This is a genomic window from Nonomuraea sp. NPDC046570 (assembly GCF_040645915.1).
In the GTDB taxonomy this organism is placed as follows: Bacteria; Actinomycetota; Actinomycetes; order Streptosporangiales; family Streptosporangiaceae; genus Nonomuraea.
In genome coordinates this window covers 1-226,358 of record NZ_JBEYZF010000008.1, presented here as the reverse complement: position 1 = coordinate 226,358, position 226,358 = coordinate 1, and the positions used below count along the sequence as shown (strand labels likewise).

The 226,358-nt window shown below is 70.8% G+C and carries 208 protein-coding genes, 4 tRNA genes and 2 pseudogenes (1 of these 214 running past the window's edge); 99 read left to right on the top strand and 115 right to left on the bottom strand.

What is annotated here, in order from left to right:
• The 5 genes from ABZ911_RS16230 to ABZ911_RS16210 all read left to right on the top strand — a co-directional run.
• On the top strand, positions 1–503 hold the 3' portion of the coding sequence (locus ABZ911_RS16230) for a LacI family DNA-binding transcriptional regulator (protein ID WP_358055801.1). Its footprint begins 547 nt before the window's first position; only the last 503 of its 1,050 coding nucleotides appear in the window; the start codon falls outside the window, past its left edge; its stop codon occupies positions 501–503.
• A 93-nt stretch (positions 504–596) separates the two neighbouring features.
• Positions 597–845 (top strand): hypothetical protein, encoded by a 249-nt coding sequence (locus ABZ911_RS16225; RefSeq protein ID WP_358055799.1) that lies wholly within the window; start codon positions 597–599, stop codon positions 843–845.
• A 28-nt stretch (positions 846–873) separates the two neighbouring features.
• Positions 874–1,683 (top strand): N-acetylmuramoyl-L-alanine amidase, encoded by an 810-nt coding sequence (locus tag ABZ911_RS16220; protein ID WP_358055797.1) that lies wholly within the window; start codon positions 874–876, stop codon positions 1,681–1,683.
• 13 nt (positions 1,684–1,696) lie between these two features.
• The gene (locus ABZ911_RS16215; protein WP_358055795.1) at positions 1,697–3,307 is read left to right on the top strand and encodes a beta-N-acetylhexosaminidase; all 1,611 of its coding nucleotides are present in this window, start codon (positions 1,697–1,699) and stop codon (positions 3,305–3,307) included.
• Complete coding sequence (locus ABZ911_RS16210; RefSeq protein ID WP_358055794.1) at positions 3,307–4,938, top strand: DUF885 family protein; 1,632 nt, start codon at positions 3,307–3,309, stop codon at positions 4,936–4,938. The genes ABZ911_RS16215 and ABZ911_RS16210 overlap by 1 nt, the downstream gene beginning before the upstream one ends.
• On the opposite strand, the gene ABZ911_RS16205 is transcribed toward ABZ911_RS16210, so the two are convergent.
• The 3 genes from ABZ911_RS16205 to ABZ911_RS16195 all read right to left on the bottom strand — a co-directional run bounded on the left by ABZ911_RS16205 (position 4,935) and on the right by ABZ911_RS16195 (position 7,481).
• Positions 4,935–5,993, bottom strand: a complete 1,059-nt coding sequence (locus ABZ911_RS16205; RefSeq protein ID WP_358055792.1) for a quinone-dependent dihydroorotate dehydrogenase — start codon at positions 5,991–5,993, stop codon at positions 4,935–4,937. The two genes, ABZ911_RS16210 and ABZ911_RS16205, sit on opposite strands and share 4 nt — an antisense overlap.
• Positions 5,994–5,999: 6 nt before the next feature.
• Positions 6,000–6,713, bottom strand: coding sequence for a GAF and ANTAR domain-containing protein (locus ABZ911_RS16200; protein WP_358055790.1), 714 nt, complete (start codon positions 6,711–6,713; stop codon positions 6,000–6,002).
• Positions 6,714–6,815: 102 nt separating this feature from the next.
• A complete protein-coding gene (locus ABZ911_RS16195) occupies positions 6,816–7,481 on the bottom strand; it encodes a response regulator transcription factor (RefSeq protein WP_358055788.1) in 666 nt (221 codons plus the stop codon).
• 17 nt (positions 7,482–7,498) lie between these two features.
• Between ABZ911_RS16195 and ABZ911_RS16190 the strand changes: the two genes are divergently transcribed.
• Complete coding sequence (locus ABZ911_RS16190; RefSeq protein WP_358055786.1) at positions 7,499–7,885, top strand: tautomerase family protein; 387 nt, start codon at positions 7,499–7,501, stop codon at positions 7,883–7,885.
• Between the two features lies 1 nt (position 7,886).
• Here the strand turns inward: ABZ911_RS16190 and ABZ911_RS16185 are convergent, their stop codons facing one another.
• The 7 genes from ABZ911_RS16185 to ABZ911_RS16155 all read right to left on the bottom strand — a co-directional run bounded on the left by ABZ911_RS16185 (position 7,887) and on the right by ABZ911_RS16155 (position 12,120).
• Positions 7,887–8,756: a hypothetical protein gene (locus ABZ911_RS16185; RefSeq protein ID WP_358055784.1), complete on the bottom strand. Its 870-nt coding sequence runs from the start codon at positions 8,754–8,756 to the stop codon at positions 7,887–7,889.
• 106 nt (positions 8,757–8,862) lie between these two features.
• Positions 8,863–8,936: transfer RNA gene (locus ABZ911_RS16180), tRNA-Phe, on the bottom strand.
• Positions 8,937–8,955: 19 nt separating this feature from the next.
• Positions 8,956–9,030 (bottom strand) — tRNA-Asp (locus ABZ911_RS16175).
• An 86-nt stretch (positions 9,031–9,116) separates the two neighbouring features.
• Positions 9,117–9,189, bottom strand: a tRNA-Glu gene (locus ABZ911_RS16170).
• The gene (locus ABZ911_RS16165; RefSeq protein WP_358055782.1) at positions 9,167–10,759 is read right to left on the bottom strand and encodes a metallophosphoesterase; all 1,593 of its coding nucleotides are present in this window, start codon (positions 10,757–10,759) and stop codon (positions 9,167–9,169) included. Before ABZ911_RS16165 ends, ABZ911_RS16170 begins: the two co-directional genes overlap by 23 nt.
• A 43-nt stretch (positions 10,760–10,802) precedes the next feature.
• Positions 10,803–11,144: a metallopeptidase family protein gene (locus ABZ911_RS16160; protein ID WP_358055780.1), complete on the bottom strand. Its 342-nt coding sequence runs from the start codon at positions 11,142–11,144 to the stop codon at positions 10,803–10,805.
• A 19-nt stretch (positions 11,145–11,163) separates the two neighbouring features.
• Complete coding sequence (locus tag ABZ911_RS16155; protein WP_358055778.1) at positions 11,164–12,120, bottom strand: LysR family transcriptional regulator; 957 nt, start codon at positions 12,118–12,120, stop codon at positions 11,164–11,166.
• Positions 12,121–12,280: 160 nt separating this feature from the next.
• Between ABZ911_RS16155 and ABZ911_RS16150 the strand changes: the two genes are divergently transcribed.
• Together ABZ911_RS16150 and ABZ911_RS16145 are read left to right on the top strand one after the other, a co-directional pair.
• Positions 12,281–14,761 (top strand): collagenase, encoded by a 2,481-nt coding sequence (locus ABZ911_RS16150; protein WP_358055776.1) that lies wholly within the window; start codon positions 12,281–12,283, stop codon positions 14,759–14,761.
• A gap of 233 nt (positions 14,762–14,994) precedes the next feature.
• A complete protein-coding gene (locus tag ABZ911_RS16145) occupies positions 14,995–16,230 on the top strand; it encodes an MFS transporter (RefSeq protein WP_358055774.1) in 1,236 nt (411 codons plus the stop codon).
• Here the strand turns inward: ABZ911_RS16145 and ABZ911_RS16140 are convergent, their stop codons facing one another.
• Positions 16,231–16,575 carry a PspC domain-containing protein gene (locus ABZ911_RS16140; RefSeq protein ID WP_358055772.1) on the bottom strand — a complete coding sequence of 115 codons (345 nt, stop codon included), beginning with the start codon at positions 16,573–16,575 and terminating at the stop codon, positions 16,231–16,233. It abuts the gene before it with no gap.
• A 92-nt stretch (positions 16,576–16,667) separates the two neighbouring features.
• Between ABZ911_RS16140 and ABZ911_RS16135 the strand changes: the two genes are divergently transcribed.
• Together ABZ911_RS16135 and ABZ911_RS16130 are read left to right on the top strand one after the other, a co-directional pair.
• On the top strand, positions 16,668–17,822 hold the full coding sequence (locus tag ABZ911_RS16135) for an acyl-CoA dehydrogenase family protein (RefSeq protein WP_358055770.1): 1,155 nt from the start codon (positions 16,668–16,670) through the stop codon (positions 17,820–17,822).
• A 71-nt stretch (positions 17,823–17,893) separates the two neighbouring features.
• A tRNA-Lys gene (locus ABZ911_RS16130) sits at positions 17,894–17,969 on the top strand.
• Positions 17,970–18,563: 594 nt separating this feature from the next.
• Here the strand turns inward: ABZ911_RS16130 and ABZ911_RS16125 are convergent.
• Positions 18,564–18,863, bottom strand: coding sequence for a transposase family protein (locus tag ABZ911_RS16125; protein ID WP_358055768.1), 300 nt, complete (start codon positions 18,861–18,863; stop codon positions 18,564–18,566).
• A gap of 136 nt (positions 18,864–18,999) precedes the next feature.
• Here ABZ911_RS16125 and ABZ911_RS16120 point away from each other — a divergent pair, with 136 nt between their 5' ends.
• A complete protein-coding gene (locus tag ABZ911_RS16120; protein WP_358055766.1) occupies positions 19,000–21,771 on the top strand; it encodes a BTAD domain-containing putative transcriptional regulator in 2,772 nt (923 codons plus the stop codon).
• Positions 21,772–21,787: 16 nt separating this feature from the next.
• On the opposite strand, the gene ABZ911_RS16115 is transcribed toward ABZ911_RS16120, so the two are convergent.
• The 4 genes from ABZ911_RS16115 to ABZ911_RS16100 form a co-directional block, all read right to left on the bottom strand.
• Positions 21,788–24,619 (bottom strand): BTAD domain-containing putative transcriptional regulator, encoded by a 2,832-nt coding sequence (locus ABZ911_RS16115; protein ID WP_358055764.1) that lies wholly within the window; start codon positions 24,617–24,619, stop codon positions 21,788–21,790.
• A 17-nt stretch (positions 24,620–24,636) separates the two neighbouring features.
• Positions 24,637–26,454 (bottom strand): potassium transporter TrkA, encoded by a 1,818-nt coding sequence (locus ABZ911_RS16110; protein WP_358055762.1) that lies wholly within the window; start codon positions 26,452–26,454, stop codon positions 24,637–24,639.
• Between the two features lie 2 nt (positions 26,455–26,456).
• Positions 26,457–27,413 (bottom strand): hypothetical protein, encoded by a 957-nt coding sequence (locus tag ABZ911_RS16105; protein WP_358055760.1) that lies wholly within the window; start codon positions 27,411–27,413, stop codon positions 26,457–26,459.
• 259 nt (positions 27,414–27,672) lie between these two features.
• Positions 27,673–27,969, bottom strand: coding sequence for a hypothetical protein (locus ABZ911_RS16100; protein WP_358055758.1), 297 nt, complete (start codon positions 27,967–27,969; stop codon positions 27,673–27,675).
• Positions 27,970–27,971: 2 nt separating this feature from the next.
• Between ABZ911_RS16100 and ABZ911_RS16095 the strand changes: the two genes are divergently transcribed.
• Both ABZ911_RS16095 and ABZ911_RS16090 read left to right on the top strand, forming a co-directional pair.
• Complete coding sequence (locus tag ABZ911_RS16095; protein WP_358055756.1) at positions 27,972–28,232, top strand: tyrosine-type recombinase/integrase; 261 nt, start codon at positions 27,972–27,974, stop codon at positions 28,230–28,232.
• A gap of 124 nt (positions 28,233–28,356) precedes the next feature.
• Positions 28,357–28,632, top strand: a complete 276-nt coding sequence (locus ABZ911_RS16090) for a hypothetical protein (RefSeq protein ID WP_358055754.1) — start codon at positions 28,357–28,359, stop codon at positions 28,630–28,632.
• A gap of 17 nt (positions 28,633–28,649) precedes the next feature.
• On the opposite strand, the gene ABZ911_RS16085 is transcribed toward ABZ911_RS16090, so the two are convergent.
• From ABZ911_RS16085 to ABZ911_RS16075, 3 genes are all read right to left on the bottom strand, one after another.
• A complete protein-coding gene (locus tag ABZ911_RS16085; RefSeq protein ID WP_358055752.1) occupies positions 28,650–30,101 on the bottom strand; it encodes an FAD-binding oxidoreductase in 1,452 nt (483 codons plus the stop codon).
• 11 nt (positions 30,102–30,112) lie between these two features.
• Entirely contained in the window at positions 30,113–30,490 is a 378-nt protein-coding gene (locus ABZ911_RS16080; RefSeq protein WP_358055750.1) for a hypothetical protein, read from the bottom strand.
• A 92-nt stretch (positions 30,491–30,582) separates the two neighbouring features.
• Entirely contained in the window at positions 30,583–32,499 is a 1,917-nt protein-coding gene (locus ABZ911_RS16075) for an NB-ARC domain-containing protein (RefSeq protein WP_358055748.1), read from the bottom strand.
• A 129-nt stretch (positions 32,500–32,628) separates the two neighbouring features.
• Here ABZ911_RS16075 and ABZ911_RS16070 point away from each other — a divergent pair, with 129 nt between their 5' ends.
• Entirely contained in the window at positions 32,629–34,410 is a 1,782-nt protein-coding gene (locus ABZ911_RS16070) for a BTAD domain-containing putative transcriptional regulator (protein ID WP_358055746.1), read from the top strand.
• 214 nt (positions 34,411–34,624) lie between these two features.
• The gene (locus ABZ911_RS16065) at positions 34,625–35,437 is read left to right on the top strand and encodes a DUF4344 domain-containing metallopeptidase (RefSeq protein ID WP_358055744.1); all 813 of its coding nucleotides are present in this window, start codon (positions 34,625–34,627) and stop codon (positions 35,435–35,437) included.
• On the opposite strand, the gene ABZ911_RS16060 is transcribed toward ABZ911_RS16065, so the two are convergent.
• Positions 35,427–37,238, bottom strand: coding sequence for a BTAD domain-containing putative transcriptional regulator (locus ABZ911_RS16060; protein WP_358055908.1), 1,812 nt, complete (start codon positions 37,236–37,238; stop codon positions 35,427–35,429). The genes ABZ911_RS16065 and ABZ911_RS16060 overlap by 11 nt on opposite strands.
• Positions 37,239–37,465: 227 nt before the next feature.
• Between ABZ911_RS16060 and ABZ911_RS16055 the strand changes: the two genes are divergently transcribed.
• From ABZ911_RS16055 to ABZ911_RS16045, 3 genes are all read left to right on the top strand, one after another.
• Positions 37,466–37,612 carry a hypothetical protein gene (locus ABZ911_RS16055; protein ID WP_358055742.1) on the top strand — a complete coding sequence of 49 codons (147 nt, stop codon included), beginning with the start codon at positions 37,466–37,468 and terminating at the stop codon, positions 37,610–37,612.
• A 130-nt stretch (positions 37,613–37,742) separates the two neighbouring features.
• The gene (locus ABZ911_RS16050) at positions 37,743–37,913 is read left to right on the top strand and encodes a hypothetical protein (protein ID WP_358055740.1); all 171 of its coding nucleotides are present in this window, start codon (positions 37,743–37,745) and stop codon (positions 37,911–37,913) included.
• Positions 37,910–40,051: a peptidase domain-containing ABC transporter gene (locus tag ABZ911_RS16045; protein WP_358055738.1), complete on the top strand. Its 2,142-nt coding sequence runs from the start codon at positions 37,910–37,912 to the stop codon at positions 40,049–40,051. Before ABZ911_RS16050 ends, ABZ911_RS16045 begins: the two co-directional genes overlap by 4 nt.
• Positions 40,052–40,195: 144 nt before the next feature.
• Here ABZ911_RS16045 and ABZ911_RS16040 read toward each other — a convergent pair whose 3' ends face one another.
• Positions 40,196–40,582, bottom strand: a complete 387-nt coding sequence (locus ABZ911_RS16040; RefSeq protein WP_358055736.1) for a DUF5997 family protein — start codon at positions 40,580–40,582, stop codon at positions 40,196–40,198.
• 55 nt (positions 40,583–40,637) lie between these two features.
• On the opposite strand from ABZ911_RS16040, the gene ABZ911_RS16035 reads away from it, so the two are divergent.
• Positions 40,638–41,366: a LysR family substrate-binding domain-containing protein gene (locus ABZ911_RS16035; protein WP_358055734.1), complete on the top strand. Its 729-nt coding sequence runs from the start codon at positions 40,638–40,640 to the stop codon at positions 41,364–41,366.
• Between the two features lie 91 nt (positions 41,367–41,457).
• Here the strand turns inward: ABZ911_RS16035 and ABZ911_RS16030 are convergent, their stop codons facing one another.
• Positions 41,458–42,165 carry a DUF4386 domain-containing protein gene (locus ABZ911_RS16030; protein ID WP_358055732.1) on the bottom strand — a complete coding sequence of 236 codons (708 nt, stop codon included), beginning with the start codon at positions 42,163–42,165 and terminating at the stop codon, positions 41,458–41,460.
• Positions 42,166–42,253: 88 nt separating this feature from the next.
• Positions 42,254–42,958 (bottom strand): NAD(P)H-binding protein, encoded by a 705-nt coding sequence (locus ABZ911_RS16025; protein WP_358055906.1) that lies wholly within the window; start codon positions 42,956–42,958, stop codon positions 42,254–42,256.
• Positions 42,959–43,070: 112 nt separating this feature from the next.
• Between ABZ911_RS16025 and ABZ911_RS16020 the strand changes: the two genes are divergently transcribed.
• Positions 43,071–43,751, top strand: coding sequence for a TetR/AcrR family transcriptional regulator (locus tag ABZ911_RS16020; protein ID WP_358055730.1), 681 nt, complete (start codon positions 43,071–43,073; stop codon positions 43,749–43,751).
• 151 nt (positions 43,752–43,902) lie between these two features.
• On the opposite strand, the gene ABZ911_RS16015 is transcribed toward ABZ911_RS16020, so the two are convergent.
• Together ABZ911_RS16015 and ABZ911_RS16010 are read right to left on the bottom strand one after the other, a co-directional pair.
• Positions 43,903–44,268 carry a DUF4097 family beta strand repeat-containing protein gene (locus ABZ911_RS16015; RefSeq protein ID WP_358055728.1) on the bottom strand — a complete coding sequence of 122 codons (366 nt, stop codon included), beginning with the start codon at positions 44,266–44,268 and terminating at the stop codon, positions 43,903–43,905.
• A 50-nt stretch (positions 44,269–44,318) separates the two neighbouring features.
• On the bottom strand, positions 44,319–45,530 hold the full coding sequence (locus ABZ911_RS16010) for a transposase (protein ID WP_358055726.1): 1,212 nt from the start codon (positions 45,528–45,530) through the stop codon (positions 44,319–44,321).
• Positions 45,531–45,589: 59 nt separating this feature from the next.
• On the opposite strand from ABZ911_RS16010, the pseudogene tnpA reads away from it, so the two are divergent.
• Both tnpA and ABZ911_RS16000 read left to right on the top strand, forming a co-directional pair.
• Positions 45,590–45,930, top strand: a pseudogene (gene tnpA / locus ABZ911_RS16005) (IS200/IS605 family transposase); the annotation flags it as partial.
• Positions 45,931–46,271: 341 nt separating this feature from the next.
• A complete protein-coding gene (locus ABZ911_RS16000; RefSeq protein ID WP_358055724.1) occupies positions 46,272–46,868 on the top strand; it encodes a hypothetical protein in 597 nt (198 codons plus the stop codon).
• Positions 46,869–46,926: 58 nt separating this feature from the next.
• Here the strand turns inward: ABZ911_RS16000 and ABZ911_RS15995 are convergent, their stop codons facing one another.
• Entirely contained in the window at positions 46,927–47,145 is a 219-nt protein-coding gene (locus ABZ911_RS15995; protein WP_358055722.1) for a DNA-binding protein, read from the bottom strand.
• Positions 47,146–47,314: 169 nt separating this feature from the next.
• On the opposite strand from ABZ911_RS15995, the gene ABZ911_RS15990 reads away from it, so the two are divergent.
• Positions 47,315–48,157: an amidohydrolase family protein gene (locus ABZ911_RS15990; protein WP_358055720.1), complete on the top strand. Its 843-nt coding sequence runs from the start codon at positions 47,315–47,317 to the stop codon at positions 48,155–48,157.
• A 164-nt stretch (positions 48,158–48,321) separates the two neighbouring features.
• Positions 48,322–49,419, top strand: coding sequence for a serine/threonine-protein kinase (locus ABZ911_RS15985; RefSeq protein WP_358055718.1), 1,098 nt, complete (start codon positions 48,322–48,324; stop codon positions 49,417–49,419).
• A 6-nt stretch (positions 49,420–49,425) separates the two neighbouring features.
• Here the strand turns inward: ABZ911_RS15985 and ABZ911_RS15980 are convergent, their stop codons facing one another.
• The gene (locus ABZ911_RS15980; RefSeq protein ID WP_358055716.1) at positions 49,426–49,902 is read right to left on the bottom strand and encodes a MarR family transcriptional regulator; all 477 of its coding nucleotides are present in this window, start codon (positions 49,900–49,902) and stop codon (positions 49,426–49,428) included.
• Positions 49,903–50,038: 136 nt separating this feature from the next.
• Between ABZ911_RS15980 and ABZ911_RS15975 the strand changes: the two genes are divergently transcribed.
• The 10 genes from ABZ911_RS15975 (at position 50,039) to ABZ911_RS15930 (ending at position 61,770) form a co-directional block, all read left to right on the top strand.
• Positions 50,039–51,607: a DHA2 family efflux MFS transporter permease subunit gene (locus ABZ911_RS15975; RefSeq protein ID WP_358055714.1), complete on the top strand. Its 1,569-nt coding sequence runs from the start codon at positions 50,039–50,041 to the stop codon at positions 51,605–51,607.
• A gap of 23 nt (positions 51,608–51,630) precedes the next feature.
• Positions 51,631–52,788 carry a cytochrome P450 gene (locus ABZ911_RS15970; protein ID WP_358055712.1) on the top strand — a complete coding sequence of 386 codons (1,158 nt, stop codon included), beginning with the start codon at positions 51,631–51,633 and terminating at the stop codon, positions 52,786–52,788.
• Between the two features lie 138 nt (positions 52,789–52,926).
• Complete coding sequence (locus tag ABZ911_RS15965; protein WP_358055710.1) at positions 52,927–53,658, top strand: ABC transporter ATP-binding protein; 732 nt, start codon at positions 52,927–52,929, stop codon at positions 53,656–53,658.
• Positions 53,655–54,377, top strand: coding sequence for an ABC transporter permease (locus ABZ911_RS15960; protein ID WP_358055709.1), 723 nt, complete (start codon positions 53,655–53,657; stop codon positions 54,375–54,377). Before ABZ911_RS15965 ends, ABZ911_RS15960 begins: the two co-directional genes overlap by 4 nt.
• Positions 54,374–55,594: a sensor histidine kinase gene (locus ABZ911_RS15955; protein WP_358055708.1), complete on the top strand. Its 1,221-nt coding sequence runs from the start codon at positions 54,374–54,376 to the stop codon at positions 55,592–55,594. The genes ABZ911_RS15960 and ABZ911_RS15955 overlap by 4 nt, the downstream gene beginning before the upstream one ends.
• Positions 55,595–55,609: 15 nt before the next feature.
• On the top strand, positions 55,610–56,233 hold the full coding sequence (locus ABZ911_RS15950) for a response regulator transcription factor (protein WP_358055706.1): 624 nt from the start codon (positions 55,610–55,612) through the stop codon (positions 56,231–56,233).
• A 52-nt stretch (positions 56,234–56,285) separates the two neighbouring features.
• The gene (locus tag ABZ911_RS15945) at positions 56,286–57,461 is read left to right on the top strand and encodes a mandelate racemase/muconate lactonizing enzyme family protein (RefSeq protein WP_358055704.1); all 1,176 of its coding nucleotides are present in this window, start codon (positions 56,286–56,288) and stop codon (positions 57,459–57,461) included.
• A gap of 305 nt (positions 57,462–57,766) precedes the next feature.
• Positions 57,767–59,032: a proprotein convertase P-domain-containing protein gene (locus ABZ911_RS15940; protein WP_358055702.1), complete on the top strand. Its 1,266-nt coding sequence runs from the start codon at positions 57,767–57,769 to the stop codon at positions 59,030–59,032.
• A 52-nt stretch (positions 59,033–59,084) separates the two neighbouring features.
• Complete coding sequence (locus ABZ911_RS15935; RefSeq protein ID WP_358055700.1) at positions 59,085–59,972, top strand: helix-turn-helix transcriptional regulator; 888 nt, start codon at positions 59,085–59,087, stop codon at positions 59,970–59,972.
• 232 nt (positions 59,973–60,204) lie between these two features.
• Positions 60,205–61,770, top strand: coding sequence for a N,N-dimethylformamidase beta subunit family domain-containing protein (locus ABZ911_RS15930; protein ID WP_358055698.1), 1,566 nt, complete (start codon positions 60,205–60,207; stop codon positions 61,768–61,770).
• Between the two features lie 12 nt (positions 61,771–61,782).
• Here the strand turns inward: ABZ911_RS15930 and ABZ911_RS15925 are convergent, their stop codons facing one another.
• Together ABZ911_RS15925 and ABZ911_RS15920 are read right to left on the bottom strand one after the other, a co-directional pair.
• On the bottom strand, positions 61,783–62,205 hold the full coding sequence (locus tag ABZ911_RS15925) for a DNA-binding protein (RefSeq protein WP_358055696.1): 423 nt from the start codon (positions 62,203–62,205) through the stop codon (positions 61,783–61,785).
• A gap of 58 nt (positions 62,206–62,263) precedes the next feature.
• Complete coding sequence (locus ABZ911_RS15920) at positions 62,264–62,794, bottom strand: DinB family protein (protein WP_358055694.1); 531 nt, start codon at positions 62,792–62,794, stop codon at positions 62,264–62,266.
• 239 nt (positions 62,795–63,033) lie between these two features.
• Here ABZ911_RS15920 and ABZ911_RS15915 point away from each other — a divergent pair, with 239 nt between their 5' ends.
• From ABZ911_RS15915 to ABZ911_RS15890, 6 genes are all read left to right on the top strand, one after another.
• Positions 63,034–63,183: a hypothetical protein gene (locus tag ABZ911_RS15915; RefSeq protein ID WP_358055692.1), complete on the top strand. Its 150-nt coding sequence runs from the start codon at positions 63,034–63,036 to the stop codon at positions 63,181–63,183.
• Positions 63,184–63,264: 81 nt separating this feature from the next.
• Positions 63,265–63,816, top strand: a complete 552-nt coding sequence (locus tag ABZ911_RS15910; protein WP_358055690.1) for a hypothetical protein — start codon at positions 63,265–63,267, stop codon at positions 63,814–63,816.
• A gap of 32 nt (positions 63,817–63,848) precedes the next feature.
• Positions 63,849–64,358 (top strand): S26 family signal peptidase, encoded by a 510-nt coding sequence (locus ABZ911_RS15905; protein ID WP_358055688.1) that lies wholly within the window; start codon positions 63,849–63,851, stop codon positions 64,356–64,358.
• Entirely contained in the window at positions 64,342–66,174 is a 1,833-nt protein-coding gene (locus ABZ911_RS15900) for an ABC transporter ATP-binding protein (RefSeq protein WP_358055686.1), read from the top strand. The genes ABZ911_RS15905 and ABZ911_RS15900 overlap by 17 nt, the downstream gene beginning before the upstream one ends.
• Positions 66,171–66,707, top strand: a complete 537-nt coding sequence (locus tag ABZ911_RS15895; protein ID WP_358055684.1) for a MauE/DoxX family redox-associated membrane protein — start codon at positions 66,171–66,173, stop codon at positions 66,705–66,707. The genes ABZ911_RS15900 and ABZ911_RS15895 overlap by 4 nt, the downstream gene beginning before the upstream one ends.
• Positions 66,708–66,937: 230 nt before the next feature.
• Positions 66,938–69,028: a SpoIIE family protein phosphatase gene (locus tag ABZ911_RS15890; RefSeq protein ID WP_358055682.1), complete on the top strand. Its 2,091-nt coding sequence runs from the start codon at positions 66,938–66,940 to the stop codon at positions 69,026–69,028.
• 26 nt (positions 69,029–69,054) lie between these two features.
• Here the strand turns inward: ABZ911_RS15890 and ABZ911_RS15885 are convergent, their stop codons facing one another.
• Genes ABZ911_RS15885 through ABZ911_RS15865 form a run of 5 tightly spaced genes read right to left on the bottom strand, consistent with a single transcriptional unit; the run spans position 69,055 to position 77,756 of the window.
• The gene (locus ABZ911_RS15885; protein WP_358055680.1) at positions 69,055–70,071 is read right to left on the bottom strand and encodes a methyltransferase; all 1,017 of its coding nucleotides are present in this window, start codon (positions 70,069–70,071) and stop codon (positions 69,055–69,057) included.
• Positions 70,072–70,084: 13 nt separating this feature from the next.
• Positions 70,085–71,422, bottom strand: a complete 1,338-nt coding sequence (locus ABZ911_RS15880; RefSeq protein WP_358055678.1) for an MFS transporter — start codon at positions 71,420–71,422, stop codon at positions 70,085–70,087.
• A complete protein-coding gene (locus ABZ911_RS15875) occupies positions 71,422–72,087 on the bottom strand; it encodes a DUF6875 domain-containing protein (protein WP_358055676.1) in 666 nt (221 codons plus the stop codon). Before ABZ911_RS15875 ends, ABZ911_RS15880 begins: the two co-directional genes overlap by 1 nt.
• A 2-nt stretch (positions 72,088–72,089) precedes the next feature.
• Entirely contained in the window at positions 72,090–73,409 is a 1,320-nt protein-coding gene (locus tag ABZ911_RS15870) for an NAD(P)/FAD-dependent oxidoreductase (protein WP_358055674.1), read from the bottom strand.
• 39 nt (positions 73,410–73,448) lie between these two features.
• The gene (locus ABZ911_RS15865; RefSeq protein WP_358055672.1) at positions 73,449–77,756 is read right to left on the bottom strand and encodes an amino acid adenylation domain-containing protein; all 4,308 of its coding nucleotides are present in this window, start codon (positions 77,754–77,756) and stop codon (positions 73,449–73,451) included.
• Between the two features lie 162 nt (positions 77,757–77,918).
• Between ABZ911_RS15865 and ABZ911_RS15860 the strand changes: the two genes are divergently transcribed.
• From ABZ911_RS15860 to ABZ911_RS15845, 4 genes are all read left to right on the top strand, one after another.
• Positions 77,919–79,463 (top strand): glycoside hydrolase family 3 N-terminal domain-containing protein, encoded by a 1,545-nt coding sequence (locus ABZ911_RS15860; RefSeq protein ID WP_358055670.1) that lies wholly within the window; start codon positions 77,919–77,921, stop codon positions 79,461–79,463.
• A 120-nt stretch (positions 79,464–79,583) separates the two neighbouring features.
• Positions 79,584–81,173 (top strand): condensation domain-containing protein, encoded by a 1,590-nt coding sequence (locus tag ABZ911_RS15855; RefSeq protein WP_358055668.1) that lies wholly within the window; start codon positions 79,584–79,586, stop codon positions 81,171–81,173.
• A gap of 166 nt (positions 81,174–81,339) precedes the next feature.
• A complete protein-coding gene (locus ABZ911_RS15850; RefSeq protein ID WP_358055666.1) occupies positions 81,340–81,666 on the top strand; it encodes a hypothetical protein in 327 nt (108 codons plus the stop codon).
• A gap of 186 nt (positions 81,667–81,852) precedes the next feature.
• On the top strand, positions 81,853–83,319 hold the full coding sequence (locus ABZ911_RS15845) for an SDR family oxidoreductase (protein ID WP_358055664.1): 1,467 nt from the start codon (positions 81,853–81,855) through the stop codon (positions 83,317–83,319).
• A gap of 5 nt (positions 83,320–83,324) precedes the next feature.
• Here the strand turns inward: ABZ911_RS15845 and ABZ911_RS15840 are convergent, their stop codons facing one another.
• The gene (locus ABZ911_RS15840) at positions 83,325–84,119 is read right to left on the bottom strand and encodes an ABC transporter permease (RefSeq protein WP_358055662.1); all 795 of its coding nucleotides are present in this window, start codon (positions 84,117–84,119) and stop codon (positions 83,325–83,327) included.
• Positions 84,116–84,994 carry an ATP-binding cassette domain-containing protein gene (locus ABZ911_RS15835; RefSeq protein ID WP_358055660.1) on the bottom strand — a complete coding sequence of 293 codons (879 nt, stop codon included), beginning with the start codon at positions 84,992–84,994 and terminating at the stop codon, positions 84,116–84,118. Before ABZ911_RS15835 ends, ABZ911_RS15840 begins: the two co-directional genes overlap by 4 nt.
• A gap of 99 nt (positions 84,995–85,093) precedes the next feature.
• On the opposite strand from ABZ911_RS15835, the gene ABZ911_RS15830 reads away from it, so the two are divergent.
• The 9 genes from ABZ911_RS15830 (at position 85,094) to ABZ911_RS15790 (ending at position 94,651) form a co-directional block, all read left to right on the top strand.
• Complete coding sequence (locus ABZ911_RS15830; protein WP_358055658.1) at positions 85,094–85,483, top strand: GntR family transcriptional regulator; 390 nt, start codon at positions 85,094–85,096, stop codon at positions 85,481–85,483.
• Positions 85,480–86,613: a hypothetical protein gene (locus tag ABZ911_RS15825; RefSeq protein WP_358055656.1), complete on the top strand. Its 1,134-nt coding sequence runs from the start codon at positions 85,480–85,482 to the stop codon at positions 86,611–86,613. Before ABZ911_RS15830 ends, ABZ911_RS15825 begins: the two co-directional genes overlap by 4 nt.
• Before the next feature lie 212 nt (positions 86,614–86,825).
• The gene (locus ABZ911_RS15820; RefSeq protein ID WP_358055654.1) at positions 86,826–87,356 is read left to right on the top strand and encodes an EF-hand domain-containing protein; all 531 of its coding nucleotides are present in this window, start codon (positions 86,826–86,828) and stop codon (positions 87,354–87,356) included.
• Between the two features lie 333 nt (positions 87,357–87,689).
• The gene (locus ABZ911_RS15815; protein WP_358055904.1) at positions 87,690–88,322 is read left to right on the top strand and encodes an aminotransferase class I/II-fold pyridoxal phosphate-dependent enzyme; all 633 of its coding nucleotides are present in this window, start codon (positions 87,690–87,692) and stop codon (positions 88,320–88,322) included.
• 2 nt (positions 88,323–88,324) lie between these two features.
• Positions 88,325–89,410 (top strand): cupin domain-containing protein, encoded by a 1,086-nt coding sequence (locus ABZ911_RS15810; protein ID WP_358055652.1) that lies wholly within the window; start codon positions 88,325–88,327, stop codon positions 89,408–89,410.
• Positions 89,411–89,421: 11 nt separating this feature from the next.
• Positions 89,422–91,134, top strand: coding sequence for a pyridoxal-dependent decarboxylase (locus ABZ911_RS15805; RefSeq protein ID WP_358055649.1), 1,713 nt, complete (start codon positions 89,422–89,424; stop codon positions 91,132–91,134).
• 82 nt (positions 91,135–91,216) lie between these two features.
• Positions 91,217–92,761, top strand: a complete 1,545-nt coding sequence (locus ABZ911_RS15800) for a helix-turn-helix domain-containing protein (RefSeq protein WP_358055647.1) — start codon at positions 91,217–91,219, stop codon at positions 92,759–92,761.
• A gap of 116 nt (positions 92,762–92,877) precedes the next feature.
• A complete protein-coding gene (locus ABZ911_RS15795; protein WP_358055644.1) occupies positions 92,878–94,128 on the top strand; it encodes an FAD-dependent oxidoreductase in 1,251 nt (416 codons plus the stop codon).
• A gap of 265 nt (positions 94,129–94,393) precedes the next feature.
• Positions 94,394–94,651, top strand: a complete 258-nt coding sequence (locus tag ABZ911_RS15790; RefSeq protein WP_358055642.1) for a hypothetical protein — start codon at positions 94,394–94,396, stop codon at positions 94,649–94,651.
• Between the two features lie 83 nt (positions 94,652–94,734).
• On the opposite strand, the gene ABZ911_RS15785 is transcribed toward ABZ911_RS15790, so the two are convergent.
• The 4 genes from ABZ911_RS15785 to ABZ911_RS15770 all read right to left on the bottom strand — a co-directional run bounded on the left by ABZ911_RS15785 (position 94,735) and on the right by ABZ911_RS15770 (position 98,481).
• Positions 94,735–95,310 carry a hypothetical protein gene (locus ABZ911_RS15785; RefSeq protein WP_358055640.1) on the bottom strand — a complete coding sequence of 192 codons (576 nt, stop codon included), beginning with the start codon at positions 95,308–95,310 and terminating at the stop codon, positions 94,735–94,737.
• Positions 95,311–95,338: 28 nt separating this feature from the next.
• A complete protein-coding gene (locus tag ABZ911_RS15780) occupies positions 95,339–96,475 on the bottom strand; it encodes an NAD(P)/FAD-dependent oxidoreductase (RefSeq protein WP_358055638.1) in 1,137 nt (378 codons plus the stop codon).
• 56 nt (positions 96,476–96,531) lie between these two features.
• Positions 96,532–96,678: a hypothetical protein gene (locus ABZ911_RS15775; RefSeq protein WP_358055635.1), complete on the bottom strand. Its 147-nt coding sequence runs from the start codon at positions 96,676–96,678 to the stop codon at positions 96,532–96,534.
• A gap of 87 nt (positions 96,679–96,765) precedes the next feature.
• A complete protein-coding gene (locus ABZ911_RS15770) occupies positions 96,766–98,481 on the bottom strand; it encodes a TOMM precursor leader peptide-binding protein (protein ID WP_358055632.1) in 1,716 nt (571 codons plus the stop codon).
• A 322-nt stretch (positions 98,482–98,803) separates the two neighbouring features.
• Here ABZ911_RS15770 and ABZ911_RS15765 point away from each other — a divergent pair, with 322 nt between their 5' ends.
• Entirely contained in the window at positions 98,804–102,229 is a 3,426-nt protein-coding gene (locus ABZ911_RS15765) for a M28 family peptidase (RefSeq protein ID WP_358055630.1), read from the top strand.
• A gap of 37 nt (positions 102,230–102,266) precedes the next feature.
• Here ABZ911_RS15765 and ABZ911_RS15760 read toward each other — a convergent pair whose 3' ends face one another.
• Positions 102,267–105,074: an AAA family ATPase gene (locus ABZ911_RS15760; RefSeq protein ID WP_358055629.1), complete on the bottom strand. Its 2,808-nt coding sequence runs from the start codon at positions 105,072–105,074 to the stop codon at positions 102,267–102,269.
• A gap of 123 nt (positions 105,075–105,197) precedes the next feature.
• Here ABZ911_RS15760 and ABZ911_RS15755 point away from each other — a divergent pair, with 123 nt between their 5' ends.
• The gene (locus tag ABZ911_RS15755; RefSeq protein WP_358055627.1) at positions 105,198–106,187 is read left to right on the top strand and encodes a LysR family transcriptional regulator; all 990 of its coding nucleotides are present in this window, start codon (positions 105,198–105,200) and stop codon (positions 106,185–106,187) included.
• Here the strand turns inward: ABZ911_RS15755 and ABZ911_RS15750 are convergent, their stop codons facing one another.
• Positions 106,188–107,144: a LysR family transcriptional regulator gene (locus tag ABZ911_RS15750; RefSeq protein WP_358055625.1), complete on the bottom strand. Its 957-nt coding sequence runs from the start codon at positions 107,142–107,144 to the stop codon at positions 106,188–106,190.
• Between the two features lie 165 nt (positions 107,145–107,309).
• On the opposite strand from ABZ911_RS15750, the gene ABZ911_RS15745 reads away from it, so the two are divergent.
• Positions 107,310–109,754, top strand: a complete 2,445-nt coding sequence (locus ABZ911_RS15745) for a PKD domain-containing protein (RefSeq protein WP_358055623.1) — start codon at positions 107,310–107,312, stop codon at positions 109,752–109,754.
• 139 nt (positions 109,755–109,893) lie between these two features.
• A complete protein-coding gene (locus ABZ911_RS15740) occupies positions 109,894–110,451 on the top strand; it encodes a hypothetical protein (RefSeq protein WP_358055621.1) in 558 nt (185 codons plus the stop codon).
• Positions 110,452–110,495: 44 nt separating this feature from the next.
• Here ABZ911_RS15740 and ABZ911_RS15735 read toward each other — a convergent pair whose 3' ends face one another.
• The gene (locus tag ABZ911_RS15735; protein WP_358055619.1) at positions 110,496–111,191 is read right to left on the bottom strand and encodes a TetR/AcrR family transcriptional regulator; all 696 of its coding nucleotides are present in this window, start codon (positions 111,189–111,191) and stop codon (positions 110,496–110,498) included.
• 73 nt (positions 111,192–111,264) lie between these two features.
• Here ABZ911_RS15735 and ABZ911_RS15730 point away from each other — a divergent pair, with 73 nt between their 5' ends.
• On the top strand, positions 111,265–111,783 hold the full coding sequence (locus ABZ911_RS15730; RefSeq protein WP_358055617.1) for a hypothetical protein: 519 nt from the start codon (positions 111,265–111,267) through the stop codon (positions 111,781–111,783).
• On the opposite strand, the gene ABZ911_RS15725 is transcribed toward ABZ911_RS15730, so the two are convergent.
• Together ABZ911_RS15725 and ABZ911_RS15720 are read right to left on the bottom strand one after the other, a co-directional pair.
• Positions 111,778–112,290, bottom strand: coding sequence for a hypothetical protein (locus tag ABZ911_RS15725; RefSeq protein ID WP_358055614.1), 513 nt, complete (start codon positions 112,288–112,290; stop codon positions 111,778–111,780). The two genes, ABZ911_RS15730 and ABZ911_RS15725, sit on opposite strands and share 6 nt — an antisense overlap.
• A gap of 71 nt (positions 112,291–112,361) precedes the next feature.
• Positions 112,362–112,769, bottom strand: coding sequence for a hypothetical protein (locus ABZ911_RS15720; RefSeq protein WP_358055611.1), 408 nt, complete (start codon positions 112,767–112,769; stop codon positions 112,362–112,364).
• Positions 112,770–113,020: 251 nt separating this feature from the next.
• Here ABZ911_RS15720 and ABZ911_RS15715 point away from each other — a divergent pair, with 251 nt between their 5' ends.
• Positions 113,021–114,433 carry a flavin monoamine oxidase family protein gene (locus tag ABZ911_RS15715; RefSeq protein WP_358055609.1) on the top strand — a complete coding sequence of 471 codons (1,413 nt, stop codon included), beginning with the start codon at positions 113,021–113,023 and terminating at the stop codon, positions 114,431–114,433.
• A 30-nt stretch (positions 114,434–114,463) separates the two neighbouring features.
• Here ABZ911_RS15715 and ABZ911_RS15710 read toward each other — a convergent pair whose 3' ends face one another.
• Genes ABZ911_RS15710 through ABZ911_RS15695 form a run of 4 tightly spaced genes read right to left on the bottom strand, consistent with a single transcriptional unit; the run spans position 114,464 to position 119,768 of the window.
• Positions 114,464–114,706 carry a hypothetical protein gene (locus ABZ911_RS15710; protein WP_358055607.1) on the bottom strand — a complete coding sequence of 81 codons (243 nt, stop codon included), beginning with the start codon at positions 114,704–114,706 and terminating at the stop codon, positions 114,464–114,466.
• Positions 114,707–114,718: 12 nt separating this feature from the next.
• On the bottom strand, positions 114,719–116,914 hold the full coding sequence (locus tag ABZ911_RS15705; RefSeq protein WP_358055605.1) for a hypothetical protein: 2,196 nt from the start codon (positions 116,912–116,914) through the stop codon (positions 114,719–114,721).
• Positions 116,911–118,482 carry a peroxidase family protein gene (locus tag ABZ911_RS15700; protein ID WP_358055603.1) on the bottom strand — a complete coding sequence of 524 codons (1,572 nt, stop codon included), beginning with the start codon at positions 118,480–118,482 and terminating at the stop codon, positions 116,911–116,913. Before ABZ911_RS15700 ends, ABZ911_RS15705 begins: the two co-directional genes overlap by 4 nt.
• Positions 118,479–119,768 carry a cytochrome P450 gene (locus ABZ911_RS15695; protein WP_358055601.1) on the bottom strand — a complete coding sequence of 430 codons (1,290 nt, stop codon included), beginning with the start codon at positions 119,766–119,768 and terminating at the stop codon, positions 118,479–118,481. Before ABZ911_RS15695 ends, ABZ911_RS15700 begins: the two co-directional genes overlap by 4 nt.
• A gap of 199 nt (positions 119,769–119,967) precedes the next feature.
• Here ABZ911_RS15695 and ABZ911_RS15690 point away from each other — a divergent pair, with 199 nt between their 5' ends.
• The gene (locus ABZ911_RS15690) at positions 119,968–120,924 is read left to right on the top strand and encodes an acyl-CoA desaturase (protein WP_358055599.1); all 957 of its coding nucleotides are present in this window, start codon (positions 119,968–119,970) and stop codon (positions 120,922–120,924) included.
• A 26-nt stretch (positions 120,925–120,950) separates the two neighbouring features.
• Here ABZ911_RS15690 and ABZ911_RS15685 read toward each other — a convergent pair whose 3' ends face one another.
• The 4 genes from ABZ911_RS15685 to ABZ911_RS15670 all read right to left on the bottom strand — a co-directional run bounded on the left by ABZ911_RS15685 (position 120,951) and on the right by ABZ911_RS15670 (position 123,044).
• Positions 120,951–121,544, bottom strand: coding sequence for an NAD(P)H-binding protein (locus ABZ911_RS15685; RefSeq protein WP_358055597.1), 594 nt, complete (start codon positions 121,542–121,544; stop codon positions 120,951–120,953).
• 28 nt (positions 121,545–121,572) lie between these two features.
• On the bottom strand, positions 121,573–121,956 hold the full coding sequence (locus ABZ911_RS15680; protein WP_358055595.1) for a DUF488 family protein: 384 nt from the start codon (positions 121,954–121,956) through the stop codon (positions 121,573–121,575).
• A 64-nt stretch (positions 121,957–122,020) separates the two neighbouring features.
• Complete coding sequence (locus ABZ911_RS15675) at positions 122,021–122,482, bottom strand: arginase family protein (RefSeq protein WP_358055593.1); 462 nt, start codon at positions 122,480–122,482, stop codon at positions 122,021–122,023.
• 52 nt (positions 122,483–122,534) lie between these two features.
• Positions 122,535–123,044, bottom strand: a complete 510-nt coding sequence (locus ABZ911_RS15670) for a hypothetical protein (protein ID WP_358055591.1) — start codon at positions 123,042–123,044, stop codon at positions 122,535–122,537.
• Between the two features lie 56 nt (positions 123,045–123,100).
• Here ABZ911_RS15670 and ABZ911_RS15665 point away from each other — a divergent pair, with 56 nt between their 5' ends.
• Positions 123,101–123,319: a hypothetical protein gene (locus ABZ911_RS15665; RefSeq protein WP_358055589.1), complete on the top strand. Its 219-nt coding sequence runs from the start codon at positions 123,101–123,103 to the stop codon at positions 123,317–123,319.
• A gap of 323 nt (positions 123,320–123,642) precedes the next feature.
• Here ABZ911_RS15665 and ABZ911_RS15660 read toward each other — a convergent pair whose 3' ends face one another.
• Both ABZ911_RS15660 and ABZ911_RS15655 read right to left on the bottom strand, forming a co-directional pair.
• A complete protein-coding gene (locus ABZ911_RS15660; protein WP_358055587.1) occupies positions 123,643–124,599 on the bottom strand; it encodes a hypothetical protein in 957 nt (318 codons plus the stop codon).
• Entirely contained in the window at positions 124,596–125,003 is a 408-nt protein-coding gene (locus tag ABZ911_RS15655) for a hypothetical protein (RefSeq protein ID WP_358055585.1), read from the bottom strand. The genes ABZ911_RS15660 and ABZ911_RS15655 overlap by 4 nt, the downstream gene beginning before the upstream one ends.
• Positions 125,004–125,169: 166 nt before the next feature.
• On the opposite strand from ABZ911_RS15655, the gene ABZ911_RS15650 reads away from it, so the two are divergent.
• Entirely contained in the window at positions 125,170–125,532 is a 363-nt protein-coding gene (locus ABZ911_RS15650; RefSeq protein WP_358055583.1) for a cupin domain-containing protein, read from the top strand.
• A gap of 72 nt (positions 125,533–125,604) precedes the next feature.
• Positions 125,605–126,420: an SAM-dependent methyltransferase gene (locus tag ABZ911_RS15645; RefSeq protein ID WP_358055581.1), complete on the top strand. Its 816-nt coding sequence runs from the start codon at positions 125,605–125,607 to the stop codon at positions 126,418–126,420.
• 59 nt (positions 126,421–126,479) lie between these two features.
• Here ABZ911_RS15645 and ABZ911_RS15640 read toward each other — a convergent pair whose 3' ends face one another.
• On the bottom strand, positions 126,480–127,136 hold the full coding sequence (locus tag ABZ911_RS15640) for a response regulator transcription factor (protein WP_358055579.1): 657 nt from the start codon (positions 127,134–127,136) through the stop codon (positions 126,480–126,482).
• Positions 127,133–128,254: a sensor histidine kinase gene (locus ABZ911_RS15635; protein WP_358055577.1), complete on the bottom strand. Its 1,122-nt coding sequence runs from the start codon at positions 128,252–128,254 to the stop codon at positions 127,133–127,135. Before ABZ911_RS15635 ends, ABZ911_RS15640 begins: the two co-directional genes overlap by 4 nt.
• 191 nt (positions 128,255–128,445) lie before the next feature.
• Here ABZ911_RS15635 and ABZ911_RS15630 point away from each other — a divergent pair, with 191 nt between their 5' ends.
• Entirely contained in the window at positions 128,446–128,931 is a 486-nt protein-coding gene (locus ABZ911_RS15630) for a DUF1772 domain-containing protein (RefSeq protein WP_358055575.1), read from the top strand.
• A 128-nt stretch (positions 128,932–129,059) separates the two neighbouring features.
• Here ABZ911_RS15630 and ABZ911_RS15625 read toward each other — a convergent pair whose 3' ends face one another.
• The 3 genes from ABZ911_RS15625 to ABZ911_RS15615 form a co-directional block, all read right to left on the bottom strand.
• The gene (locus ABZ911_RS15625; protein ID WP_358055573.1) at positions 129,060–129,341 is read right to left on the bottom strand and encodes a hypothetical protein; all 282 of its coding nucleotides are present in this window, start codon (positions 129,339–129,341) and stop codon (positions 129,060–129,062) included.
• Between the two features lie 101 nt (positions 129,342–129,442).
• Complete coding sequence (locus tag ABZ911_RS15620; RefSeq protein ID WP_358055571.1) at positions 129,443–129,889, bottom strand: transcriptional regulator; 447 nt, start codon at positions 129,887–129,889, stop codon at positions 129,443–129,445.
• Positions 129,886–130,662, bottom strand: a complete 777-nt coding sequence (locus ABZ911_RS15615; RefSeq protein ID WP_358055568.1) for an alpha/beta hydrolase — start codon at positions 130,660–130,662, stop codon at positions 129,886–129,888. Before ABZ911_RS15615 ends, ABZ911_RS15620 begins: the two co-directional genes overlap by 4 nt.
• A gap of 77 nt (positions 130,663–130,739) precedes the next feature.
• Between ABZ911_RS15615 and hdhA the strand changes: the two genes are divergently transcribed.
• The 3 genes from hdhA (at position 130,740) to ABZ911_RS15600 (ending at position 134,329) form a co-directional block, all read left to right on the top strand.
• Positions 130,740–131,507, top strand: coding sequence for a 7-alpha-hydroxysteroid dehydrogenase (gene hdhA, locus ABZ911_RS15610; protein ID WP_358055566.1), 768 nt, complete (start codon positions 130,740–130,742; stop codon positions 131,505–131,507).
• A gap of 104 nt (positions 131,508–131,611) precedes the next feature.
• Positions 131,612–132,415, top strand: coding sequence for an SDR family oxidoreductase (locus ABZ911_RS15605; RefSeq protein WP_358055563.1), 804 nt, complete (start codon positions 131,612–131,614; stop codon positions 132,413–132,415).
• Between the two features lie 162 nt (positions 132,416–132,577).
• Positions 132,578–134,329 (top strand): serine/threonine-protein kinase, encoded by a 1,752-nt coding sequence (locus ABZ911_RS15600; RefSeq protein WP_358055561.1) that lies wholly within the window; start codon positions 132,578–132,580, stop codon positions 134,327–134,329.
• 5 nt (positions 134,330–134,334) lie between these two features.
• Here ABZ911_RS15600 and ABZ911_RS15595 read toward each other — a convergent pair whose 3' ends face one another.
• Positions 134,335–134,682 (bottom strand): hypothetical protein, encoded by a 348-nt coding sequence (locus ABZ911_RS15595; RefSeq protein ID WP_358055558.1) that lies wholly within the window; start codon positions 134,680–134,682, stop codon positions 134,335–134,337.
• 105 nt (positions 134,683–134,787) lie between these two features.
• Here ABZ911_RS15595 and ABZ911_RS15590 point away from each other — a divergent pair, with 105 nt between their 5' ends.
• Entirely contained in the window at positions 134,788–135,513 is a 726-nt protein-coding gene (locus ABZ911_RS15590) for an FHA domain-containing protein (protein WP_358055555.1), read from the top strand.
• A 4-nt stretch (positions 135,514–135,517) separates the two neighbouring features.
• Here the strand turns inward: ABZ911_RS15590 and ABZ911_RS15585 are convergent, their stop codons facing one another.
• From ABZ911_RS15585 to ABZ911_RS15540, 10 genes are all read right to left on the bottom strand, one after another.
• On the bottom strand, positions 135,518–136,669 hold the full coding sequence (locus ABZ911_RS15585) for an aromatic ring-hydroxylating dioxygenase subunit alpha (protein ID WP_358055553.1): 1,152 nt from the start codon (positions 136,667–136,669) through the stop codon (positions 135,518–135,520).
• Between the two features lie 131 nt (positions 136,670–136,800).
• Positions 136,801–138,144, bottom strand: coding sequence for an NADP-specific glutamate dehydrogenase (gdhA, locus tag ABZ911_RS15580; protein WP_358055550.1), 1,344 nt, complete (start codon positions 138,142–138,144; stop codon positions 136,801–136,803).
• Positions 138,145–138,245: 101 nt separating this feature from the next.
• The gene (locus ABZ911_RS15575) at positions 138,246–138,935 is read right to left on the bottom strand and encodes an aspartate/glutamate racemase family protein (protein ID WP_358055548.1); all 690 of its coding nucleotides are present in this window, start codon (positions 138,933–138,935) and stop codon (positions 138,246–138,248) included.
• 18 nt (positions 138,936–138,953) lie between these two features.
• On the bottom strand, positions 138,954–140,183 hold the full coding sequence (locus tag ABZ911_RS15570; protein ID WP_358055546.1) for an FAD-dependent oxidoreductase: 1,230 nt from the start codon (positions 140,181–140,183) through the stop codon (positions 138,954–138,956).
• Positions 140,184–140,196: 13 nt separating this feature from the next.
• Positions 140,197–141,072: a family 3 encapsulin nanocompartment shell protein gene (locus tag ABZ911_RS15565; RefSeq protein WP_358055544.1), complete on the bottom strand. Its 876-nt coding sequence runs from the start codon at positions 141,070–141,072 to the stop codon at positions 140,197–140,199.
• A 14-nt stretch (positions 141,073–141,086) separates the two neighbouring features.
• Entirely contained in the window at positions 141,087–141,902 is an 816-nt protein-coding gene (locus ABZ911_RS15560; RefSeq protein WP_358055542.1) for a methyltransferase domain-containing protein, read from the bottom strand.
• A gap of 10 nt (positions 141,903–141,912) precedes the next feature.
• Complete coding sequence (locus tag ABZ911_RS15555; RefSeq protein ID WP_358055540.1) at positions 141,913–142,740, bottom strand: SDR family oxidoreductase; 828 nt, start codon at positions 142,738–142,740, stop codon at positions 141,913–141,915.
• 10 nt (positions 142,741–142,750) lie between these two features.
• A complete protein-coding gene (locus ABZ911_RS15550; protein WP_358055538.1) occupies positions 142,751–143,704 on the bottom strand; it encodes a sulfotransferase in 954 nt (317 codons plus the stop codon).
• Between the two features lie 15 nt (positions 143,705–143,719).
• A complete protein-coding gene (locus ABZ911_RS15545; RefSeq protein WP_358055536.1) occupies positions 143,720–144,877 on the bottom strand; it encodes an MFS transporter in 1,158 nt (385 codons plus the stop codon).
• Positions 144,874–146,139, bottom strand: a complete 1,266-nt coding sequence (locus ABZ911_RS15540) for an aminotransferase class I/II-fold pyridoxal phosphate-dependent enzyme (protein WP_358055533.1) — start codon at positions 146,137–146,139, stop codon at positions 144,874–144,876. The genes ABZ911_RS15545 and ABZ911_RS15540 overlap by 4 nt, the downstream gene beginning before the upstream one ends.
• A 425-nt stretch (positions 146,140–146,564) precedes the next feature.
• Here ABZ911_RS15540 and ABZ911_RS15535 point away from each other — a divergent pair, with 425 nt between their 5' ends.
• The 4 genes from ABZ911_RS15535 (at position 146,565) to ABZ911_RS15520 (ending at position 152,359) form a co-directional block, all read left to right on the top strand.
• A complete protein-coding gene (locus ABZ911_RS15535) occupies positions 146,565–147,224 on the top strand; it encodes a sensor domain-containing protein (protein ID WP_358055531.1) in 660 nt (219 codons plus the stop codon).
• A 195-nt stretch (positions 147,225–147,419) separates the two neighbouring features.
• Positions 147,420–148,448, top strand: a complete 1,029-nt coding sequence (locus tag ABZ911_RS15530; protein WP_358055529.1) for a DUF559 domain-containing protein — start codon at positions 147,420–147,422, stop codon at positions 148,446–148,448.
• 3 nt (positions 148,449–148,451) lie between these two features.
• On the top strand, positions 148,452–149,117 hold the full coding sequence (locus ABZ911_RS15525; protein ID WP_358055527.1) for a hypothetical protein: 666 nt from the start codon (positions 148,452–148,454) through the stop codon (positions 149,115–149,117).
• Positions 149,099–152,359, top strand: coding sequence for a DUF87 domain-containing protein (locus ABZ911_RS15520; RefSeq protein ID WP_358055525.1), 3,261 nt, complete (start codon positions 149,099–149,101; stop codon positions 152,357–152,359). Before ABZ911_RS15525 ends, ABZ911_RS15520 begins: the two co-directional genes overlap by 19 nt.
• Here ABZ911_RS15520 and ABZ911_RS15515 read toward each other — a convergent pair.
• The 3 genes from ABZ911_RS15515 to ABZ911_RS15505 form a co-directional block, all read right to left on the bottom strand.
• Entirely contained in the window at positions 152,346–152,741 is a 396-nt protein-coding gene (locus tag ABZ911_RS15515) for a VOC family protein (protein ID WP_358055523.1), read from the bottom strand. The two genes, ABZ911_RS15520 and ABZ911_RS15515, sit on opposite strands and share 14 nt — an antisense overlap.
• 134 nt (positions 152,742–152,875) lie before the next feature.
• Positions 152,876–153,889 (bottom strand): tyrosinase family protein, encoded by a 1,014-nt coding sequence (locus ABZ911_RS15510; protein ID WP_358055521.1) that lies wholly within the window; start codon positions 153,887–153,889, stop codon positions 152,876–152,878.
• A 1-nt stretch (position 153,890) separates the two neighbouring features.
• Positions 153,891–154,232, bottom strand: a complete 342-nt coding sequence (locus ABZ911_RS15505) for a hypothetical protein (RefSeq protein WP_358055518.1) — start codon at positions 154,230–154,232, stop codon at positions 153,891–153,893.
• A 417-nt stretch (positions 154,233–154,649) separates the two neighbouring features.
• Here ABZ911_RS15505 and ABZ911_RS15500 point away from each other — a divergent pair, with 417 nt between their 5' ends.
• A complete protein-coding gene (locus tag ABZ911_RS15500) occupies positions 154,650–156,308 on the top strand; it encodes a SulP family inorganic anion transporter (protein ID WP_358055902.1) in 1,659 nt (552 codons plus the stop codon).
• A 15-nt stretch (positions 156,309–156,323) separates the two neighbouring features.
• Here ABZ911_RS15500 and ABZ911_RS15495 read toward each other — a convergent pair whose 3' ends face one another.
• Positions 156,324–156,854, bottom strand: a complete 531-nt coding sequence (locus tag ABZ911_RS15495; protein ID WP_358055516.1) for an N-acetyltransferase — start codon at positions 156,852–156,854, stop codon at positions 156,324–156,326.
• 93 nt (positions 156,855–156,947) lie between these two features.
• Here ABZ911_RS15495 and ABZ911_RS15490 point away from each other — a divergent pair, with 93 nt between their 5' ends.
• Positions 156,948–158,021 (top strand): epoxide hydrolase family protein, encoded by a 1,074-nt coding sequence (locus ABZ911_RS15490; RefSeq protein ID WP_358055514.1) that lies wholly within the window; start codon positions 156,948–156,950, stop codon positions 158,019–158,021.
• Between the two features lie 53 nt (positions 158,022–158,074).
• Here ABZ911_RS15490 and ABZ911_RS15485 read toward each other — a convergent pair whose 3' ends face one another.
• From ABZ911_RS15485 to ABZ911_RS15470, 4 genes are read right to left on the bottom strand one after another with little or no spacing between them, the layout of a single operon-like run.
• The gene (locus ABZ911_RS15485) at positions 158,075–159,289 is read right to left on the bottom strand and encodes an ABC transporter permease (protein WP_358055512.1); all 1,215 of its coding nucleotides are present in this window, start codon (positions 159,287–159,289) and stop codon (positions 158,075–158,077) included.
• Positions 159,289–159,966, bottom strand: coding sequence for an ABC transporter ATP-binding protein (locus ABZ911_RS15480; protein WP_358055509.1), 678 nt, complete (start codon positions 159,964–159,966; stop codon positions 159,289–159,291). The genes ABZ911_RS15485 and ABZ911_RS15480 overlap by 1 nt, the downstream gene beginning before the upstream one ends.
• Complete coding sequence (locus ABZ911_RS15475; protein WP_358055507.1) at positions 159,963–161,102, bottom strand: peptidoglycan-binding protein; 1,140 nt, start codon at positions 161,100–161,102, stop codon at positions 159,963–159,965. Before ABZ911_RS15475 ends, ABZ911_RS15480 begins: the two co-directional genes overlap by 4 nt.
• Complete coding sequence (locus ABZ911_RS15470; protein WP_358055505.1) at positions 161,102–161,608, bottom strand: hypothetical protein; 507 nt, start codon at positions 161,606–161,608, stop codon at positions 161,102–161,104. The genes ABZ911_RS15475 and ABZ911_RS15470 overlap by 1 nt, the downstream gene beginning before the upstream one ends.
• Before the next feature lie 138 nt (positions 161,609–161,746).
• Here ABZ911_RS15470 and ABZ911_RS15465 point away from each other — a divergent pair, with 138 nt between their 5' ends.
• On the top strand, positions 161,747–162,403 hold the full coding sequence (locus ABZ911_RS15465) for a response regulator transcription factor (RefSeq protein ID WP_358055503.1): 657 nt from the start codon (positions 161,747–161,749) through the stop codon (positions 162,401–162,403).
• Between the two features lie 339 nt (positions 162,404–162,742).
• The gene (locus tag ABZ911_RS15460) at positions 162,743–163,582 is read left to right on the top strand and encodes a HAMP domain-containing sensor histidine kinase (protein WP_358055501.1); all 840 of its coding nucleotides are present in this window, start codon (positions 162,743–162,745) and stop codon (positions 163,580–163,582) included.
• Positions 163,583–163,586: 4 nt separating this feature from the next.
• On the opposite strand, the gene ABZ911_RS15455 is transcribed toward ABZ911_RS15460, so the two are convergent.
• Entirely contained in the window at positions 163,587–164,399 is an 813-nt protein-coding gene (locus ABZ911_RS15455; protein WP_358055499.1) for a tryptophan 2,3-dioxygenase family protein, read from the bottom strand.
• A gap of 141 nt (positions 164,400–164,540) precedes the next feature.
• Here ABZ911_RS15455 and ABZ911_RS15450 point away from each other — a divergent pair, with 141 nt between their 5' ends.
• Positions 164,541–164,981 carry an Lrp/AsnC family transcriptional regulator gene (locus ABZ911_RS15450; protein ID WP_358055496.1) on the top strand — a complete coding sequence of 147 codons (441 nt, stop codon included), beginning with the start codon at positions 164,541–164,543 and terminating at the stop codon, positions 164,979–164,981.
• A 1-nt stretch (position 164,982) separates the two neighbouring features.
• On the opposite strand, the gene ABZ911_RS15445 is transcribed toward ABZ911_RS15450, so the two are convergent.
• Positions 164,983–166,476 carry a multicopper oxidase domain-containing protein gene (locus ABZ911_RS15445; RefSeq protein ID WP_358055494.1) on the bottom strand — a complete coding sequence of 498 codons (1,494 nt, stop codon included), beginning with the start codon at positions 166,474–166,476 and terminating at the stop codon, positions 164,983–164,985.
• Positions 166,473–166,847: a hypothetical protein gene (locus tag ABZ911_RS15440; protein WP_358055492.1), complete on the bottom strand. Its 375-nt coding sequence runs from the start codon at positions 166,845–166,847 to the stop codon at positions 166,473–166,475. Before ABZ911_RS15440 ends, ABZ911_RS15445 begins: the two co-directional genes overlap by 4 nt.
• A gap of 175 nt (positions 166,848–167,022) precedes the next feature.
• Here ABZ911_RS15440 and ABZ911_RS15435 point away from each other — a divergent pair, with 175 nt between their 5' ends.
• The gene (locus tag ABZ911_RS15435) at positions 167,023–168,150 is read left to right on the top strand and encodes a histidine kinase (protein WP_358055490.1); all 1,128 of its coding nucleotides are present in this window, start codon (positions 167,023–167,025) and stop codon (positions 168,148–168,150) included.
• Positions 168,147–168,830, top strand: a complete 684-nt coding sequence (locus ABZ911_RS15430) for a response regulator transcription factor (RefSeq protein WP_358055488.1) — start codon at positions 168,147–168,149, stop codon at positions 168,828–168,830. The genes ABZ911_RS15435 and ABZ911_RS15430 overlap by 4 nt, the downstream gene beginning before the upstream one ends.
• Here the strand turns inward: ABZ911_RS15430 and ABZ911_RS15425 are convergent.
• Positions 168,802–169,368 (bottom strand): hypothetical protein, encoded by a 567-nt coding sequence (locus ABZ911_RS15425; protein ID WP_358055485.1) that lies wholly within the window; start codon positions 169,366–169,368, stop codon positions 168,802–168,804. The two genes, ABZ911_RS15430 and ABZ911_RS15425, sit on opposite strands and share 29 nt — an antisense overlap.
• A 250-nt stretch (positions 169,369–169,618) precedes the next feature.
• Here ABZ911_RS15425 and ABZ911_RS15420 point away from each other — a divergent pair, with 250 nt between their 5' ends.
• The 9 genes from ABZ911_RS15420 (at position 169,619) to ABZ911_RS15380 (ending at position 182,126) form a co-directional block, all read left to right on the top strand.
• Positions 169,619–172,336: a BTAD domain-containing putative transcriptional regulator gene (locus ABZ911_RS15420; RefSeq protein ID WP_358055483.1), complete on the top strand. Its 2,718-nt coding sequence runs from the start codon at positions 169,619–169,621 to the stop codon at positions 172,334–172,336.
• Positions 172,333–173,514 carry a BTAD domain-containing putative transcriptional regulator gene (locus tag ABZ911_RS15415; protein WP_358055481.1) on the top strand — a complete coding sequence of 394 codons (1,182 nt, stop codon included), beginning with the start codon at positions 172,333–172,335 and terminating at the stop codon, positions 173,512–173,514. The genes ABZ911_RS15420 and ABZ911_RS15415 overlap by 4 nt, the downstream gene beginning before the upstream one ends.
• Positions 173,515–173,628: 114 nt before the next feature.
• Complete coding sequence (locus ABZ911_RS15410; protein ID WP_358055479.1) at positions 173,629–174,087, top strand: hypothetical protein; 459 nt, start codon at positions 173,629–173,631, stop codon at positions 174,085–174,087.
• Positions 174,088–174,174: 87 nt separating this feature from the next.
• A complete protein-coding gene (locus tag ABZ911_RS15405; RefSeq protein ID WP_358055476.1) occupies positions 174,175–175,578 on the top strand; it encodes a basic amino acid/polyamine antiporter in 1,404 nt (467 codons plus the stop codon).
• Positions 175,579–175,594: 16 nt separating this feature from the next.
• Complete coding sequence (locus ABZ911_RS15400; RefSeq protein WP_358055474.1) at positions 175,595–176,851, top strand: arginine deiminase; 1,257 nt, start codon at positions 175,595–175,597, stop codon at positions 176,849–176,851.
• A gap of 89 nt (positions 176,852–176,940) precedes the next feature.
• On the top strand, positions 176,941–179,052 hold the full coding sequence (locus ABZ911_RS15395; RefSeq protein ID WP_358055472.1) for a SpoIIE family protein phosphatase: 2,112 nt from the start codon (positions 176,941–176,943) through the stop codon (positions 179,050–179,052).
• 96 nt (positions 179,053–179,148) lie between these two features.
• The gene (gene crcB / locus ABZ911_RS15390) at positions 179,149–179,520 is read left to right on the top strand and encodes a fluoride efflux transporter CrcB (RefSeq protein WP_358055470.1); all 372 of its coding nucleotides are present in this window, start codon (positions 179,149–179,151) and stop codon (positions 179,518–179,520) included.
• 228 nt (positions 179,521–179,748) lie between these two features.
• Positions 179,749–181,167, top strand: coding sequence for a GEVED domain-containing protein (locus tag ABZ911_RS15385; RefSeq protein ID WP_358055468.1), 1,419 nt, complete (start codon positions 179,749–179,751; stop codon positions 181,165–181,167).
• Between the two features lie 305 nt (positions 181,168–181,472).
• The gene (locus tag ABZ911_RS15380; RefSeq protein ID WP_358055466.1) at positions 181,473–182,126 is read left to right on the top strand and encodes a C40 family peptidase; all 654 of its coding nucleotides are present in this window, start codon (positions 181,473–181,475) and stop codon (positions 182,124–182,126) included.
• A 293-nt stretch (positions 182,127–182,419) separates the two neighbouring features.
• Here ABZ911_RS15380 and ABZ911_RS15375 read toward each other — a convergent pair whose 3' ends face one another.
• The 4 genes from ABZ911_RS15375 to ABZ911_RS15360 form a co-directional block, all read right to left on the bottom strand.
• Complete coding sequence (locus tag ABZ911_RS15375) at positions 182,420–182,737, bottom strand: hypothetical protein (protein WP_358055464.1); 318 nt, start codon at positions 182,735–182,737, stop codon at positions 182,420–182,422.
• A gap of 647 nt (positions 182,738–183,384) precedes the next feature.
• Entirely contained in the window at positions 183,385–183,702 is a 318-nt protein-coding gene (locus ABZ911_RS15370; protein WP_358055462.1) for a hypothetical protein, read from the bottom strand.
• Positions 183,703–183,968: 266 nt separating this feature from the next.
• Positions 183,969–185,222 carry an NAD(P)-binding domain-containing protein gene (locus ABZ911_RS15365; protein ID WP_358055460.1) on the bottom strand — a complete coding sequence of 418 codons (1,254 nt, stop codon included), beginning with the start codon at positions 185,220–185,222 and terminating at the stop codon, positions 183,969–183,971.
• A 52-nt stretch (positions 185,223–185,274) separates the two neighbouring features.
• On the bottom strand, positions 185,275–186,528 hold the full coding sequence (locus ABZ911_RS15360) for an ATP-grasp domain-containing protein (RefSeq protein WP_358055458.1): 1,254 nt from the start codon (positions 186,526–186,528) through the stop codon (positions 185,275–185,277).
• A 232-nt stretch (positions 186,529–186,760) separates the two neighbouring features.
• Between ABZ911_RS15360 and ABZ911_RS15355 the strand changes: the two are divergent.
• Positions 186,761–187,363, top strand: a pseudogene (locus tag ABZ911_RS15355) (glycosyl hydrolase); the annotation flags it as partial.
• Between the two features lie 209 nt (positions 187,364–187,572).
• Here the strand turns inward: ABZ911_RS15355 and ABZ911_RS15350 are convergent.
• The 8 genes from ABZ911_RS15350 to ABZ911_RS15315 are packed head-to-tail and all read right to left on the bottom strand — an operon-like array spanning position 187,573 to position 196,859.
• A complete protein-coding gene (locus ABZ911_RS15350; RefSeq protein WP_358055456.1) occupies positions 187,573–189,081 on the bottom strand; it encodes a glycosyltransferase in 1,509 nt (502 codons plus the stop codon).
• Positions 189,072–190,217 carry a GNAT family N-acetyltransferase gene (locus tag ABZ911_RS15345; RefSeq protein ID WP_358055454.1) on the bottom strand — a complete coding sequence of 382 codons (1,146 nt, stop codon included), beginning with the start codon at positions 190,215–190,217 and terminating at the stop codon, positions 189,072–189,074. The genes ABZ911_RS15350 and ABZ911_RS15345 overlap by 10 nt, the downstream gene beginning before the upstream one ends.
• Positions 190,214–190,807, bottom strand: coding sequence for a Wzz/FepE/Etk N-terminal domain-containing protein (locus tag ABZ911_RS15340; RefSeq protein WP_358055452.1), 594 nt, complete (start codon positions 190,805–190,807; stop codon positions 190,214–190,216). The genes ABZ911_RS15345 and ABZ911_RS15340 overlap by 4 nt, the downstream gene beginning before the upstream one ends.
• Positions 190,804–191,928, bottom strand: coding sequence for a glycosyltransferase (locus ABZ911_RS15335; RefSeq protein WP_358055450.1), 1,125 nt, complete (start codon positions 191,926–191,928; stop codon positions 190,804–190,806). Before ABZ911_RS15335 ends, ABZ911_RS15340 begins: the two co-directional genes overlap by 4 nt.
• Entirely contained in the window at positions 191,925–192,632 is a 708-nt protein-coding gene (locus ABZ911_RS15330) for a polysaccharide deacetylase family protein (RefSeq protein WP_358055448.1), read from the bottom strand. The genes ABZ911_RS15335 and ABZ911_RS15330 overlap by 4 nt, the downstream gene beginning before the upstream one ends.
• Positions 192,629–194,149, bottom strand: coding sequence for a lipid II flippase MurJ (locus ABZ911_RS15325; RefSeq protein WP_358055446.1), 1,521 nt, complete (start codon positions 194,147–194,149; stop codon positions 192,629–192,631). The genes ABZ911_RS15330 and ABZ911_RS15325 overlap by 4 nt, the downstream gene beginning before the upstream one ends.
• Positions 194,146–195,423 (bottom strand): O-antigen ligase family protein, encoded by a 1,278-nt coding sequence (locus tag ABZ911_RS15320; protein ID WP_358055444.1) that lies wholly within the window; start codon positions 195,421–195,423, stop codon positions 194,146–194,148. The genes ABZ911_RS15325 and ABZ911_RS15320 overlap by 4 nt, the downstream gene beginning before the upstream one ends.
• Positions 195,393–196,859: a sugar transferase gene (locus ABZ911_RS15315; protein WP_358055442.1), complete on the bottom strand. Its 1,467-nt coding sequence runs from the start codon at positions 196,857–196,859 to the stop codon at positions 195,393–195,395. The genes ABZ911_RS15320 and ABZ911_RS15315 overlap by 31 nt, the downstream gene beginning before the upstream one ends.
• A 407-nt stretch (positions 196,860–197,266) precedes the next feature.
• Here ABZ911_RS15315 and ABZ911_RS15310 point away from each other — a divergent pair, with 407 nt between their 5' ends.
• Positions 197,267–197,881, top strand: coding sequence for a pentapeptide repeat-containing protein (locus ABZ911_RS15310; RefSeq protein ID WP_358055440.1), 615 nt, complete (start codon positions 197,267–197,269; stop codon positions 197,879–197,881).
• A gap of 2 nt (positions 197,882–197,883) precedes the next feature.
• Here the strand turns inward: ABZ911_RS15310 and ABZ911_RS15305 are convergent, their stop codons facing one another.
• From ABZ911_RS15305 to ABZ911_RS15295, 3 genes are all read right to left on the bottom strand, one after another.
• Positions 197,884–199,779, bottom strand: coding sequence for an SUMF1/EgtB/PvdO family nonheme iron enzyme (locus tag ABZ911_RS15305; protein ID WP_358055438.1), 1,896 nt, complete (start codon positions 199,777–199,779; stop codon positions 197,884–197,886).
• Between the two features lie 108 nt (positions 199,780–199,887).
• Positions 199,888–200,328, bottom strand: coding sequence for a MarR family transcriptional regulator (locus ABZ911_RS15300; protein WP_358055436.1), 441 nt, complete (start codon positions 200,326–200,328; stop codon positions 199,888–199,890).
• A complete protein-coding gene (locus ABZ911_RS15295; protein ID WP_358055434.1) occupies positions 200,321–200,947 on the bottom strand; it encodes a type 1 glutamine amidotransferase family protein in 627 nt (208 codons plus the stop codon). Before ABZ911_RS15295 ends, ABZ911_RS15300 begins: the two co-directional genes overlap by 8 nt.
• An 83-nt stretch (positions 200,948–201,030) precedes the next feature.
• Here ABZ911_RS15295 and ABZ911_RS15290 point away from each other — a divergent pair, with 83 nt between their 5' ends.
• The gene (locus ABZ911_RS15290; RefSeq protein ID WP_358055432.1) at positions 201,031–202,407 is read left to right on the top strand and encodes an NERD domain-containing protein kinase family protein; all 1,377 of its coding nucleotides are present in this window, start codon (positions 201,031–201,033) and stop codon (positions 202,405–202,407) included.
• Here the strand turns inward: ABZ911_RS15290 and ABZ911_RS15285 are convergent.
• On the bottom strand, positions 202,404–205,160 hold the full coding sequence (locus tag ABZ911_RS15285; protein ID WP_358055429.1) for a tetratricopeptide repeat protein: 2,757 nt from the start codon (positions 205,158–205,160) through the stop codon (positions 202,404–202,406). The genes ABZ911_RS15290 and ABZ911_RS15285 overlap by 4 nt on opposite strands.
• Positions 205,161–205,339: 179 nt before the next feature.
• Between ABZ911_RS15285 and ABZ911_RS15280 the strand changes: the two genes are divergently transcribed.
• Together ABZ911_RS15280 and ABZ911_RS15275 are read left to right on the top strand one after the other, a co-directional pair.
• Entirely contained in the window at positions 205,340–206,275 is a 936-nt protein-coding gene (locus ABZ911_RS15280) for a M23 family metallopeptidase (protein ID WP_358055427.1), read from the top strand.
• Between the two features lie 57 nt (positions 206,276–206,332).
• A complete protein-coding gene (locus ABZ911_RS15275; RefSeq protein WP_358055425.1) occupies positions 206,333–207,772 on the top strand; it encodes an N-acetylmuramoyl-L-alanine amidase in 1,440 nt (479 codons plus the stop codon).
• Between the two features lie 3 nt (positions 207,773–207,775).
• On the opposite strand, the gene ABZ911_RS15270 is transcribed toward ABZ911_RS15275, so the two are convergent.
• Positions 207,776–207,925 (bottom strand): hypothetical protein, encoded by a 150-nt coding sequence (locus ABZ911_RS15270; RefSeq protein WP_358055422.1) that lies wholly within the window; start codon positions 207,923–207,925, stop codon positions 207,776–207,778.
• A 119-nt stretch (positions 207,926–208,044) separates the two neighbouring features.
• Positions 208,045–208,269: a hypothetical protein gene (locus ABZ911_RS15265; protein WP_358055420.1), complete on the bottom strand. Its 225-nt coding sequence runs from the start codon at positions 208,267–208,269 to the stop codon at positions 208,045–208,047.
• Positions 208,270–208,683: 414 nt separating this feature from the next.
• On the opposite strand from ABZ911_RS15265, the gene ABZ911_RS15260 reads away from it, so the two are divergent.
• Positions 208,684–209,259: a flavoprotein gene (locus ABZ911_RS15260; protein WP_358055418.1), complete on the top strand. Its 576-nt coding sequence runs from the start codon at positions 208,684–208,686 to the stop codon at positions 209,257–209,259.
• 124 nt (positions 209,260–209,383) lie between these two features.
• Positions 209,384–210,187, top strand: a complete 804-nt coding sequence (locus tag ABZ911_RS15255) for a hypothetical protein (RefSeq protein ID WP_358055416.1) — start codon at positions 209,384–209,386, stop codon at positions 210,185–210,187.
• Positions 210,188–210,235: 48 nt separating this feature from the next.
• On the opposite strand, the gene ABZ911_RS15250 is transcribed toward ABZ911_RS15255, so the two are convergent.
• Entirely contained in the window at positions 210,236–211,012 is a 777-nt protein-coding gene (locus tag ABZ911_RS15250) for an FKBP-type peptidyl-prolyl cis-trans isomerase (RefSeq protein WP_358055414.1), read from the bottom strand.
• A gap of 176 nt (positions 211,013–211,188) precedes the next feature.
• Between ABZ911_RS15250 and ABZ911_RS15245 the strand changes: the two genes are divergently transcribed.
• Both ABZ911_RS15245 and ABZ911_RS15240 read left to right on the top strand, forming a co-directional pair.
• Positions 211,189–212,235 carry a DUF2293 domain-containing protein gene (locus tag ABZ911_RS15245; RefSeq protein ID WP_358055412.1) on the top strand — a complete coding sequence of 349 codons (1,047 nt, stop codon included), beginning with the start codon at positions 211,189–211,191 and terminating at the stop codon, positions 212,233–212,235.
• A gap of 35 nt (positions 212,236–212,270) precedes the next feature.
• Complete coding sequence (locus ABZ911_RS15240) at positions 212,271–212,636, top strand: MmcQ/YjbR family DNA-binding protein (RefSeq protein WP_358055409.1); 366 nt, start codon at positions 212,271–212,273, stop codon at positions 212,634–212,636.
• Here ABZ911_RS15240 and ABZ911_RS15235 read toward each other — a convergent pair.
• The 11 genes from ABZ911_RS15235 to ABZ911_RS15185 all read right to left on the bottom strand — a co-directional run bounded on the left by ABZ911_RS15235 (position 212,622) and on the right by ABZ911_RS15185 (position 223,421).
• Positions 212,622–213,218, bottom strand: a complete 597-nt coding sequence (locus tag ABZ911_RS15235) for a LysE family translocator (protein WP_358055407.1) — start codon at positions 213,216–213,218, stop codon at positions 212,622–212,624. The genes ABZ911_RS15240 and ABZ911_RS15235 overlap by 15 nt on opposite strands.
• 164 nt (positions 213,219–213,382) lie before the next feature.
• Positions 213,383–215,152, bottom strand: coding sequence for a hypothetical protein (locus ABZ911_RS15230; RefSeq protein WP_358055405.1), 1,770 nt, complete (start codon positions 215,150–215,152; stop codon positions 213,383–213,385).
• Positions 215,153–215,263: 111 nt separating this feature from the next.
• Positions 215,264–216,472 (bottom strand): kynureninase, encoded by a 1,209-nt coding sequence (gene kynU / locus ABZ911_RS15225; RefSeq protein WP_358055403.1) that lies wholly within the window; start codon positions 216,470–216,472, stop codon positions 215,264–215,266.
• 152 nt (positions 216,473–216,624) lie between these two features.
• Positions 216,625–217,605: an amidohydrolase family protein gene (locus tag ABZ911_RS15220; RefSeq protein WP_358055401.1), complete on the bottom strand. Its 981-nt coding sequence runs from the start codon at positions 217,603–217,605 to the stop codon at positions 216,625–216,627.
• Positions 217,606–217,608: 3 nt separating this feature from the next.
• Positions 217,609–218,124, bottom strand: a complete 516-nt coding sequence (locus tag ABZ911_RS15215) for a 3-hydroxyanthranilate 3,4-dioxygenase (protein ID WP_358055399.1) — start codon at positions 218,122–218,124, stop codon at positions 217,609–217,611.
• Positions 218,121–218,540: a RidA family protein gene (locus ABZ911_RS15210; RefSeq protein ID WP_358055397.1), complete on the bottom strand. Its 420-nt coding sequence runs from the start codon at positions 218,538–218,540 to the stop codon at positions 218,121–218,123. Before ABZ911_RS15210 ends, ABZ911_RS15215 begins: the two co-directional genes overlap by 4 nt.
• Positions 218,537–219,283, bottom strand: coding sequence for a fumarylacetoacetate hydrolase family protein (locus ABZ911_RS15205; protein WP_358055395.1), 747 nt, complete (start codon positions 219,281–219,283; stop codon positions 218,537–218,539). The genes ABZ911_RS15210 and ABZ911_RS15205 overlap by 4 nt, the downstream gene beginning before the upstream one ends.
• The gene (dmpG, locus tag ABZ911_RS15200) at positions 219,280–220,296 is read right to left on the bottom strand and encodes a 4-hydroxy-2-oxovalerate aldolase (protein ID WP_358055393.1); all 1,017 of its coding nucleotides are present in this window, start codon (positions 220,294–220,296) and stop codon (positions 219,280–219,282) included. Before dmpG ends, ABZ911_RS15205 begins: the two co-directional genes overlap by 4 nt.
• On the bottom strand, positions 220,293–221,258 hold the full coding sequence (locus ABZ911_RS15195) for an acetaldehyde dehydrogenase (acetylating) (RefSeq protein ID WP_358055391.1): 966 nt from the start codon (positions 221,256–221,258) through the stop codon (positions 220,293–220,295). The genes dmpG and ABZ911_RS15195 overlap by 4 nt, the downstream gene beginning before the upstream one ends.
• On the bottom strand, positions 221,213–222,010 hold the full coding sequence (locus ABZ911_RS15190; RefSeq protein WP_358055389.1) for a fumarylacetoacetate hydrolase family protein: 798 nt from the start codon (positions 222,008–222,010) through the stop codon (positions 221,213–221,215). Before ABZ911_RS15190 ends, ABZ911_RS15195 begins: the two co-directional genes overlap by 46 nt.
• Entirely contained in the window at positions 222,003–223,421 is a 1,419-nt protein-coding gene (locus ABZ911_RS15185) for a 2-hydroxymuconic semialdehyde dehydrogenase (RefSeq protein ID WP_358055387.1), read from the bottom strand. The genes ABZ911_RS15190 and ABZ911_RS15185 overlap by 8 nt, the downstream gene beginning before the upstream one ends.
• A 61-nt stretch (positions 223,422–223,482) precedes the next feature.
• On the opposite strand from ABZ911_RS15185, the gene ABZ911_RS15180 reads away from it, so the two are divergent.
• Positions 223,483–224,241, top strand: coding sequence for an IclR family transcriptional regulator (locus ABZ911_RS15180; RefSeq protein ID WP_358055385.1), 759 nt, complete (start codon positions 223,483–223,485; stop codon positions 224,239–224,241).
• On the opposite strand, the gene ABZ911_RS15175 is transcribed toward ABZ911_RS15180, so the two are convergent.
• Together ABZ911_RS15175 and ABZ911_RS15170 are read right to left on the bottom strand one after the other, a co-directional pair.
• Positions 224,233–224,970 (bottom strand): ion channel, encoded by a 738-nt coding sequence (locus tag ABZ911_RS15175; protein ID WP_358055383.1) that lies wholly within the window; start codon positions 224,968–224,970, stop codon positions 224,233–224,235. The genes ABZ911_RS15180 and ABZ911_RS15175 overlap by 9 nt on opposite strands.
• A 118-nt stretch (positions 224,971–225,088) precedes the next feature.
• Positions 225,089–225,259 carry a hypothetical protein gene (locus tag ABZ911_RS15170; RefSeq protein ID WP_358055381.1) on the bottom strand — a complete coding sequence of 57 codons (171 nt, stop codon included), beginning with the start codon at positions 225,257–225,259 and terminating at the stop codon, positions 225,089–225,091.
• A 65-nt stretch (positions 225,260–225,324) separates the two neighbouring features.
• Here ABZ911_RS15170 and ABZ911_RS15165 point away from each other — a divergent pair.
• Positions 225,325–226,358: transposase (locus ABZ911_RS15165; protein WP_358055378.1), on the top strand; the 1,034-nt coding region annotated here is incomplete at its 3' end.

The following is a 226,358-nucleotide window of genomic DNA, read 5'->3' as shown; positions in this document are numbered from 1 at the left end:
CCCGCCTGGCCATCGACCACCTGGTCGGCCTCGGGCACAAGCGGATCGCGCACATCGAGGGCGCCAGGTCCTCGGCCGGACGCTTCCGCTGCGAGGGGTACCTGGTGGCCATGCGCAGGCACGCGCTGGCGCCGTACATCATGGTCGAGCACGGCGACTGCACCGAGGAGGGCGGGCGGCTGACCGCACGCGCCCTGCTCACCCGCGAGCCCCGGCCAACGGCGATCTTCGCGGCCAACGACATGGTCGCCCTCGGCGTGCTGTCGGCGGCCAGCGAACTCGGCCTGCGGGTGCCCGAGGACCTGTCCGTGGTGGGCTACGACAACACGCACCTGTCGGCCGTCCACCACATCTCGCTCACCTCCGTCGACCAGCCGCGCCGCACCATGGGCCGGTCGGCGGCGGCCCTGCTCAGCGACCGGATCGGCGATCCGGGAAAGGTTGCCCGCCTCCGCCAGGTCACCCCGGAACTGGTCGTACGGCGAAGCACCGGCCCTGTCTAAATCCTGTCCAAGCCTGGGTCAACCGGCGTGGCGATCCCACGCCGGAGTTGTCTACTCATCAGGGTCATGACGTCTGATCCAGGGGGAACAGTCATGCGTGATCCTGAACTGGTGTCCTGCGCCCAGCGCGCCGCCGCCGAGCTCGAACGGGCCTGGGCGCACTGGCGGGCCGGGCGCGGCAAGGACTGCGAGGTCGGGCCCGAGTCGGTCGCCAGCTATGTGGCCCACTCCCTCGACCATCCCTGGGGGCGTCCCCGCGTCGTGCTCGGTCTCGACGCGGAGGACGCGCGGGAGCTCGCCGCCCTGCTGCAGCGGCAGGAAGTCGGCGAACACGTCTGGTGATTTTGCGTGCTCGCGTAAGTTGGAAGCCATGCGTGCACTACCTGTCACCGTTCTCGCCCTCTGCGGCCTGGCCGCCACCGCGTGTGGCGGCACGGCCGGCGGACAGGCGTCCGCGAACCGGCCCGCCGCTCCCGCCCCCGCGCCCGTCGCGGGGGCCCAGGCCGCCGTGGTGTCGTCGCAGCCGCTCAAGGGCAAGGTCGTGGTCATCGACCCCGGCCACAACGGCGGCAACGCCAAGAACCCGAAGGCCATCAACCGCAAGGTCAACGTGCTGACCCAGTGGAAGGCCTGCGACACGACCGGCACCTCGACCAACGACGGCTACAGCGAGGCGGCCTTCACCTGGGACGTCTCCCAGCGGCTGACCAAGATCCTGAAGCAGCGCGGCGCCACAGTCGTGCTCACCCGCTCCGACAACAACAGCGTGGGACCGTGCATCACCGAGCGGGCCGCGATCGGCAACAAGGCCAAGGCCGACGCCGCGATCTCGGTGCACGCCGACGGGTCGGCGCCCGCCAACCACGGCTTCCACGTGATCATGCCCAAGAAGATCAACGGGCCGGTCGACCCCGTGGTGCCCGAGTCCCGCGAGCTGGGGGTGGACGTGCGCGACTCCCTGGCCAAGGTCACCGGCCTGCCGTACTCCACCTACATCGGCGTCAAGGCGCTCGACTTCCGCAACGATCTCGGCGGGCTCAACCTGTCGACGGTGCCGAAGGTCTTCATCGAGTGCGGCAACATGCGCCACGCCGGCGACGCGGCCAGGTTCAAGACCCCGGCCTTCCGTCAGAAGATCGCGCTCGGACTGGCTGACGGGCTTCAGATCTACCTCAAATGACATCATCTGAAGCATGACTTCGTTGCTTCCACGCCCGAACGTCCTCAGCCACCTGTCCGGCTCCTACGAGCTGGCCGCGGGTTCCACGATCTCCGGCCCGCACGACCTCGTCGACGCCGTCCGCCTGGCGCTGCCGGTGCTCGACCTGCGCCCAGGCGACACGGGCGCGATCGACGTACGGCAGGACACCGCGCTGGCCGCCGACGCCTACCGGCTGACGTGCGGGTCGCGGGGCATCGAGATCACCGCGGGCGGCCGGGCGGGCGCCTTCCACGCCGCGCAGACCCTGCACCAGCTCCTGCCCGACGCCTCCTACCGCGCCGCGGTCGCCTCGCCGGTCTGGACCGTGCCGGGGGTGCGGATCGAGGACTCCCCGCGCTTCTCCTGGCGGGGCCTGCACCTCGACGTGGCCAGGCACTTCCTGCCCAAGCGGGAGGTGCTGCGGCTGGTCGACCTGATGGCCGTGCACAAGCTGAACCGGCTGCACCTGCACCTGGTGGACGACCAGGGCTGGCGGGTGGAGAGCAGGGCCTACCCCCGCCTGCACGAGGTCGCCTCGCACCGGCCGCGCACCGCGACCAACTACTTCCGCGAGGAGAGCACCTACGACGACATCCCGCACGGCGGCTACTACACCCTCGACGACCTGGCCGAGATCGCGGCCTACGCGCGGGCGCGTGAGGTGGTGATCGTGCCGGAGATCGACGTTCCGGGGCACGCCTCGGCCATCCTGGCCGCCTACCCCGAGCTGGGCGCGACCGGTGCCGAGTTCGAGGTGCTCGACCGGTGGGGGATCTCCCCCGCCATCCTGTCGCCGCTGCCGGGCACGGTGGACTTCCTCACCACGGTCTTCGACGAGCTGCTGGGGGCGATGGGGGCCACGCCGTACCTGCACATCGGCGGTGACGAGTGCGTGCTCGACGACTGGGCCGCCTCCGCGGAGATCAGCGCCTACCAGGACTCGCTGGGGCTGGGCAGCGTGGGCGAGCTGCACGCGTGGTTCCTGCGGCGGCTCTCGGACGTGCTGGCCGAGCGGGGGGTGCGCGCGGTCGTCTGGGACGAGGCGTTCGTCAGCGGCGGGTTGCGGTCCGACACGCTGGTGATGCCGTGGCGCGGGATGGGTGTCGGCCGCCGGGCCGCCGCAGCCGGGCACGACGTGGTCGCCACGCCGGTCTTCCCGACCTACTTCGACTACGCCGAGGCCGCCTCCGCCGACGAGCCGATGGCCCTCGGCGACACCATCACGCTGGCCGATGTGGCGGCCTTCGAGCCTGCCCCCGCCGCCTGGGGCGAGCAGGAGACCGCCAAGGTGGTCGGCGTCCAGGGGCAGCTCTGGAGCGAGCGCCTCACCGACGCGCGGCTGGTCGACTACCGCGCCTGGCCGCGCGCCTGCGCGCTCGCCGAGATCTCCTGGTCCGGCACCGCCGACGACACCTTCACCGACCGGCTGAGCGAGCACCTGGGCCGCCTGGACGCGCTCGGCGTGGAGTACCGCCCGCTCGACGGCCCGCACCCCTGGCAGCGGCGCAGGCCGCACCGGCCGAGCGCGGTGCGGGTGGGCGACATGATGGAGCACCTGGACGAGATGACGCACAGCGCCGACTCCACCCGCCCGAGTCTGTGATGCGGGCGCTCGGCGACCTGGCCGCCGACTTCTGGGCGTGGCGGGTGGCCGCCGCCCCGGACTCCGGCGACGACATCACCCGGGTGGAACGCCCCGACGGGTGGACGGCCGACTGGTCGGCCGCCGCGGTCGCCGAGCGCCGCCGCGTCCTGGGCGAGCTGGAGGAGCGGCACGCCGCGCTCGACCTGTCGGCCGAGCCCGTGCCCGTCCAGGTCGACGGCCGCCTGATCGGCTCGGCGCTGGCCAGGGCCCGCTGGGAGCTCGACCTGTCGCGCGGCTGGCAGCGCAACCCCTGCTTCTACCTGGAGCAGAGCCTGATCGCCGGGTACAACCTGCTGCTCCGGCCGCCGCCGTTCGAGACCGGACGCGCGGCGGCGATAGTGGCGCACCTCAGGCGGGTGCCCGTGGTACTGGAGCAGGCCAGGGAGAACCTCACCGGCCACGCCGCCGCGCCCTTCGCCCGCTCGGCCATCACCCTGCTGGAAACGGCCGGAGACCGGCTCCGGCAGGCGATGGCGGCACTGGCGCCGCTGCTGCCGCGGCCGTACGCGGGCGAGCTGGCCTCGGCCGCCGACGCCGCTGCCGAGGCGCTGGCGGCCTACCGCCGCTGGCTGGAGAGCGGCCTGGCGGGGTTCGGCGATGACACGGCCGTGGGGGCGCGGGCCCTGGCCTTCTTCCTGCACCGCGTCGCGCTGGTCCCCTACCCGGCCGACCGGTTGCGGGCCATGGGACGGCAGGAGTGGGACCGGGCGGTGGCGACCGAGGCGATGCTGCGCCTGCGTCATCGCGACGTCGCCGCGCCGCCGCTGCCCGCGGACGCGGCGCGGGTGATCGCCCAGGAGGACGCGGACGAGCGGGGAGTCCGCCGCTTCTACACCGAGCGCGGCCTGCTCGGCCAGCCTTCGAGCCTGCGCCGCTACCGCTTCGCCGCCATGCCGCCCTACCTGGCGCCGCTCACCTGGCTCGGGGTACCCCACTACGCCGGGTCGGCCTCGCGGCCCGGCGACGACGCCCTGCGGTACGTCGAGGAGCCGCATCCCGGCCTGCCCTACTTCCAGCTCGCCGAGGCGCTCGACCCGCGCACCGGCATCGCCCACGAGGGCGTGCACGCCCAGCAACTCGCGCTGTCATGGCAGCACCCTGATCCCGTACGGCGCGGCTACTACGACTCGCACGCCAACGAGGGGATCGCCTTCTACAACGAGGAGCTGATGCTGCTGTCCGGGCTGTTCGACGACGCCCCGTACAGCGCCCTGTTCGTGGTCAACGCGATGCGGCTGCGGGCGCTGCGGGTCGAGGTGGACCTGGCGCTGGCGGTGGGCGAGACGACGCTGGAGGAGGCGGCCGAACGGCTGGCCACGGCGGTGCCCATGGACGCCGGGACGGCCTGGGAGGAGGCCGTCTTCTTCGCCGGCAGTCCCGGGCAGGGGCTCAGCTACCAGATCGGCAAGCTGCAGATCCTCGACCTGCTGGCCACCTGCCGGCGGCGCGACGGGGACGACTTCGACCTGCGGGCCTTCCACGACCGGCTGTGGCTGGAGGGGAACGTGCCGATCGTGCTGCAGCGCTGGGAGCTGCTGGGCCTGCGCGACCAGCTCGACGAGGCCGACCGCCTGGCGGCCGAGAGCTAGCGGGGGGCCGTGCGGCCGATCAGGTCGCGCACGGAGGTGAGGCCGTGGCGCTTGAGGCGCCGCGCGAGCTGTCGGTGGATCGTGGCGGCCCAGAGCGGACCGCCGTAGATCATGCCGGTGTAGCCCTGGACCAGGGTGGCGCCGGCCAGCAGGCGCTCCCAGACGTCGTCCACGTCCTCGACGCCGCCCACCGACACGAGGGTGAGCCGGTCGCCGACGCGGGCGCGCAGGCGGCGCAGCACCTCCAGCGAACGCCCCTTCAGCGGACGCCCGGACAGCCCGCCGGTCTCGCCGCCGTGCCTGATCGTGGTGTTCGTCGCGATGATGCCGTCGAGCCCGAGCTCCAGCGCGAGGTCGGCCACCGCGTCGACGTCCTCGTCGGCGAGGTCCGGCGCGATCTTCACCAGCAGCGGAGTACGCCGCGGCGTCGAGTCGGCCACCTCCTTCACCGAGGTCAGCAACGGCCGCAGCAGCTCGACCGCCTGCAGGTTGCGCAGCCCCGGCGTGTTCGGCGAGCTCACGTTGACCACCAGGTAGTCCGCCAGCGGCGCCAGCTCCTTGGCGCTGGCCACGTAGTCGGCGGCGGCCTCCGCCTCCGGCACCACCTTGGTCTTCCCGATGTTCACCCCGACCACCACCGGCACACCCCTGGTACGGCGCAGCCTGCGCGCCGCCGCCTCGGCCCCGGCGTTGTTGAAGCCCATCCGGTTGATGACCGCCCGCTTGCCCACCACCCTGAACAGGCGCGGCCGGGGGTTGCCCGGCTGGGCGTGCGCGGTGATCGTGCCCACCTCGACGTGCCCGAACCCGAACGCCGACAGCGCCTCTGCGCACGCGGCGTCCTTGTCGAACCCGGCGGCCAGCCCCAGCGGCCCGGGGAAGTGCACACCGAAGGCGCTGACCCGCAGCGCCTCGTCACGCGGCGCGAGCGCCCGGTGCAGCAGGCGCTTGAGCAACGGCAGCGCGGACAGCACGGCGAGCGCCCGCACCGTCAGATGGTGCACGGCCTCGGCGTCGAGGCGGCGCAGAACCAGGGTGAACAGAAGTCGATACATCACCGATCAGGGTATCGGGGGATCGGGCGCTTTCTCGCCCAGCACCTCCGCGGCGAGGTCGGCGACCCGGCGGCGGCTGTCCCTGGCCCGTTTCCTGAGCCCGGTGAACGCCTGCGCCGCAGTCAGGTCGTGCTTGCCCATGAGGTAGCCGATGGCCCGCTCGATGACGACGCGGTAGTCCAGGGCGTACTGCAGCTGGTCGGCCAGTACGCTCTTCTCCTGCGCGGCGATCGCCGCGGTGAGCAGCTGCTCGATCACGTCGGCGTAGGCGTGCAGCGCCTGGATGTCGGACTCGTCCCAGTCGTAGGGCACCGACTGGTAGACGTTCAGCGTCCCGACGGGGCCGCCGCCGAACCTGACCGGTACTCCGGCCACCGCCCGCACGTCGGGGTGGAGCAGCGTGGCCAGGGCGGTCCACCGCTGGTCGCCCTGGACGTCGACGGTCGTCACGGCGGAGTCGGTGGTGTAGGCGGAGACGCAGGGGCCTTCGCCCAGCCGTTCCTGCGCCGCTTCGAGGCTGCGCCCTTCGGCGTTGGTGGCCACCAGGTAGCGCAGGGTGCCGTTCTCCTCGGCGAACATCAGGCCGGCCCCGGCGTAGCCGAACAGCGTGTCCACGACCTGGACGGTGCGTTCGAGCTGGTGGACTATCCCGGTCTCCGGGGACGACGTCTGTAGTCGCCTCAGGCTGGCGACCAGCGCGTCCGGGTCGATATGCGTCATATATATCCTGCGTCCTTGGCTCAGTTACCAGACTTAACGAATGCCCAGAAACGGGCATCGCAGTCTCCGCGGACACAGGGCGGAATGATCTGCAGGCAAAGGCTAGTGGTATCCCTCCCCGGGCACCAGTCCGGCCTCGTAGGCGATGATCGCGGCCTGCACCCGGTTGCGGACATCGAGGCGGCCGAAGATCGTACTGACGTACGCCTTCACCGTCCCCTCCACGATGAACAGCCGTTTCGCGATCTCCGCGTTGCTCAGCCCCGCGCCCAGCAACGTCAGCACCTCGCGCTCGCGGTCGGTCAGGCCCGCGATCCGGTCGCGGGCCACCGCTCCCCTGCCCAGCCTGCCGCCCGCGAGCTGGGTGATGACCCGCTGGGCCACCTTCGGCGACAGGTAGGCGGCGCCGTCCGCCACGGCCCTGATCCCGGCCAGCAGCTCGCGCGGGTCGCCCGACTTGAGCAGGAAGCCGCTGGCGCCCACGTCGAGCGCCTTGGCGATGTAGTCGTCCTCGCCGAACGTGGTGAGCATGATGACCGCCGTGTCCGGCGCGACCCTGCGCATCTCGGCCGCGGCGGCCAGCCCGTCGAGCTTCGGCATCCGGATGTCGACCAGGGCGACGTCGGGCCGGTGCCCGATGGCGAGATCGACCGCCGCACGGCCGTCTCCGGCCTCGGCCACCACCTCCAGCTCCGGGTCGGCGCCGAGGATCGCGCGCACCCCCGCGCGGATCATGGCTTCGTCGTCAGCGAGGAGGATTCGGATCACGGCTCTATATTGCCTGCATGGCACAGGTGAAGGTGTACGGGCGTCGCGACGTGTGGGCGGGACGCCAGCGCGAGATCTCCGATCTGCTGCACGAGTGCGTGCGCAAGGCGTGGAAGCTGCCCGAGGGCAAGCGCTTCCACCGCTTCCTGCTGCTCGACGCCGACGACCTCGTCTGCCCGCAGCGCGGGCCCGGGTACCTGATCATCGAGGTGGTCTGCTTCACCGGGCGCAGCGACGACGCCAAGCGCGACCTGATCCGCGCGGTGTACGGCCTGCTGCCCGAGGCGCTCGGGCTCGGCGCCGGGGACATCGAGATCACGATCATCGAGATGCCCCAGGTGAACTGGGGGATCAGGGGCGTCCCCGCGGACGAGCTGACCCTGTCGTACAAGGTCGAGGTCTGAGCTAGTCGCCCAGCCCGAACTCCGCGCGGACCTCTTTGTAGATCTTCTCGGACCTGGGCAGATAGGCGGCGTAGAAGTTCTTGCCGCACTCCAGGTCCTCCAGGGCCACCTTGATCTCCCGGTCCAGGTGGCGTCGCGCGTCCTCGGCCGAGAGGCGGCCCGGGCTGTACCACATCTCGCTGTCGGGATCGTAGGGCGGGATCTCGTCGTCCTGCTCGCGCGCGAGGTCGTGCAACTGCCTTCTGAACAGCGTGTAGCCCCACTCGCTCATGGCCCTCGGACTGTTGGCGGTCACCTGGTGTCCCTTGGCAGCCAGGCAGTCGCCCATGGCGGCGGCCAGCTTGGCCAGCTCCGGGTCGCCGTTGAGTTCTCGCTCGATGCGCCGTGCTCCGGCTTTGGAAGCCTGGCTGGACCAATCCTCGTTCGATTTCACAACCTTGCCGGTGACTTGCTTGATCGCCTGGGCCTCGCAGCTTTCCAGCGCCTTGTCATAGGTCTTCGCCTGGGAATTCGACAGCTCCGCCCTGAGGGCGTAATTGGGGTTGTCGGGCGTCTCGTCCGCCGCGGCCCGCATTTTCTCACGGTGGACCAGGAGGTAGAACACCCCGTAGCCGCGCTTCGTACGGTCCGCTTTCATGGCTGCGTAGTCACCGAGCCAGATTTTCTCGTCGATGCCCATATCAGTCCCGACCATCACGAAGGAAACGTATTTGAACCCTTTCCCCTTCATGCAGTCTGCTTTGGCGGCCTCGATGAGCTGCTTGTTGTCCCGTCCAGGGCTGGGCAAGGCCGGCTCCCGCGCCCCCGTCCCGGTCCCGCACCCGGACAGCACGACAAGGGCGGCCAGAGCCGCCAAGGATCTTCTGAGCATGCCGGAGATCATACTACGCGGGTCGAAGTATGATGATGAGGTCGACCGAAAAACAAAAAAGCCCCGCACAGAATATGTGCGAGGCGTTTTCACAGCTTAAATAGGGTGGTCAGGGGCGGGGTCGAACCGCCGACCTACCGCTTTTCAGGCGGTCGCTCGTACCAACTGAGCTACCTGACCTCGGCGACTTGCGCCGTAGCGGTCCTGACGGGACTTGAACCCGCGACCTCCACCTTGACAGGGTGGCGAGCACTCCAAACTGCTCTACAGGACCTTGCGCTTCGGCCTTTCGGCTTTTGCGACTTGCTTAGCTTACCAGTTCTTCGGAGGTCTTCGACCTACCGTTTCCCTGACTTGCTGTGCCCCCAACGGGATTCGAACCCGTGCCGCCGCCTTGAAAGGGCGGTGTCCTAGGCCGCTAGACGATGGGGGCTCAGGATTTTCATCCTGTTCCTGACGTCTTCCGTCGGAGACCTCTGAAGCATAGGGGACGATTGCCCCTCGTGCCAAAGCGGCGGACCGGCGTTAGGCGTCGACGTGCCTGAAGTCGTCCCCGTTGGAGACGGGGCGACCGTTGGCTCTGGAGAAATCATACGGCCAGGGGCCGGTTCGACGTGACGCTGGATGTGGATGGACTGCTCGCCCAGCCCGCCGAGGGTGATGTCGTCCCAGGCCTGCAGGCGGCGGGTCTGCTTGTCGAAGTAGAGCACGGAGGCCTGTACGGGCGTCGGCTCGTCGTGTTCGAGGGCGCGCAGGCCCGCGCCGCCGGTGGAGCCCTGGACGAGGATCCGGGTGCCGGTGGGCAGGAGATGGGTGGAGCGTTCGTGCGAGTGGCCGGCCAGGACCATCGAGGTGGTGCCGGAGAAGCCCCTGGCGACGGTGGGGTCGTGGACGGCGACGAGGTCGGCGCGGGCCAGCCGCAGCGAGTGGGCGCGGCCGTACGCCTTGAGGCTTTCGGGGTCGGATTCGGCGATCACGGACTTGTCGGGGGTGAAGCGGGGGTCGCCCAGGCCGTAGATGCTCAGGCCGGCCACCGTCGCGGTCCGGTCGTCGAGGACGACGGCGTTCTTCTGCCTGGCCACGGCCTTCTGCGTGGTCATGGAGTCGTGGTTGCCGCGCACGAACACGTACGGCACGCCGAGCCGCCCGATCTCCTCCACGAACTTGTTCTCCGCCTTGGTCCCGTGGTCGGAGATGTCCCCCGTGTCCACCACCACGTCGATCTTGAACTGCTCCTTCAGAGAGCGGATGACGTTCCAGGCGATCGGGTTGATGTGGATGTCGGAGACGTGCAGCACCCGGATGGACGACGGGTCGGCGTCGTAGACGGGCAGGTCCGAGACCGTGTCGTACAGCTTGGAGACGTTCGTGACCAGCTTGGTGAGCTGGGAGCGGTAGGACTCGAATCTGGTGACGATCGACTCGGCGCTGCCGACCAGGGAGGGCGCGACGGCGATCACGCCCGAGTAGCGGGGCTCCACCAAGGAGCCAGGCTTGAACGTGACGGCCGCGACGACTCCGGTGCCCGCCAGGGCCACGGCGGCGGCCAGCAGGCCGTACAGGGCCGTCTTGGGCCTGCGGAAGACCACGAACGAGACGATCAGTGCGCCCGCGGACGCGCACAGCAGCGAGCGGATGACGAGGGCCTGGACGCCGTCGCGCAGATCCCGTTCGATGATGCCGGGCAGGCGGTCGGACAGGCGCGGGTCCTCGATGAGGCTCTTCGCCTCTTCCTGGTCGATGTTCTCCAGCGTGATGCGCAGCAGCAGGGGCGCATCGTGGCTGCGGAACCTGAGCGTGCCGAAGGGGTGCGCGTCGACGACGGTCTCCCCGGTCCACGCGGGGCGCAGGGACATGCCGGTCTCGACGGGGCCGACGTCGGCCCGGACGGTGCCGCTCAGGATGATGCCCAGCCATGCGCCCACGGCGGCCACCAGCAGCACCCCCGCGGCCTTGGCCGGACGGGATCGGACGACTGCTCTGATGCGTTCGGCGAGCTTCATACGCTCTCCTGCTTACCCGAAGCGTGACACTGAATGCGTCCGGCTAGCCCCAGCCGAGTTCGTGCAGGCGTTCTTCGGGGATCCCGAAGTGGTGGCCGATCTCGTGGACCACGGTGATCGCCACCTCGTCGACGACGTCCTCGCGGGTCTCGCAGAGGCGCAGGGTCGGCCCCATGTAGATCATGATCCGGTCAGGCAGCACGCCGGAGTACCAGCCGCCGCGCTCGGTGAGGGCGACCCCCTCGTAGATGCCGAGCAGGTCAGGCTCGGAGGCGGGCGGTTCGTCCTCCACGAACACGGCCACGTTGTCCATGTGGGCGGCCAGCTCGGGCGGGATCAGATCGAGGGCCTCGCTGACCAGGCCCTCGAACTCCGTACGCGTCATCTCCACACCCCCATTCTGCTCACTCGAACGGGTGCGTCTCCGGGTGCGCGTCCCACCAGCGCCGGAAGGCCGGGTTGTCGTCCACGTGGTCGCGGAAGGCGGCGGCGAGTCCCCGGTAGACCGCCTGGGCGTTCTCGACGCTCACGTGGTCGCGCCGCCAGGCCACGACCAGGCGGGCGGCCTGCGGTTCGCCCCGCAGCGGGCGGGCGACCGTACCCTCGGGCGGGCTCCAGGTGGGGTCGACCAGGCGGACCCCGTGCCCGGCCGCGACCAGGGAGCGCCCGGCCCCGCTCGGCGCCTCGTAGCGGATGTCGGGCTCGTATCCGGCGGCCCGGCAGGCGGCCCGGAGCGCGGCCAGGGAGCCGTCGTCGGCGCCCGGCGGGCTGATCCACGACTCGTCCCGCAGATCGGCCAGGTCGATCTCCGCGCGCTCGGCCAGCCGGTGGCCCGCCGACAGCGCGACGAAGATCGGGTAGCGCGGGATCAGCGTGCGGCTGACGACCGGCGCGATCAGGGTCACGTCGAACCCCTCGATCATGCCCACCAGCGCCACATCGAGGTGGCCCTGGGCGAGGGCGTCGGCGAGCAGGACCGCGGACGGCTCGATGCGCAGGGAGATCTGGTGGCCGGGCAGCGCCTCCCCCACCCGCTCGACGACGCTGCCGACGCAGGCCAGGTGCACGCAGCCGAGGCGGACGACGTGGGCGGTGCCGGAGGGCCCGTGCAGGTCGCCGAAGAGCGCGTCGATCTCGCTGAGCACGATCCTCGCCCGCGCGATGACCTGGCGCCCGAGGGGCGTCGGGCGTACGCCCGCGTGGCTGCGCACGAACAGCGCGCCTCCGGCGATCTCCTCGACGCGGTGCAGCTGGTTCGTGAGGGCGGGCTGGGACAGGCCCAGCCTCGCGGCCGCCCGGGTGACGCTGCCTGTCTCCGCTATCGCGCAGATCATACGGAGATGCCGGAGATCGAGCTCCATAAGCAAGGATTATGTGACATGTGATGGAGTTTGGCCCGCCTATACCTGCCAAGCTTCCGATTTCTCGCTCATAGCCAAGGCTTATGTGCCGGTCTATGACGGCAACGCCCTTTTGGTCATCAGACTACGGAGCGCAGTCACCCCCCGACCGGAGGTTGCCGTGAGATTACGCGTCCTCACCGCCTTAGCCGTCGCCACCCTCGTCCTCCAGCCGCTGTCGGCCGCTCCGGCCAGTGCCGAGCCGCCGCCCGAGAAGGTCCTGTCCGCCGAGGAGCCGCCGCACGTCGGCAAGTCGCGGCTGGCCGTACAGGATCGTCCACCCCTGTCCGCGTCCGACGACGCGCTGCGGCGCGACTACGACGAGCCCGCGCGGTCGCCCGACCGGCCCCGGCCGTCGGCGGCGAAGGCGAAAGCCGCCGCCTGCAGTGCCGCCGACTTCACCAGCAGGTCGGGTAGCGCGCTCGTCCAGCAGATCAGGTCGTCGACCACGGACTGCGTGAACACGCTGTTCAGCCTGACCGGCGGCGACGCCTACTACGCCTTCCGCGAGTCACAGATGGCCAGCGTCGCCTACGCGCTGCGCGACGACGGGGTGAACTACCCCGGCGACAACAGCGCCTCCACCGCCCAGCTCGTGCTCTACCTGCGGGCCGGCTACTACGTCCAGTGGTACAACCCGTCGACCGTAGGGACCTACGGGGCGACGCTGCGCACGGCCATCCAGTCCGGCCTCGACTCCTTCTTCGGCAACTCGCGCGCCTGGACGGTCAGCGACGCCAACGGCGAGGTGCTCGCCGAGGCGGTCACGCTGATCGACAGCGCCGAGCAGAACGACCGCTACCTGTACGTCGTCAAGCGCCTGCTCACCGGCTACGACAGCTCCTACGACGCGCACTGGTGGATGCTGAACGCGGTCAACAACGTCTACACCGTGCTCTTCCGCGGCCACCAGGTCCCCGCGTTCGTCACCGCCGTCCAGGCCGACCGGAGCGTGCTGACCACGCTCGACGCCTTCGCCTCCCAGCACGTGTCCCTGCTCGGCGGCGAGCGGGGCTACCTCACCTCGAACGCGGGCCGCGAGCTCGGGCGCTTCCTGCAGCACTCCGCGCTCCAGAGCACCGTCAGGCCGCTGGCCAGGAACCTGCTGAACCGCAGCGCCCTCGGCTCGGCGACCGCGCCGCTCTGGGTGGGCGTGGCCGAGATGACCGACTACTACGACAAGGCCAACTGCTCCTACTACGACACCTGCGACCTGCAGAACCGCCTGGCCGCCAGCGCGCTGCCGATCACCCACACGTGCAGCGCGAGCATCAAAATCCGCGCCCAGCAGATGACCTCCGCCCAGCTCGCCGACACCTGCGCGAGCCTCGCCGGGCAGGACGCCTTCTTCCACAACCTGGCCCGCGACGGCGGCCCGGTGACCGGCGACCGCAACACCACGCTGGAGGTGTGCGTCTTCGACTCCAGCACCGACTACCAGACCTACGCCGGGGCGATGTTCGGCATCGACACCAACAACGGCGGCATGTACCTGGAAGGCAACCCGGCCGCCACGGGCAACCAGCCGCGCTTCATCGCCTACGAGGCCGAATGGGTACGGCCGGCGTTCCAGATCTGGAACCTCAACCACGAGTACACCCACTACCTCGACGGCCGCTTCAACATGCACGGCGACTTCAACGCCAACGTCTCCACCCCCACCATCTGGTGGATCGAGGGCTTCGCCGAGTACGTCTCCTACTCCTACCGCCAGGTCGCCTACGACGCCGCCGTCACCGAGGCGGCCAAGCGCACCTACGCGCTCAGCACACTGTGGAACACCACCTACTCCCACGACACCACCCGCGTCTACCGCTGGGGATACCTGGCCGTCCGGTACATGTTCGAGCGGCACCCGAGCGAGCTCGCCACCGTGCTCGGCTACTACCGGACCGGCGCCTGGAGCTCCGCGCGCAGCTACCTGACCAGCTCGATCGGCAGCCGCTACGACAGCGACTGGTGGACCTGGCTGGCGGCGTGCGCCTCCGGGAGCTGCTCGGGCGGAGGCCAGAACCAGGCCCCGCAGGCCGGCTACACCCACACCGCCGGCGGGCTCACCGTCGCCTTCACCGACACCTCCACCGACCCCGACGGCACGATCGCCGCACGCCGCTGGGAGTTCGGCGACGGCGCCACCGCCACCTCGGCCAACCCGTCGCACACCTACGCCGCCGCCGGGACGTACTCGGTGAAACTCACTGTCACCGACAACTCCGGCGCCACCGGGACGACCACCCGGCAGATCACCGTCTCCCCCGGCGGGTCCTCGACCCCCGAGTGCACCGGAGCCGACACCAGGCAGCTCGACCGGAACTGCCAGCGGAGCAACCTGTCCGCGACCCAGGGCAACTACGCCTACCTGTACCTCTACCTGCCCGCCGGCACCGGCAGGCTGACCCTCACCGCCAGTGGGGGGACCGGCAACGCCGACCTGTACTACAGCGCCGGCTCCTGGGCCACCACCTCGTCGTACACCCAGCGGTCCACCGGCCAGGGCAACGCCGAGACGCTGGTCGTCGACAACCCGCCCGCCGGATACGTCTACGTCAGCCTGCACGCGGCCGCCGCCTTCGACGGCGCCAGTGTGAAGGCCGAATACTGACCGGCCCATGAACACCGCTTGCCGGGACCAGACCCCCTCCGGTCCCGGCAAGCGGTATCCGCCGGAAAGTCATAGACGCCGATTACAGTTTGCAGCCGCTTGGCTGCTTCGGGTTGCGCATGAGCCCGCCGACGGGCACCTTAGGTCACATACCGAACACTCTCAGTCAGGTTCAGCGGAGTCCTATGGGGGCAAGGCTTCAGGGGAGGCACAGGCGTGCCGCCGAACGACAAGTGACCTATGGCGAGGTCATCGCCAACAAGGAGTTCCGCGCGCTCTGGTGCGGGCAAGGGTTCTCCCTGATCGGCGACCAGCTCGCGCAGGTCGCCCTCGCCGTGCTCGTCTACAGCCGCACCCAGTCGGCGCTCGCCACCGCCGCCGTCTACGCCCTGACCTACCTGCCGACCATCGTCGGCGGGCCGCTGCTCGCGGGCTTGGCCGACCGGTTCGCCAGACGCCGGGTGATGATCGTCTGCGATCTGCTGCGCGCGCTGCTGGTCGCCCTGATGGCCGTGCCCGGCATGCCGTTCACCGTGCTGTGCGTGCTGGTCTTCTTCGTCGTCCTGCTCAGCGCGCCGTTCTCGGCGGCCCGCGCGGCCCTGCTGCCGGAGATCCTCGAAGGCGACCGCTACGTCGCCGGCACGGCGCTGCAGAACATGACGAACCAGGCCATCCAGATGCTCGGGTTCGCCGCTGGCGGCGCGATGATCGCGACCATGGGCCCCTACCGCGCGCTGGCGCTCGACGCGGCCACGTTCCTGGCCTCCGCCCTGATCCTGGTCTCCGGGGTACGGCAACACGACGCGTCCACCCACTCCGACGGGTCCAAGCCGTCCATGTGGGCGATGACCAAGGCCGGAGCCGTTCTCGTCTTCGGCGACCGGAAGCTGCGGACGCTGGTGATGTTCTCCTGGCTGTGCTGCTTCTATGTGCTGCCCGAGGGGCTCGCCGCGCCGTACGCCGCCGAGCTCGCCGACGGCACCATCCCCGTCGAGGTCATCACCGGCCTGCTGATGGCCGCCATGCCGACCGGCACCGTCCTCGGCGCGTTCGTGTTCGGCAGGTTCGTCTCCGCCTCGGGGCGGCTGCGGATGATGGGCTGGATGGCCATGCTGAGCTGCGCGCCGCTCATCGTGTGCGTACTGCGGCCACCGCTGGCCGTGGTGCTGACCCTGTGGGTCCTGTCCGGCATCGGCGGCGCCTACCAGCTCGCGGCCAACGCCGCGTTCGTGCAGTGCATCCCCGCCGAACGCCGCGGGCAGGCCTTCGGCCTCGTCTACTCCGGGCTGATGGCGGCCCAGGGCATCGGCATCCTGGTCGGCGGATTCGCCGCCGAGAAACTCGGTCCCGAACCGGTGGTCGCGCTGTCCGGCATCACCGGGGTGACGGCGGCAGCCGTACTGGCCATGGTCTGGACCGAGTCTCGGGGGGAGATCGTCGCCAAGGTGCGCGCCCAGGCCACCGCCTGATCACGCCTGCGGCTTGGTGTGCTCGTCCTGCCGCTCGGGCGCCTTCCAGGCGGACGGCGGCTGCGAGTAGTCGGGAGCCGGCGTGGCGTCCTGCCACGTCGACTTCTGCTGCTGCTTGCTGATCAGGTCCTGGACGATCGAGGAGTTCTTCCCCTCGTCCGGCATGAGCAGCCAGCCGATCGCGTATATGCCGATGCCCGCGCCGCCGAACAGGGTGGCGACGGCCAGCCCGATCCTGACGATGTTGGCGTCCACCCCGAGGTACTCACCGACACCCGAGCACACCCCGGCGACGATCCGGCCGTTCCTGGTCCGGCGCAACTGCTTGAAGTTCGATTCGCTCATGCCTCAAGACTGCCCCGGGGAGCCGCGTTCGCACATCGGGATTCCCCCTGGTAGAACCCTGGTAGCCCCTTATGCGAGGAGAGGACCCGGTCATGGACGACCTACTGCGTCTCGAAGATCGGCTGAACGGCGACCAGCGGCTCATCCGCGACACCGTGCGCTCCTTCGTCACCGACCGCGTCCTGCCGGACATCGGCGACTGGTTCGAGAACGCCACCTTCCCCGCCCGCGACCTCGCCCCCGAACTGGGCGCCATGGGCCTGCTCGGCATGCACCTCACCGGGTACGGCTGCGCCGGCACCGACGCCACCTCCTACGGCGTCGCCTGCCGCGAACTCGAAGCCGGCGACTCCGGCCTGCGCTCCTTCGTCTCCGTCCAGGGCTCCCTCGCCATGTACCCCATCTGGAAGTACGGCTCCGCCGAGCAGAAGGACGAATGGCTGCCCCGGATGGCCGCCGGACAGGCCATCGGCTGCTTCGGCCTGACCGAGCCCGACCACGGCTCCGACCCCGCCGGAATGCGCACCCACGCCAAAAAGGACGGCGGCGACTGGGTGCTGAACGGCGCCAAGATGTGGATCACCAACGGGTCGATCGCGGACGTGGCCGTGGTGTGGGCGCAGACCGACGAAGGCATCCGCGGCTTCGTGGTGCCCACCTCCACGCCCGGCTTCACCGCCCCTGAGATCCACAAGAAGCTGTCCCTCAGGGCTTCCGTCACCTCCTCCCTGTACTTCGACGACGTACGGCTGCCCGGCTCGGCCGTACTGCCCGGGGTGACCGGCCTGCGCGGCCCGCTGTCCTGCCTGTCCGAGGCGCGCTACGGCATCCTGTGGGGCGTCGTCGGCGCCGCCCGCGCCTGCCTGGAATCCGCCGTCGACTACGCCAAGACCCGCGTACAGTTCGACCGCCCCATCGGCGGCTTCCAACTCACCCAGGAAAAACTCGCCTGGATGTACGTCGCCCAGGCCCAGTCCCAGCTCACCGCCCTGCACCTGGGCACCCTCAAGGACGCCTCCGCGCTGACACCCCGGCAGATCAGCTTCGGTAAACTCGCCAACGTACGCGCCGCCTTGGACATCGCCCGCCAAGCCCGTAGCATCCTTGGCGGCAACGGAATCACCCTGGAGTACCCGGTCATCAGACACATGAACAACCTGGAATCTGTGCTGACGTACGAAGGCACCCAGGAGATCCATACGCTGGTACTGGGAGAGGCACTGACGGGGATCGCCGCGTATCGGTAGGGTGCTGTGCGTCACCGCGACGGGACGCCGTCACGCAGGTGGCTGTACTCTCTGTACCCTGCATGATGCAAGGGGCGTTAGCTCAATTGGCAGAGCTGCGGACTTTTAATCCGTAGGTTCCGGGTTCGAGCCCCGGGCGCCCTACCACTCCATACCCTATCTGACCTGCGATTTCTCGGTTCTCGCGGCCTTCTGGTAAGGCAGAGATGGGCCGTTGGTTGCTCGCTGGTTGCTCTTCGGCACGGTTCCGGCACATGGCCGGACGTTCCGGGCTCCACTTCACCCCTATTTGTCAGGCCAGACCCGCAAGAAGGCCAGGAAAGCACCCAGCCGGAAGACCTGGCAGGAACCCCGATCTAGGTTGCACCTGCAAACGCGTCAAGACCTGATCACACCTGCCGTCCACATGCGGTCACTCCACGGCGATGTCGTTCCGAGTCCCCTCGTGGAGCGGTTTCAGGCATATGCTGTGGCCTTTGCCTTCGGTTGAAGGAACCTCGGCGGAGCCCGTCGGCAAAGCTCGACCCCGAACGAGGTCGAGGAAACATCACGGTGGACCGTTTGGGCGGGCATCCCGGACCGGGTTGTGTCGCTCGTCAGCCCAAGCGTTGATCAAGCCGTCTGCCGAGCAGGCCTCCTTGGAGTTGTTTCAACTTGAATCCGCAGGTGGGGGCCTTGTGTGAGTTGAGTTGGGACTGCTCGGGCTGGTCGGGGCCGGAGATCATGGCCGGTGATCGTCTGTCATCGGGTGATCTCATGGGCGGTCAGGACCAGCAGGGCGCGTAGCAGGGTGGTGGCCCGGGCGGGGTCCAGGCGGAGTCTGGTGAGGATCCGCCAGTTCTTCAGGTCGGCGAAGGCGTGCTCGACCGGGGCGCGTTCGGCGGCGATCAGTTGGTTGACCTGCTTTTGCGCGGTGGTCAGGGGGCGGCCGCGGGTGGCCTTGCGGCCGGTGATCACGACCGGGTCGCCGGGGGTGTCGTCCAGGCCGACGAAGCCGCGGTCGGCGAGCGCGCCCAGGCCCGCCTCGCGGAGTTTGCGCACTAGTGGCCTTCGGAGAGGATCGGACCGGATTTTGGCGGCAGGAAAGCGATCTTGATCACGATTCGATCGCGCGCGTTCGCCTATAGTTCTTGACTCGGGGGTGTATATGGCGGTACGGGTGGTTGTGCTGGGGCCGGTGCGGGGCTGGCGTGACGGTGCGGAGATGCGGCTCGGGCAGCCGAAGCAGCGGGAGCTGCTGGCGGTGCTGGTGCTGGCCGGTGAGCGTACGGTGTCGATCGAGGGAATCATCGACTCCCTGTGGGACGACGAGCCCCCGGCTTCGGCGGTCTCGATCGTGCGTACCTACGTGTCGCGGCTGCGCAAGGCGATAGGCCATGAGCACCTGGTGTCGCGGGGACGCGGGTACGCGCTCGCCGGCGTCGGCACGGATCTGGCCGACTTCGAGAGGCTGACCCGCCAGGGCGCCTACCGCGAGGCGTTGGAGTTATGGACGGGTGAGCCTGCCGGCCTGCGCGGACCTCACCTGCGCCGCTTGGAAGAGGCCAGGCTCCTGGCCATCGAATCGGCCTGTGCCCAGGAGCTGGACAGCGGGCAGGCGCCCGGTCAGGTCCTGGCAGAGCTGGCCGAGCTGTCGGCGCGGTATCCGCTGAGCGAGCGGTTGCGGGCCTTGCTGATGCGAGCCCTGGCCGCCGGCGGACGCCGCCCTGAGGCGCTGGCGGTCTTCGCCGACCTACGGCAGACGCTCGCCGACGAGCTGGGCATCGATCCCAGCCCCGAGGTGGCCGAGCTGTTTCAGCACCTGCTGAGCGTCGACGGTGCTCCCGCGCCCGCCCTGATGCAGGTCCCGGCTCAGTTGCCGCCCGACCCGGCCGACTTCACCGGCCGCGCCGAGTTGGTCGCCGGCCTGGTGGCGGCGTTGGCGGCCCGAGCTGGTCAGGCGCCCATGGTCACGGTCATGACCGGCATCGGCGGCGTCGGCAAGACCACGCTGGCCGTGCGGGCGGCGCATGCCGTACGGGAACACTTCCCGAACGGACAGCTCTTCGCCGACCTGCAGGGCGCCGGAGCCGCGCCGGCCGATCCGGCGGTTGTGCTGGCCGCCTTCCTGCGAGCGCTGGGCGTCGCCGACGAGCGCCTGCCCGAAACCCTGGAGGAGCGTGCGGCGCTGTTCCGCTCCACGGTGGCCGATCGGCGCGTGCTGGTGGTTCTCGACAACGCGCGCGATCGCGCACAGGTGTTGCCGCTGCTGCCGGGCTCGTCCTCCTGCCGGGTGCTGGTGACCAGCAGGGCACGCCCCTACCTCCTGCCGGGCGCCGGCCTCGTCGAGGTGGACGTGCCGCCCGCCGCCGAGGCCCTGGCGCTGCTGGAGCGGATCGTCGGCACCCCGCGGGTGGCCGCGGAGACGGCGGACGCCGAGCATCTGGTCGAGCTGTGCGGACGCCTGCCACTAGCGGTGCGGGTGGCCGGCGCCCGGCTCGCCACCCGCCGCGGCTGGCCGATCCGTGTGATGGTCGACAAGCTGGCCGACGAGAGCAAGCGGCTGGCCGTCCTGCGGACCGCTGACGTGGCGGTGAGTGCTGCCTTCGAGCTGTCGTATCGCCAGCTCGATCCTTCCCAGGCCCGAGCCTTCAGGCTGCTCGCTCTGTCGCAGGGGCCGGACCTCCCGCTGGCGGCCGCTGCCGCGATGGTGGACCTGAGCGAGGTCGAGACCGAGGATCTGGTGGAGTCGCTGGTGGATCTCAGCCTGCTGGAATCCCCCGCCCCCGGCCGGTACCGCTACCACGACCTGCTGCGCGCCTACGCACGCTCGCTGGCCGAGCCCGACCGGCCGGCGCTCGCCCGGCTGCTGGAGCACTACCTCGCCACGGCACGCAACGCCTTCACCACCCTCAATCCAGGCGATCCCTCGGCCGTCTCAGTGACGGCTGAGGGAGGGCTCACCTTCGACACGATCGAGGCGGCCACCGCGTGGGTCGCCCGTGAGCGGGAATGCCTCATCCGGGTACAAGCGGTGGATCTCTCGAGCGAGCTGCAGATCCTCGACCTGATCCTGCTGTTCGCCTATGAATCCAACAGCCTGGTCCCCAGGTTCCAAGACCTTGCCGCCCGCGCCGCCGCGGCGGGCGAGGTCTTCGTCGAGGGGCGCGCCCGCGCCTCCCTCGCCCATGTCCTGCGAGACGCCGGCCGCCTGGACGATGCGATCGCCGAGTGCGCCGCGGCCCTGGAGATCACCCTGCGCGCGGGCGACATGAACCACCATTGGGTGGCCATGTCGACCATGGGCGTGCTCCAGGCCGATCGTCACGACCGCCAGGACGTGGCGCTCGACGGTTATCGGCAGGCCGCGGCAGGCTTTCACGAGCTCGGCGAGCGCTATCAGGAGGCGGCCATGCTCTATGGCGTCGGCCAGCGGCTGGCCTCCCTGGAACGCTACGACGAGGCGATCGAGACCCTCCATGACGCCGAGACCGTCATGCGGGCCCACCTGGGCGACGACGTCCGCGACCCGTACGCCGTGGTCGCGATGGCCAAGGTGTTCACTCGCGCCGGACGCCACCATGAGGCGCTCCCCCTGTTGCAGGAGGCGCTGGCGTTGTTCCGGCAGCGGCGCAATCCCACGTGGGAGCAGTCCACACTGATCTACCTGGTCCGTGTGCTGCTCGCGCTGGATCGCGCCGCCGAGGCTCTGCCCCACGCCGAGGCGGCCGTCGTGCTGGCCGAGGAACGCCGCTGCGGCGGCTGGGCCGACGGCGCGGCCTGGAGCGAACTGGGCGAGGTGCTGCACGCCCTGCGCCAGCACAGCCGGGCGCGCTCGTGCTGGGAACGGGCACTGGAGCTGTACGAACCCTTCCCCGCCAAGGCCGCAGAAGTCAGAGCGCTGCTGGAAAGGCCCGTCCCGAGGTGGCCCAGCACCTCGCCTACGCCATCATCGGCTGCGCCTGCGTAGAACGGCCGACGACAGATCAGGCTTTAACCGCATCGAGCAGCAGGCGCACGTCGGCGGCCTCCGGCAGCGAGAGCCGATCGAAGATCTCCAGAGCCTCGCGCAGACAGGCCCGCGACCGTCCCGGCTGGCCCAACTCGCTCAGCGCCCGACCGAGCGCGGTCAACGCCATACCTTGCCCCCACTCGTCACCCGCCTCTGCGAGGATTGCGAGCGCGTCCTCGGCGTAGTCGAGCGCGCGCTGGGACGCGCTCGCGGCCAGGTGCGTCTCGGCTATCCGGAAAAGCACCGCACCCTCCCACGTCCGCTGCTTGAGCCTGCGGTATTCCGCCAGTGCGATCTCGAGCTTGACCAGAGCCTCACCCGGGTAGCCGGCTTCACGCAGCACGATTCCCAGCTGGTAGGCCGCGCTTGGGTCCGGCCGGCCGTCGCCGAGACCGAGGGAGATCTGCTCGGCCTCCTGCGCCGCGGCGATCGCCTCGCTCACCCGGCCGAGGTCAATCAACGCCCGTGCCAGATTCCCCAGTCCGAGCGCCAGGTCGGCCTTGTCGTCCAGTGAGCGCCACACTTCGACGGCTTGGAAGTACCAGTCGACTGCCTCGGTCATCTGCCGCCTGCTCATCGCGCTCAAAGCGAGGAGGTTCAGCGACTCGGCATAGGTGTCCAGGTCGCCCTGTTGCAGACTGAGATCCCGGCTTGCCAGGCCGTCCTCGGTGGCGGCGTCCAGACGGCTCCTGCTCACCCGGGTTAGCCCGCGCAAGCAGCGGGCCTGCGCTTCCAAGGCCCTTTCCGCAGACTCGACGGCTGCTGACACGACCAGGTCGCCGAGCTGTTCGTACCGTGCGGGGTCTGACTCGTACCCGAGTGCGTCCGCCGCCATGTCCAGCAGCTGTACGACCTGATGCACGGGAGTGCCCGTGGTCCGGGCGGCCTGCTCGATGCACCCGAGCAAGCTCTGCTCCTCCTGGTCCGCCCACTCGACCGCAGCTGTCGCGTCGGCGAAGTACAGCCCAGCCAGGCGGGTTCGCACCTTGGCGGGCCGACGGTCGCCGGGATACAACAGCCGAAACGCCGAGGCGATGGACGCCAGGTAGAAGTCGAGCAACCGGCCGAGCGCCGACCGCCGTACCCCATGATCCTCGGACCGGGAACGGGCGTAGATCTTGAGCAGGTCATGGAAGCGGTAGCGCCCGGGTGACGGCGACTCGAGCATGCTCACGTCGACCAGATCCTCGCATACTGCCTCAGCTTCATTTTCAGGAAGGTCGAGCAGCGCGGCGGCCGCATGCAACGAGACGCCGGCAGCATCTGGTACGGCGAGCAGCCGAAAGGCCCGCGAGTGCGCGGCGTCGAGCTGCTCATAGCCCAGCGAGAAGGTGGCCTCGATGGCCAGGTCGCCTGCCCGCAGCTCGGCCAGTCGGCGGCGTTCGTCTGACAGCCGGTCACGCATGGTGGCGACGCTCCAGTTTGGCCTGGCCGCCAGCCTGGCGGCTGCGATCCTGATCGCCAGGGGGAGGAAGCCGCAGGCCGCGACGAGGTCCAAGGCGGCGCCGCGCTCGAGGGCCACGCGATGCTCGCCCACGATCCTGGTGAGCAGCTCCAGCGCTTCGACGGGGCCGAGCACCTCAAGGTCCACTTGGCGGGCGCCGGTGAGCCCGGTCAGCCTGGCTCGACTGGTGACGAGCACGCCGCAGCGTGGCGAGCCTGGCAAAAGCGGTCGTACCTGGCCGACGTCGGACGCGTTGTCGAGAACCACGAGTATGCGACGATCGGCGAGAATGGAACGGTAGAGCGCGGCTCGTTCCGCCAGCTCCTCCGGTAGGTCATCCAGCCCAAGCGCCCGTAGGAACGAGCCGAGGACCGTGGTGGGCTCTACCGGCTTGGCGCCGGCACCACGCAGGTCAACGAAGAGTTGTCCGTCTGGGTAATCGCCGGTCAGCTGGTGTGCGACGTGAACGGCCAGGGTCGTCTTGCCGACTCCGCCTACGCCGGCGACGGCCGAGACCACCAGGGCCGAGGTCTCGCCGGCGCGCAGCGCGGCCGCGATGCCCTCGACTTCCTTCTCCCTGCCGGTGAAGTCGGCAACATCGGCGGGCAGTTGTCTGGGCGTGTGCTTCGGCACCGCCGTGTGCGCCGCAGGCCGTACCGTCCGGCCGAGTGCTGGGTCGGCGCTGATGATCTGCTGGTAGAGCTCGGTCAGCTCCCGAGATGGATCCACCCCGAGCTCGTCGGCGAGCAGTTCGCGCGTGTCGATGTAGACGCCGATGGCCTCCGCTTGGCGGCCCGACCGGTAGAGCGCCAGCATCAGCAGCGCCCGTAGTCGCTCCCTGGTCGGGTGGCTCGCGCACAGCGCGGTGAGCTCGGAGATGACCTCCGCGTGGCGGCCATTCCCAAGGTCCTGGTCGAGGCGGCGTTCGAGTACGGTCAGCTGCCGCTCGGCCAGCCTGACACGCTGGGCCTGCGCGTAGAAGCCCTCAAGCCCGGCGAGCGGCTCGCCCTGCCAGAGTGCGAGTGCCTCGGCGTATCGCATCTCACTGTGGAGTCGCTCCACCTCCGAGACGTCACGCAGGCCGCCGTGCAGTGCGTAGCCGTCTCCGATGGACAACACGACACCATCGCCGAGCACCCGGCGTAGTCTTGAGATGTAGGTGCGCAGAGTGCTGAGTGCGGTGCGCGGCTGTTCTTTGCCCCAGACGGCGTCCACGAGTTGGGGATTGCCGACCGCACGGCCTCCGGCCAGCAGGAGCACGGCCAGGACCAGGCGCTGTTGCGGCGAGCCCAGATCCAGCTCCTGACCGCCGCGCCAGGCACACACTGGGCCGAGCAGGGAAAATCTCAGGTCCTCCGCCATGCCGTCCTCTCCTTTGGTCAGTCCTCGGAGAGGACGATCACTCTGTCGCCCGGCTGGAACGCCAGCGGGGCTGATTTGTCGGGGTTGAGGGTGACTCCGTGCTGAGGCGCCTGGCTGACGGAGGTGGTCAGGCGGTAGCCGATCGCGGTTTGGCCGCGGCGCCTGGCCGCCTCGATCACGGTGGCGAACGTGGCGGTGGCGCCGGGGACGATGTAGTCGCTCGCCGGCTTGAGGTAGATCTCCGAGCCCTCGTGGGAGAAGAGCTGGTCGAATACCTGGCCCAGGTGCCGGTTTTCCGCCAGCTGGGTGAGCAGCAGGCTGACCAGCTTGCCGCCGACCACGAAGTCGTCGGCCTCGGCGATCTCGGCGAGCTTCCGGTTGCGCTCGTCGTTCATCTCGCTGACGATCGCCACGCCGGTCCGCATGTCTCTCAGGTGCAGCAGGGTCACCAGGGTCCTGGCATCGGCCTTCTGAGCATCGTAGGCACCATCGGAGAGCACGATCGCATGGTCGTAGCCGCCGATGCCGAGCGACTCCAGCGCGGTGCGGCTGGTGACGTCGACTTCCTTGGCGGAGATGAGCACGCCTGGTGGAAGTGGCAGGTCAGCGACGACGGGCCCGGCGAGATGGATCTCGGAACCGGTCAGCAGGTAGGGCGCCAGGTCGCGCAGAATCCTGGACCGTCGGTGATTCGAGCCCATGATCAAGGTCTTGGTCGGCTCCCGCTGCGGGGCACTGGGGCGAGCGATCGCCTCCTGTCGCACCACGGCTGGTGCCGTTGCCAGCCGGATGGCGGAGTCGTCGGGGGCGATGAGGATGAGCTGATCGCTCTGCCGGATCACGCTCTCGCTTGGCGGGTTGAGCACCACGGAACCGTCGTCGCGGCGCACGCCGATCGGCGCTGCGCTGTCGTAGGCGAACAGCGCCTCGCCGTACATCCGGCCGACGAGGGCGGGCTCGGCCTGTATGTAGATCTCCTCGCCGTCGAAGTCCAGCAGGTCGCTGTAGACAGCGGACAGTCCAGGTTGACGGCATGACTGCGCGACCAGGCGGGCGCCGACGTCCTGCGAGTCGACGATCTCGACGTGCGACCCGCCCGCCAGACGGGCAGCGGGTAGATTGTCGCTTTCGGTCACGGCGGCCACGATCGGCGGCCGCCTGCCGGTCCAGGGGCGGTTGCCCAGCGCGAGCAGGGTCTTGATCAGCTCAGCGTCATCGGTAGGCAGTACCAGGATCGAGTGAGCCGTGTCCGGGCTCACCAGATCCAAGGCCGTCGGCTCCGCGGGATCGCCGCTGCGCGCCACAATGCGGGTACGCCCTACATCACCGAGCCGGTCGCGCAGTTCTTCCTCCATCTCGACCTTGTCCCGGTCTGCCAGGATGGCCACGACCGGGCGCTTCTCGCTCTCCTTGGCCTTGGCCAGCTCGGAGACGATCGCGAAGACTTCCTCCGACCAGCCGAGCACGACGCTGTGCCCGCTCTCGACCACGCGGGACCGGCCTTTGCGCAGGTTCTCCAGCTTCGAGTCCAGGCCTGCGGTGAGTACGCCGACCAGGGAGCTGACGATGAAGATCCCGCCGATGGTGACGAAGAGCATCATGAAGACGAAGAACGGGCTACCCTCGTCGCTGCCCATGGTGCCCGGATCGAGGGTGCGGAGCAGGCTCATCCAGGCGACATTCCACCAGGACCCATTCTCGCCTGCGATGGGGGCGGCGATCGCGGTGACAAAGCCGACGAGCACCGCTGATGCCACCGCCAGCCAACCGATCAGGGCGGGCGTTCCCTTTGACATCGTGTTGTCGAACCAGTAGCGCAGCCGCTCGCGGGACACGGCTACTGCTCCCCGGTCCCGGAATCCTGCGCCTCCAGCGCGTAGCCGCAGGCTTTGACCTCGCCGGTCTCGGGATCAGAGAAGTCCGGATCGAACTCGATCTTGCCTAGTGTGGTGCCCTCGATGGAGCGACGGAAGGTTTCCTGCTTGCCGCAGTCGTAGAGCACGTAGGCGCCCTCCTTCTCGCCCAGGAGCAGGAACCTCTCGTCCGGGTTGTCCTTGTTCAGCGGCTTGCCGTCGCCGTCGCCTACGGTGGCCCACTGATTCTGGAAGCCGACAGTCTGCAGCAGGGCGTTGCCATTGCCGTTGGTGGCTATGTCGGCGGCGCCGTGGACCATCTGGGCGACCAGTATCAGTCCCAGCCCGATGCCGAACAACGCACCGATGAGCACCTTCATGCCTGCCCGGCCTGTGTTGCGCCTCCGCATCAGGCGAAATGGCACCAATAGTCCGAAGACCGCGACAAGTGCGACGGCGACCAGGAGAGTGCCGCCGGACAGTTCCCACAGCGTGCCGAAGTAGACCCAGTAGGCGACGACCGAGATGAGAGCGCCTGCCGTGGCCGCGATCCACGGTTGCTCGCGGAGCCTGTGCATCAGCTGGCCGGCCGATCCGCGGGTGGCCAGGTTGAGTAGCCAGCCCAGCGCGACGAGCAGCCCCACTCCAGGCAAGGCCACCAGGAAGAGCTCGATCAGCGTGCCGATGAGCCGACCGAAGATCGTCGCTTGGTCCAGACCGGCCTGCTCGGGGGTGATGCCGAAAACCCCGTAGACCTGGGCCAACCCCAGATACAGCATGGCGTACATGCCCACGGCGACCGGCACGGCGACCGACCCGATCTTCTCGAAGACCTCAAGCACGCTGCTCTTGGCTGTTTCCCGCTCCGGTTCGGGGGCTGCCGGAGGTTCTGAGAGCGGAGGAACCAGGGCCTGTTCTGGTGGAAAAGGCTGATAAGTCATGACAGCAGAGAATGGGTCGTGTGCGTCTACGCCTGGTTGACGGGAGATGAACGTCGCCGTCTACCGGGCGTCCACGCGGGTGGAATATGAGATCGGACCTCTCGGGAAGACCTGATGCGAGCGGCCTCCACTTCGCCGTACTCGGACCTGTTCGGGCTTGGCGCGATTCCCACCACACGAGGCGGCCGCTGGCGGGGCAGAGAGCCGAGCTCAAGACGGTGCTGATCGCTGAAGGGTTCACGCCGAGGACCGCGCAGGATCACGCGTACGTGATGGCGCACCTGAGCCGCTGGCTGGAATCGGAAGGGCTGGCAGCCGCCGGACTGACCACGCGGCAGGTCGAGCGGTTCGCCCAGGTGCGACGGGCGGAGGCCGGCGGCGGTGGAAGACCATCCGGTCGCTGCGGCGGCTGGTCGGCTTCCTGCGCGAGCAGGGAGTGGTCCCGCCGGAAGAGCACCAGGAGCTCGACGCGGTCGAGCGGGAACTCGAAGGTTTCCGGCTCTACATGCTGCGCGAGCGGCGGCTGGCTGAGCGGACGGCTCGTCATCGGCTTCATCGGTGCGGAGTCGCGGCGGTATGCGCGGCCAAGCGGTCGTATCGGTCACCCGGACCGCCCCGGCGCGCGCCGGGATCGCCACGGTTGGCGGGCACCGGCTACGGCACCGCGCTGCCTCCCGGGTGCTGGCGGGTGGCGGGAACCTGGCCGAGGCCGGGCAACTGCTGCGTCACCATGGCGAGGAGACCACCGCGATCTACGCCAAAGTCGACCAGGCCGCGCTCGCGACAGTGGTGCGGCCCTGGCCCGTGGTTGAGCGATGAGCACCCTGCGCGAGGCCGCCGAGCAGTACCTGCAGATGCGGCGCAACCTGGGCTACAAGATGCACCCCGATGGCGACTGCTCCGCCAGTTCATCGCGTTTCTGGAGGAACGGAACGCGGCGGCGTTGGCCTGGGCCACTCTGCCTGCCGAGGCCGACCCGTCCTCGTGGGCGGCCCGGCTGACGGTGGTGCGGGTCTTCGCCCGCCACCTGGCGGTCCTGGACGAACGCACCGAGATCCCGCCGGAGGATCTCCTGCCCCGCCGCGCAGGCCGGACGACGCCGCCGCCGTTCCTGTATTCATCCGAGCAGATCGCTGCTCTGGTGGGCGCGGCGGGCACGCTGGCCTGCCCGCCGCGGGCCGCCGGTCCCGGTGTACTGCCGGGCCACCCCTGGAGGTAAGGATGTCGTGACGGCCGTCACGCCGACCTGATGTTGTGGTTGACGCGGAACAGGTTGCATGGGTCGTGGACCCGCTTGAGCCGCGTCAGACGCGCGTAGTCGGCCGGCGTGTAGGCCGCGCGGACCTGCTCGGGGGCGAGGTCGGCGCTGCTCATGAAGTTGGCCGACAGGCCTCCCGTGAGGTGCGGCTCGAGGCCGTCCATCAGCTGCTGTTGCTGCTTCTGCACCGCTCCGGCCTGTTCTGCGGGCGCCGGGTTCGCCATGAAGAGCAGGGCCTCGGCGTCCCTGTGTCCTATGGCGTTGGGCACCGCAGCCGGACGGGCGAGGGCGCCGCCCAGCTGCCGGAGCTCGATCACCCCGAAGGGCAGCTTGACGCCGGGGCCCGCCAGGTCCAGCAGCCGCTCCACGGCGGCGGCGTCCAGAGCGCGGAGCAGCCCGGTGCGCTCGAAGACGGGCAGGGGCGCCACGGACGGATCATTGGAGATCGTCCCGATCTTCTCGTACGGCAGCGCGCCCATGGTGTCGAGCTCCGGCCCGGCGGCCAGCATCGGCGCGAGCAGCCGCCTGCCCTCTTGGTCCCGCCCGAGGTATGCGGCGGTCAGGCGCACCGCCACCCGCTCCTGAAGGGGCGGGGGCACGGAGGGCGCCTTGGGCAGGCGCATGAACGCCAGCGTGGTCGTCATCTCCTCGGGTAGCCCGGCCGCCCAGGCGGGGTAGGCGCGCACAGCCCGCTGGGCCGCCTCTCCGAGAAAGAACAGCGCGCCGCCGTACAGGGTCGCCGCCTCGACCAGGTCAATCTCCATGCCGGCGACCACCCCGAAGTTGCTCTTGCCGCCTCGAACCGCCCAGAACAGGTCCGCGTGCCTGTCCGGCGACAGGCGAAGCGGGCGACCGTCCGGTGTGACCAGGTCGATGGCCCGCACATGGTCGGCGGCGTAGCCGTACTTGCGGCCGAGCGGGCCGAGCCCTCCGCCCAGCGTGTAGCCCACTGCGCCCACGTCGAGCGAGGAGCCGTTGATCGTCGCCAGGCCGTGCGCCGCGGCGGCCTCGACGAGCGTCCGCATCCTGGTGCCGGCCGCGACCTTGGCGACGCGTTTGACCGGGTCTATCGTCACCGAGGTCAGCCGCCGGGTGTTGATCAGGATCCCGCCGTCGGCGGCGGCGCTGATGCCGTGGCCGGTGGCCTGCACGGCGACGGGCAGCCCGAGAAGGCCGGCCAAGCGGACGGCGGTGCGGATGTCGCCGGCGTCGGCGGGCACCACGACCGCCTTGGGGGCGTGCTGGACGACGGGGTTGTATCCAGCGTGTCCCGCCGCGAAGCCGGGGTCGCGAGGGAACAGTACGGTGCCCTTCACCGCTGACCTGAGCCTGGTCGCGAGGCGGTCGCCGGGATCGTGGGCGGCGTGGGCCGCCGACGCGCTCCCCACGACCGCGGCTCCCGCGCCCTTGATGATGGATCGTCTGCTCAACATCGTTTCCCTCAGGCGGTGCAGGCGGAGTTCAGCTTCGACACGGTCGCAGTGGCCTTGTCGGTGTACTGGTCCGCCTCTTCTGGCGCGCTGATCCCCGCCAGTTCCTCGTAAAGGGAGACAACCGCGCCCTGGGCCTCCTTGACCTTCTCGTCGACGTCCAGTGCCTTGATCTTCTGTGCGCTGTCGCTGTAGAGCTGCTTCATCGCCTCGAGGTCCCCGGCCCTGCTCTGGAGCTCGGTCACCGCGGTCGCCATGACGGCTTGCATCTCCTTGCACCCCTTGGTGTCGGCCACGGCGGCGGTCTCGCCTCCCGAGCCGCAGGCCGCCGTACCCAGGGTCAGGAAAGTGAGAGCGGAGACGCTCAGGGCGAGTTTGTGCCAGGACATGTCTTTTCCTTCGTGCTGTCGCTATGGGTCACGACAGCTTTCACCGAGGCCATAGACAGCCGATCACCAACCGGTGAACGCTCGTCCTGCCGTCAGTCGATCCCGAGATGGCGGCGAACGGCGCGCCCCTCGGCCATGTCGTAGGGGCCGAGGATCACGTCGGCCTCCTTCCAGCAGCGCAGGGCCCGTTCCGGGTCCCCGAGGTCGGTCCACGCCTGTCCGAGGCGGCTCAGAATCCTGCCGGTGAGCAAGGGGTCGTTCATCGACTGGTAGAGCGGCAGCGCCTCCTCCCCGACCTTCACCGCCTCTTCTGGGCGACCCAGGGCGCGGTAGGCGTCCATGAGGCGATGGGACGCCCACGCCGCCCTGAGCGGCAGCCCGCCTTCGCGGTAGGCCTGAGCGCTCTTGAGCAGGCTGTCGATGGCCTCCTCCATGTTGCCCGAACGGAACGCCGCCGCCGCGGCGCCCAGGTGGTTGACCCCGATCCCCTGGGTGTCGCCGATCTCGTGCGCCAGGCGGAGCCCCCGCGTCACGTGGGCCCTGGCCTCGCCGACGAAGCCGGCGTCGCCCAGCGCCATGGCCAGCAGGCCGTGGGCGCTGGCCGCCAGCCGAGGGCTGTGCTGCGCCTCCGCGACGGCCAGCGCCGCCGACAGCAGGCTGATCGCCTCGTCGACGCCGCGCACCCGGAGCGCGCCCAGCCCCAGCGCGTGCAGGACGGCGCCGAGGATGAGCCGGTCGTCGATCTCAGCGAAACCCGTCACCTCTGCCAGCAGCGGCACCTCTTCCGAGAGGACACGGGTTCCCGAACGCCCCGCCTGCTCGACCGCCGCGCTGACGTTGGCCTGCTCCGCGCGTACCCAGGCGCGGGCCGCAGGCGCGTCGGCGAAGGTCAGCTCAGGGCCCTGATGCCCGGCCTGATGGACGAACCCGGGAAGCGAGACCCGGCAGACTCCTCTGATTCCCGCGAGGTAGTGGTCAAGCAGCCGGTCGAGTGCAGCCGTCCGTTCGTTCGCCGGGTCCACCTGCTCGGCGAGCCCTCTGGCGTACAGGCGGACCAGATCGTGGTAGCGGTAGCGGGCGGGACCTCGCGACTCCAGCAGGCTCAGATCGACGAGCGACTCGCAGAGGTCCTCGGCTTCTGCCTGGCCCACATCCAGGACGGCCGCCGCGGCGGCGACGGACAGGTCAGGTCCGTCCATCAGCGCCAGCAGCCGGAACGCCCTGGCGTGATCGGCGTCGAGCGGCTCGTAACCGAGTGCGAAGCACGACTCCACCGCATCGCGGCCGATCTTGAGCTCGGCGAGCCTGCGCCGCTCGTCGACGAGCCGCCTCGCCAGCACCTCCACGCTCATGCCCGGCCGCGCGGCCAGTCGCGCCGCCACGATCCGTACGGCCAGCGGCAGCAGGCCGCAGGACTCGACCAGCTTGACCGCTTCCACGGGCTGGGCGGCGACCCGCTCCGCCCCCGCGACGCGAGCCAGCAACTCCAGCGCCTCTCCCCGGCGGAACAGGCCGAGCCCCTCCTGGTGAGCGCCTGGCAGGTCGCCCAGCCACGACCTGCTGGTCACCAGCACCGCGCAGGTGGCGGCTCCGGGCATCAGGGGCGCGACCTGACCGGTGTCCGTGGCGTCGTCGAGCAGGATCAGCACCCGCCGTCCCGACAGCGCCGACCGCAGCCGCGCGGTCCGCTCGTGGACCCCCGAGGGGATCTCCCGGGCGCTGAGGCCGAGCGCCCGCAGGAAGTCGGCGAGCACGTCTTCGGGCCGCAGGGGTGCGGCTCCTGCGCCGCGCAGGCTCGCATAGAGCTGCCCGTCCGGGAATGCGGCTCGTACGGCATGCGCCACGTGGAGCGCCAGCGTGGTCTTGCCGATCCCGCCCGCCCCCGAGACGGCCACCACGGTCAACGCGTTGCCTGGGCTGGTGGTGAGCCGCTCCGCCATCTGGGCGATCAGCTCCTTTCTGCCGGTGAAGTCAGGGATGTCAGCCGGTAGCTGTGCTGGCCGCAACACCGTGAAACCCACCCCAAACCTGATTTACAACGAGTCGCTGAACAGAGCAAATAGCTATCATTCGTACGAATCTTCCGAAGGCGCGGTATGGAACGATCTCATAGGTTGTACTTCTCGGTATTAGGTCCAGTGCGGGCCTGGCAAGGCGACAAGGAGCTCAACCTCGGCTCGCCACAGCAGCGTGCGGTGCTCGGCGCCCTCCTTCTCCACGAGGGCAGGGCGATCACCTGCGACGCGCTCATCGCCGCGATCTGGGGACAGGACCCGCCATTGCGTGCCCTCAGCACCCTGCGGACCTACGCCTACCGGCTGCGGAAGGTGCTGGAAGCCGACAGGTCGAGGCCCGGCATGGTCGTCTCCGTGGGCACCGGCTACGCCATGTCCGTCCCCAAGGGCGCGCTGGACGTGTCGGTCTTCGAAGAGAGGTACGCCGAGGCCGAGGAAGCCCGCGCGGAAGGCGACCTCGCTCGCGCCCGCACGCTGCTGGCAGCGGCCCTCGGGCTGTGGCAGGGCGACGCCATGGACGGCACGGCCGGGCCGTACGCCGAAGCTCAGCGCGACAGGCTCAGCGACCGCCGCCTGAGCGCCCTGCAGGTCAAGCTCGAACTGGACATCGAGCTCGGGCGGGCCACGGAGGCCGTGGCAGACCTGGCCGAGCTGTCTGCCGCGCACCCCCTGCGGGAGTCGCTGAGCGGTCTGCTGATGCTGGCTCTGTACCGTTGCGGACGGCAGGCGGAAGCGCTGGAGGTCTTCGACCGCACCAGGCGACTGCTGGCCGAGGAACTCGGCATCGACCCGGGAGGCGAGCTCAGGGAGCTGCATCAACGCATCCTCACGTCGGACCCCGAGCTGCTGCCCGCCCGGCTCGACCTCAGATCCGACCCGGGGCCGTCGCCGGTCCGCCACGAAGAAGAGGCACTCCCGCGGGTGGCCCAGCTGCCCGCCGACCTGTCCGACTTCACCGGCAGGGACGAGGAAGTCGCCCTGCTCACCGAGGTGCTGAAGTCCGGCTCCGGGCAGGCGACCACCGTGGTGAGCCTCTCCGGCAAGGGCGGCGTGGGCAAGACGGCCCTGGCGATCCACGTCGCTCACCTGCTCAGCGACGCGTTCCCCGACGGCCAGCTCTACATCGACCTGTGCGGAACCGGAGGCCGGCCCGTCGAACCCACCGCGGCGCTGCGCGAGTTCCTGTGTGCGCTCGGCCATCCTGATCTGGACATCCCCGATGAGCCGACACAGCGGGCGGCGGGATTCCGCAGCCTCATGGTGAACCGCAGAATGCTCGTCATCCTGGACAACGCCGTGGACGACACGCAGGTCAGGCCCCTCCTTCCGGGGACGGGAGGCTGCGCCGTCCTGGTGACGAGCAGGGCTAAGCCCGCGGGGCTGCCGACCACGCGTAGAGTCGACCTCGACGTGCTCAAATCCCACGACGCCGTGCAGCTGTTCACCAGGATCGTGGGGGAAGAGCGGGTCGTCACCGAGCCGGAGGCGGCGGAGGACGCGGTCGTCCTGTGCGGGTTCCTGCCGCTCGCGGTGCGCATCGCGGCCTCGCGGCTGGTCTCCAGGCCACTGTGGACGATCTCCTCCCTGGTCGGGAGGCTGGCCGACGAGCGAAAACGCCTGTCCGAGCTGCGGCTCGGCACCATGACCGTCGAGGCGACCTTCCAACTCGGCTACGAGCGGCTCGGCGCGGCGCAGGCGCGCGCCTTCAGACTGCTCACGAACCTCAAGACCACCTCGTTCTCGCTGCCTGTCGCGGCGGCCGTCCTCGGCCTTGAGGTGCTCGACGCGGAGGAGATCGTCGAGAGCCTCGTCGACCTGGGCATGCTCGACTCGCCCAGCCCGGGCCGCTATCGCTTCCACGAGCTGCTGTGGCTCTACGGGCGAAACCTCGCCGAACAATCATAGAAAACTCATCGTCTACGATTGGCCGATTCAGGACGGAACGACCCCATTGGTGTGGTCATGACCTGAGATGATGGGCCATCCTCGTTGACACCCGATTGACGGCACATTGACGGAGCCGCCGGTATTCCACGCGGATCCCGGAGACCGTCCGTCCATCGATCATCAAGATCGTGGCTGCAGGATCCAAAGGTCAACTTCGACCTGGAGACTCCTGATGAAGTGGAATCAGCTCACGATGGGCGCCAGCGTGCTGCTCCTCGCCACCATGCTGTCCGCCTGTGGCAGCACAGACAAACCGGCGGCGGCCAAAGAGGACGCCCCCAAGGCGACCGAATCCGCGGGAAAGTTCATCGCCAAGTACGGCAAGACGGACACCGACATCGCCGCCGAGGGACTGGAGCTGCTGAAGCCGGGCAAGGTACTCGAAGGCTTCGCCGACAGTCTCAACGGGATGCTCATCCTGCCGCACGACGTCACACTGGCCGGTGAGCAGTGCGGCGAGGTGAACGCCTACTACAGCCCGGACGAGAAGAAGATCACAATGTGCTACGAGCTCGTGGCCGACGGCTTCACCCGGTACCGCGACAAGGCCGAGTCCGAGGAGGAGAACGACGAGCACGGCCAGGCCAACCTCGTCGACACGCTATACCACGAGCTCGGCCACGCCGTGATCGATATCTACGGCCTCCCCGCCCTCGGCAAGGAGGACGACGCGGCCGACCAGTTGTCCGCGCTCATAATGTCCCAGAACGACGACGATTCCTCGAGCGTCCAGACGATCAACTACTACTTCGCGTCGGCCGGCGACCAGGACCGGGCCGCGCTCCCGTTCTATGACGAGCACTCGATGGACGAGCAGCGGGCGTTCAACTACATGTGCTGGATCTACGGCTCCGACCCCAAGGCCTACGCCGACTGGGTCGGGCAGGACGGGTTGCCGGAGCAGCGGGCCGCGAGGTGCCCAGCCGAGTACGAGAAGCTCGCCAACTCCTGGGTGAAGCTACTGGAGCCGCACGTCAAGGGCTGAGGGCGAACTGCGGAACACCGGCCTGCACCCCTTCGAGTACGGCCTGCCGTACGACAGGCTGGTTGAACCGCAGCGGCGACTCGTCACACAGGATTCCCATGCCGACCAGCGCCGACAGGGCGGCGGCCGCCTGGCTGTCCGGCAGACCGGCCAGGTCGGCCACAGCATGGAACTCAGCCGCGTGGTCGAGCGTCGCGACCGCCCTGGCCAGTGCGGCGGCCCCGGGACCCGCGTGGCGCAACTGGCCGGCCACCCACCGCTCGATGGAGGTGGACCGCTTCCCCGCACCCTGCGCCTTCATGTGCTCGGTGAGCAGAAACGTGTTGCCGCCTGTCTCACGCAGGCACGAGGCGATGAACGCGGGCTCCGGTTCCGCGCCGAACAGCTCGGCGGCGAGGGCCGCCACCGCCTCGCCGGGCAGACCACCCAGGCGCACGAGGCCGAAGAGCGAGCAAAGCGACTCGAGCAGCTGATCGTCGCCGGCCGGGACGCCGGTCGCCCTGGTCGCGGCGACCAGGAGGGGTACCCGCTCGATGCGCCTGGCCAGGTAGGCCAGCCAGCGCAACGAGGCGGGGTCGCACCACTGCAGGTCATCGATGGCGATCAGCAGCGGTACACGCTCCGCGAGCCGCACGGCAAGCCGGTAGAGCGCGTGCAGCGTGTCAGGACCACCCGACGACGGCCGGTTGTGCCAGACGATGTCGGCCGCGGGCTCGACCGTCCCGCTGAGCAGTTGCTGCCGCTCCTGCGCCGGCAGGCAGTACAGGATTGGCTCGAAGATCTGCCGGGCCACGCCGTAGTCGTACTCGCGCTCAAGCGGGTGCGCCTGCGCCCACGCCGCCTGGAATCCGCGCGTGTCAGCCAGTGCCTCCACTCCCCTCAGCAGCTGGGTCTTGCCGGCACCCGGCACGCCGTCGAAGAGCAGGCTGCCGCCGGTGCCGGACTCGGCGGCGGCCATGGCCGCTCCAGCGGCCGCGAGCTGATCGTCCCGGCCGAGGCAGCGCAGGCGGATAACCGGCTTCCTGGTCGCCACCGGTGCCGGCGGCAGGTCGAGCTCGGAGGTCTGCGAGAGGATATCCGCCTCGAGTTTACGCAGCTCAGGCCCGGGATCGACACCCAGCTCCTCGGCCAGATAGCGACGTGCCTCACCCAGTGCGGCAAGGGCATCGCCCTGCCTGGACGAGCGATAGAGGCCCAGAGCGAGCAGCCGCCAGCCCTCCTCGCGGGTGGGTTGGGCGCGCGCGTGCGCTTCCAGCTCGGGTACGGCCTCGGCGTGCCGGCCCAGGGCGAGCAGGGTGTCGAGTCTGCGTTCCGCCGCCCCGAGCTGAAGTTCCTGCAGCCTGGTCACCTCTCCCCGCGCCCACAGGGTGTGCGCGAACTCGGCGTAGGCCGGACCGCGCCACAGGCCGAATGCCTCGTCGACCAGACCGAGCGCGGTACGTGGATCGGCGGCCACTCTCGCCTGGTGCAGCAACCGCTCGAACATGGCCGAGTCGAGTGCCGCCTCGTCCACACGCAGGACGTAGCCGCGCGGCTCGGTGATCAGCACGGACGGCCGGCCAGGTTCCTGGGCGGGCGGCTCGACCACGCGGCGTAGCCGGCAGATGAACGTACGCAGTGATGACAGCGCCTGCGGTGGCGGGCAACCCTCCCAAAGATCGTCTATCAGCTGGTCGACGGGAATGACCCTCCCGGGCGACAGCAGTAGCCGGGCGAGAACCGCCCTGTTGCGTGGCGTGCCCACATCCAGGCGATCATCCCCCCGCCATACCTCGACAGTTCCGAGCACGCCGAAACGCATCGGCCGCATCGTTGACCCCCCAACGGTTCCGATCTGAACGGAGGCCATGGTGAGGGACGCCGGTAGACATTTCATAGACGAAGAATCAACGATCCGTCGATCGCCCAGCCCCTCATGAGGAGTGACGGTGCGCCGGAGCTGATCTTGTCAATGGGCTGGTCACCGACTGTCAATGCCGTCCTGCGAGGCTCCTGCCCGTCCGTTGAGAACAAGCTCAAGGAGAACTGATGAGCAGAGAGATCGAGTTGACCGACGCCGAACTCGCGTCCGTCGCTGGTGGCGTGTGGCCGGAACTGGACTTCAGCCTGCCGGACTACATCGAGATCGGCCATGGCAGGGGATGCCTCTGCCCGGGTCGGCCGAATCTGTTCTAAGCGGTACGAGGAGACCCGGGTGAGGGACTCGGGTCAGCGTTGAGAGGCTCCGGCCCTGTTTGACGGCAAGGGCTGGAAAGAGTGCCGCCGGGACAACCCGGCGGCACTCGTCATGCGAGGAGTCAGTGGCATGCGACACGTGTACCGCAAGGAAGCGCTACGACATCGCCGGCGAGCGCAAGCCCAGGGGCCTTCATCCAGCGAGATTCCCCGAAAGTGGATCGGCGCCCTGTGGGTGGTGGTCGCCGGGCTGATCCTTGCCTTGGTCGTCATGAGCCTGCGGGTGGCGGGGCAGCTGTGAGAAAGGTTCGGCTGGTCCAGCAGAGCACGGCGGTGGACTGCGCGGCCGCCTGCCTGGCCATGGTCCTCAACTACCACGGCCACGGGGTGTCGCTGCGCGACGTGCGGGACAGGATGGGGGTCGGCAGGGACGGGCTCTCGGCGCGTGATGTCATGCGCGCCGCCCGAGGTTATGGGCTCAAGACGAAGGGTTTCTCGCTGGAACCGCAGGCGATAGCCGACAAGCCGCTCCCAGCCATCGCGCACTGGCGGTTCGAGCACTTCGTGGTGGTGGAAGCGTGGACCCCGCGCAAGGTGACCATCATGGACCCGGCGGCAGGAAGGATGACGCTCAGCAGGAGGGAGTTCGCCAGGGACTTCACCGGTGTGCTGCTGACTTTCGAACCAGGACCTGGTTTCACCAGGAAGGCCCAGGCTCGCGGGTGGTGGCGTTCGCCCGTGGTGCGGGAGACCATACGCGGCAAGAAGGGGCTGTTCGCGCAGATCGTTGCCGCGTCAGCGCTGCTGCAGGTGATAGGGCTGCTGCTGCCTGCGGCCTCCGGCGTGATCATCGATCGGGTGTTGCCGAGAGACGATGGGGGGTTGCTGGCGTTTCTCGGAGTCATGCTCGCGGTCGGAGTGCTCACCCATCTGGCTGTGGGGCAGTTGAGGACGTTGCTGCTCGCGATGTTGCGCACCCGCATCGACGGGGAGATGACCGAGGGGATCGTCGCCCATCTGCTGGCGCTGCCGTACCGGTTCTTCGCCCTGCGGGGAGCGGGGGACCTGGTGACCCGGACCTCCAGTATTGCTCAGGTCCGCGCCCTGCTCAGCGGGCAGATCGTCGCGGCGATGCTGGACGGGCCCCTGGCCGTCGGCTATCTCGTCATCGTGCTGGCGATGGAGCCGAGCTTCGGTCTCGGCCTGATCGCGATCGCCGGCCTGGAGATCCTCGCGCTGGCGCTCACCCGGCGCCGGGTCAGCGAGCTCATCACTCGCGAGCAGATCGCCCAGGCCGACGCGCAGACCAAGCTGATCGAATCCATCAAGGGCATGGAGAACCTCAAGGCGGCCGGCGCCGAGTCGCGCGCGTTGAGCCGGTGGCGGGAGGCGTTTGCTCGTCAGCTCGCCGCCGCACAGCTCGGCGGGCTGACAGCAGGTACGGTCACCTCGGCCACGGCGACAGTGCGGTTCGCGGCCCCGGCCGCGTTCTTCTGGATGGGGGCCTGGCAGGTCCTGTCCGGGAGCCTGAGCCTGGGACAGGTCCTGGCGCTGAACGCAATCGCCCTGGCGGCGCTCACCCCGCTGGGGTCGCTGATGGGCAGCCTGCACCAACTCCAGGCCGTGGGTGCGCACGTAGAGCGGCTTGACGACATCGTCACCACCCCGCGCGAGACATTTCCGGCCGAGGCGGAACGACCGGAGGCCGTGGGGTTCATCCGGCTGCGCGACGTCAGCTTCCGTTACGATCAGCGTTCCCCGTGGATCCTGCGCAATATCTACCTGAGCATCAGCCCGGGAGAGAAGATCGCCTTGGTCGGCAGCTCCGGATCGGGCAAGAGCACGCTGGCCCGGCTCCTGCTGGGCCTCTACCAGCCGGATGAAGGCGACATCTTCTACAACGGGCAGCTCGCCTCACAGCTCGACCTCCGTCACCTGCGCAGCCGTTTCGGCATCGTCAATCAGGAGCCCGTCCTGTTCAGCGGGTCGATCAGGGAGAACATCTGCCTCAACGACCCGAACGCCTCCTACGAACGCATGGTCCGAGCGGCCCGGCTGGCCCACATCCACGACACCATCGAGGCCATGCCGATGAAGTACGAGACCATGCTCACCGACGGCGGGCTGATCTCCGGTGGACAGCGGCAGCGCATCGCCCTGGCGCGGGCCCTGCTCACCGAACCGGACGTGCTGCTGCTGGACGAGGCGACCAGCCATCTGGACACCAGGACCGAGGCCATCATCGAGCACCACCTCAGCCATCTGCCGATGACCCGCATCGTGATCGCGCACCGGCTGAGCACGGTCCGGGACGCCGCGCGGATCTTCGTGATCGACGAGGGCAGCGTCGCGGAGGTCGGCGACCACGACTATCTCATGAGCCAGCGAGGTCGATACGCGGCACTGGTCGGCCATGACGTCCCCGCCGGTCAGGCGTAAGTGCTTCGAGTGGCGGCTTGCCGCGCATCAGGTATTCGACGCAGAGCCAGCCGGCCGAACCGTGATGTTGACGTTCTTCATCAGCGGCTGATCGCTCTGAGTGCTGCCACGCTGTGGGTGCTCGGTGAACCGATCGGGTAGGTGTCAGGATTCAGCCGTCGTGCGGTCTTTGAGGCGGAGTGTCTCCTTGTGAGACTCGGCCTGGATGGACCGCTCGCGCTGCAGCCACGCGGGATTCTCCGCCTTCAGTGCGTTGATCTCCGCGGTGGTGAGTGGGTCGGTGATCCCGCCTCTGATCAGGCCGGAAGTGGAGACCCCGAGCTTCACGGCGACGACCTGCTTGGGGTGCGGGCCATTGCGGCGCAGCTCGGCCAGCCACGTGGGTGGTGTCGCCTGCAGCTCGTTCAGCTCACTCCTGGAGACGACGCCCTCCTGGAACTCGGCGGGCGTGGCCGAGAGGAGGACACCCAGCTTCTTGGCCGCCGTCGCGGGCTTCATCGTCTGGGTGGTCTTGGGTTTGAGCGAGGTCATGAAGTCAAGGGTAGTCAGTCGGAAACGGTTTCCCGGACATCGGTACCCTCAAGGAGTGACTGATGGGAAGAGCGGCAAGCCGTTCCGGCTGGCTTACGCGCCTGGCGTGACGCCCGCGAAATGGGCCAATGTCTGGGCCGACAGATTGCCCGACGTGCCGCTTGCGCTGATTGCGGTTCCCGCCGCCGAGGTGGTGCGACTTCTGCGCGATGGCGGTGCCGACGCCGGATTCGTCAGGCTGCCGGTCGATCGGGACGGGCTCAGCGTGATTCCTCTCTACACGGAGACCACGGTGGTCGTGGTGCCCAAGAAGCACGCGGTGGCCGCAGTCGACGAGGTAACCATGCCGGACCTGGCCGACGACGAGCTGTTCCATCCGCTGGACGACGCCATCGAGTGGGTGACCCGGCCCGGCCTGGCCGCGTTCGAGCGCCCGGCCACAACTGCGGACGCGGTCGAGCTGGTGGCCGCCGGCACGGGGCTTCTCCTGGTTCCGCAGTCGCTGGCGCGCCTTCATCACCGCAGAGATCTCACTTATCGGCCGGTATCGGACGCGCCGCAGTCACAAGTGGCGCTGGCCTGGCCCACGGATGCGACGACTGATCTGGTGGAAGATTTCATCGGCATCGTCCGCGGCAGGACTGCGAACAGCTCGCGAGGCCGTACCCCCGCCTCACCTGCGGAGAAACCGGCACAGCGGCAGGTACGGAAACCCGCACAGGGTGGCTCCGGCCGCCGGGCCGTGCCAGCCAGCCGCAAAGGGAAGGGCCACCGGCCCCGGTGACCCGACGCCTCTGGGCCTCCGGTTCGGACCCCGGCAACAACTGGTGCCAACAGTGGCGTGGCGGCTGACCGTGAAACGGTCAGCCGCGCACTCAACTAGGGGTGGAGACCCGCGTGTCGGGTGCGGGTACCCGTACGGCCTTGACCAGCAGCCATGCGATGAACGAAAGTTCCGCGACCGCTGCGAGGGTCAGGGCGAACGGTGAGATGTTCGCGCCGAGGTCGGGGGCAAGGAAGCGCGCGAACACGTCCACGAGGTGGCCGAAGCATCCGATCATCAGCAGGACGCCCAGCACCTTGGGGAAGTAGCCCGACTTGACGACCAGGTAACCCAGCGGCAGCAGCCACAGGCCGAAGTACGTCTGGGCGATGAGGTACCCGTCGCGTTGCAGACCGGCGAACAGCAGGGTCAGCTGGTCGGAACCTGCCGGGCCGAAGGCGCCGGTGCCGACCTGGCCGGTGGCGATCGTCAGCGCCGCATGTTGGTTGAGCAGGCTCAGGCTCTGGATCGCGACGCTGACCGCGACGAAGGTGACCATCGCGGCGGCAGCCATCTGGTTGACGTGCTTGAGCAGCAGATACAGGGCCATGCCCGTCAACAGGAAGGCCGTCGCCCCCACCAACTCGCTGACCATGCCGATGCGAAACAGAGTCGCCGAGGTGTCGATGTTGTCGGCCGTGGCCGCTGCGTTCCCTGATTCGACGATGCTCGTGTTCACCAGCCCGGCGAAGATGGTGAACACGGCGACGATCAGATACAGGAGGCCCGCGATCCTCGCGAGCGTCTTCGGTGCGGTCACGGTTGGGTCCTTCCGCGGTGTACGGGTCCGGCCGGCCGAATCCGGCTGTGGCGGGTACGCGCGTCGGATTCGGGAACCTGCACGGCCTTCACGCCGGATTGCCGGTGTGCGCGAGGGCTGACGGGGTCAGTCGGCCGATGATGGCCGGGGCCTCTTGGACGAGGGCGTCGTTCTCCACCGCCTCGACCATGAAACGGGCGTAGTCCACGCGACGGGTCATGTTGCTCGCGAGGACAGGGTCGCCCACGTGCCTGCTCCACACCGGCAGGCCCTGACTGTCGCCCTCCTCCAGGTCGCTGCCGCGCACGACCGTCCAGCGGGTGTCACTGGTGAAGATCCTCCGGCAGGCGTCCACCTGGTCGTCCACGTCCACGACACGGGCAAGCTTCGCCAGCCGCCCGAACACGGCCGCGTACAGCTTGAACTTCCGGGTGTACACGTCCTTCCCGTCGCGGGTGATGTGCCAGCCGCAGGAGAACACCAAGCGGGCACCCGGACGTGCGTGGTCGAGCACGGCCTGGGCCGTACCGGAGGCGTAGTGGTTTCTCCCCCACGGCACCAGGACCGTGAGGACGGCGTCGCATCCGTTCACCGCCCGGGCGATGACCGCACGGTCGTTGGTCGCTCCGGGGATCACCGTGATCCGTCCCTCGAAGTCGGCGAGCTTGGTCACGCTCTGCTCTCGGCAGACGCCCACGACCTCGTACCCCCGGTCTAACGCGTGCTGCACCATGTAGCGCCCGAGCTTCCCGGACGCGCCGACGACGCACATCCTCTTGCCCGTGCCTGGCATCGGTTCCACGACCTTCTCCTCTGCTTGCCGCCACCTACCCATACGCCGTAAGGTACAACCTTGCAGTGTAAGGTTGTCAAGCCCGTTCGAGCAGACCAAGCAGGAGGACCTCGTGGCCACGGACACAGCCGACACGCCTGCACCCCGCCGTAACTCGCTCACCAAGGAGATCGTGCTCCGCACGGCGGTCGCCCTGGCGGACGAGGGCGGCAACGGGGCGCCGAGCATGCGCAGGCTCGCCGAGCGGCTCGGCATCGAGGCCATGTCGCTGTATCACCACTTCCGCAACAAGGACCTGATCCTTGACGGCATGGTCGACCTCGTCTTCGGCGAGATCGAGCTCCCGCCGGATGACATCGACTGGCGGGCCGCGATGCGACTGCGGGCAGCCTCGATGCGCGGCGCACTGGTCCGGCACCCGTGGGCGATCCGCCTGATGGACTCACGGACAAACCCCGGCCGCGCGACTCTGCGCCACCACAACGCGGTCATCGGCTGCCTGCGCTCGGGCGGCTTCTCGATCTCCGGCGCCGCACACGCGCTCTCGATGCTGGACAGCTACATCTACGGGTTCACGCTGCAGGAGCTCAGCCTGCCCTTCACGTCGCCCGCCGACCTCGAGGACGTGGCGGGCTCGATCATGAAGCAGATGCCCCGCGACGAGTTCCCCCACCTCGCCGAGATGATCGCCGACCGCGCCCTGAAGGGTGGTTACGCATATACCGAGGAGTTCGACGTCGGACTCGACCTGATCCTCGACGGGCTGCAGCGACAGCGCGAAAGCTGGCTGTAACGAGTCGGGGCATTGCGCCTGCCGAAAATGCCATCCGCGCAGGTCATCCGACTCGCACGGCTACCACCAGCGACGCCTGGCCGACCTGGCTCATTGAACTGGGCAGACTTCCCAATCTCCATGATCAGGAAGCCTGCGGGGAACGCCTCCGTCAGGGTGTCATAACCTCCATGTCCCCAGAGTCGCTGGACAGTTCGATCGAACGCTGGGCCGAGGAGTCGCCGGCGGCGGTGATGTCCTTGTTCCCGGAGTCCGTCTTGGCCACGATGTTGTACGGCCCCTGCGGTACGTGGATCACTGTCTTGCCCGATTCCGTGGCGGTCCTGACCTTGTCCGGCTGCCCGGCGAAGGCCAGGGTCATATCGCTCGAGTCGGTCTCTGTGACGACCTGCTTGCCCGTCAGTCCGCTGGCCTCGATCGCCCCGGAGTCGCTGGTGGCTACCAACTCGCCCGACAGGTCCGTCAGCGTCAGATTCCCTGAGTCGGAGTTCACCTTGACGCGGAGGCCCTTGGGCACTTCGACCTTTTGACTTCCTCCCCGCCCTGAAGTGCGGGGATCTTCCCCTGCTACGCCGCTGAGAAGGCGGGCAGCTTGGAGCGGGTTCCTGCTTCGTCGGGTCGCGCCAGAGCGGGGTCTGGTCTTACCGTCCCTCCACAGGCGTTTAGCCTCTCCGCTCGTCCAGCGGCGAGAATGTTGATCGCAGCGTTGACGTCCCGGTCGTGGGATGCGCCGCAGGCACACTCCCAGGCCCGGACGTTCAACGGCATCTTGTCGGCGAGCGCTCCGCACGCCGAACACAGCTTGCTCGACGGGAACCAGCGGTCGATCCTGGCGAAGGTGCGCCCGTACCGTTTCGCCTTGTACTCCAGCATGCTGACGAACTGGGACCAGCCCGCGTCGTGCACACTCTTGGCCAGCCTGGTACGGCCGAGCCCGGACACCGACAGGTTCTCCACGTACACCGCTTGGTTGTCACGGATGATCTGCGTGGAGAGCTTGTGTGCCCAGTCCCGGCGCGCGTCGGTCACTCGGGCGTGAGCCCTGGCGACCACCCCTCTGGCCTTCCGCCTGTTCGCCGAACCCTTCTCCTTGCGAGACAGCGACTTCTGCGCCTTGCGCAGCCTGCGTTCGGCACGCCGCAGCAGGCGCGGGTTGTCCACCTTGCGCCCGTCCGACAGGACCGCGAAATGCGCCAAGCCGAGATCTATCCCGATCTCGGCCGTCGCCTCCGGCGACGGCTCGTCTGTCACCTCGACCACGAACGACGCGAAATACCGTCCCGCGGCATCCTTGATCACCGTCACCGACGACGGCTCGGACGGCAACGACCGCGACCAGACGACCGACACGTCCCCGATCTTCGGCAGCCGCAGCATCCCGCCCGGAGTAATCGCGAACCGGGCGTTCTTGGTGAAGCGGATCGCCTGCCGGTGGTCCTTGCGGGAGCGGAACCGAGGCGCGGCGACCTTCGGCCCCTTGCGCATGCCGGTGACCGAGGCGAAGAAGTTGCGGTAGGCCGAGTTCAGGTCCGCCAGCGCCTGCTGGAGCACGACCGCCGACACCTCGCCCAGCCAGGAGCGCTCCAGCATCGTCTTCGCCTGCGTGATCACCCGCTTGGACAGATCCCCATCCGAGATGTACGGCATGCCCTGCTCGCGGGCGTCCTGCCGCATGCGCAGCCCGTCGTTGAACACCGTCCGCGCACAACCGAACGCCCGCGCCAGCGCTTGACGCTGACCCGGGGTCGGGTAGAGGCGAAAGTTGTACCGCAGCCGCACACCACGATTATGGAGACATCAGAACCGGTAGACACTGCGTTCTCGTCCTGCACGCGCACATGGTTTTCGTGACCAAGCTCCGGCATCGCGTGTTCACCGGGCACCACCTGGAGCGCATGCAGGAGATCATGCGCGAGGTGTGCGCCGACTTCGAGACCGAGCCGGCCGAGTTCAACGGCGAGGCCAACCACGCCCACCTGCTGGTGAACTTCCCGCCGAGGTGGCCCTGTCCAAGCTGGTCAACTCGCTGAAGAGCGTCTCTTCCCGCAGGATGCGCCAAGAGTTCGGCGAACTGGCCGCGCACTACCACCGGGCGAACAAGTTGTGGTCGGGCCCCTACTTCGCCGGGAGCGTCGCCAGCGCACCGATCAGCGTCCTGCGCCAGTACATCGAGCAGCAGAACCACCCCGTTCAGAACACGCCCGGGCCTCCCTCCCACGCGGGCCTTCATTCCCGGCCTGAAGGCCGGAGTACTGGCCCGCAATCCGGTAGCGGGTGGTTCGCACCGGCGTTCCTGTGCGCTGGGAGAGCTGCCCGATGGTCAGCAGTTCGGGACCGTCGTCGTTCATGGCCTTGAGTGTGGACCTTCCAGCGGCTGGAGACTCAAGTCGCGGGACCGGCGCCTTGGCGGCGATCTCCGGCACCGCGCCCTCGCAGCGACTGTCCGCCGCCCGACGATCTGAGGCCCAGAATGTGAGCGCCGGCCGAATCGGTCGGCGCTCTCTGACGGAAGGGTCGCCGGTGAACGAAGCGGAGGAGTACTACCGGGACGTCGTCGGCTACTTCGACGAGACGATGTGCGTCACCTGGTGCGAGGGGCTCGATCTCGACGAGGTCGCGGTGGTCTTCGGCAGCGGGCGGGACACCGGGCGCCGGTTCGATGTGATCGAGGCCGAGAACGAGGGTTTCGAGGCGCGCGAGGTCGCCGGGGTGGCCTGCAGTGCGATAGCCGGAGCGCTGGGTTCCTGGGTGGTGGTCGTGGAGCCCACCTACGGTGACACGGGCTCGGATCACGAAATCCTGCGGGACCTGTCGGCCAGGGGCCGGGCCTTCAACGTCTACTCCGGCGTCAACAGCCACAGCCTGGACTACTACGTAGCCTCGCGCCCGGTCACCATTCTGCAGTTCAGGGAGCTGTCGGACGATCCGCTCATCAGGCAGGGGGATGAGCCGTACCTGTTCGGCGAGCTGGCCGACAGCTTCCCCGGTGGCCGCCCGAGCGACTTCCGCGCGTTCGCCCTCATGCTCGCCGAACATGTCACACGGGTACGGCTGACGCACGACTGGCTGTTCGACAAGCATCGCTGGCTGCTGTGGGAAGACCTCGACGACTACTGAGCAGAGCGGTGGTGGATGGCACTGGGGTCGAACCCTGTGTGGTTCGGCGGGAGCCCGATCAGGAACCGTCGGCGAATGACAGGTTTCTGGCCGAGAGTTCCTCGCGCAGGATCTCGATGCCCTTCTTCCCCATTCCGTGGATCTTGAGAAGTTCGGCCGGAGTGGTCCTGGTCAGCTGCTCGTACCGTGTGTATCCGTTCAGGGCCAGCACTCGCCTGGCCATCTTGCCTATCCGGGGCGGGAACTCGGTCTCCTGCTCGGGCTCGTGGGCGGTCATGGTGATCCTCCTCGTCTCTTGACTTGTGCATGGCGTTCCTCGGCGCGGGTCGGAGCGGTGTCGTACACGATGGTCATGAGCGCGAGTGTCATGTGTCTCGGACAGTTTGCAGGGTCACCGTAGCCGCCGCGCTCGGTGAGCGGGTTTCGCCGTTGCCGGTGGGGCCTCGGTGCGGAACGCTGAGATGGTGATCATCGATGCTTGGGCGCAGCCCACACTCGGGAACCGTACGGACAGGCTCGCGATGCCGGAGATCGTCCGGCTGTTCGAGAAATCGGGAAGCGCAGAACTGGTCAACAGGGACGTCGGCCCCGACGAGCTTGTCGGTCTGATGGACAAGGCGGGCGTGGATGTGTTGCTTCTGTCGGCCTGGCACCGTCCGGGCGGGTGGGTGATCAGTAATGACGACGTCGCCGCCTTCACCCGCGCGCATCCTGACCGCTTCGCGGGCGTGGCCTCCGTCGATCTGGCCAGGCCGGTTCAGGCGGTCCGCGAGCTGCGCCGCGCGGTGGAGGAACTGGGGTTCGTGGGTCTGCGGGTGGTGCCGTGGCTGTGGGAGCTGCCGCCTGACGACCGTCGGTACTACCCGCTGTACACCACCTGTGTGGAGTTGGATGTCCCGTTCTGTACCCAGGTCGGGCATACGGGGCCGTTGAAGCCCTCCGAGACCGGGCGGCCGGTGCCGTACCTCGACAGGGTCGCCCTGGACCTGCCCGAGTTGGTGATCGTCGGCGGGCATATCGGATACCCGTGGACCGACGAGATGATCGGCGTGGCCTGGAAGCACGACAACGTCTACATCGACACCTCCGCCTATCTGCCCCGGTATTACCCGCCGCAGTTGGTGCACTTCATGAACACCTACGGCCGCGGGAAGGTCATGTTCGGTACGAACTGGCCCCAGCTTCCGCACGACCGCGCGCTGTCCCAGGTCGAACAGCTCGACTTGTCCGACGCCGCCCGCGCCGACTTCCTGGGCGAGGCGGCCCGGCGCATATTCAAGATCGGGTGATCAGGGGCTTCCGCCGAGATGTCCCGCATGCCCGGCCCCGCCTGCTCGACGCTTACGCTCCGGCTCCCGGCCGAGAGCGTGTTCGGCCCTCGGAGCTCCGAGATCAGGCACAGATGATTTTTGGAACCCTTAGTCGCTAATGTCTAGCAGGCATGTGATCACGGATGGAGTGGCGTGTGTTCCAGGCGTTGCAACCGGAGGATCCGCAGCAGGTAGGGCCCTACCGGATTGAGGCGCGGCTGGGGTCGGGGGGAATGGGCCGGGTCTATTTAGGCCGCTCGAAGACCGGCCGTGGGGTGGCGGTGAAGGTGGTTCACTCCGATCTCGCCGACGATCAGGACTTTCGCCACCGTTTCGCCCGCGAGGTCGCCTTGGCCCGCACGGTGAGCGGGTTCTTCACCGCGGGCGTGGTCGACGCCGACCCGCAGGGCACGCCACCCTGGCTCGCCACCGCCTACGTGCCCGGCCTGTCGCTGGATCAGGCCGTCAAACAGCACGGCCCATGGCAGGAGAGAGCCGTTCTCGCCCTGGGAGCGGGACTGGCCGAAGCACTGGAGTCCATCCACGCGGCCGGGGTGGTGCACCGGGACCTGAAACCCTCCAACGTGCTGCTGGCCTCCGACGGCCCCCGGGTCATCGACTTCGGCATCTCGGTGGCCGTCGAGGGCAGCAGACTGACCGGCACCGGCATGGCCGTGGGCACGCCCGGCTTCATGTCCCCCGAACAACTGGACGGCACCCCTGTAGGACCGCCCAGCGACGTGTTCTGCCTCGGATCGCTGCTCACCTACACCGCCACCGGGCAAGGACCGTTCGGCACCGGCTCCTGGCAAGGCCTGTGGTACCGCACCGTCCACCACGAGCCGGACCTGCGGGCACTCCCGCCCAAGCTGCGCGCCGTCGTGGCCCAATGCCTGGCCAAACAACCCGAACAGCGCCCGACCGCCACCGCCCTGCTCGACGAACTCGCCGACAGCGCCACCGACCGCACCACGGTCCTCGACCTGTTCACCGAATCAGCCTGGCTACCCGACCCCGTCGGGCAAGCCGTACACTCCCTCGCCACCAGACCCCTCCCCGCGAACCGGCCACCACTCGCGCAGGCCACCGTGGTGGCGGGGGCCACCCGTACTCAGGAGGTCGGGGCGATCTCCGCCGAAGTGCCGGCACGCAGGCAGCGTGACATCGTGTTCGCGATCCTGTGGCCTGTCCTGATCATGGTCGCGATCCTCGTCATGGTGTGGGTCTCCAACAGCTCCTGACGAGGGTCAGGGGTCGCGTAGCGCGTCGTCCACGGTGGTGACCAGGCGGTCGAGGACGGCCTGGAGCTGTTCGAGCAGCTCGGGCGGGTGCTGGGCCAGGATGGCGTCCTGGCGTTCGTTGACGGGGCCGAAGAACTCGGCGGCGAGTTCCTTGACGTGCGGGCCGCTGCGCAGGGTGACGATCCGCCGGTCGGTGTGCTCACGGGTACGGACGACGTACCCGGCCTGTTCGAGGCGGTTCAGCAGGGCGGTCATGGCTCCCGAGGACAGGGAGATGCGCTTGCTGAGCAGGGCCGGAGAGAGTGGGACGCCCTTCTCCTCGGCGGCGGTGATCTCCAGGAGGGCGAAGGCGTCGGTGGAGTGCACGCCGAGCCTGACGGCGAAGCGGCGGCCCAGCTCGGTGAAGCTCGCGCCGTAGGCCATGAGCCCTTCCACCAGCCGTTCACGCTGCGCCGCGACGCCGCCGAGCATCGGTTCCTCCATCTGGGTCCGCCGCCTTCCCTCCCGTGCCATCCGCGCTTTGACAACTTACCGCCCCAAATATAACTTCACCGTGGAATTACTTCACCATGGAGGTATATAGGTGTCTGCCGCTTCTCCTGCCCGCCGATGGCTTGGCTTGATCACCATCTCTCTCGGTGTCGCGCTGATCGTGGTGGATACCACGATCGTCAATGTGATCGTCCCCGCGTTCATCGAGGACCTGGGCATCACCTCCGTTCAGGCGCAGTGGACCCAGGAGTCCTACGCCATCGTCGTCGCGGCGCTGCTCCTGCTGGTCGGCCGTCTGGCGGACCTTCTCGGCGCCCGCCGAGTCTTCCTGGCGGGCGTCGTCGTCTTCGGCGCCACCAGCGTGCTGGCCAGCCTGGCGTCCACCGGCGGCCTGCTCATCCTGGCGAGATTCCTGCAGGGAGCAGGCGCCGCGATGATCCTGCCGACCTCGCTCTCGCTGCTGAACGCGACCTTTACCGGGAAGGAGCGCGGTCAGGCGTTCGCCGTCTGGGGCTCGACCATCGGCGCCGCCTCGGCGCTCGGCCCGCTGCTGGGCGGCTGGCTCGCCGAACACGCCTCCTGGCGCTGGGCGTTCGGCATCAATCTCCCCCTCGCCCTGCTGATCTGCCTCGGCACGCTGGCATTCCTGGCGCCCTCGCCCCGAACCGGCGGCAGCGTCGACGCCGTCGGAGCGGTCCTGTCGGTCCTCGGGCTCGGCCTGCTCGCCTTCGGACTCGTCGAGGGGCGTACCCTCGGCTGGCTCGCCACCGTCGAGCCGCTGACCGTCCTCGGCTTCTCCTGGGACAGCGGCCCCTCCCCCGTCCTGGTGGCGCTCTGCCTGGCCGCTCTGGCGCTGACCGGGTTCGTTCGGCGGCAGGCGGCCCTCGCGCGGAGCGGCGATCCCAGCCGGGCTCTGATGGACGTCCGCCTGTTCTCGGTCGTGTCCTTCCGTAACGGCAACATCGCCAGTTCGATCATCGGGCTGGGCGAGTTCGGCATCGTCGCGGTGCTCCCGCTGTGGCTGCAGTTCACCCTCGGCTACAGCGCGCTCCAGGCCGGCCTCGCGCTGGTCCCCCTGGCCGCGGGCAGTTTTCTCGCCAGCGGCGCCAGTTTCGGGATGACCGGCAAGCTCACCCCCGTCGGGCTGGTCCGCCTCGGCCTGATCCTGGAGATCGCCGGCCTGGCCGGGCTGGCCCTGACCGCCACCACCGACAGTTCCTGGTGGGCGATCGCACTGGCCCTCCTCCTGTACGGCGTCGGCGTCGGGTTCGCCACCGCCCAGGTCACCAATGTCGTCCTCGCCGACATCCCCTCCGGCAGTGCCGGGCAGGGCTCCGGCATCCAGAGCGCCGCCCGCGAGCTGGGCTTCGCCCTGGGCATCGCCGTACTCACCACGGTCTTCTTCAGCACTCTCGGCGCCAGGCTCGGCCAGATCCTCACCGCCACCGGTATGCCGGCCGCGCAGGCCGAGCGCTTCGCCGGCACCGTCACCGACAGCGCCGGGGCGGCGATCGCCTCCCTCGCCTCCGATCCGCAGACCGCCGCCGTCGCCGGCGCGGCCCGGGTGGCGATGACCGAGGGAATCACCCTCACCGGCTACCTCGCCGCGGGCCTCCTCCTGCTCGGGCTCATCGCCACCGCCTTCATCCCGGCCACCGCCGCCGCCCCTTCCTCGACGGAACCGGCCCGATCCTGACCGCCTTCTCCCCAGGAGCACCGATGTCCAACGCGCCGCACGCCGGCATCGACCCGTTCGCCGTCACCGTCCGCGGCCTCGGCGAACCCCACCCCGCGCACGCCGCCCTGCGCGCACTGGGCCCGATCGTCCGCGCCGACGCCCCCGCCGGCGGCCCGGCCTGGATCGTCACCGACCACGCGCTGGCCCGGGAGGTCCTCGCTCACCCGCGCATCGTGAAGGACCCCGCGTACGCGCCGGTGGACTGGGATCCCCGGATCGCGGGTCTCGAACCGACCGCCGCCGCGCAGCCGTCGCTCACCACTCTCGACGGCCCGGCGCACGAGCGACTGCGCCGCGCGCACGCCCCGCTCTTCACCGCCCGGCGGATGCGGGGCTTCGCCGAGCGGATCACGGCGATCGCCCGCGAGTCGCTCGCCGAGGTCGCCGCCGGGGGCGGAACGACCGACCTGATGGCGGACTTCACCACGCGCTACCCCCTCAGCGTGGTCTGCGACGTGCTCGGTGTGCCGCTCGACCTGGTGGACCGGGCCATCGCGGCCTGCCGGGGGATGTACAGCGGCGATCCCGAGGAGGTGGGGGCGGCCATGGGCGCGTTCGCGGAGTTGGCCGCCGCCGCGCTTCACGACGGCCGGGACGGCCTCGCCGTCGAGCTGCGCGATCGGGTCCCAGACGAGATCACCGAGGCGGACCTGCACTACCTGCTCTTCACGCTGATCTACGCCGGACAGCTCACCACCGACCCGTCGCTGGGTTTCCTGCTCGCGCGGGTCCTCGACACCGACCGCCCCGCAGGGGAGGGGGTCGCGATCGACGAGTTCGTCCGGGAGACGCTGCGCCTGCACTCCCCGGCGCCCTTCACCCTCTGGCGGTTCACCTCCGACGACCTCGATCTCGCCGGGGTACGGCTCCCGGCCCGCTCCCCGGTGCTCGTCGACATCCAGGGCATCAACACCGATCCCGGCCGCTCGATCGGGCCCGACCTCACCTTCGGCGCGGGGCCGCACTACTGCACCGGCGCCCAGCTCGCCCAACTCGAGCTGAGCGCGCTGGTGGAGGTGCTCAGGACCGACTACCCCGGCGCGCGCCTGGCGGTGCCGTTCGCCGAACTCCAGCAGATCGATCTGGGCGGCATCCAAGGAAGCCGGCTGACCGCCCTCCCGGTCACGCTGCTGGGCTGACCCCGGACGTGACCGGGCTACATCCGTTCGCGGACGAACCTCCGCGATGCTCCCTGACCGGGCCGGTCCGCGTAGTGGGCACGCCCATCAACCGTTCGGTGGATTTCGGCGGCGGCGCCCGACGGTGATCCTCGGAGCATGACAGTGATCGAGATCGACGGCCTGCGCAAGAGCTACCGGGCTACCAAGGCGGTGGACGGCGTGTCGCTGAAGGTGGAGGAAGGCGAGATCTTCGGGATCGCCGGCCCGAACGGGGCGGGGAAGACCACGGTCGTGGAGTGCGCGTCGGGGTTGCGGCGGCGAGACGGCGGCGTCCTGCGGGTGCTGGGGCTGGACCCGCAGAGCGACCGGCGCGGGCTGCTGCAGCGCATCGGCGTCCAACTGCAGGAGGCGGCCCTGCCCGACGCGATCAAGGTCGGTGAGGCGTTACGGATGTACGCCTCCTTCTACGACAAGCCCGCCGACTGGCGGAAACTCATGGACGAGTGGGGGCTGGCGGACAAGCGGCGCGCCGGCTTCGCGACACTGTCCGGCGGCTGGAAGCAGCGGCTGTTCATCGCGCTGGCCCTGGTCGGCAACCCGGAGGTGGTCTTCCTCGACGAGCTGACCACGGGCCTGGACCCCGCCGCCCGCCGTACCACCTGGGGGCTGATTCGTGACATGCGGGCGCGTGGGGTCACCGTCGTGCTGGTCACCCACTTCATGGACGAGGCCGAGGCGCTGTGCGACCGTATCGCGATCATCGACCGGGGTCGCGTCATCGCCGAGGGCAGCCCGCGCGAGCTGATCGCCCAGGGGCGGTCCGCGTCACTGGAGGAGGCGTCACTGGAGGAGGCGTACTTCGCGCTGACCGGAAGGGAACTGGCATGAAGGGCCTCACGCAGGTCATCGCGGTCGAGCTCAAGCTGATCGTGCGGGATCCGATGTCGGCGTTCTTCGCCCTGGCCTTCCCGGCGATCCTGATGTGGGTCAAGATGCGCAACGGCAATCCGCTGCCGGGCGGGCTGCCGGTCATCGACGCCACGGTGCCGATGCTGAGCGTCTTCGTCATCGGCCTGGCCGCGCTGGTCATCCTCCCGGCCACCCTGGCCCAGTACCGGGAACGCCGGGTGCTGAAGCGGCTGCGCGTCACGCCCGCCTCGCCCGTCATGCTGTTCGGCGCCCAGTGGGCCGCCCACATGCTGCTGGCCGCGCTCGGAACGGTACTGCTGATCGTCATCGGCCTGGTCGCCTATGGGCTGACGGCGCCCGCGAACGTGGCGCACGTTCTCCTGGCGTGGACGCTCAGCGCGCTCAGCCTCAGCTCCATCGGCCTCCTCGTCGGCGCGCTCGTCCCCAGTGGACGCACGGCGACCGTGATCGGGCTGAGCCTCTTCTTTCCGATGGTCTTCCTCTCCGGCGCCATGATCCCCCGCGAGGTCACGTCCGGCTCGATGCGTGCCATCGGTGACCTGACGCCTATGGCCCCCGCGGTCCAGGCGGTCCGCGACGGCTGGGTGGGAAGCGCGATGTCGCCGGTTACCCTGGGCGTCATGGTCGCGATATTCGTCGTCGCCGGGGGCCTCGCCGTCAGAGCGTTCCGGTGGTGACGAGCGCCGACGCCTCGCGCTGGGATCGCGCCTGGCCCTTACTGCCATACCTGTTCATCCTGCTTCCGATGGTCTTCTCCCTGCTGCGGGAGTGGAGGCCCGAGGCGCTGGCCCTGGCCTTGTTCGCCGGAGCCTGGCACTGGTTCCTGGTCGCGTCGCACCCCGGCTGGATCGAGCGGCCGGTGGTGGTGATCGTCTACTTCGTCGTGCTGCTCGCCGCCGTGGGGGCGCTGATCAGGATCGACTCGGTGTTCTTCGTGACGGGCATCGGGGCGTTCGTCCAAGCCTTCGGTCTGCTGCCCGGGTGGTGGGCGTACGGCGGGGTGGCCGCGACGGCCGGGGTGATGGTCGCGGCTCGCCCCGAGAGCGGGCGGAGCCCGAGCGAGATGCTCTTCTCCTTCCTCGTGGCGGTGCTGGTCGCCTCCACCATCGGCCTGGTCGTCCAGGCCATCTCCGATCAGAACGATCAGCGCAAGGCGATGATCACGCAGTTGAAGGAGACCGGCGCGAAACTGGCCGCGCTCGCGGAGGAGAACGCGGATCTGCAGGCCCGGTTGCTGACCCGCGCTCGTGAGGCCGGGGTGCTCGGGGAGCGGCAACGAATGGCCAGGGAGATCCACGACACCGTCGCGCAGGGGCTGACCGCCATCCTCACCCAGCTCGAAGCCGCCGACAGTGTGATCGACGACGTGGCTGCCACCCGCTCCCGCCTGGACACGGTACGCATCCTGGCCAGGGAGAGCCTGACCGAAGCCCGCCGGTCGGTGCAGGCGCTGCGTCCCGCGCCGCTGGACGAGGCGCAGTTCGCCGCCGCGCTGCACGACATCGCGGCGAAGTGGTCGCGGTCAGCCGGTGTACCCGCCGCCGTGTCGGTCACCGGCGAGCCCCGGCCGCTGCACGCCGAGGTGGAGATCACCTTGTTGCGGGTGGCGCAGGAGGCGCTGGCCAATGTCGGCAAGCACGCCTCGGCCACCCGGGTCGGCCTCACCCTGTCGTACATGGAGGACGTGGTGGCGCTGGATGTGCGTGACGACGGGGCCGGCTTCACTCCTCGGGAGGCGGGCTGCTCGGACGGGTTCGGCCTCATCGCGATGCGTCAGCGCGTCACCCGGCTGGCCGGTGACTTCGCGATCGAGACGGCCCCCGGGCAGGGGACGGGGATCTCCGCCACGGTTCCGGCGATCCCCGCCGGCTCCGATTCCGGAAACGCGGGGTGAGACATGCCGATTCGTATGATCATCGTGGATGACCATCCGGTCGTCCGCGACGGGCTGCTCGGGATCTTCAGTGCCGACGACGCCTTCGAGGTGGTCGGCGAGGCGGCCGACGGGCCGGAGGCGCTCGCCGTGGCCATGCGTACCGACCCCGAGGTCGTGCTCATGGACCTGCGCATGCCGAAGATGAGCGGCGCGGAGGTCATCCGCCGGCTGCGCGAGCAGGCGCCGGGCATCCGGGTGCTGGTCCTGACCACCTTCGACGACGACGCCGACGTCCTGCCCGCGATCGAGCAGGGCGCCATCGGCTATCTGCTGAAGGACACCCCGCGCGCCGACCTGCGCCGCGCGGTACAGGCGGCGGCTCGCGGCGAGACGGTGCTGTCCCCCTCCGTGGCGGGCGTGCTGACACAGAAGGCCCGCGCTCCGGAGCAGCGGACATTGAGCAGGCGAGAGCTTGAGGTGCTCGGGCTCATCGCCCGTGGCGCGACCAATCGTGAGGTCGCGGCGAAGCTGTTCATCACCGAGGCGACGGTGAAGACGCATCTGCTGCACCTGTTCGCCAAGCTTGAGGTGAACGACCGGGCGGCTGCGGTGGCGGCGGCGTACGAGACCGGTCTGCTCAAGCCCGGCGGCACCTGATTCGATTGGAAAACGCTTTCCCGAGTGGGTACCGGCATGTTAGCGTCCTCGCGTGTCCGCACGCATCGCGGCCGTCAGGGCGGTCCTCCTGAGCGCGCCGTACGCCGATCCCGACAACCTGGAGGTCACCGTCGCGCTGCCGTCGGGGTGGCGGACGACGGGACTGGTCGAGGTGACGCTCGACGACGGGACCACGGGGCTAGGCGAGGGGTACCTCGCGGTGTTCGCCCCGCACGTGTTCACCGCCACCGTCGACCTCGTCGCCCCCTACCTGGTCGGGCGTGAGGCCGACGCCGCCGAGCGCCACCGGGACCTCGTGCTGGTCACGGGGTACTGGAGCCTGCAGGGGGCCGCGCGGCACGTGCTGTCGGCGATCGAGACCGCGCTGGTCGACGCGATCGGGAAGCGGGCGGGGGCGCCCGCCTACGAGGTGCTCGGCGGGCGGCGGAGCGACTCACTGCGGTTGTACGCCAGCGGCGGCGACTCGGTGTCCGGCGAGGCCATGAGCGCCGAGTTGGACGCGGTCGCGGCGCTGGGCATCGACACGTTCAAGATCAGGGCTCGTGGCCATGAGGCGGACAAGGCCGCCTGGACCATGGAACGGGCGGCCGGGCTCGGCATCGGCGTGGCGATCGACATGGCGCAGAACCTCGCCGACCCCGGCCAGTCGGTCGAGGACGTCCTGGAGTTCCTGAAGGCCGTGCGGAGCCGTACCTCGCGGCCGATCGCGTTTCTTGAGGAGGCGCTCGGACCGGCCCGCGCGGGCGGATATCCGCGGTTGCGGGCGGCGGCGGGGTGCCCGGTGGCGGGTGGGGAGATCGTCACGACCGCCCGCGAGCTGGTCGAGCGCGCCGAGGCCGGGTGGTACGACCTGGTGCAGCCCGACGCCACGGTGATCGGCGGGATGCGCGAGACGCTCGCGGTGTTCGCCGCGCACGGGGCCGGCACGGTGGTGCACTGCTGGGGCAGCGCCGTGTGTCAGGCGGCCAACTACCACGCCGCCTTCGCCGGTGGCGGGGAGCGCGCGGAATGGCCCATGCCCGCCTACCCGCTCCGCGCCGACCTGCTGGTCGAGCCGTTCCGGATCGAGGCGGGCAGGCTGCTGCCACCCGAGACCCCGGGACTGGGTGTACGGCTGGACGCCGACCTCGAACGGCGCTACCCCTTCCGCGAGGACGCCGTCTACCGCTGCCTCGCGCCGATCCCCGGGAACTCCTGGCTCGCTTAGCCGGTCCCGCCGGTCGGCGGTCCGCGTGTCGAACTCCTGCATGCCGCGACGCTAACCCCGCTTCACTGACATCCAATGTCAGTGGTCGCGCGAGACCGTCTCCGGCAATCGTGCATACGCTGAAATTTCATGCCCCGGCGGGCAGGAACCGAGCGTGAGCTGCAGATCCGCACTCTCTATTCAGCGTTAAATGTGGATTTATCACAGTATTGGCTGACCTGCCGATTGGTGCCCTTGTTGCCCCGGTGTCGCCTGGGAGACCGTACCCGACGAGAACAGTCTCCGGGTGAACAAGGAGCACATAGATGAGGCAACGCTTACTCTCCATCCTGGGCATCGTCGTCCTGGTCGCGGCGTCGACGGCCGCGACCTCCAGCGCCGATCCCGCCCTCGACGAGGCGGTCGTCCAGGTGATGACCGACCGCAGCCGGGCCGAGGGCTCCTCGCTGGTGGCGGCGAACGCCGGCAACGAGGTCAACCCGCAGCGCACCAGTCCCGGTGGCGACTGGGTGTTCGGATCTTCAGTGATCAAGGCGCCGAACGTGGAGGGCGCCTACCCCGAGGGCCACCTGTTCCTGGCGCAGAAGACCGCCGGAGGCTGGCGGGTCGGCCTGGACGGCACCCCCGAGTTCGCCGCCCTGGCCAGGCGGGCGCCCGAGTCGGTGCTGAGCCGGGGCGAGAAGAAGACCTTCGCCGCGCAGACCAAGGCGACGCAGACGGCGACGCCGACGGGACTGTCGCTGCCGTACCCCGTGGGCGCGTCCTGGCGGATCATCGGTGGCATCCACGGCTGGTCGGGGCAGCCTCGGCCGTGGAGCTCGATAGACCTGGACAGCCGCGCCGCCGACCGCAGCGTGCTGGCCGCGCAGTCCGGGCGGGCCTACTGGATCTGCTCGAACGGCGGGCACATCCGCATCATCCACGACAACGGCTGGACCACCGAGTACTACCACCTGCTCAACGAGATCCGTCCCAACGGCACCGCCGTCCAGATGGGCGACTACCTCGGCCTGACCAGCACCCGGATCCCCTGCGGCGGCTCGGCGGGCAGCAACCACGTGCACTTCGGGCTCAAGAGCGGCTCCTCCTACGTGGCCCTGGCGGACAAGACCATCGGCGGCTGGACCTACTTCGAGGGCGCCAGCGCGTACAGCGGCGGCGCCCGGCGCGGGAACACCACCCGGTACACCGGCGACTGGCTGGAGAACTACGGCCCCGAGACCGGCGGCCGGACCTTCGAGAACACCACCAACTACGACGTACCGGACCTCGGCCAGGCGGAATCGTCGATCACCGTCAGCGGCGTGCCCGGCAACGCGCCCGCCTCCCTCAAGGTGTACGCCGACGTCCACCACGGCTGGCGCGGTGACGCGCAGATCGACCTGATCGGCCCGACCGGCACCGTCTACCGGCTCCGCGACCCGGCGCCCAACGACAACGGCACGATCATCCACGAGAACTACACCACGAACGCCTCCCAGTCCCCCGCCAACGGCACCTGGCGGCTGCGGGTGACGGACGTGGACAGCAATCACTCCGGCTACATCGACGCCTGGAGCCTGACTTTCTGACACAGGCGCTGTAAATTCGGGATGATCACTCCTGGAAAAGGAGGGTTACCCGTTGGAGCAGCCCTTCGACCACCTACTCCGTGAGGCCATCACCGCCCGCGGTCTCAGCCTGGAACGCCTGCACGCCCGCCTGTCCCAGCGCGGCATCCAGGTCAGCCTGGCCTCTCTCAGCAACTGGCAGCGTGGCAAGTGCCGCCCGGAGCGATCACACTCGCTCCGGGCGCTTCACGCGCTGGAGGAGATCCTCGCCCTGCCCGGCGACACCCTGGTGGCCAGCCTGGGTCCGCCCCGGCCGCGCGGCAGATGGGTGGGGCACATACCGGGGGCGGTGCCGTTCAGGGACCTCTGCCCGGTCTCGGGAAGCCTGCAGCGGCTCCTGTCCGAGATCAAGAACACGACCGACGGGCAGCTCGCCCTGCTGAGCTACCACGACCACTTCACCGTCGGGCTTGAACGGGACGAGCGGGCCGTACGCACCCGTGCGGTGTTCCAGGCCAGGTCGGACGGTGTGGACCGGCATGTGGCCATCCACTACAACGAGCGGTCGCGGCTGCCCGACGACGTGTCCACCGCGTTCTGCAGGACCGGCAGGGTCAGGACCGACGAGGCGGCCGGGCTCACCGCCGTGGAGCTGCTCTTCGACAGGCCGCTGGCCGAGGGCGAGACCTACGTCGTGGAGTACGAGTTCGGCTACCGCCGTCCCGGCCCGGAGAGCACCTTCTACAACAGGTGGTTCAGGTTTCCGGTCCACTCCTATCTGCTGACGCTGCAGTTCGCGCCGGGGCGATCGCCGGTGCGGTGCTTCCGCGTCTTCCAGCCGACGACCGCCACCCCGTCCGTGGACGTGGGCGAAATCCGGCTCAGCGGGTGGAACTCTGCGCACATCGCCGGGACGGACATCAGTCCGGGCGTCCACGGAATCCGCTGGGAGTGGGCCTGACCGGTACCGCCGGGGTCACGGACGCTTGATCGACACAGGGTGACTCTGCGGCACGGCGACATACGTCACCATGAGGATAGAGTCAGTTACAATCAGTTATCGCGGGAGATGCGAGACCCTGCCCGATACGCGGGGCAGGGGCCCTCCCGCGACTTCTTCTCTGAGACTGCTGTACGCGCATGCCCACGTGGCCTCGGCTTCGGCATGCCAGGTGATCATCATGGGGTGGCGGGTGGAAGCTTCACGACGTACGGTCATCGGCGCCGGAGCGGCGATCGGCGCGGCCGGGATTCTGGGCGGGATCACCAGTGCGGTCAGCGCCCGGCCCAGGCCGCGCGGCATCCTCGCGGAGAACCTCCGGGACGGCAGCGACGACTGGCGGCCGGAAGGCAACGGCGTACGCGCCTCGCGGGACGACTGGCCCAACTACATCCAGGCGTACGCCTCGGCCACCAGTGTGGCGGCCGGAGAGAGCCTGGCCTTCCACGTCTCGGTGGGGGACGGCGCGGAGTACGTCATCTCGATCTACCGGCTCGGCTACTACGGGGGTGCGGGCGCCCGGCTGATGACCAGGTCATCGAAGGTGCGCGGCGCGGCGCAGAGGGCGCCGAAGCTCCTCACCGGCACGGGGACGGTGCACTGCGGCTGGGAGCCGTCCTGGCGCATGGAGGTGCCCGACTTCTGGGTGTCCGGCCTCTACGTGGCCTGCTTCACCACCCCCGACGGACGCCGGGCGTGCACGCCGTTCGTGGTGCGGGACGACGCGCGGGTCAGCGACTTCCTGGTCGTCCTCCCCTTCACCACCTACCAGGCGTACAACATGTTCCCCGGGGACGGCGTCATCGGCCGCAACCTCTACAAGGGGTACGTGCAGCCCGGCGATCCTTCGCTGACCGCCGTCTCGCCCGACGGCAAGATCTATCCGGGCGTGCCCGTCTCGGGCCGTTCCTTCCTCATGCACTATCCGGCTCGCGCCCGCGCCGTCACCTTCGGCCGCCCGTACGCGGGAGGGGGCCTGCCCTCGCTGTTCGATTTCGACCTGAACTTCATCAAGTGGGCCGAAGAGCGGGGGCTCGACGTCTCCTACGCTTCGAGCCTGGACCTGCACGACGGTACGGTGCGACCCTCTCGCCACCGGGCCGTGCTGTTCAGCGGCCATGACGAGTACTGGTCGGCGGCGATGCGGGACCGTGCCGAACGCGCCGTCCAGAACGGCACCCACCTGGCCTTCTTCGCCGCCAACAACATCTACTTCCAGGTCAGGATTCAGCGGGACGCGCAGGGCTTCCCCCTGATGACGTGCTACAAGAGCGACCCTGACCCGGTCACGAGCGGCATCGGCCGCACCACGCGATGGCGTGACCTCTCGCCTGAGGGCAGCAACGCGGAGCAAGGTCTGCTGGGCACGCAGTACATCGGCATGTGCACGAAGGCGTACCCGCTCGTCGTGCGTCACCCTCGGCACTGGCTCTGGGCGGGGACCGGCGTCGACAAGGGAGACCGGCTCGACGGTCTGGTCACCGGCGAGGCCGACGGGATCGTGCGCGGCATGGCGCGCCCGGACGAGGAGCAGATCCTGCTTTCCGAGTCACCGTTCCGCGGGCACCACGGCGGCGAGAAGCGCTACACGTACTTCCACCGGACCAGCCTCTACCAGGCGAAGAGCGGCGCCTGGGTCTTCAACGCAGGGACCTTCGGCTGGGTGACCGCCCTCTCCGACGTGTCCTCGAAACCGGACAAGCGCATCCAGCGCGCCACCACGAACCTGCTCCGGAGATTCGACGACAGACGCCACTGAAGGCACCCCGTTCTACTCCGCGTCGGCGGCGGTACGGCCGAGCAGCCGTTCGTACCGCTGCCTGGCGGCCTGCGGGGTGCCCAGGCCGAGACCGAAGGCGATCTCCTGCCAGGTCATCCCGCGCCCCCGCGCCATCTGGAGCAGCCCGGCCTCCAGCCCGTCCATCTCCCCCCGAGCCAGTGGCACGAGGCTCAGAGCGGCGGTGACGTCGGCGTGGTCCACCTCCGGCTCCCCCTCGTCGAGCTGCGCCGACCCGCTGAGCAGGTACGACACGAGCCTGATGGCTTCGTGCGGTCCGATGACGGAGGGGTGGACCTGTCGTCGGCGTTGCCCGTCGGTGGCCGCGTGCCGCTCGGCGATGCGGAACAGGGACGCGTGTACGCGGTGCGCTCGCGCCTGGTCGGGGTCGGGAGCCGTGAAGGGGTCGGATTCCATGCGCCCAGGATGGCGCCACAGACGAACTGTTGTCAACTATCCGTTGTGAACAACTTGTTTACTGTTCGCGTGCTTTGTGCAGGAGGCGTAGCAGGCCGAGCTCGGCGACGTTCTTGGTCAGCTCGATGTTGAGCCAACCCGCTGTGTTCGCCAGGGTTTGCTCCTGCCCCCACGGCAGTCCGGCGGTCCTTTCGGTGGAGTCGAGGTCGGCGTCGGTGAGCTGGAGCAGCCCGGCCCGCCAGCCGTCGTTCAGCTCGCCCAGCCAGTCGATCGTGGCGGCGGCGGTGCCCGGCCAGGTGATCTCCTCACGCGGAGGCGCTCCGGTCCCGAAGCAGTGCCCGAGGGTGGTCGTCCACCAGAAGCCGATGTGCCACGTCACCCACCCGATCGAGAGGGTCGGCACGGGGTCCGGTTCCGGCACTTCCCAGTCGGCCACCCAGCGGCCCTGGCCGTCGGGCCGGACGGTCCAGCAGCCGGGCTCCGGTTCCCAGAGGCAGATCGCATCGTCGAGGTCCTTCACGTGGTAGTCGAACAGCGACCAGGCGATATCGAGCTGGCGGATCAGCAGATCAACGCGGGCGACAGTCATCCGTGGAGTCTGGCAGCGGCTCAGATCGCCGTGCCACCGGTTTTCGCGGCCGGTCAGATGGCCGGGAAATTGCCCGCTGATCCGCTGCCGTATTACCCGGCAAGTGGGCGAAACTTTCTTCTTGACATCGTTGTCGAGGCTGATGAGTATCAGTGAGGAAGAAACGGTCGGGCGGGGCAGGGGTTATCGGTGAGAGAATCGCCGGCCCGTGCGTTTCCGCCCGCGGTGAAGGGAGATCCATGGGGATCATCGGTCGGCTGAGTGACGCCCTGCTCTCGGCGGTCCTGCCGAAGCGCAAGGCTCAGGCGTTCAACTGCATTCAGTGCGCCGGCGCCCACTGGGCGCCCATCAGGGACGACGGAGGCATCGGGCGTTGCGGGACCTGCTGAGCCGCTGAACGGGCTCGGGGTCTTTCGCATCGGTGCGGAAGCGTGAGACCCCGGCCTTTCGCCATTGTTAGGAGATCCCCCGTGACGGTGTTGGCTGTCGCAGTTGTATTCATCGGCCTGTTCTGCCTGCTCAATCTCCTGCTGACAATCGGAGTCATCAGAAGATTGCGCGAATCCCAGGAGGCGCGCCCGGCCGCCGAGTCGATTCCGGTGAAGATTGCCGAGATCGGTTCCTCTCCCGCTTCCTTCGACGCGCTGCTGACCGACGGAAACGCCTTCTCCGCCGACCGGCTGAAGACCTGGACCATTGTCGCCTTCTTCTCCGACAGTTGCCGGGCCTGCAAGGAAGGGCTGCCCACGTTCGTGAAGCGGGCCAGGGAGCTCCATCGGGACGACCAGACGATCGTCAGCGTCGTCGTGGGAGAGGGCGGCGCCACCGAGGAACTGGTGAGCGCGCTGGAACCGGTCGGCGGCGTCGCGGCCGAGCCGTACGACGGGCCCCTGGCGAAAGCCTTCGGCGTCAGGCAGTTCCCCGCGCTCTGCATGCTGGACGCGTCGGGCGTCGTCGTGGCGACGGGCTGGGATCTCGACTCGCTCCTGACGCCCCGGCCCGAGGACCTGCTCGCGCGGTAGAACGCCGGTGGCCGACCTCATGAAAGTGATCCATGGACTCCTGGTCATTACCGCTGGCGGCCTGCGCGGTCGCCATCGGCCTGCTCGCCGCCCTGGCGGTCCTGCTGCGGCGAAACCTCCACGTGGTGACCGTGGTCGGCACCAGCATGGAGCCCTCTCTCTCCCACGGGGACAGGGTCCTGGTACGGCGGTGCGGAGTCACCCGGATCGCCCGCGGTGACGTCGTGGTGCTGAACGCCGACCGCCCCCTGGGCTGGCCGGACGGGCGCCCGATCGTGCTGGGCCCGCGGAAGAGCCTCATCACGATGATCAAACGGGTCGCCGCGCTCCCCGGCGAGACACTTCCCGACGACCTGCGGGAGACCCCGGCGCTGCGTACCGGCACCGTCGTTCCCCCCGACGCCGTCGTCGTGCTCGGCGACAACGCCGAGCACCCGCGGAACCAGGACTCCCGCAGGCACGGTCCCTTCCCGGCCCGCTGGGTGACGGGCAAAGTGATCCGCAGGCTGGGCGCGAAGGGAAGCGGTGCGGTTGCCTCCTGACAGCGGGACCGGCCGCGGAGCCGCGCTCGGCGGTGTCGTACCCGCCCTGCGGCTGGCCTGGCGGGCCGCTCCGGGAACGGTGACGCTGCTCGTCCTGACCACCGTCGTGTCGTCCGTGGTCCCCGTGGGCATCGCCTGGCTGACCAAGCTGGTGCTCGACCGCGTCGCCGCGGCCGACGGCGAGGTGTTCGCGCTCGCCGGCGGGCTGGCCCTGCTGGGGCTCACCCTGGCGACGCTGCCCGAGGTCCTGCACTACCTGCAAGGCGAGCTCAACCGGGCCACCGGCCTGCTCGCGCAGGACCGGCTCTTCACCGCGGTCAACCGGCTGCCCGGGCTGGCGCGGTTCGAGGATCCGGTGTTCCTGGACCGTCTCCGCCTGGCCAACCAGAGCGGCGGGATGACGCCCAGCCAGGTCGTCCAGGGCGCTCTCGCGCTGGGGGGAGGGCTGCTCACGGCCGGTGGGCTGCTCGGCTCGCTGACGGCGATCAGCCCGGTCATCGCGGGAGTGGTCCTGCTCGGCACGGTCCCGGCGCTGGTGGCGCAGACCATGCTGTCGCGGCGGCGGGCCGCGATGCTGTGGAAGCTCGGCCCGGTCCAGCGCCGCGAGCTCTTCTACAGTCAGCTCCTCTCCGATCTGAAGGCGGTCAAGGAGGTCCGGCTGTTCGGCCTCGCCGGTTTCCTGCAGGGGCGCATGCTCACCGAGTTGCGGCGGGCCGACGCGGAACGGCGGACGATGGACCGCCGCGAGCTGAGGGTGCAGGCCGCCCTCGGCGCGTTGTCGGCCGCGATCGCGGGCGCGGGACTGATCTGGGTGATCGTGGCGGCCGGCTCCGGGGGTGTGAGCGTCGGCGACGTGTCGATGTTCGTCGCGGCGGTGGCGGGGGTCCAGGGCAGCCTGGCCGCGATGGTGGGTCACATCGCCTCCGCGCACCAGCAGCTCCTGCTCTTCCAGCACTTCCGGGACGTGGAGGCGGTCGAACCTGACCTCGTCGTACCGGCGCGGTCGATCTCCCCGGAGCCGCTGCGGAAGGGGATCGAGTTCCGCGACGTCTGGTTCCGGTACGGCCCCGAGCATCCCTGGGTGCTGCGGGGGGTGAGCTTCACCGTTCCGTTCGGCCGGACCGTCGGTCTCGTCGGCCGGAACGGCTCGGGCAAGAGCACCCTGGTGAAGCTGCTGTGCCGTTTCTACGACCCCGAGCGCGGCGGCATCACCTGGGACGGCGTCGACCTCCGCGAGATCGACCCGGCCGAGCTGCGGGATCGGATGAGCGCGGTCTTCCAGGACTTCATGGTCTACGACCTGTCCGCCGCCGAGAACATCGGCCTGGGGAACCTCGCGTCGCTCGACGATCGCGGCGCGGTCGAGGAGGCGGCCCGCCGCGCGGGCGTGCACGAGGAGCTGGCGGAGCTGCCCTACGGGTACGACACCCTGCTCACGCGGGTCTTCTTCCAGTCGGAGGACGCCGAGGATCCGTCCGCCGGGGTCGCGCTCTCCGGTGGCCGGTCGCAGCGGGTGGCGGTGGCGCGCGGGGTGTTCCGGGGAGGCCGGGACCTGCTGATCCTCGACGAGCCCAGTTCCGGCCTGGACGCCGAGGCCGAGCACGAGGTCCACGCGCGGCTGCGGGAGCACCGCCGGGGCGCGACGAGCCTGCTGATCTCACACCGGCTGGGCGCCGTACGGGAGGCCGACACGCTGGTCGTGCTGGACGGAGGCCGCATCGTGGAGCAGGGATCGCATGAGGAGCTGGCCGGGACGGGCGGGGTCTATGCCCGGTTGTTCAGCCTCCAGGCCTCCGGTTACCGCGACTCCGAATGACGGGTGACGCCTTGATGGGATACGCGACGGTCGCCTGCGGGGCGTTGCTGGTGACGGTCTTCACCGCCTCAGGAGTCGGCAAGGTCCGCGACCCGGCGGAGTTCGCCGCCTCGATCGGGGCGCTCGGCCTCTTTCCGGGAAGGCCCTCCGTCCTGGTCGCGCGGGTGTTGACGGGGGCGGAACTGCTCGTGGTGCTCGCGCTCGGGTCGTCGCCCGTCCTGGGGGGAGGGTTCGCGCTGGCGGGCTTCGCCGGGGGCGCGGTGCTGAGCGCCTGCTTCTGCGCGGGCCTCGCGCTCGTGTTGAAGCGGGGGGTCCGGGCACGGTGCAACTGTTTCGGGCGGGCGGGCGCGGAGTACTCGGCCCGGCACGTGATCCGCAACGCGCTGCTCGTCGTGGTCGCGCTCGCCGGCGGCGCGGCGTCGACGGCGCCGGGCGCGGTGTCGTTCCCCGGGGCGGTCGTCGCCGCGTCGGCCGGGCTGGTCCTCGGCCTTCTGGTGATCGCCATGGACGACCTGGTGGCGTTGTTCCGTTAGCTCATGGCCCGGCCCTTCTTCCTCCCAGCTCAGGGCAAAGAAAATCCACGCTCGTGTCACGCGGGAACCAGCATCCGGCTATGGGGGCCCTGGCTCACACCTTGGGCGCATATGGTGCGAATATGCACGATTTCCGGCATGCGGCTGTGAGCCGGCCGCAGGGTGAGACGGGGTAGGGCGTGCGGGGCGCGGCCCGTTTCGCCGCCGGATCCGGACAGTACGCGTCTGGGTTGGATGAGCTGCTGTACCAGGCCGTCCGCGATGCCGGCGCGCACATCGGCGCGGTCTACCTCCTGGCGGACGCCGGCCGGGTCCTGCTGATGGACACCGCGATCGGGCTCCCGGGCCAGATCGCCAAGCCGTGGGCCAGGGTCAGGTTGAAGAGTCCCGTTCCGGTGGCCGCCGCGGTGCGCGAGCGCCGCCTGGTGTGGGTCCCCGATCACGAGGAACTGGCTCGCCACTTTCCCGGGGCGGCGCTGGCTTTGCCGTACCACTTCGCGGTGGCGGCCGCTCCGATTCACACGGGCACCCTCGACCGGGGCGGCTTGGTGCTGTTGTGGCCCGAGCCGCACCCGCCCCAGCTCTCCTCTCAGGAGTTGAAGGCGATCGATGCCGCCCGCTATCAGATGGGCGCCCTGATGCGGCGGGCGGCCGAGCGCGGCAGTCCCGTGCAGCCTGGACGCGAGCCGCGCATCCTCCCTCCGACGCGGGCCCAGGCCGCCGAACCTGAGCGTGCCGTCGCGGCGATGGACTGCCTCAACCGGCTCCCCGAGGGCTTCGTCGCGCTGGATCTGGAAGGCCGCATCACCTATGTCAGCCCCACCACGGCCGAACTGCTCGGCGGCAGCGTGGACGAGGTGCTGGGCAGAGTGCCCTGGGAGGTGGCGACGTGGCTGGAGGAGTCGGTGTTCGAGGACTGCTTCCGGTCCGCGGTGCTCAGCCAGCGGGTCACCGCCTGCGCCGCCCAGTGCTCCGGCGGCCGCGACCTGTCCATGAAGCTGTATCCGGATCCGTCCGGCGTCACCCTGCGCATAACTCCCCCACCGGCACCGGAGCGACAACAACCGAGCGACTCCTCCTCCAGCCTCGGCAGGCCGGCCCGCGCGGAGGCGTTCTACAACCTCCTGCATCTGATGGCGACCCTCACCCGGGCGGTCACCATGCAGGACGTCATCGATCTGGTCGCCGACCAGGTCATGCCCGTGTGCAATGTCCAGGCCATGGCCATCGTGACCACGGAGGGCGGACGGACCCGGATCGTCGGCTCCCGCGGGTACGGCCCGCAGATCATCGACCGGTTCGACGACCTTCCCGTGATCTTGCCCGTCCCCGGCGAGCGCGCCCTGCTCGGCGGCGAACCCACCTTCTTCGCCACCCGGGAGGAACTGCTCCGGATCCAGCCGGACCCCGCCCAGGACGACGGGATGTCCGCCTGGGCGTTCCTGCCGATGATCGCCTCAGGTCAGCTCATCGGCACCTGCGTGCTCGCCTACGACCACCCGCATCCGTTCAGCGCCGACGAACGCGCCACCCTCACCTCGCTGGCCGGGCTGGTCGCCCAGGCGCTCGACCGCGCCTACGTCTACGACGCCAAGGACCGGCTCGCCCAGAGCCTGCAGACCGGCCTGCTCCCCCACAGCCTCCCCCGGATCCCCGGCCTGGACGTGGCCGCCCGCTACCTGCCCGCCACCCGCGGAGTGGGCATCGGCGGCGACTTCTACGACCTGATCCGCCTGGACGACACCACGGCCGCGGCCGTCATCGGCGATGTCCAGGGGCACAACATGACCGCCGCCGCGCTCATGGGTCAGGTGCGTACCGCCGTCCACGCGCACGCCGCCGCGGGAGCCAGCCCCGGCGAGGTCCTCTCCCACACCAACCGCCTGCTCATCGACCTGGACTCGGACCTTTTCACCAGTTGCCTGTACATCCATATCGATCTGGGGCAGCGTGCGCTCTGCGCGGCCAGTGCGGGCCACCCCCCGCCGCTGCTACGCCTCCCGGGCACGCCCACGCGGGTCATCGACGTGCCGCCCGGAATCCTCCTCGGCATCGACCCCGACGCCACCTACCCGGTCGTCGAATACCCGCTGCCCGAGGACACCGTGCTCGCCCTCTACACCGACGGCCTCGTCGAAACCCCTGGCACCGACCTCTACCACTCCATCGCCAACCTCGCCACCCACCTCACCCGCGCCCCGGAGCAGCCCCTGCAGGACCTGGCCGACACGCTCCTGAACCACGCCCCGCACACCATGCAACGCGCCGACGACATCGCCCTGCTCCTCCTGCGATCCCAGTACGAGGAGAACTCCTCCTGACGGGCGCCGACTCAGCGGGTGGCGGCTCAGCGGGTGGCGGTGAACAGGGTGTGGGTGGCCGAGCGGGTCAGGTCGTGGCGTTCGGGCCGGTCGAAACCGGCGTCCGTCAGCCAGCCCTGCACGGTGCGCGCGGCCGGGACGCCGCCGCCCTGGGTGTGCCACAGGTTGAGGCCGAACCCCGCGGTGAAAGCCGCCTCCGCCATGCCCGCCCGGTGCTCGGCGATGCTCTCCAGGACCAGCACCCGGCCACCGGGCCGGGTCGCGCCCGCCGCCTTGGCGACGATCCCCGCGGCCTGCGCCGAGGGGAAGCCGTGCAGGACGTTGCAGAGCAGGACCACGTCGTACTCGCCGTCGATCGGGTCGCGGGTGAGGTCGGCCTCGTGCCAGCGGATCCGCTCGTGGTCGCTCCCGCCCAGCGCGCCCGGCAGGTCCATCACCGTGGCCGACAGGCGCGGATGCGCCCGGCAGAACGCCTCGCTGTAGGCGCCGTGCCCGCCGCCCAGGTCGAGCAGCCGGATCGGGCCGTCCGGCAGGGAGGCGAGCTCGGTCACCTCTTCCGCGAGCCATTCGGCCAGGCCGCGCTGGAGGTGCTGGAACCGTCCGGAGAGCGCGGGCCGCTCCGCCAGCCAGGCGTAGAAGTCGCCACGCGGCCGACCACTCTGTACGGCCGCGCCCAGATCCGTCCACAGGTCACCGATGATGGCCTGCCAGATCGACATGATCTGGCCGTAGTTCGTCGGAGAGTCCGAGCACAGCCACGCTGAGGCGATCTCGGTGTTGGCGTATCCGTCCTCCCCGCGTTCCACGTACCCGGTGGTGCGCAGCAGTTCGAGGAGCTGGGCCAGGCCCTCCTCGTCGGCGTCCAGCGTCGCCGCGAGCTCGGCGGCGGTGCGCGGCTTGTCGGCCAGCGCGTCGAACACGCCCGCCCGCAGCCCGGCGGCGACCGCGTACGTGGCCATCGCGCCGACCAGATCGAGCAGGGGCGCGGGAGCCTGCCCGGTCGCGAAGGCGCGTGCCTCGTCGGGTGGCAGGTTGAGCGGCATGCGGAATCCCTTTCTAGCTGGAGCGGACGGGGTGCGGCGAGTCGTCCGCCACGGAGTCGGGCAGTGCGGTCTCCAGCGTGCGCAGGCGGGGTGCGAACGCGGTGACGGCGGCCAGCGCCGCGAGCAGGACCGCGTCCAGCAGCAGCACGAACGCGATGCCGCGCCCCTCCCCGACGCCGACGAGCGCGCCGAAGCTGCCGGCCAGCCCGCCGCCGGGCATCAGCAGCGGTCCGGTGACGAACTCGGCGACCGGAGCGGCCAGCAGGTACGCCACCGGAGTGGCCGCGGTGCCGAGCGAGTGGGCGGTGCCGAGCACCCTGCCGAGCAGGTCCCGCTCCACCTTGGTCTGCATCACCGCCTGCGCGCAGCCGCCCACCACGGGCAGCGTGAACAGAAAAGCGGCGGCGGCCACTCCGACCAGCGGCGGCGAGGGCCACAGGGTGTGCAGGAACAGCGCCACACTGCCGACGCCCATGAACACCGCCATCCCGCGCACCCTGCCCCGCGGCCCGCCCCACACGCCCATGACCAGGCTGCCGCAGAACATGCCCGCGCCTCCGGCCAGCATGAGCAGGCCGAGCACGTCCGCCGTGGCGAAGGACAGGATCAGCGGCTGGATCAGCACGCCCGCCGTGGCGAACACGAAGTTGAAGCCGGTCTGCACGTACACCAGGCCCAGCAGTTGCGGCTTGGCGCGCAGGTGCCGCCAGCCGGCGACCAGGTCGGTGCGCAGGGTGGGGGCCTCGGCCGTGCCGCTCGGCCGTAGGACGGTCGCGGGCAGGCGGACCACCAGCAGCGCCAGCACCGCGACGGCGAACGTGGCGAGGTCGATGACGAGCACCCCGCTCATCCCCACGGCGACCATCAGGGTGCCCGCGAGCACCGGCGCGGCGATCTGTGTGGCCCAGGAGATCTGCATGAGCCCGTTGGCCCGGCCCAGATGGCGTTTGGGGATCAGCAGCGGGGTCATCGCCTGGTAGGTGGTGGCGTGGAAGGTACTGCAGGCCGCGCCGATCGCGGACGCCAGGTACAGGTGCCACACCGCCAGCCCGTCGGTCTGGATGAGGAACACGATGGCGAGCGTGGGCAGGGCGGCCAGGCAGTCGGTGACGATGAGCACCGTGCGGCGGTTGAAGCGGTCGACCACGATCCCGGCGAACGGCCCGATCAGGATGCCCGGCAGCAGCCCGCAGAGCATGACCAGCGCGAACTGGGTGGGCGAATCCGTGCTCTGGTAGGCCCAGACGCCCAGGACGAAGCCGGTGAGGCTGGAGCCGACGCCGGACAGCAGCGAGGCGATCCAGACGACGGCGAAGCGGAGCATGTCCCCGCGGGCCTGCGGCGGGCCCATCAGTAGCCTCCGGGGGACTGCCGGGCGGCGGCGATCGCGTCGCGCAGCGGGGCGGGCGGCCGGTCCCCGAACCGTTCGAGGTAGGCCCGCACGTGCTCGGGCGCCTCCCGCAGGAAGGGGAAGTCGCTGGCGACCATCTGCCGGATCGCCAGCAGCGGCACCGGGCTGCCCAGCGGCAGGAAGTCCGGGTTCCACAGCCCGGCCTTGGGCGGCGGGCCCGGGTAGAACTCCCCGATCATGAGCCCGGCGGCGACATAGTCCGACTTGAGCTCCTGCTGCGCGGCGTCGATCACGGCGGCGGCCCGCTCGTCCGGCAGGTCGGGGAAGAGCACGAGGATGGTGCGGAACTGCTGCGAGACGCCCGGCGGAGCCACCAGGCGCAGGAACCAGTCGCGGTAGCCGTCGAGGGTCCGGGCCATCTCCCCCGCGGTCGGCTCGCCCGGGCAGACCGCCAGGTAGAACGTCCCCCGGTCGAGGGCGGTCTGCGCGTAGGGGCAGACCGGGCCCTTCCTGCCGAGCTCGGGGTGGGGGTTGCACAGGTAGTCCTGGGCCCAGTTCACGATGCGGCGCAGTGCCGCGCCGTACCGCTGGACCAGCTCGTCGTCCCCGTCCAGGTCGCTCAGCTCGATCAGGGTGCGGGAGGGGTGAGCGGGATCGGTGAGCATGGTCAGTGTCCCTTCCTGACGAGCTTCCTCATCGCGACCAGCGCGGTGGCGCCCGCGGCTGTCACGGCGGCCCAGCGCAGGAGCGCGTCCTGACGCCGGGCCTTGGCGAGGGCGTCGGCGTACGGCATCGTGGTGTGGGAGATCATCGTGTAGAGCGGCAGCCATCGGCCGGGGAACATCCTGGCCAGTAGCAGGTCGGCCTGCCTGCGGGCGTGGTGCAGCGGCGAGCGCAGCCGCTCGCGCAGTTCGACGAAGTTCTGCCGGGACAGCTCGTCGAGGACGTCGGTGTGCGGGCGGCGGGCCCGCTGGAACTCGGCGAACGCGCGCTCGGGGTCGCCGGGATGCGCGCCCAGGCACTGGTCGAGAACCAGGCAGTCCTCCAGGGAGGAGTTCATGCCCTGGCCGTAGAACGGGTAGACGGCGTGGCAGGCGTCGCCGATGAGCACGACCCGGCCCGCGTCGTGCCAGGGCGAGGTACGGATCGACACCAGGTGCGCGACGGGGTTGTCGGCGTACTCCTTGGCCAGATCGGGCATGAACGGGAGCGCGTCGGGGAAGCGCTCGGCGAAGAACGCCTCGGGGTCGGTGATCTCGGCGAACCCACCCGGCCCCTCGTACGGCAGGAACAGGGTGGCGGTGAGCGAGTTGTCCCGGTTGGGGTGGGCCACGATGAGCCCGTCGCCGCCGGGCCACACGTGCAGCGCCTCCAGCCGTACGCGGGCGGAACCGTCGTCCGCGGCGGGGATCGTCAGCTCCTTGTACCCCCAGTCGAGGAACTCCTGGTGGTGGTCGGCGCGCACCCCGCGGTGGAGCTGCGTCCGCACGGCGGAGAACGCGCCGTCCGCGCCCACGACCACGTCGGCCGTGACGCGCGCGCTCTCGCCGGTCGCCTCCTCCACCACCTGGACGGCGGGAGCCTCCCGGTCCAGCTCGACCACCCGGTGGCCGAAGTGGAAGCTCACTCCGGGCTGGGCGGCGGCATGGTCGATCAGCAGCGCCACCAGGTCCCGGCGCAGTACCGAGTAAAGGATCTCGTCATCGCGGGTGCCGTAGGGGTGGAAGGTCGTCGGGCCGCCGGGGACGTGCACCACTCTGCCTCGCATCGGCACGGTGAGCGGCCAGATCCGGTCCATCAGTCCGATGCCGCCGAGGGCGCGTACGCCGCGGGCGGACAGGCCGAGGTTGATCGACCTGCCCTCCGCCTCGTTCAGGCCGCGCGGGTCCTGGCGCCGCTCGTAGACGGCGACCTGGTGTCCACGCCCGGCCAGGTAGCAGGCGAGCAAGGTGCCGGCGGGTCCCGCGCCCGCGATCAGGAACCGCATCGGCACTCCCGCGCTGCGCTGTCGTGCTGCCGAGGGCGTTCACTCATGGCTCTCCTTGGAATCGGCGGCCCCAACCAGGACGCCGGTGGCGATGAGGTGGCCGAGATGGCCGTCGAGCAGCGCGGTGGCGGGCGGGCAGGCCAGCCCGGCCGCGGCCAGCGTGCGTTCTGTCGCGGTGCAGTCGAAGACGGGGCCCTTGGCGTCGCCGTACTCGGCGAAGAAGCGCGGGAAGGCGGCGACGGGGAGCGGTTCGCCGGCCGCGAGGCGCTCGCGGACCTCGGCGCGCCACCGCGCGCCGGGGACGAGGCGGACGGGGAAGCCGTTCGCGCGCAGCCCTTCGACGAGTTCGGGCGAGGTCAGTGTGCGCGGGTTGTAGTAGTGGAAGTCCCCGGTGACGCGGGCGCGGGCGAGGTGGCCGATGGCGGCGGCCACATGGTCGACCGGGGCCAGGTCCAGGTTCTCGCCGTCGGGTACGGAGCCGATGGACACGCAGGTGGCGAAGAACCTGCCGAGGAAGTCGTCGGGCGGACACGCGCCCGTCCGGGTGTCGCCGGAGATCCTGGCGGGCCGGTGGATCGTCACCGGCAGGCCCGCCTCGCGCGCCGCCTCCGCCAGGCGGTCCGCCACCCATTTGCTCTGGTCGTAGCCGGGGTGCAGCCGGTCGGGGTCGGGCAGCGGGTCCGACTCGCGGACGGTGCGCTCCCCCGGCGTCAGGTGCACGCCGAGCGTCGAGACGAGGTGCACGGGCGTGGTGAGCGCGCCGTGGGCGGCCAGGCGGAGGATCTCCAGGGTGCCCTCGACGTTCGCGGGCCGCAGCCTGCCGTACGGCCGGGCGAAGTCGACCAGACCGCCGCTGTGCACGATCAGGTCGAGGGTGTCGGCCAGTTCGTCGAGCCGTCCGGGCGGCAGCCCCAGGCCGCGCGCGGCCAGGTCGCCCGCCTCGGGCACGATCCTGGCCTCGAAGGCGTCCCGCCAGAGCCCGTACCGCTCCAGGTTGCCGCGCACCCGCTTGACCGGGGATTCGCCCCTGACCAGGCAGTGCACCACGGCGTCCGGATCGCTCAGCAGGTCGGCCAGCAGGTAGGCGCCGAGGAAGCCGGTGGCCCCGGTCAGCAGTACCCGCCGCGGCGGGGTCGCGGGCACCGGGCCGCCCGACATCAGCAGGTCGTCCGGCAGCGTGGCGTCGCCCCGCAGGTCGGGCCTCGCCGCCTCCTGAACGTGGCCGTCGACGCGGGCGGCCAGCTCCGCCAGGTCGGCGGCGGCGAAGAAGACACCGAGCTCGACGGCGACTCCGGTGACGGCGGCGATCCGGTTGACGATCTTGGGCGTGAGCAGCGAGTGGCCGCCGAGGTCGAAGAAGTTGTCCCGCCGCCCGGCCGCAGCCCCGAGCGCCTCCTCCCACACCGCCGCGATGGCCCGCTCGGTGGGCGTGCGCGGATTCTCGTACGGCACGGCCTCCGCCTCGGGCGCGGGCAGCGCGCGGTAGTCGATCTTCCCGTGCGGGGTCAGCGGCAGGCTGTCCAGCATGACGACGGCCTGCGGCACCATGGCGGCCGGGAGCCTGGCCGCGAGGAAGGCCCGCAGCTCCGCCCTGGTGACCGGTTCGCCGACCAGGTAGGCGACGAGCCTCCCGTCGACGGCGGTGACCACGGCTTCGCGCACGCCGGTGCGGGCCAGGCAGGCGGCCTCCACCTCGGCGGGTTCGATCCGCACCGCGTTGATCTTGAGCTGCCGGTCGGCCCGGCCGAGGAACTCCAACTGGCCGTCGGCGCGGCGCTTGGCCAGGTCGCCGGTGGCGTACATCCTGGCGTCCGGCTCCGGGGAGAACGGGTCGGGCAGGAAGCGCTCCGCGGTCAGCTCGGGCAGGCCGAGGTAGCCCAGCGCCAGGCAGGGTCCGCCCAGGTGGAGCTCGCCGGGCACGCCGATCGGCGCGAGCCCGCCGCGGCCGTCCAGCACGTACGCCCGTACGTGCGGCAGCGCGGAGCCGATCGGCAGGTGGGTGCGGTCGCCCAGCTCCGACCCGTCGACCGTCTGGTAGACGGTCGCGCAGACGGTGGCCTCGGTGGGGCCGTAGTGGTTGTAGAAGGCGAGGCGTCCGCCGGTGAGGCGGGCCCAGGTGCGCAGCCTGTCCACCGGGATGCTCTCCCCGCCGACCATGACCGTCGCCAGCGGGCCCGGGTCCACCACCTCCAGCCCGGCCAGGTCGTCGACCCACTGCTGCCAGAGCGCGGAGGGGGCGTCCACCATGGTGATCGCCTGCTCAGCGCAGAGCCGCAGCAGTTCCTGTCCAGTGAGCGCGACGGGGTCGGGGTGCAGCACGATCGCGGCCCCGCTGACGAGGGCGGGGTAGAGGTCTCCGGCGGAGGCGTCGAAGCTCAGCGGCGGAACCATCAGGACCCGCTGGCCCGGCCCGAACCCGTGCAGGTCGACGAAGGCCGTCGCCAGCCGCGCGACCGTGTCATGCCCGACCACCACGCCCTTGGGCGCGCCCGTCGAGCCCGAGGTGTAGATCACGTAGGCGGGCGCGCCGCTCTCCTTTTCCGGCCTCGGGGCTCCGGCGTGCGCACACAGCTCGCCGACCCCGGCCACGGGCGTGCCGACGGGCAGCGAGACCTGGGACTCGTCCGGGACGACGACCAGCGCCGCTTCGCAGTCGGCCAGGAGCGCGCCCAGCCGCTCGGTCGGCTGGGCCGGATCGAGCGGCACGTAGGTGGCGCCCGCCTTGAGCGTGCCGAGCACCGCGACGATCGCCTCCGGGCTCGCCTTCAAGCACAAGGCGACCCGCTGACCGGCCCGCACCCCGCGCGCGGCCAGCCCGTTGGCCAGCGCCTCGGCCCTCGCATCGAGTTCGAGGTAGCTCATCACCCCCGCGGGCGTGACGACGGCGTCCGCGCCCGGCTCCCGCCGCACCTGCGCGGCGATCAACTCGTCAAGCCCCAGGTACGGCACGACCGCGTCCGGAGCCGGACCGCCGGGAAGCAGCAGCGCGGTCTCCTCCGGCGGCAGCATCGCCAGCTCGCTCAGCCGCGCCTCCGGCCGCGCCGCCACCTCCCTCAGCAGCCGCTCCAGGTGGCCCGCCAGCCGCTCCACCGTGGCGGGCTCGAACACCTCGGTGCTGTAGGTGAACAGGAGCTGCAGCGCGTCCGGGTAGACCACCACGTCGAGCGCCAGGTCGAACCGGGCCGAGGCGAGGCCGGAGAACACCGCCTCGCCCACCGTCTCGCCCAGCCGCAGCGGCTCCCCGTCGGGGTTGCCGAGCATGAGCATCGTCTGGAACACCGGCGGGATCGCCGGATCCCGGTCCACGCCCAGTTCGCCGACGACCTGCTCGAAGGGCACCGCGGCGTTGCCGAACCCGCGCAGCAGCCGCTTGCGTACCCGCTTGAGCAGTTCCCTGACCGGCGGGTCGCCCACCAGGTCGGCCCGGACCGCCAGCGTGTTGATGAACAGCCCGAAGACCGCCTCCAGCTCCTCCTCGTCCCGGCCCGCGATGGGCGTGCCGACGCAGAACTCGTCCTGACCGCTGTGCCGCTGGAGCAGCACCTGGTAGGCGGCCATCAACACCATGAAGGGCGTACAACGCTCGGCCCTGGCCAGCTCCGTGACCCGGGTCCACACCTCAAGGGGGATCCGGCGGATCGCCATGGCCCCCTGACCACCCCGTACGGCGGGCCTGGGCCGGTCGATCGGCAGTTCGAGCGAGGGCACCCCGGCCAGTTCCGCGCTCCAGAAGGCGAGGTGGCCGGAGTGGTCCCGCTCGCGCTGGGCCACCGCGTGGTCCCGGTACCTGGGAGCCTGCCGCGCCGGGGCCGCCTTCTTCGCGGCGAAGGCCGTGTAGAGCTCGTTGAGCTGCGGGAACATGATCTGCTCGACGGACCACGCGTCACCGATGATGTGGTGCATCACCATGACCAGCACGTGGTGGTCCACGCCGAGGCGGATCAGGCTCACCTTGCAGAGCGGGCCCCGCGCGAGGTCGAAGGGGGCGTTGGTGCGCTCGGCCACGAGCGCGTCCAGCCGGTCCCCGCTCTCGCCGGGCAGCTCGACCAGCTCGATGACGATCGGGGCCGCGGGCCGTACCACCGCGACCGGGATGCCGTCCACCTCGGGGAACACGGTGCGCATCGACTCGTGGCGGGCGGTGAACTCGGTCAGCGCGCGGGCGAGCGCGGCCTGGTCGAGCGGGCCGCGCAGCCGTACGGCGACGACCATGTTGTAGCTGGAGTCCCCGCCGGCCAGTCGGTCCAGGAACCACATGCGCTCCTGGCCGTGGGACAGCACGGCGGTGACCTGGTCGCTCGGGTTCGCGGCTCGCGCCGCAGGCGGGTCTTCGGCGGCTAAGGACATCCTGCACCGTCTCCCTAACAGGGTGAGCCTGGTTTTTCTGACCTGAGACTTGACAATGCTCAACTCTTAAGAAAGTTTCCTATTAATTAGCCGCCCTGATGCTACACACTGAGGACGAAGGCGGACAAGCGCCTTCGGCCGATCGTTCACGCCGCCGTCACGATGGAGGAAACAATGGGAAGCCGTGGTGCCGGGAGAGGCGAGAGTTCCGTCCTGGCTGCGCTCGCCGACGCCGTGCTACAGCCGGGATTCGTCGGCACCACGCTGCCCGAATGGGTAAGGCGCCGCCTTTCCAACGGCCTAGGCGGCATCGCCCTTTATTCGCGAAATATCGTGACAAATGAGCAGGTCAAGGCCCTGACTGCGGCCATTCGGGCGGAGAACCCGCACGCGGTCGTCGCCACCGACGAGGAGGGCGGGGATGTGACCCGCCTGGAGGCCAGGACGGGGAGCTCGCGGCCGGGCAACCTGGCCCTCGGCGCCGCCGACGACCCCGTACTCACCGGGCATGTGGCACGGGGGCTGGGCCTGGAGCTCGCCGAGGTCGGGGTGAACCTCACCTACGCGCCGGTCGTCGACATCGAGGGCGACCTGGACAACCCCGTGGTGGGCACCCGCGCCTTCGGCGCCGACCCGGGGCTGGTGGCCCGGCACGCCGCCGCCTGGGTCACCGGCGTGCAGTCGGCCGGGGTCGCGGCCTGCGCCAAGCACTTCCCCGGGCACGGAGCCACCTCCACCGACTCGCACGACGCGCTGCCGACCGTCACCTACTCCGCCGAGGAGCTGGGCCGCCTCGCCCTGCCCCCGTTCCGGGCCGCCATCGACGCGGGGGCCAAGGCGGTGATGACCGGGCACCTGCTCGTGCCCGCCTACGATCCGGACTCGCCCGCGACGACGAGCAGCCGCCTGCTCATGGAGCTCCTCCGGGGAGAGCTCGGCTTCGACGGGCTGGTCGTGACCGACGGGATCGAGATGGCGCCCGTGTCGGAACGGTACGGCCTGGGCGGCGCGACCGTCCGGGCCCTCGTCGCGGGCGCGGACGCCGTCTGCGTGGGCGGGCAGAACGCCTCCCCCGGAGTGGTGGGCCTGATCCGCAACACCATCATGGCCGCGGTCGCCGACGGCACCCTGCCGGAGGACCGCCTGGCCGACGCGGCCGCCAGGGTCCGCCGCCTGGCCGACTGGGCCCGGGAGCACCGGCAGGCGGCCGGAGAGGGCGACGGGCTCGACTCCGCCGAGCTGTCCGCGGCGCGGCGGGCGTTGCGCGTCACGGTCAACCAGCCGCCGCGGCCCGGCGGCCCGCCGTACGTCGTCGAGCTGGTCGCGCCCACCAACCTCGCCATCGATCCGATCACCCCGTGGGGCGTGGCGGCGGAGCTGACCGCCCGCGCGCCCGCCACCACCGTGGCGCGGCTCGTCGAGCCGGACGACGACACGCTGCTGCGGACGGTGAAGGCCGCCGAAGGGCGGCTGCTCGTGGTCACCGTCCGCACCGCGCACCGGCACGCCTGGGTGTCGGCCGCGCTCGACGCGATGCTGGTCAGGCGGCCGGACGCGGTGGTGGTGGAGATGGGCACGCCCACCTCGGCGGCGCCCGGCGCGGTTCACCTCGCCACCTACGGCGCGACCCGGGTCTGCGCGCGGGCCGCCGCGGAGGCCATCGCCGACCTCGGCCTGCTCGACTCCGGGGCTTCCACCGGCGGGTGAACAGGTTGACCCGACGGGTGTCTTGCGCCTCGCCTACCCGTGTGGTTCTCTGCGAACTAGTTGTAAGGGTTCTTTCCAATTTCCTCCGCGGCGAGCCCGGAGATGAGACCAGGCGAGGCCATGACCACCACGCTCACCGTGTGCTTCGAAGGGCAGTCTGATCGCCGCGGCCCCCTGACCATGGGCCAGGCCAACATGGCACGGTGTGTGCGGCGGGATCCGCCCGCGCACATGAACTTCCTGGTGATCAAGCGCCTGCCGAAGCGGGTCACGCTGGACCGCGTCGAGGAGGCCACCAGGGCGCTGATCTCCCGGCACGAGGGCCTGCGCACGACCTTCTCCGGCGACGTCCAGCACGCGCACGGGACGGGGAAGCTCGCCGTCGGCGTACACGATCCGGGCGGCGAGGCCAGGCAGGCGGCGGAGGAGGTGGGCGCGGAGCTGCGGGCGGCGCGGTTCGATCTGGAAGGCGAGCTGCCGGTCCGGATGGCCGTGGTCCGCGAGCGCGACGAACCGCGCTTCGTGGTGTTCGTCCTCCCGCACACCGCGGTCGACGCGATCAGCCTGGCCCAGGTCGTGCACGAGTGGGACCGCCTGCTGCTCGGCACGGACCCGTCAGGCCCGCCGCCGACGCAGCCGATCGACCTGGCCGCCACCGAACGCACCCCGCAGGCGTCGCGCCGGGCCGCCTCGACGCTCCGCCACTGGCGGTCCGGCCTCGCCAGGGCGCCGCAGACGATGTTCCCCGTCGCGTTCGACGTCGAGCACGCCATGCTGCCGCGGCTCCGCATCCGCTCCACCGCCGCCGCCGCTCCGCTGGAACGTACTACCCGACGGACGGGCGCGAGCCCCTCGGTCATCGTGATGGCCGCGCTCGGCGCCCTGGTCGGCCACCGTACGGCACAGCGCACCTGCCTGCTGGCCTCGCTGTCGAGCAACCGCACCCACCCCCGGCTGCGTGGGCACGTCGGCCCGCTGGCCCAGGACGCGCTGATCGTGGCGGACCTCGGCGCGGCCACGTTCGACGAGCTGATCGGGCGCTTCCGGGTCGCCGCGCTCAGCGGCTACCAGCACAGCCGGTTCGACTCGGCGGAGCTGTGGGAGGCCATCAACGCCCTGGACGCCGAGCGTGGCACCAGGTACGCCAGGGACTGCGTGTACAACGACATGAGCCTGCAGGCGGTCCCCGGCGGGGAGTCCCCGGCCAGCGGGGACGTCGAACTGACCTGGCTACCCGCGGCCTCGCTCCCCGCGAACCTGTCCCTCTGGGTCAACCGCCTGGGCGACGAACTCGACCTGGTGCTGTGGGCGAACCCGGCGGCGCTGCCCAGGGAGCAAGCCGAAGGTCTCGGCTGCGGGCTGATCCGGCTGCTGGTCGAGGCGGGCGACCGGGCGATCGACCTGGCCGACCTTGAGTCGGTCACCGGCGTCGCCCCGGCGTCCTACGGAGCCGACTGGCTGCGCTGCGGCGAATCCTGGGTGCGGCCGGAGTCCGTCCGCCGCCTGGTCGAGGCCGCCGCACCCGCCTACCAACCGCGCATCACGATAAATCCCGATAAATCGCTCACCTGCCACCTCTACCCTCGCGCCCCCTCCGTCCGTACCGCTCTCGAACCGCTGCCCGAGCAGGTCCGCCGCGCCTGCCTCGACCTGCTGCCCGGCCACGCCGACGCGATCACCCCACACCACTACGTCATCCACCCGGAATGACCCATGGTCCGGGAAACCTGGCCGGCCCTGGCAGACGCATTTACCACCATATGCAGGGCTTTCCTCCAGGAGCCGGGCAAGATTTACCGCCGAAATCCCTTGACCGTACGTAGTTGCTTCGTTACTAGTCGAAAGGGCAACCCTTCCCCACCGAAAGGAAAACCCTGTGCGCACAGCTCTCAGGACACGGGCCGCCCTAACCGCGACGACGGTCACCCTCTTCCTGGGTCTGGCCGGCCTCCCCGGCCAGGCGTCGGCGTCCACCACGGCGGCCCCGATGGGCAACGCCCCGACCTGCGTCACCGTCTGGGAGAACGTGGGCACCATCACCAAGACCGGCTACGCGAGGAACGACTGCGACTACACGATGGGCCTGAAGATCGTCTGGGCGCACGGCACGGACGGCTCCTGCCACTCCGTGCGGCCCGGGGGCACGATCAGCAGCAAGGTCCCGCGCGGCGTGCGCACCTTCGACGGCGCGAACCGCTGCTGACGCCGGTGTGAGCCGGACCGGAGCGGCGGGTCCCACGGGCTCCGCCGCTCCGCCGGCGCCGCCGGTGCGGCCAGGCGAGGTGACACCCGACCTCCGCACGATCCCCCCAAAAACCGATAAAGGTCGCTGTCGGTGCCCATTTCTCCGGGCACCCTGAGGGGAGGCGATCGTGGAAAGGTGGGGGTGATGGCTCGGTGCCTGGTCACGGGGGCGACTGGTTACATCGGCGGGCGGCTGGTGCCCGAACTGCTCGACGCCGGGCATGACGTCCGCTGCATGGTGAGGTCGGCCGGACGGCTGCGGGATCTGCCGTGGGCGGGGCGGACCGAGGTGGCCGAGGCCGACGCGAGCGATCCCGAGCGCACCCGGAAGGCGCTCGAGGGGATCGAGGTGGCCTACTACCTGATCCACACCATGGGCGGGGGGAAGGGATTCGCCGAGGCCGACCGGGTGGCCGCCCGCACCTTCGCGGCGGCGGCGGAGACGGCAGGGGTACGGCGCGTCGTGTATCTCGGCGGGCTCACCTCGGGAGAGGCCTCCTCACCGCACATGCGCTCGCGGGCCGAGGTGGGCGAGATCTTCCTCGGCAGTGGGGTGCCGACGGTGGTGCTGCGGGCCGCGATGATCATCGGGTCGGGTTCGGCCTCGTTCGAGATCCTGCGCTACCTCACCGAGCGGCTGCCGGTGATGACCGCGCCGCGCTGGGTGCGCAGCCGTACGCAGCCGATCGCCGTCCGCGACGTGCTGCGCTATCTGGTCGCCTGGGCGGGCGTGCCCGGTGAGGTGGACCGGTCCTTCGACGTCGGTGGCCCCGATGTGCTGACGTACGCCGACATGATGCACGGCTACGCCGCCGTGGCGGGCCTGCCGCCTCGGCTGATCATCCCGGTGCCGTTGCTGAGCCCGGGACTGTCCAGTCAGTGGGTCGGCCTGGTCACCCCGGTGCCGCCCAGCATCGCGCGCCCGCTGGTGGAGTCCCTGCGCCACGAGGCCGTCTGCCGCGAACACGACATCGCCGAGTACGTCCCGGACCCGCCGGACGGCCTGATCGGCTTCCGCGACTCCCTCATTCTGGCCCTGCAGAAGATCAAAGATGTGGACGTGGCCACGCGGTGGTCGTCGGCCTCCACGCCGGGCGCGCCCAGCGACCCGCTGCCCACCGACCCCGACTGGGCGGGCGGCAGCCTCTATGTCGACCGGCGCAGCAGGCCCGTCGCCGCCGATCCGGAGACGCTGTGGCGGGTCATCGAGGGCATCGGCGGCGAGAACGGCTGGTACTCCCTGCCCGTCGCCTGGCGCGTCCGCGGACTCCTCGATCGGATGGTCGGCGGGGTGGGCCTGCGCCGCGGCCGGCGCGACCCCCGGCGGCTGCGGGTGGGCGACTCCATCGACTTCTGGCGGGTGGAGGAGGTCGAACCGGAGCGCCTGCTGCGGCTGCGCGCCGAGATGCGGCTCCCCGGGCTCGCCTGGCTGGAGCTGAGCCAGACCCACGAGAACGGCCGGACCGTCTACCACCAGCGCGCCGTCTTCCACCCGCACGGGCTGCTCGGCCACCTCTACTGGTGGCTGATCTCCCCGTTCCACGGGTTGATCTTCGGCCGGATGCCCCGGAACGTGGCGGCGGCCTGCCGGAAACCGGCCACCGACGACTGAACGACTCACCCGATGTCACGGCGCAGCGGCGCCGCGACGGCGATGGCAGCGGCGACCAGCGCATAGCCGAGCAGTACGGCACCGCCGACCGGCGCGGGCAGCAGAGAGGCGGCGGCGCTGCCGGTCTGGTCGGCGATCGCCTCGGCCAGGTAGGTGAACCCGGTCAGCGAGGCGGTCGCGCCGCCGGGCAGGAAGGGGTAGACGACCTTGATCCCGGGCACCAGCATCAGCACGGTCTCGATCATGTAGAAGTAGGCGCCGACGACCGCGAGCGCGGTCACCTGGTTGCGCAGCAGGGCGCCCACGGCGACGCCCAGCAGGGTGTACACGGCCATGGTCAGCGCGACGCGGCCGAGCGACGCCAGGATGGTGCCGGCGGGCAGGCCGAGGGTGACGTTCTTGAGCGCGGCCACCCCGAACAGGGAACCCGCCGCGACCGCCGCGGCCAGCACGCCGTAGGCGAGGCCGCCGCAGGTGTAGGCCACCAGTTTGGCGGCGAGCGAGGTCCAGCGCCTGGGGGCGAACAGCGCGGTGGTTGTGATGGTCCGGTGCCGGTACTCCGAGGCCACGGCCACGGTGCCGAGCAGCGCGGGGACGAAGGTGGTGAGCCCGAGCAGGCCGAGCACGACCTGGGCGCCCTGGGCGGTGTCCAGGCCCGGGAGCGGCGGGGTGAAGTTCTCCGGGCCGACGAGGGCGAGCAGGCCGATGAGGGCTCCGCTGGCGAGCGCGGCCAGCAGGCCCCACAGCCACAGCCTGGTGGTGGTCAGGCGCAGCCATTCGGCTGAGATCAGCGCGGTCATCGGGAGCCTCCGGTGAGGTTCAGGAACGCCGCTTCGAGGGTGGGGCGTTCGGGGGTGATCTCGTGCAGGGGGATGCCGTGGGACGCCGCGGTGGCGGCTACCTGGGCGGTGGTCAGGCCGTGGATGCGCAGGACACCGGGTCGCGGGGTCTCCACGCGGGTCGCGTCCGGGAGGTGGGTCGCGAGCAGGTCCGCCTGGGGGGAGTGGACGAGGACGGCGGCCGTGCCGTAGAGGGCCGTGATGGGTGCGGTGGTGACGAGGCGGCCGTTCTGGATCATGACGACGTGGTCGGCCGTCTGCTCGATCTCGCCGAGGACGTGGCTGGAGACCAGGATGGTGCGCCCCTCGGCGGCGAGGTCGCGCAGGAAGCGGCGCAGCCAGGCGATGCCTTCGGGGTCGAGGCCGTTGCTCGGCTCGTCCAGCAGCAGCACGCGGGGGTCGCCGAGCAGGGCGGTCGCCAGGTTGAGGCGCTGGCGCATGCCGGTGGACAGGGTGCCGGTCCTGCGGTCGGCGAACGCCGACACTCCGGTCAGGTCGGCGACCTGGGTGGCGCGGGCCCGGCCGTACCGGCCCATGCGGGCGTAGACGCGGAGGTGGTCGCGGGCGGTGTGGGCCGGGTGGAAGCCCGAGCTGTCCAGCACCGCGCCGACGGTCGCCGTCGGCGTGGGCAGGTCGGCGTAGCGCCTGCCGCCGATGGTGGCGGTGCCGGAGGTCGGCGCGACGAGGCCGAGCATCATCCGCATGGTGGTGGTCTTTCCTGCGCCGTTCGGCCCGAGGAAGCCGGTCACCGCGCCGGGGGCGACGTCGAAGCTGAGGTCGGTGACGGCGGCCACCGGCCCGAACGTCTTGGTGAGGCCGCGCACTTCGATCCTCATGCCCGCACCTCAGCCTGGTGAGTCCCTGCCTGGATCACGATGTCCTTCGTTGTGGGGTTATATCTGTTCTATTAGTTGTATATCAGATACTCTATGGGTGTGCACTTGACCCTTGACCTCGACAGCGAGGTCCCGATCTACCAGCAGATCCGGGACCGGATCGTGGAGGCGATCGCCCGCGGCGAGGCGCGAGAAGGCGATCCGCTGCCCTCGACCCGGCAGTTGGCCGCCGACTTCGGCATCAACTTCCACACCGTGAACAAGGCCTACGACCTGCTGCGACAGCAGGGCGTGATCCGGATCAACCGCAAGAGCGGCGCGGTCGTGCGGCGAGACGCCACCACGGGGCCGCCCGAGGCCGGGTTCACCGACGACTGGACGGAGCGCATGCGCGTGCTGCTGGCCGATGCCACGGTCCACGGCCTGGAGCGGTCGGACGTCATCCGGCGATGCGAGGCGATGCTGGACGGATTCAAGGAGATGTCATGACCCTGCTCATCGCCGCCGACCTGGCCGTGATCGCGCTGGTCACCTGCCTGATGCTGGCCCTTCCGGCACTGGCCAGGCCGACGCTGCCGTTCGGCGTGCGGGTGGCCGCCGAGCGGGCGGCCGACCCCTTCGTCGTCGCCCAGCGCCGCGGCTTCGCCCGTCTGGTCCTCCTGGTGGCCGTCGCCGCCGTGACGATCTCGGTCCCGGCGCTGTTCTCCGCCGCTCCCCCGGTCGTGATCGGTGTCACCGCGACCGCCGTGGCCGTCGCCGGCCTGCTGCTGTACTACCGCGCCCATCACCGGATCCGCGCCGCCAAGGAGGCCGGAGGATGGACGGCCGAGCGGCGGCAGGGCGTCACCGTGGACACCACCTTCCGCACCGACCCGGTCCGCGTGCCCTGGCCCTGGGGCCTGCCCGCCGCGGCGATCCTGCTGGTCACCGCGGGCATCGGCTGGTCACGGTACGGCAGCCTGCCCGCCACGCTGCCGCGCTTCCCCGCGTACGACACCCGCGTCCCCACCACCGTGCCGGTCGCCTTCGAGCCGGTGCTGCACCAGGCCGCGATCACCCTGCTCGTCCTCGTGGTGGTGCTGATCGTGCTGCGCGCCCGCCCCGACCTCGACGCGGCCAGGCCCAGCGGTTCGGGCCGCCGCTACCGCGTCTACCTGCGCGGCGTCGCCGCCCTGTCGCTCCTGTCGGCCGCCTGCCTGAACCTCGTCCTCTTCGTCGCGGCGCTGCGACTGTGGGAGGTCGTCACGCCCGCGGTCGGCTGGCAGGTGGCCACCTACCTGCCGCTCGTCGCGCTGCTCGGCGGATGGCTGGCCTGGGAGATCAGGGTGGGCCAGGCCGGGCACCGGCTGCCGGCCCTGCCCGGGGAGGAGCAGGAGGACTCGGGGCTCGCGCAACGCGACGACGACCGGCATTGGTTCCTCGCGGGCATGGTCTATGTCAACCGCCGCGACCCGGCCTTGCTCGTCCACGCCCGCCTCGGCTCCTCCACCTGGACGCTCAACCTGGGGCATCCGGTCGTCTGGCTTCTGCTCGCCGTCCTCGTCGTGGCCCTGGCCGGGCTGGGCCTGCTCGCCCTCCTCGGCGTCATCGACCTGCCGCGCAAGCAGAGCCTCTTCTAGCCGCCGTTCGTCGAGCCGGACGCGCCAACCGGTCCCCGTCTCATCACCAACGAGCATCGCGGTACAGGTCTGGGAAAGAGTCGGGACGCGGTTCCTGGCCAGGTCCAGCTTTGGATGGTCTTCGATGGCACACCGCGTAGGAGGCCCCTCGGCGGGAAACAAGTGGCTTGACCTGCAGAAAGGTCCTGCCAGTCCACACGCAAGGGGGAGAGATGAGCACTGAGGTCAAGGAGCGCAAGCTCGCCAGACACTTCGAGCTCCTCGATTTCGACGGAGACGGCTACATCGAGCGGAGCGACATCAGGTCGTTCGCCGAGCGGATCTGCGAGGCCGCGGGTACGACGCCCAACTCCAACGAGGGCAAGAAGATCATGCAGCAGGGGGACAAGCTGTGGAAGGCCCTGCAGCGGTCCCTGGATCACGATGGCGACCAGCAGGTCAGCAGGAACGAGTTCGTTGACTCGGCCGGCTCGGACCCCGTCATGAAGGAGGCGATCCAGCTCGGCGTGGCGGCGTTCGACGTCCTCGACCAGGACCGCGACAACAAGATCAGCCGCGACGAGTGGACCCGGATGGACCAGCGGCTGGGCGTCTCGATGCAGGACAGCCGCAAGGGGTTCGACCAACTGGACAAGGACAGCGACGGGTACGTGACCAAGGCGGAGTACACCAAGGGCGTCGAGGAGTTCTACCGGAGCCAGGACCCGGCGGCTCCCGGCAACTGGGCGTTCGGGTCCTTCTGAGCGCCCGCGGTTCGGTTATCCCGGGGTTCGTCCACCTGATCGCCCGTGGTTCGGTGACCCCTAGGTTCGTCCGCGGCTCCCGGTGACAGGGGAGCTTGTCCGTTGAGGCTCTGGTGATCAGGCCGTGACCTGTTTCCAGAGCCTCTTCGCGGTCCGCATGGCGCCGCACACAGTCGTTGGAGGAGTACCGCATGCGGGCCGAAGTCGGGGGCTGCGTCCGGGCGGCGGTCCAGGAGCTGCGGCAGATCGGGCCGTTCAGCCCGCGTCCGGAGAGCAGGGGTTTGATCAACCTGCGCTCCAACGAGAACCCCTTCGGCGGGGCGCCTCGTCTCGCTGCCCGTCAGAGGCGTCCTGCTCTGCGATCCCAACAACCCGTCGAGCACCCGCCTGAACGCCGACGACCTCGATCACCTGCTGGCCCGTTTCGCAGGGCTCGTGATCGTCGACGAGACGTACGTGGAGTTCGGCTCGCGCCCCTCGCACCGGCACCGCACGGGCGAGCACCCGAACCTCATCGTGCTGCGCTCACTGTCGAAGGGCTTCGCGATGGCGGGCCTCCGGCTCGGCGCCGTGCTGGCGGATCCCGTCGTCGTCGCGGCCATACGCAAGGCCCAGGCGCCGTTTCCGGTACCCGGCCCGGTGATCGAGCGGGCGGTGGACGAACTGGCCGATCCTTCGGTCCTGCGCCGCCGTATCGACGCCTTCGTCGAGGAGCGGGACCGGCTGGCGGCCGGCCTGTCCCGATGCCCGCGGGTGCGCAGGGTCTTCGCGGACGCGGGCTTCGTCACCGTCGAGGTCGAGGACCTGGCCGGGGTCGTCGCCGCCCTCCGGCTGGCGCGGATCGACACGGTGGTCAACCCCGAGGGCTGGCAGGCGCACCTTCGCATTTCCGTGGGAACCCCGGAGGAGAACGCCCTTCTGCTCACGGCGCTGAACGGTTCCCACCCGACTCGAACAAGGACCTGAACATGACCGATCAGCTCGTCACGGCGGAGCCTGCGCTGCTCACCAGCGTGGTGACCGTCGCCCGCTCCGACATCCGCGCCATCGCCTCCGTCGAGGTGGAAGGCGAGGAGCACTGGCTGGGGGAGCACCGCGACTTCCGGCGCCACGACGCCCTGGCCCGCTTCCTGCCGGAGCACGGCCGCTTCTCGCTCGCCTGGGTACGGCTGCGGAACGGTGAGCGCCTGGACGTCCACGAGCACCCGACCAAGTCGATGATCCTCGTCTGCAGGGGGTCGGCCCGGCTGATCGGCGATCTGCGGATGCCGCTCACCGAGGGCGACACGGTGTGCGTCCCGCCGGGCGCTCAGCACGGATTCGAGACCGAGCCCGGCGAGGAGTTCCACGGGCTGTCGGTGCAGTTCGAGGGCAGCGGCCTGTACGAGAGCGAGAGCGCGCCCCGGGTGCGCTTCACCCAGGCGGTCTCGGCCTCGATGGCCGAGTTGGAGGCGCTCAACCACGCCCGGCTCCGGCGTTTCTCCCGGCATCGCCTGTTCGAGTTCTTCGCCAGCGGCAGGATGCGCGACGAGCCGCCGCTGCGCGACCGCTTCGTGTCCGCGCTGTACGTCTGGTCGGTCTACTTCCAGCGGATGCTCTACGCCCGGCAGGCGGTGTGCGCCGACCCCGGGCTGCGCGAGGTCTACGCGGGTCACCTGCGGGAGGAGTTCGGCCACGACCGGCTGCTGCGTGAGCGCCATGCCGTGGCGGAGGACGTCTACGACCCGATCCTGGAGGCGGCCGGGAACTGGTTCGTCATGCAGATGCACGGCGCGGACGAGGCCGCGAAGATCGTGATCGTGCACCTGGTGGTGGAGTCGAGCTGCCACATCTTCGGCGAGAAGACCAAGTCCGCCTTCCAGACCACCTCCGATACCGATATTTCGTACTTCGATCTGCATGCCGAGGTGGACCAGGACCACCGGGACATCGGCCGGGACCGCCTGCACGCTCTGTCGCCGTCGCAGTTCCCGCACCTGATCAACGTGTGCGACCAGGCATGGGACCAACTCGAACTGGTCTTCGACCGGATGGCGGCACTGGTCGAGCGGTAGGGGTGCACACCTTGAGACACCAGACCGAATCAGACGGTACGGGCCTCGCCCCGGCCTCCGGGACGGGGCTGTTCCCGAACCCCGGAAACCGGGCCGCGTTCCTGGAACTGCTCGGCGACATCGTCGACGACTACTACACCTGGCACGAGTCGTGCGCGGGCGCGGCCGGTCCACGGCTCGCCGATAGCGCCGATCTGGGCGCAGCCGGTCCACGGATCGCCGACAGTGCCGACCTGGGCGCGGCCCGTACCCTGGTGCGAGGGTTGTCCGAGTGGCTGGCCCGGGAGTCGACGCCGTGGCCGTCGCCGCTGTACCTGGCGCACATGACCGCGGACACGCCGGTCGCGGTGAGTCTCGCCTACCTGTGCGCCCTGCTCTACAACCCCAACAACGTCACCGGCGAGACCTCCCCGGTCACCACCCGGCTTGAGCACGAGGTCGGTGACGACCTCTGCCGGCTGGTGGGCTTCCCCCCGGCCAAGGGCTGGGCTCACCTGTCCTCCGGAGGGCACGCCGCGAACTACGAGGCCATCTGGATCGCGCGCAACCTGCGCGGCCTTCCCCTGGCCGCCGCCGCGGACCCGGCGTCGCGCGACCTCGTGGCGGACCTCCCCCGGCCCGGCCTGGTGAATCTCCCGGTGAGCGGGATCCTGGACCTCGTCGACGACCTCGCGGGCAGGGGCGCGCTGGCGCGCGTCCGCGGGCTCGCCCGCGAGATCCACCGGCGCGCCCCCGGGAAACTGCTGTTCGCGCGCGGCGCCCACTACTCCTGGGACAAGTGCGCCGACCTGCTCGGCTTCGCCCCCGGCGACGTCGAGGCCGTGGACCTGGACCGGCACCATCGCATCGACCTGGGCGCCCTCCGGCGGCGCGTCCGTGAACTGCTGGAACGCGGCGAACCGATCGCGGCCGTCGTGGCCACGCTCGGCAGCGGCGGCGAGGGCGGCGTCGACGACCTGCACGAGATCATGCGGCTGCGCGACTGGTGCGAACAGCGCTACGACGCCTCGTTCTACGTCCACGTCGACGCCGCGTTCGGCGCGTATCACCGCACCGTCTGCCTCGACGAGGACGGCTCGATGCTGCCGTATGACGAGGTGGCCGCGAGGGCCTTCCCCGCGCGGCTGAAGCCCGAGGTGTACGAGGCGTTCCGGTGCCTGCCGCTCGCCGACTCGGTGACCGTGGACCCGCACAAGAGCGGCCACGTCCCCTATCCGGCGGGCGGGCTCGCTCTCCGCGACGGACGGGCCGCCGCCGTCGTCGCCGGACGGTCGGCGTACTTCGCTCCGGGTGACGGCGCCCGGCCGGCGTTCGGCTCGTACACGCTGGAGGGCGCCAGGCCCGGGGCGGCCGTCGCGGCGGTCTGGGCGGCGCATCGCCTGATCGGGCTGCACGTCGGCGGGTACGGGCGGTTGCTGGGCGGCTGCCTCGCCACCGCGCAGCGGTTGCACGAGCGCTTTCGGGCGATCGAGGGCGACTCGCGGTTGGTCAGCGGGTACGAGCCTGATCTGAACATCCTGAACCTGGCGGCGGGCCGTACCGAGCCGGATCTGGTCGACCGGCTGCTGGCGCGGCTTCGCGCCGAGGCCGCGGCGGCGCCGTTGACGAGCCTGTGGGTGTCGGCCAACACCCTCGCGGGACGGCGGGTGCTGCGCCTGTGCGTGATGAAGGAGCTGGCTCCGGCGGCCGTGGACCGGGTGTGCGAGGCGCTTACCCTTCCATAGGAAGAGGGTTCCGGAAGGGGCGACCCGTCACCGCGCGTGTACGCTTCCGCATGCGCGAGGACGGGCAGGTGGGCGCGGCGACATGCTGAAGCTGGATCGGTTGGTGAACGTCCTCGGGGGCTACGGGGCCCGGCTGTGCTGCGCTCCCGCCTCCCGTGACGTGGAGCTGCGCAGCGTGGTGGTGCACGACCCGACCGACCCCCGTCCCGCGACCGGCGATGTGTTCCTGTCGGTCGGCGTGGAGTCGGCGGCCGAGGCCGTACGGCTGGCGCGGGCGGCGCGGGCGGCCGCGGTGCTGGTGCGCGAGGACGCGCCGCTGGACGAGAAAGCCCTGGCGGACGCCCGCGAAGGCGGGGTCGCCGTGCTGCTGGTGGAGCCGGCGGTGTCCTGGAGCCAGCTCTTCGGCGTGGTGTACGGCCTGGTGCTCGAAGGCCGCGAGACCGAGGCCGGGCGGGGGCCGACCGATCTGTTCGCCTTCGCGGACTCGCTGGCGGCCGAGCTCGGCTATCCGGTGACGATCGAGGACCAGATGTCGCGCGTCCTCGCCTACTCCGGCCTGCAGCAGACCGCCGACCCGGTACGGCTGGAGACGATCCTCGGCCGGCGCGTCGCGGACGCCGTACGCCGCCTGCTGGAGCGCAAGGGCGTCTTCGCGCATCTGGCGGCCTCCGACGATCCGCTGTTCGTGGAGCCGTCGCCGGAGCACGGTATGCGCGGGCGCATGGTGGTCGCCGTGCGGGCCGGGCGCGAGCCGCTGGGGTCGATCTGGGTGGAGTGCGAGCGCCCGCTGACCGGCACCCGCCGTACCGTCCTGATCGACGGGGCGCGGGCGGTCGCGCTGCACCTGCTGCGCTCCCGGGTCAGCGCGGACCTGGAGCGCCGGGTGGAGTCCGATCTCGTCATCCAGTTGCTGGAAGGCACGGCCGACGTGCCCGCCGTGGTCAGCAGGCTCGGGCTGCCGGGCGGCCAGTTCCGGGTGATCGCGCTGCAGGCGCACATCGCCGAGGAGCGGCACGCCGCGATCCTGCTCGCCTTCGAGCGGGCGACCACGGGCTTCGGCTGGTCACGGCCCGGCCGCAGCACGCTGTTCGGCAACACGCTGTACACGGTGCTGCCGTGCGGCAACGACGTCACGCCCGCCCGCGACTGGCTCGCCGCGATCGTGAACGTGCTGCCCCGGCGGGTCACCGTCTTCGCCGGCGTGGGCGGACCGGCGAGCCCCGCCCAGCTGCCCGCTAGCAGGCAGGAGGCCGACGAGAGCCTCGCCCTGCGGGCGACCCGGCCTGGCCGCGCCCTGGCGGTCGCCTACGACGAGTCGTGGGACGAGATCCTGCTGCAGCGGCTCCGCGCCGCCGCCTCCGCTGGTCGCACCCCCGCCCGCGGGCCGGTCGCCGAGCTGACCAGGCACGACGCGGAGCACAGCACCCGGTACATCGCGACGTTGCGCGCCTGGCTGGAGGCGCAGGGAGATCTGGCGGTCGCCGCCGGCCGGCTCGGCGTCCACCCGAACACGGTCCGGTACCGGCTCCGGAAGATGGCCGAGCTCACGAACCTGCAGCTCGACCTGCCGGAGAAGCGACTGGCGATGCTCATCGCCCTGGCCGTCGACCAGGGCGCGAATCCATAGGACTGTCGTAGCCGGACAAAACTTCACCTCCTGGTTGTCCTAGGCGTACAGCCCGTTCTTGCTCCCGACCAGCGATGCTCATCACATTCGGCAGATGTGAGAGCGGAGAAGTGGTAATGGGTATCGACGGCGGGCCGCGTACGGCCGTGGTGATCGGAGCCGGCGTGGTGGGCCTGTCCACCGCGTGGTTCCTGCAGGAACGCGGCGTCGACGTCACCATCGTCGACCGCGACGGGGTGGCCGCGGGCGCGTCCTGGGGCAACGCGGGCTGGCTCTCCCCGGGCCTGGCCATCCCCCTGAACGAGCCCGGCGTCCTCCGGTACGGCCTGCGCTCCCTGCTCGACCGCAGCGCCCCGCTGCACGTGCCGGCAACCCCCGACGTGGGACTGTGGTCGTTCCTCGCCCGGTTCGCCCTGCACTGCAACTGGAAGGACTGGGGCCGCGCCGTCCGGGCCAACCTCCCGTTCAACGAGGAGTGCCTGGAGGCGTTCGACGTCCTCACCTCCAACGGCGTCGAGACCCCCACGACCGAGGCTCCGATCATGGCCGCGTTCGCGACCAAGAAGCAGGCCGTGGGGCTGCTGCACGAGCTCCAGCGGATCAACGAGTCCGGGCTGGAGATCAAGTACACCGCGTTCGACGGCGACGCCGTCGGCACGCAGGCGCCGCAGCTCTCCGCCAACGCCCAGGCCGGCATCCGGCTGGACGGGCAGCGCTACGTCGACCCCGGCGCGTTCACCCACTCGCTGGCCCGCGCGGTCACCGCCCGCGGCGCCACGATCCGGTCCGGTTTCCGGGTGACCGGAGTGGACACCGTGCCCGGCGGGCTCACCGTCCGGTCGAGCGCGGGGGACTCGGTCACCGCCGACGCCGTCGTCCTGGCCACCGGCGCCTGGCTGAACCAGCTCGGCAAGGCGTGGGGCGTCCGGGTGCCGGTGCGCGCCGGGCGTGGGTACTCCTTCACGGTGCCGACCGATGAGCCGGTGCCCGGCCCGATCTACCTGCCCGCTGTGCGGGTGGCCTGCACGCCGTACCAGGGCAAGCTGCGCGTCGCGGGCACGATGGAGTTCCGCGACGCGGACGCGCCGCTGTACCAGAGGCGCGTCGACGCGATCATCGCGTCGGCCCGGCCGCTGCTCACCGGTGTCTCCTGGGAGGACCGGACCGACACCTGGGTCGGCCCTCGCCCCGTCACCCCCGACGGGCGTCCGCTCATCGGGGCCACGCACGCTCCCGGGATCTTCGTCGCCGGCGGGCACGGCATGTGGGGCCTCACCCACGGGCCGGCCACCGGGCGCATGCTCGCCGAGCAGATCACCACCGGCAAGCAGCCGGAGGCCCTGCGCGAGTTCGACCCCACCCGCTGACCTCAGCGAGGTTCGGGAGCACGACCGATTCCCAAGCGGGTAGATCCACCGATTCCCGGTATTTCGCGCGCCGTCGCGTCCGCGAATCGGCCTGGTCAACACGCAGTCGAAACAGTGGTAATCGGGTTCCGGCGATGCTTTGCTTGCTGAGGGTAACCATACGGACACCGTCCGAATACCTTGAGTTCGTGCGCCTTCCGGCGCCTTTCCCTGGAATGCTCCGGCTCCCCGTGGGCCGATCATCCCGACAGAAAGTGAATCACTCATGCTCAAGCAAGCTCTCGCCGCAGGTGCCATCGTGGCGACCGCGCTCGTCGTGCCGCTGACGATGCCCTTCTCCGCCTCCGCGAGCACCGCGGTCGCACCCGCCTCGGTGGTGGCCGCGACCAGCGACTGCGCCGCCACGGCCAGCACCAACGCGCGCTGCAAGTGGCGCTGGTCGCACGGCAGGTACTGCAAGTGGTGCAAGCACAACGGCAAGTGGGAGCGGGACTTCTGCAAGATGAACAGGAACCGCCGATAGTAACCGGCAAGGTCGCCCCGTGAGCCATCTCGCGGGGCGACCTTCTGGCTGTCAGGAACCAGCGACCCCCGACCTTCTGGCCGTCAGGGAAGCAGCAACCCCCAGTAGAGCGCCCACGGGACCAGCAGGACGCCGCCCGCCGCCAGCAGGATCGGGCGCACGGTGAGCCGCTGACGGCGCAGCCCGAGCAGGACGGCCACCGTGGCCGCGATGGCGACCAGCGCGAGAAGTTGCAGGACGAGCCAGACGAGGGGCCTGCCGAGCAGCGCGGGTCCCGGCGCCTCCGCCGCGGTCGCCAGCAGGTACCCGAGGTAGAGCACCGTCCCCACCACCGTCACGCTCCCGGTGGCGGCCAGCACGGCAGACCCGCGCGGCCCCCGAGGCCGCCTCGCCAGCGCGCCTATCGGGTAGGCGAGGAAGGCGGCCGCCATCAGCAGCAGCGCGGCGACCTGTACCGGCGCCGACTCCCACCAGGCCAGCGGGGTCACGGGTGCGCTGACCAGGTCCTGGTGCGGCGGCGGATCGGCGGAGGGCTCGTGCCGCTCGCCCAGCCTGTGGATCCACGAAGTCACCAGTTCGTCGTATCCCGCCACCAGGCGGCCGTCGTTCTCGAAGCCGTCCGGGCTGCGCAGCAGCTCGTGGTCGGCGCCCGGCAGCAAGCCTCAACGAAGACAGCACGCGAACGCCTCACGCCCTGACCGCCGCGCGGATGCCCGCGTAGCCGCGGAAGAAGTGGGCGACGTACGCCGGATCGTGCTGGTTGGCGACCATTTCGGCGCGGTACGAGTCGAGGTCCAGCCTCGCCGAGAGCAGGTTGTCCTCGTAGGCGGTGGTGAACTCCTTGCCCAGGTCGCGGGCGTACCGCCGCAGGGCCGCGGTCACCCGGCGCCCGTCGTCGAGCGGGCCGTCCAGGTGACCGGCGAGCAGCCCGGCCTGGACGAAGGCGTCGGTGATGCCCCGCGCGCCGATGGGGTCCTTGTGATGCGCCGCGTCCCCGACCAGCACCCAGCCCGGCCCGTACGGCCTGCGGAAGTAGTTGGGCAGGTCCGAGCAGCAGAAGAGCCGCTCCTCCTGCCTGCCGCCCGCGATCAGCTCGTCCAGTTCCGGAGAGGTCCGCCGCAGCAGCTCCCGGTAGGCCCTCGGCCGGTCGGTGACGGCCGGTCCGGTGCGGGAGAACTGCACGGCGACGAGGGTCAGCCCGTCCTGGGTGGGCACGCACGCGGTCCCCGCCCACTGCCGCACGAACAGCCGCATGCCCTGGTGGGGGATGCCGCTCCAGTACGAGTAGCAGGCGTAGGTCAGCTTGGGGTCCTGGCGCAGGAACGGAGCGCGGACCAGCCGGGCCACGGTGGAGTTGCGCCCGTCGGCCCCCACCACCAGACGGGCGCGCTCGACCTCCCCCGACCCGCAACGGACCCCGGCCACGGCTGACCCCTCCCAGTGCAGGCCGAGGACGCCGGACCGGGGACGGAACTCGGCACCGGCGCGTCCGGCGGCCTCCACCAGGAGGTGGTCCAGCGCGTACCGGCGGGGAGCGCAACCGCCCGCTATCGAGCCCAGAACGGGGGCGGGACCGGCGAGGCGGGCGCCCGGAATAGTGAAGGAGAGGCTGGTCAGCAGGGGAGAACCGGTGGCGAGCACCTCCTCCAGCAGACCCCAGCGAGCCAGCAGGGCCAGGCCGGGCTGGTGAATGTAGAGCGTGGACAGGGTGTCGCTGGGGAATCGGGCGCGGTCGAGCAGCAGGACCCGGTGACCGGCGCGGGCCAGCAGCATCGCGGTGGCCGCTCCGGCGCAACGCGCACCCACGACGATCACGTCGTACATGTGGTCCTCTCGTGATCGTCACGGGCGGACGCCCGGCGTCCGCCCGTGACCGTTGATCAGTTGGCGTCGTCGCCCTCGAAACACGGGCGGCAGGTCTGGCAGGCGCAGACCGGAGCGGTTTCGGTGACGGTCGCCGGCTGGCCGCCGTCGGCCGAACGCACGGTGAACTGGCTGACGGGCAGATCGTTGAGGTCCTGGTGCATCGTGGGATGTTCCTTACTGGTCGGATGTCGCATTAGGGGTTGGTGACCCTTCCGGTCCGGCCTGCGCTCGCGCGCCGACCCGCTCAGCTAGGGGAAGGGGTGTGGGTACGGGTTGAGCTCCTCGGGCCGCAGGTCGCGGTCGCGGAAGCCGAGCAGCCGGGGCACGCTCAGCAGCCGGGGCAGGCCATGGGTACGCCGATGGCGGTGGCCGAACGTCATCGGCACGGCGCCCGGCACGATCACCTTGGCGCAGGCGAAGCCGCCCGCCCGAAGCTCGGCGCAGGTGGTGTCCACCGCGATCACGTCCAGGCCGGTGGCGAGGTAGCGCCCGGCCAACTCGGCCAGGTCCTCGGCGAGGTCCTCGTGCGCGGGCCACGGCTCGGCCAGTTCGGCGAGCGGCCGTCCGGGGCCGTCGACGGGCAGGAAGCCCAGCCTCGGCCAGGCGTCCGGATGCCAGTACAGCCGCCGATGGTGGTCCATCTCGCGCACCTGGTCGGCGTCGTCCAGGAAGGCCGCCGAGAGGTCGGCGGGCGCGCCGACCGAGCCGAACAGCTCCAGTAGCGCTCCCCGCAGCGCCTGCTCCGGGTCGAGGTGGGCGCCCGCCGCGCAGAGGAGGTGCGGGCGGCCCTCGCCGCCCAGGCGGTCCAGGGCGAGGACCCAGAAGATCGGGACGCGCTGTTCCATCAGGGTCGCGAAGGCCATCACCTCGTAGCCGGAGGTCTGGCGGAGCCGGGTGGCGGCGAGCGGGATCCAGCGGTCGGCGACCGAGTCCAGGTCCACCTTGGGGGCGGGTAGGCGGCCGTACCAGGTGAGCAGGAAGGCGTCGCGTTCGGCTACTTCGAGCAGGCCGTACAGGATCGCCTCGGTCAGGCTGCCGCCCAGGGCGGCGCCGTTGGAGCACTCGTACGCCCAGGCGGGTTCGGCCGAGCCGTAATAGGCGCACGACTCGGGCACCAGCAGCGGGCGGCGGGTGCCGAACGAGTAGCCCCAGACCCAGCTCGTCTCGGTGTCCGGGTCGAACCTGGTGTAGCGGAAGCCGGGCCGGTCGTACCAGTCGTCCGGGTACAGGCCCAGCGTGCGCGGGTCGAGCGCGTGTCCGGCGACGTCGGAGTAGGCGGCGCGCACGGGGCGGCGGCCTCGCGGGCACACACCCGAGTAGCGTTCGAGTGCCTCGGTGATCGCGCTGAGGCGGGCCGAGCGCACGTCCCGGGCCCGGCCGTACCCGTGGCGGCCGTCGTCGCCCGTGCGGCCGGGCGCGAGCCGGGCCACCGCCCAGGGCACCTCGCCCGCGGCGCCCACCCCCACCGAGCCGATCAGCCCGGTCTCGGCGTCCACGTACAGCTCTTCCAGGGCGTCGTCCAGGACGCGGGTGCGGAACCGCGCCGGATCCGGCTTGGGCGCCGCCGCCGCCGTCAGCCGCCTGGGGCGTTCCTCGGCAGGGACCGCGCAGTCCGGGCAGAGCGGGTCGGGCAGCACCCGGTGGCGGGTGACCGCGCCCGTGCTCGCCGACACCCTCAGCAGGGCGCCCGCCGTACGGGCGAAGCCGGACTCCGCCTCCTCCCGGACCAGTGCGGCGACCAGCGCCGACACCACCGGCAGCGGCTCACTCCCCGAGTCGTCCCGGCCGAGCGCCCGCCGGGCCGCGGCGTCGGGCAGGTTGCCGTCGCGGCGGCGCTGGACACACGCCGGGCAACCGGGCCGCGACGGGTGGACGGCGGGGCCGACGAGCACCCATCCGGCGTCCGCCCGCACCGGCAGCCACGGGGTTCCGTCCCGGGCGTCCTCCAGCAACCGCGACCGCATGATCCCCCCGCCACTCGTCCGCTGACAACCCTCACAGACGGTTGCCCGCTCCCGTTCCCGTGCCATCCCGGCGCGCGGCAAAAGGCGGGGAAAGCGTCGCGTCCAGTCGGGTAGGCGGGATTTTCGGTACGGGCTACGGATGCACCAACGGATTCCCCCCGTCGCCGCCGATGCCTACCGTCAGGCGGGCAACAGGGTGAAACGTGATCATCCTCCTATCACCCCCCATTTCCCATGCACCCGCCGCCCGGCGGCGCGGTGATCCGGCATGCGCCCGACCGGCGGCACGCTCACGGGAAGAGCCAAGAGGAGCACAGCACCGATGAAACGTAAGGCCTTAGTCGCCGCGACCGTAGGCGTGGCCACGGTCGCCTCGATGGCGTTCCTCACGCCGTCGGCGAACGCCGTCCCGCCCGGAGTCGCCCCGGCCTCCGCCTCCCCCATGACCGCGCCCGACCCCAGGTCGCTCGCCGCCTCCGTGGCCGACAAGGCCGTCTCCAGCGGGTTCGACGACCTGCGCAGGGGACTCGACGAGACCTACAACCGCGTCTCCGTCACCCCGGGCGCGGGCGGCATGTTCTACGTCGCCTACGAGCGCACCTACAAGGGCCTGCCGGTGGTCGGCGGCGACGCCGTCGTGGTCACCGACTCCGCCGGGCGCGTACGCGACACCACCGCGGCGTCAGGCCCGAGCCCGCGCGGCATCTCGACCAAGGCGAGGATCAGCGCCGAGACGGCCACCACAACCGCCAAGCGGCGGCTGTCGCGGGTGGACGACTCGGCGGCACCCCGGCTCGTGGTGCTGGCCTGGGGCGACAAGCCCGTCCTCGCCTGGGAGGCGGTGGTCTCCGGCGTCGCGAAGGACCGGCCGAGCGTCCAGCACGTCTTCGTCGACGCCCGCACCGGGAAGGTCGCCGACTGGTACGACGAGGTCAGCGCGGCCAGCGGGAACGGCCACCACGTCGGCCAGGTCACCATCGACACCAGCCGCTCCGGCAACTCCTACGCCATGACCGACACCGGCCGCCCCGGCATCCAGTGCGGCGGCCAGAACGGCTCGGCGTACACCAAGAGCACCGACACCTGGGGCAACGGCTCCGGCACCGACCTGGAAACCGCCTGCGTGGACGTGCTCTACGGCGCCCAGCAGGAATGGAACATGCTGCGCGACTGGCTGGGCCGCAACGGCATCGACGGCAACGGCAGGGGCTTCGGCGCCCGGGTCGGGCTCCAGGAGGTCAACGCCTACTGGACCGGCAGCTACACCACCTTCGGCCGCAACCAGGCGGGCAGCAAGCAGCTCACCGCGATCGACGTGGTGGCGCACGAGTACGGCCACGCCATCTTCCAGACCACGCCCGGCGGATCCGGCTCGCAGACCGACAACGAGCGGGGCGGCCTGAACGAGTCCACCGGCGACATCTTCGGCGCGATCACCGAGCACTACGCCGGCAACGCCGGCGACCCGCCCGACTACCTGGTCGGCGAGGAGGTCGACATCTCGGGCAGCGGCCCGCTGCGCAACATGTACAACCCCTCCCAGGTCAACAACGACCCCAACTGCTACTCCTCGTCGATCCCCAACACCGAGGTGCACGCCGCGGCGGGCCCGCAGAACCACTGGTTCTACCTGCTGGCCGAGGGCAACAACCCCGGCGGCGGCAAGCCGTCCAGCCCGATCTGCTCAGGCGGACCCTCGTCGGTGACCGGCATCGGCATCCAGAAGGCCGCCAAGATCTTCATGGGCGCGCTCTCCCGCAAGAGCTCGACCTGGAAGCACGCCAACGTCCGCGCCGCCTCGCTCGCCGCGGCGGTGGAGCTGTACGGCACCGGCGGCCCCGAGTGCAGGTCCACCAAGGCGGCCTGGGACGCCGTCCGCGTGCTCGCCCAGTCCGGCGAGCCCACCTGCACCGACTCGGGCGGCGGCTTCTCCCTCTCGCTCAACCCGGTCTCCGGCGGCGTGCAGCCGGGCGGCCAGGTGTCGACCACGGTCGGCACCCAGACCACCTCCGGCACCCCGCAGACGGTGAACCTGACCGTCTCCGGGCTGCCGTCCGGCGCCACGGCGGCCTTCAACCCGTCGTCGGTCACCTCCGGCAACTCCGCCACGCTGACGATCTCCACCACGGCCGCCACACCCGCGGGCACCTACCCGATCACGGTCACCGGGACGGGTACGACCACCCACACCGTCTCCTACAGCCTGACGGTCGGCGGCGGCGGCACCGAGCCGCCGGACATCAGCCTGGCGAACGTCAAGTCCCACCTGCAGCAGTTCCAGACCATCGCCTCCGGCAACGGCGGCAACCGCAGGTCCACCGGCCCCGGATACACCGCGTCCGTCAGCTACATCGCGGACAAGCTGAGCGCGGCCGGGTACCAGGTCGTCCGGCAGAACTGCACCTCCGGCTGCACCGGCGGCTCCGGCCCCAACCTGATCGCGGACTGGCCCGGCGGTGACGCGAACCAGGTCATCATGGCGGGCGCGCACCTCGACAGCGTCGCGGCCGGACCGGGCATCAACGACAACGCCTCCGGCTCGGGAATGCTGCTGGAGGTCGCGCTGACGCTGGCCCAGCAGAATCCGACCATGGCCAAGCACGTGCGGTTCGGCTGGTGGACCGACGAGGAGCAGGGCCTGAACGGCTCGGAGTTCTACGTCAACTCGCTCAGCCAGGCCGACCGGAACAAGATCAAGATCTACCACAACTTCGACATGGTCGGCTCGACCAACGGCGGCTACTTCATCAACAACATCAACACCACCGCCGCGGCCGAGCTCAAGGCGTTCTACGACCGGCTGAACCTGCTGCCCGAGGAGAACACCGAGGGCGCCAACCGGTCCGACGACGCCTCCTTCCGCAACGCGGGCATCGCCACCTCCGGCCTGGCGGCGGGCGCGAGCGCGACCAAGACGTCGGCCCAGGCCGCCAAGTGGGGCGGCACCGCCAACAGGGCGTTCGACCCCTGCTACCACCAGTCGTGCGACACGGTGAGCAACATCAGCGACACCGTCCTCGACCGGGCCGCCGACGCCTCGCTGTACGCCCTCTGGAAGCTCGCGGCCGGCAGCGGACCCCCGCCCACCCGTGACTTCTCGATCTCGGCGAACCCGTCGTCCGGCAGCGTGCAGGCCGGTCAGAGCGCCACCGTCACCATCGGCAGCGCCACCTCGGCCGGCACCGCGCAGACCGTGACCCTGTCCGCGTCGGGCCTGCCCGCCGGCGCCACGGCGAGCTTCAACCCGGCCTCGGTGACCTCCGGCGGATCGTCGACCCTGACGATCTCGACCTCGGCGGCGACCCCGACCGGCAGCCACACCGTCACGGTGACCGGCACCGGCGAGACCGCGACCCGGACGGCGTCCTACACGCTCACCGTGACCGGCCCGAACGGCGGCGGCCGGACGTTCACCAGCGACACCGACTACTCCATCCCCGACAACAACTACGCCTTCAGCCCCGTCCAGTCCACGGCGACCGGCCCCGCCGCCTCGCCGGTGAAGGTCACCCTCACGGCTCAGCACCCGTGCTCGGAGACCCTCGGCATCTGGCTGATGGGCCCCGACAGCACCTTCATCCCCGTCAAGGACGTCGAGTTCGGCTCCGGGTGCACCCCGTGGTCGGGCCCGCAGACCTACGAGGTGCCGACCAGCCAGGACGCGAGCGGCACCTGGTACCTGCTCATCCTCGACAACAGTCAGGACGGCAGGACCGGCACTCTCGACAGCTGGAGCCTGACCCTCTAGCTGGGGAGTGGCCCCGGCCGGCACGACCGGCCGGGGCTCACTCGTGCGCCGGGGTCACCTCGCGGCGGGACCGGACGCCGAGCTTGTGCAACACCCTCGCCACATGCGTCTCGACCGTACGCGGAGACAGGAACAGCACCTCGGCGATCTCCCTGTTGGTACGGCCGAGCGCGACCAGCCTGGCCACCTCGCTCTCCCGCTGCGACAGCACGCTCCCCCGCCCCTTCCTGCTCCTGAACGGCAGGCTGCCCGCGCCGATCGACCGCAGCGCGCGGCGGCAGCGCGCCGCGTCATGGGTCGCGCCCAGCCCGGTGTACCGCTCGGCCGCGTCGGCGAGGATCTCCGCGGCCGTCGTGTGCTCGCCGAGCCCGAGCCGCGCCTCCGCCTCAGCCTCCGCCGCCTGCGCCGCGCCGTACGGCTGCGGCATCGCCTCCCGGGTCGCCCGGACCCGGGTGAGGAGGTCCGCCGCCACGTCGTACCGGCCGTCGGCCTGGGCCAGCGCGCCGCGCGCCGCGTCCAGCGCCGCCCCCGCCGCGGGCGCGTCCCTGCCCTCGATCCCGGTCGCGAAGTCGGCGACCAGGGTGTCCGCGTCGCCGGGCCGCCCGGCCCTGAGCAGGGCGTTGACCGCCGGCGGCACCAGCTCGTCGCCCCACACCCAGACGCCCTTGCGGCGCAGCCTGGCCACCGCGCGCTCGGCCTCGGAGACCGCGGCCTCCACGCACCCGCGGGCCAGGTGCAGCCGGATCATCCCGCCGGACGCCGCGGCCACCACGGGTAAAAAGCAGGAGCCGGGATCGCGCAGGCCAGCGCTGTACAGGTGTTCCTCGGCCTCCTCCCACTCTCCGGTGGCGAGCGCGAGCAGCCCGAGGACCAGCCGCGCGTCCGCCACGGGGAGCGGCGCCTCGGGGGTCCGTCCCACCACCGAGACGGCCCGCTCCCGCAACCCGTCCCAGCGCCCGGTCAGCCAGTCGAGCCTGATCGACGCCAACTCCACCAGGTACGCCGGGTAGAGGGCGCCGACCTCCTCGGCGAGCCGCCGGCCCTCGTGGGCGAACCGGTCGGCGGCGGTGTAGTGGCCGAGCATGGTCGCCCCGTCGGACAGGTTGGAGTAGGCGCGGGCGGCCTGCTGCCGGACCGTCACCGACGGATGGTTGGCGGGCAGCGTCCCGGCCAGCGCGAACGCGTCCGGCGCGCCGACGGACATGGCGAAGGCGACCCTGTTGGCGTGGACGGCCGCCGCCAGCTCGGGGTCCTCGAAGGTGGTGAGCAGCCGTTCGGCCCGGTTCATCCACTCCGTGTGCACGCTGAGCGACTCGCCGCCCCAGGCGGGCATCGCCAGCAGGGCGAGGCCGCGGGCGGCCACGGCGGGCCGTTCGTCCAGGTCGGCGAGCGCGGCGGTGATCTCCTGCCGCCCGGTGGCGATGTCGTCCGCCTGGTTGCACAGCAGCACTCCGAGGTGCAGCCGGACCTCGCCGCGTACGTCCCGGGGCAGCAGGGTGTCGGACAGCAGGCGCCGCAGCAGGCGGATGACCCGCCGGTGGGACAGTCCGGCCGAGGCGACCCTGCTGAGCCGGAGCGCGAGCGGGCCCCGGCTGGCGGCCGGGAGTTCGGGGTCGGCGAGCATGCCGTCGAGCAGTTCGACCGAGCGCGGGATGTCGCCGAGCGCGGCGGCCTGGTCGGCGGCGGCGCTGCCGTAGCGGTGCCAGGCTTCGAGGTTGCCGCCGCGCCGGGCGTGGTGGGCGAGTTCGGCGAGGGGCGGCGGGTCGGAGCGTGCGAGGGCGGCCATGGCGCGCAGGTGGGCCGTGGTGCGGTCCGGTCCGGGGATGGCGTCGTAGACGGCCTGGCGGGCGAGGGCGTGGCGGAGGCCGTACCGGCTGTCCCGGTGTTCGTGCAGCACGCCGGCCTGCAGCGCTTCGCGGAGGCCGGCGCCTGCGGGGGTGCCGGAGACGTCGGCGATCAGCCGCTCGTCGGCCGGCAGCCGGAGCACGGCGGCGGCGCGGACCACCTCCAGCCCGGCGGGGGACATCCCGGCGAGCTGCTCCGCCATCGCCTCGCGCAGGAGCAGCGGCACGGCGATGTGGTCCAGCGCGTCCTCGCCGACGTCGAGCAGCGAGCGGACCACCTCTTCGACCACGAACGGGATGCCGGCGGTGCGGTCGAGCAGCCTGGCGGCGAAGGCGGGCGTCACGTCCGCGCGGCCGAGCAGCGCGCCCGCCAGGCTGCGCACGCCTTCCGCGTCCAGCGACGTCAGCGGGATGATCTCGCTGGTGGTGCCCGGCGAGCGCCGGTAGGCGTAGCCGAGCGGCAGTTCCGGCACCGGCAGGTCGCGCCGCCGGAAGGTGGCCACCAGGGCGAGGCCGTCGGGCAGTTCTCCGGTCAGAAACCGCAGCAGGTCGCGGGTGCCGTCGTCGGCCCAGTGCAGGTCCTCGATCACCAGGACGGCGGGGGCGACCGCGGCGAGCAGCGCGTGCACGGCGCGAAACAGGCGGTGCCGCTCGGCTCGCGGGTCGTCGAGCGGCGCGGGCGCGGGCGGCAATCCGTCCATGAGCTCGGGAAGGTGGTCGCGCAGCGCTCCGGTGATCGGGTTGAGCCGGTCCCGCCGGGGCGGGGCGACCTGCCGGAGCGCGTCGAAGACGGGGCCGTAGGGGACCGGCTCGCGGATCTGGTGGCAGTGGCCGAGCAAAACGGTGCGACCGCCCCCGCGGAGGCGGTCGATCGCCGCTCTGATCAGCCGCGTCTTTCCGATTCCGGTCTCGCCTTCGACCATGGTCACAGCGGGCGGGCGGGTGATCGCGCCGAGGAGCGCTCGCAGCTCCGCGTCACGGCCGACCAGCGTGGAAATCATCAGCGGCTCCGAAACGCCTGCAGCCGGACTTCGATCAGGTGCCATCCGGCCGGGAACGGGGTGAACTCACTATGTGCGGCCGACTGTCCGGCGAACAATCTCAACGTTGCATAGGCTCCGTCTATGGAGTTGGAGTTACGGCATCTGCGGGTGGTGCTGGCCATCACCGAGTCGGGGACGCTCACAGCGGCGGGCACCGCGCTGGGGATGACCCAGCCGTCGGTGACCGACGCCCTGCAGCGGATCGAGCGGGCCGTGGGCGGCCCGCTGTTTCACCGGGGTGCTCGCCGGACGGTGCCGACGCCGCTGGGCGAGCTGGTGGCCGGGCACGCCAGGACGGTGCTCGACCGGCTCGACCGCCTCGGTACGGCGGTCGCCCGGCACCGGTCGGGCAGCCTGCCGTCCACCGTAAGGTTCGGCTGCACGCCGAGCGCGCTGCTCGCCAGCCTGTCCCTGATCGTGCCGAAGCTGTGGGGCACGGGCGTGGAGGTGCTCACCGAACTGGACGAACGGACGCCGCTCGACCTGCTCGCCGAGCGGCGGGTGGAGGCGGCCGTGCTGGTGGACTTCCCCGGCCACGAGCCCGTCGTGCCGCCGGGCGCGGGCCGGTTGGCCATCGCCGTGGAGCCGCTGTTCGTCGCGGTCGCCGACCGGCACCGGCTGGCCGGGAAGACCGAGGCCGACCTGGCCGACCTGGCCGGGGAGACCTGGGGCCGCGCCGACCCCTCGGAGACGGGTTTCACCGAGCACCTGCTGCTGGCCTGCGCACGGGTGGGCTACACCCCGGATATCCGGGACATGAAGTATGTCGAGGCGTTCCAGCTCGCCGAACTGGGCAGTGCCGTGCTGCCGATCATGCCCAGCGCCCGGCCGCGCACCGGCCTGGAGTTCATTCCGCTGGCCGGCGTGCCGATGCGGATGACGACCCGCCTGTACTGGAACCTCGACGGCCCGCTGAGCCGCGCCGACGTCGAGGCGCTGTGGGCGGAACTGGTCGAGGCCCAGCACACGTTCGCCGAGCGGACACCGGTCTACCAGGCCTGGCTGGACCGGCACCCCGAGTGGTCCACCACGCCCGCGCGCCCGTCGCCGGACCACGACCCGCTCGCCTGATCAGGCGGGCGAGCCGAGCCACCCCCGATGCCGGGCCCGCCAGTCCGGGAGCCGGTAGGCGTTCGCCGCGAGGCCGAGGTAGGCCGAGACGAGCCCGGCGCGCACCGCGTCCACCTTCGCCTCGTCCAGGTTCCCGGTCCACAGCAGCAGGTGGCGCACCCGCAGCGGGCTGTCCCTGAGCGCGACCACCACCCCCGGTATCACCGTGCCGCCGTCCAGCGCCTGCACCGGTACGGCGACGCCGTCCCCCCGGCGGATCATCTGCGCCATCACCAGCGGATCGACCACGCGAACGGTGATCGGGCCGAGCCCCGCTCCGGCGCACTGCTCGGCCAGGTGCCGATCGAACTCGTCGTCGCCGTGCGCGGCCACCAGCCAGGTCGCCCCGGCCAGGTCGGTGAGGGACACCTCGGCCCGCGACGCGGCCGGATGGCCGGCCGGGACGGCGACGAACACCGGTTCCACTCCGACCGGCGTCATCCGCACCCCGGCGGGCACCACGCACTCCCGCCCGGGGAAGTCGACGTGCAGCACCAGATCCAGTTCGCCGCCGGCCAGCGCGTCCACCGCGACGGCCCGGCTCTCGACCACGGTCAGGTCCACCGGCCGTTCGGGTACGGCCACCGCCACCACATCGCACAGTTCGGCGGCGAGCACCGTGGGCATCACCCCCACCCGCAGCCGCGTCCCGTCGTGGAAGCGCCGCACCGCCGAGCGCAGGTCGTCCAGCGCGTCCAGCACCTCCCGGGCGTGCAGCGCCAGGACCTCTCCCAGCGGGGTGAGCCGGACGCCGTGCCTGCCCCGATCGAAGAGCCGCCCGCCGACCGTCCGCTCGATGCGCCGCACCTGCGCGGTCAGCGACGGCTGGGACATCCCGAGCACGACCGCCGCCTGAGTGATGCTCCCCGCCGCCGCGATCGCGTCGATGTACCGCAGGTGCCGGGCCTCCAGGTCCATTCGACCAAGTATGGCGGGATTCCTCCCACCCGCGGCGCTGATCTTGGACGACACACCAGCGCAGAACCCGCTCCGGCTCGCACTTGCCGTTTAACCTGCAGAAACAGGACCGCGCCGACGTGGCCCCGGCCCTCCTCACCGGTACGAACAGATCGGAGACGACGCATGCGCGCCGTACGGCTGGCCACGGTGTTCTCGCTCGCTCTCGCCGGGACGTTGCTGGGCGCGCCCGCCGGCGCCGCCGCCGCGCCCACCGCGAGCTGCGCCTTCCCCAGGAGGTTCCCGACGCTCGACCGCGGGACCGTCCTCGGGCTCGACTTCAGCTTCCGCAACACCGGTGACGCCGACGCCACCTTCACCGCCGTCATGCTCGCCAACGACTTCTTCGGCCCCCGGCACACCTTCCTCACCCGGACGGTCGGCGCGGGCCTGGGGACGGCCGTCTCCGCGCACGTCGCCACCTCGGCGGCCCCGCACGGCACCGACGACCTCACCATCGAGATCACCTCGTCGGCCACCGGGTCCACGGTCCTCGCCTCCTGCACGACGAGGCTGACCCTCAGCCCTGACACCGACCGCGACGGCCTGCTGGACGTCTGGGAGTCCACCGGCATCGACGGGAACGACGACCACATCCCGGACATCGTGCTGGCCGGCGCGAACCCCCGGCGCCGGGACGTCTACCTGGAGGTCGACCACATGACCGATCACGTCCTGCGGCCCGAGGCCCGCCAGGACGTGATCACCGCCTTCGCCGGCGCCCCGGTACGCAATCCGGACGGCAGCAGCGGCATCACGCTGCACATCGACGAGGATGAGGAACTCGCCCACCAGGAGAACGTGAACACCTGGGGCGACTTCGACGCGATCAAGCGGGCCTCGTTCGGCACTCCCGCCCAGCGGGCGGGGTCCGGCACGGTGGCCGCCAAGAGGATGGCCTACCACTACGCGCTGTTCGCTCACCGGCGCGACGACAGCGGCTCGTCGGGCCGCGCCGAGATCCACGGCAACGACATGCTGGTGACGCTGGGCTCCGCCGGATGGGGGCTGAACGCCGCGGGCACCCACCGCATCGGGACGCGCGAGGAGCAGGCCGGGACCCTCATGCACGAGCTCGGCCACAACCTCGGCCTCGACCACGGCGGCGACACCTCCGTGAACTGCAAGCCCAACTACCTCAGCGTCATGAGCTACACCTTCCAGACCGGCCTCATCCCGCAGGCCGGCGGCGGACGCGCGCTCGACTACTCCCGCCGAAAGCTGATCAACCTCGGCGAGCGGTCCCTGGTCGAGCAGGACGGCGTCGGCGACGGCGGGGCGAACTTCACCTTCTGGAGCTCCGACGGCGGCGCGGGCGGCTGGAGCACCGGACAGGCCAACAGCAGGCTCGACTGGAACGAGAACGGGGCGACCGACGCGGGCACGGTGTCGGCCGACGTCAACAACCTCGGCATCGCCGACTGCGGGTCCAGCCCCGCCGAGACGCTGACCGGCTACAACGACTGGGCGAACGTCGACCTCAACTTCCGCGACGACGCCGACTACGCGGACGGCGCGCACACCCCCACCCCGCAGGAGCTCGACGACACCACCGCCAAGGCGATCGGGGGCAAGCTCGATGCCGCGCTGTCCCCCGAGACGGAGGCAGGCGGCCCTTACACCTCCACGGAGAACACCCCCGTGAGGTTCAAAGGCTCGGCCACCGACCCCGACTCCGCCACGCTCACCTACGCCTGGGACTTCGGCGACGGCACGACCGGAACCGGCGCCTCACCGACCCACGCGTACGGCGACGACGGCACCTTCACCGCCACCCTCACCGTGACCGACGGCAACGGCCGGAGCGACCACGACTCCACCACCGTCACCGTCTCCAACACCGCTCCCACGGCCAGGATCATCCGCTCCGGTCCGTTCGTCGGCCGCCGGGACACCCCCGTGCAGCTCACCGCCCGCTCGACCGACCCCGGCAGCGACGACCTGGCGATCACCTGGACCTGGGGCGACGGCGGCACCACGGCCACCGACCACCTGGTGAACCCGCCCGCCCGCGACCCCTTCCCCAGCCCCGAGGTCCGCTCCCGCACCGTGACCGACACCCGGCGGCACACCTTCTCCGCCCCCTGCCCGCACAGCGTCCGCCTCACCTCGGCCGACGACGACGGGGGCACGGCCACCGCCACCGCCACGCTCGTCGTCACGGGCGACTCCCTGCTCCGGCACCCGACCGCCTACTGGGCGGGCCAGTACAACCCGCCCCAGGTGACACCGGCTCTCCTCTGCTACCTGCGGACGGCCGCGCACCTCAGCACGGTGTTCAACAAGACGACCGACGTCTCCACCCGCGACCGGGCCTTCGGCGTCCTCGCCTCGCCGAGCCCGAACCTCAGGCAGCGGCTCGACGCCCAGCTCCTCACCGCCTGGCTCAACTTCGCCGACGGCGCGCCCGGGCTGCACGAACTCGTCGACACGAATTTCGACCTGCTACCCGACACGAGGTTCAGCACCGCCATGGCCCGCGCCGAAGCCGCCCGCCTCGATCCTGCGGCTGGCACGAGCACCCTGCTGGCCCAGCTCCGAACCCTCAACTGGATCAACCTAGGGCACTAGCCACCAACGGCGTTTCGAGCGCCTCAACGTACGTAGCAGTCTGTAGTGTGATCATTACACTCTGTAGCTCAGAGTCGCTCTACCAGCGGCGCACGGGCATTCGTCGCCGCTCAGTCCCGCCCTTTGAAAGGAGCAGACGTTGGCATCCTCCTTCGTCACCTCACTGGCCGGTATCACCGCGGCAGCCGCGCTCAGCCTCACCACGGCCGCCCTGACCGCGCCCACGGCCGCGCAGGCCAACGCGGTCTCGGTGTCCTGTGACGCCTCGGGTATCACCTCGTTCACGCCCGGGGTCCAGCTGTTTCCCCAGTCGCACCAGGTGACGTACCGCGGCGACGAGGCGATCTGCAACGACCACACCGGCCTCGGTGTGCAGTCTGCCCGCCTCACCGCCGACTTCAGCGGTGTCACGCTGAGCTGCCTGGCCAGCGCATTCGGGCAGGGCACCGGCTCGGGCACCATCGAGTGGAACATCGGCGGATCTCGGCTGCAGAGCCGTCTCGACCTGAACATCGACGAGACGTTCCTCAACACGGCCAAGGTCTCCGGCGTCATCCACGAGGGCCCGTTCGAGGGCCGGCGCTTCACCGGTCAGATCGAGACCAGCCTGCTCGGTGGTGCTGGGAAGTGCACCTTCGGCCTGCCGTTCGGCGGCGTGAAGAACGCCAACTTCACCGGCCACTACAGCATCGGCTGATCTGGCACCCGGCGGGCCGGCTCCCTCCGGGGAGCCGGCCCGCCTCATGTCCTGCCCTCGATGCCTCCGACCAGCATGTCCAGCACGGACTCGAACAGCTCGTCCGGCGCGGCGGAGGCCGTACCCGCGACCTTCCGCAGGTTCGGCAGTCCGTCGTCCTGGGACACCGGGCGCGGCAGCCCGTTCCATTCGCCCGGGTTCATGCCGGGCGGCGGCCGGTCGTGCCAGGCGTCCCAGATCTCGGCGAAGCCGGCCACCTGGAGCACGGTGACCGCCCAGGCGCGGTAGGCGTCCTGCGCGGACAGGCCGACGTCGAGGAAGAAGCCCACCACGGCGTCGTCGGCGCGCAGCAGGTCCGGTGAGGCGAAGGGGGTCAGGTTCTCGGCGCGGGCCAGGGCGAGCAGCCCGGGATGGGCGCGGTACCAGGCTCGCAACTCGCGGCAGTACTCCCGCAGGCTCTCCCGCCATCGCGCTGGATCCAGCCGGGGCTCGGGGCGGTCGGCCTGGCTGACGGAGACGACCAGCTCCAGCAGGTGCCGGCGATCGGTGACGTAGTTGTACAGGGCGCGCGGCGAGACGCCGAGCCTGGCGGCGACGGCCCGCATGGTCAGCTCGGCCGGCCCACCCTCGCCGAGCACGCCCAGGGCGGCCCTGGCGATCCCCTCCTCGGTGAGCGTCGGACGCCCGGAACGATACTCGGGCCGCCTGCGCCGCCTGACCGGTCCCTCTCTGCCTGACACCGGTTCATCGTAGCCACCCATTGAACTTCACACCATGTTGACTTTAAGCCCGCCACCCGACATCTTCTTAGGCATGGCTTACCTAATAAAAACCGCCATCCTGTACGGCCTGGCGGCAAGCGTCCTGTTCACCCTCGTCCTGCTCATCGGCTTCCGCATCAGCAAGGACTTCCTGATCGACGACTACCCACCGGCGATCCAGGAGCGCTACGCCAAGCCCAAGAGCAGCCGGGGCCGGCAGGTGGCGACCGCCGTGGGAGTGATCTTCTGGGGAGTCTGCTTCCTCCCCCTCCTCACCCTCACCCTGCTCGACGTGCGGGCCGAGAGCGGCGGCGAGCTGGGATTCCTCCCTGCGGCGGCCTGCGCCGCGATCATCTTCACCACGATCTCCGTCTACGACCTCCTGGTCATCGACTGGCTGATCTTCGCCGGCCTGCGGCCCCGCCTGATGGTGCTGCCCGGCACCGAGGGCATGAAGGAGTACCGGGACCTGGCGTTCCATGTCACCCAGGGCCTCAAGGGCAGCCCGATGATCATCGCCTTCGGCCTGGTGACCGGCGGGGTCGTGGCCGCCGCCGAGGCGCTCCTATGAGACGGGCGCGATCTTGAACTCGTGGTAGTGGTGCGTGTTGCAGGGGCTGTGGAAGGCGCTGAAGCGCAGCGGCGGGCCCGGGGACCCCACCACCACCCAGCAGTGATGGGACTTGCCGCCGCCGGTGATGCGCTGCCGGTCGTCGTGCCCCCACCGCTGGGCCGGGTCGGCGGTGGTGGTGGCGCACTCGACGAGGGTCACCGGGCGCACGAGGGCGGGGTCACCGTAGACACCGGCGCAGCGGCCCGTGCCGACGTGCCGCAGTTGCCTGGTCTGCTTCGACCACGTCCATCGCGCGTCGTTGGGCACGGCGGCCTCGTCGCACGGCCTGATCTCCACCTGGATCTGCCTCTTCGCACTGCCCGGCAGCGCGCAGAACTCCAGCCGGTTGCTCATCTGGATCTGGAACGGCTTCGACGGATCGAACTCCGCCCGCGCCGGCTGAGCCGGAAAAACGCCGGCGACCAGGGCGAAGGCGACAGGGATCGGAAGGACTCTGGGCATCATAGATGCCGTCCTCCCCCACCCGTCACATCACCATGTGCACCCGGCAGATAGCTTTGAGTAACCGGGCGGACTCACTTCGCGAGGAGCTTCTCCAGGTCCCGCACCACCGGGGTCCACCTGCGAGTCAGCGTGTAGCGGCTGGCCCGCTGCCCCCGGTAGGCGAGCGTGTACTTCAGGTGGTCGGCCCCCTGCGGCTGCGCCTGGGAAGGCCCGATCCGCAGCCGCTTCAGGTGCCCGCGCAGCGTCCGCATCTCCGCCTTGGTCAGGCACTTGACCGCCGCGGGCGCCGTCCGACGGCTCACCTTCGCGCAGCCGTCGGTGTACACGATCACCCGATCGTCGAACCCCGCGAACCCGCCCTGCCTGCGGAACTCGACCAGCACCTTCTTCTGCACGGCCACCGCCTGCGCCGGCTGCGCCACCGAAGCGGTCAGAGCCAGGAGCAATGCGGGCACCAGCATGGTCCGCCAGATCGTCATACTCCTTCGACGTATCCGGGCGGCGAACGGCTCACCGTTCGGCGAAGAAATCCGGCCGGGTTCGACGGGCACTTGCTCGCGCCGTCGTGTGGACCGTTCGACAATCTTGTTACTTACCGCGATCATATGATTGCTTTAAGTAAACAAGAAGGAGCGTGAACCCCCTGGAAGAGAGACTGTCAGCGCTCGGTTCGGCCATGCCCGCGGAATTGGTGGATGCGGGAGCGCCCAGACCGAGTCACGACCTCAGAGTGCCCGCCAACCTGGTCGCCACGGCCGAGCACGGGCTGACCGGCAGCGGCCGGCCCCGCAAGCGCGTCCTGGTCATCGGCGGCGGGATGGCCGGCCTGGTCGCCGCGTACGAGCTGATGCGCCAAGGCCACGAGCCCATCGTCCTGGAGGCCCAGCAGCGGGTCGGCGGACGGGTGCTCACCCTGCGCGGCTTCGCTCCCGGCCTGTACGCCGAGGCCGGCGCGATGCGGATCCCCCGCGTGCACGACCTCACGCTGGCCTACTGCGAGCGGTTCGGGCTGACCCTGCGGCCGTTCGTCATGGGCAACCCCAACACCCTGGCGTACATCCAAGGTGTCAGGACCACGATCAGGGAACTGAACGGCAACCCCGGGATCATCGACTTCGGGCTGGCCGAGCACGAGCGCGGACGCACCTACGAGGACCTCTGGCGCACCGCCACCCAGGAGATCCACGACCTGTACGCGCAGGAAGGCGAGAACGCCCTAGACCGCATCTGCGCCGAGTACGACCGCTACTCCATCCGCAGCTTCCTGCGCGAGCGCGGCTTCTCCGAAGGCGCCATCGAGCTGTACGGCGTGATGAGCTTCCGGGAGGCCAACCTCAACGCCGCCGTCATCGAGCAGTTCCGCGAGATGATCGGGCGGGCGTTCGAGGACATGCAGGAGATCGAGGGCGGCTCCGACCAGTTGCCGACCGCGTTCTACCAGGAGCTCAGGAACCACATCCGGTTCGGTCACGAGGTCACCGCCATCGAGCAGGACGACCACTCGGTCACCCTGCACGTCAGAACGGGCTCGGGCCGGACGACGATCACCGGCGACTACGCCATCTGCACGATCCCGTTCTCGGTGCTGCGCGACGTGGAGACCAGGCCCGCGTTCTCCCGCCGCAAGCAGCGCGCCATCCGCGAGCTCAACTACAACGCCTCCACCAAGATCCTCTTTCAGGTGCGGCGGCCGTTCTGGGAGCGGACGGACGGCATCGTCGGCGGCACCACCGTCACCGACCTGCCGATCCGGCGCATCTGCTACCCCTCGCACCCCACGCCCGACGAGGACCGCTCGGTCCTGCTGGCCAGCTACACCTGGGGCCAGGACGCGCTGCGGTGGGGGGCGATGTCGCCGCAGAAGCGGGTCGAGCAGGCGCTGGAGGACGTCGCCAAGATCCATCCGGAGATCCACGACCACTTCGAGTTCGGCCTGACGCACGCCTGGTACGACGACCCCTACGCGGCCGGCGCGTTCGCCCTGTTCGAGCCGCACCAGCAGACCATCCTGCATGACGCGATCATCGCGCCGGAAGGCCGGGTGCACTTCGCGGGCGAGCACTGCTCCCTGTGGCACGCGTGGATCGAGGGCGCCCTGGAATCAGGACTCAACGCGGCCCAGGCGGTACACAAAGCGGACTGAACGACGTCCGGCGCGGGACGAGCGGGCGCGTCAGGGGCGCGCCCGCTCGGCGTATGTGCGCAGGCGGGCCGAGGCGGCGACCAGGTCGGCGGCGGCCTCGGCGCAGGCGGCGAGGTGGGCGTTGACCGCCTCGTACAGCCACGGCGGCGCCGCGCCGCCGGCCTCCAGCCTGACCTCGATCTCGCGCAGCCGCTCCGCGCATTCGGCGAGCGCGCGGGCGTCGGACTCCAGGACCCCGGCGTGGCCGGCGATCCCCTCGGGTACGGCGGGCATCCGGTCCTCCGGTCAGGTGGTCAGCACCGGGACACCCGCGCCCCGGAGCGTCTGGCGGGCGATGGCCGACAGGCACAGCAGCGGCCGGGCGCCGTCGAGCCCCAGTTCGTGAAGCTGACGGACCAGCGGGTGATCCGCCTGCCCGACGGTCAGCCGTACCCGTGGCAGGGGATGTACCCGGCACGAGCCGCGTGTGCGCACGCACGAGCGCAAGGTGTTGCCGGCGCGGCCCGCGTACCCGACCAGGTCGCGATCACTGGCGGGCAGCCCCGGACCGAGAAGCCCGCACAAGGTGACCAGCCCGCCGACCGCGACCCGCGCCCCCCTCGCGGTGAGCCTGAACTCCAACGGCGCCAGGTACGGCTCGGCGCCCCACAGGTGCGGCGCCACCGCGCAGACCGCGGCGGAGTCGACCACGGACCCGGCCAGGAAGGTGCCCGACCGCCGCCGATCGGCGTTCCGCAGCAGGTCGGGCCAGACACGCAGCGAGCCAGACCGCCACGGATCGGGCACCACCACCCCGAGATGGACCTCCCGGTACCCGCCCAGGCTGGTCCGCCGGTTCCAGGCGGCGTGCACGGCGACGAGCGCCCGCCCCCCGACCTGTACGGCGGGCCCGAGCCCGGTCCCCTCCAGCAGCCCGGCCGCCGCACCCGGATCCGACGCGAAGTACGCCGTGAGGCTGCTCCCGTTCTGGCACCTGATCGGCAGCTCGACCGCCCCCTGCGAGGTGTCCGCCGGATAGGTGGGCACGGTCAGGAACGGAAACCCCTCGGGATAGGGAACCCGGTCGAACAACAGGTAGGCCTGCGCCCGCACGACCACCCCCCGGTACGGCCCGAGCCGCCCGTCGATCACGTCACGCGCCCCGGGCAGGTCGTCGGCGATGTTGGCGATGTAGTGCTCGATGCCGTGGCAGAGCGGGAACAGGTGGGTGGAGTCGTAGTAGTCCACGACATACCAGTCGGGGTGCAGGTCGAAGCAGCCGCCCGCGCCCTGCCCGTCGAGGGTGGGGATGATGTCGTGCTGGTTGGTGACGCTGGCGACCCAGGTGCGCGGGTCGGCGGGCTTCTTGAAGTCGATGGGCGAGCCGACGGCGACGGCGTGGGTGACGGTGTAGCGGGCGCAGAACTTCGCGTCCTGCACCAGGTTCATGATGGCGGCGCCGCCCGAGCTGTGCCCGATGAGGGCGAGTTCGGCCCCTTGCGGCAGGCCGTAGTCGTCGATCGCCTTGGCCAGCGCGCGGCTGTAGGGGCTGCTGTCCAGGACGGCGCTGCTGAACGCGCCGAGCAGGTCCTGCGGCGAGGCGTTGTCGGGCCGCCCGGCCCGCATGCCGGGCACCTGGACGACGTGGCGCACCACCCCGTCAGGGCCTTCGACGCTCTGGATGAGCATCCGCCCTGTGGTGCCGACCTCGCTGATGTTGCGCAGGAAGCCGAGCAGCGACCCGTGCGAGTTCAACCGGGCGGCCTCGGCGGCGGACAGGTCGACGCGGCGCGCGGCCCCCTCCCCGGTGTCGAGGACCGCGACGGCCCGGTTGCTCATGCCGGTGATCGGGTCCGCGGTGGCGTACCCCTTGCCGGTCGCGATCAGCCAGGCGGCGGCGTCGTTGAGCGGGTTCTCGTCCAGCAGGGCCCGCAGGGCGAGCACCTCGCCGAAGATGGGGGCGAGCCCGCTGAGCGTGCGGACCGCGCCCCGGTCCCTGAGCAGGGCGCGCAGAGCGCGGATGGCCTCCAGGTCGCGGTCCGCGGCCGCCGCCTCGATGAGCCTGCCGAGCATGGCGTCCCCGGCCAGCTCGGGATGGTCGAGGACGACGGCGGCGATGCGCAGCCGCAGCGAGGTGGTCAGCACGCGTACGGCCAGGCTCTCCGCACCCGTCATCGCGCCGACCCTGGCCGCGAGGGTGGCCAGGCGGCCACCGGCGGGCGCGTAGCCGAGCCCGTCGCCGTTCGTGACCGCGCGCATCAGCGCCCGCTGGGCCTGGTAGCCCGCCGCGGGGGCACGCGGCAGCGCGCCGAGCGCGACGCGGTCGGTGAGCGCGGCCGTCGCGTGCGCGGCCACATCATGGATCGCGACCCCGATCTCGACCAACTCACGAGCCGCCTCCCGCAGCAGCGCGGCCGCGTCACCCTCTCCACTCACCGCTGCGCCCGCCGGGTCGATCTCCTCACACACCGCTCCTCCTGACGAGTCGATCTCCTCGCTCACCGCTCCTCCTGACGGGTCATGCTGACGAAGCGCGGGCGTGGTTCCTCGGGGACGTTGCGGTGCAGTACGTCGGACAGGGTCCGGGTGGAGGCGATGATGCGCAGGCCGTGCGGGGAGAAGGTGGCGGCGTTGAACACCCGAGGGGACAGCAGTGGGTTGGTCAGCGCCTGGGAGAAGGCGTCAATGGCGATGATCTTCGTGAGCAGCGGCGGCAGCATGGCGTTCGGAGCGTTGGGCTCCTCGGCGAACAGGCCGACGTACAGGTCGAGGTCGTCCACGCCGCGGTAGAGGTCGCGCAACGCGCCGCTGACCCGCCGGTCGCCGGTGACCTGCTCGAAGCTCCGCACCCGGGGGAAGCGGCAGTGCTCGCGGTAGCTGTTGTACGGGGCCAGGTCGAGGGCGCGGGAGTCGGCGATGCTGGCCACGTCCACCTCCCGCAGGACGGGGTCGGTGTTGAACAGGCCGATCCGGCCGGCGCGCTGGCGGGAGGCGTCCTCGAAGAGCCGACCGAGGCCCGGCTCGGGGATCAGCGCGCCGGCGACCAGGGTCTGCGCCATCGGCAGGTCGCGCCCGCCCACCGACAGGTGCGAGGGGATCAGGCTGTGCCAGCGGTAGACGAGGTTGAACTCCACCGAGGCCCAGTTCTCCCGGTGCCAGGGGGCGTCGGCCAGCATCGCCGACAGCCGGGGGTCCAGGGTGAAGCGGAAGTGGTAGGGGGTGATGTGGTTGATGTACTCCTCGACGACCAGCTTGATGAGCAGCACGATGAGGATGTTGCGCGCCGTCTGGAACAGGCGCTCGTCGTCCCAGCGCGGGTAGTGCCCGGCCAGCAGGCGGGCCACCCGGTTGTGCTCGCGCAGGAACAGCACTGTGAGCATGGTGAAGCCGAGCTGGATGTTGCCCCGGTCGCTGCCGGTCGCGAACAGGGTGTCGCGCTGCGCGTCGGTGAGCTCGGCGAAGCGGATCACGCTCAGCGCGGCGAACTCCGGCTTGATCTTGCCGTTCTCGCAGAGGTGCGGCGGGAACTCCCCGCCGTTGATGAGCCGGCTCTTGAGCCGCCCACCGTCGAACGCGCGCAGCGCGGCGGTCGCCTCCTCGCGCAGGCCGTAGAGCTGGTTCAGGTCGATGTGGTGGTTGGAGCTGTTCTTGCGCGGATCGCGCGGGACGTTGGAGTCGCCGCGCAGGAAGCCGTCGGTGAACCACTGGGCGAAGTAGGCGAACAGCACGGTGGAGCGGGGGCAGGGGGTCATGGTGTCGCCGCGGGTGAACAGGTCGGCGGCGCGGTCGGGGGTGGGCCGGTAGGCGGCGCCGGTGTACGGGGGCACGTGCCTGCCGCTGTAGGTGCGGTCGGTCAGCGAGGCCCAGGAGGTGTAGTCGGCCATCGTGCTCAGCGGCTCGGGCCGTGGGGGCATCTCGCGGACCGCCTGGTCGATCAGCGTGGCGTTGAGGCGGCGCCGTACCGGCTGGATGGTCTGGAGGAGGTCCCAGAAGGGGCGGCCGCTGGTCAGCGCCAGGAACTTGAGCCGGTTGGCCGCGCCGTCGGTGGCGATGCTCCGCGCCTTCGTCACGCCGCCCGCCTTTCGGAGCCGAGGCCGAGGACGAACCGGTCGGGGAAGATCCCGTGGGAGCGGACGATCTGCCCGTCGGGCGGCGGGAGCAGGCGCACGCCGGGGCGCAGCAGGAGGCGGCGCACGGTTTCGCAGATGATGACCTTGGCCGGGTGCACGCCGAGGCAGGCGTGGTGGCCGTGGCCGAAGAACATCCGGTGGTGGCCCGGCCGGTCGGGGCGGAACTCCTCCGGCTCCGCCACCACGTCCGCGTCGAACATGGCCGAGGCGGGCGCGGCGAGCACGAACGTGCCGGCGGGGATCGTCGTGCCGCGCGGGGTGCCCGCGGCCAGCACGTGGTCGCGCTCGCACAGCCGGGGCAGCAGCTTGAAGAACGGGTTGAACCGCAGCGCCTCCCAGACATAGCGGTCGAACCGCTCGGGGTCGGCGGCTTCGCCGAGCGCCCGCGCCAGCACCTGGGGGCGCAGCAAGAGCTGCTCGGCCGCCTCGGCCATGGCGCCGGGGGCGCTCTCCACGAACCCGAGCGGCAGCCCGGCCATGTTGATCACGATGCGCTCGTCGTCGACGGCCACCTCGCCGGGCAGCGTGGTGCCGACGAGCCGGGAGAAGACGTCGTCGGGCGGCTGCCGCCCCGCCCGCAGCGCGGCCCTGCGCCGGGCGAGCTCGCCGCGCAGGTGGTCCGTCATCTCCGCGCCCGCGCGCACCGACGCCGCCTGGATGTCCGGGGCCCCCGTGAAGTTGGCGAAGCCGTCGGTGACGATGGCCCGGCACCACCGCGACAGGGTCTGCGCATCGGGCCCGGGAAAGCCGAAGAAGCGCGCGCACACCTCCAGCGCCACATGCCGGAACAGCTCGTGCACCGCCTCAATCCGCCCGTACGGCGCAGCCGCGTCAAGCGCCTCGTCGGCGACCCGCCCCACCAGCTCGCGCACGCCGGCCGCGTCGCGGGGGCCGAGCATGACCTGCATCAGCCCCTTCTCCCGCCAGTTCATCGGGGTGGCGTCCCTGCCGAGCATGAACGGCCCGCCCAGCGCGGCGTCCAGGCGCGGGCCGAAGGCCCGGACGGTGAACACCTCCTCACGGGAGAGCACCTCGGTGACGTCCGCGAACCGGGTCACGACCGTGAAGGCCGGCGTGACGAAGATCGGCCGCTGCTCGCGAAGCTCGGCGAACAGGGTGCGCCAGTCGGTGCGCATCCACTCACGGACCAGGCCGAACGCGGCCATCGGGTCACGAGCCAAGGCTTCGTCGTATGTCGCCAGATGGCCGCCGGTGATCGCACCCATGCAGTAGGCCCTTCCGCTTGAAGCCGGAGCGAACGGAGATCGTCACGTTGTGTAACCACAATCTAGACCGATTCTTGATGGCTACCGTGCGCATTGTTTTAATTCCCCTAAGTGATCGATCCCTCACTTTAAGGCCATTGCCTCGGCCCGGGGAGACCGCCGTTGAATGTAGGACCGGACGCCTACCGCAGGAGGCAGCGTGACCTCGTCACCCATTCCGAAACCGGCCACGGGCGCGGTGGAGACGGTGACGGTCACCACCGGCCGCCGGACCGCCTACCTGGTCGTCCTGGTGGTGCTCCCCCTGTTGCTGCCGGCTCTCGCCGTACCCGCGGTCTGGGGGTGGGGCATCGGCCCGCGTGATGTGGTCATCGCGGTGGTGATGTATCTCGTCAGCATCTTCGGGATCGCCATCGGCTACCACCGGCTCTTCACCCACCGGGCCTTCAAGTGCCGCAGGCCGCTGCGCGTCGCGCTGATGCTGGCGGGCGGCATGGCGGTGGAGGGCCCGGTCACGCTGTGGACGGCCGAGCATCGCCGCCACCACAAGTACGCCGACCGCGAGGGCGACCCGCACTCGCCCTGGCGGTACGGCGACAGCGGCCTGGCGTTGCTGCGCGGCATGGCGCACGCGCACGTCGGCTGGTTCTACACCGCCCGGCGGCGCTCCAACCCCCGGCACTGGGTGCCGGACCTGCTGGCCGATCCGGACGTGCGGCGCTTCGACCGCGCCTACCCGGCCGTGGCGGCGCTGTCGTTCGCGCTGCCCGCCGCGGTGGGCGGGCTGTGGTCGATGTCGTGGGCGGGCGCGTGGACCGCCTTCTTCTGGGGCGGGCTGGTCCGCTACGCCGTCGTCCACCACGTGACCTGGTCGGTGAACTCCGTCGCGCACACCTTCGGCGACCGCCCGTTCCGCACCAGGGACCGCTCGTCGAACGTGTGGTGGGTGGCGCTGCTCACCCTCGGCGAAGGCTGGCACAACTGGCACCACGTGGAGCCGACCTGCGCCCGGCACGGCGTGCTGCGGGGCCAACTCGACCCGAGCGCCCGGCTGATCCGCTGGTTCGAGCGGGCCCGCTGGGCGTACGGCGTGCACTGGCCGAACCCCGAGCGCCTGGCCGCCCACAGCGCCGACCGAAACGACCCGCGCACCTGATCAGCGGCGCCGGCGAAGTGGCCGAATCAGTACGTCGAACCACCGGCGACGGTGAAGCGCTCGCGGATGAAGGAGTCGCGCTCCACGGCGTCGATGACCGCCGAGGCGTAGTCTCCGACGGTGATGCGGCACTCACCCTTGTCGTCGGTGATCGGGGTGTCGCGGGCCTCGGCCCGGTACTTCCCCGTCTTCTCGCCGGGCACCAGGTACACCGGGGGCGGGCTGACGTACGACCACCTGACCGGGCTCTTCGCGCCACGGAAGATCTCCAGCGCCTCGGCGTGGTCGCGGGCGATCTCCAGGTACTCCGGCGGGAAGTCCGGGGAGTCGATGTACCGCTGGCCGGGGGCGTATTCGAGGCTGCCGCCGCCGCCGAGGAAGACCAGCCGGTCCAGGCCCGCCTCCAGCAGGGCCGCGGCCGCCCGGGGGACCAGCCGGTCGGGCCCTTGGACGGCGACCACGACGGCGTCGTGATCCGCGACCGCGTTCCTGATCGAGGCGACGTCGGCGACGTCCACCTGGGCGCTGCCGAGGCCGGTGACCCGGTGGCCGCGGTCGAGGGCTTCACGGGTGACGGCGCCGCCGAGGTGGCCGGTCGCGCCGATGACTGCGATCTTCATATGGGTCACTCCTTCGAGGAAGTCGGCCTCACGACGGTTGATCCGGCCGGGAGTCGAGCTGTTCCAGGAGGTACTGCCGTAGGACGGCCGCCTGGTTGTGCTCGGTGTCCTTGGCGGCGTAGAGCAACTGGACCTTGCCCTCGCGGGCGGCCTCGACCAGCGGGCGGGTCGCCTCCGGGTGCTGGTCGAGTTCGCGGCGGTACCGGCGGCCGAACTCGTCGAACCGTTCGGGGCGATGGCCGAACCACTTGCGCAGTTCGGTCGAGGGCGCGGCGTCTCGCAGCCATCCGTCGAGTCGCAGCTCGCTCTTGCGAACGCCGCGCGGCCATACCCGGTCGACGAGAAAGACCTTCCCGTCGGTCGGTCCGGACGTGTACACCCGTCTGATCTCGATGTCGGCCAAGGCGCTCATTTCCCTCTGCGAGGACGATGCCCTGGTCTACCTACCCCGCCGCCAGTCAAGGCCGGGAAAAGAATCAGCCGCGGTCGAGCAGCGCGCCGGTGAGGGCGGGGATCAACGCGGCGAGGGTGGCCTCGTCGGCTGGGCGAGAGGGCTCGTATTCGGTGATGCCGAAGCCCGCGACGCGAAAGCGTCCGGCCAGTGCGGAGATGGCGGCGGACAGCCGGTCGGGGGTCAGGCCGTCCGGCTCCGGGCAGCCGACCGAGGCGAACGTCTCGGGGTCGAGGTGCACGTAGACGGTGTCGGCGGCGGTCTCCGTGATCGTCTGGAGCAGGAGGGAGGGGTCGGCGAGGTCGGCGACGGCGAGGTGGTGGACGCCGTGCCGGGTGGAGCCGGGCCGGTCGGTGGTGTGCGGGCTGAGCAGGTCGCCGGCCGGGATCAGGGCGGACAGCCGGTCCGCTCCCTCCGCCAGGCGGTGCGCGGTGGGCGAGGAGGACCCCTGCCACTGCGGAACCTTGAGCACCGTCGGATTGGTCAACCGGCTCTCCTCTCACGAGAACGTCCCGGTCACGATCCTGCCACCTGCCGGTTCACGCCTCGGAGACGGATGGCCGGAGTCTGCCGTTTCCCCTGAGGACGGCGATGGCCCCGACGGTGGTGTGGCCGCGCCAGTCGAGCGACCCGGCGGGCGAGATGGTGGCGTAGTCGACGGTCCAGCCGCCGTCCTCCCGCTGCCCGCCGGCCAGGCGGTCCAGGTCGGCGGAGATCACCTCGTCCGAGAACAGCGCCCGCGCCGGGCCGCCGGGGAACGGGGCGAAGTCCAGCGGGCGCAGCGTCTCCTCCTCGGTGCCGCCCTCGACGCGCACCAGCCCGTCGGCGGGGACGTAGTCGGCCAGGCCGTCGAGCAGGGCGGCCGCCTCCGGATGGGTGTCGTGCACGGCGTCCAGGAAGCGCACCGCGAAGGCCAGCACGTAGGCGTGCGGCCTGCCGTTCAGCGCGGCGATCGCGTCCAGGCTGTAGCGGGTCGCCCGGGCCGGCCAGGGGTGCGCGGCCACGGCGGGGGCGTGGGCGGCCACCCGGTGGGCGGCGGCCACGGTCACGGAGGTGATCTGCAGGGCGGAGACCTTGGGGTCGGCGCCCGCCCACCAGGGGGCGGTTGCCCGCGGTCGTGGTGAGCGGCAGCGCGAACGGCAGGCCGCCGTCGGGCAGGGACACGCTCTCCAGCCAGTCGCACAGCCGGGCGGCCTGCGGGGCGGTGGCCGGGGCGATCTCCTCGAACACCTCCATGGCGTGCAGCGCGGCCCCGGGCTGGCTCTCCGGCGAGCGCAGGTCGGGTTCCAAGCCCCAGCCGTACCCGCCGTCGGGGTTGCGGTAGCCGTCCAGGGCGGAGAGCGCGGCGGCCGGGTCGCGCTCGCCCATGAGGATCTGGAAGCGGCGGCGGTCGAGGACGCGCGCGTGGGTGGCCATGAAGGACTCGGCCGCGGAAAGGTCGACGTTCATACGCTTCATCGTTCCCCGGTTCCGGCCTGGCGGTCTTGTAGGTTTCGGCCTGGACGACATTGACCGGCACGCCGCGGGTCCCGTCCTACCGCGCGGCGCTCAGCAGCAGCTCCGCCTCGGCCAGGGCCTCAGGCTCCAGGGCAGGACCGGGCCTGCGTCGAGCAGGTGCTCCCACATGTGCCCTCCGTCCCGGCGCGATCAGGGCACCGCGGGTCGCTCTTCGGTTTCGGCCGGCCGCACGTACGGCAGGCCGAAGTCCCGGCCCTGCCGCCAGAACGTGGCCAGCTCCCTGTTGACGCTCCGCTCCTCCGCCAGGTTGGCGGGCGGGTCCAACCGCAGCGCCGGGTACAGGTCGAAGCGGTGCAGGTCGAAGGCGACCCGGACGGACTCGCCGTAGGAGATGGCCGCCCGGACGGCCGCGTGGTAGGCCACCCGGGCCAGCGCCAGCGGCACCAGCGCCAGCAGCAGCCACCAGCCCGTCGCCGCCAGCAGGGCGGCCGAGGCGGCGGCGCTCACCGCCGCGGTGACGGTCAACCGGCAGGAGATGTCGAGCAGGGTGCGGCGGTCGTCGACGATGGCGCGCACGTTCTCGCCGAGCAGCGGGTACAGCCGGGGCCAGACCACCGTCGTGTCCCAGCCGTAGGCGGTTCCGGCCCGCTCCTCCATCGAGGCCAGGACGTTGCCCAGCGCGGTCGGGCGCAGCAGTTCGGGCCGGTCGGGGAAGCGGGTCCGCAGCTCGGTGGTGGCCACCCCGGCCCGCTGGAGTTGGGCGGGGCCGGGTGGTTCGCCGGGCGGCAGCGTGGCCGCCCGGCGGTGGCGGCCGAGGCGGGCCGCCTGGCGGGCGTGCCCGTAGCGGACCAGGGGGGTCAGCCATCGCGGCCAGTATCCTTCCAGGACTCTGACCAGGGGAAGCTGCAGCGGGTGGAGGATCAGGGCGACGAGGGCGACGGTGAACAGGATGAGCAGCAGGGCGCCCACGCTCAGTTTCTCCGCCGTCCGCCAGGCGAGGGAGAAGCTGGGCGGCTTCGCCGGGGCGCCCGACCAGAGCAGGACGAGCAGGTAGCACACCGCCGCGTAGGTGGGCAGGTAGCTGACGAGGAAGAACCTGCCGGAGAGTGAGGACGCGGGCGGGGTGGCCAGCGCGTCCAGTTTCACGGCTGGAGTTCCATGGCGCCGTGTGCCGCGACGGCGCAGTCGGGGGGCTGCCGGTCGGCCTCCAGGCGGTAGACGCGGGCGTCGCAGGCCGTACAGGTGTAGGTGAACAGCTCGAAGCGGTTCGGTGGGCCCGGCAGGGTCCCGCCGTCGCCCGCTCCGACGGCGCCGTCGCCGCGGTGCACGCCGATCGCTCCGACCAGTTGCGCGAAGCGGGCCCTGCTCACGGCTCCCGACGGCAGTCCGCGGACGACCAGCGTCACGGCCGCGCACTCCGCGTCCTCGTCGAAGACGGCCATGATCGCGGTGGCCACCAGGTCGAGCGGGGCGCCGTCGGGGACGACGATCCGGCGGGCGCGGACGTCCTGGCCGGCCGCGGGATCGAGCAGCAGGTGGTACGCGTTCATGGATGCTCCTTGCGCGAGACCTTCCCTCATGAAATCAGCGATGGTCACGGTGATCCAGTCACCGTCTACAAGCCGGTGACGGGCCGTAAAGGATCCGTTGATCCCGCGTTTATCCCGTTTTGCACCCCTTTGTGGGCAAACTGAAAGGTGACGAGGGGAGGAAGTCATGATCGAAGTGAAGAGCATCGACAAGCCGGACGAGCGCCGGGACTTCCACAAGGGTCACCTCGAGGTGTGCAACCTGACTGGAATGAGCTTCGGGATCGCCACATTCGAGCCGGGGTGGCGCTGGTCGGAGTCCGTCAAGCCGATCGTGGGCACCGAATCGTGCGAGGTCCACCACAACGGGCTCGTCCTGCGGGGTAGGCTGCACATCCGGATGAACGACGGGACCGAGGCCGAGATCGGACCGGGCGAGCTCTTCGTCGCCCCGCCGGGGCACGACGCCTGGGTGGTCGGCGACGAGCAGGTCATCACCTACGATTTCGCCGGCGGCGCCGCGGAGTACGCGAAGTCGAAGAAGGGCTAAAAGCCGGTTTTCGGCTGGTCCGTCTTATAGGTTTCGGCCATCGGCAAGAGTCGAACCCCTTCAAAGGACATCATGAGCGACGAGAGCACCGCTTCCCAGTCGGCCTGGGAGCGTGTGGACACGAAAGTCCCACACTCGGCCAGAGTGTGGGACTTCCTGTTGGGCGGCAAGGATCACTTCGCGGTCGATCGCGAGGTCGGGGAGACGCTGCTGCGGGTGTTCCCCGATTTCACGCAGGTCGCCAGGCTCCAGCGCCAGTTCCTCATCCGCGTGGTGCGCTACCTGGTGAGGGAGGCGGGGATCCGGCAGTTCCTGGACATCGGCACCGGCCTGCCGACGGCCAACAACACCCACGAGGTCGCCCAGCGCATCGCGCCCGAGAGCCGCGTCGTGTACGTCGACAACGATCCCATCGTCCTGGTGCACGCCCGCGCCCTGCTCACCAGCACGCCGCCCGGCGTCACCGACTACATCGAGGCGGACGTCCGGCACCCGGACGTGATCCTCCAGGGCGCGGCCAAGACCCTCGACTACGGCAAGCCGGTCGCGGTGATGATGCTGAGCATCGCCGGTCAGGTCTCCGACGCCGAGGACCCCAAGTCCATCATCGACCAGTTGCTCGAACCGCTGGCCCCGGGCAGCCATCTGGCGCTCAGCGACGGGGCGAACACCAATCCGGCGCTGGTCCAGGCCGTACAGGGCTACAACAAGAGCGCGGCCGGCGCCTATCACCTGCGCGGCCCCGCGCAGATCGGCGGGTTCTTCGACGGCCTGGAGCTGGTCGAGCCCGGTGTCGTCCCCACCCCGCAGTGGCGGCCTGACCCCGACCGGTGGGACGAGCCGAGCGACGTGGTGAGCGCCGTGTGCGGCGTCGCCCGCAAGCGCTGAGCGGTGGCAGCGGGAAGCGCCGTGCCCCTGGCCTGGCACGGCGCTCCCCTCCCGGCTCGTCAGGATCCGGTTCTCACCAGGCCGGACTGGTAGGCGAAGACGACGAGCTGGGCGCGGTCCCGGGCGTGCAGCTTCGTCATGGCCCGGCTCACGTGCGTCTTGGCGGTGGCCGAGCTGATCACCATGTGGGCGGCTATCTCGTCGTTGGACAGGCCGTGCGCGACCAGCTCCATCACCTCGCGCTCGCGGTTGGTGAGCGCGTCGAGCCCGACGGGCGAGGTCATCGGGCGGCGGGCGACGAACTCGCCGATCAGCCTGCGGGTGACGGACGGCGCGAGGAGCGCGTCGCCGCGGGCCGCGACGCGGATCCCGTGCAGCAGGTCGGCCGGCTCGGTGTCCTTGACCAGGAACCCGGTCGCTCCCGCGCGCAGCCCGTCGAAGACGTACTCGTCCAGGCCGTAGTTGGTGAGGATCACCACGTGGACGCCGGCCAGGTTCGGGTCGGCGGCGATCCGCCGGGTGGCCTCGATGCCGTTCATGACGGGCATCTGCACGTCGACGAGCGCGACGTCGGGGACGTGCAGGCGGGCCAGGGCGAGGGCCTGCGCGCCGTCGGCGGCCTCCGCGACCACCTCCAGGTCGTCCTCGGCCTCCAGCAGGGCGCGGAACCCGGCACGGATGAGCGCCTGGTCGTCGGCCAGCATGACACGGATCACGGCACGTCCTTCACGGGGAGTTCGGCGCGGACGGTGAAGCCGCCGTCCGCGCGGGGTGCGGCGCGCAGGCGTCCGCCGAGGGCGGTGACCCGCTCGCGCATACCGGTCAGCCCGACACCGGGCGCCGGGGGCGAGCCTGGACCGGTGCCGCCGTCGTCGTCGACCTGGACGACCAGCTCACCGGGTGCGAAGCGGATGTGCACCGACGCCGACGCCTGACCGGCGTGCCGCGCGACGTTGGTGAGCGCTTCCTGAACGATCCGGTAGGCGGCGTGGTCGACGGCGGCGGGCAGGGCCCGGCGCTCGCCGCTGAACGCGACGGTGGCGGGCAGGCCCGCCGAACGGGCCCGATCCACCAGGTCGCCGAGCCGGTCCAGCCCGCTGGCCTGCGGCTCACCGGCCGGGTCGCGCAGCACCTCCAAGGTGGCGCGCAGCTCGCGCATCGCGTCGCCGCTGGCCTCCTGGATGGCCAGCAGCGCGCCCGGCACCTGCTCACCGCGCTTGCGGGCGAGATGGACGGCCACGCCGGCCTGCACCTTGATGATCGAGATGCTGTGGGTGAGCGAGTCGTGCAGCTCCCTGGCGATGCGCAGCCGTTCCTCCCCCGCCCGCCGCAGCGCGACCTCCTCCTGGGCGCGCTCGGCCTCGGCGGCCCGCTGCTCGGCCTGCCGGAGGTAGGCCTGCCGGTGCTTGCTCACCGTTCCGGCGACCGCGGCGGCGAGGAACCAGCCGAGCAGCAGGACCGTACGATCGGTGAGGTCCTGGACCTGCCGCTCGGCGGCGGCGGTGAGACTGGCGGCCAGGGTGCCGCCCAGGAAGGCGACACCGGCGATCACCATGGGCAGCCGGTGGCCTGCTCGAACCGCGCCGAAGACGGTGATCAGTACGGGAAAGGCGGCCGGCGGCCCGGGATTCGCCCTGATCGCGTAGAACAGCATGCAGGCCGTGGTGACGACCAGCGCCACGACAGGGGCTCTGCGCCGCGCGACGAGCGCGAACGAACCGGCCAGCACGGCCAGGTACTCCAGGAGCCCGGCGTCGGGGGCGGACAGCGCCCCGGCCATCAGCACGGCGGCGACCACCACCGCGAGCGCTATATCGCCAGGCACAGACCTCATCCCAGCACGGTAGAGCCTGCCCGGACCGCCTCTCCTCCGCCCCTCGGCGGAACCCGCGCTGCTCCCCGCGCGGTAGTCCCGCCCCGGCTGCGCCCCCGGGGGTAGCCGAAGAAGCCTCCCCACGCACGACGACCTCGGGCGGCCCCGGACGCGACGATCTCAGTCCGGCCCCCCCGACAGGAGGTCTCATCGTGCTGGTCAGAGCCGTCAAGGCGGTGGCGCTGTTGTCCACGGGCCTGCTCGCGGGCGCGTTCGGCTACGGCGCCGTGAACGTCGCCTATGCCTTCCGGGCCGTGCCGCTCGACGTGCGCTTCACCTTCCACACCGCGCTGATGCAGGTGAACGGCCCGGTCATGCAGACGACGATGGGCCTGGCGGTGCTCGGTTCGCTCCTGCTGGCCGTCGTGTCGCGGGGCGTGCCCAGGCTCCTCGCGGCGGGCGCGGCCGTGCTGGCGCTGGCCTCGTTCCTGATCACCCGGTTCGGCAACGTGCCCATCAACGGCCAGATCAAGCAGTGGGCCGTCACCTCGGCTCCGCCCGACCACGCGGCGATCCTGCAACGCTGGGAGACCTTCCACGTTCTGCGCACCTCCGCCGCGTTCATCGCGTTCCTGCTCGTCGTCCTGCTCGCGACCGGTCTCGGCGACCGGCGCGGGAAGTCCGGCACCGTCCGATAGGAGAGCACAGAGATGATGTAGGTGAGCACCTCCCGCCGGGGTCTGACCTATCGACTCATAGGAGCCTTCCAGGCCGGAGTACGAGCCGCCCGCCTGGGCTGGCTTGACTGAGCGACCGGAGACGTCCGTCAGCGTTTGCCGTGGGCCACCATTTGCAGCACGGCCGCGGCCACACAACACACAAACGACAGGCTGATCATGGCGAGGCTCATTCCGTAGGGCATGTCGACCGCGCCTTGCACCACCGTCAACAGCCCGAAGAGAGCAATGAGGAGCAGCGCCCACGCGGTAGGGAACACCTGTCGCTTGGCACCCCCGGGGAGCAACCGGGGATTCCGCCGCGTCACGAACATGTACCCAGCAAGGAGGGCATTCATCCCGGAGAGCCCTAACAGGATCAACGGCATCATCCCTGACCTCCACCCGAGACGGCATGAAACCCTACCGAAATGATCTCACTGAGAGCGGATCCTGGCATGGGACTGGCGGAGGTGAGACCTGGACCGGGCTGTCACCGTGCTGGAGGGCGGCGGTGAGCCTTGATCATCTTCTCTCCCACGTCGACATAGGCGGTGAACAGGCCGACGACGTCGAGCAGGCGCTCGTGCGCGGGTCCGGGCTCCACCAGCCCCTCCCCCTTGCGCAGCGCCTCGATGAGGGTACGCGCGCGGGCATGGCTCGCCTCCAGCAGCGACTCGATCCCACCCGCCGCCTCCACGAGCAGCCGCCTGCTCCCCGCCTGCGGGATGACCCGGGCAAGCCCCCACGAATCCAGCTGCCGTACGGCGGTGCTGACCGCCCCCTTGCTGAGCCCGAGCTCGGCCGAGATCTGGTCGTGGGACAGCGGCTCGGCTGAGAGCAGGAGCAGGCCATACGTCCTGCCGGTGGCGTGCGGCAGATTCCAGGAGGCAAGCAGATCCCCCACCGAGGCGACGAACTCCTCCCGCGCCCCGCTCACCACGCCACCTCCCGCAGGAAGGTCTCGATGACGGTGTTGACCTCGTCTGGGGCATCCTGGTTGGCGATGTGCCCGGCGCCGGGGACGACGTTCTCGGTGATTCCCTCGGCCGCCGCCCAGCGGGGCATCGAGGTGGCGATGTTGCCGGTGCGGTCGTGCTCCCCCCTGATCAGGCAGAGCGGCACCGGGGTCCGATAGCCGGGGTCGGGGGCGACGAGGGCGGCGGCGGCCCGCCATACCTGTAGGAACTCCCGCTTGGACAGCAGGGAGAACGCGCGCCGGGCGTCCGCCCGCGCGGCGGCCGTGGTGGCGGACGCGTCGGCCATGAGCGCGGGCAGGCGCCGGGCCGGGATGAGCGAGATCATCGGCGTGGCGGCGGCCAGCAGCAGCCGGTCGAGCCGGGACAGCGGCCCGGCGTTCCAGGTGGAGCCGATCACCACGAGGGCCCGCACCCGTTCGGGATGGCGGCGCGCGACGGCCTGGCCGAGGTTGCCGCCCAGGGACTGCCCGGCGAGCACGGCCTGGTCGAGCTTCAGGTGGTCCATCAGGGCGAGCAGGTCCTCGACCGCCTGCCCGGCGGTGAACGGCACGGCCGACGGCCGGGACAGGCCGTGACCCCGCAGGTCCCAGGTGATCACCCGGTATCCCCGCCCGCGCAGGAAGGCCGCCTGTGCCTCGAACATCACATGATCCGCGCCCGCGCCGTGGGTGAACAGCACGGCCGGTCCCGTGCCGCCGTCCCAGTGCCGCAGTTCACCACCGGCATGCTTCATCAATCTTTATTCACCATATTCTAAATATAGCGAATATAAGCCGCACAACGTGCCGTACTACGTGACGCTTGAGTCCCATGGACTACGCAGCCCTGTTCGGCCTGACCGGCGAGGTCGCCCTGGTCACCGGCGCCGGATCCGGTATCGGGCGGGCGATCGCCGAGCTGTTCGCGCGGGCCGGCGCGTCGGTGGTGGTCAGCGACCTGTCGCGGGACAAGGCCGAGGAGGTGGCCCGCGCCATCCGGGAGGAAGGCGGCCAGGCGTTCGGCGTCGCCTGCGACGTGACCTTCGATCCCGACCTGCGGGCCGCCGTCCAGCACGCGGTCGACCGGTACGGCAAGCTGACCGTCCTGGTGAACAACGCGGGCGGCGGCGGCCCGAAGCCGTTCGACATGCCCCTGGACGAGTTCCGCCGCACCTACGAGCTCAACGTGTTCGCGCCGTTCCGGCTCTGCCAGCTCGCCGCGCCGTACATGGCGGCGGCGGGCGGCGGGGCGATCGTCAACATCTCCTCCATGGCCGGGGAGAACGCCAACGTCCACATGGCCTCCTACGGCTCGTCGAAGGCCGCCCTGAACCACCTCACCCGGAACATCGCCTTCGACCTCGGCCCCCGGGGCATCCGGGTCAACTGCGTCGCCCCCGGCGCGATCAGGACCGACGCGCTGACCGGGGTGCTCAGGCGGGAGATCGAGGCGGCCATGCTCAGACACACCCCGCTCGGGCGGCTCGGCGAGACCGCGGACATCGCCGGCACGGCCCTCTTCCTCGCCGGTCCCGCCGCGTCGTGGATCAGCGGGCAGGTGATCACGGTGAGCGGTGGCGGGGCGCAGGAACTGGACTGAGTTGTCCGTCCGATTCCCACTGGTTTTGTCGGTCTGAATGCCGCCAGACCTGCGGATATGCCCGGCCATAGCGTGAGTCGTGTCGAACTATGGAGGAGCACATCATGGATCTTCAGCTTGCCGGGCGCGTCGCGGTCGTCACCGGCGCGTCCAAGGGGATCGGCCTGGCCGTCACCCGCACGCTGCTCGCCGAGGGCGCCCGCGTCGTGGCCGCGTCGCGGAAGAGCACCCCGGAGCTTCAGGCGCTGGGCGGCGACCTGCTTCACGTACCGGTCGATCTGCTGGACCCCGAGGCGCCGGGGCAGGTCGTGGCGCGGGCCGTGGCGGAGTTCGGGGGGCTCGACATCCTGGTGAACAACGCCGGAGGGCGGCCGCCCGGGGTGGCGCTGCCGCGTTTCTCGTTCATGGCGCCGACCGACGAGGACTGGCGGGTGATGTTCGAGTTCAACCTGTTCGCGGTCGTGCGGGCCGTACGGGCGGCCATCCCGCCGATGCTCGCGCGCGGCGGCGGCTCGATCGTCAACGTCTCCTCGGGCGGCGCCCGGCAGCCCGCACCGATGAACGTCGACTACAACGCCGCGAAGGCGGGCCTGACCAACCTGACCAAGGCGCTGTCGGAGGAGTTCGCGCCGCAGGGCATCCGGGTGAACACCGTCTCTCCCGGGCCGGTGCGCACGGCGTGGTGGACCGAGGAGGGCGGCGCGGCCGACATCATCGCCGCCCAGGCGGGCAGCGACCGCGACAGCGTCATGGACACCGTCGCCCCGGAGATGATGAAGCTGTCCACCGGCCGCCTGGTCGAGCCCCAGGAGGTCGCCGACGTGATCGCCCTGCTGGCCTCACCCCGCTCGGCGAGCACCACGGGCGCCGACTTCGCCGTCGACGCCGGATTCCTCAAGGAGATCTGAGACGGCGGCCGTCCCCGGGCGGGGCGACCGCCGGGCCTTCGCGGGCCGCCACCTCGCCCGAGTCCAGGCCTGACCCGTCCGGTTCCCAGCCGAGACCCACCACTCATGTCGTAGGTTTGGTGCGCATAGCCAGTGACGGTGGGTAGTCGTGCGGAGGGACTTGTGCACTCCGGTCAGTTGGTCGTCGGCCGGTACCGGCTGGAGGAGCAGGTCGGTCGCGGCGGGAACGGAACGGTCTGGCGGGCCACCGACGAGGAGTTGGGCCGTACGGTCGCGGTCAAGCGTGCCTTGCCCCGCGACGACGGGCAGCAGGTCAGGCTCCAGCGCCGGGAGGCCAAGATCCTGGCGAAGCTGAACCACCCGAACGTGGTCACCCTCTACGACATGGTGAACGACGGCGCCGAGTGGTGGCTGGTGATGGAGTACATCCCGGCCCGCAGCCTGGCCGAGCACGGCACGCTGCCGCCCGACCGGGTGGCCAGGATCGGCGCGCAGATCGCCCGCGCCCTGCAGGCGGTGCACGCCGCCGGCGTCCTGCATCGCGACATCAAACCCGGCAACGTCCTCCTCTTCGGAGACGATCACGCGAAGCTGGGAGATTTCGGGATCTCGCAGGTGGTGGAGGGGGATGTCACGCTGACCGACACGGCGCTGGTCGTCGGAACGCCCGGCTACCTCGCCCCGGAGGTGGCGAACGGCGAGGACCCGACCCGGGCGTCCGACGTCTTCTCGCTCGGCGCCATGCTGTTCGCCGCGGTCGAGGGCAGGTCGCCGTACGGCGTCTCCGGCAATCCGCTGGTGCTCATCAGGCGGGCGGCCGCAGGCGACATCGCCACCTCCGAGCACGGCGGCGCGCTGGCCCCGGTGCTGTCCGCGCTGATGCACCCCGACCCGGCCCGGCGCCCCACCACGGCGCAGGCCGAGCGCATGCTGGAGGACGCCGCCGACCGGCCGCCGGAACGCCGCACGCTCCCGGTCCGCCGCGCGGCCGTCATGTCGGGGGCGACCCTGGCCGCGCTGACGGTCATCGGCTGGCTGCTGGCCAACCCGGGCCACCAGGTGGTACGGCCCCGCCCGCAACTCGCCGTCGGCGACGGCCGTACCGCCGACCCCTGCGCGCTGACCGACCCGGCCGCGCTGACCAGGTTCGGCGAAGCGGTGGAGGAGACCCACTACGGCAACTTCAACCGCTGCGACGTCATCGTGCGGTCAAGGGACAGCGAGGTGGACGTCAGGGTGGAGTTCCTCAACCCGCCCGAAAGCCCGCCGCCCGGCCGGATCGAGCAGGCGGGGCCGCTCGGCATCGCCAGGCGGCCCGCGGACGGCGACCAGTGCGGCCGGACGCTGTACCTGACCGGCCGGTACCGCGTGGAGATCACCGCGCGGCAGGACGGGGACGGACCGGCGGACCTCTGCTCGATGGCGGAGGCGGCCTCGGCGAACGCGGTCGCGGTGCTGTCCGGCGGCGGCGTGCCCCGGCGGAGCACCCTCCCCGAACGCACCTCGCTGATCAAGGCGGACGCCTGCGCGCTGCTCGACGCCGCCGCGCTGGCCCGATTCCCCGGCGTCGACGCCCTCCACCCGCAGGCGGGCTTCGCCGGCTGGCAGTGCCGCTGGCTCAGCACCACCAGCCGGTCCTCGCTGCTGCTGCGCTTCGACCGGCACCAGCCGCTGACCGCCGACGACGGCCGTCCCGTCCGGCTCGGCGGGCGCGAGGCGTTCGTGGCGGCGGACGGGTACGGCGACGGCACCTGCCAGGTCAGCGTGGTCCACCGGCGCTCGGTGGACGACCGGGCGCAGCCGATCGTCGAGTTGCTGCTCGTCGTCGTCACCGGTCCGGACCCGGGCGACCGGCTCTGCGAGCTGGCCACCGGCCTGGCCGCCCCCGCCGCCGCCAGGCTGCCGCCGCCTTGACCCGGTCAGCGGGTGGGGGCGAAGGTGAGCGACGCCTTCGTCCGGGTGATCGACACCGCCCGTACGCCGAGGTTGTTGAGCGTCCCGTTCCCCCCGGCGCTCAGCACCACGTACGCGGAGCCGTTGTCGCCGGTGCCCGAGATCTTCACCAGGCTCGATCCGGTCCGCGCGACCGTGAGCCGGGTGAAGCCGTACCGGCTGGAGAGGGGGAAGCTGACCGGGCTGGTCACGGTGATGGCGCACCTCCCGTCGTAGCAGGAGCGCAGGTTCGGCCCCTGCTGGGCGTGCGCGGGCGGGGTGGCGGCGAGCGTGACGAACGCGAGTGTCAGGAAGGAAACGGCTGTCCGATGCATGATCTCCCTTTCGACGGGCGGAAACCAACGGTTCCGGATCCTAGGAGTCACGCTCGGGAGGGCTCCCGGAAGATCGCGCCGGGGCATCTCAGCCTGGCGTTCGGCGTGCCGCCCTCGACGCCGGGCACGATCTACGCGCTGGCGATGGCGGGCGGCGTCTCGGTCCGGCCGTGCGAAGGGCGCACCATCGTGTTCGGCCGCAACCGGCCCGACGTGCACATCTGCGTCGGTGAGAGCGACCGGCGGGTGAGCCGCCGGCACGGCCTGCTCACCCGCCGCCAGGACCGGTGGTGGGTACGGAACACCGGGACTCTGCCGCTCCGGCTCCCCGGGGGGCGGCTGCTGTTCCGCACCGACGACGGGATCCCCCTCGCCGAGGGCTACACGCCGCTGTTCGTCCGCGGCTCCCGGGGGCGCGAGCACCTCCTGGAGCTGTTCGTCCTGGGATCGGACGGGCTCCCGCCGCCGCCCCGGCACGGCGACCCCACCCAGCCGCCGAAGACCTGGCGGCTGTCCCCCGCCGAACGCCTGGCCCTGATCGCCCTGGGCCAGCGCTACCTCCTGCACGAGGCGCACCCGCAGCCGCTGTCCTGGCGGCAGACCGCCGAGCACCTCGCCGACCTGCAGCCGGAGGCCGGGTGGACGGCCAAGCGGGTGGAGCACATGGTGGTGGCGGTCCGCACCCGGCTGTCCAAGGGCGGCGTCCCCGGCCTCACCCGCGAGGAGGTCGGCCAGCCGGTCGGCAACACCCTCAACCACAACCTGCTCAGCGAACTCCTGGAGAGCACCACCCTCGTCCCCCCGGACCTGCGTCTGATCGACTGCTGCTGAGGCGTCAGGCCTCCCGGGGAGTGAGCCGGGCGGCGAGGTAACGCTGGAGCTGCCACAGGGGGCGCTCCAGGTAGGAGAAGCGGCCGGCCGGCGGGGCCGGGTCGGCGGCCAGGCCGCGCTGCACGCCGCGGATCGCCACCAGGTCCTCCTCCTGAAGGTGCCGTACCGTCTTGCGGGTCTCCTCCAGGTAGGCGGGGAAGTCCGGGCGGGACCGGGTGCCCGGCGGCACCAGGAGCCGGAACACGGTGTCGTGCGTGTGCGGGCCGGTCGGCCACCAGCTCGCCCAGATCACGCTGTCGGGCGTCAGCGCCATCACGAAGTTGGGGAAGATCCCGGCGATCGTCATGCCGCCGCGCTGCTCGGCGGAGAGGCCCTCGGCCGGCGGCATCGACGAGACCGAGCCCTCCGCCGGGGTGTACATGGTGAACCAGCGGCCGTCGCAGTCGTCTACCCGGGTCTTCCTGGCGGGCAGCACCGGCTCCAGGGTGGTGGCGTGGGTGCCCATGTGGTGGTAGTTCTCGCAGCCGTTCTCCACGGCCACCTTCCAGTTGGCCGGCACGCCCTCCCAGCGCATGGTGTCGACGGTCTCCCAGGCGGCCAGGCCGTACCCCCGCAGGGTGGCCGTGAGGTCGGCGAGTTCCGCGTCGAGCGGTTCGGCGTCGGGGTCGAGGTTGAGCAGGACGAAGCCGTTCCACTCCATCAGCCGGTAGGTGGGCAGGCGGCACGCCTCGCGGTCGAACACGGGCGAGCGCATCAGCGGCGCGCCCGCCAGCCTGCCCGCGAACTCGCCGTTGAGCCGGTAGGTCCAGGTGTGGTACGGGCAGGTGAGCCGCTCCAGGCGGCCCTGGCCGGGTGTGGTCTCCGGCGGCAGGATGTCCATGAACCGGTGCCGGCAGACCCGGGACAGGGCGTGCAGTTCGCCGTCCTCGTCGCGGGTCAGCACCATCGGCCGGCCCGGCAGGTCGAACCGGAGGTAGTCGCCCGGCTCGGCCACCTGGTCGCCGCGGGCCACGCAGAGCCAGTCGCGGTGGAAGACGCGCTCCAGCTCCAGGTCGTGGATCTCGGGCGCGAGGTAGAGCTGCGGCGGCATGGTCTCGCCCTGCTCGAACGGCAGGTCCGCGAGGCGGCGCAGCTCGGTGAGAAGTCGCTTGCTCATCTTTCCCCCTCCAGCGGGCACCGCGTGCCCTTGAGCGTGGAGATCGCGATCACACTCAACGCTACGGCGGATCACTCAGGGTGACATCGCCCGCTGGGGGGAGGTTAGGAGTACATCCTTCGACGGACCGGCTAGATCAGGCCCAGTGCCAGCATGGCGTCCGCGACGCGGCGGAAGCCGTCGATGTTGGCGCCCGCCACGTAGTTGCCGGGCATGCCGTACTCGTCGGCGGTGGTCAGGCAGCGGCCGTGGATGTCGCGCATGATCTCCCGCAGGCGGAGCTCGGAGAACTCGAAGGTCCACGAGTCGCGGCTGGCGTTCTGCTGCATCTCCAGCGCGCTGGTGGCGACGCCGCCGGCGTTGGCGGCCTTGCCGGGGCCGAAGGCGACGCCCGCGTCCAGGAAGACCTTGATGCCCTCGGGCGTGGTGGGCATGTTGGCGCCCTCGCCGACCGCCAGCAGTCCTCCGGCGACCAGGTTGGCGGCGTCCTTGCCGGTGATCTCGTTCTGTGTGGCGGACGGCATCGCCACCTCGCAGGGCACCTCCCACACGCTGTGGCCGGGCACGAAGGTGACGTGATCGCCCCGGCGGGCGGCGTAGGAGTCCATCCGGCTGCGCTCGACCTGCTTGACCTGCTTGAGCAGTTCGAGGTCGATGCCCTTCTCGTCGTGCACGTAGCCGGAGGAGTCGGAGCAGGCGACCACGAGGCCGCCGAGCTGCTGCACCTTCTCGATGGTGTAGATCGCCACGTTGCCGGAGCCGGAGACGACGACGCGCTTGCCGTCGAAGGAGGTGCCGCGGGCCTGCAGCATCTCCTCCACGAAGAAGGCGCAGCCGTACCCGGTGGCCTCGGTGCGCACCTGGGCGCCACCGTAGGCGAGGCCCTTGCCGGTGATCACGCCGGACTCGTAGCGGTTGGTGATGCGCTTGTACTGGCCGAACAGGAAGCCGACCTCGCGCCCGCCGACCCCGATGTCACCCGCGGGGACGTCGGTGTACTCGCCGATGTGCCGGTACAGCTCGGTCATGAAGCTCTGGCAGAAGCGCATGACCTCGCGCTCCGAGCGACCCTTCGGGTCGAAGTCGGAGCCGCCCTTGCCGCCGCCGATGGGCAGCCCGGTCAGGCCGTTCTTGAAGATCTGCTCGAACCCGAGGAACTTGACGATCCCCAGGTAGACCGACGGGTGAAAGCGCAGCCCGCCCTTGTACGGCCCGAGCGCGCTGTTGAACTCCACCCGGAAGCCCCGGTTGATGTGGACCTCGCCGCGGTCGTCCTCCCACGGCACCCGGAAGATGATCTGCCGCTCGGGCTCGCAGATACGCTCTATGATCTTCGATTCGGCGTATTCGGGGTGCTTCCCGAGCGCCGGCCCGATGCTCTCCAGCACTTCCCGCACCGCCTGGTGGAACTCGATCTCCCCGGGGTTGCGGCGAAGGACGTTGTCATAGATCGACGACAGCTTCTCGTGCAACACAGCGTCCCCCTAGGTCCCTCAAGTCCGCTTCTACCATAGAGGGTCGCTTTTGGGGCGGACTCGGCTGGGGGACGCTGAAAGAGGTCGGTGTGTCCTCCCCGCTAGTAGCTGGGGAAGGATGTCCGGGTCAGGCTTCGGTGGACCATCTCGGTGAGGGTCACGATGTCGAAGACCGGCAGGCCGAGTCGCGACTGGATCGCCCGCGCGAACGGCACCAGGTCCGTGCACTCGATGACCAGCGCCCCCAGGTCGGGGTTCTCCCGCGCCAGCCGGTCGACCTGGCCGAGCACCTCGCGCTCCAGCCGGGCGACGTCGAGCTCGTCGCGCCGCCCTTCGAGCATGACCTCGCGGAACTCCGGCTGCTCCTCCATCCCGGCGACGCACACCGGCACGTCCTCGCCGCCGATCGCCTCCAGGTGCCGCCGGGTGAGCGCGGGCTTCTTCGCCACCAGCAGGCCGACCTTCTGCTCGGGCCTGAGCATCCGGTGCACCATGGGGAGCTGGATCAGGCTGGAGGCGTAGAGGGGGACGCCGACCGCCCCGGCCAGCCGCTGCTGGAAGAGCACCAGGAAGCCGCAGGCGCCGGTGATCGCGACGACGCCGCGCCCCTCCAGTTCCTGGGCCGCCTCGATGAACGGGTCGAGCAGGCGCGGGTCGGCCTGGGTGACCACCCGCTCGGGCGTCGCGCCCTCCACCACCTTGTAGGTGACGGGGAAACCGAAGGTGGCCGGGTTGCGGATGTGGCCGGGGATCTTGGTGAAGGAGGTCTCAAGGCAGAGGACACCGATCACGTTCACTTCTCCTGCGGTTCAGTACCGGTCGACACGGAACGGGGTCAGATCCACGTCGGGCTCCGCCCCCGAGACGATCTGGGCGACCAACCGGCCCCCAGCGGGCGCGAGACCCAGGCCGATGTGACCGTGGCCGCACGCGATGACGAGATTGCGATAGGGGGCGGCCCGCCCGATGTACGGCAGGCTGTCCGGCGTGCACGGGCGGAACCCGCTCCACGTGTCGAGCGTCGCGCTCGTGTCCAGCGCCGGAAGGTGGGACCGGACGGCCCGCAGGATGCCGTCCACCCGGCGGCGGGAGATCCTGCCGTCCAGGCCCGCCAGTTCGAGGGTGCCGCCGAGGCGCAGCCGGTCGCCGAGCGGCGTGAGCGCCACCTTCCCCTCGCTGAGCAGCACCGGCAGCCGGGGCGCGCCGGGCGAGGTCTTGACCGTGACGGTGTAGCCCTTGGCGGGCTGCAGCCTCAGCTTGACGTCCAGCTTGCGGGCGCAGGCGGCCGACCAGGTTCCGGCCGCGATGACGGTCTCGCCGGGGCGGAAGTCGCCCCGGGTCGTGCGCACCTGCCGTACCCGGTGGCCGGTCGTCTCGAAGCCGGTGACCTCGGTGTGCTCGTGGAGGTCGACGCCCATGCCGGTGAGCGTGCCCGCCAGTTCGGTGAGGAAGGAGGGGACGCGCAGGTAGGCGCCCTCCTCGTTGTACAGGGCTCCGGCGATGTCGAACTCGACGCCGGGTTCGAGGGCGCTCAGCTCCGCCGGCTCCAGGACGCGCAGCGGCACGCCCGGCGGCAGGGCGCGGGCCGCCTTCTCGAACGCCTGCGGCGTCTTGAAGGCGACCACCATGCCGTTGGCGGTGAGGGTGTCGGGCGTGCACAGGTCGCGCAGCATGGCGAGGCTGCGCTGTTTCAGGTCGAGCAGGATCCGGAAGCTCGCCTGGGCGGCCTCGGCCGTGCAGGCGCGCCGGAAGTGCCAGAGCCAGGCCAGCAGGGCGGGGTCCGGGCGCGGCTTGATGTAGAAGGGGCTCTCCGGGTTCAGCAGCCAGCGCAGGCCCTGCGCCGGCACGCCGGGCTCGGCGAGGGGCGCCGAGCCCTGGGTGCCGACGAAACCGGTGTTGCCGGAGGAACAGGACTGGGGGCCGCCGATCGGCCCCCGTTCCACCACCGCCACCGAACAGCCGGAAAGGCGCAGGTGGTAGGCGGAGAAGAGGCCGGCGACGCCGCCACCGATGATGAGCACGTCAGGGTCGCGATCCATCGCCGGCCCCCCGCTACAGGCTCACGACGAAGAAGTTCGTCGGGAGGTTGATCACGACGCGTTCGTAGATCTCGGCCATCAGCGCGAGACCGGGCTCGGCGAAGACGCCCGGCGGCGGCTCGGCGAAACGGATCACCGAGCGGCCCGCGTCGAACAGCAGCGCGCCGTGCCCGAAGTCGCCGACGATCGCCGTGCCGGGATCGACCAGGCGGGTCCTGACGATGAACACGCCGTTCTGCTCGACGTCGTCCATCAGGCGGCCCTCGCCCATGAACGTGTAGTAGTCGACCGGGTTGATGATGAGGCCGTCCGCGGTGCCGCCCATCTGCTCCACCTCGTTGCAGGCGGACAGGATCGTCGAGGCGAACGGGCCCTTGGCGGTCATCCGGGCGATGCTCGGGATGTTCAGCAAGCCGCCCCTGCCGCGGATGATCGTGTGGTTCTCGGCCGTGGCCAGGCGGACGATCAGCCGGTAGTTGATGAACGACTCGAATGTCTCGGCGTCCTCCCACAGGTCGGGTGGCACCCGTACCCAGGCGGTCGTCGGGTACAGCTCGGGGATGGGCGACTTGTGGAAGCGGTTGGCCGCCTCGCGCCTGAGGTCGCCCTCGAACACCTCCGGGTCGTCCGGGTTCGGCGGGCTCTCGTGCCAGTAGAACTGCCGCGGGTCCCGGGACAGGTCCACGACCTTGAGCATGTTGCGGGCCGGGTAGCGCGGCTTGCGCCGCGAGCTGGTCAGCGAGTCGGTGATGGTCACGTCGTACTCGACGCTGGCGCCGAACCCCTTGTCCGCGCAGGCCTCGACGAACATCCGTCCCGGCGACATCTCCTGCTTGCGCTGGGCCACCACCTCGGCCATCGTGCGCTTCACGTCTGCGTTCCGCTGCATGGCTGCACCTCCGGTCAGGGTTTGCGGGCGACGAAGATTCCCCAGCCGAACTCGCCCTGGTCGATGGCGATCTGGATCTCGTCACAGGATTCGGCGAAGGCGAGCATCCAGTCCCTGGCCGCCGCCTCCTCGGTGGTCTCAGCCCGCTCCCGGGCCGTCACGCCGAGCACGCGGTAGGTCTGCCGGATATGGCTCTCCAGGTTGCGGGCCAGCACGATCTCGAAACCGGCCTGCTCCAGCGCGCTCTGGTACTCGACCAGCGAGTAGCCACTGCTCCAGCGCACGCGGTCATAGACGTGGCGGCGCGCGCGCTCGCCGATCTCCTTCTTCGGCTGCAGGAAGTCGGAGAAGGCGAACAACCCGCCGGGCCGCAGCACCCGGTGGATCTCCGCATGGCTGCGCGGCTTGTCCGGCACCAGGAACAACGCGTCCTGGCTGACCACATGCGAGAAGCCTCCGTCGGGGTACGGCATGTCCGTCGCCGACCCGTGCCGGAACTCGATGCCCAGGCCGGGGTCGGCGATCTGCTGGGCGAACTTGATCCGCTCCAGGCTCAGGTCGAGGCCCTCGCCGCGGCAGCCGTACCGGCGGGCCAGGTGGATGAGGAAGTTGCCGCAGCCGCAGCCCACGTCGAGCACGCGGGAGGAGCCGTCGATCCCCGCCTCCGCCGCCATCAGGTCGGAGGTGCGCTCGGCCGCGGCCCGGTAGTCCCGGTCGTCGTCATCGGCGAAGTAGCCGGTGTGCAGGACGCCGTCGCTGTCCCAGAAGCTCAGGTAGGTCTGCGTGGTCTGGTCGAAGAAGTCTCCGACGTCCTTCTCGGTGTAGGACATCACTCGCTCCTCAGGTGTAGGTGTCCTTGCGCGCGGACGTGAGATGGGGCAGGTCGGGGCCGGTCACGCCGGCTCCGCCGTCGATCAGGTGGACGCCGCCGGTCACGAACGAGGCCCGCTCCCCGGCCAGGAAGGCCGCCACGGCGGCGACCTCGTCGGGGCGGGCCAGGCGGCCCACCGCGTTGTGGTGGCCCATGGCCGCCAGCCACTCCTCGACATCCCCGTCCCCGGCCAGCCGGGCCGCCGCCCGTTCCATCGGCGGGGTCCGCGCCCCGCCCGGGGCCAGCACGTTGACGGTGATCCCGTCCCGGCCGAGGTCGGCGGCCATCGCCTGGGCGAAGCGGACGAGCGCGGCGCGGGTCACGCCGGACAGCGCCAGCGGGGCGATCGGCACGCTCGCCGTCTCCGACGCCACATAGAGCAGCCGCCCCCACCCCGCCGCCTTCAGGTACGGCACCGCCGCCAGCGTCAGGTTCACCGCCGCCATCAGCACCTTGTCCACGGCCCCCTGGTACTCCTCCAGGTCGAACCCCGAGGCCGGGCCGATCGGCGGGCTGCCGCCGCTGACCAGCACGATGTGCAGCGCGCCGAAGTCGGCGGCCACCTCGTCGACCCAGCGGCGGGCCGCCGCCTTGTCGGTGAGGTCGACGCTGGTGGCGTGCACGCGTCCGCGCGCAACCTCCTTGAGGCGGTGCTGCGCGGCCTCCAGTCGTTGCGGGTCGCGGGCGCCGATCGCGACGTGCGCGCCCTCTCTGGCCAGTTCCATGGCGGTGGCCAGGCCGAGGCCACTGGAACCGCCCGCGACCAGCGCGACCTTGTTGTCCAGTCCTAGATCCAATCGTCCTCCTTCATCGCTGCCGGGCTTCGGCATTTCGGGAGCCGGTCGTGAGGGTGCCGCTGTAGCGGTAGCCGTACCGGTGGAAGAGGGGGGTCGACAGCGTCACCGCGGCCAGCCTGGCGGGGAGGGTGAGGCTGCCCTTCCAGGAGTCGTCGCGGTCGCGGATGACGGTGGCGCCGGTGCGGAAGCGGTCCGGGTTGCCGGTGACCGTGTGGTTGGTGTGCAGGTCGACCGTCCGGTCGCGGATCGGGTTGCCCGCGGACTCCTCGCCGCAGAGCCGCAGGAGCGCGTCGATCGTCCCCTGTGGGTCGGCGGCGAAGTCCTCGTAGCGCAGGAAGAGCGACCGCCGCGGGTAGCGGCGGGTGATCGCCCTGGCGGCCAGGTTGAAGCCGTGCCAGTAGGCGGTGCTCATCCAGGACGACATCGCGTAGACGTACTCCTTCGGCTGCCGCCAGGAGTGCGCGACCGCCCGGGGGTCGCGGACGAGATGGACGTAGTAGGGCGTGACTCCTTCCAGGTACGGCAGCAGCGCCGCCTCGCCGGGGATCTTGGTGGTGTCCACGATCACCCGGGAGCCGGTCCGCTCGGCGGCGGCGTGGTAGGTCCGGGTCATCAGCGCGGCGTGGTCGCTGAGGGCCTTGCCGTCGAGGCCCCGGCCGAGCACCCGCCAGGTGTGCCGGGTGCGCACACAGGCGCGCTGGCGCCTGATCACCAGGTCGGCGTACTCCTCCGGCGACAGACCGGCGGGCCGGCCGAGCGGCAGGATCTCCGACCAGATCGGGCACTCGGTGAGCGCCTGACCGCAGCCGCACAGGTTGTTCACGCCCCGGCCCGCGCCGTTCTTCCACAGGAAGTGCAGCTCCCCCACATGGAAGAAGCCGGGGATCTCGTTGAGGACGTTGCCGATGATGGTGCTGCCGTTGCGGCACCAGCCGGTGATGCACAGGATCTTGATTCCGTCCACGAAGTGCTCCCTGACTCAGCTCGCGGGCGCCGGTTGCGGGCTCGGCTGGCGGACGAACAGCGACACCACCACGGCCGCCGCCGCGCAGCCCGCGCCGACCACGAACACGGCCGGGTACCCGAACCCGGTCGCGACCAGGCCGATCAGCGGCCCCCACACGGCCAGGCCGAGATCCCAGAAGGAGGTGTAGGCGCCGAGCGCGGCCCCCTGTTTCGACCGGTCGGTGAGGTTCATGACCATCAGCGCCAGCGACGGGTGCAGCAGCGAGAACCCCACCCCCATCACCACCCCGCCGAGTACGGCCAGCGGCAGGTTCGGCGCCACCGCGATGATCAGCAGCCCGGCCGCCTCCCCGACACCGCACCAGATCGCCACCCGGCGCGGGCCGTACCGGTCGGGCAGGTGGCCGATGAACAGCCGGGTGCCCGCGTAGACGGCGCTGAAGCCGCTGAGCACGGCGACGCCCGAGGAGATGCCGCGGGCCTGCAGGTGCAGGACCACGAACGCGGCCAGCCCGGCGTATCCGGCGGCGGCCAGGGCCAGGGCCGTGCCCGGCAGCAGCGCCGGGCGGAGCAGCAGGCCGCTGCCGCCGGCGGGCTGACCGGCCGTGGCGGGGGCCGGGACCGAGGTGATCAGGGCGAGGCCGATCAGCGCCGCCGCGACGCTGAAGCCCCACACCGCGTCGAAGCCGAATCCGAGCAGCGCCGCGCCCAGGAAGGTGCCGACCGAGATGCCGCCCCACATGCTGACGCCGTACAGGCCGATCAGTTGGCCGCGCCGGTTGTGCGGGGCGAGGGAGACCGTCCAGACGGCGCCCGCGGTGAACAGCGCCGCCTCGCCGACGCCGAGCAGCAGGCGGACGCCGACCAGGGCGGGCAGGCTGAGCGGGAGGAAGTAGAGCAGCCCGCCCACGGCGACGATCAGCGCGCCGACCTGCATGACGCGGCGGTGGCCGTACCGGTCGGCGAAGTGGCCGGCGACCGGGCGGACCAGCAGGGCCGTCAGCGCGGTCGCCATGACGGCCAGGCCGACGGCGAAGCCGGTGGCGCCGTAGCGCTGGGTGACGAAGCTGGGCAGCACCGGGATCACCGCGGTCAGTCCCACGTAGCCGGTGAACAGGCCGCCGAAGATCCCGATGAGGGCCCGGCGCGGGAGTTTTCCCTCCTCGCTCATCGGCGCGCCGCCACCTTGCGGACCGCTCTGATCAGTTCGTCGCAGTCCTCGGTGGACAGGATGGAGGCCAGTGGGATGTCGACCGCCTGCCGCAGGTAGCGGGTGGTGGCGGGCAGCAGCGCCTGGATCGACGCCACGTCCTTGGTGCCGAACAGGAACCGCCAGTTCCAGAAGACGCGCACGTTGGTGTCCTCGTCGGAGCCGAGGTTGCGCGCGTCGATCCCCTCGCGGCACAGCGCCTTGGCGAACCAGGTGGCGTCCCCGTCCAGCACGCGGAAGATGAACGCCTCGCCGAGGAACGCACCCGGCCCCACCGGCTGCCGGATCGCGATCGCGTCGAGGTCGGACAGCGCCGCCGCCACGTAGGTGTAGTTGTCGTGGAAGCACTTCAACCGGATCGGCAGCCGTTCCATCTCGGCCCGCAGCAGCGCCGCCCGGATCTCGTCCATGCGGAAGCTGAGCAGCGGCAGGTCGAGGTCGCTCTCGATCGGCGGCCCCCCGTCCGGGAAGTGCCGCCGCAGCCGCCCCTCGTAGGCGCCCGAGAGCACGGTGGCGCGGGCGTAGAGCACGCTGTCGTCGGTGACCAGGAAGCCGCCTTCGCCACTGTTCAGCGACTTGTCCGATTGAGTGCTGAACCCGCCCGCCAGCCCGAAGGTGCCGAGCTTGCGGCCTTTGAGCTCCGCGCCCAAGGCGGGCACGGCGTCCTCGAACACCGGCACGCCCATCTCGGCGGCGAAGCCGGTCAACGCCTCCATGTCCGCGGCGAAACCGCGCATGTGCACGACCAGGATGGCCTTGATCTCCCCCGTCCAGCGGCGGCGCAGGTCGTCGAGGTCCAGGTGCAGGTTCTCGTCCACCTCGACGAGCAGGGGCTTGCAGCCCGCCAGCACGATGGCGCTGGGCGTGGCGACGAAGGTGAATCCGGGGCAGGCGATCAGGGAACCGGGTGGGATGCCCGCCGCCATGATGGCCAGCGCGAGCGCGGTGGTGCCGCTGGACACGGCCAGCGCGTGCTTGCTACCGAAGTACCGGCACAGTTCCGCCTCGAACTTGCCGCACTCGGTGTCCTCCTGGGGGCGGTGGTCGTATCGGAAGTACAGGTGGCTGCGGATGGCGCGGACCGCCGCCTCCTCGTCCTCCGGGTGGACGAAGACGGCCCCTTTGTCGTAGGTCGGCCAGGGCGTCCGCCGTACCGGGTCGCCGCCGTTGATGGCCAGCCGCGCGTGTTCGGGCGCAGCCGTACCCTCCTTGTTGCTGTTCACCGTCGGGCTCCTTGTACATCGGCTGGTGGTGTTTCCCGTTGGTGGCGCCGCGTTGGGGGTGTCGGCGCTGTGAGATGGCGTCAGCGGGAGGGTGTTTCGGCGGGGGTGCCCGGGGAGCTTTCCGGGTCCGTTCAGGTCCTGCGGACAGAACTCGTCACCCGCCTTCGCCGGCCGGTGTCGCAAGTGGAACCCAGGGACAAAACAGCGCCTCCCTACGACGATGTACGGTCGGTCGGCGAAATATGGAAAAACCTTATGGATAGTCTCCAAGGGGCCAGATTGTGTCAATGGGAAGAAAAGTTCCGATATGCAGATATTCGGTGACATGAGCCCCGGACCGGTCGCAGAGGGTAGGGCTGGCCCTACCCCGACACGCCTGTGAGCCGGGGAGACCCGGCCAGGCCCGCGCTCGTAGCGTTTCCGGCATGACGACCTTCCCGCGCCGCATCGCCACCGACACCCGCTACGCCCTGATGGGCTTCCCCGCCAGCGTCGCCTCCTTCGCGCTGACCATCACCGGTGTCGCGGCCGGGCTGGGCAGCGCGGTCGCGTTCGTCGGCCTGCCCGTCCTGGCCGGGACCGCCGCCATGTCGAGGGGCTTCGCCGACGTCGAGCGGGCCGCCCTGCCCGGCGTCCTCGGCCACCCCGTCGCGCGCCCCCACTACAACCAGGCCCCGGCGCAGGCGTCCTGGTTCCGCCGCACGATGAACCCGCTGACCAGCGCCCAGGCCTGGCTGGACCTGCTGCACCCGATCATCGCCTTCCCGTTCGCGCTGATCGCCTTCGTCTTCAGCGTGGTCTGGTGGGCCGGCGCGATCGCCGGGCTGACCTTCCCGCTGTACGGCTGGATCCTCTTCGACATCCCCGGCATGGACGGCGGGCTGCCCTCCCTGCTCGGCCTCGGCGACAGCCTGGCGTCCTTCGTGGGCTTCAACACCGGCCTCGGCGCGCTGTTCGCGCTGACCCTCCTGCCGGTACTGCGCGGCGCCGCGCTGCTCAAGGCGAGCCTCGCCCAGTCGCTGCTCACCACCGCCGGCGAGCACACCCTGACCGTCCCCCCGCGCCGGATCCCGGCCGGGGTGTGAAGCCGCTACTCCACGAAGCGTGACCGCATTACGCGGTCACGCTTCGTGTATTTCTGTCAGGCTATTAATAGAAATATCCACGTTTACGGTCATGGTCGGCAACAGATTGGCGGCGATGATTTCATCTGCTGACAGCCGAGGCGGGTGGCCGATAGCCTCGCCAAGCTGACATATTCCGGTCTTTGAGGACGGCGAGTGGTGCGGTCGTGGGCGGGGTTACCGGTCGGCCGGGTCGTACGACTCGACGGCGCCGACGCCGACTCCATCGCGCTGGCCATCGACCCGCTGCCCGAGGACGCGCCCGCGATCGTCACCTACGTCGCCCAGGGGACGCGGTCCGCGTCGGACCTGGTCACCTCCGTGCTGGACGCGCTGGAGCGGGCGGCCGTCGCGCTGTATCCCGCATGGCTGCCCGAGGCTGAGGGGATCAGCGGGGGCGCGGGGGCGGGGGTGCCCGCCGTACGGGCGCTGGCGCTACGCCGGGCCTCGGCGAGCGACCACTTCGGACCGTTCCTCGCCGCACTCGCCACCCTCGCTCTCACCGGCGCGCGCAGGCGCGACCGGTTCGCTCCCGAGGTACGCGCCGCCGGGCTGGCCCGGGTGCTGGCCTCCGGCTTCGGACGAACCCGGACCTCACTCCTGGTACGCGTTCCGGACGGGTTACCGCCGACGGCGCAGGAGGTACTGGTCGCCGGATGCGAGTGGCTCGCCGACCGGGGGTCACTGGGCGTCTGGCTCACCGGCGCCCCACTGACCGCCGTCGACCGGGTGCCGACGATCACGATCCACCTACCGGCCGCCACTCCGAGCGGTGACGGCACTTCAGGCACCGTCGACCATCCGGGCGCAGTCGGCTATCCGGCCGTCGCCGGGAGGCCGCATCCGGGCAGTTTGAGCGAGCGGCGGCTGGAGGCGGCGCTGGAGCGGTGCGCGTGGGCGGTGGGGCGGGCCTGGAACCAGGTGTACTCGCCGCATCCGCTGGCCGCGCCGATCCGCCTGGACCTGCTGTGGCAGGAGGAGCGGTGCGTCGTGGAGATCGACGGCGACGACCACCGGGCCCGGACCAAGTTCGACGAGGACCGGCAGCGGGACGTGCAACTCCAGATCGCCGGATACGCCGTTCTGCGCTTCACCCACACCCATGTGATGACCGATACGGAAACCGTGGTCCGCCACATCGAACAGCTCCTGCGGAGCCGGCGCGGCGAACCCTCGGAAGGATGAGATATGACGGAAAAAGGGCTGTCCCTGCCTGAGTTCACCGCCCTGGTGGTTCTGGCCGTCGAGGCCGGCGAGGTGTCCAACCCCCAGCTCGGGGAGCGTTGGGGGCTGAAGATCGACGGCGCGAAACGACTTCGGCTGAACGAGCTGAAGCTGGTCGACAGCTGGAAGAAGGGCCGCTCCTTCGTCCACACGCTGACCGACTCCGGCTGGGCCCGCCTCGCTGAGGACCTTCACACTGGCACGCTTCCGGCCTTCACCGGCTCGTCCGGCGTGATGGCCCGCGCTCTGTTCACCTGGCTCCCCGCCTTCCTGTCCCGCACCGACCAGCGTCTCTCCGACCTCTTCCAACCTGGCGACAGCTCCGAGGTCCAGGCCGGTCGATCTTCTGGTGAGGCTCCGCAGGAGCACCAGGTCGAAGACCGGATTCGGAGCGCCTACGCCGAGTTGGCGGCCCGGCCAGGGGCGTGGGTGAAGCTGGCGAGACTGCGGACGTTCCTGGGCGACCTGCCGAAGGCGCAGATCGACGAGGCGCTCGTCAGGATGGAGCGGCTGGAGGACGTGAGCATCATCCCCGAGTCGAACCAGAAGGCCCTCACCCAAGAAGACCGGGAGGCCGCCGTGGTCATCGGCAACCAGGACAAGCACGTCCTGTGGATCGGCACGATATGACGGGCCTCGGCGCCCTCACGGCGCTCAGCTTCAACTACACCGAGGGCGTCGGGGACGTGTGGCGTCACTCCGCCTTCCACGTCGAGGGCCTGCACGACGCCTCCATGCGCATCCTCCTCGGCGGCCTGACCGAGGCGGGGCAGCACCACGACACGAGCCCCATCGGCGTGGTGGTCCAAGGCCAGCGCGGCGCGGGCAAGACACACCTGCTCGGCTGGCTGCGGGAGCGTACCCAGGCGGACGGCGGCTACTTCGTTCTGGTCGGCCTGCTGGACGCCAAGGGCTTCTGGGACAGCACCGTGGTGTCGATCCTCGACAGCCTTTCCCGCGAGACGGCGGACGGGGACAACCAGCTCAAGTTGTTCCTCGCCCGCCTGGCGGCCAAGGTGGACGTGCCGAGGATGGCGCGGCGCGCGATCACCGGTAGGAAGGCCGTCACCAGGGAGGAGCTCGACGCCTTCATCGGCGGGTTGCGCCGCTTCGACAACCAGGTCGGCCGGGAGAGCCAGGACACGGCGCGGGCTCTGGTCCTGCTGGCCTCGGAGGACCTGGGGATGCAGGACATCGGCGAGGCGTTCCTGTTCTCGGTGCCGGAGGAGGAGAAGGGCGAACGCGCACGGTGGGGAATCCGGCAGGTCCACCGGACGCCGCAGGAGATCGTCAGGGACATCTCACGGCTGCTCGCGCTCACCGGTCCGACCGTCATCGCCGTCGACCAGATCGACGCGCTCATCGCCCAATCCTTCGCGTCCACCGACCTGACGGTCAACGATCCGTCGGATGTGCTCATGATCGAGCAGATCGCCGGAGGACTGATGGCGCTGCGCGAAGTCACCCGCCGGACGCTGACCATCGTCTCCTGCATCCCCTCGACCTGGACGCTCATCGAGAAGGTGGCGACCGACACGGTCCAAGACCGGTTCCGGCAGGCCACCCCGCTCATGACCATCCCCGACGCCGAGACCGCACGCCGGCTGGTGGCCAGGCGGTTCGAGATCCAGTACGGCGCGGCCGGGGTCAAGCCGACTTACCCGACGTGGCCGGTCAGCCCGGTGGCCTTCGAGTCCGCCCCCGGGTTCACGCCCCGGCAGCTCCTGATCACCATCGACGAGCACATCCGGTCCTGCCTGGTGAACAGCGAGGTCAGGGAACTGGAGCGATTCACCCGAACCTCCGACGGTGGTACCGGCATCACCTCTGCCGGCGGTGCGGGCGACACGACCGGCATCCCGCCCCTCTCCGGCGCCTCCCACAGCTCCGTCCCTGCACTCCTTGGCGGTGAACTCGACGCGCTCGACGCGCGGTTCGCGAAGATGCTGGAGGCCGGGCCGCCCCTCATGATCAACCAGGAGAACGAGGATGTGCTGATGCCCGCGCTCTTGGCGGCCGGGTTGTCGGCGTGGATCGCCGAGCAAGGGGAGGAGGGGCGGGAGTTCAGCCGAGATTCGCCGCCGAGTTCCAAGCCGCCTCTGCACGCGCGGCTGCGCCGTACCCTCGACGAGGCCACTGAGGATGAGGTGCACTGGGGGTTTCGCGCGATCACCGCGAAGAATGCCATCGCGGCGTTGAACCGGATACGGAAGGCGTCGGTGGCGGCGGGGCTGGATGTGGCGGTGCCGAAGCGGCGGCTGTTCCTGTTGCGGAACGATGACTGGTCGGATGGGCCGCGTACCCAGGAGGTGATCGCGGCGTTCAAACGGGCGGGTGGCCGAGTCCTGGGCTGGAGTGATGGTGACCTCCGCGTCCTGGCGGCGCTCAGAGACCTCCTCGCCGAGAACCCACCGCACCTCACGGCCTGGCTCGCCGCCCGCAGATTCACCGACCAGGTCGGCTTCCTCAGGGAGGCCCTGTCGGCCGCCTCGGGCACCACGCCCTCGGCGCCTCCTGAGGCCGTTGCCTCCCAGGCCGATGCCGCGTCAGTGCCGGGTGTTCCCGTGGCGGGGAGCCCGGTGGCGGAGGTCGGCGCGGAGTGTGGCATGGGCGATGCGGTTGGCGGGGGGCCGAGGGTCGTGTTGGGGAGGGCGGTCGGAGGTGGGAGGCCGGTCGAGGTCGGGTTGGAGGCGTTGAGGAAGCACGCGGCGATCTTCGCAGGGTCAGGGTCGGGGAAGACCGTGCTCATTCGGCGGCTGGTGGAGGAGTGCGCGCTGCACGGGGTGTCGGCGATCGTGCTCGATCCGAACAACGACCTGGCCCGCCTCGGGGAGCCGTGGCCGGAGGTTCCGGCGGGATGGGGGGACGGGGACGCGCGGAAGGCCGAGGAGTACCTGGCTGGTACCGAGGTGGTGGTCTGGACGCCGAGGCGGGCGGGCGGGCGGCCGTTGAGCTTTCAGCCGCTGCCCGACTTCGCCAGCGTCGCCGATGATCCGGACGAGTTCGCCGAGGCCGTGGAGGCGGCGGTCGAGTCCATCGCCCCCAGGGTGAAGCTCAACGCCGCGACGCCCAAGGCACAGCGGGGCCAGGCCGTACTCAGGAAGGCGGTTGAGCATTTCGGGCGGCGGGGTGGGAGGGGGCTCCGGGGGCTGATCGGGTTGCTGGCGGATCTGCCTGACGGGGTGAGCGAGCTGGCCAGCGCTCAGCGCATCGCGGCGGATCTGGCCGAGTCGCTGACGGCGGCGATGGACAACGACCCGCTGTTCGGCGGGAGTGGCGAGCCGGTGGATCCGGGACTGCTGCTGACCCCATCGCCGGGCAAGCGGGCTCGTGTCTCGGTCATCAGCCTGGTCGGGCTGCCGGGCGACGAGCAGCGGCAGAGCTTCGTGAACCAGCTCCAGATGGCGCTGTTCGCCTGGATCAAGAAGCATCCGGCCGGAGACCGGCCGCTCGGCGGGCTGTTCGTGATGGACGAGGCGCAGACGTTCGCCCCGGCCACCGGCGTCACCACCTGCACGCGCAGCACGCTGGCGCTGGCGTCCCAGGCGCGCAAGTACGGCCTGGGCCTGGTCTTCGCCACCCAGGCCCCCAAGGGCCTGCACAATCAGATCCCCGGCAACGCCGCCACCCAGTTCTTCGGCCTGCTGAACGCCCCTGCCCAGATCAACACGGCCAAGGAGATGGCCCAGGCCAAAGGCGGCTCCGCGCCGGAGATCTCCAAGCTGAGCTCCGGCGAGTTCTACGTGGCCCTGGAGGGCACCGCCTTCGTCAGAACCCGCGTCCCCATGTGTCTCAGCCACCACCCGAAGGCCCCGCTCACCACCGAGGAGGTCATCGCACGGGCGGCTGCGACCCAGATCAGGGGAGGTTGAGCTGCCAGGAGACACCGAAGCGGTCGTTGGTCCAGCCGAAGCGCCGGCTGAAGCCGTAGGAGTTGAGCGGCATCAGCGGCTGGCCCTTCTCCGCCAGCGCCGCGTACAGGCGCTCGATCTCCTCCTCGGAGTCGCACTGCACGTACAGCGAGACCGCGGGGGTGAAGGTGAAGTCGTGCGGCATGCTGCTGTCGATGGCCAGGTACTCCTGGCCCGCGAGGGTGAAGAGGGCGAGCTGCACGCTGCCTTCCGCGCCGGGCCCTTCGGCTCCGTAGCGGGTGATCGTGCGGATCTCCGCGTCGTCGAAGAGCGAGGTGTAGAAGGTGACCGCCTCTTCGGCGGTGCCCTCGAACATCAGAAAGGTGGTGATCTTCTGCGACATGAATCGAACTCCCGTCCGGGTGATCTCACTTTCGATAGCAGACTATTTCACCTCCGTCTTATATAAGTCAAGCCTGGCATATGGGGCGTGAACGCCTGAAGGCGGCGGTTCGACGGGCACCTGGCCCGCCTGGATCAGAGGACGGCGACGTCGTACAGGTAGGTGCCGGTCACGTCGAGCACGCTGCGCGGCGTCGCCGGGGGGCCGGAGGGGTCGAACGGGCTGACCATCGGGTCGTCGATCCGGTGGCCGAGCAGGGTGGCGGGGGCGGTCATGTCGGGCAGGTACTCGCGCCCGTTCACCAGCATCCACCCCTCCCAGATCCGGTCGACGTTGGCGTGGTGCAGGAAGAAGACGGGATCGTTCGGCGACGACGCGGGCGCCATGTCGCCGCCCACCCAGCGGTGCACCTGGTTGTGCAGCCCGGGACCGGTGAAGCCTTCGAGCCGGTTGCGGAACCCCGCCGAGGTGCGGTCGTACGGGCTGAGGTCGTAGGTGGCGAGGCTCGGCTCGAAGAGGGTGTTGAAGGCGTTCAGGACATCGGCGTTGGTGGGCAGTGCCGGGGAGCCGATGGGCCCGGCCTGGCCGAACCGCCGGTTGATGCCGCGGTCCGGGACCTGCCGGAGCCTGCCGCTGCTGTCGGCGGCGATCCGTACCCGGAAGCTCTTCGAGTCGTTCGGGTCGAACCGGAACCCGCCGCCGGGGACGGGGTTCCCCTCGCCGCCGAGCGCGTCCGGGGTGTTGGCCCAGAGCGCCGAGGCGCCCGGGTTGACGGGCGCGCCGGGAAACGACGGCGTCCCGTCCTTCGCCCAGTCCCAGTACGGCAGGCCGAAGTCCGGGTCGGCGAGGACCCGCTGCAGGTGCGCCTCCAGCCAGGCGAGCATGATCCGGTGCCAGGGCAGGAAGATCGGGCCGCGGTGCGCGCCGTTGCGGGTGTGCGGGTTGCCGCCCGGCGGCACCGGGGTGCTCATGGTGATGGCGTGCCAGATGACGAACAGGTCGTAGGTCCTGACCTCGGCGGCCGGGCCGGGGATGCCGAACGCGGCCGTGGACAGGCCGGAGTTCTCGTGTTTGAGCAGGTTGACCCCGCGGATGTAGGCCTTCCTGGAGTCGGGGTCGGTCAGGACGTTGCGCCGGACGACGGCCATGTCATCCCTCCGCTCGGTGGTGGTGTCCGCCCCCGGGCGGGAACTCGTCGGGGAAGTAGGTGATCAGCGCCCTGACCAGGTCCATCACCGAGGTGAACTGGTAGTTGGGCAGGCCGTGGCTGTCGGCGGTGCCGTCGTTCGACAGGCCGATGGGGATGTGCAGCGGCCTGCCGTCGACGGTGATCTCGTACGTGGTGGTGACGACGATGTGGTGGCCCTCGAAGTGGTCTTCGCGGACGCTACGGGCCGGGCCGGGATGCGCGTGGTGTTGTCGGGGGAGGTTGGCAAGATACTCACCTAGAAAGGCCGGATCTGAGGATTCGGCCATTTTCTGTGGGTCCAAAGAAGCCTCCTTGATATGGCTTCGCCGAATTTATCAACCAACCCCCGAGGAGACCGATAACCCCAGGTCAAAGGTTGCGCGAAAAACTCATCACCGAATGTCGGGATATATCGCATGGCGGCGCAAAGAAATAGCTATGGCGGTGACTGGGTGGGTATGCGGATATTTTCCCGGTTTGGACGCCAAAAGGGTCGGGGGGCCGCGAAAATTGACCCATTCTCGAAACACCAGTGCGGTGTTAACGTCATGAAGAAATTGCGACTTTTCGCGATTGATCAACATCGGAGGTGTGGGTGGCCTGCCGCATCCTCACCGAAATGAGCGGATCTGCTGCCGAACTACGTGAGGAGTCACGTGAATCCCATTCTCGCCTCGGGCTGGGCCCGGGTCCGTTCGATCCTGCCCGACCGCGACGAGATGGCCGCCATGGGCCGCCGCCCCCGCCAGGACCTGCTGGCCGGGCTCACCGTCGCCATCGTCGCGCTGCCGCTGGCGCTCGGCTTCGGCATCTCCTCCGGCCTCGGCGCGGAGGCCGGCCTGGCCACCGCGGTGGTCGCGGGGGCGATGGCGGCGCTGTTCGGCGGCTCCAGCCTGCAGGTGTCCGGCCCCACCGGCGCCATGACCGTGGTGCTGGTCCCGATCACGGCCGCGCACGGTGCCTCAGGGGTGCTGACGGTCGGGCTGCTGGCCGGGATCCTGCTGATCGGGCTGGCGCTGGCGCGGGCGGGCAAGTACATGGCGCTCGTCCCCGCTCCGGTGGTGGAGGGCTTCACCATCGGCATCGCCTGTGTGATCGGGCTGCAGCAGATTCCCGCCGCGCTGGGGGTGCCGATACCCGAGGGCGACAAGGTCGCCGTGGTGGCCTGGCAGGCTGTACAGGACTTCTTCGTCGATCCGCAGTGGGAGGCGGTCGGGGTCACGGTCGTGGTGGCCGGGGTGATGCTGCTCGGGGTGCGCTGGCGGCCGACGCTGCCGTTCTCCCTGCTGGCCGTCATCGCCGCCACCCTCGTGGCCGAAGCGGCGGAGCTGAACGTGGCCAGGATCGGGGAGCTGCCGGCCGGGCTGCCCGCGCCGTCCCTGGCCTTCCTCGACCCGGGCACGCTCTACATCCTGATCGCTCCCGCTATCGCGGTCGCCGCGCTGGCCGCGCTGGAGTCGCTGCTGTCGGCGGCCGTCGCCGACGGCATGAGCGTCAACCATCGGCACAACCCGGATCGGGAGCTGTTCGGCCAGGGGCTGGCCAACCTCGCCGCGCCGCTGTTCGGCGGTGTTCCCGCCACCGGGGCCATCGCCCGTACCGCCGTCAACGTCCGCTCCGGGGCGTCGTCGCGGCTCGCGGCGTTCGCGCACGCGGCCATCCTGGCCGTGATCGTGTTCTCCGCCGCCGACCTGGTCGCCCAGATCCCGCTGGCGGCGCTGGCCGGTGTCCTGCTGGCCACCGCGGTGCGCATGGTCGAGGTCGGCTCGGTGATGGCCATGGTCCACTCCACCCGCGGCGACGCCGTGGTGCTCGTCCTGACCGCGATCGCCACGCTGGCCCTCGACCTGGTCCTGGCCGTCATCCTCGGGCTGATCGTGGCCGGGGCGCTGGCGCTGCGCGCGGTCTCACGCGACGCACGCCTCGACCCGATGCCGCTCTACCCGGAGCTGCCCGGCGACCACACCGAGCAGGAGCACGCGCTGCTGGCCGAGCACATCGTCGCCTACCGGCTGGACGGCCCGCTGTTCTTCGCCGCGGCGCACCGCTTCCTGCTGGAGCTGTCCGAGGTCGCCGACGTGTCCGCGATCATCCTGCGCATGTCCCGGGTCACCACCATCGACGCCACCGGCGCCCTGGTCCTGGGCGACGCCATCGAACGCCTGGAGCACCGCGGCATCACCGTCTACGTCTCCGGCATCCGCGACGGCCACCACCAGCCCCTGGAGGCGCTGGGGGTGATCGCCCGCCTCGACCGGGCCGGGCAGGTCTTCGCCACCACCCCCGACGCCATCGCCGCCGCCCGTAACCGGCTCCACCACACCGGCGTCCTCCCCGCCGACCGGACCCCGGACGAGCTGACAGGGCCAGGGCTCTGAGTCCGGGACGGAAGGTCAGACGCCGAACGGGGCCGGGTAGCGGATCGTGCCGGACGGCACCGGGAGGGCGGGGTCGAAGACCAGGACCATCATCGCCTCGTCCGGGACCTCGAAGGCCGGGCGGATGCCGTAGGCCGAGGCGGGGGTGAAGCCGAAGCGCGGATAGTACTCCGGGTGGCCGAGGACGAGGACGAGGTTCTCCCCCAGGTCCTCGGCCGCACGCAGGCCGGCCCGGATCGCGGCGGCGCCGGCGCCCCGCCGCTGGTGGCTCGGCAGCACGGCGCACGGCCCCAGCGCCAGAGCCGGGGCGTCGTCGACATGACAGCGGGTGAGCAGGGCGTATCCCGCGACGACGCCGCCCAGGTCCTCGGCCACGATGGACAGCTCGGGCAGCCAGGCCGGGTCCTTGCGCAGGGCCTCGACGAGGTCGGCTTCCAGCGGGGTGGGGAAGGCGCCGAGGTTGACCTCACGGATCGCGGCGACGTCCTGCGGGATCTCCGGGCGGGTGGTCCAGGTGTTCGGCACGATGACGTGGACCCCCTTCATGAAGTCTCGTTGCAGACGGTAGCACCCATTTTATGGAATGGATGATTCCGTTCTGCTAGAATGGGAGCTCTGGACGTCCGCGAAAGGAACCCCATGATCCGCCCCTTCCGTATCGAGATCCCCCAGGCCGACCTCGACGACCTCCAGGCCCGGCTCGCGCTGACCCGCTTCACCGACGAGATCCCGGACTCCGGCTCCGAGTACGGCGTGAGCCTCGCATGGGTCAGGGCGATGGTCGACTACTGGCGCACCGGCTACGACTGGCGCGCCTGGGAGGCCCGGATCAACGCATACCCCCAGTTCACCACCGAGATCGACGGCCAGAACATCCACTTCCTGCACATCCGCTCCACCGGCGAGGACGCGCTGCCGCTGATCCTCACGCACGGCTGGCCGGGCACGATCGTGGAGTACCTCGACGTCATCGAGGACCTGTCGAAGGACTTCCACCTGGTCATCCCCTCACTGCCCGGCTTCGGCCCCTCGGGTCCGACCAAGGAGAAGGGCTGGAACCGCCACCGGACCGCCAGGGCCTGGACCGAGCTGATGTCCCGTCTGGGCTACGACCGCTACGGCGTGGTCGGCAACGACGCGGGCGCGGTCATCTCGCCAGAACTCGGCAGGATCGCCCCCGAGCACGTCGTCGCCGTGCACGTCACCCAGATCTTCTCCTTCCCCTCCGGCGACCCGGACGAGCTCCAGGACCTGACCGAGGAGGAGCAGACCAACATGCGGCACCTGCAGTGGTTCTGGGAGAACATGGGGGCCTTCAACCAGGTCCAGTCGCAGTCGCCGCAGACCCTGGCGCACGCGATCGCCGACTCGCCCGCCGGGCTGCTCGGCTGGATGGGCCAGATCATCGGCGGCCACCTGGACCGCGACTTCACACTCACCAACATCGCGCTGCACTGGTTCTACGGCACCGCGGGCTCGTCGATCCGGTTCTACTACGAGGACGCCAAGACCGAGCACCCCACCGGGCCGACCACGGTGCCGATCGGGCTGGCGGGTTTCGCCAACGACTTCCAGTCCATCCGCCGCTTCGCCGAGCGCGACCACGCGAACATCGCCCAGTGGAACACCTACGGCGTCGGCGGCCACCACGCCGCCCACGAGACACCCGGCGTGCTGGCGGCCGACATCCGCGCCTTCTTCGACAAGGCCTGACCCCCGTCGAGGGGGCGGCCCACCCGCCGCCCCCTCCTCCGCCTCGACCGTACTCACGGCGTGGCCAGCGCCTCCGTCGGGGAGAGACGGGAGGCGCGGACGGCCGGGTAGAGGCCGGCCAGGGCGCCGATGGCGAGGGTCGCGGCGAGACCGCCGGCCGTCGCCCACCCGGGCACCACCGCGGGCCAGCCCCGGTACACCGCGTACGCCACGGTCACCCCCGCGCCCAGCACCACCCCGCCCGCCCCGCCGAGGGCGGACAGCAGCAGCGACTCCGCCAGGAACTGCGTGCGGATCTGGCCGCGGGTGGCGCCGAGCGAGCGGCGCAGGCCGATCTCCGGCCGCCGTTCCAGCACCGAGATGACCATGGTGTTGGCCACCCCGACCCCGCCGACGATCAGCGCGACCGCGCCGACGCCGAGCAGCAGCCCGGCGAACGCCTGGCTGGTGGCCTGCTTGGCGGCGAGCGCGTCGGACGGGCGGGAGACGTCGACCTCGTTGGGCGCCTCCGGGTTGGCGGTGCCGGCCAGCACCGCACGAACGGACTCCAGCCGCGCCTCCTCCGCGCGGGTGTAGAGCGTGGTCGGATGGCCGTCGAAGTCCAGCTTCGCCTCCGCGACCGGCCAGCCGACCAGGGCGGCGCTGTCCACCTCGGCGGCCAGCGGCGCCGGGTTCAGGATGCCGATCACGGTGAACCGCACCCCGCCGACGACGACCTGGGTGTCCGGCCCGGCCTTGCCCACTCCGAGGCGCTCGGCCGCGCTCGCCCCGAGCACCACGGCCGGGTAGCGCTCGGTGGCCGGGTTGAGCCAGGTGCCGCTGCGGAGGGACGCGCCGATCGTGGCCGGCAGGTCGACGCGGGCGGCGTAGGTGCTGATCCCGCCGGTCTGCGCCTGGGGAACCTCCTCGGAACGGTAGACCTTGGCGTCGGGGACGCGGCCGAGCGCGGAGACCGACTCGACCGGGCCGATGCGTTCGATCATCGCCTCGGCCTTCACCGGCATCTTGGCCTCCTCGCCCATGAGCGTCTGGCCGGAGGAGACGGTGAGCAGGTTGGTGCCCAGCGCGGACAGCGTGCGGTCGAGTTCCGCCCCCGACGAGGACGAGATGCCGACCACGCCGATCATCGCGGCGATGCCGATCGCGATGCCGAGCGCGGACAGGAACGCCCGCAGCGGGCGGGTGCGCAGGCCGACCGCGCCGACCCGCATGACGTCACGCGGACTCATCCGGGCCGGAACCGGCTTCGGCCGGTCGAGAACGGCCATCAGGTCCTCACCAGGCCCGCCGAGTCGGCGACGATCCGGCCGTCGCGCATGCGCACCTGCCGGGGCAGGCTCTCGGCGATCTCCCGGTCGTGCGTGATGATCACGATCGTGGTGCCCGCCGCGTTCAGGTCGCGCAGCAGCCCCATCACCCCTTCTCCGGAGACGGAGTCCAGCGCCCCGGTCGGCTCGTCGGCCAGCAGCAGCGGCGGGTCGCCGGCCACGGCGCGGGCGATGGCGACCCGCTGCCGCTCGCCGCCGGACAGTTCGTGCGGCTCGTGGTCGAGGCGGTGGCCGAGCCCGACCCGTGCCAGCGCGGCCTCCGCCCTGCGCCGCCGCTCGGACCGGCGCAGGCCGGTGTACAGCAGGCCGTCGGCCACGTTGTCCAGGGCCGCGATCCGGGCGGCGAGATGGAAGTGCTGGAAGACGAAGCCGATCACGCCCGCCCGCAGCGCGGACAACTGGCTGTCCGACAGCTCCGACACGTCGTGCCCGTCGATGCGCACCCGGCCGGAGGAGGGGCGGTCGAGCGTGCCGACGACGTTGAGCATCGTGGACTTGCCCGAGCCCGACGGCCCGACGATGGCGACCAGCTCGCCCCGCTCGATCTCCAGGGACACTTCGGCCAGCGCCGTGACCCCACCCGGGTAGACCCGGGTCACACCGGACAGCGAGATCATGCCGGGGTCCCGACGCTGGTGCCCTCGGCGAGGCCGTACCCGGAGATCTCCACCCGGCCGCCGGCGAACAGGCCGGTCTCCACCGCGACGTACCGGGAGGCGTTCCCTTCGACGACCTCGACGCCGAATCCGCCCTCCCGCAGCGCCACCAGCGCCGCGACCGGCACGGTCAGCACGTCCTTCCGCCTGGAGGCGGTGAAGGTGACGTCCACCGCGGCCTGGTCGAGACCGGCGGCGGCCTTCTGCCTGCCGAGCGAGACGAGCGCCTCCAGCTTGGTCTCCGGGCTCGCGTTCTGGCCCTCCCCCGGCTCGATGACGGTCGCGACCTCGGTGACCTTGCCGGACACGCTTGTGCCGTCCGGCAGGGTGACCGACACCTTGGCACCCCGCTTGGCCATCCGCTGGTCGTCGGCCGCCAGCCGTACGGTGACCACCTTGGTGGTGCCCGTGTAGCCGAGGACCTTCTGGCCCGGGGCGGTGGGCTGGCCGGACTCGGCCGTCAGGCTGTCCACCCGGACCCTGCCCGGGGCGAACACGACCCGGCCGAGCTCGACGACGCCGGTCTCCGGCAGCCCTCGGTCGTCCTGCCAGCGGAGGACCGCGTCGGCCGTGGCCTCGGTGTACTCGTCGTCCAGGGTGAAGCCGGTGTAGCCCAGGGCGCGCAGGTTGCGCTCCAGGTTCTCGACGTCCCGGCCCGAGGTGCCGATCCGCAGGTCGCGGTAGGCGGGGGTGGAGCCGTACATCAGCACCACCGGATCGTTGTCGACCTTGTACAGCGCTCTGCCGCGGGTGATCTGGGCGCCGCTGTCGGGAAGCCAGGTGACGGTGCCGGGCCGCCTGCTCACCGCGCTGGTCGCCGGCCCGTAGCCGAGCACCCCGTCGGCGTCGCGCGTCTCGCGCAGCGTCTGCCGGGTCACCTGGGTGGTGGCCGGCGGAAGCACACCGGCCGTCGCGCCGGTACGGCCGCCGCCCCCCAGCCCGCTCAGCCCGCTCAGCCCGCTCAGCCCGTCCACACCGTTCACGGCCGCGACGAGCGCGCCCACGGCGACGGCTGCGACGACCAGGCCCGCGATCTTCCTGCCGCGGCCTCGGTGAGGCCGCGAGCCCGCTGGAGCCACCTCCATGTCCAAGCCCATCAGGAGCCCCCCTGGCCCGCCTCTGGCATGAACTCCTTGGTGCACTTCGCCTGCGCGTCCTTGAAGTCGGGGTCCTCGCCGACCTCCGGCTTGATGCGGACCAGGCCGCCGTCGGGGTCCGGGTACTCGGGCACGCCGTTCTCCCGCATGCACTGCGCGACCTTGCGCATGCCTTCGAGCTGCTTGCTGCCCGGCTTCGGCCCCGTTCCGCCCTGCGGCGCGTACTCCTTGCAGGCCTGCTGGGCCTTGTTCATCGCCTCCTCGCTGATGCCCTTGTCGAGTTTGAGCGTGACCGGCTTGCCGGGCTCGGGGTCCGGCATGTCGATGCCGTTCTCCCGCATGCACTGGGCGAACTTGAGCCCGCGCTGCGGGTCCACGCTGGGCGAGGCCGTGGCGGCCGCCTTGCCGCCGCCGTCCGCGGAGGCCACGTCGGTGCCGCCGCCGTCACCGCCGCCGCATCCGGCCAGGGCCAGGGCGAGTACCGCCAGTACGCCGATTCGTCGCATGGGTCCTTCTCCTCCTCGTGGGTGCCTTCGGAGGAGATGACATTGGGTCGGGCGTTTCCGCGGCGTTTCCGTCGGCGCTAACGCCGAGCAAACACCCGGCACGCCAGCATCGGCCCGTACCCGACGAAGGGGGACGCGATGCGCGTGCTGGTGGTGGAGGACGAGCGCATGCTGGCCGACGCGATAGCCGAGTGGCTGCGCGAGGAGACGCACGCGGTCGACACCGCGCACGACGGGGAGGCGGCGCTGGAGCGGATCGCGGTCAACGACTACGACGTGGTCGTCCTCGACCGGGACCTGCCGCTCGTGCACGGCGACGACGTCTGCCGGGAGCTGGTCGCGTCGGAGTCGACGGCCCGGGTGCTGATGCTCACCGCCGCCGTGGAGATCGGCGACCGGGTGACCGGGCTGTCCCTGGGCGCCGACGACTACCTGGCCAAGCCGTTCGCCTTCGCGGAGTTGGCCGCCCGGGTCCACGCGCTGGGGCGGCGCTCGCGTCCGGCCGCGCCGCCGGTGCTGCGCCGGGCCGGGATCACCCTCGACCCGGCCCGCCGGGAGGTGTTCAGGGACGGGCGGTACGTGCCGCTGTCGAAGAAGGAGTTCGCGGTGCTGGCCGAGCTGCTGCGCGCCGACGGCGCGGTGGTCTCCGCCGAGCGACTGCTGGAGAAGGCGTGGGATGAGCACGCCGACCCGTTCACCGGCGTGGTCCGCCTCACCATACTCAAACTGCGCCGCAAGCTCGGCGACCCGCCGATCGTGGTGACGCTGCCGGGCATCGGATACCAGATCCCGTGAACCGCCGCCCCAGCCTGCGCGCCCGGCTCACCCTCATGTACGGCACGCTGTTCCTGGTCGCCGGCCTGGCCCTGCTCGGCGTCACCTACCTGCTGTTCAACCAGCAACTCAACCAGACCTTCACCGACCGGTACGAGGGAGGCGGCGGTCCGCGCAAGCAGTTGGCCTTCATCCACAACGGCGTCATGCTCTCCGGCGAGGCGGCGGTGGAGTGGCTGCGGATGCAGGAGGAGGAGCTGCGCAGCGCCGCGAGCACCTCGCTGCTCACCCAGGGGCTGATCGCGCTGGTCCTGGTCGGCGGCGCGGCGGCGGGGCTCGGCTGGGTGGTGGCGGGGGCGGGTGCTGGCCCCGCTGCAACTGGTGACCGAGACGGCGCGGCGGATCGCCGCCGCCCAGGTCGCCGAGCACGGCCTGAACGAGCGGATCGCCCTGCAGGGCCCACCGGACGAGGTGAAGGAGCTCGCCGACACCTTCGACACCATGGTCGAGCGCCTCGACCGCTCCTTCGACGGGCAGCGCAGGTTCGTCGCCAACGCCTCGCACGAGCTGCGCACGCCGCTGACGCTGAACCGGGCGCTGGTCGAGCTGGCCATGCACCGCAAGTCGGCCTCGGCGGACGTCAAGCGGCTCGGCGAGAGCCTGCTGGAGATCAACGTCAGGCACGAGCGGCTCATCTCGGGGCTGTTGCTGCTGGCCCGCGCCGAGCACGAGATCGCCGAGCGGTCGCCGGTGGACCTGGCCGACGTGGTGTCCCATGTGGTGGCGCAGACGGCCGGGGAGGCGGCGACGGCGAAGGTCACCGTGCACGAGTCGGCCGGGCCCGCACCGGCCGGCGGGGACGCGCTGCTGCTCGAACGGCTGGTGCACAACCTGGTGGAGAACGGGATCAGGCACAACACGGCGGACGGGTGGGTGCGGGTGGTGAGCCGGGCCGCGCCCGGGGAGTGGGTGGAGGTGGAGGTGAGCAACACCGGGCCCGCGGTCCCGCCGTACGACATTCCGGTGTTGTTCAAGCCGTTCCGGCGGCTTGGGGGCGAGCGGCTGGTCACGGGCAAGAGCGCGGGGCTGGGGTTGTCCATCGTGCGATCGGTGGCGCGGGCGCACGGGGGTGATGTGACGGCCAGGCCGCGTGAGGGGGGCGGCCTGGTCGTGACCGCCACGCTGCCGCGCGGCGGGTGAGGTCCTACATCGCGGTACGGGCGGCCCACATCTCGGGGAAGATCTCGCGGCGCATGCTCTGCTCCAGGAAGCGCAGCCCGCTGGAGCCGCCCGATCCCGGCTTGGCGCCCATCGACCTGCGCACGGCCAGCACGTGCCGGTAGCGCCAGTCGGAGAACTGGGTGGCCAGGTCGACCAGGGACTCGGCGAGCTCGCGCAGCCCGTCGTCGTCGCCCTGGTACACCTCCAGCCAGGCGGCCTCGACGCGCGGGTCGGGCTCGGCGCCTTCGGCGCGCACCCCGTCGGGCACGTCGAAGCCGCGCCTGGCCAGCAGTGACACCACCGAGTCGTACAGGCTGGGCGCGTGCAGGGCGGCCTCCAGTTCGGCGTAGACCTCGGGGGTGCGCCGGTAGGGCCGCAGCAGCACGGTGCTCTTGGTGCCCAGCAGGAACTCCACATGCCGGTACATCGCCGACTGGAACCCGGACGCCTCCCCCAGCGCCTCCCGGAACCGGTTGAACTGGCCGGGCGTGAGCCGGCTGAGCGAGGCCCAGGCGGCGTTCAGCGCCTCGAAGTGCCAGGCGCTGCGCCGCAGCGTGGTGGTCGCGGCGGCGGCGTCACCGGCGTCGAGCTGCCGCTGCGCCAGCCGCCACTCGGTGCACAGCAGCCCGAAGTAGAGCTCCATGACCTGGGTGGTCACCAGGAACGCGGGCTCCTCGGGGGCGTCGGTGAGCGGGCGCAGGAGGCCGTGCAGGACGGCCGTGCCGACGTACTCGTCGTACGGGGTGGCGAGCTGCCCACCCGCGACCTCGGCCTGCTCCATGGCGTGTGTAACCATTGTTCCTCCTTGGGCGATTCACCCTCATCGTCGCCTGATCTGGCCTTTCGCCGAATGAGCATCCGACGGCATTACCCCGCTTCGGGTTTACGATCCGAAGGCATTGGGCCGATCCGGCCTTGGAAATCACCGGGAGTGACGATGGACGCGATGGACTGGGCCCTGCTCGCCGAGTTGCAGGCCGACGCCCGGCTGTCCTACAGCGAGCTGTCCCGCCGGGTCCACCTGTCGGCTCCGGCGGTGGCCGAGCGGGTGCGCCGGTTGGAGGAGTCCGGGGTGATCACCGGGTACCACGCCATGGTCGACCCGACGCTGGCGGGCCGTCCCGTGCACGCGATGATCAAGATGTCCTGTTACGGCCCGCTGTGTGTGCTGCGGGATGAGTCCGTGCTGGCCTGGCCGGAGATCCTGCGGGTGGAGCGGGTGACCGGCGACACCTGCTGCCTGCTGCGGATCGCCACCACCTCGATGGCGGGGTTCGAGGCGCTGATCGACCGGCTGGCCCAGCACGGCCAGCCGTCCAGCACCATGATCCTGTCCAGCCCGGTGCCCTGGCGGGCGCTGGCGCCGGACCCGGGGTGAGTCAGACGATCTCGAAGTCGGCCATCATCGCCATGTCCTCGTGTTCCAGGTTGTGGCAGTGGATCATGTACAGCCCCCGGTACCCCTCGAACCGGACCAGCACCTCCACGACCTCGTAGGGCCGTACGTCCACGGTGTCCTTCCAGCCCGCGTCGGTCGCGGCGGGCGCCCTGCCGTTGCGGGAGAGCACCTGGAAGTGGGCCAGGTGCACGTGCACCGGGTGGTGGAAGTCGCTGGTGAAGCGCCACACCTCGGTGGTGCCGAGGCGCGGCCTGGCCAGCGGGACGCCGGGCCGGTACGACCGCCCGTTGATCGTCCACGCCGCGCCGGTCCTGCGGAAGTCGAACACACGGGTGGCCACCGGCTTCGCGGCGGCGGGCACCGTCCGCGACAGTCGCCGGGGGATCGCGCTGTCGTCGGCCGCCCTGCGGGCCACCCGGAACCGCATCACGTTCCGGGCCGGGCCGGTGCCGAAGGTGTTGACCAGGGTCACCTCGGCGCCCACCGGGTAGTCGGCGAAGTCCACCACCACGTCGAACCGCTCGCCGGGCGCGATCGTGATCGTCCGGTGCGGCACCGGCGCGGCCAGCAGCCCCGCGTCGCTGCCGATCTGGGTGAACCGGCCGCCCGGGGTCAGTTCGAGCCGGTAGCGGCGCGCGTTGGAGGCGTTCAGCAGCCGCAGCCGGTAGCGGGCGGCGTCCACCTCCATGACCGGCCAGGGCGCGCCGTTCACCAGGATCACGTCCCCTTCGACGCCCTCCATGTACGCCTCCTCCACGCCCGCCGTCACCCGCAGGCTCGGGTCCACCGACGGGTAGCGGAAGGAGCCGTCCTCCTCGAAGGCCCGATCACAGATCATCAGCGGCACCTCCCGGTCCCCCCGGGGCAGCGGGAGCGCGTCCTCCTCCTCGTCGCGGACCAGCGCGAACCCGGCCAGCCCGCGCCACACCTGCGGCGCGGTGAAGTCCATCCGGTGATCGTGGTACCAGAGCGTGGCGGCCCGCTGGTCCAGCGGGTAGACGTAGTCCCGCGCCTCCTCGTGCAGGGTCCACCGCGCCTGGTGGACATGCCCGCCGACCGGCGGCCCCGCCCCCCGGCCCCTGGCGACGACCAGGTCGGTCGGATACCCGTCGGACTCCGGCGGGGTCACCCCGCCGTGCAGGTGGGTCGAGGTGGGCACGGGCAACTCATTACGCACCCTGATCGTGGTACGGCTCCCGCGCCGCAGGTCGAAGGTGGGCCCTGGGAAGGTGCCGCCGTACCCCCACACCTCGGTCGTGGTGCCCGGGATGATCTCCACCTTGGCGGCGCGCTGGACGACCTCGTAGTGGCCCGGCCGTACCGGGCGCGCGGTCTTCGGCACCGGCAGCGGCACCCTGAACGGCTCAGGCAGCCGCAACGCGCTGGTCAGTCCTTGCCCGGCGGTCTCCGCGCACCCGGCGACCGCCAGCCCGACACCTCCGAGCACCCCGAGAAACCCGCGCCGGGAGATCATCGCCTGCCACCCCAGAACCAACCCGTCAGCACGGCGGAGCAGCCGAAGACGGCCATCCCGAGCGGGAAGTGCAGGGCGATGACCCGCTCCTGCCCCAGCACGATCTGTACCGTCTCCGCCACCACCAGCGCCGCGCTCGCCACGGCCGGCCAGAGCGGCCCCCGGCCCGGCCGCCACAGCAGGATCGCCGCCACGAGCTGCAGGTACAGCATGACGTGGGTGAACCCGCCGTTGTTGCGGTGCCAGGCGAGCATGTCCACATCGCCGGTGACGAACAGCCCGGCGAGCACGGCCTGCCCGAGCACACCGGCGAGGTGCAGGGTGGCCGTCCCCCGCAACGACCAGACGATCCAGCCAGGTGAGGTCTTCATACCGGCATGCTGTCCGCCCGGTCCTCGAAGATCGTCACCCTCGGGAGGTCCTTTCGCGCTACTTCCCCGGATGTACGCCGAGCCCGGACCGCGCTGGCGTACGCCCGGGGATGTACGCCCGGTCTCGTCCCCCGGCGGGACGGCCGCCGCCGGCCGGTGGCCTAGGGTGCCGGGTGTGGAAGCCCGGAAGACGGACGCGCTGATCGCGGGGTTTGTGCTGGTGCTCGCCGTGGCGGGCAGCTACGGCGGGCTGTCGTCGTCGGGCCTGGAGGAGCAGGAGCTCGCGGTGCCGGGGACAGTGTTGCTGACGGTGTCGTCGGTGGCCCTGGTGTTCCGGCGGAGCGCGCCGGTCTGGGTCGGGGCGATCACGGTGGGGTGCGGGGTCACCTACTACGCGGCCAGGTACCCGGGGATCTTCGCCGCCGCCCCCGCCGAGGTCGCCGTCTACACCGCGGCCTCCCTCGGGCGGCGGCGCCTGGCCATCGGGCTCACGGTCGCCGCGACCGTCGGCATCGGCGTGCCCATCGCGCTGTCCGCCCGCGATCCGTCGCCCGGCGGCATCGCCATGATCAGCGGCTGGCTGGTGGCGGTGGTGGTCGCCGGTGAGGTGATGAAGAACCGGCGCGCCTACCTGCACGAGGTCGAGCAGCGGGCCGCCGAGGCCGAACGCACCCGCGAGGAGGCCGCCCTGCGCCGGGCCGGCGAGGAGCGGCTGTGGATCGCGCAGGAACTGCACGACACGCTCACCCACAACATCTCGGTCATCAACGTGCAGGTCTCGGTGGCCATGCAGCTCATGGACGCCAAACCCGAGCAGGCCCGCTCGGCACTGGCCGCGATCAAGGACTCGGGGCACGAGGCGATGCGCGAACTGCGCACCACGCTGGGCGTGCTGCGGCAGGCCGACGAGGACGACGTGGCGGCGGGGCTGGCCCGGCTGCCCCGGCTGATGGCCAGGGCGGAGGCGGCCGGGCTGCCGGTGACCTACCAGGTGACCGGCCAGGCGGGTGAGCTCGCGGTGGACGTCGACCGGGCGGCGTACCGCATCGCGCAGGAGGCGTTCACGAACGTGCTGCGGCACGCGGGCCGGGCGTCGATCTCGGTGACGGCCGAATACCAGGCGACGACCCTCGTGCTGCGGGTGGAGAACGACGGCGACAGCGGGCCGGTGAAACAGGGGATGGGACTGATCGGCATGCGAGAGCGGGCGGTCGCCGTGGGCGGCTCCCTGACGGCGGGCCCCCGTGCGGGGGGCGGCTTCGCCGTACGGGCCGAGTTGCCGTTGGCGGGGGTGCGTGGGTGATCCGGGTGCTGCTGGCCGATGACCAGCCGTTGATCCGGGCGGGGTTCCGGGCGCTGCTGGAGATGGCCGAGGATGTCAGCGTCGTCGGGGAGGCGGGCAACGGGGTCGAGGCGGTGGAGCTGGCCCGGCGGCTGCTGCCCGACGTGGTGCTGCTGGACGTGCGGATGCCGCTGCTGGACGGCATCCAGGCGACCCGCAGGATCGGCGCCGCCGCCGAGCTCGACGCCGTCCGCGTGGTGATCCTCACCAACTACGCCCTCGACGAGTACGTCTTCGCCGCGCTGCGCGCCGGGGCCAGCGGGTTCCTGCTCAAGGACATCGAGCCCGCCGACCTGCTGCAGTCGGTGCGGGTGGCGGCCCGCGGCGAGGCACTGCTGTCGCCGTCGGTGACCCGGCGGCTGATCGAGGAGTACGTCTCCACCCCGCCCCGGCCGGTCGCCACCCCCGGGCTACGGCGGCTGACCGACCGCGAACGCCAGGTCGTCGCCCTGGTCGCGAAGGGCATGTCGAACGAGGAGATCGCGGAGCACCTGACGATCAGCCACGCGACCGCCAAGACCCACGTCAGCCGGTCGATGACCAAGCTGGGCGCCCGTGACCGGGCCCAGCTCGTCGTCTTCGCCTACGAGAGCGGGCTGGTCGTCGCCGGGCTCACCGGGTCTCCTGAAGCGGCGGGGTGAGGAGTTCGCGGGCGCGGGGCAGGGCGGCCAGTTCCAGCCGGTTCCGGGTCTCGACGCGGGCGGCGTACAGCTTGCGCACCGGGGCGCCGTGCTGCAGGTCGAGCGCCTTGACCGTGGCCGCGAGGGTGGTGCCGACCGCGCAGCCCGCTTCGGCGGTGGCCAGCCGTACCTCCAGGGCGTGCGCCTGTTCGGGGGCCTTGCCCCGGGTGAGGGCGGGCAGCGCGGCCCTGATCCGGGCGGGAGAGCTGTAGGGCAGCCCTTCCTCGCGCATGCAGTCCGCCCACTCCCGCACCGTGTTCCGGTACCGGGGATCGGCGGTGACCTTGGCCGCGTACAGGGGCGTGAGGTCGGCGGACACCTTCGACCAGGTCGCGTAGTCGGGATAGAGCCCCCGCCGGGCCTTCTCCACGCAGCCCTGCCCTCCGCCCGGCAGGTCGCGCCCGTAACCGTGGGAGCGCGCCCAGGCGACGTCGTCCACGACGAAGCCGAAGGACCGTGACCGCTCGGCGTATACCGGCGGGCGATTCGAGTACGTCAATCCTCGTCGTTCCATGCAACGCTTGACGAGAACCGACTCGGCTTGTCCGAGAACGCGCCTTTCCTCCTCGGACAGCCAACGGGAAGGAGTCTCATGCTGGCCGGAGCAGCCCCCGCCGACCAGAACCAGCACGACACCCGCGATGACGATGGGCCTGTCCACCTGTTCCCCCTTTGGCCGGCCGCTCGCGGTGACGACCGTACGAGAGGCCGATATAACTTCGCTATGCGGCGGCTAGGGACCACGGCTCATGTCCGGCGGGGTTGAGTTCCAGATCCTGGGGCCGCTCCGGGTGCTGATCCACGGCCGCCCGGCCGACGTCGGCGGCGCCCGGGTGCGGGCCGTCCTGTCCGCGCTGCTGGCCGAGGCGGGTCAGACGGTCTCCGCCGACCGGCTGATCGAGACGCTGTGGCCGGACGTCCCGCCCGCGTCGGCGCGTACCCAGGTGCATGTGCTGATCTCCCAGTTACGCAAGGCGCTCGGCGGCGACGAGGTGGTCAGGACGGCGCCCGGCGGCTACCGCGTCGATCCCCGCTCGGCGCGCATCGACGCGCACGTGGCCGAGCGGCTCATCGCCGACGGACGCCTGCGGCGGGACCCCGGCCGCTACGAGAGGGCGCTGCGACTGTGGCGGGGCCAGGTGCTGAACGGCTGGGACAGCCCCGAGACGGGCCGCCTGGCCGAGTTACGGCTGACGGCCAGCGAGGAATGGGCCGAACTGGAACTGGCGGCCGGCCACCTCGACAAGGTGATCGAACGGCTCGCCCCGCTGGTCGAGGAGCACCCCTACCATGAGCGGCTGCGCGCCCAGCTCATGATCGCCTTGGACCGGGCGGGCACCCCCCGGGAGGCGCTGAAGCTCTACCGCGAGGGCAGGAAACGGCTCGCGACCGACCTCGGCATCGAACCCGGCACCGAGCTGCGCAGGGCGGAACGGCTGATCAGCGGCAACCCGGTGGGCTTCACCCCGGCCCAGCTCCCCGGCGACGCGGCCAGGTTCACCGGCCGCCACACCCAGATCGAGGACGTGTACGGCCTGCTGGCCGAACCCGGCACCGCCGTCGCCATCTCCGGCCCGGCGGGCATCGGCAAGTCGGCCTTCGCCGTCCACGTGGCGCACCGCGTGGCCGACCTGTTCCCCGACGGGCAGCTCTACGTCAACCTGCACGGCTTCACCTCCGAGATGCACCCCGTCCCGGCGGTGGAGGTGCTCGGCCGCTTCCTGCGCGCGATGGGCGTGCCCTCCACCGCGATCCCCTCCGACCAGGACGAGGCGATCGCCGCCTTCCGTTCGCTGGCCTCCGGCAGGCGGCTGCTGATCGTGCTGGACAACGCGGCCGGCCCCGACCAGCTCAGGCCGCTGCTCCCGCAGAGCCCGACCTGCGGCGTCCTGATCACCAGCCGACGGGCGCTGCCCGGCCTGGACGGCGTGCGCCGGCGGCGGCTCGGCGCGCTGGAGCCGGAGGAGGCGCGCACCCTGCTGGCCCGCTTCGCCGGGGCCGTGCGCCTCGCGGGCGATCCCGAGGCGGTCGCCGACGTGCTCCGGCTGTGCGGCGGGCTGCCGCTCGCCCTCACCATCCTCGGCGCGCGGCTGGTCACCCGCCCGGCGCTCAGCCTGAGGACCCTCGCCGACCGGCTCGCCGACGAGCGGAGGCGGCTGGCCGAGCTGTCCGTCGACGACCAGGCCGTGCGCTCCAGCTTCATGATCAGCTACGCGGATCTCCGGGACGACGCCGCGGCGGCCCGGATGTTCCGGCTGCTGGGGCTGCTCGACTGGCCGAGCATCGGCGTCCCGGTCGCCGCCGCGGTGGCCGGACTGCCCGAGCGGCACACGGCCGCGCTACTCGACCAGCTCCTGGACATCCACCTGCTGGAGCGGCAGGAGCCGGACCGCTACCTCATGCACGACCTGCTGCGGCTGTTCGCCGGGGAGCGCGCGGCCGAGGAGGAGAGCGCACAGGATCGGGCGCGGGCCGTCGAGCGGGCCCTGCACTGCTATGTGGCGACCGCGCGGCAGGCCTCGGAGGTGGTGGAGCCCAGGATCGCCTGGCGGATCGACTTCGTCCCCGAAGAACTGTCCCACCCGGGGCTGCCGCTGACCTCGCTCGACCAGGTCCAGGCCTGGATGGACGCGGAGCGGGAGAACCTGGTCTCCGCCGCGCGGCAGGCGCTCACCAGCGACGACCCGGCGATCGGGGCGTACCTGGGGGCCTGCCTGAACACGCCGATGGAGCAGCGCGGCCGATGGTGGGACCAGCTCGCGCTGGCCGAGGTCACGCTGGAGGCGGCCCGGCACACCGGCGACCCGCGCCATCTGGGGCTCGGCCACAACGACCTCGGCTGGGCCCGCCACGCTCTCGGCCAGCCGGCCGAGGCACTGGCCTGCTTCAACCGGGCACTGGCGGCCTGGCTGCCGATCCGGCACTACACCGGGGTGGCGCGGGCGATGCACGGCAAGGGGGCGGCGCTGCGCGCCCAGCATCGCTACGAGGAGTCGCTGGCCGCGCTGCGGCAGGCGCGGGCCATGTGGGCGGCGCTCGGCCACCCCCGGCACGAGGGCGCCTGCCTCACCGGCATGGGGCTGACCCACCAGCACTGCGGCCGGTACGCCGAGGCGATCGCGGCGCACGAGGAGGGGGTTGAGGTGGCCAGGAGGACCGGCGCCAGGGTCACCGAGATCATGGCGCTGGGCAACCTGGGTGAGGCGCTGCGGCTGGCCGGGAGGCTGGAGGAGGCCGCCGCCCGGTTCCGCGAGGCGCTGTACCTGGGCCGGGAGCGGGGGCTGGAGGGGAGCTATTGGGAGGCCGAGCATCAGTGGGGGCTGGGCCGTACACTCGGAGACCCTTGGTGCTACCGCAGGTCGGCCCAGGTTCTGAGAGCGCTCGGGCTGATCACCGAGGAGGAGTCGCGCGAGATCGAGCTGAGCCCCGCACCGCGCACACCCAAGATCATCCAGCGGCAACTGTGATCCACGCGCGGGTGCTCGGGCCGCTGGAGGTGAGCTCCGGCGGACGACTCGTGGACGTGGGCGGGCCGCGCCCCAGGCTGCTGCTCGCCGCGCTGCTGCTGCAGGCCGGGGAGGTGGTGAGCCTGGACCGGCTGGCCGACCTCGTCTGGGAGGGCAACCCGCCGGCCTCGGCGCACGCGCAGGTGCGGGTCAGGATCGCCAGGCTGCGCAGGGTGCTCGGCCACGACGCGATCGGCACCGCGCCCGGCGGCTACCAGGTGCGCGAGGAGGCGGTGGTCCTCGACACGCTCGAAGCCGAACGGCTGCTGGCCGCGGCGCGGGCGGCCGGCGCCCCGGAGCGGTCGGCGCTGCTGCGCGAGGCGCTCGGCCTGTGGCGGGGGCCGGTGCTGGACGGGATGTCCCATCCCGCGGTGACGTACTGGGAGGAGCGGTTTCCGGTGATCGCCGAGGAGTGGGCGGCCACCGAGCTCGAACTCGACCGGCACCGGGAGGCGGTGGTCGAGCTGACCTCACTGGTGGCCAGGTACCCGCTCAGGGAGCGGCTGCGCGGGCAGCTCATGCGGGCGCTGTGGCGGGCGGGCCGGACGGCGGCGGCGCTGGAGGTCTTCGCGGAGGGACGGCAGTCGCTCATCGCGGAGCTGGGCACCGAGCCGGGTACCGAGCTGCGCGGCCTGCACGAGGAGATCCTCAGGGGCACGCCGGGGACGGGTCCCGCGCTACTGCCGCCGCCGCCCGACGTACCGGTGCGCGTCGACGAGCTGGAACGGCTGCTGCGGCAGCGGCCCAGCCCCGGCGTGGTCGTCATCAGCGGCGGTGCGGGGGCTGGGAAGAGCGCGCTGGCCCTGCGGTGGGCGCACCAGGCCGCCGATCGCTTCCCCGACGGGCAGCTCTTCGCCGACCTGGGCGCCCAAGACGCGGTGATGGAACGGTTCCTGCGCGCGCTCGGCGTGCCCGACGAGCGGATCCCCGACGACGAGGAGGAGCGGGCGGCGCTGTTCCGCAGCGCGCTGCGCGGCCTGCGGGTGCTCATCCTGCTGGACGACGCCGCCTCCTCGGCCCAGGTCCGGCCGCTGCTGCCCGGGGCGCCCGGCTGCCTGGTGGTGGTGACCGCGCGGCGGCGGCTGGCGGGCCTGGTGGCGGCTGACAACGCGGCCACGCTCCACCTCGACATGCCCTGAGTCCACGACACCGAGACTCGGTACGGCCTGCCGAATCCAGTGCCTACAAGCCGTCTGCAAGTGAGGCGGGATATTTCTTGCTATGTCATGAAAACGTCTACAAGGAGCTCCGTCGTGCCCACCGGCCTTCGTGTCCTGCTCGGCCTGACCGCCGCCGCCTCCCTCGCCCTCGCCACCCCGGCCACCGCCTCGGCCTCCCTCGCCCCCACCGCGGCCACCGCCTCGGCCGCGGGCGCCATCCCGTCCATCTGGCGCTGGGGCCCGCTCTACTCCACCGACGGCATGGCCGAGGCCAAGGGCACCGTCGCCGTCCACCAGTTCGGCTTCCTCGTGGACGGCAAGCTTGAGGACACCCGCGGCAAGGGCTGCGCCTGGGTCAGCATCCGCTCCATGAGCGCCAAGAACGGCCGCTGGCGGACGGCGTCGTACTACAACTGCGTCCCCGGAATCGGAACGTTCCGCAAGGACGTCGGCGACGTCCTGCAGATCAAGATCCGGACCTGTCGCGGCAACTCCACCCGCCCCACCGGCTGGTGCTCGCGCTGGAAGACCGTCTACACCCAGGGCGGCTGATCCCAACCTTCAGCAAAGGATCATTGATAGGGGGTTACCGGGCAGCGCGGGTGGAATCTAGCTCCATGGCACGAATGGGGCACATGGATGACGGGATCCACACAGAAACTGTCACTGCCGACGCTCACCGCGATGGTCGTCGGCTCGATGGTCGGTGCCGGAGTGTTCTCGCTGCCCCGCAACTTCGCGCAGGCGACCGGCGTCTACGGGGCGCTGGTCGCCTGGCTGATCGCCGGGGTCGGCATGCTCATGCTGGCCTTCGTGTTCCAGACGCTCGCCGTCCGCAAGCCGAACCTCGACGCGGGCGTCTACGCCTACGCCAAGGCGGGGTTCGGTGAGTTCCCCGGTTTCTTCTCCGCCTTCGGCTACTGGGCCAGCGCCTGCGTCGGCAATGTCAGCTACTGGGTACTGATCAAGTCCACCATCGGCGGGGTCGTGCCCGGCTTCGGCGAGGGCAACACGCTGCTGGCGGTGGCCGTCTCGGCGGTCGGCGTGTGGGCCTTCCACTTCATGATCCTGCGCGGGGTCAAGGAGGCCGCCGCGATCAACCAGATCGTCACCGTCGCCAAACTCCTCCCGATCCTGCTGTTCATCGTGATCGTCGCGGTCGCCCTGCGCGCCGACGTGTTCGCCGAGAACCTCTGGGGCGGCAAGGAGCAGTCCGCCGGCGCCCTCTTCCAGCAGGTCAAGGCGACGATGCTGGTGACGGTGTTCGTCTTCCTCGGAGTGGAGGGCGCCAGCGTCTACTCCCGGTACGCCAGAAGGCGCACGGACGTCGGACGCGCCACCGTGCTCGGCTTCCTCAGCGTCCTTGCCCTGTTCGCCTCGGTCACCATCCTGTCGTACGGCACGCTCCCCCGACCCGAGCTCGCCCAGTTGCGCCAACCCTCCATGGCCGGGGTACTGGAGGCGGTGGTAGGCCCCTGGGGCTCGGTGTTCATCGGCATCGGGTTGATCATCTCGGTGCTCGGCGCCTACCTCGCCTGGACGCTCATGGCCGCCGAGGTGCTGTACGTCGCCGCCGAGGACGACGACATGCCCGCCTTCCTGAAGCGCGAGAACATCCACGGCACCCCCGTGGCGGCGCTGGTGATGACCAGCGTGCTCATCACCGCGGTCCTGCTGACGACGCTGTTCTCCGACGACGCCTTCACCTTCACGCTGAAACTGTGCAGCGCGCTGTCACTGATCCCGTACCTGCTGGCGGCCGGCTACGCGCTGAAGATCGCCACCCCGGGGCGGCGCGGCAGGGAGATGGTGACAGCGGGCCTCGCCGTGCTCTACACGGCGTTCCTGATCTTCGCGGCGGGCCTGGAGTTCCTGCTGCTGTCCTGCATCATCTACGCGCCCGGCACCGTCCTGTTCGTCATCACCAGACGCGAGCACGGCAGGCGCGTCTTCTCCCCCGCCGAGCTGGCCCTGTTCGTCGTCACCGTCGTGGGAGCCGTCCTCGGCATCGCCGGCCTGGCCACCGGACTGATCACCATCTGACAGAAGGAGATCCGCAATGACCGATTCCTACGGCGTCCACTCCGAGGTCGGTACGCTGCGCAAGGTCATCGTGCACCGCCCCGAGCTGAGCCTCAAGCGGCTCACCCCCGAGAACAGCGCCCAGCTCCTCTTCGACGACATCCTCTGGGTGGAGCAGGCCCAGAGGGAGCACGACGCGTTCGTGGAGGTGATGCGCGAGCGCGGCGTCGAGGTCTTCCACCACCAGGAACTGCTCACCCAGGCGCTGGACTCCAGCCCCGAGGCCAAGCGGGACGCCGTCCAGCGGGCCGTCACCCACCTGACCGTGGGCCCCGCCCTGGTCGACACCGTACGCGAGACGCTGACCGGCTGGAGCGGCGACAAGCTGGCCACCCACCTGATCGGCGGCCTGACCAAGGAGGAGTACGGCCTGGCCGTGCTCGACGAGCACTCGCTGGTCGCCGCCTCGGCCCAGGCGGGCCGGTTCGTGCTGCCGCCGCTGCCGAACTCGCTCTACCAGCGCGACCCGTCGGCCTGGCTGTACGAGGGGGTCTCGCTCAACCCGATGTTCTGGCACGCCCGCCTGCTGGAGACGATGAACCAGAGCACCATCTACCACCACCACCCGATGTTCGCCGAGGCCGGGATGCCCTACTGGTATCCGGCCGCCGGGAACGACGAGCGCTTCCACGAGGAGGACTACGGCACCGCCGCGATGGAGGGCGGCGACATGATGCCGATCGGCAACAGGTGCGTGGCCATCGGGCTGAGCGAGCGCACCAACGCCCGCACGGTCGAGCACATCGCGCTGTCGCTGTTCGCGGCCGGCGCGGCCGAGCGGGTGATCGCGGTGAACGTGCCCAAGCGGCGCTCGTACATGCACCTGGACACCGTCTTCACGCTGCTGGACGTCGACAAGGCCACCGCCTTCCCGCCGTTCCTGGACACCGCCACCACCTACTCCCTGCGCCCGGCCGACAAGGCGGGCGCCCTGGAGGTGCACCGGGACCGCAGCTTCGTCGGCGCACTGGAGGAGGCGCTGAAGATCTCGAAGCTGGAGGTGATCCCGACCGGCGGCGACGACTACCAGCAGGCGCGCGAGCAGTGGGACTCGGGCAACAACTTCTTCGCGCTGGCACCCGGCGTCGTCGTCGGTTACCACAAGAACCAGTTCACCAATCGCAAACTCCGCGAGCACGGGGTCGAGGTGGTCGAGATCGAGGGTTTCGAGCTGGGCAAGGGCCGGGGCGGTGCCCACTGCATGACCTGCCCGATCCAGCGCGACTCTCTCTGACCTGCACGGTTACCATGAAATGGCTTGTTGGCACTGATGGGGGACGAAATCAGGGCCAACGATGCCAGGCGAAGCTGGGGGGCGAAGCCGTGGTGAAGACGTCGAGGGGGATCTCCGGCGCGGGCGGGGCCGTGGCCGTGGAGCTGCTCAGCAGCGCCGACCCCGGCGCGCTGCTGTCGGCCGCCACGGGCGCGGGCCTGGCCGACCTCGGCGTGGACGGCGGCCTGCTGTACCTCCAGCAGGACGACGGCTGGCTGCGGCTGGCCGCCCAGGAGGGCTCCGACCTCGAGGCGTTCCAGATGATCCCGCCCGACGCCAAGCTGCCCGTCATCGAGGCGATCCGCGAGCAGCGGCACGTGTACGCGGCCCCCGGCGACCGCGACGGCTCCCCCGACGCCGCTCTCGACGAGGCCGAGGCCGGGCGGACCGCAGTGGAGTACGCGACGCTCCCGCTCTCGCTCGACGGCCGCTGCCTGGGCATCCTGCAGGTACGGCTGCGCGACCCCAGACCGCTCACCGAGTCCGACCGCCTGTCCCTGACCGCCGTAGCCTCGCTCTGCGCCCACCGGCTCGACCACCTGCTCTCCCAGCGGCAGGACGCGCTGCCCAGCTCCCAGCTCGACCAGGCGATGCGCCTGATCAGGAGTCGCAGCAGGGCGGCCCGGCTGGAGCTGGCCATGTCCAGCGCCGAGATCGGCTCCTTCGACTGGGACTTCACCTCTGGCCGGCTGGTGTGGGACGAACGCATATGCCGCCTCATGGGCATCGAACCCGAGGACTTCAACGGCCGCTCCGAGACCTTCTTCGAGGCCGTCCACCCGGACGACCGCGCGATGGTCGAGGACGCGGTACGGCTCAGCTACACCACCGGCCGATACCACCTCACCCATCGCATCGTCCGCCCCGACGGCGCGGTCCGCTGGATGGAGTCCGAGGCCAGGGTGTATCGGGACGCCGCCAGACGCCCGCAGGGGATGATCGGTGTCGTCCAGGACCGCACCAGGGACCGCCAGCGGGAGGCCCGCGAGCAGGCCCGCAGGGACTTCGTCCTCGACCTCACCAGGTCCTTCGCCGCCGCCCTGTCCACCGAGGACGTCGTGGACGTGATGGAGCACCGGGTGCTGCCCGCGCTGGGCGGCTCGGACCTGGCCATCTACATGGTCGAGAGCGGCCGGCTGCGGCTGGTCGAGTCGCGCGGGTTCGACACCGAGACGCTGCCCGAGCTGAGGGACGCGGCCCGCGAGCCCCGCTTCCTCACCAGCCGCCAGGACTACCTGGCCGCCTTCCCCGGCTCGTCCCCCGCTCCCCGGCACCGGGCGTGGGCGTTCCTGCCGCTGGCCACCGCGGACGGCACGGTCGGCGCGTGCGTGATCGGCTTCGACCGGCCGCGCACCTTCCCCTCGGGCGACCAGGTCACCTACGCGGGCGTGGCCGGAATCCTGGCGCAGTCGCTGGACCGGGCCATGATGTTCGACAAGAGCCGCCGCCAGATGACCGAGCTGCAGCGGCTGATGCTGCCCAAGAGGCTGCCGGAGGTCCCCGGCCTGCAGATCGCCTCCCGCTACCTGCCCGGCTCGGAGGGGCTGCAGGTCGGCGGCGACTGGTACGACGTGATCTCCATGCCCGACGGCCGCATCGTCCTGGTCATCGGCGACGTGCAGGGCCACAGCGCGCAGGCGGCCGCGGTCATGGGACAGCTCCGTACCGCGATGCGCGCCCATGCCGCCGAGGGCCACGGGGTGGCCGACCTGATGCTCCGGGGCAACCAGAGCCTGTGCGACCTGGACACCGAGCTGTTCGCCACCTGCTGCATCATCGAGGTCGACCTGGCCGCCGACACGCTGTGGATGGTGCGCGCGGGGCATCCGTACCCGCTGCTGCTGGAGGACGGTGGGCGGGTGAGGGAGTTGGAGAGCGCCGGGGGCATGCCGCTGGGCTGTTTCGCGGTCGCGCAGTACCCCGTGGTCAAGGAGGCGCTGCCCAAGGGCGGGACGCTGCTGCTCTACACCGACGGGCTGGTGGAGAAGCGCGGCCAGGACTACGACGAGGCGGTGGCCGAGCTGTCGAGGAGGCTGACCCGCGGGGGCTCGGGCTGGGGGAGCCAGGCGGATCTGGACGAGCTGGCCGACCAGATCGTGGCGCCGGTCGCCTCCCAGCCGCAGCGGGACGACATCGCGATGCTGCTGCTGCGCCGTACCTGAGGGTGGTCAGGGCTTGGGTGTTCTCGGCATCGTGCTCGGCATCATCGCGGTCTGGCTCGGCACTCTGGTCGCGCACAGCAGGAAGGGACACCGGTCATGGGTCTCGTGATAGCGGTCTTCATCGGCGGCGTGCTCGGCGCGCCCGCCCGCTACCTGGTCGACCGCTTCATCAAGGAGCGGTTCGGCGCGACGATGCCCTGGGGCACGCTCGCGGTCAATGTGCTCGGCTCGGCCATCCTGGGCCTGTTCATGGGCCTGGCCTCGAACGGACGGATCCCGCACGCGGTCCTGTCGCTGATCGGCACCGGCTTCTGCGGGGCGCTGACCACCTTCAGCACGTTCAGCGCGGACACCTTCAAGCTGATCGAGGCCGGATCGGCCAACAAGGCATGGGGTAACGTGCTGCTCAATCTGATCATCGGTATGGCCATTCTCAGCCTCGGCTACCTGATCGGCGGCGCCTTCTAGACAAATAGCCCATTTCTATTCAGCAGCGCAACGAATTGACGCTCAGGTCGGCCGCTATTGCGGTCGGCCCATGCGTGTCTTCTCGACAACGCCGTCAACCTCTCAGTACACATGGATCCAGGTCGCCAACCGAGGCGACGGGGGCTCTGCGCCCCCCTTCGAGAATCGCCAGCGGAACACCCGCGAATGGATTCTTGAAGGGCATTAATGGGCGAATCTGGAGATTACATGACGCAACAGTCGGGGGTCGTCGCACGACCGGCGGGACGTGATGCCACGCGGGCCGTACTCGCCGCCGTGGTGGCGGCAGCGCTCGGGTTCGGGGGCCTGGCGACAGGTGCGGCAGCCGCCCACTCGACCGCCTCTCCCCAGCTCCCCCCTTCGGTGCCGGGTGGCACGTCGTCCTTCATCAACTCGCCGGTCAAGGCCGTCGGCACGACGCCCGCCGGCGTGACCATGACCGTGGAGAAGACGGTGATCGGCCACGCCCGGGTGGCCTCGGCCGGGGTGCTGCCCACCGACCCCACCGCCCCGGCGGACGAGTTCCTCATCCCGGTGAACGCCAAGGCGGCCCCGGGGATCAACGACCTCTACAAGGACTTCGACGTCACGGCCAACGCCTGGAGCGACATCCTCACACTGAAGTTCACCTTCTCCAGGCCGGTGCGCAACCCGCGCCTGCACGTGGCCGGCACCGGCGGCGCGGTGGCCGACAGCCTGGGCAACGAGGAGTACTACTGGGCGGGCCTGGAACTGGTCGGCGGCACTCCGGTCAGGCCGACCTTCAGCAACGCGGCCGGCTTCCCCGGGTACACGGTGACGAACACCTCGGTCCTCCCGACGAGGATCTACAGCCCGAAGAGCACCACCTGCGGCGTCGTGTACACGTGCGGCTCGGTCCAGCTCAACGGCACGCTCACGTCCTTCTCCGTCAAGGTCAGGGCCCGCAACGTGCGCACCGGGGTCACCGCGGGCGACCAGTTCTTCTGGGGCGTCTTCCGGGTGTCCCTGGACGAGGACGACTCCGACGCCCCCGCCTCCTACGGCGCCGCCTCACACGTCGTCGGCGACACCTTCCTCGGCACGGACGGCACGCCCGATCACATGGAGACCGTCAGTTTCCGGCCCCGCCAGCTCGCGGCCGACGTGGACGACGACGACGCGCTGCCCAGGAACGCCGCCATCACCAGCACCGGGCAGAGCTACACCCTGCGCGTTCCGCTGAACGTCACGGCCAACTCCACGCTGTCCGGCTGGATCGACTTCGACCGCAACGGCAAGTTCGACGAGGGCGAGCGGGCACAGGCGGCCGTCGCCCCGGCGGACACCAGCAAGATCCTGACCTGGACGCCCCCCGCGAACGTGACCGAGGGCCGGGCCTGGGTCCGGCTGCGCCTGGGCAACGCCGCCGAACAGGTGGCCGTTCCCACCGGGTGGGCGGACAGCGGCGAGGTCGAGGACCACCAGGTCTCCATCGGGCCGCACCGGCTCGCCCAGCCGGCCGAGTGCTCGAAGAAGTCGAAGAACCCGCTCTGCAGGCTCCCTGGCCGCATCAAGGGCGGCAAGCACCACAGCGCGGACGCCGGGCAGGACCGGAAGCGCGTCATCTCGGGGTCGTACACCCCCAGGAAGAGCAAGCAGGACTGACCCCCCACCGCCGAGGGCGATCGCGACTCCTGTCGCGGTCGCCCTTCTTGCGTCGCATCAAGGTCATCTAGCTGGCTGGCCACCACCAAACCGGGTTGCCGATCTTCATCTTCGCTCCAGATGACGACCCATTTGCTGAAAAGGCGCTTTCTTCTAGTCGATCAGCAGGGCAGATAGCGAAACAGCGCGCTTTCTCACATATGAAAGACGAATCTGCGGGAGCGGTGAGCATGCGTACAGCGGGCTCTGATAAACGCGGGAATATCCGAACGGTTTTCCTGCCGCTGGCCATTGCCGGGGCCGTGATGTGCGGGCCCGAGGCGCTGGGCGACAGCGCCCTGGTCGACCCCGAGTTCACGGCCGCCTGGTCGCCGGACGCCTGCGCCACCTGGGGCGCGGAGCAGGCCGAGATCGCGTCCGCGGGGCGGGCCTGGCGCGGGATGGGGAAGAGGGCCAGGAAGCGGCTGGGGGGCGACCTGCGCGCGACTCCGTGCGTCCAGCCGGCGATCGCGGGGGCCGAGAAGGCCGAGGAGCAGCAGGCGATGGCGGCGGCGATCGCGGTACAGGCGGCGCTGAGCATGCGCGGCCTGCCCTACTCCTGGGGCGGCGGCGGCCCGGAAGGGCCCGGCTACGGCATCGGTCACGGTGCCAGGACCAAGGGGTTCGACTGCTCCGGTCTGACCGAGTACGCCTGGGCGAGGGCCGGGGTGCGCATCGGCACCACCACCTACGAGCAGTGGCGCTCGGGTACCAGGGTGGCCAGGTCGGAGGTGAGGCCGGGTGACCTCGTCTTCTACGACCCGAACCCGGATCGGCCGGGCCCCGAGCACGTGGGGTTGGTGGTCAACGACACTCAGGTCGTCAACGCGCCGTTCACCGGCGCCTTCGTCCGGCTCGATTCCATCGACCGGACGGGATTTCTGGGAGTGGTCCGTCCCCACCCGGAACAGAGCGCCTAGGGCGGGGTGGGGACGTCGGTGCACGGCCCGGGCCGGCCCATTCGGGAGTGCTGGGCCGACCCAGGGAACGTCTCTGTGCCAGAGCACAGGCGCGTTGGGCGCAGAGTAATCGTCCGCCCAAACGGGTTGTGGCCGCCTGCAGTACGGCTACGCTCCGTTGCTACGAAAGGGCGGCGGGACCAGAGGAGACCGTGTAGCCGAGCGTCGCCCGGCCCTGCCGGGACCGGGCGAACGGCTCCTCACTGGATCTGCGCCAACGGACTTGCCAAGCGTGACGAGGTGGAAAGCGGTCGTCAGTTGTCGCCGCCGTCGTTGTTGCTGCCACTGCCGCCGTTGTTGCCGCCGGCGCCGTTGTTCTGGTTGGACGCCAGGTTCAGGTTGACGTGCTCGAGGTGCGCGATGCTGGCGATGTCGTTGCCGTTCAGCGAGTGGTTCAGGATGCCGTTCAGGATCGGCGAGTTGTTCAGGATGTCGATCTGGCTCAGCACGTTGTTACCGCTGTTGTTGGGGCCGCCCGAGGGGTACGGGTGAGTGGCGGCCGACGCGCTGACAGTGGAGCCGATGAATGCGATACCGGCGATGGCGGCACCGACGAGAATTCGACGCAGCATGATGCTTTCCTCCAGTGAAATGACGCGGGATATCCCGACCGCGTTGCGCGGTAGGGGCCGCCTTGGTGACGCGAATAACAATGGCAACAGACGTCTGAGATTTCAAGCCGAAACCAGCCTGGCAGAAGTCAAGGACCCACCTTGATTTCTTTGGCGTCTACGGCTTAGCGGCAACGGGTATAAGCAATGCCGTTGTCCAGCCCGTTTCCACAATCCACAGACTGATGAAGTTAATTTGAGAGACGACGGAGATTGCCGGACCGTCCCGCCATATTTTCCCGGAGCCCGCCGTGTGCCAAATAGAGATGGCCGGCCGCGGCCCACAAAAAAGCCCTGCGGTCTCAGGGACACGCAGGGCTCTGGATCCTTTGTGGGGATTTCGGGAAAATCGTCGCTTTTGGGCTGATAGCGAACACCAAATGACTGCCAAGCCTGCCGGCAGGCTGCTGGAATCAGGTGATGGCCGCGCGCGAATCGTCTAATCTCTTGCACAGCAAGCGAGGCTTGACGCGTCGCCTCATTCTTGCTGACCGGGTCGGCTCATTCGGGAGTGCTGAGCCGACCCGGCCTTTTACAAGGCACCACCAGCTGGGCGAACCACCACAGGTCGTAGCTCCCATGAGGCTGCTCTCGGCGGCGGGCGGTCGTCAGTTGTCGCCGCCACCGCTGTTGTTGCCGCCGCCGCCGTTGTTGCCGCCGCCGCCGTTGTTCTGGTTGGACAGCAGGTTCAGGTTGACGTGCTCGAGGTGCGCGACGCTGAGGATGTCGTTGTTGTTCAGCGAGTGGTTCAGGATGCCGTTCAGGATCGGCGAGTTGTTCAGGATGTCGAGCTGGCTCAGCAGGTTGTTACCGCTGTTGTTGGGGCCGCCCGGGGGGTACGGGTAAGTGGCGGCCGACGCGCCGACGGCGGAGCCGATGAACGCGATACCGGCGATGGCGGCACCAACGAGAATTCGACGCAGCATGATGGTTTTCCTCCAGTGGATTATGCGGGTTCGCTGATCTAGACCGTGCGGATGTCGCCGCCAACTATTGCAGGCCACGACCGCCGATTCAACGTGATCTTTCCTGGGTGAAGTCAAATACGTGAATGATCTTTTTGGCTGGTTGGCGTGTCGGAGTTCACGCCCGGCCCAACGGCAGGTGCGCCGGACTTCGGCCGACCATAAAGTAAAAACACGCGAAGGAAATGGCGCGGAAAGGCGCACCCCAAGCGACGGCCTGGGCGTGATCAGGCGTTCAGCCGGTGCGTCCCAAGCCCGGCACCTGTCTCCCCCCGGTAATGCCGCCTCGATCCGGCCGCCGCGGTCAGGCCGCGGGTGACCCGGCGGGCGGCGAAGTCGGCCCCGTGGACGAACCTCATCACCGGCCCGAACGTCGCGGCGGCAGCCAGGCCGATCATGTACAGACCGGGGACGGACGTCTCGAACGTCCTGTTCAGCCTCGGGGTCGTGCCCTCGGTGCCGATCGCCGCCCGCAGGGCGACGTCCAGGATGCCGATGCGGGCCACGTCCACCTCGTAGCCGGTGGCGGCGATCACGTGCTCGGTGTGCAGGGTGCGCGACTCGCCACCCGGCTCCTTGAGCGTCAGCCGTACGCCCAGGTCTTCCTTCGCGGCCACCAGGGAGTGGCCGGTCAGCACGGGTATCCGGCCGTCGAAGCGCTCCCGCAGCCACCACGAGCCCGCCGGGCCCAGGGTCGTTCTGACGATGTGCCGGCGGGTGGTCAGCGGCAGGTGCCGTACCAGGCCGGGGCGTTCCGCCCAGGTCCAGGAGCGCCAGCCGGTGCCCAGGCCCGAGCGCGGCGCCAGGACCCGTCGTACCAGGGAGCGGCTCGGCTCGGGGGTGCCGTTCCACTCCAGCGCGGCGGCGCGGGCCAGCACGCGCGGGCGGGCGCCGGCCTCCAGCAGGAGCGTCGCGGTCTCCAGCGCCGACTGGCCCGCGCCGACGACGGTGACGTCGAGGCCCTCGAAGCGGGACAGGTCGCTGTGCTCCGAGCTGTGCGTGCACACCGTGGGGGCCAGCTCGGTGAGCGCGGCGGGACGCCGGGCGAACGGCAGGAACCCCAGCGCCAGGACGACCGCGCGGGCCATCACCCGCCGTCCGGAGGCCAGCTCCACGGCGAACAGCTTCCCCTCGGCCCGCACCCCGGTCACCTCGGCGGTGTCCACGGCGTCGGCCACGGCCTGGGCCTGGAACCACTTGCCGTAGTCCACGAAGGTCTCCAGCGGCACCGGCTGCCCGTACCCGTACGGCAGGCCCGCCCAGCGGCAGTAGGCGGCCAGGTCGTGCCGGCCGCGCGGATCGGCCAGATTCGACGCCGAAGGCTCCGACTTCAGCAGCATCCCCTGCGGCATGTGGTGCTCCCACGCCCGCATCGGACGGCCGAAGACACAGGTGTCCAGCCCGGCGGCAAGCGTGTGAGCGGCTGCGGAAAGGCCGTACGGCCCCGCCCCGACAATGGCCACGTCAATTACCGGCAGCACTTCTCCCCCAATTCTTGGATTTCTTGAAAGGTCCCTGAAAACGAGACCCTAATTAGCCGTTCCGGTTGCGGTGCGAGAGCCGGGTAAAGGCACGTTTCAGAGTCTGTCCGCCCATTGCCACGAAAGGCCGCGGATCGTCCGCCGAGAACCAGGCCAGCTCGTCGGCGCCGCGCACCGACCCCCACCACTGCCTCCAGGTGATCTCCCGCGACCGCCGCTGGTACAGCGCGGGCACGGTGTCGTAGTTCTCCACCAGGTACGTCCGCCCGTACGCCGCACGCGGCGGGCCCGCCTGGCGGCCGGTCAGGTCGAGGTGCAGCGCGCGCACCACGTCGAGGTCGTCGCCGTCCCTGAACAGCCCGAACTGCGCCCCCAGCCGGGGGTTGAAGTCGAGCAGGTAGTAGGCGTCCGATCGCGGGTCGTGCCGGAAGTCCAGGTCGAGGACCCCCCGGTAGCCGAGGGCCCGGCCCAGCTCGTGGGCCACCGCCTCCAGGGTCGGGTTGTCCAGCCACCGCCCGAAGGTGGTCAGGCCGGACCGCGCGGGATAGGCCCGCTCCTTGCGCCCCGTCCCGCCGAACAGGCACGACGAGTTCTCGTCGAAGTAGCCGTGGAAGAACCAGTCCGACCCGGGCGAATCGGGCACGAACCGCTGGAAGAGCAGCTTGCTGCCGTGCCCACCGGCCTGCCCCAGGAGCCGTACGGCCTGCTCGCGCCGCTGCACCAGGCTCGTGCTGCGCAGCCGCGCCCCCTTCGGCAGCAGCCACGGCCTGGCCCATTTCGCCATCAGCGGCAGCCCCAGCCTGGCGACGGCCGACGCCACGTCGCCCAGAGTCGCGATGACCCGGGTCTCGGGCTGGGCGATCCCCAGGCGACGGCAGAGCTCGGCCAGCTCCGCCTTGTCGGCCAGCCGGCGCGGCAGCGTGGGCGACTGCCTGGGCAGCAGGAAGGACGGCTCCAGCGCGGCGGCGTGCTCGGCCACGATGATCGCGCCCTGGTCGTCCACCGGGATGAGCAGCGCCCGGCGGCCGATCCGCTCGGCCATGGCGCCGAGTTCGGCGACGAGCGCCGCAGGGGTCCGCTCGGTCCCCTGCCAGGTGTGCATGCGGTTCAGGTACCTGGACCGGGAGACCGGCGCGTGCCGTCCCTCCAGCACCGCGTGGACCTCCACCCCGGCTCTGCCCAGCGAGCGGACGACGGCCAGCGTGCCGTGGTGGAAGATGTTGTCGTCCAGCCGCATCACCAGGGCCGGCACGGCGGTGTCCAGGCCCGCCGCCCGGCCGACGCGATTCCGGCTGATTCCACTCATCGATTACGCCCATCCTCATTCTCATTTATGTCCCCGGCAAGTCATGCAAAAGCGACATTCATAAGCAACTCGCGGACGTTCTCCGCTGCTTGCCATTGACCTCGGAGTGGCCATATAGGTTGAACTCGAAGTCGTTCTGATAAGCAGCTCGGAATGAGGCGTGGTGAAATTCAAAAAGGCATGCGCTCACGGGTTGCTCACCCTCGGCGTGGTATCCGTGTCGGTCGCGGGCATGGCGGGCGCCACCAGGATCGCCGGACCGCCGGCAGCTCCCCTCGGGGTCTTCCTGGCCTCCGACCAGCGCGGCACGGACCGCCTGGCGGACTTCGAGTCCTGGCTCGGCGCCGAGGTGAGCGTCGGCAGGACCTACATACCCGGAGACAGCTGGGAGGCCATCCTCGGCCCCCAGTTCATCCTGACCCCCTGGACCCAGTGGCTCGCCGCCAAGCCCGAACGCACCCTGGCGCTGAACGTCCCCATGATCACGCCCAACGAGGGCGGGCTGCCGGACTCCGAGGTCGCCCCCCTGCTGGCCGCGGGCGCGGGCGGCGCCTTCGACCCGCTCTTCAAGACGCTGGCCGACAAGCTGGTCGCCGCCGGGGCCGCGGACACCATCATCGTGCTCGGCTGGGAGATGAACGGCTCGACCTACTCCAGCCGCTGCGCCCCCAACCCTCCCGCGTGGAAGGCCTACTGGCGGCGCATCGTCACGACCATGCGCACGGCGGTGGGCCAGAACTTCCGCTTCGACTTCGCGCCGAACCGCGGCCGGGACGCGATCCCGTGGACGGAGTGCTACCCGGGAGACGACGTGGTCGACATCATCGGCATGGACAGCTACGACCAGCCGCCCGGCAACACCTTCGCCGAGTACGTCGAGCAGCCGTACGGCCTGCGGGCGCACGCCGACTTCGCGGCCGCGCACGGCAAGCCGATCTCCTTCCCCGAGTGGGGGCTGTTCCGGCACGGCGACCGGCCCGAGTTCATCCTGCAGATGCTCGACTGGATCGCCAACCATGACGTGATGTATCACTCGATCTCCGACTACTGCCCGCACGGCGTCTGGACCTGCCCGTCGAACGCCCGCTCGGCGCGGGCCTTCCGCGACACGCTGTCCGGCTCACCGGGGTCCTCGATCCCCGGGCTCATGCCCTCCTCCGTGCTGCCTGACCGGCCTTGGGGGCGGCTGGAGCGCCGCGGGCCGTTGGGCAGGCCCGCCGTACCGGCCGTGCGGCCCGTGAGGCCGCCCGTGAAGCCGCACAGGCCGGTCGCGGGGCCCAACGAGTCCGAGCCGCTGGAATCCACGCCGAGGTCGCGGCTCTCGCCGCCCAACGAGTCCGGGCCGCCGGAGGCGACCCCGAGATCGCGTGTCTCTCGGCGGTCGCCCGCGCGGACGACGCCGGTGGAGCCGACCAAGCGCAAGGTGTGATCGGCCAGCAGGTCCAGCGCCGGGCCGAGGTCGAAGGCCTGGGCGCGGATGGCCGCGGCCCTGCCCTCCTCGCGGGCCAGCGCCAGGTCGCCGAGCCTGCGCGCGAGCGCCTCGGCCAGCGGCCCGGTCTCCCCCACGGGCACGACCTCGCCGATCTCGCCGGTCACCAGCTCCGCCAGGCCGGGGATGTCGGAGGCGACCAGGCAGCGCCCGCTCGCGAGTGCCTCCAGCGCGGTCAGCGGCAGCCCCTCCCACCGGGAGGGCAGGACGACCACGTCAGCCGCCGCGTACCAGGCGCGCGGGTCGTCCACCTGGTCGGCGAACACGACACCGGGACCGGCGGCCGGGCGCAGCCCGTCACGCAGGTCGCCGTCGCCGACGATGGCCAGCGTCGCGTCGGGGCAGCTCTCCCGGACCCGCTCCCAGGCGGCGACCAGTAGGTCCTGCCCCTTCTGACGGGTCACCCGGCCGACGCAGACGGCCAGCGGCGCGCGCTCGGCGAGGCCGTACCGGCGGCGGGCCGCCTCCCGGGCCTCGCCGCCGGCGGGGCGGAACCGGTCCAGGTCCACGCCGTTGCGCACCACCGTGAGCGGGCCGGACAGGCCGCGCTCGCCGGCCAGCCGCGCCTCGCCCTCGCCCACGCAGACCAGCAGGTCAGCCCAGCGGGCGGCCCAGCGCTCCCAGGACAGCACCGCCTTGGCCATGGCGCCCTGGCAGGCCAGCCACGACCAGCCGTGCGGCTGAAAGATCGTCGGCACCGCGCCGCGGATCACCGCCCGCCCGACCATCCCGGCCTTCGACGAGTGCAGATGTACGGCCTGCGGCCCGAACCCGCCGACCAGCCGCCGCAGCCGCCGCGCCGACCCGAGATCATCGGGACCGGGCGACCTCCGGGCGCTCCACTCCAGCCACCGCACCCCGAGCTCGCCCAGCCGCTCCCGCAACGGCCCGCCCGCCGGGCACGCCACCGCCACGTTCCACCCCCGCCGGGCCTGATCCCCCGCGACGGCGGCCACATAGACGGCCACCCCGCCGTCCACAGGCTGGGTGACGTGCAGCACGGACGGCCGGCCACCGTCCACGGGATCGTTCCCGTCCGGTGCGGTGGGACGGGTCATCGCCATGAGATCACCTTGCGGATCGACTGCCGGAGACGGTGTCCGGCCAGGTGCGGGAAGTGGTCACTGAGCAGTCGCCCGGCCGCGAGCCGCGCCCGGGCGCCCGCCACGTACCCGGCGGCGGGCAGGCCGCGCCCCAGGATCAGCCGCTGGTTGCGCACCTCCTCCGGCCCCCACTTGACCTTGTGCGGCTCGGAGCCGCGCAGGAGGCTCAGCGTGGGCCGCCCGATCCGGTGCGTCAGGTCGAGGTTCCCGCGCAGCAGCAGGGTGAGGATGTCCAGCTCGGCGCGCAGGTCGGGGTGGGCGCCGTACAGGTAGCCGCCGACGAAGTCGTGGCCGACCAGGGCGAAGTCGGAGACGACCAGCCGCCCCCCGATCCGGTACTCCGTCAGCATCGCCCGCTCCTGCTCGATGAGCAGGCGGGCCGCCCCGGTGAGGTGCCTGGCGAACCGCGGGCGCAGGTGCTCCTCGTTGATGCCCCTGTTCTCCCACTGCTTGGCGTGCAGCCCGATCAGGTCCGCCATCGCGCGGTCGGCGTCGGCGGCGGTCACCCTGGTCATCTGGATGTCCATGGCGTCGAGCTTGCGCAGGCCGCGCCTGAGCTTGCCCGCCGTACGGCCGCCCAGCTCGTCGAGCAGCCGGTCGACGGGCATCCCCGGCAACTGCAGGCAGACCGAGGCGGGCAGGCGCCAGCTACCGCCGCCCCAGCGGGGCAGCAGCCTGCCGACCGCGGCTCCCGGGCGTACCTCGGGAAAGTCGATCAGGTCCCAGCCGGGCTCGCCGAGGAGCGCCCCGCGCAAGGCCAGCGCGGTCCCCGGGGCGTCGTCGTCGTCGAGCAGGATGTCGGTGAAGTCGGACAGCCCGCCGCCGACCGGCACCAGCGCCCGGCGCCTGAGCATGAGCGGAGCCACCGCGACGAGCCGCCCGGCCCTGCGGACGACGGCCAGGCGCAGCCGCCCCGGAGTCCCGTACGCCCGCCACCACGACGAGATCCACGCGTACGACTGGAACGGTGTCGCCGCCGAGCTGCGCGCGTAGAGCTCCTCCCAGTCCTCCGCCATCCGGCCGAGCTCGACGTCGTCACGCACCACTCGCGCGGTCAGCGCCGTGGAGGTGCGCAGCGCCTGCTGGGACGGTGTCACACCCCCACCTCGTGCAACGACTTGGCCGGCTCCGCGCGCGGCCGTACCCGGCGGCGGCGCCGGAAGCCGAGCGGCGGCGCGAGGAAGGCCAGCCCGCCGACCAGGACGCCCGTCGCCGCCCCGACCGCGATGTTGACCAGCGGGATCGGCGACGAGGGCGCGGACGGCGGGAACGCCCTGGCGAAGCCGGCGACCCGCATCCTGGTGTCCGCCGAGTGCAGGTTGGCGTAGGCGGTCAGGTTGTCGGCCACCCCGTTGGCCCGCTCGGCCGCGTCCGCGGCGGTGGGCGCCGTGGCGGCGACGCGCACCAGGGGCGCGTCGGGCGAGGCCGACGACTGCACGTGCGCCCGTACCTCGTCGTCGGTGGCGAGCACGCCCGGCTGGGTGACGATCCTGGCGTAGGCCTGGGCGTAGTTCACCGCCTGCGCCATGTCGTCCCCCTCGGTCGGGACGACGGTCACATAGGCCTCGGCGCTGTAGACGGGTTCTTTGACCATCGAGACCACCAGGCCCGCCAGTGTCCCCACGAGCAGCGCGATCGGCAGACACCAGCGCCGCGGCCAGGCGGCTGCCCGGTACGACTTCTTCATCGGAATCCCTCCTTCTTCACGTACTTTCGATCGGTGGTGGCGCCGAGCAGACGCCGGTAAAGGGCGTCGAACTGTCCTGCCTGGCGCCGGATGTCGTAGTGCTCGACCGCGGGTGGCGGCGGCAGCCGTTCGGTCCCCGTGGCGGCGAGCGCGCGCAGTTCGAGCCGCAGGCGGTCACGGCCGTACGGGATGCGGAGCGCCCCCGGCGCCGCGAAGGCGGGCAGGTCGTCCACGGCGGGACAGGTGGTGTAGAGAACCGGCAGCCCGGCCGCCAGCCCTTCGAGTACGGCGAGCCCGAACGTCTCCTCCTGCGACGGCGCGACCAGCACGTCCATCGCCGACAGCAGGCCGGCGACGTTGGGCGACTCGCCCGCGAACACCACCCGGTCGGCCACCCCCAGGCGGCGGGCCAGCTCCTGCAGGGCGTGCTGCTCGGTGCCCGCCCCCACGATCAGGGCGTGCACCGATTCGATGTCGGCCATGACGTCCAGCAGCAGGTCGAAGCGCTTGCCGCGTTCGAGGCGGCCGACGCCTCCGACGACGAAGGCCTCCTCCGGCAGCCCCAGGCAGGCCCGCATGCGCTTCCTCCGCACCGGGTCGTACTTGAAGGCGGCGCCGTCGATGCCGTTGGCGATCACTTCGATGCGGGAGCGCGGCACACCCCATTGGCCGAGCCGTTCGGCCACGCTGCGCGAGACCGCGACCGTGCTGTGCCCGAGCAGCTCGCTGGCCAGGTACAGCACCCGGACGGGGGCGGTGATGCGGCGGCCTTCGATGCGCGTCAGGCCGATGGAGTGCTCGGTCGCCACGATGGCGGGCACGCCCGCCAGGCGGGCGGCGAGCCTGCCGTACACGCAGGCGCGGTACAGGTGGGTGTGCACCACCTGGAAGTCGCCCTTGCGCATCAGCCGGGCCAGCTTGCCGATGACGCTCAGGTCGCGGTTGCCGCGCATGCCGAGGTGGTGGACGGGCACCCCACCGGCCTTGATCGCGTCGGCGACGACGCCGGGGTTGGTCAGCACCGCGACCTCGCAGCGCGCGTTCAGGTGCGGCAGCAGGGCGCGCAGTTGCTGCTCCGCGCCGCCCGCGGCCAGGCCGGTGATGACGTGCAGGACCTTCATGCGCGCCGCCTCCGGCGCAGGCGGTGCAGGGCCCGCTTGGCGAACAGCCGCATCGGCCCGTCGTCCTCGCCGACGTAGGTGCGCGGCAGCGCGTACCGGCCGGTGCTGTCGGAGCGCCAGATGGCGCACGCGTAGTCGTATCCGGCCGCCCTGACCGCCGCCGCCTCCCGGCGCCCGACGTGCCCGTACGGGTAGGCGAAGCCGGTGACCTCGGCGCCGGTCACCTCCTGGAGGATCTCCTTGCTCACGGTCAGTTCGAGTTCGAGGCCGTGGTCGGCCAGTCCGGGCAGGGAGGCGTGCCTGACCGAGTGCGAGCCGATCTCCATCCCGGCCCTGGCCACCCGGCTCAGCTCGTCATGGTCCATGAGGTTCTTGCGCGGGTACTCGGCGTCCCACGCGTTGTGCCCGCCGATCCGGCCCGCGACGACGAACACGGTCGCGGTGAACCCGTACCGCACCAGCACGGGCACGGCCTCGGCCGCGAAGTCCACGTATCCGTCGTCGAAGGTGAGCCCGACCAGGCGGCGGGCCCGTCCGGCCGCCTGGGCGTCGCGCAGGTCGCGCAGGGACACCCCGCGCAGCCCGCGCCCGGCCAGCCAGCGCATCTGCTCGCTGAAGCGTTCAGGGGTGACGGTGATGTGCAAAGGGTCGTACTCGTACTTCGCCACCGAGTGGTACATGAGGATCAACGGCGTGCTCGTCATGCCCGATCCCCCGTCGGCCAGGTCTGCATCATGCGGATGATCTCCTTGGGTCCGGTGATTGCTGAGCAGGCGCAGAACACCAGCGCCATCAGTGCCGCGCCGAGCACCAGCAGGGTGATGGCGGGCAAGCCTGCGAGGTACGGGCGGATCAGGATGCCCGTGAGAAAGGCGGCGACGGTGGGGAGCGCCAGGTGGACGGCGGTGGGCACAAGGGCGCGCAGGGACAGCCCCACCTCCGGCACGCCCAGCCCCGCCAGCAGGATCAGTGCCGTCAGCGTGATCCCGGCGGCGTTGGCCGCGGCGATCCCCCCGGCCCCCCAGTACGGCACCGCGACGGCGGCCGTCCCGCCCGTCACGAGCAGACCGACGGTCATCGCCACCGCCGGGAACCAGGTCGGCCTGGCGGTGCAGAAATACACCCGGCAGACCACCCCGACGACCGTCTGACCGAGCAGTCCCAGGGTGTAGACGCGCATGAAGTACGCGGTGGCGGCGGTGTCCGCCTCGGTGAAGGCGCCCTGCTCCAGGAGCACCCGCACGATCTCGGGCGCGAAGACGACGAGCGCGGTGGCGGCCAGCAGCACCATCAGGCCGGCCATCTCCAGGTCACCCACGATCCGGCGGCGCGCGGCGGCGGTGTCCCCGGCCGTGACGCTGCGCACCAGCCGGGGAAAGGTCACGGTGGCGACGATCAGCGAGAGCACCATCGGCACCTGCGCGATCTTCTGCGCGTAGTTCATCTGCGAGATGGAGCCGGTGGTCAGCGAGGAGCCGAGGAAGCGCTCGACGAAGACCTGGCCCTGGCGCAGCAGCGAGAAGGCGGCGATCGGCGCGAACGCGCCAAGGGGGATCAGCACGCCGCAGGCGGCCAGGCGGGGCAGGCCGACCCGGCGGACGAAGGCGGGGAACTGGACGGCGACCATCGCCACACCGCCGGCCATCACGCCGAGCGCCGCCGCGAGCACGCCGAGGACGTCGTGCAGGACCACGATGAAGGCGATGATGCCGAGGTTGTAGGCCACGTAGATGGCGGCGGGCGCGGTGAAGGACTGGTGGGCGCGCAGCGCCGCGCTCAGGTATCCGGCCAGGCCGAACATCAGGACGGTGACCGAGGTGAGCCGGGTGCACGCCACGGCCAGCCCGGGGTCGGCGATGCCGGGCGCCAGTGACTCGACCAGCCACGGCGCGCCGAGCGCCGCCGCCGCGCTGATCGCCATGAGCGCGGCGGCGAGGGTGGGCAGCGTCTCGGCGACGACCTGGCGCACGTCGTCGCCCTGTTCCAGCGCCCGGCTGAACAGCGGGACCAGCAGGAAGGCCATCGCCCCCTCGATGAGCAGGGGCGCGGCCGTCTCGGGGACCATCCAGGCGACGAGGAAGGCGTCACTGGCCGCGCTCGCCCCGAAGATCCGGGCGAGCAGCAGGTCGCGGCCGAAACCGAGCAGCGACCCCATCCCGACCAGGACGGCGGTGATGCTCGCGGCCCGCAGGTAGACGCCCGGCCTCGTCGCCAAAGTCATTGGGCCCACCAGAGCGCCATGCCGAGCATCACCGACATGACCAGCGTGGGCGGACCGCCGATGTCGGCGTAGGAGAAGTTGGCCACCTGCCAGGTCAGGAAGCCCGTGACGACCATCCCGAACGCCTTGCCGCCCTCGGACTTGGCGCGGCGCAGTCGCTTGACGGACCAGACGCCCAGGGCCGCGAGGAGCAGCACGAAGGAGACGAGGCCGGGCAGCCCCTGTTCGCTGAGCACCAGCAGGTACATGTTGTGCGGCGACAGCAGCGGCTGGCGCTGGTAGCCGCTGACGGGGTCCTCGATGTCGCTGCCGGACGACAGTTCGAGCGGCGCGTAGCTGTCGCGGTGGACGGCGAAGCCCCGGGGGCCGACGCCGGTCACGGGGTGGTCCTGCCAGATGGCGGTGGCCGTCCGCCACAGGCTGTACCGGTCGTCGACCGACTGGTCGGGCTGGGAGACCGAGGAGGTGATCGAGGTCACCCGCTCGCCGAAGGTGTCCGACCCCACGCCGAGGCCGAGGACGAGGACGACCGCGGCGGCGGTGACGAACAGGCCGGTGCGGAGGGCCGTGCGCAGGCCGTACAGCAGGAGCATGACCAGGGCCGCGCAGAGGGTGGCCACCCAGGCGCCCCTGCTCAGGGAGAGGGCCAGGGGGACGCTGAGCGCGGCGACTCCGGCCAGGCAGACCATCCGGGCGCGGCCGCGGGTGGCCAGGCCGGTGCCGAGCAGGATGATCCAGCCGTAGCCGACGATGGTCGCCATGGCCATCACGTCCTGGGCGCCGAAGGTGCCGACGGCCCGGATGTACTCGCCCGCGTAGGAGGCGCCGGTCCCGGTGGCCGCCTGCCAGACGCCGACGGTTCCCTGGACGAGCGCGCTGACGGCGACCGCGCCGACGAGCAGCCACGCGTCGGTCGCGGTACGGACCACGACCAAGAGGGCCAGCGGGATCAGTACGAAGATCTGCAGGAATCTCAGCAGGCCGGGCATGCTGCCCATGAGGTCGGCGGCGGTGAAGGTGGCCAGGACGGCGGCCAGCGCGATCGGCACGAGCAGCCACACGCGGCCGGGCAGGAACCGCCGCTTGCGCTTGACCAGCAAAGTGAACGCGGCCACGCCGATCAGCGCGACCGAGGCGAGGTCGGCGAGCGTCACGTGGACCCCGCCGGAGAGGTCGCCGCGCCTGGCCGGTACGCACACCAGCAGCACGGTCAGAACGCCGAGGAGACTGGGCCTGAGGACCTTCAGGCGCCGCGAGAGCGAAGAACGCACCATACCGTCCGAACTATGATCTTGATATCGGCGCCGAGTGACCAGTCGTCGATGTAGTGGTTGTCGAAGCGGGCCCGGTCCTCGATCGACGTGTCACCCCGCAGTCCGTGGATCTGGGCCCAGCCGGTGATCCCCACCGGCACCCGGTGACGCAGCTCGTAGTGCGGCGTCGACTTGGAGAACTGCTCGACGAAGTACGGCCGCTCGGGTCTGGGGCCGACGATGCTCATGTCGCCCCTGAGGACGTTCCACAGTTGCGGCAGCTCGTCGAGCGACGACTTGCGGAGCATCCTGCCGGTGGGTCCCATGCGCCGGTCGTCGGCGACGCTCCACCTGGTGGCGGCCTCCTTCTCACTGTCGGGCTTGATCGTGCGCAGCTTGAGCACCCTGATGCCGCGGCCGTCCAGGCCCACCCGGATCTGCCTGAACAGCACGCCGGGCCCGCCCTCCCAGCGCACCGCCACGGCGCAGAGCCCCAGCACCGGCAGCACGACCACCAGGCCGACCGCGGCCCCGGCGACGTCCAGGGCCCGCTTCAGCGGCCAGGTCAGCCTGGCCTGGGGCGGCGGGCGCATGCGCAGGACGGGGAAGCTCCTGACGTTCTCGCCGAGCGGGACGAAGTCCACCAGCACGTCGCCGGGCTCGGGGGCGTAGTAGACCTCGCAGCCGAGGTTCCTCGCGATGCGGGCCAGCTTGCGGGCCTCCTGTCCCCCGTCCGGCAGGGCGATGATCACCGCGCGGACGCGGTGGGCGCGCAGGATCTCGTCGAGTTCCCCGGGGCCGCCCAGCAGCGGGACGCGGGTTTCCTGGGAGAGCGCCTCCTGCGTGTCGTCCACGAAACCGGTCGGGCGCAGGCCGTACTCGGGGTGGTCGAGCAGGGCCGTGGCCAGCCGGTGGCCGTGGTATCCGGCGCCGATCAGCACCGTGGACCTGGTGTTCCCGTGACGTCTGGCGGCGCGGACGGCCGAGTGGAAGACGCCTCTGCCGCAGGAGGCGAGGAAGGTGAAGAGGAGACCGGTCAACGCCACGTCGTAGATCCACTGGGTGCCGTGCACGCTCCTGACCACGGAGGCGGCCACCATGCCGGCCACCAGCCCGCAGAGCGTCAGCAGCAGCCCGCCGTCCAGCGGGGAGGGCAGCAGGCGAGGCCGGTAGAGGCCGACCGCGGTGTTCAGCACCACGACCAGCGCGGCGGCGGCGGGGGCGGCGCCGGAGAGATCGCGGGTGACGGCCGCCACGGCGACCGCCATCGCCATCACGTCGATGCCCAGCAGGCCGAGGGTCAGGGACGCGGTCCAGGAGCGCGTCCCCCCGGTCCACCGGAGGGACGGGCGGAGCCGGCCCCGCCGTCGTGGCGCGCCGAAGCCCGGCCAGGCCGCACCGGCGCGTGCCGTGCCCGTGTCCTGGGGCGGACGGTTGTCCCTTACGGGTGCGGCCATCACATTCTCCAAGAGTGGACTTTCTACGAACCGCACACCGGAATTACCTCCGTACGCGGGCGATTCGTTCCTACTGATCGACTTCCTCGGCAATAGGTGGGGGTTTTCGCGCCAAATACACAACTCACCGGCTCTGCGAGATTCCTGATCGTACAGCGACCCAACTCGACGAACCCGCACGTCAGGCGGCACAAAAGGCACGTGTGCGGCAAGATTTCCATGGCGGAATCTTGGGTACGGCCATGCCCACTCCCCACACCGCTCCGGCGGCCCGGCGGTATGATCTCCTACCACCCGGAATGGGCATGTAAATATTTCCGACTTAAGGCCGGAATGCCCCATCAGAAAAAATTGTCGGCCCCCGTGGCTATCATCTGCGCACGAACCGGACCGAAGGTGAGGCGCACATGGCCGAACGTCTGCACGGGCTCCCCACGCCCGAAACCACCAGCACCATCGAGTTCGCCGACTGGGACGGCGAGGACCTGTCCGGGCAGGCGCACGAGCGGGTGACCTTCCGCGAGGTCGACATGACCGAGGCCACCGGTCAGGGGGCGGTCTTCACCGAGTGCGTCTTCCGCGGGGTGCGCTTCAACGCCTCCACTCACGAGGACTCCGCGTTCCTGAACTGCACGTTCGTCCGGTGCTCGTTCTTCGACGCCACCTTCACCGGGTGCAAGCTGGTCGGCAGCATGTTCGACGGCTGCACCTTCGACCTGCTGAAGGTCGTGGGCGGCGACTGGTCCTTCGCGGGCCTGCCGGGCGCGGCGCTCGGCGGCGCCTCCTTCACAGACGTCCGGCTGCGCGAGGCCGACCTCACCGGCGCCCGCTGCCAGGGCGCGGTGCTGAAGGGCTGCGACCTGTCCGGGGCGATGTTGCACAACGCCGACCTCAGCCGCGCCGACCTGCGCGGCAGCGACCTGAACTCGCTGGACCCGCTCACCGTCCAGCTCAAGGACGCGCTGATCGACATCAGCCAGGCGGTGGTGATCGCCACCACGCTCGGCCTCGACGTGCGCTGACGCTAGACCAGGTCGGCGGCCAGCCGGAAGCCGATGAACGGGGAACGGGTCAGGCCCGCGCCGAGGATCAGCAGCTTCGCGGAGAACTCGGGCGGCCGGGGACCGCCGTCGAAGTACCAGTCACTGCCCTCCGGGACGAACGCGCTGCCGCCCTTCAGCACGCAGAAGCGGGTACGCCCGTCGTTGTGCTCGCTCTCGGTCAGGTTCCACACCAGCGGCTCGCGTCTGGCCAGCAGACCGGCCATGGCGGCGACCTGCCACTCGTCCTCGGTGGGCAGCCTCGCCCCCGCCCAGGCGGCGTAGGCCCGCGCGTCGGCCAGGTCCACGCCGGTGACGGGCTCGTCCCCCGCCGAGAGGCCGACCGGCCGGCCGGTGGCGCGGAGGAACGCGGCGTACTCGGCGGCGCTCACCTCGTGCATGGCGATCGCGAACGGGCCCAGCTCCACCCGCCGGTGCAGCAGGCCGGGCCCGTGCAGGCGCGGCGGCAGCGGCTTCCACTCGTCGACGTACGGCGTCTCGCCGTAGAGCCCGCACTCGCGCACCCGGAAGCGGACCTCCAGCTCGTGCCTCCCCCCGCCGACCGCCACCATCCCGGCGGGCACCCCCTGGACGGGAGCGTACGGCTTGGCGACGCGGACCGCCGACCGCGCGGGGAAGCCGTCGTCGTCCGAGGCGTCAGAGATCCGCGGCGGCGTCTCCCGGCCGGCGGGGACGGGCAGCACCGCCGCGATCCCGCCCGCCGCCAGCGGGCCGCCGATCGCGATCCGGCCGCCGTCGACGGGGGTGACGGTGAGGTCGGTGCCGGTGGCCGGGTCGGTCCAGCGGTGGCCGGGCAGGTCGTCGGTGACGATCCACGGGCCGTCGTAGGCGCCGCCGCGGTTGGCGATCGTCCACAGCGGGACGCCGTCGTGCACCCAGCGGGAGCCGTACACCTGGGTGCCGGGGACGTGGTCGGCGAGTGGGGTCCAGTCCTCCGAGCGCAGCCAGGCGGCGTGGCCGCGCTGGACCCGGCGCATCGCGCGCAGCAGCGCGCGGTCGCGGGCGTTCCAGCCGACCCAGACGCCGAAGACGTTCTCCCAGATCAGCACGCCCGCGCCGTTCAGCCAGGCGGACTGGAGCTCGCCGAGGTGGTCGCGGTGCCAGCGCCTGGTGTGGTGCTGCATGTGGCCGCGCTCGAACCATCTGGCGCGCATGACGCCGGGCACCGGCGAGTCGGCGAACCACTGCGCCCACGACATCTCGTGGTCGTGCACGCGGGCCAGCGGCACCCGGGACTCGCCCTCCATGGCCAGGCCGGGCCTGATCGCGTCGAGCGCGCGGCGCAGCTCGGCCGAGCCCTCCTTGGAGCTGTCGAGGAAGACGCCGTCGGCGTCGGTCCAGGCCACCAGCCCGGCGATCTCGGCGGCGCTCTCGCCCGCCCACGGGTAGTAGCTGAGCAGCACCCGCACCCCCCTGCGCCGGAAGGCCTTGACCACCTCGGGCAGGTCGGGGATGTCGCGGTAGAAGTCGAGCTGGTCGCGGCCGTCGACGCCGATCACCGGGTAGGCGTGCCAGAGCATCACGCCGTCGTACCCGCCGAAGTCGCGGTCGGCGGCGTCGAGGAAGGCGTCGACGGTGAACGTGCCGGTGGCGTGGTCGTAGAGGGTCTCGTCCCACAGCCAGGCCACGCACACGCTGTGGCAGTCGGAGTCGAAGGTGGCGTAGCGCGCGCCGGAGTAGCCGAGCCCGGCCCGCGCACCGTCGCGCCACTCGGTGAGCCGCTCGCGCCAGGCCGGCCACTGGGCGGGGTCGTCGGGGGCGGCGAAGATCTTCGCCTCGTCCAGCACCGACAGGTCGCTTCCCGGGGCGAGCGGCACGGTGGTCGGCAGGTCGATCGGCCTCGGCACGTAGGGGTTCATGCGACCGCTCCAGACTGTAAACGTTTACTGTCTCGATCCTGCTTCTCGCCCGTGGATCGCGTCAAGCCGGAGACCGGGGAAATCTCGGCCGTGCCGGGAAGGCGTCCGTCACACCGACCATTTCTCCAAAGCCTTGGACAGCTTGGCCATCGCCTCCTGCGCCGCCCGGAACTCCTCCACTCCCAGCTCCGCCGTGAGCCTCGCGGCGAACTCCGCGTGCCCGGGGGTGATCCTGTCGACGGCCGCCCTGCCCTCCTCGGTCGGCCGCAGCAGCTTGGCCCTGCGGTGCGCCGGGTTGGGGCGGTATTCGGCCAGCCCCTTCTCCACCAGCAGGTCGGCGATCCGCTGGACGCCCTGCCGGGTCATGCCCATGGTGCGCGCGATGCCCGCCACCGGCAGCGGCTCGCGCAGGACCGCGCCGAGCACCTGCCACCACGCGGCGGTGAGACCGGCCTCCCCGGCCAGTTCCTCGGCCACGTCGAGGAACTGGCCGTTGAGCCGGAACGCGGTGAGCGCCGTCGCCGACAACAGCTCGCTCTCCTCACTCATGGCCGGAGGCCGCCATCAGCACCTCGAACGCACTGGCGTCGCTCTTGGCGAACAGCCTGTACCACGCGTCGAGGACCTCGGGGGTGTAGAGGCCGAGCCTGCCGAAGATCTCCCTGGCGAACTCCACCTGGCCGGTCGGGCCGGCCGTGATCAGGTCGCCGCAGGTCACCGCGAGCTCCTCGACGTAGCACTTGGCGCCGCCGTAGCCCTCCTGCATCTCCAGGTACTGCGGGGCCGCGCTGGTGTGGTCGCGGTCGTCGAGCAGGCCCGCACGGGCCAGACCGGCGGTGGCGCCGCAGATGGCCGCCACCGGGACGCCCGCGTCGAGGAACTCGGCCGCCTTGGCGGCGAACTCGGTGTTGCCGCCCATGTCCCACAGGTCGGCGCCGGGCAGGATCAGCATCGCGCTGTCGCCGGGGGCGAGCTGGTCGAGGGTGAGGTCGGGCAGGACGCGCATGCCGCCCATCGTGGTGATCGGCTCCAGGCTCGCGCCCACCGTGACGACGGTGTGCGAGCCGGGCTCGCGCTGGAAGTTGCCGTTGCGGATGTGCGCGACCGCGTGCCCGGCCTCCCAGTCGGCGAGCGTGTCGTAGACGGCGAGGTGAACGGTCTTCGTCATGGTGCGCCCTTCGTCGTGATTATGACAACATCTTGCCATATCGACAACATGCTGTCAATTGAAACCATGCAAGGATGTGACCTATGGCAGAGATCGTCGGCGGGGGGCATCCGGTCAACGACGCCGAACGACGGGTGATCGCGTACCTGCGAGACCACGGTCCGGCCGACTGGCTGCTGCTGCACAACATCGAGCTCCCGCGCGGCGACGACCTGTTCGAGGTGGACCTGGTCGTCCTCACCGGCCACTCCCTGGTCGTCATCGACGTCAAGGGCACCAGAGGCCGGATCGAGGTGGCCGGCACCCGGTGGTTCCCGCCCCGCCGCGAGGCGTTCGGCTCGCCCGTGGCCAAGCTCAGAGGCACCGCGCGGGCACTCAAGGGGCTGCTCGTCGACCGGCACCGCGAACTCGAACGGGTCTACGTGGACAGCCTCGTGGTGCTGACCTCCCCCGACGCGGTCCTCGTCGACCAGGGCGGGCGGGACGCGGGCAACGTCACCGACCTGCCGGGACTGCTGGCCACGCTGAGCGACGTCGGCAGGATCAGGCGGGGGTGCAGCCCCGACGCCAGGCCGTACCGGGCGGCGATCCTCGGCGCGCTCAACGCGACGGTACGGCGCAGCACCGCGCCGCCCAGGTTCGGCAACTGGGAGGTGGAGGAGCAGCTCGGCGGCGACACCCGGGTCACCGAGTACCGGGCGGTCAACACCACACTGCCCGACAGCGAGACCGTGCTGTTGCGCGTCTACCAGGCCGACCCGATGGCCGGGCAGGAGCAGCGGGCGGCCGAGCGGCAGCGCATCGCCAACGCCTACAAGTCGCTGACCAGGATCCCCGCCCATCCGAGCGTGGTCAGGTCGCGCGACTTCTTCGCCATCGACGACGAGAGCAGGTTCGTGCTCGTCCTCGACGACGTGCACGGCCGCGCCCTGCACCTGCACCTGACCGACCTGCGCGCCGACGCCAAGCTGCACGTGCTCAGGGGCATGCTGCGCGGCCTGGCGCACGTGCACGGCAACGGCGTCGTGCACCGGGCGCTGTCGCCCGCCTGCGTGCTGGTCACCGAGGACGGGCAGGCCATGCTGACCGGCTTCGACTACGCCAAGCCGGGCCCGCGCAACTACACGGTGGCGCACGAGCTGTCCAATGTGCTCGACGCGCACTACGTGGCGCCCGAGTGCCAGGACCGGCCCGACCTGATGACCCCCGCCTCCGACGTGTACGCGGCCGGGGTGATCGCCTACCAGTTGCTGACCGGCGAGCTGCCCAGCCACCAGGACGCCGAGCCCGCGCGCAGCGACGCCGCCCCCGAGGTGATGGACCTGGTCAGGCAGATGCGCGAGCACGCGCCCGGCAAGCGGCCGAGCGCGGCCGAGGCGCTGACCGTGCTCGACGGCGGACCGGCCGCCGTCGAGAACCCCGGGCGGATGAAGCGCTTCTTCCGCCGCCTGGTCCGCTAGAGGCTGCGCAGCAGCGCGCTGGCGCGGTCGAGGTAGTCCCTGGCCAGGTGCGGGCGTCCCGCCTCGCGGTGCAGCTCGCCGAGCATCCGGGTGGCCGACGCCTCGCCGCTGCGGTCGCCGAGCTGCCGGAAGACGGCCAGCGAGCGCTCCAGCCCGGCCGTGGCGGGCGCCCAGTCGCCCCGGGCGGCCTGCAGGCCCGCCAGGTTCTGCCGCGCGTACGCGCCGCAGTGCCGGTCGCCCAGACTCTGGAAGATCTCCAGCGCGTACCCCTGGAAGCGCATCGCCCGGCCGGAGTCGGAGCCCAGGTCGTGCAGGCGGCCGACCTGGACCGACACGCAGCCCTCGCGGTGCGCGTCGCCCAGCTCGCGGGCCAGCCGCAGCGCCTGGTCCAGCCAGCGGGAGGCCTCGGCCAGCTCGCCCGACTTCAGCAGCACCCGGCCGATGGCCTGCCGGGTGTACGCCTCGCCGCTCTGGTCGCCCATCGACAGGAACATCGCCAATGCCTGCCGGAAGTGCGCCAGCGCGCTCGGGTGCAGCCCGCGGAACTGGCTGACCGCGCCCAGCCCGCAGATCGAGGTGGCCTCGCCCCGGGTGTCGCCGAGCTCGCGGAAGATGCGGCGTGAGCGGGTGAACATCTGCTCCGACTCGGCGTAGCGGTCCTGGTACAGGCAGACCTGGGCGAGGCCGCGCAGCATCGCGGCCTCGCCGTACCGGTCGCCCGCGGCGCTCGCGGCGGCCAAGGCGGTGCGGTGGGTCTGCTGCCAGGCCTCGAAGTGGCAGTGCAGGTCGAAGTAGGGGACCATGGCGGCGGCGAGGCCCCAGGCCGACTCGGTCAGGCCCGCGCCGGCGGCCAGCCGTACCGCGCCGAGCAGGGTGTCGTGTTCGGCCTCGAACCAGGTGAGCGGGTCGGCGGTGAGCCGCTCCAGGGTCTCTCTCGACGGCCACCAGCGGGCGGCGCGGGCCGAGCCGAGGGTGAAGACGACGGTGGGCAGCCTGGCCGTGGCGTGCTCGGTGGTGGCGGTCCACGCGGCCAGCACCCTGCCCAGCGCCTGGGTGTCGGGCGGCTGCTCCAGGGCGTGCCAGCGGACCAGGTCGGGCAGGCGGTAGCGGGGCTGGCCGAGTGTGTCGGTGCCCACCGGCTGCAGCAGGTTGGCGTCCACCAGGTCGTCGGTGACCTCGTCGCTGCGGTGCCGGTCGAGGACGGCGTCCACCATCCAGCCGGGGAGGTCGCCGGAGCCGAGCAGGCCGAGGGTGGCCAGTGCGCGGGTGGCGTCGGCGGAGAGCAGGCGGTAGCTGCCCTCCAGGCTCGCGCGCACCTCCAGGTCGCCCGCGCGCAGCTCGCCCAGCCGACGCGAGTCGTCGGCGAGCCGGTGCCGCAGCACGCTCAGCCGCCACCCCGGCCGCGCGGCCAGCCGGGCTCCGGCGATCCGTACGGCGAGCGGCAGATGCCCGCAGGCGCTCAGGATCGCGGCCGCCTCCTCCGGTTCCTCGGCCGTCCTGTGCGCGCCGACGATGCCGTCCAGCAGCTCGGCCGCCTCGGCGGGGTCGAGCGCGTCCACATTCAGCCGCCGCGCGCCCGGCAGCCCGGTGATCCGCCGCCTGCTCGTCACGATCACCGTGCCCGCCCCGCCCGGCAGCAGCGGCCGTACCTGGGCGGCGTCCACCGCGTCGTCGAGCAGCACCAGCATCGGCCGCTCGGCCAGCAACGACCGGTAGAGCGCGACCCGCTCGGGCAACGAACCGGCCGGGACCGCCCCCAGCGCCCGCAGCGCCTCGCCGAGCAGCTCCGCCGGATCCGCCGGAGCCTGGCTCGTGCCCTCCAGGCACAGGTAGAGCTGCCCGTGCGGGTACGCGTGACCGAGGGCGTGCGCGGCGTGTACGGCCAGCGCCGACTTGCCCGAGCCCGGCGGCCCGGTGATGACCACGAGCGGCGGCAGGCTGGAGAGCACGGCCAGTTCCCTCCGCCTCCCCACGAAATCCGGAATGTCGGGCGGAAGCTGTCGAGGGACCGGCATGTCAGACGACGAGTGGTGCGGCGCGGGCTCGCCCGTGAGGACCTGGGCGTGCGCCCGGCGTAACTCCGGGCCCGGTTCCACCCCCAGTTCGGCGACCAGGTGCTCGCGGACCTCGACGTAGGCGCGCAACGCCTCCGCCTGGCGCCCGCCCGCGTGCAGGGCCAGCAGGAGCTGCCGCCACAGGTCCTCCCGGAAGGGGTGGTCGGCCAGCAGGGCCCGCAGTTCGGTGACCGCCTCGGCGTACCGGCCCTGGGCGAGACGCAGGGCGGCCAGTTCCTGCGCGGCGGTCAGCCGTACCTCGGCCAGGGGGTGCAGGCGGCGCTCCCAGTGCGGGCTGCCCTGCAGGCCCGCCAGCGGGGCGCCGCGCCACAGCGCGAGCGCCTCGCGCAGCAGCTCGGGCTGCCGCCGGGCCCGGCCGACCAGCGCCTCGAACTCCAGCAGGTCGAGGCCGCCCGCGGGCACGTCGATCGCGTACCCGGACCCCTCCGAGCGGATGAGCGGGCCGAGCAGGGCCCGCAGCGCGCTGACGTAGGTGCGCACGTTCGCCTGCGCCGAGCGCGGCGCGCGGCGCGGCCAGAGCACCTCCACCAGCAGGTCGCAGGGCACCGCGTGCGGGGCGTCGAGGAGCAGGGTGGCCAGCAGCAGGCGCGGTTTCCCGCCGGGGATCCGCACCGGCCGGCCGGCGGCCAGGACCTCCAGCGGCCCGAGCACCCGGAACACGAGTTCGTCAACAGCCATGACCGCACCTGCTCCCCTTGAGGGCATCGCAACCGGCTGACAGCTCTTTGTATCGGTTCTGGACGATTTTTGTACGGCCAATCCGCACGCTGATTCCAGCCGAGACTCTCCGATGAGTGCGCAGCACCGTCACCCCCCGTCGGAGCTGCGGGAAAGTGCAGAAATTGAACCTCAGAGGAATGGTTGTCGCAGGTTGCGCCCTGCTGATCAGCCTCACCGCCACCGTCGCCACCGCCTCCAGCGCCGCCGCCGACCCCGAGCCGACTCCCACCGAGATCGGCGAGGTGGAGATCGCCGCCGACCCGGGACTCCTCGCTACCAATTTCCAGCTCCCGTTCCCCTGTGGCCAGAGCTGGACGGGTAATTCCAGCGCCAGCAGCGCCCACCAGTCGTACGAGATCGACTTCAACCGGGGCGGCACCGCCGACGCCGACCTGGGCGACCCCGTGGTGGCCGCCGCCTCCGGCACCGTGGTCATCTCCGCCCACCAGGGCTCGGCCAACGGCTACGGCAACCTCGTCAAGATCGACCACGGTGGCGGCTGGACCACCTACTACGCGCACCTGAACGTCCGCTCGGTGAGCGCCGGCCAGGCCGTCTCCCAGGGCCAGCGCATCGGCACCGTCGGCAACACCAGCAAGCCCGGCAACAACATCAGCCCACATCTCCACTACGAGGTACGGCTGGGCAGCAGCTACCCGTCGAACATCCAGAAGGCCGTCTTCAACGGCACCACGTTCGGCTACCCCAACCAGACGCTGACCTCGCGCAACTGCGGCGGTTCCAGCAACCCGTACACCCCGCAGCAGGCCTGCGGCGCGGGCTATGACGTGATCGACTCCGCGGGTCTGGGCTCGTCCGGAACGGTGTACCTGCTCTACAACAACGGCAACGGCAACAACTGCGTCGTGACGATGAAGGCGACGAACCTCGGCACCCCCACCGCGGTCAGCGCCTACCTGGAAGTCCAAGGCAGTGATCGCCGCTTCGATTCGGGCAACTTCTCCTACTACGCGGGACCCGTGATCGCCGCCGCCCCCGGCAAATGCGTCAAGTGGGGCGGGAAGGCCGGATCCTCCACCTACGACAGCCCCTTCGAGCACTGCGGTAGCTGACCCGCCCGGTGGCGGATCCCTCGCCGAGGGGTCCGCCACCTTCCGCAAGGAGCCCCCATGAACATCCGCATGGCCACTCTGCTGGCCGCCGCCCTCGCCCTGCCCACCCCGCTGACCGCCGCCCTCCCCACCACGGACACCACGCTCGTGACCCCGCTGACCCTCCCCGTCGCGGACACCGCGTTCGTGACCCCGCTGGCCGAGGCCTTCGACGCCGCGGCGACCGCCTACGACGTCCCCCGCGACCTGCTGGTCGCCGTGGCCTACGCCGAGACCCGGCTGGACGGGCACCGCGGCGAGCCGAGCGCGAGCGGCGGCTACGGCATGATGCACCTGGCCGGTCCCGCCCTGGACCAGGCCGCCGCGCTGACCTCCCGGCCCGTCGAGGAGGTGCGGAAGGACGACGCCGCCAACGTGGCCGGCGGCGCGGCCGTGCTGCGCGCGCACGCCGACGCCCTCGGCCTCGACCCGGCCGCGCGCAAGGACCCGGCCCGCTGGTACGGCGCGGTCGCGAGGTACGGCAACGCCTCCTCCGACGCCGTGGCCAGGTTGTACGCCGACGCCGTGTACGAGGCGCTGAGCGCGGGCATCTCCGCCGTCACGCCCGGCGGGGAGCGGGTGCGGGTGGCGGCGCGTGCCGTACGGCCGGAGCGGGGGAAGTACGACGGGCAGCGGTTCGCGGCGGCGGCCGTGGACTACCCCGGGGCGCGCTGGGTCGCGGCCAACCCCGCCAACTACGCAGTGTCGAACCGGCCCTCGAGCGACGCGATCACGAAGATCGTCATCCATGTCGCACAGGGCTCGTACGCCGGGACGATCTCCTGGTTCCAGGATCCGGCCGCCAAGAGCTCCGCCCACTACGTGGTGCGCTCGTCCGACGGGGACGTCACCCAGATGGTGCGCGAGAAGGACCGGGCGTGGCACGCGGGCAACAGCACCTACAACCGGGCCTCCGTCGGGATCGAGCACGAGGGGTTCGTCGACAACGCGACCTGGTTCACCGAGACGATGTACCGCTCGTCGGCGGCGCTGACCAGGAACATCGCCGACCGGTACGGCATCCCGAAGGACCGCGCGCACATCATCGGGCACGTGGAGGTGCCCGGCGCCGACCACACCGACCCCGGGCGGTTCTGGGACTGGGCCAAGTACATGTCGTACATCAACGGCGCCAACCCGCACACCCCCGAATCCGTGTGCGGCGCCGGCCACAAGGTGATCGACTCGGCCCCGCTCGGCTCCGCGGGCAACGTCTACCTGCTCTACAACGCCACCACCGGCGAGAACTGCGTGGCCACCGTCAAAACCTCCTCACTCGGCACGGCCACGGCCACATCGGCGTACCTGGAGGTCGAGGGCCGGGACCGGGAGACCGACGCGGGCAGCTATGCCTACTACGCCGGTCCCGTGAAGGCCGTCGCGCCCGGCGCGTGCGTGCGCTGGGGTGGCAAGGCCGACGCCTCCTCGTACGACAGCCCCCTCGAACACTGCGGCTAGGGTTCAGTGCCGCTTGGAGCGGAACTTGTCCAGGAACCTGCGCGCCTTCTGCTGGTTGCGGGGATCACGTGCCATCCGCTTGGCCTGCTCCATCGTCTGTCGGCCCTTGGGGCTGTGCAGGTAGGCCTTGATCCGATCCACGAGCGATGCCATACCGTCCTCCCTCCGTCCACCCCCGCCTACCCAGGTCCGGCCACAGCACACCAGGAAGCTCCCCCAGGGTCTGCTGCCCCGCGTCACCGTTGGTCACTCCTTCACGGGTACTCGCTCAGCTACCGGTCGATGGTCGCCGACCACCGGCCACGCCGCAGGCTGATCGTGCCGTCCGGGTGGATCCGTGCCAGGGCGCCGTGCAGGGGCAATTGCCCCTCTCGTAGCCAGATGTCGCGCACTTGGTCCAGAAGGTCCCACAGGCGACGCGGGCCTGCCTGGGTGACCACCGGAGGTGCGTGCCCGGCCTGCTCGGCGCGAGCCCAGGACCCGTCTTCGTGGAGCATGAGCCCGACACGTGTGTCCCCGTTCCACTCGTAGTGGTGCACGATGCCAGCGCGGGCCCGATCCACTCGGTCGCCAGCACGTCCAGAGGACGGGCCGGGATGTCGAGGGATTCTCCAGTGAGGTGTCCAGCAGCGCTTCACGAAGCCGGACAGGAGGCGCGCCCTGGTTTGCCGGGAAGGGTACGGCGGGGGCGGGACCTCCCAGCAGGTCGGTCGCGGCGACGTCAAGCGCTTTGGCTAGCGCGGCAATGTCCGACCGTTTCTCTAGACGCGCCTTGCCGTTCTCGATCAGCGAAAGCCACGCCGGCGACAGATTTCGCCATAAGGCCCTATCCTCTGGGGGTTCGCTATCCACCCTCCAAGCTACGCCGAGCATAGTTCGGCCCACGGAGGAACACCGGAGGGCATGCAGGCGTGACCGACTCCCCAAAACGCGTGCTGTACGTCATCGGCTGCGGCGCGCGTCCCACGGCGGACATCCCGGACTTCGTGACCTGGGCGCAGCGGCTGGGGTGGGACGTCTGCGTGATCCTCACTCCCAAGGGCCGCCAATTCACCGAAACCGACCGTCTGGCGAAGGTGACCGGGCACCCGGTGCGGAGCGAGTACAAACACCCTGACGAGCCGGACGTCCTGCCGTGGCCTCCGGATGCCTTCGTCGTGGCTCCCGCGACGTTCAACACGATCAACAAGTGGGCGGCCGGGATCAGCGACACGCTGGTGCTCGGCCTGCTGAACGAAGGGCTCGGTTTGGATGTGCCGATGATCGCGGTACCCAATCCGAACATGGCCCTGGCCCGGCACCCAGCCTTCCTCCAGAGCGTGGAGTCGCTGCGCTCATGGGGAGTCCGGGTGATGTTCGACCCTGCCCGTTTCCCGCTGCCGAAGTCCGTACCAGGGGAGACGTCCCGGAGTCTGTTTCCGTGGGAGGCGCTTCGAGAGGAGTTCGTCGACGCCTCCCGAGGGCTGTCCGGTCGCGCAACCGGATAGTGAGATTTACGCCTTCGGTGTCGACTGATCCAACGGCTCGCCGTCTCCATGAGTGCTGGTGCTCAGGGGGTTTTGAGCATGCGGGCTCTCGTGTGGTGAGGGTTCTGGGGGCGACGCTCATGTCATGAAATGGTGGATTCTTCCCGCTTCGCTGGTGGCGGTGCTGATCTCGATCTGGCTGTTGCTGTACGCCGAGGTTCCCCTCTCCACCCTGCTCTCGCTCGGGCTCGGCGCTGCCAGCCTCGCCTGGCTGGTGCTGCTGCTCATCGTTCCCTGGAACCTGTACTTCGGTGCTCGGGCACTCCTGCAGGAGATCAAGGAGTCGCGCGAGCACGGGATCACGATCTCTGAGGAGCGCGACGAGGAGGCGCGGCGGATCGCCCGCCGTACCCTGGTGGCCGCGGTCGGCGGGCATGTCGTGTCCGCCGCCGTGATCGTGGGGATCACGGTCTTCTCCGGGGCGGTGGTCGGGTACTACTTCGCGGGGTTCTATCTGCTGAGCACCGCCTTCCGGCCGATGGCGGCGTACTTCAGGCACCTGCGCAGGCGGGTCGGGGTGCTGATGCACGAGGCCCGCTATCCGCGCGAGGATGTGAACATCCTGACCGGCCGGGTCGACGCGCTCGTCGAGCGGAATAAGGAGCTGGTCGAGTACCTCCAGCGGGTGGAGGGCGACCTGGTGGAGCGGATCGAACAGAGCGAGCGGGGCATGGTGGCGCGGATCGGGCAGAGTGAGGGCGACCTGCGGGTGGCGCTGTCGGCGGTGGAGGAGCGGGCGCGGGGCTCGGCGAAGCGGGTGGGCCTGATGGAGCAGCGGCTCGACGGGATCGCCCTGCGCTTCGAGGACACCGTCGACCGGATCACCGACAACCACGAGGTGATCACCGGCCTGAAGGCATTCCTCCGGCTGCTGAAATCACAGGACTGACCCAGCCGTCGACCACCTGCCGCTGAACGCGCACGGCCGTGCCGCGAGTCAGACCATGTCGATGATGTCGATCACGTAGATGCTGCCGCCGGGCGCGGTGACGGCGACGCGGCTGCCCACCCGCTGCCCGGTCAGGCCCTCGACCCAGCCGGCCGGGACCGCGCCGGGCTTCAGGACGAAGGCACCGGGCCCGCCTCGGGCCGCGGAGGAGTCGACGACCGGCCCGCCGCGCCCGCGTGCGTGCACGTACTGCGCCACGACCCGCGCGCCCGGACGCACCTGCGCGCCCGAGCCGCCGATCAGGACATGCGCCGGCTGGCGCAGCGGGGACGGCAGGTCGGGCAGCGTGCCGCCGAGCCGCCGGGCGTCGGGCGGGTAGCCGCCGAGGACGTCGAAGACGAGGACGAGCGTGTCCGCCGCCGGGATTCCGGCGGGCACCCCCGGCCCGGCCACCTTGGCGGCGGGGCCGACCAGCATCACCCGGCTCCCGGCCCGCCGCCCGACCAGGGCCCGCCGCCAGGTTCCGGCCACATGCCGGTCGAACACCACGGTCACCGGCCGATCGACGTCATAGGTGCTGCTGTACGCCCGGTTCCCGGCCCAGGTACGGATCTCGACGTCCGCCAGCACCACGTCGCCCGGCCTGGTCCTGGGCCCCATTCCCATGGTCAGGATCTCCAGCCTCGGCGTCGCCGCGGGCCTGCCCACGGGCAGTTCGATCACCGGCTTGCTGCCGAACGCGCCGGTCACGACCGGCATGGCGTCAGCGGGGGTCAGCGCACACGAAGCGGTCATCATGAGTACGGCCAGCCCCACCAAACGCACGGGTCCTCCCCAGAACTTCCTTTCCGGATGGTTGCCCGCATCGCCCCCTAGAGACTCTCAAGCCACGACAAACGCCCCTTCACCCAGGCTTGAGAGATGGGGCATTCCGGCGAGATCAGCCGCGAACGGTGACCGCCACCCGCCCTTCGACGGGCGCCTGAGGCAAGCTTGGCTGCGTGAGCAAGCCTAAGCTGGAGCGCAGGGTCGCGGACGCCGCCGAGATCGCGCTCACCACCCGGAAGTACGTGACGTTCGTCGATGTGGCCACGGGGCTGCGCTGGCTGCGTACCCGCCATGTCGACGAGTGGCGGCAGGGCAGAGCGGCCACCCTGGGCGAGCTGGCCGCGGTCGAGGACGCCCGGCTGACCGAGGCGGCGGCGCTGCTGCGCGACTGGGCGCGGTCCAAGGGTCTCCGGCCGGTCGAGATGCCGTACCTGTCGAGCGGCCGCGACCACGGCGAGCTGCGCTTCACCGCGTCGGCGAGCTCCGAGCGGCTCTTCCGCACCCACTGGGTCTCCCCCGACCTCAGCGAGGCCCGGGTGCGGCAGCTCACCGAGCGCCAGAGCAAGGCGCCCGACCTGGTGGTGATCGCACCGCTCGACCCGTGGCGTTGCGCGACCTGCGGCGACACCGGCCCGTACCTGATCATGGAGGGTGCCGACTCGCACTGCCTGACCTGCGCGGACCTCGACCACCTGGTCCTCCTGCCCGCCGGGAACGCGGCGCTGAGCCGCCGGGCGAAGAAGGAGAGCGGCCTGTCCGCCGTGGTCGTCCAGTACAACCGGCGGCGCAAGGTCTACCAGCGCCAGGGCGTACTGATCGAGGAGGCCGCGCTGGCGCGGGCCGAGGAGCAGTGCCTGGCCGACGAGGAGGTACGGCTGCGCCGCCGCGACCGCGACCGGGAGCGCCGCGCGGACCAGGACGTCGAGTTCCAGGCCAGGATGGCGGCCGAGATCGCCAGACTCTTCCCCGGCTGCCCCGCCGACCGCGCGGAGTCGATCGCGGCCCACGCCGCCCTGCGCGGCAGCGGCAGAGTCGGCCGTACGGCCGCCGCCAAGGCCCTCGACGAGAACGCGATCACCCTGGCGGTCGTCGCCTCGATCCGCCACCTCGACACCGACTACGACACCCTGCTCATGTCCGGCGTCCCCCGCATGCAGGCCCGCGACCGCATCCGCCCAACCATCGACACAAAACTCACCGAGTTCCGTAAACCCCTCTAGCGCACCCGACCTGCCTTTTCGATAGCGTCCATCGCATGACCGACTGGCATGACGTACGGGAGGAACTGCGCGCGTTCGCGCTGAGCCTGCCCGAGACCCATGAGGACTTCCCGTGGGGTGAGACCGTCATCAAGGTCAACAAGAAGGTGTTCCTCTTTCTCGGGCTCGACGAGCCGACCGAGAAGTGGAGCCCCACGTTCGGCGTGAAGCTGCCCGCCTCGCACGGCCACGCCCTCACCGTGGAGGGCGCCGCGCCGAGTGGGTACGGCCTGGGCAAGGCGGGCTGGGTGACGGTGCCGTTCATGGGGGAGTTGCCGGAGACCGAGGTGCTGATCGACTGGGTGGAGGAGAGCTACCGGACGATCGCCCCGAAGCGGGCGATCAAGCTATTGGACAGCTAGCCGCAGCGCGAAGCCGACCAGTAGGACGCCGGTGACCCGTTCGATCCGGCGGCGCACCTTGGCCGTGCGCAGCAGCGTGCTCACCTTGTCGACGAGCACGTTGTAGAGGGTGAACCAGAGCACGTACAGCCCGGCGACGATCCCGGACAGCAGCAGCGCGCTGCCCAGCGTCTCCCCGTGAGTCGGCAGGAACTGCGGCAGGAACGTCACGAACAGCAGCAGCACCTTGGGGTTGAGCAGGTTCGACAGCAGGCCCCGGCGTACGTGCCCGGTGGGCGAGGTCGAGGCCGCGAGCGGTTCGACCGGCCGGCGGCTGGCCAGCAGGGTCTGCACGCCGAGCCAGAGCAGGTACCCGATGCCGAGCACCCTGACCACGGTGAACGCGGTGGGCGAGGCGGCCAGCAGGGCGGAGATCCCGACGGCGGCGGCAGCGGCGTGCACGGTGAGCCCGAGGACGCCGCCGAGCATGGTCTGCATCCCGGCGACGCGACCGTGGGCGAGGGAACTTCGCATGATCAGGGCCGCGTCCGGGCCGGGGATCATGATCATGACGAGTGCGGTGACCGCGAAGGTCAACAGCATGGCGGGGGTCTCCCGGGAGGCTGGGACCACGCTTCCGCCGACCCGCTCGTGCGCAGGCCGCACGGAGACGCGGGCGAACAATGGAGTGCCTTGTGGGCAGCTCCATGCTAGCCAGCCAGCGGGAATGCCTCTCCCCGCCCCCGGGAGACGGTGGACGCCGGGGGTCAGCGGGCGCTGGTGCGGAACGGCTTGGCGGGCTTGCCCAGGTTCGGCGCCCCCAGCAGTTGCTTGGAGGAGACCGCGTACATCCCGTCGTTGGTGAACACCCAGACGAGCTTGCGGTCCCACTCGACGTAGATCGCGTGCGTCTGGTTGCCGAGCGCGTAGTCCGGCACGCCCTTGGCGAATCCGGACGGCACGAACTGCGCCGCGATCTTCGGGTGCTTCACGTCCCGGGTGTCGTAGAACTGCACGCCCGCGTTGTAGAACGCGTACGGCAGCAGCCCCGCCTTCGGGTCGCCGGGCGAGGTGTACGACCCCGTCCGCTTGGGCCCGAAGCTGCCGCCGCGCTGGCAGTAGTCGGCGAACCTGGCCCCGGCGGCGGGCTTCGGCCTGGGCAGCGCGCCCACGATCCTGGGCTTGGCCGGGTCCCGCGCGTCGATCTGGAAGACATCCTTGTACGGCTCGTGGCAGTCCTCCCCGAGCGGGTACCCGGAGACGTACACCATGCCGGTCCTCTCGTACTGCGACACGTCCACGTTGTCGGCCTCGGTGCCGCCGACCGACATCGGCAGGTCGAGGTGGCCGACCTCCTTCATCTTCGACGGGTCGGAGATGTCCAGGACGGACAGGCCGAACCCGCCGAGCGCGGCGAAGCCGTACTTGCCGCCCTCCTCCACGGGCTTGGGGATGAACAGCGGCATCCGCGCGCCCATCCACGACGTCTGGTTGCCGCAGCGCGGGTTCTTCGCGTACGCGGCATCACCCGCCACCTGCCCCTTGCGGTGCCACTCGCCGACCTTCTTCGGGTTGGCCGGGTCGGTCATGTCGTAGGCCTGGTATCCGGCGGAGTACAGGTAGGTCGGGACCTCGGTGTTGCTCCAGGTGTCGAGCGGCGCGACGGCGATGAACATGTACTTGCCACCGGTCCAGTACGGCACGTCCAGCGAGCCCGAGCCCTGCTGCGCGCCCGGCTTCGGGTCGGTGAGCGTCGCGTCGGTGGTGACCGTGGACAGCAGCTTCCAGTCCTTCTTGCGCGGCCCGTCGAGCCGGTAGACCTTGAAGCCCTTGAACGAGGTCTGCTCGCGCAGCTTCCGCACGCCGTCGGGGTTGTTGAACTTGGTGTGCTCCAGGCTGTCGCCCAGCTCGCCGACCTGGCGCTTCTGCTCGAAGGACTGGATCATGATGTAGTGGCCGTCCCGCCACTGGATGGTGGAGGCGCCCCAGTAGTCGTAGGCGTCCCAGTCCTTGCCCTTCTTGAGCTCGACGTTCTCGCCCCACTCGGCCTTGACGTCGTTGCGGCTCACCCGCTCGACGATCTTCACCTTGCGTACGTCGGTGACGTCGTAGACGCGGCCTTCGCTGCGGTCGTACTGGAACAGGTAGCGGCGCCCGTCGAAGTCGACGACGTTCTGCCAGCTGTGGAAGTAGTCGGGGGTGAAGTCGGCGCCCCGGTAGGAGGCCTCCAGCTTGATCGGGCCCTCGAGGTAGGAGCGGGGGTCGTAGCCCTTGGTCTTGGGGAACAGGTCCTGGGCGCCGCCGGGGAAGGAGAAGCGCTCCTCGCCCGCCGGGGTGAGGGCGGGGTGGCGGAAGGTGCCGTCGAGCTGCATGCCGTACTCGCCGGGGGCCGGGTCGGCCGGGCGGCGGTCGCCGCACATCGACGGGATGTTCTCGTCGGCGGTGGCGTTGTCTGCCTGGACCACGGCGGTGCCGGAGGTGAGCAGCAGGCCCGCGACACCTGAGGTGACGAGGGCCTGGCGGAGAAGTTGACGCATCGCGGTGCCTTTCGGGCTGGGGGTGCGTCTCAGCGTGCTGGGTACGGCCCGCGCCCCCAATACCCCGTTCCGGCGCACGGAACCTGACCGGTTCCGCGCACCGGAACCGGCTCAGGTGACCGCGAGGCGCTGGGCGTACTTCTCGTCGCGCCACAGCTCCTTGCCGAGCACCTCGATCAGCGTCCGCGCCGCGTCGTAAACGTCCGCGTAGCCGATGTACAGCGGTGCGAAGCCGAAGCGCAGGATGTCCGGAGCCCTGAAGTCCCCGTGCACACCCCTGTCGATCAGCGCCCGCATCACCGGGTAGCCGTCGGGGTGGGTGAAGCACACCTGGCTGCCGCGCCGCTCGGGGTCGCGCGGCGAGGCCAGCTCCAGGTCCGTGCCCGCCTCGACGAGGTCGATGAACAGCGAGGTCAGCGCGACGCTCTTGGCCCGCACCTCGGCCATGTCCACCCGCTCCCACATGTCGAGCGCCGCCTCCAGCGCGGCGAACGACAGCACGTGCGGGGTGCTCACGGTGAACCGCCTGATCCCGTCGGCCGGGCGGAAGCCCGCCTCGAAGGCGAACGGCTCGGCGTGCGCGTACCACCCGGACAGCACGTTCTCGGCGTCCGCCTGGTGGCGCGGGTTGACGTACAGGAACGCGGGGGCGCCCGGCCCGCCGTTGAGGTACTTGTAGGTGCAGCCGATCGCGAAGTCGGCCATGGACACGTCCACCTGCATCGCGCCCGCGCTGTGGCAGACGTCCCACACCATCAGCGCCCCGGCGGCCTGCACCCGCGCGGTGACGGCGGGCACGTCGTAGCGCGCCCCGGTCCGGTAGTTGACCTCCGACAGCAGCACCACGGCCACGTCGTCGCCGAGCGGTTCGGCGAAGTCGCGGATCTCGTAGTCCCCGCCGAGCGCCTTGACCAGCCCTTCCAGCATGTAGTTGTCGGTCGGGAAGTTCGTCACGTCCCCGACGATCACCCGGCGCCCCGGCCGCAGCCGCAGCGCCGCCGAGACGGCCTGGAACACCGTGATCGAGGTGGTGTTGCCCACCACGACCTGCCCCGCCCCCGCACCGATCAGCGGCGCCAGCCGGTCCCCGGTGGTCAGCGGCTGGGCGTACCACCCGGCGCTGTTCCAGCCGCCGACCAGCTCACGCCCCCACTCCTCCGACACCGCGCGCGCCACCCGCTCGGGGGTACGGCGAGGCAGCGCCCCCAGCGAGTTGCCCACGAGGTAGATCACCCCGTGGGGCAGCACGAACTCGTCCTTGAACCCCTTCAACGGGTCCTGATCGTCAAGCCCAAGACACGCATCCCGATTTACCGTCATATTTCCACTCATTCCGCTCAACGGAACCGGCTACGCGCCGACCCCGAGATACTCCTTGGCCGCCGCCGGATCCCTGCGGAAGTCCGCAGTGGCGGCGGAATAGACGAACGTCTTGCCGACGCCGTTGTGCCCGAGCACGGCGACCGCCCTTCTCAGTGGGGGGTGCTGCCGATGAACCGCTCGGCATTGTTTCCGAGGATCTTTGCGCGTGCCGTACTCGAAAGGAAGGCCGCGCCGCGGACCAGCTCGCCGACCGGGGACTCGCCGAGCGGGTAGGGGAAGTCGGAGCCGAGCAGCACGCGGTCCTCGCCGAGGGTGTCGACCAGCAGCCTGAGGGCGCGCTCGTCGAAGACGACGGAGTCGACGCTGAACCGGTCGAGGTAGTGCGAGGGCGGGAACTCCGAGACGCCGACCAGGTCGTTCCTGCGGTGCCAGGCGTTCTCGAAGCGGCCCAACCAGAAGGCGAACGAGCCGCCGCCGTGCGCGAAGCAGATCCGCAGCGACTCGGGCACGCGGTCGAAGACGCCGCCGAGGATCAGCGCCAGGATGGACAGGTGGGTCTCGGCCGGCATGCCGACCAGCCACTGCGCCATCCACCGGTTCAGCCGGGGACCGCCCGGCATGTCCCAGGGATGCACGAACACCGGGGTGCCGGTCTCCGCGCAGTGCTTGAGGAACTGCACCACACCCTCGTCGTCGAGGTCCCGGTCGCCGACGTGGTTGCCGATCTCCACGCCCCGGTGCCCGGCGGCCAGGCACCGGTCCAGCTCCGCGCAGGCCAGGTCGGGATCCTGCAGCGGCACCTGACAGAACGGGATCAGCCGCTCGTCCGCGCAGATCTCCAGCGCCAGATCATTGAAGATCTTCGAGATCCGTACGGCCTGCGCCGCCGGCCGGTCGTACCCGAAGAAGACCGGCGTCGGCGAGACCACCTGCCGGTCCACCCCGTCGGCGTCCATGACCTCCAGCCGCCGGGCCGGGTTCCAGCAGTCGTCCTGGACCCGCCGGAACTCCCGGTCGCCGAGCAGGATCATCGCCTCCCGCTCCGACTCCACGCGCAGCCGGGGCGCCTCGGGCCAGCCGAGGTCCGGCCAGCCCTTGGGGACGTAGTGGGTGTGCACGTCGACGATCAAGATCTATCCCTTGCCGGGGTGCAGCGCGCCGCAGGCGCCGCAGGTGCGGGCCTTCTCGTCGGCGTAGAACGCCTCGAAGACCGGGGGCAGGTCGGCCACGATGTCACGGACCTGAAGCTCCACCTCGTGGACCAGGTGGGAGCAGTCCAGGCAGTACCACTGGAACTTCTCCAGCACCCCCTCCGGCCGGACGCGCTCGACCAGGAAGCCGATCGAGCCGGGCTCGGGACGCTGCGGCGAGTGCGGCAGGTTCGGCGGCAGCAGCCACATCTGCCCCTCGCGGATGTGCACCGTGTCGGGCCCCTCGGGGGTCATGACGTTCACGTGCATGTTGCCGCGGACCTGGTAGAACAGCTCCTCGTAGGGGTCGACGTGGAAGTCGGTGCGCGCGTTGGGGCCGCCCACGACCATGACGATCAGGTCGTTGGCCCCCTCAAAGATGATCTTGTTCCCCACCGGGGGCTTGAGCAGGTGGGCGTGTTCGTCGATCCACTTGGTGAAGTCGATGGGGGGAATCATGCTCGCTCCTCCGGTCGGTAGGCGACGGCCTGGATCTCGATGAGCAGGTGCGGATGGGGTAGCTGGTGGACGGCCACCGTGGTGCGGGTGGGGCCGGTCTCGTCGAAGAACTCGCCGTAGACCTCGTTGTAGCCGCCGAAGTCGTTCATGTTGACGAGGTAGGTGGTGATCTGCACGAGGTCGCCGAGCGACGCCCCGGCCGCCACCAGGATGTCGCCGATGTTCTCGATCACCGCGCGGGTCTGGACGCGGATGTCGAGGTTCGTGGTGCCGAACTCGTCCACCTCGACACCGGCGAAGCTGTTGTCGGGCCGCCTGGAGCTCGTCCCGGACACGTAGAGGAAGTCGCCCGCCCGCTTGACGTGCGGGAAGCGGCCCCGGGGCGTGGCCTTGCCGTCGACGCGGATCCCGTTCACCGTGCCGGTCCCGCCGTGAACGACACCGAGCCCAGGCGCTGGATCTCGGCTCGGACGTGCGCGCCCGGCGGCAGCGGCTCGGCCGGGGTGGCCGCGCCCGCGAGCAGCAGCGAGCCCGCCTCGATCACGACTCCGGCCCGCTCGGCCAGCCGGGCCGCCTCCACGACCGCCCGGCGCGGGTCGCCGAGGATCGCGCCCGTCGAACCGACGTGCGCCGGCCTGCCGCCGATCTCGAAGACCACGCCCAGGTTCCAGTCGCGCGGGTCGTAGGGCTGCCAGGGGCCGACGACGTACCCGGCCGCCGAGGTGTTGTCGGCGATCACGCTGTCGAGGGAGAACCGGAAGTTCTCGTAGCGGGAGTCGATGATCTCGATACCGGCCGCGACCGCCGTGACCGCGCCAGGGGCCAGCGCGTCGGCCACCGTCTCGATCCGCCTGCCGACCAGGTAGAAGACCTCAGGCTCGACCCTCGGGTGGATATAGCGCCCCAGGTCGGCCACCCCGCCGTCGGCGACGGCCATCGCGTCGGTGACCCGGCCCAGGATGAGGTCGTGCACGCCCATCTGACGGCGCTTGCCCTCGCTGGTGAAGCCCAGCTTCACACCCGTCACCCGCTCGCCGCGGGCCAGCCGCTGCTCGATCACCTCCCGCTGCACCTCGTAGGGGTCGAACTCCTCCTCGGGCTGCGGCATCGCGACAGCCGTACGGCAGGCCTGGTCGAGCAGTGCGGCCAGTTTGGTCATGCCGAGCCTCCCCGGGCCAGGTCGAGAGCGATGTCCACGATCATGTCCTCCTGGCCGCCCACCATGCGGCGGCGGCCCGCCTCGGTCAGGATGGCGCGGGTGTCGACGCCGTAGCGGGCCGAGGCGGTCTCGGCGTGCCGCAGGAAGCTGGAGTAGACGCCCGCGTAGCCGAGCGTCAGCGTCTCCCGGTCCACCCGCACCGGGCGGTCCTGCAGCGGGCGGATGAGATCGTCGGCGGCGTCCATCAGCGCGTACAGGTCGCAGCCGTGCTCCCAGCCCATCAGGTCGGCCACCGCGACGAACACCTCGATCGGGCAGTTTCCGGCGCCCGCGCCCATCCCGGCCAGCGAGGCGTCCACCCGGAGGCAGCCGTTCTCCACCGCGACGACCGAGTTGGCCACGCCGAGGCCCAGGTTGTGGTGGGCGTGGATGCCGATCTCGGTCTCCGGGCGCAGCGCGTCACGGTAGGCGCGGATGCGCTCGCGGGCGGCGTCCATGGTCAGGCCGCCGCCGGAGTCGGTGACGTAGACGCAGTGCGCGCCGTACGACTCCATCAGCTTGGCCTGTTCGGCCAGCACCTCCGGGGGCGCCATGTGCGACATCATCAGGAATCCGGCCACGTCCATGCCCAGTTCGCGGGCGGTGGCGATGTGCTGGGCGGAGATGTCGGCCTCGGTGCAGTGCGTGGCGATCCGCACCGAGGTGACCCCGAGCGCGTGCGCCTTGCGCAGGTCCTGCACGGTCCCGATGCCGGGCAGCAGCAGCGTGGTCAGCCGTGCGTTCCGTACGGCTCCCGCGACCGCCTCGATCCACTCCTCGTCGGTGTGCGCCCCGGGGCCGTAGTTGAAGCTGCCCCCGGCCAGTCCGTCGCCGTGCGACACCTCGATGGCGGCCACTCCGGCGGCGTCGAGGGCGCGGGCGATCCCGGCGGCCTGCTCAAGGCTGTAGCGGTGCCGGATGGCGTGCATGCCGTCCCGCAGCGTCACATCCTGGACGTAGATCCGGGTGCTCACGCGCCCACCTCCGTCATGGTCTCGGCCAGCCGCTCGGCGGTGCGCAGCGCGGCCGAGGTCATGATGTCCAGGTTCCCGGCGTAGGCCGGCAGGTAGTGGGCGGCTCCCTCCACCTCCAGGAACACGCTCACCTTCGTCCCGCCCTTGGCGCCGGGCACCAGTGTCCAGACGGGCTCCTCGTCCTCGATAGGGCTGAACTGGACGTCCTGCTTGAGGCGGTAGCCGGGGACGTACTCCCGTACGGCGGCGACCATCTCGGTCACGGCGTGCCGTACGGCCTCCTCGTCGCACTCCTCGACCAGGCAGTAGACGGTGTCGCGCATGATCAGCGGGGGCTCCGCCGGGTTCAGCACGATGATCGCCTTGCCCCGTTCGGCCCCGCCGACCTGCTCGATCGCCCGGGAGGTCGTCTCGGTGAACTCGTCGATGTTGGCCCGGGTGCCGGGTCCGGCGGACTTGGAGGCGATGGAGGCGACGATCTCCGCGTACCGCACCCGGGCGACCGACGACACGGCCGCGACGATGGGGATCGTCGCCTGGCCGCCACAGGTGACCATGTTGAGGTTCGGCTCGGCCAGGTGCTGGTCGAGGTTGACCGTGGGCACCACGTACGGGCCGATGGCCGCCGGGGTGAGATCGATGACGCGCTTGCCGTGCGCCAGCACGGTCGCCGAGTTGCGCGCGTGCGCGGCGGCGGAGGTTGCGTCCAGCACGATGTCCACGCCGGCGAACTCGGGCAGCGCGACCAGCCCGTCCACGCCCTCGGCGGTCGTCGCCACCCCGCGTCTGCGCGCCCTGGCCAGGCCGTCGGAGGCAGGGTCGATGCCCGCCATCGCGACGACCTCCACCTTCTTCGACAGCAGCGCCTTGAACATCAGGTCGGTGCCGATGTTCCCCGAGCCGATGATCGCGATCTTCACTCGGAGAACACCGCCCGCACCGAGCCGAGGCCGTCGATCCACGCCTCGAACACGTCGCCCGGCTCGACCGGCACCACGGGCCCGAGCGCGCCGGTGAGCACGATGTCGCCCGCGCGCAGCGGGAAGTCGGTGCCTGCGAGCGTGTCGGCCAGCCAGACCGCCGCGTTCAGCGGGTGGCCCAGGCAGGCGGCGCCCGCGCCGGTCGAGACCTCCTGGCCGCGCCTGGTCATGGTCATCCCGGCCAGTCTCAGGTCGAGCCCGGCCAGCGGGACGGGCGTGTTGCCGAGCACGAACGCGCCGCTGGAGGCGTTGTCCGCGATCGTGTCGGCGAGGCTGATGTCCCAGTCGGCGATCCGCGAGTCGACGATCTCGATGGCGGGCAGCGCGAAGTCCACCGCCCGCAGCACGTCGGCGACCGTGAACGGCCCGCCCTCCAGGTCGGCGCCCAGCACCAGCGCCACCTCCGCCTCCGCCTTCGGCCGCAGGAACCGGCCGTACGGCACCGGCAGCCCGTCCAGGTACGCCATGTCGGCGAAGAGCATGCCGAAGTCGGGCGAGTCCACGCCGAGTTGCCTGCGCACCGCCTCGTTGGTGAGCCCGATCTTGCGGCCCACCAGCCTGCGGCCCTCGTCCAGGGCCCGGCGCGTGTTCACCTCCTGGACGGCGTAACCCTCGCCGGCCGTCGCGATGAGATCCCGGACGGGGGCGCACGGCTTGCCCGACCGCTCCGCCTCCAGCAGCCGGTCGGCCGCCTGCGTGCGGACGTCCACGGCCTCGGACCACTCGTCATTCATCGGGCTGCTCCAGCTTGATCGTGATCGTGGTGGGCTCGGAGTAGAAGTCGAGCGACTGGGTGCCGCCCTCGCGGCCGATGCCGGAGAGCTTCACTCCGCCGAACGGGGTGCGCAGGTCGCGCAGGTACCAGGTGTTGACCCAGACCAGGCCCGCCTCCAGGCGCTGGGCGACGCGGTGGGCGCGGTCCAGGTTCGAGGTCCAGACGGTGGCGGCCAGGCCGTAGTCGCTGTCGTTGGCCAGCGCCACCGCCTCGGCCTCGGTGTCGAAGGGGGTGACATGGCAGATCGGGCCGAAGATCTCCTCGGTGTTCACCCGGCTGGTCGCGGGCAGCCCGGAGATCACCGTCGGTTCCACGAAGTAGCCGCCGTCGCGGGCGTCGCCGAACTGCGGCACGCCGCCGCCGGTGTGGATCTGCGCGCCCTCGCTCTTGGCCAGCTCGTAGTAGGACAGCACCTTCTCGCGGTGCTCGGCGGAGATCATCGGCTGCGGGGTCACCGATCCCGCCCGCTCGGCCAGCCGGGCGCAGAACTCCTCGAAGATCAGGCGTTCCACATAAAGCCGCTCGGTGCACAGGCACACCTGGCCGCCGTTGGTGAACACCGAGCGCACGCAGCCGTCGACCGCCTTGTCCAGGTCGACGTCGGCGAAGACCAGCCCCGCGTTCTTGCCGCCCAGCTCGAAGGAGACCGGCTTGACCCGGTCGGCCACCGACTTCATGATCGTCGCCCCGGTACGGGTGGAGCCGGTGAAGGTGACCGCGTCCACCCCTTCGTGCTCGACCAGGAGTTGCCCGGCCGGGCCGTACCCGTGGACGACGTTGAGCACGCCGGGTGGCAGGCCGATGTCCGCGCAGATCTCGGCGAGCAGCGCGGCCGAGCCCGGGGTGTTCTCCGACGGCTTGACCACCACGGTGTTGCCCGCGACCAGGGCCGGGCCGAGCTTCCAGGTCATCAGCAGGAACGGCAGGTTCCACGGCACCACGACCGCGACCACGCCCATCGGCCTGCGCACGGTGTAGCTGAGCACGCCGGGCAGGTGGAAGGCGCTGTCCGGGCGCTGCGCGGCGATCTCGGCGAAGGCGCGGAAGTTGGCCGCGCCACGCGGGATGTCCAGCGTCCTGGTCTGCTCCACTGGTTTGCCGGTGTCCGCGATCTCCACGGCCACCAGGTCGTCGAATCGGGCCTCGATGCCGTCGGCGAGCCTGCGCATCCACCGCGCCCGCTCGGCGACGGGCAGCGCGGCCCACCCGGGCGCTGCCTGCCTGGCCGCCGCGACGGCGCGATCCACGACGGACCGGTCCGCCTCGTGGACCTGCCGCACGACGACGCCGGTCACCGGATCGTACGCCGGAAAGATCTTGCCCTCAGCCACCGGCTGCCCGCCGATGAAATGAGCGACCTGCTCAAACAACTCGATCTCCTCATTTATCCGCCATTATGGGTATAGAACCGGGCAGCCTCTATGGACAACAATGCGTTCCGTGACACGGAACACCGATCGCCTCTCCATGCTGGAGAAGTCGTGGCTCGTCCTCGACGCGTTTCGCCCCACGGGCGGTCCGCTCCGGCTCGTCGATGTCGCCGAACGCTGCCATCTGGCCAAGACCACCGCCTTCCGCCTGCTCACCGAGCTGACCGAGATCGGCGCCGTGACCCGCCGGGAGAGCGGCTACTACCTCGGCCGCCGGCTGTTCGAGCTCGGGAGCATCGTCCCCCTCGAACGCGATCTGCGCCATGCCGCCCTGCCGTTCATGCACGACCTGTACGAGGCCACGCACGAGACCATCCACCTCGGCGTGCGGGACGGGCTCGACGTGGTCTACGTGGAGAAGATCCGGGGCCACGAGTCGTTCTCGCTGCCGTCCAGGGTCGGCGGGCGGCTGCCGCTGAACTGCACCGGGGTGGGCAAGGCGCTGCTGGCCTACTCGGGGCCCGACTTCATCGACCAGGTGCTGGGCCGCCCGCTGCGGCGGCTCACCCCACACTCGATCATCGACGCCAAGCGGCTGGAGGAGGCCATCGGGCAGATCCAGGCGGCCGGGCTGGCCTACGAGCGCGAGGAGGCGCAGCTCGGCGGGGCCTGCATCGCGGCGCCCGTCTTCAGCGACGGGGCCGTGGTGGCCGCCCTGTCGGTGTCGGTGCCGCTGGCCCGCTTCCACCCGACCAGGCTCGCACCCGCGGTGAAGACCGCCGCACTCGGGGTCTCCCGGGCGCTGACCCGATCAATCTGACGCCGGCCCCTGGCCGGGAAGCGCCCGGTCCACCGCGGCGCGCAGCTCTCGCACCTCGGCGAGCAGGACCCGGGCCTCGCCCGCCTGCCGCTCGTCCACCTGGTCGGAGTGCTTCTGGAAACGCCCGGTGAACCAGGTGGCCACCGAGGCGCTCACCACGCCCAGCACAGCGATGCCGCCGATCATCACCAGGCTGCCGATCAGCCTGCCCCGGACGGTGACCGGGTAGGTGTCGCCGTACCCCACGGTCGTGACGGTGGTCAGCGTCCACCAGACGGCGTCGCCGAACGTGGTGATCGTCGACCCCACAGCGTTCCGCTCGACGTCCAGCACGGCCACCGCGGCGGCGAAGCCGAGCAACAGGACCGAGGCCAGGCCGTACGTCGCGAGCCTTTGGTGTGGGTCGACGCGCAGCCTTTCGTGCGTCCACGAGACGCGCTGCAACTGGCTGACGATCCGGATCGGCCTGAGCACCGGCAGCACGAGCGCGGCCAGGTCCAGCGGGTTGCCCCGGACGAAGGCCCGCCGGTGGCCGCGCGCCAGGTACAGCCGGACGAAGTAGTCGACGATGAAGGCCGACCAGATGGCGAAGGTGAGCACGTGGCACAGCAGCCGCCAGCGCGGCGCCATGCTCTGGTCCAGGATCGGCCACGCGTAGGTCACGTAGAACACCAGGCCCGCCATCAGGAGCGGGATCTCGGTGAGCTGCCTCCACCTGGCTTCGGTCATCGTCCCAGCATGGCGATCTACCCCGGCTCCGCAGCGGCGACCTGGAGAACTCTTGACGGAACTCGAAGGGCGCAAGCCCCGGCCTTCAGGCCGGGGTTAGCCCGAGCGGGAGTGCCCGCTAGGGCGCGAGCGTGCCCTGACCCGAACGTTCTTGCTGTCCGGCCCACCATGTGTAGGGGACAAGGACGGCTTGGGTCTCGCCGTACTTCTCCACGATGGTGTGCTCCCCGGTCAGGTGCGCCGCCTCGACACGGCGGCCGAGATTGTCTCGGAGTTGTCGAACACTCATACGCAACCATGATTCCGCGTGGTTCCATTGGGGACCTTAGGTGTTTCTGTGGAGGGAGGTGTTTCATGCTGACCGGCCGCAAGTATCGGGTCGAGTTCACCCCCGAGCAGGTCGCCTACGCCGAACAGATCGGCGGCATCTGCCGGTCGGTATGGAACACCGGCCTGGAGCAGCGCCGCGCCTACCGCAAGCGCGGGGCGTTCATCGGCTACGCCGAGCAGTGCAAGCAACTCGCCGACGCCAAACAGGATTTCGGCTGGCTCGCGGACGCGCCGTCACACTGCCTGCAGCAGACTCTCAAAGACTTGGACCAGGCGTGCAGGACACACGGGGCTTTCAAAGTCCGGTGGCGTTGCCACCGTAGGTGGTCGCCGTCGTTCCGGTTTCCCGACCCCAAGCAGATCGTCGTGGAGCGGATCGGCCGCCGCTGGGGCCGGGTGAAGCTGCCGAAACTCGGCTGGGTGCGGTTCCGCTGGTCACGGCCGCCCAGCGGAATCGTGCGCTCGGCCACGATCACCCGCGACGGCAGGCACTGGTTCGTGTCGTTCCTCGTCGAGGACGGCCAGGCCACCCCCCAGACGCATGCGGGCCCGGCCGTGGGTCTCGATCGGGGCGTGGTGATCGCGGCCACCACCAGCGACGGGGATTTCCACGACAGAGGATTCATCACCTCCGGTGAGGCGCGGCGATACCGGCGTCTTCAACAGCGACTCGCCCGCACCCGCAAGGGCAGTAACCGGCGCAAGAGCGTGGTGGCCAAGCTGGGCGTGGTCATGCGGCGGGTCCGATACCGCCGCGCGGACTTCAACACCCGGCTCGCCGCGACGCTCACCAGCCGGTACGGCACGGTCGTGCTGGAAGACCTCAAAACGAAGAACATGACGGCCGGCGCGAAGGGCACCGTTGAGCAACCCGGCTCGCGGGTCGCCCAAAAGTCCGGCCTCAACAAGGCGATCTTGGACAAGGGCTGGTACGGACTCGAACTCGCGGTGCACAACGCGGCCCGGTACACCGGCAGCAAGGTGATCAAGGTCCCGGCGGCGTACACGTCTCAGACGTGCTCGGCGTGCAGGGTGGTGGATGCGGCATCGCGTGAGAG

Bases quoted from the DNA above. Each gene is read 5' to 3' on its own strand.
- ABZ911_RS16225 (WP_358055799.1), top strand. From the start codon at position 597: ATGCGTGATCCTGAACTGGTGTCCTGCGCCCAGCGCGCCGCCGCCGAG.
- ABZ911_RS16220 (WP_358055797.1), top strand. From the start codon at position 874: ATGCGTGCACTACCTGTCACCGTTCTCGCCCTCTGCGGCCTGGCCGCC.
- ABZ911_RS16215 (WP_358055795.1), top strand. From the start codon at position 1,697: ATGACTTCGTTGCTTCCACGCCCGAACGTCCTCAGCCACCTGTCCGGC.
- ABZ911_RS16210 (WP_358055794.1), top strand. From the start codon at position 3,307: ATGCGGGCGCTCGGCGACCTGGCCGCCGACTTCTGGGCGTGGCGGGTG.
- ABZ911_RS16205 (WP_358055792.1), bottom strand. From the start codon at position 5,993: ATGTATCGACTTCTGTTCACCCTGGTTCTGCGCCGCCTCGACGCCGAG.
- ABZ911_RS16200 (WP_358055790.1), bottom strand. From the start codon at position 6,713: ATGACGCATATCGACCCGGACGCGCTGGTCGCCAGCCTGAGGCGACTA.
- ABZ911_RS16190 (WP_358055786.1), top strand. From the start codon at position 7,499: ATGGCACAGGTGAAGGTGTACGGGCGTCGCGACGTGTGGGCGGGACGC.
- ABZ911_RS16185 (WP_358055784.1), bottom strand. From the start codon at position 8,756: ATGCTCAGAAGATCCTTGGCGGCTCTGGCCGCCCTTGTCGTGCTGTCC.
- ABZ911_RS16165 (WP_358055782.1), bottom strand. From the start codon at position 10,759: ATGAAGCTCGCCGAACGCATCAGAGCAGTCGTCCGATCCCGTCCGGCC.
- ABZ911_RS16160 (WP_358055780.1), bottom strand. From the start codon at position 11,144: ATGACGCGTACGGAGTTCGAGGGCCTGGTCAGCGAGGCCCTCGATCTG.
- ABZ911_RS16155 (WP_358055778.1), bottom strand. From the start codon at position 12,120: ATGGAGCTCGATCTCCGGCATCTCCGTATGATCTGCGCGATAGCGGAG.
- ABZ911_RS16140 (WP_358055772.1), bottom strand. From the start codon at position 16,575: ATGAGCGAATCGAACTTCAAGCAGTTGCGCCGGACCAGGAACGGCCGG.
- ABZ911_RS16135 (WP_358055770.1), top strand. From the start codon at position 16,668: ATGGACGACCTACTGCGTCTCGAAGATCGGCTGAACGGCGACCAGCGG.
- ABZ911_RS16115 (WP_358055764.1), bottom strand. From the start codon at position 24,619: ATGGCGGAGGACCTGAGATTTTCCCTGCTCGGCCCAGTGTGTGCCTGG.
- ABZ911_RS16105 (WP_358055760.1), bottom strand. From the start codon at position 27,413: ATGACTTATCAGCCTTTTCCACCAGAACAGGCCCTGGTTCCTCCGCTC.
- ABZ911_RS16100 (WP_358055758.1), bottom strand. From the start codon at position 27,969: ATGAAGCCGATGACGAGCCGTCCGCTCAGCCAGCCGCCGCTCGCGCAG.
- ABZ911_RS16080 (WP_358055750.1), bottom strand. From the start codon at position 30,490: ATGTCCTGGCACAAACTCGCCCTGAGCGTCTCCGCTCTCACTTTCCTG.
- ABZ911_RS16065 (WP_358055744.1), top strand. From the start codon at position 34,625: ATGAAGTGGAATCAGCTCACGATGGGCGCCAGCGTGCTGCTCCTCGCC.
- ABZ911_RS16060 (WP_358055908.1), bottom strand. From the start codon at position 37,238: ATGCGTTTCGGCGTGCTCGGAACTGTCGAGGTATGGCGGGGGGATGAT.
- ABZ911_RS16055 (WP_358055742.1), top strand. From the start codon at position 37,466: ATGAGCAGAGAGATCGAGTTGACCGACGCCGAACTCGCGTCCGTCGCT.
- ABZ911_RS16050 (WP_358055740.1), top strand. From the start codon at position 37,743: ATGCGACACGTGTACCGCAAGGAAGCGCTACGACATCGCCGGCGAGCG.
- ABZ911_RS16040 (WP_358055736.1), bottom strand. From the start codon at position 40,582: ATGACCTCGCTCAAACCCAAGACCACCCAGACGATGAAGCCCGCGACG.
- ABZ911_RS16025 (WP_358055906.1), bottom strand. From the start codon at position 42,958: ATGCCAGGCACGGGCAAGAGGATGTGCGTCGTCGGCGCGTCCGGGAAG.
- ABZ911_RS15995 (WP_358055722.1), bottom strand. From the start codon at position 47,145: ATGACCGCCCACGAGCCCGAGCAGGAGACCGAGTTCCCGCCCCGGATA.
- ABZ911_RS15985 (WP_358055718.1), top strand. From the start codon at position 48,322: ATGGAGTGGCGTGTGTTCCAGGCGTTGCAACCGGAGGATCCGCAGCAG.
- ABZ911_RS15980 (WP_358055716.1), bottom strand. From the start codon at position 49,902: ATGGAGGAACCGATGCTCGGCGGCGTCGCGGCGCAGCGTGAACGGCTG.
- ABZ911_RS15970 (WP_358055712.1), top strand. From the start codon at position 51,631: ATGTCCAACGCGCCGCACGCCGGCATCGACCCGTTCGCCGTCACCGTC.
- ABZ911_RS15965 (WP_358055710.1), top strand. From the start codon at position 52,927: ATGACAGTGATCGAGATCGACGGCCTGCGCAAGAGCTACCGGGCTACC.
- ABZ911_RS15960 (WP_358055709.1), top strand. From the start codon at position 53,655: ATGAAGGGCCTCACGCAGGTCATCGCGGTCGAGCTCAAGCTGATCGTG.
- ABZ911_RS15950 (WP_358055706.1), top strand. From the start codon at position 55,610: ATGATCATCGTGGATGACCATCCGGTCGTCCGCGACGGGCTGCTCGGG.
- ABZ911_RS15940 (WP_358055702.1), top strand. From the start codon at position 57,767: ATGAGGCAACGCTTACTCTCCATCCTGGGCATCGTCGTCCTGGTCGCG.
- ABZ911_RS15925 (WP_358055696.1), bottom strand. From the start codon at position 62,205: ATGGAATCCGACCCCTTCACGGCTCCCGACCCCGACCAGGCGCGAGCG.
- ABZ911_RS15920 (WP_358055694.1), bottom strand. From the start codon at position 62,794: ATGACTGTCGCCCGCGTTGATCTGCTGATCCGCCAGCTCGATATCGCC.
- ABZ911_RS15915 (WP_358055692.1), top strand. From the start codon at position 63,034: ATGGGGATCATCGGTCGGCTGAGTGACGCCCTGCTCTCGGCGGTCCTG.
- ABZ911_RS15905 (WP_358055688.1), top strand. From the start codon at position 63,849: ATGGACTCCTGGTCATTACCGCTGGCGGCCTGCGCGGTCGCCATCGGC.
- ABZ911_RS15895 (WP_358055684.1), top strand. From the start codon at position 66,171: ATGACGGGTGACGCCTTGATGGGATACGCGACGGTCGCCTGCGGGGCG.
- ABZ911_RS15885 (WP_358055680.1), bottom strand. From the start codon at position 70,071: ATGCCGCTCAACCTGCCACCCGACGAGGCACGCGCCTTCGCGACCGGG.
- ABZ911_RS15880 (WP_358055678.1), bottom strand. From the start codon at position 71,422: ATGGGCCCGCCGCAGGCCCGCGGGGACATGCTCCGCTTCGCCGTCGTC.
- ABZ911_RS15875 (WP_358055676.1), bottom strand. From the start codon at position 72,087: ATGCTCACCGATCCCGCTCACCCCTCCCGCACCCTGATCGAGCTGAGC.
- ABZ911_RS15870 (WP_358055674.1), bottom strand. From the start codon at position 73,409: ATGCGGTTCCTGATCGCGGGCGCGGGACCCGCCGGCACCTTGCTCGCC.
- ABZ911_RS15865 (WP_358055672.1), bottom strand. From the start codon at position 77,756: ATGTCCTTAGCCGCCGAAGACCCGCCTGCGGCGCGAGCCGCGAACCCG.
- ABZ911_RS15860 (WP_358055670.1), top strand. From the start codon at position 77,919: ATGGAGGAAACAATGGGAAGCCGTGGTGCCGGGAGAGGCGAGAGTTCC.
- ABZ911_RS15855 (WP_358055668.1), top strand. From the start codon at position 79,584: ATGACCACCACGCTCACCGTGTGCTTCGAAGGGCAGTCTGATCGCCGC.
- ABZ911_RS15845 (WP_358055664.1), top strand. From the start codon at position 81,853: ATGGCTCGGTGCCTGGTCACGGGGGCGACTGGTTACATCGGCGGGCGG.
- ABZ911_RS15840 (WP_358055662.1), bottom strand. From the start codon at position 84,119: ATGACCGCGCTGATCTCAGCCGAATGGCTGCGCCTGACCACCACCAGG.
- ABZ911_RS15835 (WP_358055660.1), bottom strand. From the start codon at position 84,994: ATGAGGATCGAAGTGCGCGGCCTCACCAAGACGTTCGGGCCGGTGGCC.
- ABZ911_RS15825 (WP_358055656.1), top strand. From the start codon at position 85,480: ATGACCCTGCTCATCGCCGCCGACCTGGCCGTGATCGCGCTGGTCACC.
- ABZ911_RS15820 (WP_358055654.1), top strand. From the start codon at position 86,826: ATGAGCACTGAGGTCAAGGAGCGCAAGCTCGCCAGACACTTCGAGCTC.
- ABZ911_RS15810 (WP_358055652.1), top strand. From the start codon at position 88,325: ATGACCGATCAGCTCGTCACGGCGGAGCCTGCGCTGCTCACCAGCGTG.
- ABZ911_RS15800 (WP_358055647.1), top strand. From the start codon at position 91,217: ATGCTGAAGCTGGATCGGTTGGTGAACGTCCTCGGGGGCTACGGGGCC.
- ABZ911_RS15795 (WP_358055644.1), top strand. From the start codon at position 92,878: ATGGGTATCGACGGCGGGCCGCGTACGGCCGTGGTGATCGGAGCCGGC.
- ABZ911_RS15790 (WP_358055642.1), top strand. From the start codon at position 94,394: ATGCTCAAGCAAGCTCTCGCCGCAGGTGCCATCGTGGCGACCGCGCTC.
- ABZ911_RS15780 (WP_358055638.1), bottom strand. From the start codon at position 96,475: ATGTACGACGTGATCGTCGTGGGTGCGCGTTGCGCCGGAGCGGCCACC.
- ABZ911_RS15775 (WP_358055635.1), bottom strand. From the start codon at position 96,678: ATGCACCAGGACCTCAACGATCTGCCCGTCAGCCAGTTCACCGTGCGT.
- ABZ911_RS15770 (WP_358055632.1), bottom strand. From the start codon at position 98,481: ATGCGGTCGCGGTTGCTGGAGGACGCCCGGGACGGAACCCCGTGGCTG.
- ABZ911_RS15765 (WP_358055630.1), top strand. From the start codon at position 98,804: ATGAAACGTAAGGCCTTAGTCGCCGCGACCGTAGGCGTGGCCACGGTC.
- ABZ911_RS15760 (WP_358055629.1), bottom strand. From the start codon at position 105,074: ATGATTTCCACGCTGGTCGGCCGTGACGCGGAGCTGCGAGCGCTCCTC.
- ABZ911_RS15755 (WP_358055627.1), top strand. From the start codon at position 105,198: ATGGAGTTGGAGTTACGGCATCTGCGGGTGGTGCTGGCCATCACCGAG.
- ABZ911_RS15750 (WP_358055625.1), bottom strand. From the start codon at position 107,144: ATGGACCTGGAGGCCCGGCACCTGCGGTACATCGACGCGATCGCGGCG.
- ABZ911_RS15745 (WP_358055623.1), top strand. From the start codon at position 107,310: ATGCGCGCCGTACGGCTGGCCACGGTGTTCTCGCTCGCTCTCGCCGGG.
- ABZ911_RS15730 (WP_358055617.1), top strand. From the start codon at position 111,265: ATGGCTTACCTAATAAAAACCGCCATCCTGTACGGCCTGGCGGCAAGC.
- ABZ911_RS15725 (WP_358055614.1), bottom strand. From the start codon at position 112,290: ATGATGCCCAGAGTCCTTCCGATCCCTGTCGCCTTCGCCCTGGTCGCC.
- ABZ911_RS15720 (WP_358055611.1), bottom strand. From the start codon at position 112,769: ATGACGATCTGGCGGACCATGCTGGTGCCCGCATTGCTCCTGGCTCTG.
- ABZ911_RS15710 (WP_358055607.1), bottom strand. From the start codon at position 114,706: ATGCCCGCCGTACCCGAGGGGATCGCCGGCCACGCCGGGGTCCTGGAG.
- ABZ911_RS15695 (WP_358055601.1), bottom strand. From the start codon at position 119,768: ATGGGTGCGATCACCGGCGGCCATCTGGCGACATACGACGAAGCCTTG.
- ABZ911_RS15685 (WP_358055597.1), bottom strand. From the start codon at position 121,544: ATGAAGATCGCAGTCATCGGCGCGACCGGCCACCTCGGCGGCGCCGTC.
- ABZ911_RS15680 (WP_358055595.1), bottom strand. From the start codon at position 121,956: ATGAGCGCCTTGGCCGACATCGAGATCAGACGGGTGTACACGTCCGGA.
- ABZ911_RS15655 (WP_358055585.1), bottom strand. From the start codon at position 125,003: ATGAACGCGTACCACCTGCTGCTCGATCCCGCGGCCGGCCAGGACGTC.
- ABZ911_RS15650 (WP_358055583.1), top strand. From the start codon at position 125,170: ATGATCGAAGTGAAGAGCATCGACAAGCCGGACGAGCGCCGGGACTTC.
- ABZ911_RS15645 (WP_358055581.1), top strand. From the start codon at position 125,605: ATGAGCGACGAGAGCACCGCTTCCCAGTCGGCCTGGGAGCGTGTGGAC.
- ABZ911_RS15635 (WP_358055577.1), bottom strand. From the start codon at position 128,254: ATGAGGTCTGTGCCTGGCGATATAGCGCTCGCGGTGGTGGTCGCCGCC.
- ABZ911_RS15625 (WP_358055573.1), bottom strand. From the start codon at position 129,341: ATGATGCCGTTGATCCTGTTAGGGCTCTCCGGGATGAATGCCCTCCTT.
- ABZ911_RS15615 (WP_358055568.1), bottom strand. From the start codon at position 130,662: ATGAAGCATGCCGGTGGTGAACTGCGGCACTGGGACGGCGGCACGGGA.
- hdhA (WP_358055566.1), top strand. From the start codon at position 130,740: ATGGACTACGCAGCCCTGTTCGGCCTGACCGGCGAGGTCGCCCTGGTC.
- ABZ911_RS15605 (WP_358055563.1), top strand. From the start codon at position 131,612: ATGGATCTTCAGCTTGCCGGGCGCGTCGCGGTCGTCACCGGCGCGTCC.
- ABZ911_RS15595 (WP_358055558.1), bottom strand. From the start codon at position 134,682: ATGCATCGGACAGCCGTTTCCTTCCTGACACTCGCGTTCGTCACGCTC.
- ABZ911_RS15585 (WP_358055553.1), bottom strand. From the start codon at position 136,669: ATGAGCAAGCGACTTCTCACCGAGCTGCGCCGCCTCGCGGACCTGCCG.
- ABZ911_RS15570 (WP_358055546.1), bottom strand. From the start codon at position 140,183: ATGGATCGCGACCCTGACGTGCTCATCATCGGTGGCGGCGTCGCCGGC.
- ABZ911_RS15565 (WP_358055544.1), bottom strand. From the start codon at position 141,072: ATGCAGCGGAACGCAGACGTGAAGCGCACGATGGCCGAGGTGGTGGCC.
- ABZ911_RS15560 (WP_358055542.1), bottom strand. From the start codon at position 141,902: ATGTCCTACACCGAGAAGGACGTCGGAGACTTCTTCGACCAGACCACG.
- ABZ911_RS15545 (WP_358055536.1), bottom strand. From the start codon at position 144,877: ATGAGCGAGGAGGGAAAACTCCCGCGCCGGGCCCTCATCGGGATCTTC.
- ABZ911_RS15535 (WP_358055531.1), top strand. From the start codon at position 146,565: ATGACGACCTTCCCGCGCCGCATCGCCACCGACACCCGCTACGCCCTG.
- ABZ911_RS15525 (WP_358055527.1), top strand. From the start codon at position 148,452: ATGACGGAAAAAGGGCTGTCCCTGCCTGAGTTCACCGCCCTGGTGGTT.
- ABZ911_RS15515 (WP_358055523.1), bottom strand. From the start codon at position 152,741: ATGTCGCAGAAGATCACCACCTTTCTGATGTTCGAGGGCACCGCCGAA.
- ABZ911_RS15510 (WP_358055521.1), bottom strand. From the start codon at position 153,889: ATGGCCGTCGTCCGGCGCAACGTCCTGACCGACCCCGACTCCAGGAAG.
- ABZ911_RS15500 (WP_358055902.1), top strand. From the start codon at position 154,650: ATGGCCGCCATGGGCCGCCGCCCCCGCCAGGACCTGCTGGCCGGGCTC.
- ABZ911_RS15495 (WP_358055516.1), bottom strand. From the start codon at position 156,854: ATGAAGGGGGTCCACGTCATCGTGCCGAACACCTGGACCACCCGCCCG.
- ABZ911_RS15490 (WP_358055514.1), top strand. From the start codon at position 156,948: ATGATCCGCCCCTTCCGTATCGAGATCCCCCAGGCCGACCTCGACGAC.
- ABZ911_RS15485 (WP_358055512.1), bottom strand. From the start codon at position 159,289: ATGGCCGTTCTCGACCGGCCGAAGCCGGTTCCGGCCCGGATGAGTCCG.
- ABZ911_RS15480 (WP_358055509.1), bottom strand. From the start codon at position 159,966: ATGATCTCGCTGTCCGGTGTGACCCGGGTCTACCCGGGTGGGGTCACG.
- ABZ911_RS15475 (WP_358055507.1), bottom strand. From the start codon at position 161,102: ATGGGCTTGGACATGGAGGTGGCTCCAGCGGGCTCGCGGCCTCACCGA.
- ABZ911_RS15470 (WP_358055505.1), bottom strand. From the start codon at position 161,608: ATGCGACGAATCGGCGTACTGGCGGTACTCGCCCTGGCCCTGGCCGGA.
- ABZ911_RS15465 (WP_358055503.1), top strand. From the start codon at position 161,747: ATGCGCGTGCTGGTGGTGGAGGACGAGCGCATGCTGGCCGACGCGATA.
- ABZ911_RS15455 (WP_358055499.1), bottom strand. From the start codon at position 164,399: ATGGTTACACACGCCATGGAGCAGGCCGAGGTCGCGGGTGGGCAGCTC.
- ABZ911_RS15450 (WP_358055496.1), top strand. From the start codon at position 164,541: ATGGACGCGATGGACTGGGCCCTGCTCGCCGAGTTGCAGGCCGACGCC.
- ABZ911_RS15445 (WP_358055494.1), bottom strand. From the start codon at position 166,476: ATGATCTCCCGGCGCGGGTTTCTCGGGGTGCTCGGAGGTGTCGGGCTG.
- ABZ911_RS15440 (WP_358055492.1), bottom strand. From the start codon at position 166,847: ATGAAGACCTCACCTGGCTGGATCGTCTGGTCGTTGCGGGGGACGGCC.
- ABZ911_RS15420 (WP_358055483.1), top strand. From the start codon at position 169,619: ATGTCCGGCGGGGTTGAGTTCCAGATCCTGGGGCCGCTCCGGGTGCTG.
- ABZ911_RS15405 (WP_358055476.1), top strand. From the start codon at position 174,175: ATGACGGGATCCACACAGAAACTGTCACTGCCGACGCTCACCGCGATG.
- ABZ911_RS15400 (WP_358055474.1), top strand. From the start codon at position 175,595: ATGACCGATTCCTACGGCGTCCACTCCGAGGTCGGTACGCTGCGCAAG.
- crcB (WP_358055470.1), top strand. From the start codon at position 179,149: ATGGGTCTCGTGATAGCGGTCTTCATCGGCGGCGTGCTCGGCGCGCCC.
- ABZ911_RS15385 (WP_358055468.1), top strand. From the start codon at position 179,749: ATGACGCAACAGTCGGGGGTCGTCGCACGACCGGCGGGACGTGATGCC.
- ABZ911_RS15380 (WP_358055466.1), top strand. From the start codon at position 181,473: ATGTGCGGGCCCGAGGCGCTGGGCGACAGCGCCCTGGTCGACCCCGAG.
- ABZ911_RS15375 (WP_358055464.1), bottom strand. From the start codon at position 182,737: ATGCTGCGTCGAATTCTCGTCGGTGCCGCCATCGCCGGTATCGCATTC.
- ABZ911_RS15370 (WP_358055462.1), bottom strand. From the start codon at position 183,702: ATGCTGCGTCGAATTCTCGTTGGTGCCGCCATCGCCGGTATCGCGTTC.
- ABZ911_RS15360 (WP_358055458.1), bottom strand. From the start codon at position 186,528: ATGAGTGGAATCAGCCGGAATCGCGTCGGCCGGGCGGCGGGCCTGGAC.
- ABZ911_RS15350 (WP_358055456.1), bottom strand. From the start codon at position 189,081: ATGGCGATGACCCGTCCCACCGCACCGGACGGGAACGATCCCGTGGAC.
- ABZ911_RS15340 (WP_358055452.1), bottom strand. From the start codon at position 190,807: ATGAAGAAGTCGTACCGGGCAGCCGCCTGGCCGCGGCGCTGGTGTCTG.
- ABZ911_RS15335 (WP_358055450.1), bottom strand. From the start codon at position 191,928: ATGAAGGTCCTGCACGTCATCACCGGCCTGGCCGCGGGCGGCGCGGAG.
- ABZ911_RS15330 (WP_358055448.1), bottom strand. From the start codon at position 192,632: ATGACGAGCACGCCGTTGATCCTCATGTACCACTCGGTGGCGAAGTAC.
- ABZ911_RS15325 (WP_358055446.1), bottom strand. From the start codon at position 194,149: ATGACTTTGGCGACGAGGCCGGGCGTCTACCTGCGGGCCGCGAGCATC.
- ABZ911_RS15320 (WP_358055444.1), bottom strand. From the start codon at position 195,423: ATGGTGCGTTCTTCGCTCTCGCGGCGCCTGAAGGTCCTCAGGCCCAGT.
- ABZ911_RS15315 (WP_358055442.1), bottom strand. From the start codon at position 196,859: ATGGCCGCACCCGTAAGGGACAACCGTCCGCCCCAGGACACGGGCACG.
- ABZ911_RS15310 (WP_358055440.1), top strand. From the start codon at position 197,267: ATGGCCGAACGTCTGCACGGGCTCCCCACGCCCGAAACCACCAGCACC.
- ABZ911_RS15305 (WP_358055438.1), bottom strand. From the start codon at position 199,779: ATGAACCCCTACGTGCCGAGGCCGATCGACCTGCCGACCACCGTGCCG.
- ABZ911_RS15300 (WP_358055436.1), bottom strand. From the start codon at position 200,328: ATGAGTGAGGAGAGCGAGCTGTTGTCGGCGACGGCGCTCACCGCGTTC.
- ABZ911_RS15295 (WP_358055434.1), bottom strand. From the start codon at position 200,947: ATGACGAAGACCGTTCACCTCGCCGTCTACGACACGCTCGCCGACTGG.
- ABZ911_RS15290 (WP_358055432.1), top strand. From the start codon at position 201,031: ATGGCAGAGATCGTCGGCGGGGGGCATCCGGTCAACGACGCCGAACGA.
- ABZ911_RS15285 (WP_358055429.1), bottom strand. From the start codon at position 205,160: ATGGCTGTTGACGAACTCGTGTTCCGGGTGCTCGGGCCGCTGGAGGTC.
- ABZ911_RS15280 (WP_358055427.1), top strand. From the start codon at position 205,340: ATGGTTGTCGCAGGTTGCGCCCTGCTGATCAGCCTCACCGCCACCGTC.
- ABZ911_RS15275 (WP_358055425.1), top strand. From the start codon at position 206,333: ATGAACATCCGCATGGCCACTCTGCTGGCCGCCGCCCTCGCCCTGCCC.
- ABZ911_RS15270 (WP_358055422.1), bottom strand. From the start codon at position 207,925: ATGGCATCGCTCGTGGATCGGATCAAGGCCTACCTGCACAGCCCCAAG.
- ABZ911_RS15265 (WP_358055420.1), bottom strand. From the start codon at position 208,269: ATGCTCCACGAAGACGGGTCCTGGGCTCGCGCCGAGCAGGCCGGGCAC.
- ABZ911_RS15255 (WP_358055416.1), top strand. From the start codon at position 209,384: ATGAAATGGTGGATTCTTCCCGCTTCGCTGGTGGCGGTGCTGATCTCG.
- ABZ911_RS15240 (WP_358055409.1), top strand. From the start codon at position 212,271: ATGACCGACTGGCATGACGTACGGGAGGAACTGCGCGCGTTCGCGCTG.
- ABZ911_RS15235 (WP_358055407.1), bottom strand. From the start codon at position 213,218: ATGCTGTTGACCTTCGCGGTCACCGCACTCGTCATGATCATGATCCCC.
- ABZ911_RS15230 (WP_358055405.1), bottom strand. From the start codon at position 215,152: ATGCGTCAACTTCTCCGCCAGGCCCTCGTCACCTCAGGTGTCGCGGGC.
- kynU (WP_358055403.1), bottom strand. From the start codon at position 216,472: ATGACGGTAAATCGGGATGCGTGTCTTGGGCTTGACGATCAGGACCCG.
- ABZ911_RS15215 (WP_358055399.1), bottom strand. From the start codon at position 218,124: ATGATTCCCCCCATCGACTTCACCAAGTGGATCGACGAACACGCCCAC.
- ABZ911_RS15205 (WP_358055395.1), bottom strand. From the start codon at position 219,283: ATGACCAAACTGGCCGCACTGCTCGACCAGGCCTGCCGTACGGCTGTC.
- ABZ911_RS15190 (WP_358055389.1), bottom strand. From the start codon at position 222,010: ATGAATGACGAGTGGTCCGAGGCCGTGGACGTCCGCACGCAGGCGGCC.
- ABZ911_RS15180 (WP_358055385.1), top strand. From the start codon at position 223,483: ATGCGTTCCGTGACACGGAACACCGATCGCCTCTCCATGCTGGAGAAG.
- ABZ911_RS15175 (WP_358055383.1), bottom strand. From the start codon at position 224,970: ATGACCGAAGCCAGGTGGAGGCAGCTCACCGAGATCCCGCTCCTGATG.
- ABZ911_RS15170 (WP_358055381.1), bottom strand. From the start codon at position 225,259: ATGAGTGTTCGACAACTCCGAGACAATCTCGGCCGCCGTGTCGAGGCG.